Source organism: Bacillus sp. 3255 (assembly GCF_031456485.1).
GTDB lineage: Bacteria > Bacillota > Bacilli > Paenibacillales > NBRC-103111 > Paenibacillus_E.
Map to the genome: position 1 here is coordinate 57,672 of NZ_JAVDUS010000007.1, position 230,686 is coordinate 288,357.

Annotated in this window: 164 protein-coding genes and 2 pseudogenes (2 of these 166 only partly in view); 137 read left to right on the top strand and 29 right to left on the bottom strand. The window is 47.7% G+C overall.

Annotated features, from left to right (window positions below; translation table 11 throughout):
* On the top strand, positions 1–535 hold the 3' portion of the coding sequence (locus tag J2X61_RS12525) for an oxidoreductase (RefSeq protein ID WP_310188332.1). 470 nt of this gene lie to the left of the window's left edge; 535 of the gene's 1,005 nt are visible here — the last part of the coding sequence; its start codon lies off the left edge, out of view; its stop codon occupies positions 533–535.
* A gap of 326 nt (positions 536–861) precedes the next feature.
* Here the strand turns inward: J2X61_RS12525 and J2X61_RS12530 are convergent, their stop codons facing one another.
* The gene (locus tag J2X61_RS12530) at positions 862–1,701 is read right to left on the bottom strand and encodes an SDR family NAD(P)-dependent oxidoreductase (RefSeq protein ID WP_310188121.1); all 840 of its coding nucleotides are present in this window, start codon (positions 1,699–1,701) and stop codon (positions 862–864) included.
* Positions 1,702–1,838: 137 nt separating this feature from the next.
* Here J2X61_RS12530 and J2X61_RS12535 point away from each other — a divergent pair, with 137 nt between their 5' ends.
* A complete protein-coding gene (locus J2X61_RS12535; RefSeq protein WP_310188123.1) occupies positions 1,839–2,747 on the top strand; it encodes a LysR family transcriptional regulator in 909 nt (302 codons plus the stop codon).
* Positions 2,748–2,838: 91 nt separating this feature from the next.
* Entirely contained in the window at positions 2,839–3,315 is a 477-nt protein-coding gene (locus tag J2X61_RS12540) for a DinB family protein (RefSeq protein WP_310188125.1), read from the top strand.
* Positions 3,316–3,363: 48 nt separating this feature from the next.
* Here J2X61_RS12540 and J2X61_RS12545 read toward each other — a convergent pair whose 3' ends face one another.
* Together J2X61_RS12545 and J2X61_RS12550 are read right to left on the bottom strand one after the other, a co-directional pair.
* Complete coding sequence (locus tag J2X61_RS12545) at positions 3,364–4,284, bottom strand: AraC family transcriptional regulator (protein WP_310188129.1); 921 nt, start codon at positions 4,282–4,284, stop codon at positions 3,364–3,366.
* Between the two features lie 79 nt (positions 4,285–4,363).
* Positions 4,364–6,853, bottom strand: a complete 2,490-nt coding sequence (locus J2X61_RS12550) for an alpha-mannosidase (RefSeq protein ID WP_310188131.1) — start codon at positions 6,851–6,853, stop codon at positions 4,364–4,366.
* A gap of 373 nt (positions 6,854–7,226) precedes the next feature.
* Between J2X61_RS12550 and J2X61_RS12555 the strand changes: the two genes are divergently transcribed.
* From J2X61_RS12555 to J2X61_RS12585, 7 genes are all read left to right on the top strand, one after another.
* The gene (locus tag J2X61_RS12555) at positions 7,227–7,382 is read left to right on the top strand and encodes a hypothetical protein (protein ID WP_274470385.1); all 156 of its coding nucleotides are present in this window, start codon (positions 7,227–7,229) and stop codon (positions 7,380–7,382) included.
* Between the two features lie 206 nt (positions 7,383–7,588).
* Complete coding sequence (locus tag J2X61_RS12560; RefSeq protein ID WP_310188133.1) at positions 7,589–8,509, top strand: dihydrodipicolinate synthase family protein; 921 nt, start codon at positions 7,589–7,591, stop codon at positions 8,507–8,509.
* Positions 8,510–8,578: 69 nt separating this feature from the next.
* Positions 8,579–10,963 carry an alpha-glucuronidase family glycosyl hydrolase gene (locus J2X61_RS12565; RefSeq protein WP_310188135.1) on the top strand — a complete coding sequence of 795 codons (2,385 nt, stop codon included), beginning with the start codon at positions 8,579–8,581 and terminating at the stop codon, positions 10,961–10,963.
* A 225-nt stretch (positions 10,964–11,188) separates the two neighbouring features.
* Positions 11,189–12,115, top strand: a complete 927-nt coding sequence (locus J2X61_RS12570; RefSeq protein ID WP_274470380.1) for an ABC transporter permease — start codon at positions 11,189–11,191, stop codon at positions 12,113–12,115.
* Positions 12,109–12,984 (top strand): carbohydrate ABC transporter permease, encoded by an 876-nt coding sequence (locus tag J2X61_RS12575; protein WP_274470378.1) that lies wholly within the window; start codon positions 12,109–12,111, stop codon positions 12,982–12,984. The genes J2X61_RS12570 and J2X61_RS12575 overlap by 7 nt, the downstream gene beginning before the upstream one ends.
* Before the next feature lie 98 nt (positions 12,985–13,082).
* On the top strand, positions 13,083–14,660 hold the full coding sequence (locus J2X61_RS12580) for an extracellular solute-binding protein (protein ID WP_274470376.1): 1,578 nt from the start codon (positions 13,083–13,085) through the stop codon (positions 14,658–14,660).
* Between the two features lie 23 nt (positions 14,661–14,683).
* Entirely contained in the window at positions 14,684–17,020 is a 2,337-nt protein-coding gene (locus J2X61_RS12585) for a helix-turn-helix domain-containing protein (protein ID WP_310188138.1), read from the top strand.
* Between the two features lie 52 nt (positions 17,021–17,072).
* On the opposite strand, the gene J2X61_RS12590 is transcribed toward J2X61_RS12585, so the two are convergent.
* From J2X61_RS12590 to J2X61_RS12605, 4 genes are all read right to left on the bottom strand, one after another.
* Positions 17,073–17,885: an HpcH/HpaI aldolase family protein gene (locus tag J2X61_RS12590; protein WP_310188139.1), complete on the bottom strand. Its 813-nt coding sequence runs from the start codon at positions 17,883–17,885 to the stop codon at positions 17,073–17,075.
* A gap of 18 nt (positions 17,886–17,903) precedes the next feature.
* Positions 17,904–18,353 carry a NanQ anomerase/TabA/YiaL family protein gene (locus J2X61_RS12595; protein WP_310188140.1) on the bottom strand — a complete coding sequence of 150 codons (450 nt, stop codon included), beginning with the start codon at positions 18,351–18,353 and terminating at the stop codon, positions 17,904–17,906.
* A gap of 114 nt (positions 18,354–18,467) precedes the next feature.
* Positions 18,468–19,454, bottom strand: coding sequence for an ROK family protein (locus J2X61_RS12600; protein ID WP_274470372.1), 987 nt, complete (start codon positions 19,452–19,454; stop codon positions 18,468–18,470).
* Positions 19,451–20,086 (bottom strand): D-sedoheptulose-7-phosphate isomerase, encoded by a 636-nt coding sequence (locus J2X61_RS12605; RefSeq protein WP_274470371.1) that lies wholly within the window; start codon positions 20,084–20,086, stop codon positions 19,451–19,453. Before J2X61_RS12605 ends, J2X61_RS12600 begins: the two co-directional genes overlap by 4 nt.
* 295 nt (positions 20,087–20,381) lie before the next feature.
* Here J2X61_RS12605 and J2X61_RS12610 point away from each other — a divergent pair, with 295 nt between their 5' ends.
* Both J2X61_RS12610 and J2X61_RS12615 read left to right on the top strand, forming a co-directional pair.
* Entirely contained in the window at positions 20,382–20,783 is a 402-nt protein-coding gene (locus J2X61_RS12610) for a hypothetical protein (RefSeq protein ID WP_274470370.1), read from the top strand.
* A gap of 73 nt (positions 20,784–20,856) precedes the next feature.
* A complete protein-coding gene (locus tag J2X61_RS12615) occupies positions 20,857–21,231 on the top strand; it encodes a hypothetical protein (protein WP_310188143.1) in 375 nt (124 codons plus the stop codon).
* Positions 21,232–21,485: 254 nt separating this feature from the next.
* On the opposite strand, the gene J2X61_RS12620 is transcribed toward J2X61_RS12615, so the two are convergent.
* On the bottom strand, positions 21,486–22,079 hold the full coding sequence (locus J2X61_RS12620) for a TetR/AcrR family transcriptional regulator (protein ID WP_310188144.1): 594 nt from the start codon (positions 22,077–22,079) through the stop codon (positions 21,486–21,488).
* A gap of 188 nt (positions 22,080–22,267) precedes the next feature.
* Between J2X61_RS12620 and J2X61_RS12625 the strand changes: the two genes are divergently transcribed.
* Both J2X61_RS12625 and J2X61_RS12630 read left to right on the top strand, forming a co-directional pair.
* Positions 22,268–23,125 (top strand): SDR family oxidoreductase, encoded by an 858-nt coding sequence (locus J2X61_RS12625; RefSeq protein WP_274470365.1) that lies wholly within the window; start codon positions 22,268–22,270, stop codon positions 23,123–23,125.
* A gap of 258 nt (positions 23,126–23,383) precedes the next feature.
* On the top strand, positions 23,384–23,806 hold the full coding sequence (locus J2X61_RS12630) for a hypothetical protein (RefSeq protein WP_274470364.1): 423 nt from the start codon (positions 23,384–23,386) through the stop codon (positions 23,804–23,806).
* A gap of 279 nt (positions 23,807–24,085) precedes the next feature.
* On the opposite strand, the gene J2X61_RS12635 is transcribed toward J2X61_RS12630, so the two are convergent.
* A complete protein-coding gene (locus J2X61_RS12635) occupies positions 24,086–24,232 on the bottom strand; it encodes a hypothetical protein (RefSeq protein ID WP_274470363.1) in 147 nt (48 codons plus the stop codon).
* 299 nt (positions 24,233–24,531) lie between these two features.
* On the opposite strand from J2X61_RS12635, the gene J2X61_RS12640 reads away from it, so the two are divergent.
* Genes J2X61_RS12640 through J2X61_RS12650 form a run of 3 tightly spaced genes read left to right on the top strand, consistent with a single transcriptional unit; the run spans position 24,532 to position 26,534 of the window.
* Positions 24,532–24,891, top strand: a complete 360-nt coding sequence (locus tag J2X61_RS12640) for a YhjD family protein (protein WP_310188148.1) — start codon at positions 24,532–24,534, stop codon at positions 24,889–24,891.
* 6 nt (positions 24,892–24,897) lie between these two features.
* On the top strand, positions 24,898–26,169 hold the full coding sequence (locus J2X61_RS12645; protein WP_310188333.1) for a DNA polymerase IV: 1,272 nt from the start codon (positions 24,898–24,900) through the stop codon (positions 26,167–26,169).
* Positions 26,166–26,534: a YolD-like family protein gene (locus J2X61_RS12650; protein WP_310188150.1), complete on the top strand. Its 369-nt coding sequence runs from the start codon at positions 26,166–26,168 to the stop codon at positions 26,532–26,534. Before J2X61_RS12645 ends, J2X61_RS12650 begins: the two co-directional genes overlap by 4 nt.
* A 266-nt stretch (positions 26,535–26,800) precedes the next feature.
* On the opposite strand, the gene J2X61_RS12655 is transcribed toward J2X61_RS12650, so the two are convergent.
* Positions 26,801–28,276, bottom strand: coding sequence for a sulfatase family protein (locus J2X61_RS12655; protein WP_310188151.1), 1,476 nt, complete (start codon positions 28,274–28,276; stop codon positions 26,801–26,803).
* 254 nt (positions 28,277–28,530) lie between these two features.
* Here J2X61_RS12655 and J2X61_RS12660 point away from each other — a divergent pair, with 254 nt between their 5' ends.
* Genes J2X61_RS12660 through J2X61_RS12675 form a run of 4 tightly spaced genes read left to right on the top strand, consistent with a single transcriptional unit; the run spans position 28,531 to position 34,394 of the window.
* Positions 28,531–30,156 (top strand): extracellular solute-binding protein, encoded by a 1,626-nt coding sequence (locus J2X61_RS12660; protein ID WP_310188152.1) that lies wholly within the window; start codon positions 28,531–28,533, stop codon positions 30,154–30,156.
* Between the two features lie 28 nt (positions 30,157–30,184).
* Positions 30,185–31,156 carry an ABC transporter permease gene (locus J2X61_RS12665; protein ID WP_396135442.1) on the top strand — a complete coding sequence of 324 codons (972 nt, stop codon included), beginning with the start codon at positions 30,185–30,187 and terminating at the stop codon, positions 31,154–31,156.
* Between the two features lie 27 nt (positions 31,157–31,183).
* On the top strand, positions 31,184–32,068 hold the full coding sequence (locus J2X61_RS12670; RefSeq protein WP_310188153.1) for a carbohydrate ABC transporter permease: 885 nt from the start codon (positions 31,184–31,186) through the stop codon (positions 32,066–32,068).
* 31 nt (positions 32,069–32,099) lie between these two features.
* Entirely contained in the window at positions 32,100–34,394 is a 2,295-nt protein-coding gene (locus J2X61_RS12675; RefSeq protein WP_310188154.1) for an AraC family transcriptional regulator, read from the top strand.
* A gap of 116 nt (positions 34,395–34,510) precedes the next feature.
* On the opposite strand, the gene J2X61_RS12680 is transcribed toward J2X61_RS12675, so the two are convergent.
* A complete protein-coding gene (locus J2X61_RS12680) occupies positions 34,511–34,699 on the bottom strand; it encodes an S-layer homology domain-containing protein (protein ID WP_310188155.1) in 189 nt (62 codons plus the stop codon).
* Positions 34,699–39,315 carry a CBM96 family carbohydrate-binding protein gene (locus tag J2X61_RS12685; protein ID WP_310188336.1) on the bottom strand — a complete coding sequence of 1,539 codons (4,617 nt, stop codon included), beginning with the start codon at positions 39,313–39,315 and terminating at the stop codon, positions 34,699–34,701. The genes J2X61_RS12680 and J2X61_RS12685 overlap by 1 nt, the downstream gene beginning before the upstream one ends.
* Positions 39,316–39,737: 422 nt before the next feature.
* On the opposite strand from J2X61_RS12685, the gene J2X61_RS12690 reads away from it, so the two are divergent.
* The 19 genes from J2X61_RS12690 to J2X61_RS12780 all read left to right on the top strand — a co-directional run bounded on the left by J2X61_RS12690 (position 39,738) and on the right by J2X61_RS12780 (position 65,055).
* Positions 39,738–40,898 (top strand): glycoside hydrolase family 88 protein, encoded by a 1,161-nt coding sequence (locus J2X61_RS12690; protein ID WP_310188157.1) that lies wholly within the window; start codon positions 39,738–39,740, stop codon positions 40,896–40,898.
* A 197-nt stretch (positions 40,899–41,095) separates the two neighbouring features.
* The gene (locus J2X61_RS12695; RefSeq protein WP_310188159.1) at positions 41,096–41,872 is read left to right on the top strand and encodes a DeoR/GlpR family DNA-binding transcription regulator; all 777 of its coding nucleotides are present in this window, start codon (positions 41,096–41,098) and stop codon (positions 41,870–41,872) included.
* Between the two features lie 154 nt (positions 41,873–42,026).
* On the top strand, positions 42,027–42,839 hold the full coding sequence (gene phnX / locus J2X61_RS12700; RefSeq protein ID WP_310188161.1) for a phosphonoacetaldehyde hydrolase: 813 nt from the start codon (positions 42,027–42,029) through the stop codon (positions 42,837–42,839).
* The gene (locus J2X61_RS12705) at positions 42,836–43,975 is read left to right on the top strand and encodes a phosphonoacetaldehyde reductase (protein ID WP_310188163.1); all 1,140 of its coding nucleotides are present in this window, start codon (positions 42,836–42,838) and stop codon (positions 43,973–43,975) included. Before phnX ends, J2X61_RS12705 begins: the two co-directional genes overlap by 4 nt.
* A gap of 49 nt (positions 43,976–44,024) precedes the next feature.
* The gene (locus J2X61_RS12710) at positions 44,025–45,086 is read left to right on the top strand and encodes a phosphate/phosphite/phosphonate ABC transporter substrate-binding protein (protein ID WP_310188165.1); all 1,062 of its coding nucleotides are present in this window, start codon (positions 44,025–44,027) and stop codon (positions 45,084–45,086) included.
* Positions 45,087–45,126: 40 nt separating this feature from the next.
* Positions 45,127–45,915 (top strand): phosphonate ABC transporter ATP-binding protein, encoded by a 789-nt coding sequence (gene phnC / locus J2X61_RS12715; RefSeq protein WP_310188167.1) that lies wholly within the window; start codon positions 45,127–45,129, stop codon positions 45,913–45,915.
* A complete protein-coding gene (locus J2X61_RS12720; RefSeq protein WP_310188338.1) occupies positions 45,905–46,690 on the top strand; it encodes a PhnE/PtxC family ABC transporter permease in 786 nt (261 codons plus the stop codon). Before phnC ends, J2X61_RS12720 begins: the two co-directional genes overlap by 11 nt.
* Positions 46,691–46,692: 2 nt before the next feature.
* Positions 46,693–47,502, top strand: a complete 810-nt coding sequence (locus J2X61_RS12725; RefSeq protein ID WP_310188169.1) for a PhnE/PtxC family ABC transporter permease — start codon at positions 46,693–46,695, stop codon at positions 47,500–47,502.
* A 206-nt stretch (positions 47,503–47,708) separates the two neighbouring features.
* Complete coding sequence (locus J2X61_RS12730; protein ID WP_310188170.1) at positions 47,709–50,795, top strand: laminin G domain-containing metallophosphoesterase family protein; 3,087 nt, start codon at positions 47,709–47,711, stop codon at positions 50,793–50,795.
* A gap of 623 nt (positions 50,796–51,418) precedes the next feature.
* Positions 51,419–53,017 (top strand): glycoside hydrolase family 43 protein, encoded by a 1,599-nt coding sequence (locus tag J2X61_RS12735; protein WP_310188172.1) that lies wholly within the window; start codon positions 51,419–51,421, stop codon positions 53,015–53,017.
* 148 nt (positions 53,018–53,165) lie between these two features.
* Positions 53,166–55,454, top strand: coding sequence for a helix-turn-helix domain-containing protein (locus J2X61_RS12740; protein ID WP_310188174.1), 2,289 nt, complete (start codon positions 53,166–53,168; stop codon positions 55,452–55,454).
* Positions 55,455–56,091: 637 nt separating this feature from the next.
* Positions 56,092–57,057: an ABC transporter permease gene (locus J2X61_RS12745; protein ID WP_310188176.1), complete on the top strand. Its 966-nt coding sequence runs from the start codon at positions 56,092–56,094 to the stop codon at positions 57,055–57,057.
* A gap of 12 nt (positions 57,058–57,069) precedes the next feature.
* A complete protein-coding gene (locus J2X61_RS12750) occupies positions 57,070–57,948 on the top strand; it encodes a carbohydrate ABC transporter permease (protein WP_274470352.1) in 879 nt (292 codons plus the stop codon).
* 81 nt (positions 57,949–58,029) lie between these two features.
* Positions 58,030–59,628 (top strand): type 2 periplasmic-binding domain-containing protein, encoded by a 1,599-nt coding sequence (locus tag J2X61_RS12755; protein ID WP_274470351.1) that lies wholly within the window; start codon positions 58,030–58,032, stop codon positions 59,626–59,628.
* A gap of 332 nt (positions 59,629–59,960) precedes the next feature.
* Entirely contained in the window at positions 59,961–60,968 is a 1,008-nt protein-coding gene (locus J2X61_RS12760; RefSeq protein ID WP_274470350.1) for a LacI family DNA-binding transcriptional regulator, read from the top strand.
* Between the two features lie 157 nt (positions 60,969–61,125).
* On the top strand, positions 61,126–62,442 hold the full coding sequence (locus J2X61_RS12765; RefSeq protein ID WP_310188178.1) for an extracellular solute-binding protein: 1,317 nt from the start codon (positions 61,126–61,128) through the stop codon (positions 62,440–62,442).
* Between the two features lie 49 nt (positions 62,443–62,491).
* Positions 62,492–63,442 (top strand): carbohydrate ABC transporter permease, encoded by a 951-nt coding sequence (locus J2X61_RS12770; RefSeq protein ID WP_310188180.1) that lies wholly within the window; start codon positions 62,492–62,494, stop codon positions 63,440–63,442.
* A gap of 120 nt (positions 63,443–63,562) precedes the next feature.
* Positions 63,563–64,261: a carbohydrate ABC transporter permease gene (locus tag J2X61_RS12775; RefSeq protein ID WP_310188182.1), complete on the top strand. Its 699-nt coding sequence runs from the start codon at positions 63,563–63,565 to the stop codon at positions 64,259–64,261.
* Positions 64,262–64,290: 29 nt separating this feature from the next.
* Positions 64,291–65,055, top strand: a complete 765-nt coding sequence (locus J2X61_RS12780) for a sugar phosphate isomerase/epimerase family protein (RefSeq protein ID WP_274470345.1) — start codon at positions 64,291–64,293, stop codon at positions 65,053–65,055.
* 127 nt (positions 65,056–65,182) lie between these two features.
* Here the strand turns inward: J2X61_RS12780 and J2X61_RS12785 are convergent, their stop codons facing one another.
* A complete protein-coding gene (locus J2X61_RS12785) occupies positions 65,183–66,067 on the bottom strand; it encodes an SDR family oxidoreductase (protein WP_310188183.1) in 885 nt (294 codons plus the stop codon).
* A 104-nt stretch (positions 66,068–66,171) separates the two neighbouring features.
* On the opposite strand from J2X61_RS12785, the gene J2X61_RS12790 reads away from it, so the two are divergent.
* From J2X61_RS12790 to J2X61_RS12855, 14 genes are all read left to right on the top strand, one after another.
* Complete coding sequence (locus J2X61_RS12790; protein WP_310188185.1) at positions 66,172–66,561, top strand: MerR family transcriptional regulator; 390 nt, start codon at positions 66,172–66,174, stop codon at positions 66,559–66,561.
* Between the two features lie 522 nt (positions 66,562–67,083).
* A complete protein-coding gene (locus J2X61_RS12795; RefSeq protein ID WP_274470340.1) occupies positions 67,084–68,091 on the top strand; it encodes a DUF3231 family protein in 1,008 nt (335 codons plus the stop codon).
* Between the two features lie 218 nt (positions 68,092–68,309).
* Entirely contained in the window at positions 68,310–71,462 is a 3,153-nt protein-coding gene (locus J2X61_RS12800; protein ID WP_310188339.1) for an ATP-binding protein, read from the top strand.
* Positions 71,463–71,465: 3 nt separating this feature from the next.
* On the top strand, positions 71,466–72,569 hold the full coding sequence (locus J2X61_RS12805) for a response regulator (protein WP_310188187.1): 1,104 nt from the start codon (positions 71,466–71,468) through the stop codon (positions 72,567–72,569).
* Positions 72,570–72,692: 123 nt separating this feature from the next.
* On the top strand, positions 72,693–78,902 hold the full coding sequence (locus J2X61_RS12810; protein ID WP_310188188.1) for an immunoglobulin domain-containing protein: 6,210 nt from the start codon (positions 72,693–72,695) through the stop codon (positions 78,900–78,902).
* A gap of 542 nt (positions 78,903–79,444) precedes the next feature.
* Positions 79,445–81,934, top strand: coding sequence for an RNA-binding domain-containing protein (locus tag J2X61_RS12815; protein WP_310188190.1), 2,490 nt, complete (start codon positions 79,445–79,447; stop codon positions 81,932–81,934).
* Positions 81,935–82,845: 911 nt separating this feature from the next.
* On the top strand, positions 82,846–88,191 hold the full coding sequence (locus J2X61_RS12820; protein WP_310188193.1) for an S-layer homology domain-containing protein: 5,346 nt from the start codon (positions 82,846–82,848) through the stop codon (positions 88,189–88,191).
* An 18-nt stretch (positions 88,192–88,209) separates the two neighbouring features.
* Complete coding sequence (locus tag J2X61_RS12825; RefSeq protein WP_310188195.1) at positions 88,210–92,832, top strand: family 43 glycosylhydrolase; 4,623 nt, start codon at positions 88,210–88,212, stop codon at positions 92,830–92,832.
* A gap of 271 nt (positions 92,833–93,103) precedes the next feature.
* A complete protein-coding gene (locus J2X61_RS12830) occupies positions 93,104–94,060 on the top strand; it encodes an ABC transporter permease (RefSeq protein ID WP_310188196.1) in 957 nt (318 codons plus the stop codon).
* Positions 94,061–94,079: 19 nt separating this feature from the next.
* Entirely contained in the window at positions 94,080–94,952 is an 873-nt protein-coding gene (locus J2X61_RS12835; protein WP_274470331.1) for a carbohydrate ABC transporter permease, read from the top strand.
* A 41-nt stretch (positions 94,953–94,993) separates the two neighbouring features.
* On the top strand, positions 94,994–96,634 hold the full coding sequence (locus J2X61_RS12840; RefSeq protein WP_274470329.1) for an extracellular solute-binding protein: 1,641 nt from the start codon (positions 94,994–94,996) through the stop codon (positions 96,632–96,634).
* A gap of 104 nt (positions 96,635–96,738) precedes the next feature.
* Positions 96,739–97,854, top strand: a complete 1,116-nt coding sequence (locus tag J2X61_RS12845) for a glycoside hydrolase family 88/105 protein (protein ID WP_310188198.1) — start codon at positions 96,739–96,741, stop codon at positions 97,852–97,854.
* A gap of 99 nt (positions 97,855–97,953) precedes the next feature.
* Positions 97,954–99,801, top strand: a complete 1,848-nt coding sequence (locus tag J2X61_RS12850; protein ID WP_274470327.1) for a cache domain-containing sensor histidine kinase — start codon at positions 97,954–97,956, stop codon at positions 99,799–99,801.
* Positions 99,791–101,326, top strand: a complete 1,536-nt coding sequence (locus tag J2X61_RS12855) for a response regulator transcription factor (protein WP_274470326.1) — start codon at positions 99,791–99,793, stop codon at positions 101,324–101,326. The genes J2X61_RS12850 and J2X61_RS12855 overlap by 11 nt, the downstream gene beginning before the upstream one ends.
* Before the next feature lie 522 nt (positions 101,327–101,848).
* On the opposite strand, the gene J2X61_RS12860 is transcribed toward J2X61_RS12855, so the two are convergent.
* The gene (locus J2X61_RS12860; RefSeq protein WP_274470325.1) at positions 101,849–102,328 is read right to left on the bottom strand and encodes an Lrp/AsnC family transcriptional regulator; all 480 of its coding nucleotides are present in this window, start codon (positions 102,326–102,328) and stop codon (positions 101,849–101,851) included.
* A gap of 147 nt (positions 102,329–102,475) precedes the next feature.
* Here J2X61_RS12860 and J2X61_RS12865 point away from each other — a divergent pair, with 147 nt between their 5' ends.
* From J2X61_RS12865 to J2X61_RS12920, 12 genes are all read left to right on the top strand, one after another.
* Positions 102,476–103,297, top strand: a complete 822-nt coding sequence (locus J2X61_RS12865) for an alpha/beta fold hydrolase (protein ID WP_274470324.1) — start codon at positions 102,476–102,478, stop codon at positions 103,295–103,297.
* A 310-nt stretch (positions 103,298–103,607) separates the two neighbouring features.
* Positions 103,608–105,908: a helix-turn-helix domain-containing protein gene (locus J2X61_RS12870; protein WP_310188202.1), complete on the top strand. Its 2,301-nt coding sequence runs from the start codon at positions 103,608–103,610 to the stop codon at positions 105,906–105,908.
* A 69-nt stretch (positions 105,909–105,977) separates the two neighbouring features.
* Entirely contained in the window at positions 105,978–107,498 is a 1,521-nt protein-coding gene (locus tag J2X61_RS12875; protein ID WP_310188203.1) for an extracellular solute-binding protein, read from the top strand.
* Positions 107,499–108,048: 550 nt separating this feature from the next.
* Positions 108,049–109,365 carry an ABC transporter substrate-binding protein gene (locus J2X61_RS12880; protein WP_274470320.1) on the top strand — a complete coding sequence of 439 codons (1,317 nt, stop codon included), beginning with the start codon at positions 108,049–108,051 and terminating at the stop codon, positions 109,363–109,365.
* A 109-nt stretch (positions 109,366–109,474) separates the two neighbouring features.
* The gene (locus tag J2X61_RS12885) at positions 109,475–110,401 is read left to right on the top strand and encodes a carbohydrate ABC transporter permease (protein WP_396135443.1); all 927 of its coding nucleotides are present in this window, start codon (positions 109,475–109,477) and stop codon (positions 110,399–110,401) included.
* Between the two features lies 1 nt (position 110,402).
* Positions 110,403–111,245, top strand: a complete 843-nt coding sequence (locus tag J2X61_RS12890) for a carbohydrate ABC transporter permease (RefSeq protein ID WP_274470318.1) — start codon at positions 110,403–110,405, stop codon at positions 111,243–111,245.
* A 27-nt stretch (positions 111,246–111,272) separates the two neighbouring features.
* Positions 111,273–112,742: a DUF5605 domain-containing protein gene (locus J2X61_RS12895; RefSeq protein ID WP_310188204.1), complete on the top strand. Its 1,470-nt coding sequence runs from the start codon at positions 111,273–111,275 to the stop codon at positions 112,740–112,742.
* 408 nt (positions 112,743–113,150) lie between these two features.
* Positions 113,151–114,098, top strand: a complete 948-nt coding sequence (locus J2X61_RS12900; RefSeq protein WP_274470912.1) for an ABC transporter permease — start codon at positions 113,151–113,153, stop codon at positions 114,096–114,098.
* Positions 114,099–114,137: 39 nt separating this feature from the next.
* Complete coding sequence (locus J2X61_RS12905) at positions 114,138–115,019, top strand: carbohydrate ABC transporter permease (protein ID WP_274470315.1); 882 nt, start codon at positions 114,138–114,140, stop codon at positions 115,017–115,019.
* A gap of 60 nt (positions 115,020–115,079) precedes the next feature.
* Positions 115,080–116,600, top strand: a complete 1,521-nt coding sequence (locus J2X61_RS12910) for an extracellular solute-binding protein (protein ID WP_274470313.1) — start codon at positions 115,080–115,082, stop codon at positions 116,598–116,600.
* A 187-nt stretch (positions 116,601–116,787) separates the two neighbouring features.
* Positions 116,788–118,929: a helix-turn-helix domain-containing protein gene (locus J2X61_RS12915; protein ID WP_310188206.1), complete on the top strand. Its 2,142-nt coding sequence runs from the start codon at positions 116,788–116,790 to the stop codon at positions 118,927–118,929.
* Between the two features lie 46 nt (positions 118,930–118,975).
* A complete protein-coding gene (locus J2X61_RS12920; protein WP_310188341.1) occupies positions 118,976–120,070 on the top strand; it encodes a glycoside hydrolase family 88/105 protein in 1,095 nt (364 codons plus the stop codon).
* A 60-nt stretch (positions 120,071–120,130) separates the two neighbouring features.
* Here the strand turns inward: J2X61_RS12920 and J2X61_RS12925 are convergent, their stop codons facing one another.
* Positions 120,131–121,051, bottom strand: coding sequence for a LysR family transcriptional regulator (locus J2X61_RS12925; protein WP_274470308.1), 921 nt, complete (start codon positions 121,049–121,051; stop codon positions 120,131–120,133).
* A gap of 128 nt (positions 121,052–121,179) precedes the next feature.
* Between J2X61_RS12925 and garD the strand changes: the two genes are divergently transcribed.
* From garD to J2X61_RS12950, 5 genes are all read left to right on the top strand, one after another.
* Positions 121,180–122,715 (top strand): galactarate dehydratase, encoded by a 1,536-nt coding sequence (gene garD, locus J2X61_RS12930; RefSeq protein ID WP_274470307.1) that lies wholly within the window; start codon positions 121,180–121,182, stop codon positions 122,713–122,715.
* A 28-nt stretch (positions 122,716–122,743) separates the two neighbouring features.
* Complete coding sequence (gene dapA, locus J2X61_RS12935; protein ID WP_274470306.1) at positions 122,744–123,634, top strand: 4-hydroxy-tetrahydrodipicolinate synthase; 891 nt, start codon at positions 122,744–122,746, stop codon at positions 123,632–123,634.
* Between the two features lie 23 nt (positions 123,635–123,657).
* On the top strand, positions 123,658–124,539 hold the full coding sequence (gene garR / locus J2X61_RS12940; RefSeq protein ID WP_274470305.1) for a 2-hydroxy-3-oxopropionate reductase: 882 nt from the start codon (positions 123,658–123,660) through the stop codon (positions 124,537–124,539).
* Positions 124,540–124,970: 431 nt separating this feature from the next.
* A complete protein-coding gene (locus tag J2X61_RS12945; protein ID WP_274470304.1) occupies positions 124,971–126,287 on the top strand; it encodes a MerR family transcriptional regulator in 1,317 nt (438 codons plus the stop codon).
* Between the two features lie 242 nt (positions 126,288–126,529).
* Positions 126,530–127,570 carry a glycosyltransferase gene (locus J2X61_RS12950; protein WP_274470302.1) on the top strand — a complete coding sequence of 347 codons (1,041 nt, stop codon included), beginning with the start codon at positions 126,530–126,532 and terminating at the stop codon, positions 127,568–127,570.
* A 99-nt stretch (positions 127,571–127,669) separates the two neighbouring features.
* Here J2X61_RS12950 and J2X61_RS12955 read toward each other — a convergent pair whose 3' ends face one another.
* Entirely contained in the window at positions 127,670–129,820 is a 2,151-nt protein-coding gene (locus J2X61_RS12955) for a glycosyltransferase (protein ID WP_310188209.1), read from the bottom strand.
* Positions 129,821–130,027: 207 nt separating this feature from the next.
* On the opposite strand from J2X61_RS12955, the gene J2X61_RS12960 reads away from it, so the two are divergent.
* The 11 genes from J2X61_RS12960 to J2X61_RS13010 all read left to right on the top strand — a co-directional run bounded on the left by J2X61_RS12960 (position 130,028) and on the right by J2X61_RS13010 (position 143,048).
* Complete coding sequence (locus J2X61_RS12960) at positions 130,028–131,053, top strand: GHMP family kinase ATP-binding protein (RefSeq protein WP_274470300.1); 1,026 nt, start codon at positions 130,028–130,030, stop codon at positions 131,051–131,053.
* A gap of 2 nt (positions 131,054–131,055) precedes the next feature.
* A complete protein-coding gene (locus J2X61_RS12965; RefSeq protein ID WP_310188210.1) occupies positions 131,056–131,640 on the top strand; it encodes a D-sedoheptulose-7-phosphate isomerase in 585 nt (194 codons plus the stop codon).
* Between the two features lie 4 nt (positions 131,641–131,644).
* Positions 131,645–132,349 (top strand): nucleotidyltransferase family protein, encoded by a 705-nt coding sequence (locus J2X61_RS12970; protein WP_310188211.1) that lies wholly within the window; start codon positions 131,645–131,647, stop codon positions 132,347–132,349.
* Positions 132,346–132,897 carry a D-glycero-alpha-D-manno-heptose-1,7-bisphosphate 7-phosphatase gene (locus J2X61_RS12975; RefSeq protein WP_274470296.1) on the top strand — a complete coding sequence of 184 codons (552 nt, stop codon included), beginning with the start codon at positions 132,346–132,348 and terminating at the stop codon, positions 132,895–132,897. The genes J2X61_RS12970 and J2X61_RS12975 overlap by 4 nt, the downstream gene beginning before the upstream one ends.
* A 613-nt stretch (positions 132,898–133,510) precedes the next feature.
* Complete coding sequence (locus tag J2X61_RS12980; RefSeq protein WP_274470295.1) at positions 133,511–135,334, top strand: cache domain-containing sensor histidine kinase; 1,824 nt, start codon at positions 133,511–133,513, stop codon at positions 135,332–135,334.
* Positions 135,335–135,510: 176 nt separating this feature from the next.
* Entirely contained in the window at positions 135,511–136,827 is a 1,317-nt protein-coding gene (locus J2X61_RS12985) for an ABC transporter substrate-binding protein (RefSeq protein WP_310188213.1), read from the top strand.
* A gap of 142 nt (positions 136,828–136,969) precedes the next feature.
* Positions 136,970–137,896 carry a carbohydrate ABC transporter permease gene (locus tag J2X61_RS12990; RefSeq protein ID WP_310188215.1) on the top strand — a complete coding sequence of 309 codons (927 nt, stop codon included), beginning with the start codon at positions 136,970–136,972 and terminating at the stop codon, positions 137,894–137,896.
* 21 nt (positions 137,897–137,917) lie between these two features.
* Positions 137,918–138,748, top strand: coding sequence for a carbohydrate ABC transporter permease (locus J2X61_RS12995; protein WP_274470292.1), 831 nt, complete (start codon positions 137,918–137,920; stop codon positions 138,746–138,748).
* A 165-nt stretch (positions 138,749–138,913) separates the two neighbouring features.
* A complete protein-coding gene (locus J2X61_RS13000; protein WP_274470291.1) occupies positions 138,914–140,374 on the top strand; it encodes a glycoside hydrolase family 32 protein in 1,461 nt (486 codons plus the stop codon).
* Between the two features lie 22 nt (positions 140,375–140,396).
* Positions 140,397–142,019 carry a response regulator gene (locus J2X61_RS13005; RefSeq protein WP_274470290.1) on the top strand — a complete coding sequence of 541 codons (1,623 nt, stop codon included), beginning with the start codon at positions 140,397–140,399 and terminating at the stop codon, positions 142,017–142,019.
* 66 nt (positions 142,020–142,085) lie between these two features.
* On the top strand, positions 142,086–143,048 hold the full coding sequence (locus J2X61_RS13010; protein ID WP_310188218.1) for a carbohydrate kinase family protein: 963 nt from the start codon (positions 142,086–142,088) through the stop codon (positions 143,046–143,048).
* Between the two features lie 440 nt (positions 143,049–143,488).
* Here the strand turns inward: J2X61_RS13010 and J2X61_RS13015 are convergent, their stop codons facing one another.
* Positions 143,489–144,430 carry an alpha/beta hydrolase gene (locus J2X61_RS13015; protein ID WP_310188220.1) on the bottom strand — a complete coding sequence of 314 codons (942 nt, stop codon included), beginning with the start codon at positions 144,428–144,430 and terminating at the stop codon, positions 143,489–143,491.
* A 261-nt stretch (positions 144,431–144,691) separates the two neighbouring features.
* Here J2X61_RS13015 and J2X61_RS13020 point away from each other — a divergent pair, with 261 nt between their 5' ends.
* The 10 genes from J2X61_RS13020 to J2X61_RS13065 all read left to right on the top strand — a co-directional run bounded on the left by J2X61_RS13020 (position 144,692) and on the right by J2X61_RS13065 (position 155,240).
* Entirely contained in the window at positions 144,692–145,237 is a 546-nt protein-coding gene (locus J2X61_RS13020; protein ID WP_274470910.1) for a TetR/AcrR family transcriptional regulator, read from the top strand.
* Positions 145,238–145,349: 112 nt separating this feature from the next.
* Complete coding sequence (locus J2X61_RS13025) at positions 145,350–145,601, top strand: hypothetical protein (protein WP_310188343.1); 252 nt, start codon at positions 145,350–145,352, stop codon at positions 145,599–145,601.
* A 27-nt stretch (positions 145,602–145,628) separates the two neighbouring features.
* A complete protein-coding gene (locus J2X61_RS13030; protein ID WP_310188222.1) occupies positions 145,629–146,036 on the top strand; it encodes a sugar phosphate isomerase/epimerase family protein in 408 nt (135 codons plus the stop codon).
* 45 nt (positions 146,037–146,081) lie between these two features.
* Complete coding sequence (locus tag J2X61_RS13035; RefSeq protein ID WP_274470285.1) at positions 146,082–146,297, top strand: hypothetical protein; 216 nt, start codon at positions 146,082–146,084, stop codon at positions 146,295–146,297.
* A gap of 281 nt (positions 146,298–146,578) precedes the next feature.
* On the top strand, positions 146,579–148,309 hold the full coding sequence (locus J2X61_RS13040; RefSeq protein ID WP_274470284.1) for an extracellular solute-binding protein: 1,731 nt from the start codon (positions 146,579–146,581) through the stop codon (positions 148,307–148,309).
* A 66-nt stretch (positions 148,310–148,375) separates the two neighbouring features.
* The gene (locus tag J2X61_RS13045; RefSeq protein ID WP_274470283.1) at positions 148,376–149,278 is read left to right on the top strand and encodes an ABC transporter permease; all 903 of its coding nucleotides are present in this window, start codon (positions 148,376–148,378) and stop codon (positions 149,276–149,278) included.
* Positions 149,279–149,331: 53 nt separating this feature from the next.
* A complete protein-coding gene (locus tag J2X61_RS13050) occupies positions 149,332–150,219 on the top strand; it encodes a carbohydrate ABC transporter permease (RefSeq protein WP_310188345.1) in 888 nt (295 codons plus the stop codon).
* A gap of 86 nt (positions 150,220–150,305) precedes the next feature.
* The gene (locus tag J2X61_RS13055) at positions 150,306–152,063 is read left to right on the top strand and encodes a sensor histidine kinase (protein ID WP_274470282.1); all 1,758 of its coding nucleotides are present in this window, start codon (positions 150,306–150,308) and stop codon (positions 152,061–152,063) included.
* Positions 152,056–153,669: a response regulator transcription factor gene (locus tag J2X61_RS13060; RefSeq protein WP_310188224.1), complete on the top strand. Its 1,614-nt coding sequence runs from the start codon at positions 152,056–152,058 to the stop codon at positions 153,667–153,669. The genes J2X61_RS13055 and J2X61_RS13060 overlap by 8 nt, the downstream gene beginning before the upstream one ends.
* A 47-nt stretch (positions 153,670–153,716) precedes the next feature.
* Positions 153,717–155,240, top strand: coding sequence for a glycoside hydrolase family 43 protein (locus tag J2X61_RS13065; RefSeq protein ID WP_310188225.1), 1,524 nt, complete (start codon positions 153,717–153,719; stop codon positions 155,238–155,240).
* Positions 155,241–155,260: 20 nt separating this feature from the next.
* On the opposite strand, the gene J2X61_RS13070 is transcribed toward J2X61_RS13065, so the two are convergent.
* The 5 genes from J2X61_RS13070 to J2X61_RS13090 are packed head-to-tail and all read right to left on the bottom strand — an operon-like array spanning position 155,261 to position 160,466.
* Positions 155,261–156,355, bottom strand: coding sequence for a GerAB/ArcD/ProY family transporter (locus J2X61_RS13070; RefSeq protein ID WP_310188346.1), 1,095 nt, complete (start codon positions 156,353–156,355; stop codon positions 155,261–155,263).
* A complete protein-coding gene (locus J2X61_RS13075) occupies positions 156,355–157,449 on the bottom strand; it encodes a GerAB/ArcD/ProY family transporter (protein ID WP_274470904.1) in 1,095 nt (364 codons plus the stop codon). Before J2X61_RS13075 ends, J2X61_RS13070 begins: the two co-directional genes overlap by 1 nt.
* A 32-nt stretch (positions 157,450–157,481) precedes the next feature.
* A complete protein-coding gene (locus J2X61_RS13080) occupies positions 157,482–157,724 on the bottom strand; it encodes a hypothetical protein (RefSeq protein ID WP_274470279.1) in 243 nt (80 codons plus the stop codon).
* Positions 157,725–157,730: 6 nt separating this feature from the next.
* A complete protein-coding gene (locus tag J2X61_RS13085; RefSeq protein WP_310188227.1) occupies positions 157,731–158,927 on the bottom strand; it encodes a Ger(x)C family spore germination protein in 1,197 nt (398 codons plus the stop codon).
* 18 nt (positions 158,928–158,945) lie between these two features.
* On the bottom strand, positions 158,946–160,466 hold the full coding sequence (locus tag J2X61_RS13090; protein ID WP_274470277.1) for a spore germination protein: 1,521 nt from the start codon (positions 160,464–160,466) through the stop codon (positions 158,946–158,948).
* Between the two features lie 164 nt (positions 160,467–160,630).
* Between J2X61_RS13090 and J2X61_RS13095 the strand changes: the two genes are divergently transcribed.
* From J2X61_RS13095 to J2X61_RS13105, 3 genes are read left to right on the top strand one after another with little or no spacing between them, the layout of a single operon-like run.
* Positions 160,631–160,813 (top strand): Ada metal-binding domain-containing protein, encoded by a 183-nt coding sequence (locus J2X61_RS13095; protein ID WP_310188229.1) that lies wholly within the window; start codon positions 160,631–160,633, stop codon positions 160,811–160,813.
* Positions 160,741–161,946, top strand: a complete 1,206-nt coding sequence (locus J2X61_RS13100; RefSeq protein WP_310188232.1) for an AlkA N-terminal domain-containing protein — start codon at positions 160,741–160,743, stop codon at positions 161,944–161,946. Before J2X61_RS13095 ends, J2X61_RS13100 begins: the two co-directional genes overlap by 73 nt.
* 12 nt (positions 161,947–161,958) lie before the next feature.
* Positions 161,959–162,498, top strand: a complete 540-nt coding sequence (locus tag J2X61_RS13105; RefSeq protein WP_310188233.1) for a methylated-DNA--[protein]-cysteine S-methyltransferase — start codon at positions 161,959–161,961, stop codon at positions 162,496–162,498.
* 21 nt (positions 162,499–162,519) lie between these two features.
* Here J2X61_RS13105 and J2X61_RS13110 read toward each other — a convergent pair whose 3' ends face one another.
* The gene (locus tag J2X61_RS13110; protein ID WP_310188235.1) at positions 162,520–163,392 is read right to left on the bottom strand and encodes an AraC family transcriptional regulator; all 873 of its coding nucleotides are present in this window, start codon (positions 163,390–163,392) and stop codon (positions 162,520–162,522) included.
* A gap of 106 nt (positions 163,393–163,498) precedes the next feature.
* Between J2X61_RS13110 and J2X61_RS13115 the strand changes: the two genes are divergently transcribed.
* From J2X61_RS13115 to J2X61_RS13230, 24 genes and pseudogenes are all read left to right on the top strand, one after another.
* A complete protein-coding gene (locus tag J2X61_RS13115) occupies positions 163,499–165,649 on the top strand; it encodes an alpha-galactosidase (RefSeq protein ID WP_310188237.1) in 2,151 nt (716 codons plus the stop codon).
* A 111-nt stretch (positions 165,650–165,760) separates the two neighbouring features.
* A complete protein-coding gene (nagA, locus tag J2X61_RS13120; RefSeq protein WP_274470271.1) occupies positions 165,761–166,915 on the top strand; it encodes an N-acetylglucosamine-6-phosphate deacetylase in 1,155 nt (384 codons plus the stop codon).
* Between the two features lie 247 nt (positions 166,916–167,162).
* Positions 167,163–167,344, top strand: a pseudogene (locus J2X61_RS36575) (IS91 family transposase); the annotation flags it as partial.
* A 546-nt stretch (positions 167,345–167,890) separates the two neighbouring features.
* The gene (locus J2X61_RS13130; RefSeq protein ID WP_310188241.1) at positions 167,891–174,283 is read left to right on the top strand and encodes an S-layer homology domain-containing protein; all 6,393 of its coding nucleotides are present in this window, start codon (positions 167,891–167,893) and stop codon (positions 174,281–174,283) included.
* A gap of 152 nt (positions 174,284–174,435) precedes the next feature.
* Positions 174,436–175,821: a family 4 glycosyl hydrolase gene (locus tag J2X61_RS13135; RefSeq protein ID WP_310188242.1), complete on the top strand. Its 1,386-nt coding sequence runs from the start codon at positions 174,436–174,438 to the stop codon at positions 175,819–175,821.
* A gap of 41 nt (positions 175,822–175,862) precedes the next feature.
* The gene (locus J2X61_RS13140; protein WP_310188243.1) at positions 175,863–178,073 is read left to right on the top strand and encodes an alpha-galactosidase; all 2,211 of its coding nucleotides are present in this window, start codon (positions 175,863–175,865) and stop codon (positions 178,071–178,073) included.
* A gap of 2 nt (positions 178,074–178,075) precedes the next feature.
* Positions 178,076–178,453 carry a cupin domain-containing protein gene (locus J2X61_RS13145; RefSeq protein WP_274470266.1) on the top strand — a complete coding sequence of 126 codons (378 nt, stop codon included), beginning with the start codon at positions 178,076–178,078 and terminating at the stop codon, positions 178,451–178,453.
* Positions 178,450–180,231: a glycoside hydrolase family 36 protein gene (locus J2X61_RS13150; protein ID WP_310188244.1), complete on the top strand. Its 1,782-nt coding sequence runs from the start codon at positions 178,450–178,452 to the stop codon at positions 180,229–180,231. The genes J2X61_RS13145 and J2X61_RS13150 overlap by 4 nt, the downstream gene beginning before the upstream one ends.
* Before the next feature lie 34 nt (positions 180,232–180,265).
* Positions 180,266–181,266 (top strand): annotated as a pseudogene (locus J2X61_RS13155) (aldo/keto reductase).
* A gap of 4 nt (positions 181,267–181,270) precedes the next feature.
* Positions 181,271–182,464: a glucuronate isomerase gene (locus J2X61_RS13160; RefSeq protein WP_310188245.1), complete on the top strand. Its 1,194-nt coding sequence runs from the start codon at positions 181,271–181,273 to the stop codon at positions 182,462–182,464.
* A 132-nt stretch (positions 182,465–182,596) separates the two neighbouring features.
* Complete coding sequence (locus tag J2X61_RS13165) at positions 182,597–183,553, top strand: ABC transporter permease (RefSeq protein ID WP_274470261.1); 957 nt, start codon at positions 182,597–182,599, stop codon at positions 183,551–183,553.
* Between the two features lie 29 nt (positions 183,554–183,582).
* Positions 183,583–184,452, top strand: coding sequence for a carbohydrate ABC transporter permease (locus J2X61_RS13170; protein ID WP_310188246.1), 870 nt, complete (start codon positions 183,583–183,585; stop codon positions 184,450–184,452).
* 123 nt (positions 184,453–184,575) lie between these two features.
* Positions 184,576–186,150 (top strand): extracellular solute-binding protein, encoded by a 1,575-nt coding sequence (locus J2X61_RS13175; RefSeq protein ID WP_310188247.1) that lies wholly within the window; start codon positions 184,576–184,578, stop codon positions 186,148–186,150.
* Positions 186,151–186,254: 104 nt separating this feature from the next.
* Complete coding sequence (locus tag J2X61_RS13180; protein ID WP_274470258.1) at positions 186,255–187,217, top strand: Gfo/Idh/MocA family protein; 963 nt, start codon at positions 186,255–186,257, stop codon at positions 187,215–187,217.
* Positions 187,218–187,235: 18 nt separating this feature from the next.
* Positions 187,236–189,362: a TIM-barrel domain-containing protein gene (locus J2X61_RS13185; protein WP_310188249.1), complete on the top strand. Its 2,127-nt coding sequence runs from the start codon at positions 187,236–187,238 to the stop codon at positions 189,360–189,362.
* A gap of 91 nt (positions 189,363–189,453) precedes the next feature.
* Positions 189,454–190,473, top strand: a complete 1,020-nt coding sequence (locus J2X61_RS13190; RefSeq protein WP_274470255.1) for a response regulator — start codon at positions 189,454–189,456, stop codon at positions 190,471–190,473.
* A gap of 44 nt (positions 190,474–190,517) precedes the next feature.
* Entirely contained in the window at positions 190,518–192,290 is a 1,773-nt protein-coding gene (locus J2X61_RS13195) for a cache domain-containing sensor histidine kinase (protein WP_310188252.1), read from the top strand.
* A 331-nt stretch (positions 192,291–192,621) separates the two neighbouring features.
* Positions 192,622–192,801, top strand: a complete 180-nt coding sequence (locus J2X61_RS13200; RefSeq protein ID WP_310188253.1) for a Spo0E family sporulation regulatory protein-aspartic acid phosphatase — start codon at positions 192,622–192,624, stop codon at positions 192,799–192,801.
* 165 nt (positions 192,802–192,966) lie between these two features.
* Positions 192,967–193,164, top strand: coding sequence for a hypothetical protein (locus tag J2X61_RS13205; RefSeq protein ID WP_310188254.1), 198 nt, complete (start codon positions 192,967–192,969; stop codon positions 193,162–193,164).
* Positions 193,165–193,340: 176 nt separating this feature from the next.
* A complete protein-coding gene (locus J2X61_RS13210) occupies positions 193,341–195,680 on the top strand; it encodes a helix-turn-helix domain-containing protein (RefSeq protein ID WP_274470251.1) in 2,340 nt (779 codons plus the stop codon).
* A gap of 162 nt (positions 195,681–195,842) precedes the next feature.
* Positions 195,843–197,477 carry a type 2 periplasmic-binding domain-containing protein gene (locus J2X61_RS13215; protein WP_310188256.1) on the top strand — a complete coding sequence of 545 codons (1,635 nt, stop codon included), beginning with the start codon at positions 195,843–195,845 and terminating at the stop codon, positions 197,475–197,477.
* Between the two features lie 145 nt (positions 197,478–197,622).
* On the top strand, positions 197,623–198,477 hold the full coding sequence (locus J2X61_RS13220) for an ABC transporter permease (RefSeq protein WP_379240379.1): 855 nt from the start codon (positions 197,623–197,625) through the stop codon (positions 198,475–198,477).
* A 12-nt stretch (positions 198,478–198,489) separates the two neighbouring features.
* Positions 198,490–199,371 carry a carbohydrate ABC transporter permease gene (locus J2X61_RS13225; RefSeq protein ID WP_274470247.1) on the top strand — a complete coding sequence of 294 codons (882 nt, stop codon included), beginning with the start codon at positions 198,490–198,492 and terminating at the stop codon, positions 199,369–199,371.
* 24 nt (positions 199,372–199,395) lie between these two features.
* Positions 199,396–201,096 (top strand): glycoside hydrolase family 2 protein, encoded by a 1,701-nt coding sequence (locus tag J2X61_RS13230; RefSeq protein ID WP_274470246.1) that lies wholly within the window; start codon positions 199,396–199,398, stop codon positions 201,094–201,096.
* A 97-nt stretch (positions 201,097–201,193) separates the two neighbouring features.
* Here the strand turns inward: J2X61_RS13230 and J2X61_RS13235 are convergent, their stop codons facing one another.
* On the bottom strand, positions 201,194–201,496 hold the full coding sequence (locus J2X61_RS13235; protein ID WP_310188259.1) for a sulfatase/phosphatase domain-containing protein: 303 nt from the start codon (positions 201,494–201,496) through the stop codon (positions 201,194–201,196).
* Positions 201,387–202,493, bottom strand: a complete 1,107-nt coding sequence (locus J2X61_RS13240) for a sulfatase-like hydrolase/transferase (RefSeq protein WP_310188347.1) — start codon at positions 202,491–202,493, stop codon at positions 201,387–201,389. The genes J2X61_RS13235 and J2X61_RS13240 overlap by 110 nt, the downstream gene beginning before the upstream one ends.
* On the opposite strand from J2X61_RS13240, the gene J2X61_RS13245 reads away from it, so the two are divergent.
* The 3 genes from J2X61_RS13245 to katG all read left to right on the top strand — a co-directional run bounded on the left by J2X61_RS13245 (position 202,455) and on the right by katG (position 206,477).
* Complete coding sequence (locus J2X61_RS13245; protein WP_310188261.1) at positions 202,455–203,093, top strand: fibronectin type III-like domain-contianing protein; 639 nt, start codon at positions 202,455–202,457, stop codon at positions 203,091–203,093. The two genes, J2X61_RS13240 and J2X61_RS13245, sit on opposite strands and share 39 nt — an antisense overlap.
* A gap of 36 nt (positions 203,094–203,129) precedes the next feature.
* The gene (locus J2X61_RS13250; protein WP_310188263.1) at positions 203,130–204,101 is read left to right on the top strand and encodes a formylglycine-generating enzyme family protein; all 972 of its coding nucleotides are present in this window, start codon (positions 203,130–203,132) and stop codon (positions 204,099–204,101) included.
* A gap of 192 nt (positions 204,102–204,293) precedes the next feature.
* Positions 204,294–206,477, top strand: coding sequence for a catalase/peroxidase HPI (katG, locus tag J2X61_RS13255; protein ID WP_274470241.1), 2,184 nt, complete (start codon positions 204,294–204,296; stop codon positions 206,475–206,477).
* Positions 206,478–206,783: 306 nt separating this feature from the next.
* Here the strand turns inward: katG and J2X61_RS13260 are convergent, their stop codons facing one another.
* Positions 206,784–207,410, bottom strand: coding sequence for a CBO0543 family protein (locus tag J2X61_RS13260; protein WP_274470240.1), 627 nt, complete (start codon positions 207,408–207,410; stop codon positions 206,784–206,786).
* A 177-nt stretch (positions 207,411–207,587) separates the two neighbouring features.
* Here J2X61_RS13260 and J2X61_RS13265 point away from each other — a divergent pair, with 177 nt between their 5' ends.
* The 3 genes from J2X61_RS13265 (at position 207,588) to J2X61_RS13275 (ending at position 209,219) form a co-directional block, all read left to right on the top strand.
* The gene (locus tag J2X61_RS13265) at positions 207,588–208,094 is read left to right on the top strand and encodes a DUF421 domain-containing protein (protein WP_274470239.1); all 507 of its coding nucleotides are present in this window, start codon (positions 207,588–207,590) and stop codon (positions 208,092–208,094) included.
* Positions 208,095–208,194: 100 nt separating this feature from the next.
* Positions 208,195–208,506 (top strand): DUF1806 family protein, encoded by a 312-nt coding sequence (locus J2X61_RS13270; protein WP_310188265.1) that lies wholly within the window; start codon positions 208,195–208,197, stop codon positions 208,504–208,506.
* Positions 208,503–209,219, top strand: a complete 717-nt coding sequence (locus J2X61_RS13275; RefSeq protein WP_274470237.1) for a PIG-L family deacetylase — start codon at positions 208,503–208,505, stop codon at positions 209,217–209,219. Before J2X61_RS13270 ends, J2X61_RS13275 begins: the two co-directional genes overlap by 4 nt.
* A 286-nt stretch (positions 209,220–209,505) precedes the next feature.
* On the opposite strand, the gene J2X61_RS13280 is transcribed toward J2X61_RS13275, so the two are convergent.
* A complete protein-coding gene (locus tag J2X61_RS13280) occupies positions 209,506–209,973 on the bottom strand; it encodes a CBO0543 family protein (RefSeq protein WP_274470236.1) in 468 nt (155 codons plus the stop codon).
* A 234-nt stretch (positions 209,974–210,207) separates the two neighbouring features.
* On the opposite strand from J2X61_RS13280, the gene J2X61_RS13285 reads away from it, so the two are divergent.
* Positions 210,208–211,302, top strand: a complete 1,095-nt coding sequence (locus tag J2X61_RS13285) for a GGDEF domain-containing protein (protein WP_274470235.1) — start codon at positions 210,208–210,210, stop codon at positions 211,300–211,302.
* Between the two features lie 84 nt (positions 211,303–211,386).
* On the opposite strand, the gene J2X61_RS13290 is transcribed toward J2X61_RS13285, so the two are convergent.
* On the bottom strand, positions 211,387–212,550 hold the full coding sequence (locus tag J2X61_RS13290) for a murein hydrolase activator EnvC family protein (protein WP_310188267.1): 1,164 nt from the start codon (positions 212,548–212,550) through the stop codon (positions 211,387–211,389).
* A 444-nt stretch (positions 212,551–212,994) separates the two neighbouring features.
* Between J2X61_RS13290 and J2X61_RS13295 the strand changes: the two genes are divergently transcribed.
* The 7 genes from J2X61_RS13295 (at position 212,995) to J2X61_RS13325 (ending at position 221,769) form a co-directional block, all read left to right on the top strand.
* Positions 212,995–213,837: a helix-turn-helix transcriptional regulator gene (locus tag J2X61_RS13295; RefSeq protein ID WP_310188269.1), complete on the top strand. Its 843-nt coding sequence runs from the start codon at positions 212,995–212,997 to the stop codon at positions 213,835–213,837.
* Positions 213,838–213,841: 4 nt separating this feature from the next.
* The gene (locus J2X61_RS13300; protein ID WP_310188270.1) at positions 213,842–216,079 is read left to right on the top strand and encodes a rhamnogalacturonan lyase; all 2,238 of its coding nucleotides are present in this window, start codon (positions 213,842–213,844) and stop codon (positions 216,077–216,079) included.
* A 42-nt stretch (positions 216,080–216,121) separates the two neighbouring features.
* A complete protein-coding gene (locus J2X61_RS13305; RefSeq protein WP_274470230.1) occupies positions 216,122–216,469 on the top strand; it encodes a VOC family protein in 348 nt (115 codons plus the stop codon).
* A gap of 272 nt (positions 216,470–216,741) precedes the next feature.
* Positions 216,742–217,977 (top strand): serine hydrolase domain-containing protein, encoded by a 1,236-nt coding sequence (locus tag J2X61_RS13310; RefSeq protein WP_396135444.1) that lies wholly within the window; start codon positions 216,742–216,744, stop codon positions 217,975–217,977.
* 154 nt (positions 217,978–218,131) lie between these two features.
* Complete coding sequence (locus J2X61_RS13315; protein WP_310188273.1) at positions 218,132–218,917, top strand: copper amine oxidase N-terminal domain-containing protein; 786 nt, start codon at positions 218,132–218,134, stop codon at positions 218,915–218,917.
* Positions 218,918–220,488: 1,571 nt separating this feature from the next.
* Entirely contained in the window at positions 220,489–221,289 is an 801-nt protein-coding gene (locus J2X61_RS13320) for a polysaccharide deacetylase family protein (protein WP_310188274.1), read from the top strand.
* Positions 221,290–221,433: 144 nt separating this feature from the next.
* Positions 221,434–221,769, top strand: coding sequence for a response regulator (locus J2X61_RS13325; RefSeq protein WP_310188276.1), 336 nt, complete (start codon positions 221,434–221,436; stop codon positions 221,767–221,769).
* 72 nt (positions 221,770–221,841) lie between these two features.
* Here the strand turns inward: J2X61_RS13325 and J2X61_RS13330 are convergent, their stop codons facing one another.
* Positions 221,842–223,194 (bottom strand): S-layer homology domain-containing protein, encoded by a 1,353-nt coding sequence (locus J2X61_RS13330; protein WP_274470218.1) that lies wholly within the window; start codon positions 223,192–223,194, stop codon positions 221,842–221,844.
* Between the two features lie 424 nt (positions 223,195–223,618).
* Between J2X61_RS13330 and J2X61_RS13335 the strand changes: the two genes are divergently transcribed.
* From J2X61_RS13335 to J2X61_RS13350, 4 genes are all read left to right on the top strand, one after another.
* Positions 223,619–225,445, top strand: a complete 1,827-nt coding sequence (locus J2X61_RS13335; protein WP_310188349.1) for an exo-alpha-sialidase — start codon at positions 223,619–223,621, stop codon at positions 225,443–225,445.
* 14 nt (positions 225,446–225,459) lie between these two features.
* Complete coding sequence (locus J2X61_RS13340) at positions 225,460–228,564, top strand: exo-alpha-sialidase (RefSeq protein ID WP_310188277.1); 3,105 nt, start codon at positions 225,460–225,462, stop codon at positions 228,562–228,564.
* 348 nt (positions 228,565–228,912) lie between these two features.
* Positions 228,913–230,535: an extracellular solute-binding protein gene (locus tag J2X61_RS13345; RefSeq protein WP_274470216.1), complete on the top strand. Its 1,623-nt coding sequence runs from the start codon at positions 228,913–228,915 to the stop codon at positions 230,533–230,535.
* A 92-nt stretch (positions 230,536–230,627) separates the two neighbouring features.
* Positions 230,628–230,686: the beginning of an ABC transporter permease gene (locus J2X61_RS13350; RefSeq protein ID WP_274470215.1), read on the top strand. 853 nt of this gene lie beyond the right edge of the window; the window shows 59 of its 912 coding nt (coding positions 1–59); the start codon lies at positions 230,628–230,630; its stop codon lies off the right edge, out of view.

Below are 230,686 nucleotides of genomic sequence, written 5' to 3' on the forward strand. Positions count from 1 at the left end.
CGCGCGTGTCGTCTCTGTTTCTTCAGGCGGACACCGATTGGGTGGCATCAACTTCGAAGATCCGAATTTTTGGAGCCAGCCCTACGATAAATGGAAGGCATACGGGCAATCGAAAACAGCGAATGCACTCTTTGCTCAAGAGTTGGATAAGAAGGGGGCCGCTCACCATGTACGGGCTTTCTCGGTTCACCCCGGCACCATTGTAACCGATCTGTCTCGCCATTTGTCCGATGACGAGATGAAGGCCATGGGGGCGCTTGACGAACTGGGACAGCGTACTTTTACTAAAATGACGTCAGAACATAAGACGATTCCTGAAGGAGCGGCCACGATCGTTTGGTGTGCCGTAAGTAAGCAGTTGGACGGCAAGGGTGGCGTTTATTGTCAGAATGTTGACATTGCTCCACCGGTGCCCAAGGACCGAATCCATGAGCCCGGCATACCCGGTGTATGCCCGTGGGCAATGGACATTCAAGCAGCCGAGCGGCTCTGGCAACTGAGTGAGAAACTGACGGGAGCCTCATTTCAAATCTGAATTGTCAGAGCATCACGCGTCGGAGGATTGTAGATTTGTCAAGGCATGCTTCGTCGCTTTAAACCCCTATTCCCGCTGTGAAGGACGCCTAATCAAGGTGTCCTTCATTTCGCTCTATAGATGGTACGCTGAACCGTATCACATTTATGTGGTAAATCGTGGATGGTTGATTAAGCTAACTGGGAACGATAGTGCAAAAATAAGGGACAGATCGCCGCGATAGGCAGCTATCCCTTGTTTCATTGAAGTAACGGGCAGAAGAGTTGAATTGAAGTCTACGTATCGGCTTAATTCCCCTGTTTCTTCACCTTCTGCTAATTCCAATTCTAACGATGGCTTATCGGTTTTCCTTGCGCTCCGTTCGATATAGCTTCCCATGTCTCCCAAGTGGCTAAACGATCGGCATAGGTTCCGCGCACCAAAGGCAAGACCCCAGCGCCTACCGCAAACCGTAGAGGTGGGTCCTCGGCATCTACGATTTGAAGAATCGCTTCAGCCGTCGCCTTCGGATCGCCTCGTTCTTCGGTCGATAAACGAATGGACACCCGATTTCGAAGTTCAGCGTAGGCTTCCAATACCTGTGATGTCTTCATGGACAAGGGGCTTCCAAAGTCGGTAGCAAAGGCGCCCGGCTCGAGCAACGTGACCTTAATGCCGAAGCCCTTAACCTCTTGAGCGAGGCTATCGTGCAGTGCTTCGACGGCCCATTTGGAAGCGCAATAGAAGCCAATGAGCGGCGCCGCAACAATACCCATAGCGCTTGAGACGCCTAGAATGTGCCCGCTGCCCTGTAGTCGAAGCAGAGGTAGGGCAGCTTGGATGACACGAAGCGTGCCAAAGTAATTGGCGTCAAATAGTTCGCGGACGTCGGATTCGTCAGCCTCCTCAGTCGTGCCAACCAACGTGTAACCGGCATTGTTTAGGACGACGTCCAGCCTGCCGAAATGCGCGTGAGCCTGCTGAACGACAAGCTCGACCTGACGGGAATCCGTTACATCGAGCGCTAGGGGGAGAACAGCGTCTCCAAAACGTTCCTTAAGATCGACGATGCTTTCCGGTGTACGAGCGGTCGCGGCAACCTTATCCCCGCGAGAGAGTGCGGCCTCGGCCCAAATGCGCCCTAATCCGCGAGAGGCTCCTGTAATGAACCAGATTTTTTTTTCCATTGTATTCTCCTCCAATACAGATCCTGTGTGTAGTTTCGTTCCTCTCTAATGTTACGGCTTATTAGCTTGATACGGAATTTCAAATATGTTAGCATGGCATTAACTTATGGTTTATACAAAAGGAGAGTCTTTCCTGAATGATTGAGCAACTGAAGACTTTTGTTCAAGTGGCGGAGTCCGGAAGCTTCTCTAAGGCAGCTGAAAAGCTTTTTATTTCTTCAACAGCTGTGATGAAGCAAATGAATTTGTTGGAAAAGCAAGCCGGAGTCCCACTTTTTATCCGTACCAACCACGGTGTCAGGCTCACAAAAGCAGGAATATCTTTTATTAAAGATGCAGAATTTATGCTGCAGTATTTTCAAGAATCTCTTATCCGTATGCATCAGTCCGCACAGAACAATCGGCATATAGTTCGGGTGGGCACTTCTATGCTTAACCCCTGTAATGTTTTGATTGATTTGTGGAATGGAATTAGCGACCTATACCCGCAATTCGGAATAAACATCGTACATTTCGAAGATGACGCACATACACTCCCAACCACTTACCGCATGATTGGCCAATCACTCGATATCATTGCGGGGCCATTTCTTACAGATAACTTGAAGGATTACTACCGTGTGCTTGAACTGGGAAGTTATCGCGTTTGCTTTGCCGTATCTCGGCAACATAGGCTAGCTTCAAGAAAAACACTCTCTGTCAAAGATTTGCATGGGGAAAGATTGGCTGTAGTGAACGGTGGGGAAAGTGCCGTCATTCATGATATACGTGATTTCCTGAAAATGAATCATCCTCAAATACGAATTAAGGATGTTCCGCGTCTCTATGATCTTGATGTGTTTAATCGCTGCGAGGAAAGTAATACGGTTATGCTAACATTGGAGGCCTGGGCAGATATTCATCCATCCTTGGTGACGATCCCTAGTGATTTAGATTTCGAGGTTCCATATGGTTTGATATATCCATTACATCCATCCAAGGAAGTTGATCAATTCTTAGAAATTATAAAAGAAATGCCAGGTAATGTTATACCTAAGGTTGAGTGATGTCGAGGCGCACAGTGTACTAACGGGACACGATAGCTGAGCATGAACATTAACAGGCAACCGCATACCAATAAGAAGGAGTGACGAAAGTATGGTTCATGTAAAAGATATTTTATCCGATCAGTTATTAGCAAATGCTAATGACCCTAGTTGGTATCTACCATTTTCAGACGCAGTTAAAAATTTGTCAGAGGAAGTAGCGTTTTGGAAACCTAATGAAGATAGTAATAGTATCGCTGAGATTGTGCAGCATTTAATTTATTGGAATGAGACTTGGCAAACTAGGTACGAGAAATCTCATGTCAGTGCTGTACCTTCCATAGGAAATAATAATAAAAGTTTTATAGTTCCCAAAGTTCAAAATTTCACTGACTTAAAAGAACGATTATTAGAGGTTCTATTAAAATGGCAAGGTCTACTTACTGAAGAAAAAGTTGAAAGTGATGTGAATGGTTTCCCAATGGCTGCCAAGTGGTGGGAGATACTCGGAAATGTGTCAACTCATAATGCATATCACATTGGTCAAATCTGTTATATTCGAAAGCTACATAAGAGCTGGAAAGTCTAAACGACCCAGTTGAATTTACGTGGTCACGCATTTTTGATTATAAGTTCTTTATTTATGCCGTTCAAAATCAAACGGTGGGGTGATAGACGGGTCTATCTGTAGCTTAAATTGAGTTGGGGACATTAATGCATAGCGCCGGAACATATTGGAAAGGTAGAATTCATTTTTAAAGCCAACAGCCATGGCGATTTCTCTTAGGGATAGATTAGTTTCCTTAATTAATCTTTTTGTTTGTCGTATTCGGATAACGTTTAACTTTTCAATTAAAGTAAGTCCTGTTTCCCGTTTATACATCCTCGACAGGTTGCGATAGCTCACATGTAACGCATTGGCAACATCATGGACTTTAAATTCTGTGGCATAATATTTTTCTAGGTAGAGGTCTGTTTGTTGAACGAGAAGGAAATTCACATTATGTTTCAATTCAACTTTATTTGTTTGTTCGGGACGCCAGGCTTCATATATATTGCTGAGCCAATGGATTAAGGTAGCTTGTATGGTTGACATACTCATATCACGATTTAGTTTCAGCAGCGGTATGTTGTGCTCTGCGCCAAAAGCAATTGCTTTAGGTTGTGAAAAGCATCGAATCCACTCATTTCCGCAGCTGGTGGCTGCATGATTGGAATTAGCTTCAAGCAGTTGAAGATGCCAGCGTAAGCAAAAGCCATCCTCCACTTCCTTAATTTCATGGTAGTGACCATGCATTTGGCCAGGTGGAATTAAGTAGGATTGACCTGCTTCAATACGGAAGGGAACACCGTTTAATGTCGTTATCGTGCTACCCTTCATGACATAATTAAACTCAAACCATGGATGGCGATGTTCTTCACAGGTCCAATCCGGTTCATGATAAGCGGGTAATGCATCTAGAAGCACAAATGACATATCGTTAAAGGTAATAGGCTGCATGATGCATTTTTGCAGAGCACGCAGCTGTTCTGCATAGCTTTCAATCAGAATAGACATAGGGACCGGATACTCCTTGAGGGAATTGGTTTATCTTTCTATTGTACCGCATCCCGGCAAGGTAATAGTACCCTATTGACTACATCTCTAATAAATTTAATTCCCTAACCGGCTGAGTCGCATCATCTGGGATCATAAAGGTTAAGATCTCGCATTTACCAAAGGTAGCTGTCCATCTGCGGTTTAAGAAAGGGATTTCAATTGTTGTATCTGTCTTGAAGCCAGAGGACTCATAGCAGCGCAGCACATAGCCATTGCCGTCCTCCGCTTTCTTGAATACTGTAGCTATGATTCCATCGTTGGAAATATGAATCCCGTCCATCTTTTGCGGCAGTGAACCGTGATGGTACGTTTCGATGATCGTGATTGGCGGTACATTGAGCTCATAGGCTTTCTTCACGATACTTGCCTCTTGCCATGTACCTTCATGGGGCACCATGGTGTATTTGAATTGTTGAATCCCTTGATCCATATATTCACATAAATCGTCCCGCGAACCATGATGGTAGCCAAAGTGGTCGGCAAAGATGGCTCCGCGTGCGACGGTCATACGAAGGATATGTCCATTGACATCATAGGCGTATTTACTGTCATTGAGCAATGCAAATCCGTATTGCGGTTTGCTCCCATCGGCATTAGCTTCGCTTATATCTACCCACTGCTGACCAGGCTTTTCCTCTCCATCTCCCGGTCTGACCATGTAACCATATGGAATTTCATAAGTTGCCTCAGGCTGTTGAGCGTTGATTGGAAATGCAAACTTAAGCATTTTATGCTTTTCCCGCCAGTCAAGCTGCACCTTTACTTCAATATCAGCACGGTCGTGATAAAGGAAGAAGTCTTGCTGCAGCACGGACTGATTATATCGACTGGTTATACGTATTCCTGCCCGCAGCGGGCCCTGCTCTAGAATTCGAAACCTCGCGTCGGTGAACTGACCTATGAGGTTTGGAAACGCTCGAAGTTCGTGGCTCCAGGTATCTGAATCGTATTCATCGATGATTTGGGCAACAACCCCTTTGCCGTTGAAGATATCGAGTTCAAGGCGTTTGTCCCAAAGCTTGACGATGCTGCCGTTATGGGGATCAAATTCAACACGGATAAAGTCGTTTTCCAAAAGTGTGGAGCTTACTGTAAGTGCAGCAGTCGGCAGCGCCTTTTCCTGGGTTTTCTTTTTAGAAATCCAGTAAACGCGGTAACCCATAGCCGGGATACGGCCAATGAACATACTACCCCACTTGTCATTCTTTCCGTTTGTACGTGAAGCACGGATCGTTTGGCTCGCGATAGGTTTCTGAGTTTCATCCGTTATGCTTGTGAGCTCAGTTGTAAGATAAATCGGAGCATTTACTTCCCATGACAAGGGATTAAAGACAACTAGTGGGATGCCTAAATCCGCTTGCTCCCAGAGCATCCAATCGTTTTCTTTGCTTAATGACTTTACTTCGGGCAGCATCGTATCAATCGACCACGAAATTTTCTGCAGCGCTGCATTAAGCGCAACAGCTGATATATTCAGTGCTTCCCCATAGGATTCGCGTGAGTCCTCGTAAGCTTCTTTAATGCTGCAGCCGCCCATTATATCATGAAACTGGTTGAACATTACAAGCTGCCAGGCGTGTTGAAGTTTTTCTTGCGGGTAAGGGAGAGCAAGGATATGATGGGTCAACGCTGAGAATTTTTCTGCTGTCAATAAGCGGTGCTCTGCCTTGCGGTTGTAAGCTTTCGTTTCTGAATGGGCTGAATAACAGCCTATGGCGTGCAACTGCAGATCCTCTTTCAGAGTAGGGATATCCAAATTCTGCTGCTCTACGTCAGCAAAGAATGCGTTCGGGGAACTGAACACGAGTTTGTCCTCTCCGTACTTCTTCTGCAGTTCTTCCAATTTAAGAAGTGCGGCAATTGTCGGACCGCCTCCATGGTTTCCTACACCATAGAAAGACATAACAGGATTCCCTTCATTCTCAGACAAATCCATATGCTTAAGGATTCGTTCTTCCATTCGCAATGGCCCTTGGTCTGTATAGCCGGTCGGCAAGCGGAACGTCATAACGCGAGTGCCATCCTCGCTTTCCCACCAGAAAAGACTATTCACGAGATCTTTCTCTTTTATATTCGGGCGCTGAAACACATAGTAGTCAAGCCCGCTTTTTTTCAAAATTTGCGGCAGCATGCCATGATGGCCGAAAGAGTCGACATTATAGCCAACATTGGCCATGACGCCGAATTTTTCAAGGAAGTATCTTTGACTGTACAGGCCTTGTCTGGCAAACGATTCTCCAGAAGGAAGATTGCAATCGGGTTGAATCCACCAGCCTCCGACGATGACCCATCTGCCTTCAGCAACACGCTGCTGGATTTCCGTAAACATTTCAGGCGCATTTTCCTCAATCCACTGATAATAGGCTGCGCAAGCACAGGTAAAGATGAAATCAGGGAATTCCTTGATTCTATCAAGTGCAGACCGGAAGGTTGCCTTAATCTCTGCATAACCTTCCTGCCATTGCCATAGCCACACAGGATCCAAATGAGCGTTTCCGATAAGATGTAATTGTGTCTTCTTTTCCAATAATTACCCCTACTCTCCTCAGTTTGTTTTATCGCGTCTTTTCATTTTCAATGTAACGGATTTGGAGATTGATAAGAATGTGAAATAATGACTTTCGTTTATAAAATTATGCCAACTGTATTTTGTTTAGATCCTCCATTAACACACATTTGGTTGATAATTGATCATATTTCTACATGAATCCTATCTAACCTCTGTTTTTATATGAAATGTAAGCGCACTCAATGCCATTAACAAAGCTTCGGACAAGAAATAGACTTTGTCATGAAGTTTCTAAAAAAGACAACTTGAAAGGGTGAAAAAGGTGGAAATTGTAATATTAGATGGACATACCCTGGATCCAGGAGACTTAAGCCGGGAGGAACTGCAGGTAATGGGGGAGGTTACGGTATATGAACGAACTCCCGCAGAGTTAATCGTGGAACGATCAAAAGGTGCGGATGTCCTGTTCACGAATAAAACGCCACTTTCATCAGATACGATTGACCAGCTTCCTGATCTTCGTTATATCGGTGTACTATTCCAATAAAAAGCTATTACACGCCAGTAACAGGCGAGGTGTAATAGCTTTTTTTTCAAGATGTGGACGTATTCATAAATGATACAAGGTGGAGAAATGAAACAAAGCCAAGAGAGGAGCTAAAATGAAACGAACAATACGAAAGTGGGTGTTAATTTAGCGGGAAAGAAGTGTTATATTTTGAAAAATGTTAATGAAATTAGGAGGTGAAAGCGATGGGGAAAGAGATTATTAATGGTGTCTGGAGCACGATGATTACGCCTTTCAATGAAAAGAATGAAATTGACTATCCTGCCTTAGGGGATTTGGTGGAATGGTATATCGCTCATGGAATAGACGGATTGTTTGCCGTTTGTTTATCAAGTGAAATGTTCTATTTATCGCGGCAGGAAAGAAGTGAATTGACCCAATTTATTGTAGACAAAGCGTCGGGCCGGCTACCGGTTATAGCATCGGGGCACGTTTCTGATTCTCATGAAGAGCAGGTAGAGGAAATTCTTGCGATCGCCGCTGCCGGAGCGGATGCCGTCGTCCTGGTTACTAACCGGTTAGCTCGGGAAGATGAATCTGATCATGTTTGGAAAGCTAATCTGGAACGATTGCTCGAGAAGCTGCCTCGAGACATTTCACTCGGTTTCTATGAATGCCCTTATCCATATAAAAGGGAGCTCTCACCAGCTTTGCTGGAATGGTGCGCAGGGACAGAACGGTTTCTGTTTCTGAAAGACACCAGCTGTTCACTTCCTCTAATCAAGGCCAAATTGAAAGCGGTAGAAGGAAGTCAACTTAAAATTTTTAATGCGAATGCAACAACGCTGCTTGATTCGTTAAAGGCAGGAGCTGCAGGCTTTAGCGGGATCATGGCTAACTTTCATCCAGAACTTTACGTCTGGCTGTGCCGTAATTGGTTTACCCAGCCTGTAGAAGCGCAAAGGTTGATGAACTTTATCGGAATGGCCTCTTCGCATGAAGGACAGCCTTATCCGATTAATGCCAAATATTTCATGAGCTTGGATGGTGTTGGTATTGGACTTTATTCACGCTCAAGGAAGTTTGAGGACCTCAACGAGACCGGAAAGCAAATGGTCGAGCAGTTTTATGCAGTGTCCAAAGAATACTCCGAACAGTACAAATAGTTTTGTGAAGGAAGATCACGGATTTAACTAAATTAGATAATAAAATGAATATGAACGGAGTTGTCTCCAATGACATATTTGAATTTGATACAAGCCACTGTCGTATATGCCAAGGATGCTGAGGGTGCGGAAGCTAAGGCGGTCGATGTCCTGATTGAAGAATTAGCCAAACGAACGGGAATTATGCTGAAGCGCTCTCACAGTTACCCGGATGGAAACGTTCCATATATTGCAATCGGGACGCTTGAATCGTTTGATCGAATAGGTCCGATCCAGCTTCATGAGGGCATTCCTGCTCTATCACCGGAAGGGTATGCTCTGAGAACAGTGTCTGAAGCTACACTCCAAGCTGTTTTCGTTATCGGTGCAGATGCCCGTGGTGTTCTCTACGGTACGGGAAAACTTTTGCGTTCATTGCACTGGGGAGACAATGTCATACAGCTGGATAGTGAGCTCAACCTAAGCCAAGCTCCCAGCTTTCCAATCCGAGGACATCAGCTTGGGTACAGACCTAAGAACAATGCCTATGATGCCTGGAATGTGGAGCAGTTTGACCAATATATCCGAGATTTAGCCATTTTCGGCGCCAACAGCATTGAAATAATGCCGCCTAGAACCGATGATGACGCCAGAGGGCCAGTGATGAAGGTCGAACCGATGGAAATGATGATTCGGCTATCGGAAGTCATTCATTCTTATGGTCTCGACACATGGATCTGGTACCCAAACCTCGGAAAGGATTTCTCGGATCCGAAAATAGTTGAAGCGGAATTGGCCGAACGCGAACAAATATTCAGCAAGGTTCCCCATATTCAACACGTCTTCATTCCGGGTAGTGATCCTGGCGATTTGGATCCTGAACCGCTGTTCGTCTGGTGCGAAAAAGTTGCGGAACTTCTGCACACCTATCACCCGGATGCTCAGATTTGGTTATCATCGCAGGTCATGAATGCGGATCCTTCCGCATGGAAGAAGGAGTTCTATGAGCAACTGAGCAAGGAGCCGGATTGGCTTGGCGGCATCGTGTTTGGCCCTCATGTGGATGAAACTCTGCCCGAGTTAAGGAAGATCGTTCCGCAGAAATATCCGATTCGCCGTTATGAAGACATCACGCATAATTTCCATTGTCAATATCCAGTAACTGATTGGGATTTGCCATTTGCACTAACCCTAGGCAGGGAAAGCACGAATCCGCGTCCTTTGGCACAAAAACAAATCCATAATGTATTCGCCTCTTACGCTGTAGGCAATATTTCATATTCGGAAGGCATTAATGACGATGTGAACAAATTCGTATGGAGCGATCAGGATTGGAATCCACAGATACCGGTGGTAGAAACGTTACGAGATTACGGCAGGTGGTTTATCGGCTATGAGCAAGCGGATGGAGTAGCACAAGGACTGCTGGCACTGGAGGACAACTGGGTTGGTCCACTCCTGGCGAACGGAGGAGTGGAAGTGACCTTGCTGCAGTGGCAGCAAATGGAAAGGGAAGCACCCCAGAACGTACTGAACAATTACCGTTTTCAGATGGGATTGCTTCGGGCTTACTACGATGCGTACACAAAGCGTAGACTTGTCTATGAAACTGAGCTGGAATATAGAGCCATGGATGCGTTGCGGGAAGTGGAGCTAACGGGAGCATTGGATGCTGCGAACCAGGTTGAACAAATCCTTGCCCGGGCTGTATCCGAACCCGTTGCACAGGATTATCGCAGAAGATGCGATGAATTGGCAGACCGCTTATTTGAGAATATTGGGTATCAGCTTACTGTGACACGGCATTTCGCGATTGCTCAGGATCGCGGTGCATTCATAGATGCAATCAACTATCCCTTGAACGATTCCCGTTGGCTGCGCATCCGATGCGCCATGATCCATGAGGCGAAGGATGAAGCAGCGCGATTGGCGATTATTGATGAAATTCTGAATCGGACGAATCCCGGACCTGGTGGCTTTTATGATAATTTGGGATCGTACCGCAGCAACCGCCGTATCGATCCGGGGCAGGGTTGGTCCAACGATCCCGGTTATTTGGCCTCGCCAAGAACCGCTCATGCCGTTTATTTACTAGCACCCGGTCGTGCAGAGGAAATAGAAAAGGAGCTTGGCGGCATACCATTAGCTTGGATCAATCATGTGAATGTGATGCTCGACACCCCGATCATCATCCGTTATGAGAACCTTGACCCATCGGCAGATTATCAATTGAAAGTGGCCTATGTGGGGGAAATTGGGGTGGAAGCGCACAAAGCTGTTCAAGTGAAATTGACAGCGAATGATTCCTTCATCGTTTATGAGAATCTGCCAGTAAATGGATCAACAGTTACTATTCATGAATCATATATCCCAAAAGAGATAATAAGCAAGGGGAAACTGAAGCTAAACTTCCTCCGTGTTAAAGGCACCAAACGGATGAATATTGGAGAGATTTGGCTAACCCCTATAAAGTAAACGACAACTTAAAAAAAGCTATTTACACTTCATATATAGGCGAGTGAAATAGCTTTTTTTTGCAAAATGGGAGGTAGCCATAAATGATACAAGGTGGAAAAATGAAACATAAACAATACAGGAGGTAAAATGAAACGAAAAGTGCGAAAGTGGGTGTTAATTTAATGCTAAGGAAGTGATATATTTTGAAAGCGCTAACTTTTTTGAAAAAGGAGGAGATCTGATTTGAATTTTCATAACACAGCCGTTGGCAAAACAATGAGAAAAAGGATCGCGGAAAACAAGTATTTATATATTATGATGTTTTTACCCGTTGTTTACTTTATCCTGTTCAAGTACGTTCCGATGCTTGGCATTGTGATAGCATTCCAAGATTATAATTTTGTGAAAGGCATCTTTCATAGCGAGTGGGTTGGTTTCGCAAATTTTCGCGAATTTTTAACTGACTCTTATTTTTGGAAACTTGTACGGAATACAGTTGTGATCAATCTATATATGCTCATTTTTGCTTTCCCTGCTCCAATTATACTAGCTCTAGTCATAAACGAAATCAAATTTCTACGGTTTAAAAAACTCGTACAAACAATCAGTTATCTCCCGCATTTTTTATCAACTGTCATTGTATGCGGTATGGTCGTTAATTTAATGTCCAATGGAGGATTAATCAATCAGCTGTTAGGGAGCTTTGGAAAAGAACCTATCCCATTTTTAATGGATGCGAGTTGGTTTCGCAGTATTTATGTAAGCTCGGAAATCTGGCAGGGCATAGGTTGGGGCTCGATCATTTATTTAGCTGCCCTTACTTCTGTCGACCCCCAGCAGTACGAGGCTGCTAAGATGGATGGAGCCAATCGTTGGCAGCAAATTTGGAACATTACAATTCCTGGGATCATTCCTGTTGTGACAATTATGTTTCTACTTAGCTTGGGGAACATTATGACAATCGGCTTTGAAAAAATACTGCTCTTATATACCGGACCTACCTATGAAACAGCAGATGTGATTTCTACCTATGTATATAGACGCGGATTGCTTTCCAGCGACTTCAGTTATGGTACAGCGGTTGAACTTTTCCAATCGGTAATCGCCTTAGTATTTATTACTTCAGCGAACAAAATTTCCCGAAAAGTCGGTGAAACCAGTTTATGGTAATTCGGAAAATAGAATTCGGTTCTTTTTGTTTTAATGCCATCATTTATTTGATGATAATCATCATGCTTTTCACCTTTTTATATCCCCTATATTATGTCGTTATCGTATCTCTCAGTGATGGGCTTAGCGTCATGAGGGGAGATATCAGGTGGTTACCCATCGGAATCAACTTTGAAGCCTACCGCGCCGTACTGGACAATCCTTTGGTCCTTCGTGCCTATGGTAATACGATCTTATACACTGTAGTCGGAACTTTCATCAATGTAATGATGACCGCACTATGCGCCTACCCCTTATCCCGAAACCGGTTTTATGGAAGAAATGTTTTTACCGTATTCATTATTATTACCATGTTATTTCACGGAGGTTTGATCCCCAATTATCTCGTTGTTTATCGTTTGCATATGTTGAATTCCATCTGGGCGATCGTAATTCCTGCGGCAATCAATGTTTGGAACATGATCATCATGAGAACGTTCTTTCAGAACATCCCGAACGAGATTTACGAGTCGGCTCATATGGATGGTGCGCACGATATGAAGATCTTCTTGCGAATCGTACTTCCGCTTTCCATGCCGGTCATCGCAACCATGTGCATGTTTTATGCAGTTGCCCATTGGAACAGCTTCTTTCCGGCAACGCTTTACCTGAGTGACTCTAAACTGTATCCTATCCAGGTTATTGTGCGCAATTATGTGATTGACGGGCTGGTCAGTAGCGGCAGCAATGCTGAGAGTGATTCGAAAACGATCGTGACCAGCATGAAATATGCATTTATTTTTATTACTCTTCTACCGATTCTTGCTGTATATCCGTTTATTCAAAAATATTTTGTCAAAGGCGTTATGGTTGGATCGCTAAAAGGATAGTTTTTTAGCCTTGAAAGGAGTGATGGCGCTTCATTAATAAAGGGGATTTTAGGAAATTGAAAGTTTGGGAAGAAAATAGTATTCTAGGAGGGTATCAATTGGCTAATCCAAAAAGCAAAACAGCGATCATCTTATCCATGGTTTTGGTTCTTGTTTTGGTTATTTCGGCATGTTCGAGCAATACGGTAAATAAGAACGCGGATGAACCGAAGAAAACAGAACCCGGCATTGCTCAAACTAGCGGTAAACTGCTGGACGCTCCCTTAACCATTAAAGTACTATATGGTGAAATTAACACCAAATCGCCAGTATTTGATGCTGTATTTGAGAAGACAAATGTCAGATTGGACTTTGAGCTTGCACCAGCTAACTTGGATCAAAGGTTGCAAACCATCTTCGCTACGAATACTTTACCGGATATAATGAAGGTGGCTAATGGCAATCAACTTTTTGCCAGTGCAGCAAAAGACGGGCTGCTGCTTAATATTAGCGATTATATGCAATATGCGCCGAACCTCGCTAAATTAATAAAGGATAACCCGGCTATCAACAATAACAAAGTGGACGGTAAATTTTACTCCTTCCCGCAATTGGGAAATTGGAGACTCCAGCTTGCTGGTGCGCCTATGATCCGAGTAGATTTAATTGAAAAGCTGGGAATGCCAATGCCTAAGACTTTCGATGACTTATATAAGGTTTTGAAGAAGTTCAAAGAAGCATATCCGGATTCGATTCCCTATACAGGCAGAGAGAACGCTAAGAAGCTGCTAAATGAAATATCCTTTGCAATGGGCTCAGGAAACCGGATGTACTACGACCCGGCGATTAAAGGCGGTAGTTGGTCTTATGGGCAGGCTCACCCTGAATTTAAACCGGTGCTGGAGTTCCTCAACAAACTTTATAATGAAAAGCTGCTAGATCCCGATTATGCGGTGAATACCGGTGACCAAATGAAAGAAAAGCTGGCTTCGGGTAAAGCGTTATTCTATTGGGACAATAACTCCTTTGGTGTCAATTTTAATCAGGCTTTGAAAGCGGTTAACCCAAATGCGAAATTCGATCTGCTGCCTCCACTGCAGTACGGGCAGGCAAAGCCAAGGGCGTCTATGTATGTTAAGGATTGGCTGCATCACTATGTAATCAGTGCAAAAGTAAAGGATCCTGAGAAAGTTGTTAAATTCATGGATTGGATGTATAGCCCTGAAGGCACACGCTTACTGAACTATGGTATTGAGGGTGTACACTATACGGTGGTAAATGGCCAGCCAATGATGAAGGAAGATATTGTAAAGAAGTATGCAGATACAAAAGATCCTTATCGTTTCATGCAGAAGGATATCGCTGTTGGATTTGAGGCTTTCGATCCGAATGTAGATGAACACCCGATGGCTCAAGTATCCCATCCGGATTTAATCCGTTGGGCTTCTCAAATGACAGAAGCGAATGGATATGTCCAAGTACGCAGTGTTCCTCCATTTACAAAGGAAGAAAGTGAAAAATTAAAAAAATTAACTGTCAAGGTGGATACTTTGGTAGATCAGGAAATGGATAAATTTATTATCGGCGTTCGTCCATTGTCTGACTACGATAAGTTTATGAAGAGTATGGCAGACAATGGCGTAGCGGAAATTGAAAAAATTTACAATGATGCTTACATTCGCGCTAATACACCATAACACCTGAAGGAGGGGGAGGTTCAATGATGATCAAAAATAGAATTAAATTGTTCATTCCGTTGAACCGCCTTTTTTTTCGCATACTAGGTTATTTCTTATCCCTTCTAGTCCCTATATTAATTATAGGGACAGTTTTTTATTTCAACTCAACAAACCGAATACAAGAAAACTATACGCAAAAAGTAGAAATGAATTTACGTTCATCTATTGACACAATAGAGATTTATTTGCGTACGATTCAAGATTCAAGCGCAAACTTTTTCTCAGAGAATAAAGATCTGCTGCGTCCGTATGACGAATACAGTCTATCTGACAGAGTACGTATTCCAGAAATCCCTGCAACGTTAGGGCGCATTTCTAGTAACCTCGGTGTGCTTGTTGATTTTATATTTGCTTACGCAGATACGGATAAAGTCTATCTTCCGGAAGGACTTAACGATTTCAACTTTTTCTTCGATCAATATTATCATATGAATGCTTACGATAAAAAGTATTGGGATAATAAGCTTATGAGCGGGGCTTTCCTTGAAATTCTGGATGTTACATCCCGAGTTAGTCAAAGTACTTCGCATGCGAGAAAGGTGATCCCATTCGTTTTCACAAACACGAGCAGCGGAAATAAGGTTGTTCTGGTGACGACTGTGCCAACGGATATGATTCTGAAGACGATTCAGAACCATGCAGTGATGGATGCGACTCAAGTGCTAGTCACGGATAACCGCAATCGTGTAATTGTGAGCAGTGATCAGAATTTGAGTGATCCTTCTGTTATTGAGCAATTGCACAAAATTTTCAATTCAACGGCAATGTCTCACAGTGAAGCCATGATTGGCAATAAAAAAGTTGTCGTAAGCCGCATCATTTCAGAGAGTTATGGGTGGAATTATTATTCCGTCACACCTGCCAATGAATTCAACAAGGATACCAGTTATTTCGTTGCATCCATCATGGTAATCTGTTTTACCCTTATTCTAATCGGTATTATTTTTTCTTTTATCTTTGCCTATAACCTGTACAGCCCTATAAAAAGGTTTCGTGATATCCTCAGCGATACAAATGAAATCACGGATGAAGTCAATAATGAAACGGGCAAATACAATGAGTTCGATTATATCGGCAAGAGGATTAATAGCTTGATCGAGCGTAATCATAAAATCCAAAGCAAGCTGGAAACGCAATCTGCTGAATATCTCAAGGAGTGCTTGATCAATTTATTCCGTGGTATGAAGTCGAAGAATGGGCAAGAGGAAATTTGGAAGATGCTAAGAAATGACATGATGTTTCTGAAACCAATGTATCAGTGCTTCGCCATCCGTTTCTACTTCAAAGAGTCATTTTATAACGAGGTTCAAGATGTGGATAGAATGAATATTTTGAGCAAGATGGGAAACTTGATAGGGGGATTGCTGCGTTCTTATGTGGATGTCTATTTGCTTGAGGAAAAAGAGAACCTCTACATCGGCATATTTAATTTAAATGACCGCGAGGAAACCAATCAATTGAAGAAAGCCTTGCAGAAAATAATCGATACCTTCCAATATGATTCACGGTATTGCCTTATACGCATCGGGATCGGTAAGGAGTATCAGGATGTGTTGGGAATCTCCCAATCCTATTCGGACGCAATGAACGCTTTGGAATCCAGCGATGTGAAAGCTGATTTTCAGATCATCGATGCAGGAACGCTTTCAGATGAGCTTATGCATGTTTCCTATTCCTTTTCGGATGAAAACAGCATAATTAACTGTTTAAAGGCAGGAGATAAGGAAAATCTGCAAATAAAAGTCGAAGAGATTATAAAGAAAAACAAAGAGAAGCATTTGCCGCGTCATCTTATAACAAATTTGCTTAAAGAAATGTATAATACGGGCTGCAGGTTTTTAATTGAGCGTGGTTTAATCCCACATAATATAGCCGGAAACGAAACTCTATTCAAAGGCGATGACAACGAAGAGAAAAAGGTTAATCTACTCCTGTTTTTCGATACAATTATTGAACAGACTACGTCACGAAATCGTGACACATCTAATGAGATCAGCTCGGTAATTATCAAGTATATCGAGGAGAATTATCACAGTGATCTGGGCTTAGAGAAAATTGCGGAGGGCATGGGCGTTTCCGCCAAGTATATCTCACGGATTTTCAAAGAAAAGACAGGCATTAATCTTGTCGGCTATATAAGCTGGTACCGAATTTCAAAAGCGAAGGAGCTGCTCGTAGAAACAGATCTGACGATTAATGAAATTGTGGATCGGGTAGGTATTTACAGCAGAACGACTTTTATTCGGTTGTTCAAAAAATACGAAGGCACAACGCCTAATCTGTTTCGTAATTCCAACAGGAATAATAAGGCTTTGTGATGACAACAAACATAAGGAGCACAGGCATAGCCTGCGCTCCTTTCTCTTGAAATCAAATATGGATACGGTTATCTGCGTTCTCTAACCGATCGCCTAGCCTTTGTTTAATTTCGTTGATGTCGCGAGACATTTGGGCTGTGAAAGCAGTCATGTCAGAAGCGTGGACGAAGAGGTTCATTCCTTCTTGTCCCCAAGCGATTTCTTGCTCTACACCCCAAAAGTAATGGATACCGGCAGCTACATTAGCAGCTCTTGCCTTACGGATGATCGTGCTGACAGCTTCCTTAAACACGGGGTGGTCGTATTGTTCGGGTACATTCAGGCTGCAGGATAAATCATGCGGACCGATTAATACTCCGTCCAGCTGAGGAACCTGCAGGATTTCATCTAGTGCCTCGAGAGCGGGTCCGCTCTCGATATTAACAATCAGAATGTTGCCTGAATTAAACTCTTCCAGATAGGATTTCAGTGGTTCCACCGGATTGTCTGTTTCACTTAAAATATTGCCTAATTTCTTCCCTTTGATAGGCCGAAGTTTAACGGCTCCGCGGAGCGCCTGCACTTGCTCCGGTGTTTCAATATAGGGGGCTACAATTCCTGCGGCTCCTGCATCCATAGCTTTACTTGCTTCGTAGGGATCCGGCGATGGTATGCGTACGATTGGCGCGAGCCCAGACGCTGTATAGGCCCTGCACATCCAGGAGAGCATATCCCGGTCGATAGACATGTGCTCCGTATCGATAAATACGAAGTCGAGATTCAATTTTTTTACTTCGGTAGGCCAGCGGGGCGATGTCGAAACGATCAGTGTCCCATATACTCTTTGTCCATTGTGGAGATGATTCTGCAATTCTTTATTATTCATAGGGATTCTCCTCTCTTCTTACCTTTTCACTTTAATTACTGCCTTTTTTATGAATGTTGGCTGCTTGTCGTATAAGCAGGGCATGTGCGCATCTTGGGGGAAAAATATGGCGAAGGCACCCTCATGAACTACCAAATCCTGTCCTTTTCCTTCCAAAACCATGTAGTCTTTTTCCGCCAGAAAATCTTCCGTTTGATGCAAATCCTCTACAAATGCATACCCCATCCGTTCTGAGCCTTGCACCATATACTGGATATCGATGTAGCGATTATGGGCTTCCCAGAATTGAGTTTCCTCGCTTTTTGTTTGATACTCCTGAAGCAGCAGCAAAATATCATCACCCTCAATGTCATACTTGCCAGGCTGCATGGTAATGAGTGGGGCTTCCTTTAAATATTTAAAGGCTCTATTGAATTTAGGGTGCAGGTCTTTGTACAAATGACTATGATCCAGTCGGTCGATGATCAAACGAATTCCCCATTTCCCTTTTTTCTTAACAATTTCAGGTTAACTTAACCAAATAGGAAATGAAACGTCCACTTTCGGAAAGGCTGTTTCAATTTGGGCAGTATATTGTTCTAATTAATAAAATTTTGTTCCATTTTGATAGGCTAGTTCCATCGCGACGGACAACCCAGCATAATCGCCAACTTGTTCACCTAATCCGGACGGAATGACTTCGCAAATATTCAAGGAAATGGATAATGCTTCTTGCCGCAGCACGTTCATTATAATAGGCTCAAGAAGTCCTTGCTGGCGGCCGTAGATGCTGCCAATCACGATCCGCTCTGGGTTGAGCAGGTCAATTAGCATGGCCAAGCCTTGACCTAATTGTTGACCTACCAGATCGAAAACATGCAAAGCGGTTTGATCTCCTGCTTGCGCAGCTTCACCTGCTTTTTGTGCGGTGACTTCCGCCAAATCATTCCATGTTCTGCAGTAAGAGGGGCCTTGTCCTTGTCGTAACGCGGTTGCTGCCATGTTTTTCGCAATTTGTGCGATTCCACCGCCACTGCAAAAGCCTTCGAAAGAGCCCGCTTTACCATATCCGATCGGACCATCCGCTTTTAAACGGATATGCCCGACTTCTCCAGCCATATCATTCGTTCCGCTATATAGCTGTCCGTTCAGAATCAATCCTGCTCCCATACCTGTGCCAAAAGTAAGAAAGATCATGTTCTTACAGCCCTTCCCAGCCCCCCAATGCCACTCTGCCAATGCACAAGCGTTTGCATCGTTTTGCAAGCTGACTGGAATGCCGAACCGTTCTTGAAAAGGAGTAATGATATCAATTTGATCCCAACCTGGCAGATTCGGCGGCGAGAGAATAAGCCCCTTCCGACTGTCTAACGGACCACCGCAGCTAACGCCTATTGCTGCAATTTTTTCTTTCGGATACTTGGGAAGCAAAATTTCCAAAGAGGAAATGATTTGTTGGATAGCAGCTTCTGGATTCAATGGTGTGGGAAAACGTAATTTTTCCATAATGTTCATTTTGCCTTGCTTCACAGCACCTAAACTGACTGCGCATTTTGTTCCGCCAATATCGATTGCAGCTAATACTGTCATGAGGGGAAGAACACCTCCTCCAGCATAATGCACAGCGCATGATATATGGGCAGATGCCTCTCTTGGATGTGAGGGGTTCGTTCCGATGGCACGCAGATCGAAACATCGCACAACGCTCTCATTTTGCCACCGTTAAATCCTGTGAAACCGATCGTTTTCATCCCCTGCAGCTTAGCGACTTGTAAAGCTCGAAGCACATTTACTGAGTTGCCGGAAGTACTAAACCCGATCAAAACATCTCCCGGGCGACCATATCCATAGACCTGCTGAGCAAAAATCATTTCCGAAGCTACATCATTTGCATAAGCGGTTAAAAAAGAGGAATGGCTGACTAGGGAAATCGCCGGTAAAGCACCTTGGAGTTTCGTTGCAATCGAAGTGCCTTCTCCAGGAAATTCAGATTCAAATCGTTCAATTGTGGATGCTTGAAGCGGACGTTTGGACATAAACCCCTTCATTAATTCTCCAACAACATGCTCACAATCTGCCGCACTACCGCCATTACCGCATAATAGTAGCTTCCCGCCTTGGCTGAAGGAGACTCGCATCAGCTCAAATGCCGCTTCTATCACCGGTATACATGCTTCTAAGTCCGGGTAGCGAGTCGTTGTCATTTTCAGTACTTCGTTCATTTAAATACCTCCATGTGATGACTTGCATCCATCTCCGTCAAAATATTAAAGATCTCTTTACTTTCTATTATAAAGCCGACCTGTTTGCATACGAATAAACAAAAGTGTCAATCACATATAGGATAATGCCAAGGTCATCCGCGATGAATGATAGCCAATTTTGAGGAATGGTGACAACGCGAACTGGAAACAGAATAGGATGTGGAGACTGGAACAACTACAACGGGCCGGATAGTTACAAATAAAGGAAAAATTTCTATTGCAGAGAATAACTTTATAATATGGGGGTACTCGCATGTGGATATCAAATGAAGTAAAGCGTGGGTTTCCACCTGATTTTAAAGTAAGGTATAGATTTTTTACGAAAGAAGAAGGAGGTAGGAAAATACTTCCTAGACAAGGATATAGAAGTGATTTTGCTTTAGAAGGGGATTTTTTAGAGACAGGGATTGAGTTGAGAGTCATCCACCCTGAGTTCGAAGATGAGAACGGAGAAATAATTATTAATGAGACATGTTCAGTTTTAGAATCGGGGACCGCTAGAATGTGGATAATGTTTCCTAAAGCACGAGAGGAAAGACATATTCATGATATTAAAGTAGGACTTAAAGGATATTTCATGGAGGGACCAAACCGTGTTGCTGAAGCCGAGATTATAGAAATTATCGGTCTATTTACAAACCCTAGAACTGAATAGAGATAGCTTTAAAGTTCTGATAACGGAAACGATAGTTTGACTTCAAAATACGCAAAAAGGAGAGTGAAATTTTATGTGCAGATATGCGATATATGGGCCATACAAAGGCATTTTTGCATGTTTTAATTGTAGAAAGGTATTTAAACAAGTATCTGATCTTGAACTTAGTGGCACGGAGATTGGAAATAGACAATATAAATGTCCCCAATGCAGCGATATCATGAACGATATGGGGCATGATTTCAAGGCACCAAAACAAGATGATAAAAAGCAATGGGCAAAGGTAGAACTGTTATATAAAAGTGGCTTTGCTTACCATTCTTGCGGATGCAATGGGCCAGGTTATCGGCCAGCAAAATTATCTGAAGTGGAAGAGTTCGTAAACAGAAATAAAATATTTAAGTCAGCTGGTGAGGCTTTACTACAAAAATTATCGGTTAAAAATTAATGCCATGGCCAGCCTTTGTTATTTTTGAGTAACTATGTAACATCCAGAAGTAGTTTAATCAAAACTGGACTCATTTGCTGAACTAACGGGGTACGTTAGTTAACCCAGACAGGGAGCAGATCGCCGCGCCGGCAGTTGTTCCCTGTTTTCGTTACTACAACTTTTCGGTATTTTTCAGAGATGGTTGAGAAGGAAGCAATTGAACAGGTTTGACTCCGTAGATAGCAGGAGATTGCGGCCATTCACGTTCAAGCTCATCCGGTTCCTTGCTCCCAAAAAGCGCCTAAATTAACCGTTATAACTTCAATAACCTCTTCCACCATTGACTCCAGCGTACGAGTTTGAATCTCCCTGCTCCACTGCAGGGCCGACCCGAATATGCCCCAACTGACCACAAGAGCCGTAGCTTCCCGCTTTTCTTGCAGGCCGTTCTGTTTAGGCCCCGATTTTAGCCATTGGAGCAGGAGACGATACAATTCCTTTTGCATGGCGTTCTCCAGCAGCGGCTCAAATTGCTTGTCTCCCGGCGTGAGGTACTGTCGAAATCGGACTAGAAATTGAAAGACGCTCTGAACAAGGATATACAAATTATCCGGACTGAAGGCTGCATCGTCCGGCAGTCTTTTTTGGAGAATAAGTTGAAACTTCTCTGTCATCCAATAAGCGAGAAAAGCGAATTTGTCTTCATAATGGGCATAGAAGGTTGCGCGGTTGACGGCCGCTCGATTCGCAATGTCGTGAACAGAAATGGAATAGATGTTTCTCTTTTCGTCAAGCAGATCGTTAAAGGCTTGAATAAACAACTGGCGGGTTCTCTTTACACGGGGGTCGCTAGGATTTACCGGCATGCTATACCACTCTTTCTTCGGATCTCAAAAACAAACAAAACGGCGATAGTGTTGGGAACGCAACGAAACCGGCCTTTTGCTGATTGTTGACTGGGCTCCAACCCTTTATCTTTTACTTATGCGATATATGGTTACACAAATCCGTATAGTTAGCAAATTTTTTTGTAGAGAAGAAGGGTGAGAGTAACATGCTGATCGTTACTGGAGCGAATGGGAGGTTAGGCAGGGGCGTGGTCGAGCAGCTGCTGAAACGCCTCCCGGCTGAGCAGATTGGTGTCAGTATTCGGGATGTGAGCCAGGCGCAAGATTTAAAAGAGCGCGGCGTACGTGTTCGTCATGGCGATTTCATTGAGGCGGAGAGCTTGCTGAATGCTTTTGAAGGCGCGTCACAAGTTCTCCTTGTTTCAACCGGTATTTTGGGAGATGCGGGGATCCGTCAGCACCAAACCGCAATTGAAACAGCAATGAAATCCGGCGCCGGACGGGTTCTGTACACGAGTCATATGGGCTCTTCTTCGACGTCGTATTTTCCGCCTATGGTTCACCATGGAGCGACAGAAGATTTGCTTAAAGAGTCGGGTATGCGCCACACGTCTCTTCGCAACGGTTTTTACGCCTCTTCATTAGTTGGATTACTAGGCGATGCCGTCAAAACGGGCGAGTTGATTGTTCCCGAGGACGGTCCGATTGCCTGGACAACGCATTCGGATTTGGCTGAAGCTACTGCAGTGATCTTAACCGAGAAGAACTGGGATGGTCCATCTCCGAATCTAACGGCCTCTGAAGCGATTGATATGGAGGGGGTTGCGGCAATGGTATCGGATATCATCGGCCGGCCTATTTATCGTAAGGTCGTAACGGACGAAGCGTATCGGGCGCATCTGACTGCACAAGGTTTTCCGGAAGCGCGCATTGCAATCACCTTGGGTTTATTCCGTGCCAGCCGTAACGGGGACTTTGCGCAAACGAGTAACGCCTTAGCTGACCTGATCAGGCGACCTCCGTTGACGTTAAAAGACTTTTTAAAAGTGTCTTTACCTCTATAGACGTGCTGTGAAACTGTTTCCGGTTTATCCGTGCAACGAAAGGGCCATCCCTCTAGGGTGGCCCTAAAATGCCGTTACAGAAGTACTATAGATGAAAAGTGAGATCATTACGCAAACGGGGAACTATAGTTCAACCAAAACAGGGAGCAGACCACCGCGGTACTGCTAGCTGCCTTATTGATAAGTTTGGTGCAGGATAGTTACCGTTAAAGGGTGAATAATTCTAACTGTAAGTTCACGATTCCAGGGGGGAGCATTATGCAAAGTAGATTAGAACAAGACATTATTACAACGGCAGAAAGTTTCGCAACTAATTTTTCTGATAAAGGAAATTTTGATTATAGTGTGCAAAGTTTACGAAAACTTGACGACATTTTAGAAGAGTTAGGCGAGTATCAAATAGATGATGATACTCTAGATTCTGTTTCTTCAATGGCTGGAAGTTACATATTTGAAGTGGCAAGAAGGAATTATGGCGGACAGTACATTTGGGTACAAGAGAGAGAGCAGCCTGTGTTGGTTACTGGAGAGCCTGAATATTCAATTTCTATATTTGCATTCGATAAAGTTAGAGGCAGAATTCGGAATGGTAAAGAAGATGATATACCATATTATTTCGATGGCTATATCGAGGCAGTTGAAAAAGGTAAGAATACAGGGTACAGAGCTACAATAGTTTAAAGTAACTCTTCATCGGATCTTACGTCTAAAGGTTAAAATGATTAAGTGAAGGTTGATGCCTATAAAGTCAGTAGTAACTAACGAGAGAATAAGTGTTTAATAAGTAATAGGCAGCCAGGAACATTGGTTTTGTTCCTGGATACCTTGTTACTATTTTACAATTGGAATGTTAGCATAAATGTGATTTACCAATTTAAGATGTTATTTTGACCGCAATATACAGGAAAGCGACAAGGTGTTTATCTTTAGACACAATAGAATAACCGTCGCCTTATTAGGTTACGGTTCATCGATATATTCTTCTTCATTCGGCATGCTGCTCAAAAGGTTATCGTCTGTTCTTTTCTGATCTTTCTCGGTGTCGCAGTTAACAATACACTTCATAATTTCTTCGGAATTGTCTTGAATGTTCGTGTACTCAACCATGGATGTCCCCCCTTTCATCGAAATATATTTTCCAATAACAAGGAAATTATTCGAGTCGTGATTTGGATGCTTTCATTGACCGAGGAAAGATAGCGCAACAAACAGGGAGCAGACTGCCGCTGGTATGTTCCCTGTTTTCATACAATAGGTTTATTATGTTTTGGCGTATTCCCCACTGGCTCCATTTCACGGTGGGGATTTTTCTATTTATAAAAATCACTTGCATAGCGAATACGTGTTCGGTATATAATATAAAACACAAACACACGTTCCTATTTCGAGGTGATTAAATGAGTGTCATGACAAATGTTGAGACTGACGAGGATGTTCAATTAATCAAAGAATTTACATTGTTCCCCATTTTGCTTGATATGATAGCAAGGGATTCTGAAGAGCTCAAGATTCACAAAGGTAAAATTATTTACGGTCATATTCTGTTTTATTTGAAAGAGGTTGAGAACGTAATTTATCCTGAGATTCAAAATATTAAAAGTTCGATGAAGAAACGTGACATTAAAGTGTTGAACACATCAACGACGGCATTAGGAATTCATGTTGAATATAAAGTTCGCGGATACGTTCACCATTTTACAATGTTAAGAAGCTTGATCAAGGCTGAACTGATGACCACCTTAATGAGAATGCGGAGGTCGTTGTAAATGGTAATGAGAGAAAAAAGTGATCGTACGATCTACCTCTCGGATTGCCAATCTTTTTACGCAAGCGTCGAAAAGGCTTCTCATCCAGGCTTAGATCATCTCCCGGTTGTCGTGGCTGGGGATCCGGCTAGAAGATCAGGTATTATTTTGGCTGCCTGCCCAATTGCCAAGAGCTTTGGAATTAGCACAGCGCAGCGGCTTGGAGAAGCGCTTCAGTTATGTCCCAACGTGATTGTCATGCGGCCGCACATGCAACGCTATATTGATGTATCTCTTGCAATTACGGATATTTACAAAGAGTACACGGATCTTGTGGAAGTATTTTCGATTGATGAACAGTTTTTGGACGTGACAGGCTCGCTGAATCATTTTCGGTGTACGCCAGAAGAACTGGCAGTCATGATTCAAAAGAAGGTCGCAGCGTCAATGAATGTACGCATTCGTGTTGGCATCGGCCCTACGAAAATCCTTGCTAAACAAGCAACGGATAATTTCGCGAAGAAAAACCCGAGGGGTATTTTTACGCTTGGTAAAGAAGATGTAGAACGTGTCTTATGGCCTTTAAGTGTAGATAAAATGTATGGAGTTGGGTCGCGGATGACCAGACATTTTGTGGCTCTTGGCATGACAACGATCGGCCATGTCGCTCAAACACCGCTGCACTTGCTTAAACAGAAGTTTCGTTCGCGCTTTGGTAAACAATCGGACATTCAAGCAGAGGTTATGTGGCGTACAGCAAATGGTCTGGATGACAGTCCAGTCACTCCTGGAACGTTTAACGTAGCCCCTAAATCAATCGGTCACGGAATGACCTTGCCGCGGGATTACACAACGGCAGAAGAAGTTGATATTGTGCTTTTAGAATTAACGGAAGAAGTTTGCCGCGATGCGCGAGCGAAGGGATATACGAGTGGAACCGTTCATGTATTCTGCATGTGCTCACCCTACGATGCGCCTACAGGCTTTAGTCAACAACGAAAAATGCCCTTTACAACGAACAATACGTTAAAAGTTTTCAAGTCCGTTCGGGAGATTTTTCATCGTAACTGGAATGGGCATCCGGTTCGAAAGGTTGGTGTAACGCTAGGAACACTTGAGGACGAGGAAGTTACACAGCTGGATCTTTTTGAGGATTTAACTAAGCTAAGGAAACTGGATGGCGTTCTGGATGGGATTAAAGACCGTTTTGGCAATACGGCAATTATACGCGCTTCGAGTTTGATGAAAGCCGGTCTAGCCGCAGATCGAGCCGGCAAAATAGGAGGTCACTACAAATGAGTAAGAAGTTAGAGCTTAACGGACTTTGGGAGTCCAGTCGGATGATGCTTCCTCAACATAAAGAGGCGGCGATCAGGAAGCGAAAAGAGGCTCAGCGCTTATCACAACCAATACGTGACGAGCAGGAGATACAGAACATATCAGCGGTTCTAAGTCTTTCTCAGATGTATAAGAAACCAGTTACGTTAACTTTATATGGGGAGTTTAAGAACCGCTCTATCGTCGGAATTGTCGGTCGCAGTAAGCATGGCGAATTTCGGTTGGATTTACTCGAACCGCAGGATGGGCCTGAGGGTTGGGAATGGGTGGCATACAGAGATGTTTTGAGGGCTGAATTAAATCAAGCTTGGATAGAAGATGAATGAAATGTAAGGCCGACCTTCATGAATCAGTCACGGTAGATTACGCACGACCTGGCGATTGCGCAGCAGGCGAAGCGGGTTGCATATTTTCGGGATGGGAGGCTGAGCGAGGTAGGGTAGTGTGGGCCGGGACTCCGTTGGGGTTCCGGTTTTGTTGTTTAGCGAAAATCAATAAATTGATTTTATGTTAACCTACGAACGGCAGCATTCCTATTATGAGGGTGGATGCCCCAAAGTCTTTTTTGAGTTCAGGACACCCCCATAATCATTCATCCTATACCAATTCCCGAAAACTTCGAATATCGCGCAATAAATTCTTCATACACACCTTCCGGCAGTTTCAACAGATCTCCTGTTACCTTCATGTGTTCCTGTAGATGGCCTAGCAGCATTAGTACCCGTTCTTGTTGCGAGGGTAGAAATGCAAGATTGTTTCGTTCCTGTGGATCTCCGGCCACATCATATAACTCAAGGTAGATTTCATCCTTAAACATGTCTACGATCAGCTTGTGGTCGCCTTCAATCACACAGCGTTGAAAATTCCCTCGCGCGCCGTTGCCGTCGAATTGGATAAAGATGCGTTCGCGGTAGGCAGCCTGCCCCTGAAGAAGCGGCAGTAAGGAAACGCCAGCGACGCCATTGGGTACCGTTATCCCTGCATACTCGCAGATCGTCGGTATAAGATCTACCGCGCTCACGAGTTCATCCACATCGTGCGGTTCCGTCTGCGACACTGCCGGGAATTTCAACATCAACGGCGTACGCACGGACTCTTCGTACATGCACATTTTTTGCCATAAGGAGTGGGAACCAAGCATTTCCCCATGATCGCTGGTAAAAATAAGCAAGGTATCGTCATAAATGCCCTGCGTCTTCAGCTCCTCAACGATACGGCCGACGCAATCGTCCAGCAGCCGGACAAGCCCGGCGTACACGGTCCAGACCCGGTGCCAATCCTCACGTGTATACCGGGTGCCGACAGCACCGGTTAAATTGTAAAGCTGCAACGGCGATTGACCCGGTGCCCATTCCCCAACATTCTCGGGCAGCGGGAGATCATCCTGCTTGAACATGGAATACCAAGGCTCCGGGATCTCGAGCGGAGGATGGGGAGCGAGGAACATGGCGCTCAAGAAGAGCGGCTTCGTTCGATCCCTCCGTTTCAAGGCCTCCAGCGTATCTTTCAAAATAAATCCGTCAAAGAAGGGCTCGAAACCTTCTTCGTAACAGCCGGTGGCCGGAATGGAATACTTGACCGCACGGGTCGTTGTGCCGCCAGCCATTTCCGGCACAATACCTTGGAACGCCGATCCGCCAGGTGTACGGATACCTCGTTCCTTTAAATATCGGGCATACCGCCCCTCGAGCGGCAGCCAGTGAATAAGTGACCCTTCCGCCCGATCAAACCGGTCTTCGGTCAGCAAATGCTGCTTGCCCGTGTGCCAGGCATCCCATTCTTTTTCAAGAAGCTGATAGAGATTCGGAGTACCGCGTTGCACATAACCGTGAACCGCATCTTCCTCCTCCCACGGATTAATCAAGCAACCGGTTTGATTCGGATACCTTCCTGTAAAGAATGAACCGCGGGCAGGTACACAGAGGGGAGACGCACAATAAGCCCGGTTGAATCGGACACTATCCTGTGATAGGTTGTGAATATTCGGCGTGACATGCGCCGAGATGAAATCTGCGCGCAATTGATCCGCCATGATGACGACGATATGCGGCTTTGGCCGTTGAGTCATAGTAGATCATCTCCTGTTCGTAGAATCGCCATACATGGCGTTCTATCTCCACTCTACGAGTGAGCCGGAAACGCTGTCAATGCGCGCAAAGCGGATATGGCAAATGGGCGATATATACAGAATCAGGCCATGCAAAAAGTCGGATTTGGATGATGCATCGATGATTTCGAGGATTTCTTAAGCCATGGTGGCTAGCTAAGATAAATTGTGTAATCGCTCTTACACGGAGCCACAAAAGGGAGGGTCAACTTCACATGCCACATCGAAAACAATCCGGATTAAGCGGCAAGCAAAAGGCAAGTTTGCTTCTAACCTGTACATTGGTAGGAAGCTTGTTAACGGGATGTGCGAATCAAGGGTCTACAACTGAAAGCGTTTCAACACCACAAGGTACGAGCGAAGGGAAGATCAGCTTCAAATACTGGTCACCGCTGAATCCTAATGCGGCTGCTGTTGTCAAAAATTTAGGCGAGGTTGAGATGTATAAAGAATTGGAGAAACGCACGGGTGTTCACGCGGACTTCTCCCACCCGCCGCAAGGGAATGAGAAAGAACAGTTTAACCTGCTGATCGCTTCCAAAGATTTGCCGGATCTTATGGAATACAACTGGCTGGCATATCCCGGCGGCCCGGAGAAGGCCATTAATGATAAGGTTATTATCAAATTAAACGATCTGGTCGATAAGTTCGCGCCGAACCTCAAGAAATATTTGAACGACAATCCGCAGGTAGCGAAGCAAGTGAAGACAGACAGCGGGACCATGTATGTCATACCATCGCTTGGCATCGGTAAGGTGAATACGTTCTCTGGACCACTGGTCCGGAAGGATTGGCTCGATGAGCTGGGACTGGCTGTTCCGGAAACATTGGACGAGTGGACGAAGGTGCTGCGCGAATTTAAAAGCAAAAAAGGCGTAGCAGCTCCTTATACGACTTATATCGATAAAGCGGATGCCAATAAAACGAATGATTTTATCGCGGGAGCTTTCGGCATCGGACGTGACTTTTACCTAGATAACGGTAAAGTGAAATACGGGCCGTTGGAGCCGGCTTATAAGGAGTACCTGCAATTCCTCCGCAGCTGGTATAAAGAAGGGTTAATCGATCCGGACTTCGGCGCCAACGATAAGAAAACGATCGACGCGAAGATGACATCCGGTAAGTCAGGCGCGGTATTTGGCTTTGCGGGCAGCTCTATCGGCGTATATTTGAAAGGCGGATCTGAGAAGGATCCGAAATATGATCTGGCAGCCGCCCAGTATCCTGTTCTGAAAAAAGGAGATCAACCGAGTTTTGTCAATAAGCAGGTGGCCTACCGACCGGATGGCAGCGTAGCGGTCTCCGCATCGAACAAGCATCCGGAGGAAGCGGTCAAGTGGCTCGATTACATGTTCAGCGAAGAAGGCCACATGCTGGAGAGCTTCGGTGTAGAGGGGCAAACCTACAAATTGGAGAACGGCTATCCGAAATATACCGATCTCATTCTGAAAAATCCGGATAAGCTTGCGATCTCCCTGGCACTGACGAAATTCACGCGCGCCAACTATCCGTCACCGGGGTTTGTCAACGATGACCGCTATTTGGAACAGTTCTACGAGTTGAAGCAGCAAAAAGAATCCATTCAAGTATGGGGCAAATTCGAGAATAACGCAGATAAAGTGAAGATGCCGCTCGTCAGCGCGACGCAGGAAGAATCCGAGCAGCTTGCTAAAATTATGGCGGAAGTCAGAACGTACAGCGACGAAATGTACACGAAATTTATTATGGGTGCGGAACCGGTTGAAAACTTCGATCAATATGTAAATCAAATGAAGAAAATGAATATCGAAAAAGCAATTCAGCTGCAGCAAGCTGCAGTGGATCGCTTCAACAAGAGATAACGGATAAGAGGTGAGTATTGTGCAGCATATGCCTTCTTCAAGTGCTGCCGCGGGTCAAGTTCGGAAGCCGGGGGATGCCCCCATTCCGGGCTTCTTCCGACTCGCGGCTAGAGATCTTTTCCGGAACCGAGCCATTTATTTGATGCTGATTCCGGTTATTTTGTATTACGCTATTTTTCAATACGGCCCCATGTACGGTGCGGTCATTGCCTTCAAAAAGTTTGATCTCGTGAAAGGCGTATGGGGCAGCCCGTGGGTTGGCTTCGAGCATTTTAAGGAATTTTTCCAGGGGTATTATTTCTGGCGATTAATGCGCAATACGCTGCTAATCTCCTTGTATCAGCTTGTTTTCGCGTTTCCTGCGCCAATTATTTTAGCCTTGCTGCTGAATGAAATTACTCGAAAATGGTTTAAACAGCTCGTACAAACCGTCACCTATATGCCGCACTTTATCTCGCTTGTCGTCGTGTGCGGGATGATCGCACAGTTTACTTCACGGGACGGATTCCTTACGTCCATCGTGACCTTGTTTGGCGGCGAGCAAACCGCCCTGCTTTCGCAGGCGGATAACTTCCGGACGATCTTCGTGTCCTCGGGCATTTGGCAGCAAGTCGGTTGGGGCTCCATCATCTACTTGGCAGCTTTATCAGGCATCAATCCCGAGCTTTATGAAGCGGCTACTGTCGACGGTGCGGGGAGATTCCGCAAGCTGACAAGCATTACGATACCTGGCATTATGCCGACGATCGTCATTCTGTTTATTTTGCAAATCGGGCATATGATGGATGTCGGGTTTGAGAAGATTGTCCTGCTCTATAATCCAAATACGTACGAAACGGCGGATGTCATCAATTCCTTCGTTTACCGTAAAGGGCTTGGCGGCAGCTTTGAATTCAGCTTTACGACGGCTGTGGGACTTTTCCAATCTGTCATTAACTTTACCTTGCTGATCAGCGCCAACTACATCTCCCGCAAATTAAACGAAACTAGCTTATGGTAAATAACCGGAAAGGAGAGTGAACCTGCTGTGGTTAAAAAGTCAACCGGCTCCGTTGTATTTGATGCCTGTAATGTCATCGCGTTAAGTCTGCTCGTCGTCATTACGGCGTATCCGCTTCTTTATGTTGTCATTGCATCCTTTAGCAATTCCGAGCTGCTGGTCAGTCATACGGGGCTCCTGTTCAAACCGCTCGGCTTCCAAATGGAGGCGTATAAGCTGGTGCTGAGCAACCCGAATATTTTGTCAGGCTACCGCAACACGCTTGTCGTCGTGATCGGCGGCACGCTGCTCAGTTTGTTTCTGACGGCGTTAGGCGCTTATGGGCTGTCGCGTAAAGGGCTCATGTTCGGCCGTCCGCTCATGATCGCCGTCGTTTTCACAATGTTCTTCTCCGGCGGATTGATTCCCACTTATCTGCTCGTGTATAATACACTGCATCTGGGGAACAACCTCCTGGCACTGGTCTTGCCGACGGCGATTTCGACCTGGAATTTGATCGTGCTTCGCACTGCTTTTGCGGCAATTCCGGAGAGCTTGATTGAGTCTGCCAAGATGGACGGTGCCGGCGAGTACACCGTGCTGTTCCGTATCGTCATTCCGCTTGCCATGCCGGCGATGGCCGTGATGATTTTATTTTATGGCGTCGGACATTGGAATGCATGGTTCTCGGCCATGATCTATCTGCGGGACAGAGAGCTGTATCCGCTGCAGCTGATTATGCGGGAAATTCTCCTGCAAAATAGTGTAGATTCGATGACAAGCGCCGCTTCTGGCGCTGACGATAAATATTCGATCGGTGAGAGTATTAAATATGCGACGATTGTCGTGGCGACGGCTCCGATCTTGTTCGTGTATCCGTTCCTGCAGAAATATTTTGCAAAAGGCGTCATGATTGGAGCCATCAAAGAGTAACGTACAGGATGATGTGAAGGGGACGGCAGAAATGGCATTGAAGGGACGTTTTACATTCAGGCGCTTTAGCATCTTATGGTCTTGGTTTCTATCCTATTCGGTCATTCTGCTGATTCCGATTCTAATTGGGTTGTTCGTCTATTTGCAGGTCCGTCAGCTGGTGGAAACGGAAATAAACCGTGCGAATGCAGCGCTGCTAGAACAGGTTAAGCAAGTGCTGGACGGACAGATTGACAATGTGAACCGGATGAGCGTCCAGGAAGCGTTTCTTCCGCAAGTCAGGGGACTTCTCTATGCAGAGCAGCCGCTCACCGAGCAGACACGGTATTCCATTACGCTGGCGCTCAAGGAATTCAAGAGCTTGATGGTAGCACATGAAATGGTCACGGATTCATATGTGTATTACCGCAAAGGTAACTTCCTGCTTTCACAGAGTGCGGTCTATGATCCGGATGACTATTTTCAAACTCACCATGCGACAGGCAGCAATACGAAGAAGGAATGGGACGCTTTATTGAACCGAAAGTACGTGGGGGATTTGGTGGTATATCCGTATACCAACGATGTGGGCGTTACCAAGCAAGCTATCCTGTATATGCGTTCCCTTCCGGCTGAAGACCGGGGAGAGCCGCTGGGCACGAGTGTTGTCGTGCTCGAAATGGAGCGGTTCCAAGCGCCGATTCAGAAAATGAATTGGATTAATCAAGGCTCCGTGTTCATACTGACGGAAGACAACGTCGTGCTGGCCTCGACCAAGGCGATGCGCTTGCCCGCGTCCATCTCGTATGACCGGCTGACCGAACAGAGCGGGATGGTCAACGAAACGTGGGACGGAGAAAAAATGGCCGTCTCCTATATCACCTCGGACAGCGCGAAATTAAAATATATTTCGGTGCTGCCAGTGCAGGTGTTTCAGGAAAAATCGTCCTACATCCGCAATCTGACGATTCTGGGGCTCCTGGCCACTCTGTTGCTCGGAGCGGCAGCGGCCTATCTATTGGCAAGACGCAGCTATCATCCGGTGAATAAGCTGGTGCGCTCCTTGTCCAATCAAGCGCAGTTCTCGCTTGCCGAAGCGGGGAACGAGTACTCGCTCATCTTTCACGCGCTCGATCAGCAGAATAAAATGCTTCGCAACTATTTGTTTGAACGGCTGATGAAAGGGAGGCTAGAGCCGAATTTCCCATTGCGCGAGGCGCTGGAGACACATGAGATTACGTTCGCCGGCGAGCGGTTTGCAGTAATGCTCATTCTGATCGAGGATTATTCGGAGATGTTCCGTCAGCCTCATGAGGATGCCGAGCATCAACACAGGTTCGTGCAAATGATTGTCGGCAATATCGTCGAAGAAATGTGCAGACAACGGCATGTCGCTTATATGACGGATTTGGACGATATGCTGGCCTGCCTGATCAATGTGCAGAGCGGCTCGGATGAGGAGGTGCAGGAGGAGCTGTACCGAATTGTCGGAGAAGCGAGACAACTCATTGAGCGCAAATTCAACATATTGTTCACGACATCAATCAGCCGCATTCATCTAACGACCGGCGGCATCCCTGCAGCCTATCAAGAAGCGCTTAAAGCGATGGAGTACAAAATGCTGATGGGCAGCACCGAAATAATTCAGTATGAGCAGCTGCAGAGCCAAGAGCCGGAGTACTGGTTTACCTGGGAGAAGGAACAGCGTCTTATCACGGCTATCAAAGTGGGGGAGACGTCTTTGGCGCTCGCACTGCTGGACGAAGTATTCGAAGCGATGCATGTGCATAAAAGGTTGCCGATCGAAATGGTGCGCTGCTTCCTCTTTGATATGGCCGGTACGGTGATGAAGGCTTTATATGAAGCGGACTACAACCGGTCTTCCATGTCCGATCAGCAGCAGGCTCTGTGGCGTCTGTTGGAATCCGAGAACGTCAACGATATCCAAAGAGGGTTGTCCGAAATTCTAAAGCAAATTACCGGCGATCTCAGCCAGAAAAAAAATCGGCCTTCGGGCCTCGTCGATGACCTGACGGCATATATGCAGGCTCATTACCAGGAAGCGAATCTCGGCGTGGCGGCGATCGCGGAGCATTTTGGCATGAACCCGGTTTATTTGACCCGCGTTTATAAAGAGCACACCCGGGACACCCTGCTGGACGCCTTGAATAAAACCCGAATTCAAGCGGCCAAAGAGTTACTTGTCGATGACAAGCTAACCATTAAGGAAATTGCCGAACAGGTCGGCTTTTACAGCTCCAACACATTTATCCGCACGTTTAAAAAAGTGGAAAGCATTACGCCCGGGATGTACCGGGATATGCTCAAAGGTATTGCGAAGCATTGAATAAGGCTGCCCCGCAGGTCGACGATCTATGGGGCAGCCTTTTTGGTGTTCGCGTAGTTAGTAAGAGCTCTTCGTATTCCCAAGGTTCGGGAGATAAGAAGAGCTCTGTTTCATTGCTATGGCTTCGCTTGCTTATGGTCCAGGATGTTAAGCATTAGAATAATGGCTTCAGCTCTTGTAGCCTGAGCCTGCGGCTCGAAGCGGTTCAGGTTCCGGCCTTGCAGGATGCCGAGCTTGCTTATTGAGGCCACAGCGCTCCCGGCCCAAACTGGAATCTCAGGATCTGCCTCCGTACGGTTGACCATCACCTGATAAGTCGTAGTTGTGGCCACTTGGCAAATAGTGTGGTGCTGGAGGCGATGGCGGTCGTACCGAAGGAAAATGGCGTTGTCAGGGCCTCATCGTTAAACCACCCGCCAAACGTGTAGCCGCTTCTCACCGGTGCAGCAGGTTCGGCGGCGAAGCCGTTCTCATCAACCGTTTGGCTGCCGACGCTAGACCCTCCATTGCTTTCAAAGTTGACGCTGAACGTTGCAGGATACGGGAGAGCAGCCAGCGGCTGCTTCTCCGTATAGATAATTAACTGCGGTCCTAATCCTGCACTTTCCTTGGCATAGTAGGAATGAATCACATTGCTGGTCATGTAGGTGATCCCCAGACTTATTTTCTTATCGCCGGCCAGCTCGCTGATCACCTGTTCCGTAACATCGACATCGACATATTGGTTAGCTGCCGGAACGGTCCAAGATCCTAGCAGATCACTCATGACAGGCTTGTTGTTGTCGGTGATCGTCATTTCTCCCCAAGCATCATCGCTGACCAACTGTAGTTTATCGGTAAAGGTTCCTGTTGCAGCTGAGGTTAGACGCAGCTTGGCGGATGTAACCGTTCCCGTCACCTTCGACAAATCAAAGCGAAGATAGGATTCTCTCGGTGTTGAAGGGCTCTTAACCAGCAGTGACGCATTGCTTCCGTAATTGGTTGTCGGCGTGGCGCCGGCAACGAAGCTGTCTGCTTCTGCGCCGAGTACGTATCCCGTACGGCTCTTGGTATAGACCCGTATTTTGGCCGCTTGGCTGCCATTGCCGTTCTCTTTTGTGTAGTAAGTATGCGATATTCCGATATTCGTCGGGGAAGAAAGAAGCAGGCTCAACTGTTTGTCTCCAGCCAGCTCGGAGAGTACCTGCCCGCTGACATCCACGACGGCTTGCTGGCCTGCATCAGGTGTGCTCCAGGAGGTGAACGCAGCTCCTCCGGAAGGCGCACCCGCAGGCAGGAGCGTCGATTCCTCCCAAGTATCGTCACTGACCACTTGAAGCTGATCGGTTGACGTTCCGGATGTGGCAGAGGTCAAGATCATCTTACTGTACTCCGGCGATACATCCGTCGGCAGATCGGAGAGCTGAAAGCGCAAATAGGCTTTCCTGACGGAAACCGGATTTGCAGAACCCCGGATTTCCATCGTTTTGGCGGCCCCGTAGTTGCTGGTCGTCTTGCCCATGTTCACATGCGCGTCCGCCGCAACCGCGATGGTATAATAATCCGCATCCCGAACGGTATGACGATAGATATGGAACGGATCGCCTGCCGTGCTCTTCATAACAAGCTTGCCGATGTCTTGAATGGCCGGGGCGCCGGTACGGTAAGCATAATGGTCCGCAATCTGCACCTCGGGTCCGTCTTTTGGCGCAATGAACACGCTGTACGTCTTAGAAGCAAGATCGGTCAAAATGCTGATGTGATAGGATTCCCCGGCTGTGTACGTGAGAGGATACGTTCGGGCGTAGCCCGTACCGTTCCAAGCTTTAAACGTACCGTTCGCATCCAGTGAAATCGAGATCGGAAGATCGGCGTCACTGCCTGCTGCTGACGATTGGCCTGTATAGCCAATCACGGCGCCGTTCGTCCTTCCTGTCGGGATGAAATCAAATTCTATGGTTTGGACACCGGTATGGCCGGCACCCAGGTCCTTTTCGCTGATCGAGGAGGACGACAACCAGGCAGGCACGGCAACCGCATACAGTTCGTCGCCCGACATCGTAAAGTTCGTCAGCGGGGTGCCGTTTAATTTCACTGCAGTGGCTCCCGGTGCTTTAATTGCGATCGCACCGGCTGCATGAGGATCGCTTGCAGCGACGAGATTGGAGCCGTTGATCTCTACGGTTGAGCCATTCCAATCTACGGCGATATTGTCGATCATCATGTTTGAGGTGATGAGATTCGTGCCGCTGGCGGCAAATGTAGAGCCGGATTTCAGCAAGGCTGATTGAACGGTGCCGTTCGATGATTTTTCCGCATAAGCCAGTCTCCCGTCAAACGTGAACGTATCGAAGCTGCGCACAAAGCGTGGAATTTCTTCATGAGATACATAGTAGTAGCCGGACGTTCCCGCAGCTCCGATATGATCGATTTTCAGCGCGCTTGCCACAGTGGTTGCTACGGATGGCGCAACCGTCAGCCGGTTCACCTGCACATCCCGGTTATCTCCGCTTGCGGTCGGATACAAGATCGTGTCAAAGGTGACATCTCCTGTTACCTGTTTGGAGTAGGAGGTATAAGTGGCATCCGCTACGGAATAAAATGCTTGGGAATAATAGCCATGATCAAGGGAAGCTGTCAGCTGGCCGGGGTCAGCCGGCACAACTTGCATATTACCGTAGGCGTCGTTGAATCTGGTGTTTGTCTTTTTGCTGCTTTCAGCGAGAGCCGGATTCGCAGACGGTAGAAAGTGCCAAGTTTGCTGATACTTATTACTGCCGCCAGAGGCCCGCACGTAATCCGAAACGATGGAGTAGGACGATTTCAGAAAGAGAACGTCCCGCACATAGGTAAACCCGGGCACATTTCGGGTGACGCCCTGGACATAATTGAATTTGCCGTTATCGGCCCAATCCTGCAGCGAGCCTTCGGCTGTGGTTTGTGCCGTATCGTTAATTTCAATCGTATTGTGCGACTCCGTCGAGAATCTCAACCAGTTGGAAACGGGCTCATCGCTGTACGATAAGGCACCGGGGTCAACCAAGAGCGGCCTGCCGTTCGCATAATAGACGATGCCGTTGTCATCCGGGTGCCGATGCGAGGTTTGCTGCTTGGTATTGATAAACAAATACCGGTCGTTCGGCGACCAACCGCTCCTCATAATACCGGTATTACTTACCGGATAGTAAGCGGACGTATAAGCGGGAGGTGCTCCTTGCGCACCTGCGGTACCGACGTACTGAAGGCCGCTGTCCCCGTAAAGATCGCCTATCTGTTTGACGATCGCTTTGATGTCCAAGGAGCTGCCGTCCCCGAAGAGGGGCAGGATGCCGTTCGGATAGGCCATATCCGCCAAGTACTTGCCCATCCCCAGCAGATAGGAATCAAAGGTCGAATTGAACGACATGCCATTCAGGTTGCCCAGCTCCTTGGATACGAGAAAAGCATTGGCAGAAGCGACAGTGTAGCTCGCACTTGATTCGGAATAAGAGCCGTCACTGAAGTTCAAGGAAGAAATCAGCGAATCGAAGCGGCTGTTGGCAATTGACAGCCAAGATGCGGATTCAGTGAATTCTGGAAAATAGACGGCAATGCTGTAGAATGCCTGCAATTCAAACGCCCCGTGATTGTTGCGGGGATCGTAGCCCTCCGGCGTTGCGAAATGCGCGCCTTTTTTCCAAAAGGTTTTGAGCAGATCGGTATTGGCGGAGGCTGTTAAAGAGCTGCTGCTCCGAAGGACGTGATAAGCCTTCACCCAGTTGGCGGCGCGGATCGAAGCCTGGAAGGTCAAAGGGAATCGGCCTGCGCCTTCCGTCAGGGAGGAAGCGTCGCCATCTCGAATGATATCGAGCATATAAGCCAGATAGCTTGCCGCATAGCTCTCCGTCCGTGTTAAGGCATAAGCGGTGATAAGCGGATTCAGCCAGTTGAAATTGGTAATCTGCATCGCATATTGCTGATCTGCAATACCGGTTGCAGGGCCGACCCAGTCGGTGCCGTCCGGATTACCCTGCCAGGAGAACGTTTTGCCGCTGTGATTGGCGTAAGTGAGATACGCTTCATCCCATGCGTTGTCTCCCGTTTGGTACAGCATCACATCCGTGCCGCCCTCCTCTTCCGAGTAACCGGATAGCTGCAAGGTGGCGCCGGTGACCGTACCGGCAATGGCGCTCAAATCGAATTTGAGATACGCCTTGCGCGTATTCGAATCATAAGGTGCGCCTGATTCAAGCACCTGGAGCAGCGGCTCGCCGGCGTGAATGCTTGAGTCGTTGCCGCGAATGAACGTATCCATCGTCGGGAGCAAGGTCGCGGTCTGGGCACCGGAGTTGTTCGTATACTGCACGGTGAGCAGGGGCTGGCACGAGTCAATCGGTGTCAGGGTGCAGTTCTGTTCACGGCTGTACAGCATAGCCGGCTCAGCGCTTTTGTAGCGCCCCATGAGCATGAAGCTTAGCATTTTGTCGGCGCTGAGAGCGCTATTGACCTTGGAAAGCATATCGAAGCTGGACGTGCCGGGTGTATTCGAGACCGTAAATGTCGTCAGATACAACTCTTTCAGAGGCGTAATAATATGATCCATGAGAATCGGCAGCATATTCGGATTGAAGGAGCTGTCTTCATAGCCTTGAATCGTACGCGTGCTGCGATTGGCGAAATAGGTCAGCAGCTCTTCCTCCGCTTGCGCGTAATTACCGGCTTGAACGCGGGATTGTACAGCGCTTAATGCCGGAAAAGCGGCATAATTGAGTTTGCCGGGCGTCAACCACTGACTGGCTGCCGGATCCCAGAGGCCGAAAAAATCGGCATCGGACATACTGCTTACCCCCGTGGAGGCAGCATAGGCTCTCTGAGGTGCGGCGAGTGCGGGCAGCACAAGCTGCAGACACAGCAGGATCGATAGAAAGGCGAAGTGGATTGCTTTCGGGTAACGCAGATTCATTTTTTTCAATAGACGGCGGACCTCCTTATACGTTGCTTGCCTAAAAAATAGTGTCATATGGAAACCTCCATGAATGTCACTGAGTTGAGGGTGTATATCGCCATGTTGTGCAAGCGCTTGCATATATGGCTGATTCGCAGAGAACCTCTGTACACTGTAACGGCCGTTACTCGTCTATCATAGCCAGCATACGAGCGATTGGGAATCGTCGGTTTCATGGGCAGATCGCCGAAACCCGACTTTTGCCTTGTTTTCAGGCGTATAGTTATCGTCTAAATACGACTTTAGGGTTTCCGGACCAAGGAAACATGCGGCAGGGGGTTGGTTTTGGATGATGCGTACATGAAATGGAGGATTTCATGGCGAATGCTCGCCGGGTAAGATGGATATGAATAAGAATCTGTGCTCAGGGGTGTACAACGATGTTTGAATTGCAAACGCAAGATCAAGCTTGGTTAGCGCATGTGGTTAGCAAGATCAATGACAAAATGGCGTGGGTCAGCGAGAAATCCGCCGACAAAATTCCGTATACGACAGTACACGGCGTACACGACAATCGGATCATTGACAATCCGACAGGCGAAACGACCGACGGAATCAATTGGTGGACCAACGGCTTCTGGGGCGGCATGATGTGGCTGATGTACCACGAAACCGGCCACGAGAAGTACAAACAAATCGCGGGCTTTGCTGAAGATGCGCTCGACGAGTGCTTCCGGCAATTTTACGGACTGCATCATGACGTAGGTTTTATGTGGCTGCCGACGAGTGTGGCGAATTATAAAGTGACGTTGAACCCGGAATCGCGCAAAAGAGCGCTGCACGCCGCTAACTTGCTTGCGGGACGGTTTAATTTGGCCGGTGGTTTTATTCGTGCCTGGAACGACTCTGAGAAGCAGGATACCAGGGGCTGGGCGATCGTGGATTGCTTAATGAATTTGCCGCTGCTCTACTGGGCAAGCGAAGAAACCGGCGATCCGCGTTTCAGACAGATTGCCATACGGCATGCGGATACCGCGATGACAGCTTTCGTCCGTCCGGACGGGTCGGTAAACCATATCGTGGAGTTTGATCCGTTCGAAGGCGGTGTAGTGAAAACCTACGGAGGACAGGGTTATGAGGAGGGGTCTTCATGGACGCGCGGACAAGCATGGGCCCTCTATGGCTTCATAATGAGCTACCAGCATACGCATAAAGAGGACTATCTGCACACTGCAAAGCGCGTGGCTCATTATTTTATGGCGAATATGCCGGAGAATGGCATCATTCCGATCGACTTCCGGCAGCCGATGGAGCCGACATACGAGGATTCCACGGCGGCGGCTGTGGCAGCCTGCGGGTTGTTGGAAATCGCCAAAGCCGTGGGCGAGCGCGAGCGGGGGATGTATGTTCGCGCAGCACTGAAGCTGCTGCAAACTCTGGATGCATCCCGAACCGACTGGACCACAGAGTATGATTGCATCCTGACACATGCTTCGGCGGCGTATCATCATCCAGAACGACATACAGCTATTATTTATGGGGATTATTATTTCATTGAAGCTGTGTTCAAATTGAAGGGCAACGATTTGTATTTGTGGTAGGAGAAGCGGAATCCAATGAACGGTTTATTTCTATTATTTATATAGAAATGAACCGTCTTTTTTTTCTATTTAAAAGTTTACTGCACTTGTTCAACAGGAAAACCCTAAAGATGATTGCATTTACTTGATCCTGCTTTTTTGATACGATAAAAAAGTAAAAAGTTGCAAATTAACGCATGATCACGGGGGAGATAGGAATGCTTGCGCCGGAGAGGCATCGATTAATCTTATTGGAACTGGAATCCAAAGGGCAAGTTACTGTAGTGGAATTAAAGTCGCTGCTTCAAGTATCTCTTGATACGGTTCGCAGGGATCTTGAACGGTTGGAGCAAGAGGACAAGCTTCAGCGTGTACATGGCGGAGCCGTTTCCAAACGGGAAGAGGTTGCAACGAATCAGGCTTTCTTTAAGCGCAAAATCACGCAGAATGAAAGAAAGCAGGAGCTGGCTATGTATGCGGTTGAACTGGTGAAAGAGTATCAAGCTATTTCCCTCAACGCAGGCACAACGAACATTGAGGTTGCCAAGCGCCTTGCCGCTCGATTCGACAAGCTGACAGTCATAACGAATTCTCTTCGCGTCGCGGATATTTTAGCCCAAAAGAAGGGCTTCACGGTTATTATCCCCGGAGGTTACTTGAATCATGAGGAGTTTTCATTGTACGGGCGATCGATTGAGGAAGAAATTTTGAAGTTCAATATTGATATTGCCTTCATTAGTATCAATGCCATCTCCCTTGATAAGGGACTCACTGATTTCCGCCAAGGAGAGTCGGAGGTCATCAATGCGATGCTAAAGAGCGCCAAGCGAAGGTATGTCGTTGCCGACTCGAGTAAATTCGAAACGGTCTCTTACTTGAATATTTGCGGATTGGATCAAATTGATTCGATTGTAACTGATTCTTTTATGGATGAAACGCTTTTGGAAACTTATAAAAAACATCATATTTCCATCATTAACGCAAGTTCATTGTAGCTTGCGTTTTTATTATGTTTTCCGAGTGTTAAAAACAGCATAAAACAGCATTAAATTATTAAATTAACGTAAAATATCGCAAAATGTATTGCTTGTTTGCGTTATTTGAATCTATAATTGGAACTATCAAACGAACAAGAATTGAGGAGACAAGATGACGCAAAAAGAATGCATCAAAGCAGTAATTTTCGATTGGGCGGGTACAATAATTGACTACGGTTGCTTCGCACCTATGCATGCATTTATTCAAACCTTTGAAGAGACAGGAGTACCTATCACGATTCGGGAAGCAAGAATGCCAATGGGCCTTCTGAAATGGGATCATATTCAAGCTATTTTGCAGATGGAGAGGGTGAAAGACCGTTGGATTGCCAAGTTTGGCAAGGAGCCCGTCAAGGAGGATGTTGATCGTCTTTATGTACGCTTCGAAGTGATTTTGATGGAATCATTGAACATGTATACGGATCCCATACCGAGAGCATTAGAAACGGTGAAACAACTTCGCGATGCGGGCATAGCCATCGGTTCAACGACTGGATATACATCAGATATGATGAAGGTCATCGTTCCGGAAGCGAAGCGGAAGGGATATACACCGGACTTCATGATTGCCTCTGATGAGGCAAAGGCCGGACGGCCTTATCCATATATGATCTTCCAGAACCTAATCGAGCTAGGTATCTACCCGCCAAGAGCAGTGATCAAGGTCGGAGATACAGTCTCCGATATCCATGAGGGCAGGAATGCCGGGGTATGGACGGTCGCGGTCATACTTGGAAGCAGTGAGCTTGGCTTAACGCAGCGGGAAGTAGAGAGCATGCATGCGGATGAGCTCGCAGTACGAATGAACGAAACAAGACGCACCTTTGAACAAGCAGGGGCAGACTATATTATCGGCTCCATCGATCAACTTCCGATTGTCATTGAGGAGCTTGAACGCAGCGGGCTGGAGAGAGGCTTAAGATGAACCACTTTTACAACCCGGTAGCTGTTACCTTCGGGGCGGCATCTGCGGAAGCATTCGCTGATATCCTGCAGAACCGCTATGCAGACGTGAAGCGAGTATTGTTACTAACGAGGGGCGGGGACGTTGAGAAGAGTGCTTGTTTACACCCTGTCATGCACATGCTTTCCAAGAAAGAAACATTTCTAAAGGAAGTCACCCTATATAATCCCAATTGCGCAGATATTTTGAACCTTAAACAAGAGACTGAGCATTTCGACTATGAGCTTATTGTAGCCATTGGCGGTGGCAGCGTAATGGATGCGGCTAAGGTCTTATCGGCCTTGCAGCGGAAGAAGGTTCAATCGGTAGCTGGGGTTCGGGAGGCGATCACAAGTGAACAGTACCGCAGTGAACCGCGGTTTACGCCTTGGATCGGGATACCGACAACATCGGGAACGGGCTCTGAGGTCACATGCTGGGCTACCGTATGGGACGAGGAATGCGGAAGCAAATATTCGGTTTCCGACGTGAGGCTGTACGCGAGTGATGCGTGGATCCTTCCGGAGTTGACTGTAACCATGCCGTTGCGGCTTACCGCAGCAACTGCACTGGATGCCATGTGCCATGCAACAGAAGCGTATTGGTCCGTGCATACCAACGCAATCACCCGTGTGTATGCGCTGCAAGCAATCGAACGCATTCGGCATACGCTTCCTTTACTCATTGAGCAGCCGGATAATCTCGTATGGAGAGAACAGCTGTCTTTGGCTAGTGTGCTGGCCGGTCTGGCATTTAGCAATACGAGAACCACAGCTTGCCACTCGATCTCCTATCCGCTAACGATGGTTTATGGCATAGATCACGGCATTGCCGCGAGTCTTACGCTTGCAGCGGTGATGAGACATAACCTTGCTGCATTGATCGAACCGGAGAAGTTACTCGGTGCTTTCGGTGCTGCGAATGCAGATGAGGTTGACCATTTCATACAAAACATATATAAGGCATACGGGATTCCTGGCCGTCTAGGTCAATATGGCGCTACCGTGGAAGGCATCCGCCATATTGTGTCACTCTCATACACGAAGGGGAGAATGGATAATAATCCCATTGCAATATCGCCTGAAGGACTTGAGCGAATGCTGATTTCGTTAATTTAGGGTTGTACGATGGATGTGGAATTCTAAACGACTAGGGAGGACTAATTAAATGAAAAAGAAGATTGTAACACTCATGGTTTCTTTAACTCTGGTGGCCGTAGCGGCAGGCTGCGGTACCAAAGCCGGTGAGGCAGAGAAAGGCTCGGCGGCTGTAAAGACCAAGGATACCATTACGATCGCTTGGTACCCTAATGAATCCGGCGCAGAAATGAAAGGCGCCCGCGAAGAAATTGGCAACGTGGTTGCTGCTGCAACGGGGAAAAAGGTAGAGCACAAGACGACGACGGATTATACCATCGCGATCGAGGCGATTGCCAGCGGCAGCGCTGACATTGCATATATGGGCGCACAAGGCTATGTCGAGGCGAATGCAAAGAATAAGAAAGTTCAGCCATTGGTCATTCAAAGCGGAGAGTCCGGTACGCTGGAGGATGCCGTTTACTATAGCTGGTTAAGCGTACGTAAAGGCGAGGAAGATGCTTACAAAAGCGGCAGCGGTTACTCCATTGACCATATTGCCGGTAAGAAGTTTTCATTTGTGTCCAATTCCTCCACATCCGGGTTTAAGGTTCCTTCTGCCGGCATCGTCAATTACTTTAGCAAACAAGAGCAATATAAGAAATTGACTGTCGATGATTTAATTTTGGGCGGAAAAGGCAAGTTTTTTAGCGAAGTGCTCTTCGGAGGAACGCACCAGGGTTCAGCAGTGAATTTGTTGAATAGCAAAGCTGACGTTGCCGCTTTCTGCGATACTTGTGTTGCCAACTACATCGAGTTAGAAGCGGGTAAGGCGAATATGGCTGGAGCGGTATATAAAGTTAAACAAGGTGCAGCGGAACCATTCAACACGATGATCGGCAAAGAGTTCACACTTATTTACTCTACACCCGTATTGAATCAGCCGTTTGTTATCAACACAGGTACGATCAGCGAGGAAGACAAAAAGAAATTAGAGGATTCTTTTACATCCGATTCCGTCACGAAAAATACTCAGATCTTCCTGCCCAAAGATTCGAAGGATGCCGGCATGTTCAAGCAAAAGAGCGGCAAAGAAAAATTCCTGACTGTAAATGACGAGTTTTTTGGTCCGGTCAGAATGCTGTCTAATTAAAAGTTTTGCAAGGAAAGCAAAACCTATCGGGGGAGCAACGATGACAACATTATTGGAATTCAAGCGGGTGTCCAAACAATATGGCACAGACACAAGAGCGTTAACGGACATTAGTTTCGATGTGAGGGAAGGAGAATTTGTGTCGATTATCGGCCCGTCCGGGGCCGGTAAGTCGACCCTGCTGCGCTGTATTAACCGTATGATTGATGCAAGCAGCGGTGAAATCATATTCGATGGGGCAAATATTCTTGAATTTAAGAAGCGTGAGTTAAAACAGTTGCGAACTCAAATGGGGATGGTATTCCAGCATTATAATTTAGTAAACAGATTATCTGTTATCGAAAATGTTTTGCACGGGCGTCTGGGTTATAAGTCCACGTTGGAAGGAGTTTTGGGACTTTATTCCAAAGAGGAGAAGAGCCAGGGTTACACGATTCTGAAGACTCTCGGACTCGAGGAACAGGTTTATAAGCGCTGCGATCAGCTGAGCGGAGGGCAAAAGCAGAGGGTCGGTATTGCCCGGGCTCTTGTGCAAAATCCGAAAATGCTGCTTTGCGATGAGCCGATTGCTTCCTTGGATCCGAAAGCTTCCAAGATCATCATGGACCTTCTGCGCCATATTTCGTCCACGATGGGCATTACAGTTATTGTTAATCTGCATCAAGTGGACGTAGCGCTGAAATATTCAGACCGGATCCTGGGTGTGAACAAAGGGACAATTGTTTATAACGGTATTCCAGCAGGAATTGACAACGAGCAGTTATCTAGAATATACGGCTCGGCGTGGAGTGAGCTTCAGGAAGAGCTGGAGGTCCATGATGCTAGATAATTTTTTCGCAAGGAAACGGTTGAATACACTGCTGTATTGTTCTTTACTGCTTGCATTGACGGTAATCGCTATTGTCATTACGAGCTATGATGTCATCGCAGGATTCACCTCAATTCCTAAAGCAGCTGAATGGGTATTCAATAATTTTTACCCGAATGAAAAGGCACTGGAGCGGCTTCCGGTTATCATGAGCGGTCTCGCGGAAACGGTGCTTGTATCAATCGCCGCCACTACCATTGCAGCCTTATTCGCATTGATGTTCGCTATCGCAGGATCGCATTCGACCGGAACAGGCGGAGTATTCAGTATGTTAAGCCGGTCCATCGCGACAATCTTTCGGAATATTGATGTCTCTGCCTGGTCGATGATCTTGCTGATTTCTTTCGGCCAACATGTGTTGACGGGGTACTTCGCGCTTTTCTTCGGTTCCTTTGGATTTATGACACGCGCCTTCATTGAATCGATCGACGAAGCAAGCAGCAGCTCTATAGAAGCATTAAGATCCACGGGAGCAAGTTATTTCTCAATCATTTTTCAATCTGTGATTCCTTCCTGCATGCCCCAACTGCTCAGTTGGATTCTATTCATGGTAGAAACCAATATTCGTCAGGCTACATTAATTGGTATTTTAACCGGCACCGGTATCGGTTTTCTCTTCAGCTTGTATTACAAAAGCCTTAATTTCAGTACCGCATCGTTGATCGTTCTTGTTCTTGTGATGACCATCTTTGTGATAGAGTCGATTTCTAACTACGTCAGGAGGGTGATTTTGTAGCGATGAATGCAGTGAAAATGAAAAAGCCGTTCAACAAACAAGCGATGGTGATCCGCCTTACTTTGACTGCATTGGCAGCATTGACGCTGTATGCATTCGCAACGTTCGATTATAAGGAGATCCAATTCATAGAAGCCGTCCTGCAGACAGTTCAAACAGTGAAAACCATGTTTTTTCATCCGTTCTTCAAGCACATTTCCTTGATCGAAGCGATTCAACACTTGACGATTACGATTGGGCTGGCTTTTCTAACGACGCTATTCGGTGCTGTGATCGCCTTGTTCCTAGGGCTATTAGCCGCTAATAATCTATCCAATCGTAAACTTTCGATGTTAGTTAAAGCTATTGTTGCGTTTATTCGAGCGGTGCCGACAGTGTTATGGGTATTGATTTTTGCCGTTGCAGCAGGGCTGGGGAGTGTTGCCGCCGTCATCGGTATGACGTTTCATTCAGTCAGCTATCTTGTGAAAGCGTACTCGGAATCCTTCGAGGAGTTGGATAACGGTGTGATTGAATCATTAAAGGCAAGCGGTGCCAATTGGGTTCAGATTGTGTTTCAAGCTGTGCTGCCTTCGTCTGTCTCTTATTTGATCTCTTGGACTTTTATGCGTTTTGAGATTAACTTTGCCGTTGCCTTGGCAATGGGAGCAGCAGCTGGAGCGGGAGGTATTGGCTACGATATGTTTATGGCCAGTTCCTATTATTATGATGTGAGGGAAATTGGCGCGATCACTTATCTTATCCTTGCTTTTGCCATCGGGCTGGAGTTCATTGCCGGCAGAATGAAGAAGAAACTAAGAAATCATCAGTAAATTAGAACATGGTGGCGTCGGTAAAGTTGATTATTGCAAATTCGCTTAAGAGGTCTCATTCATTGAAAGCACTGCGCGCGAGTCAGTCTGCTTTGGTTTGTGTGTCGAGCGTTCGCAGTTTCCGGAGCTGCGACCACGCGAGAACTTTGGTGATGCCAATGAGCTTAAAGATACATTCAATTTTGAACGTAGCCGAGGAGGTATTCATGTTGCAGTTTAAACGTTTCATTGAGCGCAGCATCACTGCAGTTCTGGTCTTAGCTCTCATGCTATCCGCTATAGGGATCGCGTCTGCCGCAGAGCGCGAAAGTCTGGAATTTCAGCCAAGTAACTATGGGATCATGGATAAGCCGGTAGAAAGCATTCCAACCACAGTGGAAGTATGGGTGAAGTTGCAGCCAGACGTTGATACGCGTCAGATTATTATCGGCAATTATAAGGACGGTAAACAAAACAGTTGGTCGTTAGAGCTGACCGCTGACAATCGACTTCGTTATTGGGAAGAGTATTATGATGCGCAAGGTGTAAAAAAAGGGATTAGTAATCTGTACGTGACGGGTGTTGATGTAGCAACGAATGAGTGGATGCTGCTCTCCGTTGTACGCGATGTAGCGAATCAGAAGATTATATTTTATAAGAATGGCACGAAAGTGTTTGAGAAAATCGGTTATGCCGCTATTGCGCCTTACAACACGCCTTCGCCTTTGCCTATGTATGTAGGCACGGATTATAGAAAAAGCATGTGGCTGAACGGGGGAGTTTCTGAAATTCGATTGTGGAACGATATGCGTACACCAGAAGAAATTAGCCAATATGTCACGACTGAGTTGACAGGCAGCGAGTCAGGTTTGGCTCACGCTTGGCATCTAAGCGATGCTGCCGGCATATCACCCACCACGACCTTTGACGATTTGGTACGGACGAATCCGATCAAAATCACAACGGAGGGCTTCCAACCGGGGACCGTCGGAAGCGGCGTTGATTATTCGCATCCATTTAATGCCGCTGGCATTAGCTTTACTAGCAGCGATGTGCAATATGCCATGAAGAATAAACTGCCCAATATCCCGCGATCTTTCGAGGCGCTTATTAAACTGCCCAAAGATTTACAAGGTAATCGTGGCGGCATTATTGCAGGGAATTACATGGAAGCGGGTTACTATGACTACGATCTGCCGTATGTCAATTTTGAAGTGACCGCCAAAGGAGAGCCAAGGCTCTATTGGAAAAAGCAGGGGAAGGTTCAGGACACGGTGATTACCGGCGTGGATTTGCGTCAGGACAGATGGGTTCATGTCGCCATGACGTTCGATGAAACAACTGATCAGATTAAATGCTATATTAATGGCAGGTTGGTAGCGACTCAATCGAATGCCGAGTTTCAACCGGACATTCCGGCGCAGCCGCTTAAGATTGGCGGCGACTACCGGAAAGGGAACAGCCAATATTTCAAAGGTGAGATCGCTGATGTTCGCATTTGGTCAACGATCCGCACCGAACAAGAAATTGGCGCTAATATGGAGACCGAACCAGTGAATCAAGCAGGTCTTCTAGGTAACTGGCAGTTTGAAGCGCCATTGAACGGCGTCTATCCGGATAACTCACCGAATCGAAACGATGTTTCGAGCTTCGCTGATTGGATTGCCCCTACGCTCGCTAAAGGCGATTACAGTATGGTCGTTCTGCCGGATACGCAATTTCTTACCGAATCGTATCCAGATAAATACTATAATATGATGAATTGGATTAAGGATAACAAGTCGGCCTACAATATTCAGGCTGTTATGAGTATGGGGGATATCGTAAATGTAGCTGGCAATGAAGCCCAGTGGCAGGTGGCACAGAAAGGTTTCAACATGCTGGATGGTGTCGTTCCCTATACGACTATGCTGGGGAATCATGATATGTCCATGTCCCTGGATCGCGCAGCTGTTAATTACAACAAATATTTCCCTTACCCCAAATTTTCCCAAATGCCTTATTTTGGCGGTGCCTTTAAGGATGGGTATATGGACAATGCCTACTATTTCGTCACGGTAGGTGACAAGCCATATATGATCTTCAGCGTTGCATTTGCGCCAAACGAATCCATTTTGAATTGGGTTAACGAGCAAATTGCTGCACATCCGGAGAAAAACGTTATTCTTACGACACATGCTTACATGTATTGGAACGGAGAGCAGCTCTCAAACAAATACTCAGACTATCCATCTAAGTATATCCGCGATGCCAAAAATGGCGACGATGTTTGGAAAGAAGTTGCCAGCCAACATAAGAATGTCATTCTTGTAATGTCTGGCCATATTGGCTACCCGGACCTCGTTAATCGAGTAGATACGGGAATTCAAGGCAAACGGGTGAATCAAATGCTGGCTGATGCCCAAGGCATGGATTTGCAAAACGGCGGATATGCCATGTTGATGCTGCTTACCTTCCACAATGACAGCAATAAGGTGGATGTTAACTGGTATTCTACCGACAAGAACCAGTTGTTCCGCGAGCGAAATCAATTCACTTTGGAGATGGACTATGTAAAAAATGATGTAGAGGCACCCGAAACGACTGCAGTGATTACGCCTTCTCAGCCGGATGGCACTAACGGATGGTATGTACATCCAGTGACGGTTTCATTAGACGCCTACGATAATTTGTCCGGTGTATCCGGCATAGAGTATAGCTATGACGGCGGCAATACGTGGTTGGCTTACTCGGCACCCGTTACGGTCAGCTTGGATGGAAACTATGTACTTGCATACCGTTCGAAGGATCAGGCAGGTAACTTGGAAGCAACGAAGACAACCAGCTTTAAGCTGGACGCCACTGCACCTGAAGTCGCCGTAACAGGTGTTGTTTACGGAAGCCACAGTGATGCAGGCGATATCGCACCTGTCGTTATTCTCAAGGACAATCTGTCAGGAGTGGCCGACAGCAAGACGCAAGCAACATTGGATGGAATGCCATATCAACCCGGGGAGAGCATGGAACTGTATGAGCTGCCGCTTGGCACGCATACGCTAGTTGTGAATGGTAGCGACTTGGCGGGGAATACGGGTAGCCAAGCGGTGGTTTTCCAGACCTATGCAAGCATAGAGGGATTGAAGAAACTGGTAACGCGCTTTGCAGCAAGCGAGTGGATTGATAACGGAGGAATAGCTAACAGCCTGCAGAAGAAGCTGGAACATGGAGAGTTGCAATCCTTTATTCATGAGGTAAACGCACAAAGCGGAAAGCATATTGATGTTGAGGCAGCGGGTTACTTGCTGCGCGACGCACAGGCGTTATTTCTTAAATAACAAGAAGTAGGCTTTTACGCTAAGCCTGTTACGCCGGGTAAATCAGCCATGGATATACGGCGATTACCGCCAATCTCGAAAAAAACGCCTCGTCCGATAACCGGACGAGGCGTTTTTTTCATCAATGAACCAATCTCATTAAATTAAATTCGGAATCCCCCTTTTTTAGAGAAACGGAGTACGGTAAACTCAACTTCTCTGATAGCCTATGAAGTGGTGAAGCTCATAAAGGATGCGCATGCAACACAAGTCTGATGTCATACTTAGTATTTGCTGCTAAGACGCTGGAGTAATAGCACCCCGGGCTTCATAGATAATCTATAACCTCCGAACAATACGTAAACACCTTCGACATGACTTCTCTTTCGAAATCATTTTTCACATAAAAAACAGTGACGTTTCCAATCTAGAATTCGAAGCGTTCCGTCAATATCTCCAGAAAGCGCATCATGAATTGCTGTCTCTTTCAAATGTCAAGACGAGTTGCCCTTAAAAAAATAAAGATGAGTCGTAAAAAATGAAGATTTACAGTCAGCTCAGTTTAGAAATATATTGAGGATAGGAAGAAGGGCTGCTGAATCCAATTGATGTTTAATTAAGCTGAAAGAGGTGCCTCCAACCATATGGCTGAGCGTAGAATAAAATCTGTACCTAACCCTGTGCTGCCGGGGGATCATCCCGATCCCTCGGTTGTGCGGGTTGGGGAGGATTATTATGTCGTTTCCTCAACATTCCAATATTTCCCTGGGGTCATGGTACACCATTCCCGTGATCTCATAAACTGGCGGCCGATCGGGCACGTTATCACCCGAAGGAGCCAGATCGATCTGACCGGAGTCCCCGATTCTCACGGTGTATTCGCTCCCGATATTTCTTATGCGGACGGGAAGTTTTGGGTGGTCGTTCCTTTTTTCCATGGTCAGCCGCGATGCACGAATTTGCTGTTTACGGCTGACCGGCCGGAGGGACCTTATTCGGATGGCATTGTATTAAACCATCATTTCATAGACCCGTCGATCTTTCATGACGACGACGGAAGACGATATCTCGCCTTCGGCGGAGGCTGGCTACAGGAGCTTAAAGCCGACGGAACCCGCCTGATCGGGGAAGCCCGCCAGGTGTGGCCGGGTACCGGAGGCAGCACGCCGGAGGCGCCGCACATCGTCAAACGCAACGGCTATTACTATTTGATGCTGGCGGAAGGAGGAACCTCTTTCGGACATAAGGTAACGTTGGCACGCAGCCATTCCATTTGGGGACCGTATGAGTCTTGTCCGCACAATCCGGTTCTATCCCAGCCAGATCCGGCGAAGCCTCTGCAGAAGGCAGGGCATGGCAAGCTGGTAGCGGATTTCCTTGGGAACTGGTGGATGCTCCATCTCGCCGGCCGTCCGCTGACGCCGGGCGGAGCAACCCCCTTAGGCCGCGAGACATTTCTCGAGCATGTACGCTGGACGGACAACGGTTGGTTTGAAGTTGGAGACGGCGGCCGTCCGCAGGAGCGTGTGGAGGTTCTGATTGAGGGGGGGCAAGCCCCTGATTTGACCGGGGAGAAGACGGACTGCTTTAACGAAAAGGAGCTGTCTCCGGTCTGGGAGTGGGTGCGCTATCCGCTGGAAGGGGGCTATACGCTTAAGGGGAACGGACTAGAGCTGGAATGCCAAGCGTATCCCTTATATGTTCCAGGCTCCACCTTGATCTTAACCCGCCGTTGGGAGCATTTCGGGTTTGAGGCGCTAACCCGGCTATCCTTGGCGCCGCGATCTTTAGGTGAAGAAGCGGGGCTGATTCTCTATCGCGATATGGATGCCATGCTGCTGATGAGTGTCCGCAATGGGATCGGCCAAACCTCGGGACAGAAATTCGACACGAATAGGATGCATGAGAGGCAGGAGGCAGACGGTCTTTATTTACAGCTGGACCGTTCGGAGAAGTGCTTCCGCAATGTGCTTTATCAGCGCAAGCTTGATTTGGAGCCAGGAGCGGATTTGTGGCTGAAAGCAAGGCTGGACGCTCAGCATTTCACCTTCGCGTACTCTACGGACGGTGTATCGTTTACAGAGCTGGACGTTACCGTGCCGGCCGAATTTTTATATCCGGAGAATTATGCCCGATATAAGTGCTATACGGCTCCTCGTGTGGGGATCTTTGCAATGGGCGTACTGTTTCAACCCAGCGGCAAAGCGACGTTTAAACAGTTTGAATATCGCGGAAATTCGTGAGCTCCCATTCTGAAAGCGCTTTACACCCTTTGGCCATTCCACTAGTATTGTTAGTGAGGGTAATAAATAGAAGGCATGGGGGGTCAAACTGTCAATGCTTCCTCAAAGCTTAAAGCTGTTTAAACAGAGAAGCGTTTTTATCCGACTGTTGATTTTATTTAATGTCTTTGTGCTCTTTACGATTTTGGCATTCGGTTACGCTTCCTATAGCAAGTCGTCCGCGCTGCTGACCGACGAGGTCGTGGAATCCAACAACAGGTATATTGAGCAGGCACGGGATAACGTCGATCATGCCTTAAGTACGATGGACAACCTAACCTATCAGGTTTCGCTGCAGCCATCGATTCGACGGGCACTTTATTTATCGGAAAAGACGTGGGATCTGGACCAACTTCTATTTATGGATAATATTGATTATTTAAAAAGCATTAAGCTAGCTAATCCGCTGCTTGCCGATATTTGGATCCAGTTCTACCGGTACCCGGTAGTGCTGAATAATATCTCCAAGTATAACACGGAGTACTTTTACCAGGAGATATTTCAAACGGATGCTTCTTCCGAATGGAGGGAACCGCGGAAGGAGCATATCGGCTTTACGTACGTTGGACGCCAGCAAGCATCGAGCTATGGAGTAACCTCCAATCTGCTTACGTTTGCTCGGACTGCGCCCCTAAACGACCTGTCTCCGATGGGCATCTTATACATCAATGTAAAGGCGGAAGACTTCTCCAAGATGATCCAACGGGTCAGCGACCCTTATCCAGCGTTTATTTACACAATGGACAAGGCGGGAAATGTGGTATTCGGCAGCCCCATGCGGCACGGGCAGGAAGACCTGTTCAACACGATTAGGAACGAACTTTCGGATAAATTCAAAAATATGGAAGCAGAAGAAGGACATGTTCAGGCAGAAGTCTCCGGCCAGAAATATGAAATCGTATTCACCTCATCGCAAGTCAGCGATTGGAAATACATCAGTGTCGTCCCTACTGCGTTTATTACGGAGAAGGTTAGCCGCTTCAGACAGTTTACAATTATGGCTGCTCTGCTGTGCCTTGTGATCGGGGGGATCCTGTCTTACGGGCTGACCAACCGGATTTACCGGCCCATACATAAAATCGTCGACTACATCCAGCAGTTCGATCGAAAGCAACCGGAGGGAGGCCGAAAACCGGAAAATGAGCTGGAGTTCATCAATCGCATCATTAATTTCGTGTATTATGAGAATTCTAGCCTACGGAATGCATTTCACCGCAACCTTCCGGCTCTGCAGCATAAAGTGCTCAACGATCTGCTCGAGAACGGGATCTCCTCCGGAGAGCTCGAGAGGCTGTCCGAGGAATTCGAGCTGCCTTTTGCCTTCGATTCCTACCAGGTGATCGTTTTTGAGCTCGGAGATTTCACGCTCACGGACACGGGCAGCTCCGCTATAGAAGAAATGATCCGCGCGATTGATAACCCCGATGGTTACGGACCATTCTGCTCGTATGCAGTCAAAACGATCCGGAAACGAAGCGATATGCTCGTATCCATTCTGAATATAGACCGGAACAGCCCTGAGCTGGGGACCGTATATGAATTTATCCATAGGGTGACCGAAGGGCTGCAGATGTCTTATTCTCGGTCCATCACGGTGGGGGTGGGGAAGCTCTACGCCCGGGCAGACGATATTCCGTCCTCTTATGCCGAGGCACTGCGCGCTTTGCAATATAAAATCGTGCAAGGAGAAGGCACTGTTATTTTTGTAGAAGAAGTGGGCGGCCGGCTGGCCGGTAAGCCGATTTATTCGTTGGAAACGGAGAAGCATCTCGTCAATCTTGTCAAAACGGGAAATCGATCGGGCTGGAGCGAGCTTCTGGAGACATTGTGGGAAGAACACTTGGATAGCAGGAGTCTGACCCCGGAGATGATCCGCAACCTGTTTCATGCTCTTGCAGGAACGGCGGTGCGAACCGTGTATGAAGTACACTCGTCGATGGAAGAGATCTTCGGGGCCGGATTCGACTTGTACCAGCAGCTCGACCAGCAGCCCGGGCTGCACAAGAAGAAGGAATGCATGGAAGAGGCGTTCGGCCAAATCAGCGGCTGGATCCTTCAACGGAAACAGGGCCAATCTTCGCATATGTTTACCCGGATCAAGGCGTATGTGGAACAGAATTACGCTCAAAATTTATCACTGACTGTGCTTGGGGATGCACTCGGGCTGTCGCCGTCGTACTTAAGCAGCATTTTCAAAGAAATTACAGGCATGAACTGTGTAGACTACATCAATTCCAAAAGAGTGGAGGAGGCCAAAGCTCTCCTTAGCCGCAGCGGTGATACGATTACCGATATTTCGGACCAGGTTGGCTTCACCAACTCCAATACGTTTATACGGGTTTTTAAGAAATACGAGGGGGTAACTCCCGGCCAGTTTAGACAAATGCAGCAGAGTTAATATCGTGATAATGGCTGTCCGGGCGCCGGGCGGCTTTTTAGAGATATAAGAATTTATATGTTTTGGGGTGACTGAGAGGTTACCCTTTATTTATTGGCGGGCTGCTTGGGCGAGAGCGGGGAATTGGGCCGAGGGAAATACAATGCGCTAAATCAGCGAATACGGCGTGTTTGGCGAGTGAAGCGGAACTACGATGCGCTAATGCTCCTGATACGGCCCGGAAACCGGACTACACCGCGAAATAAAGGCCTGTAGTTCCGCACCGCGGCCTAAATGCCCGTTTTTGAGTAGAATAACGCATCGTATTTCCGCTAGGTGGGCCCAAGAGCCAAGGGGAAATACAATGCGCTATATGAACGAAACCTGCAACAACTAGTACGCAGTGCCTTATTTCAGCATCACCAAAGTGAGCCTGTCAAGTACTCTTCTTTACAGACGGTCTGTCTTGTCATACTTGATCCTGGGTCCGGTTGATCATGCCGGACCCTTGCCTTACGGTCTGACTATGAATCCAATAAAAAAGAGATCGTCATCATGGAAATATGTAGACGAATCGAAAGAAATATCGATGTACGAAAGGAATGAAAACGTATACATTTATAGCGTAAAACGAATTCACGAAAGGAGGACCGTGCCTATGGATAAACAGAGCAGTGCTATCGCCACTCCTTCTCCAGGGCTAAGCGTTCCTAAAGCGGCCAACTGGAAGAAGACATTCAAGAAAGCACTACCATACTATCTGATGTTTCTGGCACCGCTGATTTATTATGTGGTATTTCGGTACGTCCCCGTGTTTATGGCGCTGACCATTTCGTTTATGGACTACAACGTATATAAGGGGATACTGGCGAGTCACTTCGCCGGCTTCAAGCATTTCATCGATTTTTTCCATTCGGTCTATTTCTGGAGGCTACTTAGAAATACCTTGATGATCAACCTGCTTAACCTGGTGTTTGTGTTTCCCGCCCCAATTATTTTTGCTCTGCTGCTGAATGAGGTTCGCAATTCGATGATCAAACGGACGGTGCAGACGATCAGTTATTTACCCCATTTTGTGTCCACTGTCATCGTGGCCAGTATGGCGGTTACCTTCCTGTCGCCTACGGTCGGCTTGGTGAACAATATGCTTGTCCAAATGGGCTACGAACGGATCAGCTTTTTGTTGAAGCCCGGGTATTTCTGGGGCATTTACACCGGGATCGACCTATGGAAAACGATGGGCTGGTCGGCGATACTGTATTTTGCGGCACTCACCGGCATTAATACGGAGCTATATGAGGCGGCGAGAGTAGACGGTGCAAGCCGATGGAGACAGACATGGCATATTACACTGCCCGGCATTTTGCCGACAATTATTATCTTGTTCCTCTTGAAAATAGGGCACATGCTGGAGGTCGGGTACGATCTGATCGTTTTGCTCTATAATCCGAACACCTACGTAACAGCTGACGTCATCGGCTCTTATGTGTACCGCCGGGGGATATTGGAAACCAACTACAGCTTTGCAGCCGCAGTGGGCTTGTTCCAATCCGTGATGGGCCTGATTCTGATTGTAGCGGCCAACCGATTTGCACGAAAGGTTTCGGAAACGAGTCTTTGGTAGGAGGAAAATGAGATGTCTTCAATGCGAGTAATGCCGGGAAGGCTGCTGTTCAACATCATCAATATGGTCGTATTGTCGGTTGTGGCTGTAATTACGTTATATCCTTTCCTTTACGTTCTGGCAGCTTCGCTAAGTGACCAGCTGTTTATCCAACAGGGGCGAATCGGCATTATCCCGATGGGGCTTCAATTCGAGGCTTACAGGCGGGTGCTTGAATTTCCGATGCTAGCGCGTTCTTACTTGAATACGGTGACCTATACGGTAGTCGGAACGGCCATCAGTCTCGTTCTGACAATCTGCGCTTCCTATCCGCTGTCCAGGCGAGATTTACCCGGTCGGAACGTGCTGACGGCATTGGTGCTTCTGCCGATGTTGTTCAGCGGTGGGCTCATCCCGACCTTTCTAGTCGTCAATGCCTTAGGCATGAGAGACACCATTTGGGCTATCGTTATTCCATCGGCGATTGCATCGTTCTATGTGTTTGTCCAGCGGACATTCTTCGAACAGATTCCGGCCGAGCTGGAGGATGCCGCCAAGATCGACGGCTGCTCCTACCTCCAAACCTTAATCCGCATCGTCCTGCCGCTGTCTGTGCCGAGTCTGGTGACCATCGGACTATTCTACGCGGTGAACGAGTGGAACAGCTTCTTCCCGGCCATGATCTATCTCAATGACGAAGCTAAGTTTCCGGTGCAAATTTTGCTGCGGGATATCGTCATCCAGAATCAGACGGATCAAGTGATGGTCGATGTATACGACGATAAGAATTTGATAAGTGAGTCAATCAAATACGCTACCCTGGTGGTTGCGACGCTGCCGATCCTAGTTGTTTACCCGTTCATCCAGAAGTATTTCGTACAGGGATCGATGATCGGTTCCGTGAAGGGCTGAACTTGTACCGTTTTCTCATTACATCACGGGATCCCCGTCCCATGATCATACTTTTGAGAATTGTAAAGGAGGTTCACAGAGATGAAACGAAAAAAAATGATCAAAGGCGTCTCTACTACAGTAGCGCTATCTGTACTGCTCACAGCTTGCCAAACCGGGGGCACACCCGAGCCGACGAAAGACGCAGTTGCTAAGGTTTCCGAGCCGGCGGCCGCCCAGAAAGACCCGAATGCGAAAATTGTAGACAAAAAGACAGAAATCAGCGTCTATATGAGACCTAGACCGGAATCAGTCGAGTCCAACGACCTCCCTTGGATGAAACCGATCGTGGAGAAGACCAACGTTTATTTCAAGTGGGTCAAGGCCCCGAACGAAACGAAGGATTACATCGAGAAGTTCAATTTGACACTCGCGGGCGGCAATCTTCCGGATTTGATGGAAGCTACCCCGGATTTGCTCAATAAGGGCGGTGAAAATGGCATCTTCGAGCCGCTCAATAAGCTGATTGATCAGTATATGCCGAATTTTAAAAAGGTTATGGATGCAGATCCGAAAATTATGAAAGAGATCAAATCAGATGATGGAAATATTTATTTCTTTCCCCAAATCTCAGCGGTCAAGACGATTAATCTGAACATCTTCCGGCAGGACTGGCTAGATAAGCTGGGGCTTAAGGCGCCGACCACAACCGAAGAGATGTATCAGGTCCTGAAGGCTTTTAAAGAGAAGGATCCGAACGGTAATGGGAAGAACGATGAGATTCCGTTTACGACCCGCAACAAAACAAAAGGATTACTTCCGTTCTTTGAGCCGTTCGGGGTGTCGTTGGAGGAGGACTTCTACGCAGATAACGGCAAAGTGAAGTATACGTTCACGAATCCTCAGTTGAAGGAGGCTCTAACCTACGTCTCAAAGCTGTATAAGGAAGGGCTGATCGACAAGGAGTACGTCACCAATGACCAGAAGGTGTGGGAATCCCGCTTTACCAACCAGGTGTCGGGACTGACTTTCGATTCCTTCCCCCGAATTGAATATTTAGAGAAGCTAGTCGGAAAAGCGAATCCCAATACGGTGATGACCGGTACCATTCCGCTGAAGGGACCGTCCGGAGCGGAACCCTATACCAAGAGCCAGCAAACCTTGATTAAGAACGGCTTCGCGCTTAGCTCCAAATCAAAATATAAAGTAGAAATCGCTAAGATGCAGGACTGGTTCTATAGTCCGGAAGGCCAATTGGCAATGAACTTCGGCAAGCTCGGAGAAACATACACGATGGAGAACAACCAGCCCAAATATACGGATGCGATCATGAAGGACGCGAATAACTCCCCGTTAATCAAAATGTACGAGCTGGGCCACAGAGAGTTTGCTTATCAGTGGGATATCCGTTACGAGAACGCCATGGTGACTCCAAAGATCGAGAAAATCCGCGATTCGATTACACCGTTTATTAAGGACAAATTTCCAGTTTCCCTGTCGTTCAATCAGGAGGAACGTGATGTGCTGAACTCGAAGTACACGGAGATTACAACGTATAAGGATGAAATGATCAACAAATTTATTATGGGGACAGAGCCACTGGATAAGTTCGACGACTTCGTCGCACACATCAACTCAATGGGATTGGACAATGTGCTGAAAATACAGCAGGCAGCCTATGACCGTTACGCGAAAAGATAAGCGTTAAAAAACTGACTGTCCTACTGAAGAAAATCTTAGAGGAATCTTCCTCTAAGATTTTTTTTAGATCGTACATTCTCAGACATATATATGCTAACCTTAATCTACTGCCGCATGAGCTTGTTTCTGTGCCGGACGAGACGTTGCTGCAGCATTGAAGAGAAGCTGCAGAGTTACGGCATTTTTCTTCTTCGACCGCTTCCAATCGGCCGCTTTTTAGGAGGAAATTCGTGTTGACATGTTCCTATTTATGCTCTATTATCAATTTAAGAAAGCGCATACAATTAAATGTAATCCATTACATTTCCATCAAAGAAGAGGTGAATCCTTAAATGGAGAAGACTACGATGGATGATGTGGCTAAGAGAGCTAACGTATCCGTAGCAACCGTTTCAAGGGTTTACTCTAACCCCGATAAGGTATCCCCCAAGAACCGCCAGAAGGTATACGAGGCTATTAAGGAGCTGGACTACCAGCCGAATGTTTTGGCACGGAATCTAAGAAGACTGCAGACCAATACCTTTCTGGTGGTTGTTCCTAATATCGTGAATACTTTTTTTACATCCATACTTAAGACTATTCAAGCAACTGCGATTGAAAGCGGTTACCAAGTGCTGTTGGGAGACACGAACAGATCTCCGGATCTCGAAGAGAGTTACATCCGCCTGCTTAAGCAAAGGATGGTCGACGGAGTGATCCTGCTGTTTCCCCGAATGGAAACAGCAGCCTTAGAAGCTATAGCGGAAGAGTATCCGGTTGTTATAGTAGGACGCAAGGTGTCTAATCCTGATATTCCTTTTGTGACCAACGACAACGCTGTGAGCACCCGGGCGGCAACCGAGCATATCATTAAGCTGGGCCACCGCAGAATCGGCTATTTAGCCGGAACGCTTAATCTTGAAATAAGCTCCGAGCGGTTAAAGGGCTTCCGACAGGCTATGGAGCAGAACGGTTTGGAGACGGATGAAGCTTTAATCCGTGAAGGAGATTTTTATCTGGATGCAGGGTACTCATTAGCTCTAGAGATGCTGTCTTCGCCCAACCGTCCTACAGCGGTTATCGCAGCCAGCGACGAGATGGCTATTGGCGCCATGAGGGCTGCTAAAGAATTAGGCATTTCAGTACCTTCACAGCTGGCAGTTATGGGGTTTGATGATATTAGGATGGCTTCTATATGCGAGCCGCCTTTATCAACGATTGCCCAACCAAAAGAAGAGTTCGGAAAAATATCTACGCAGCTGTTAATAGCATTACTGCAAGGGAGGCTGCAGTCGAAAAGTCATATTTTTATCAGTGATGAGTTAATTATTCGACAATCCTGCGGCGCTGAGCTAAGGTAATCAAACTTTTAGCTAAATGTAATCGATTACATTCCTTTTTGTAATCGATTACAAAATTTTTGTATTGAGAGGGGGGATGGCTCGCCAGCTACTTTTGTTAAAACGTTGTTTTATAATATCAAACTAATTTAAAACATTATCAGGAGGGTTGTCACACATGAAAAAGACAGTAGCATTGTTGAGCGTCCTATCCCTTTTAACTTTAGCGGCATGCAGTAACGCACCGGCTCCGGTGGCTTCCGGTACAAAACCGGCCGATCCGAAGCCAGCGGACACAAAGACGGCGAGCGGAGAAAAGAAAACTCTTGAGTTCTGGTATATCGATCCGGGTGACAAAGAAAAAGTATATCTGGAAGCGGTAGAGCGTTTCAAAAAGAAGCATCCGGATGTTGAAGTGAAGACGCTGCAAACGCCAAATGATACCTATAAACAAAAATTCGCTGTAGCCATGTCCGGTGGCACGCCTCCTGATGTGTTCCATTCTTGGGGCGGTGGCTGGCTGAAGGAATTTGTGAACCAAGGGAATGTTCTTGATATTTCCGGCAAATTTGACGCTAACACCTTCAGCAAGCAAGCTCTCGATAATGCAACGTTTGACAGCAAGGTTTACGGGCTGCCCTTGGGACTTTCCATTGCGCAAATCTTCTACAATAAAGACATCTTTGCCAAGTATAATTTGAAGCCTCCAGTTACATGGGAAGAGTTCATGACCGTTATTGATACGCTGAAGGCAAATAAAGTGATCCCGTTAGCATTAGCTAACCAACCGAAGTGGCCTGGAGCTTATTATTTGATGTATCTTGCCGATCGCGAAGCAGGCTCTGATTTGTTTAACGGTGCTTTGGCCCGGACCGGAAAAGGCTTTGATGACCCCGGCTATGTTAAAGCAGGCCAATATATTCAAGAACTGGTGAAGAAGGAAGCCTTCAACAAAGGCTTTAACGGGCTTCCATATGACGCCGGCCAATCCCGTCAAATTCTTTATACCGAGCAGGCTGCTATGATGCTAATGTCCAACTCCCTGGTGAACAATGTACGTACAGAAGCACCTGCTTTCGAGAAAAAGCTGGACTTCTTTAACTTCCCGGCTCTGCCGGGCGGAAAAGGCGACCAATCCAGTCTACAAGGCTCCACAGCGCCTGTATGGTCAGTTGCTAAGAAATCGAAAAATCCTGAATTGGCCATCGAATTGATCAAGGAATTGGCCAGCGTAGAAACAGCACAAGCTTATTCCGACCGTACGGGCTCTGTTGTTGCTGTGAAAGGCGTTGAATACAAGGATCCGTACGCAAAGAGATTAGCTGATATGGTCAATGTAGCCAAAACGATCTTCTGGCCGTATGACCAAACGCTTCCGGCTGACCTTGCCGAATTGCATAAAGACACAACACAAGCCTTGTTCGGGTTGTCGACGACTCCAGAGGCAGCCGCTAAACAAATGGAAGAAAAGGCGAAGCAAGTATTGAAAAAATAGTAGCAGGGAGGGGAGGTGACGAATCTCCCTCCCCTTATTCTCATCAACTATGAAAGGCGTGGGATCCTTGCAGAAAATTAGTGAAGCTAATCCAGTAACTGCTCCGGTAATAAAAGGAAAAACCAAGCATTTTGAAAAACTGATTACGATCTGGTTGTTTCTGACGCCTGCGCTGCTTATTTATGCCGTCTACATTTTATATCCCATCGTGGGAACGCTCAACTACAGTCTTTACGACTGGAAGGGCGGAGCGGAAAAAACATTTATCGGACTTGATAATTACTTCAGACTTTTAGCGGATTCTGTATTTTGGCATTCTCTGTGGAACAACATTAAAGTCATATTGGCTTCCGTATTCTTGCAAATTCCATTGGGCTTGATCATGGCGTTAATGCTGTTTGCCCCTATAAAAGGAAGACGGTTTTTTCAAACGATCTATTTTATGCCCTTTTTGATGTCGACTGTTGCGATTGGCTTGCTGTGGGTGTTCATGTTTGATCCCCTAAACGGTGCAGTCAACCGATTAATTAGCTTGTTCGGGTTTGAGTATGTAGCTTGGTTAAGCGAGGAAAAAACCGCAATGACCGCAATCCTTATCGTTACCGTATGGCAATACGCGCCTTTTTACATGATTTTGTTCAAAGCAGCTATTGTCGGGATTCCGGAGGATTTGTACGAGGCGGCAAGCATTGACGGCGCTAACGCCGTTAAACGGTTTATGCATATCACCTTTCCGCTGCTTGTCCCGACGATCGTCACTTCATCTACCTTGGCGATTGTAGGCTCCCTGAAATCATTTGATATCTTCTACATCATGACGGGTGGCGGCCCTAATAACAGTACAGAGCTGCTCGGTACCTACATGTATAAGCAAGCGTTCATTCACTTTAATATGGGCTACGGCAGCTCGATTGCCTTTATGATGTTTTTGCTGGCCTTTATAGCCGCCGGAATTATTCAAGCCTTGGAAGCAAGCCGGAAGAAGAGGGGGATGTTCTAGATGGTATCAACAATAAAGGCAATCCCTTTGTATGTCATAGCACTTCTTCTGCTGGTATTTACTGGGTACCCGTTTTTATACATGGTGCTGACCTCATTTAAGACGCAAGAAGAGTTTTTTATGAATCCTTTTTCCTTATTCACATCGGTGCAGTTTGGAAACTACATACTGGCTTTTCAAAAAGGACTCGGCAGCTACCTGTTCAACAGTATCGTGGTAACTGTGGTATCGGTTGTGCTGATTGTGCTCATTTCTGCGTTGGCCAGCTATCCGCTCAGCCGCTTGAAATTTCGGGGTAATAAACTATTGTTCCTGTTATTTATATCCGGAATGATGCTGCCGATCCACTCTACCTTGATTCCGATTTTTATATTGACCAAAAACATGGGCTTGGGCGACTCCATTCCTGCCCTGTTTGGCCCATACGTTGCCTTTAGCCTGCCGATTTCGATCTTTATTCTGTCACAGTTTATGGCCGAATTGCCGCGCGAGGTGGAAGAAGCGGCGGAGATCGACGGCTGCAGTCACCAGCGTATTTTTTGGAATGTGGTACTACCGATGCTGACACCTGCATTAGCTACCATCGTCATCTATAATTTTATTCATATTTGGACGGAATTTATCTTTGCGCTGGTCTTGATTACGAGTCCGGAAAATATGACGCTGCCGCTCGGTATGCAAAAGTTCTACGGTGAATTCACCGTAAACGTTCCGGCGTTGATGGCCGGCTTGACATTAGCAAGCTTACCGCTGCTTCTGATTTATTTTATGGCCCAGGAGAAAATCGTTACAGGCTTGGCCGGCGGAGCAGTGAAATAAGGCTCTGGATACAGAGAGGAGAGATTGCTTTGAAGAGAATGGGCTTAGGCTTACAAATGTATACGCTTCGCGACGAAACGGCCAAGGATTTTAAGGGCGTGCTCCGCAAAGTAGCTGCTATGGGATATGAGGGAGTAGAATTTGCAGGTTATTTCAATGTGCCGGCAGAAGAGATGAAGGGTCTTCTGGATGAACTGAATTTGAAGCCGATTGGAAGCCATGTACGCTATCATCTGCTTCAAGACAACCTCGAAAATGAGCTGGCTTACTTAAAAACGATCGGCGGACAATATATCATCTGCCCAAGTATTGCGCCGGAGGATAGAAAAGATTGGCAGCGGCATTTTGAATTCTTCAAAAGCGTTGCCGAGCAAGCGCGAAAACAAGGTCTGCAATTTGCCTATCATAATCATGCATTTGAATTCGAGAACAAAATTGGGGAGCAATTTGTATTTGATGCTTTGTACGATACACTTCCCCCATCCGAAGCAAAAGTGGAAATGGACCTCGGTTGGGTGCAGTTCATCGGCCAAGACCCTCTGGCATACATCGCCAAATATTCGGGCCGTCTTCCTTTGTTACATTTAAAGGATTTCCGACATGCCCCGGACGGCACAATTGATACGTTGGAATTAGGAAGAGGCATTATCCGCTTGCCGGATGTTATAGAAGCCGCTTCCGAGGCGGATGTCGATTGGCTGATCGTCGAGCAGGATAAATGTGAAAATCCTTCGCTGGAAGCAGTTGCAGAAAGCATGAATTGGTTGAAGGAAAATTATCTATCGCGAGTGTAGCCTTGCATGGAAATAGTGGGTATCGTCAGGGGACTAAATATCAATTTGAAAATTATACTTGAATACGGTTAAGACGATTCCCCGGCAATTACCAGGGAATCGTCCTGTGTCACATTTTTATGGCGGTTCAGCTGTTGAAGTAGTGCCCCTGTTCGAGATCCTGGATCAGTGCGGGATGCACTGGCCGCCATCCCAAACGTTCCTGAGTCAGTGCGCTCGAAGTCGGGTTGTCGGCTGGCGCGGCGAAGGAAAGCCAGCCGAAGTGGGCGTCCGCTTCTTCGCGGGGAATGCTGACCACCGGCAGGTTCAGGTGGCGACCAATGACGCCGGCGATATCACGGAAGGGCACACCCTCATCGCCGACGCCGTGCAGCCGCGAGCCTGCCGGTGCGGCTTCCACCGCCAACCGGAACAGGCGCGCCGCATCAAGGCGATGCACGGCTGGCCAGCGGTTGGACCCGTCGCCGATGTAGGCAGAGACGCCTTTGGCGCGGGCAATGTCAATAAGGGCCGGGACGAAGCCATGATCGCCCGGGCCGTGCACGGACGGCGCAAGACGGACGATCGATGATCGCACCCCACGACTTGCCAGCGCCATCGTCGCCTTCTCGGAGTGCCGTGGTGTAGTCGGGATCGGCGCGTCTTCTTCTGTCCCAAGACGTCCCGGCGTGAGCATGAGCGTCCCCGAGGTGACTACGAATGGTTTGTCAGAGCCCTCAAGCGCTGCTCCTATCGCCTCGATCGCCAGCCTATCGGTCTCTGCAGCGGCTGCATAGTCCGCGAAGTCGTGAATGAAGGCCAGGTGAATAACGCCGTCCGCCGCAGCGGCGCCGTCGCGCAGGCTGTCGAGGTCGTCGAGAGCACCACGGTATACCTCCGCTCCGGCGGCCGTCAGCGACACAGCTGCCTTGTCTGAGCGGGCAAGGCCGGCAACTTGATGTCCAGCATCGATCAGTTCGCGGACGACCGCAGATCCGATGAATCCGGTTGCTCCGGTGACAAAAATACGCATAATGAATTCCTCCTAAAATGAAAAATTATTGCTTACATGTGCAATGATAAAGTATAGAGTGCACTCGATAGCAATACAGTCAAATCACTGCTATAATAAAAAATATGGAAAACAAATTTTCGAGCAAACAAGTTTCTGAAGAGACGGGATTAAGCATCCACACATTGCGATACTATGAGCAAATGGGGCTAATTGACGGTATAGAACGGGACGAAAATGGATATCGTCAATATTCAGAATCCGATATCGCATGGTTTCAAGTTTTAAGTTACTTTCGAGCGATGGGGATGCCCATTCGGGAGATGCAGCAGTTTATCGACTTGCAAAATAGTGAGGTCTCTCAAATAACAGCACGACGAGAATTTATGGAAGCTTATCGCCGGAAAGTTATCGATCAAATGAAGGAACTGGAAGAGTCGCTGAAGAAAATCGATCTTAAAATCAGTTTTTTCAAAAACCTAGAGGACTTAGATAAACTGCAAGAGGACGGATAATAAAACAGCCATCCTAACGTGTTAAGATCTCCGTTGAGCATTAACAAAGATCTCAAACCATATAGCTACTATGGGGGAACTTTCTAATGTCTGTAAGTTCCTGTTACAAGGCAATTTTGTTTACTTCTTATCGATTTAAACTGTTCGTTTCACTCTCGAGAAAGTAATTGTATAGTGCTGGTATGTCGACTTCTTGCTGAAATAGGAATTTATGCGGAGGATGCGGCTAATATTTAAATTAAGCATGGATGGCTGGAACGGCCACCTCATGTTGTTAATCGTATTGAGCAAATTGACAGAATTGAATATGACGACGAGAAACTAATGAAGAAAGATAAGTAGGCGATGGATAATAACCATCGCTTGTTGTCGTTGTACGGTTAAATGACCTTGTTGAGTTCTAACCTAACTTAAAAAACAAACGGATGAATTTTCTTCTTGTTAATGTGAAACCATAATTATACAGTTCTTATGCGCTGGAGGATCTGCGGAAAATTTCAGAAAAGGGCGAGGAGAGGGAAAATGAACGTGACACATGAAGTCGGATTATCATCCACTGAAATCGCTTGGTTATGGTCGGTTTATATCAATGAGAGCATGTCTATTTGTTTAATCAAACATCTGCAAAAGTACAATGGACATAAAGACGTTGAAGTCCTGCTGCAAAGAACAATGGATTTATCCGAAAAGCACATGGAGGAAATCAAGAATATTTTTTCAAAAGAAAACTTCCCTATTCCGAGGGGGTTTTCGGAAAATGATGTGGACCTTACGGCTCCAGCGTTGTTTTTTGATTTATTTTCCGTAAGCTATGTGTATGGCATGAGTCGAGTAGGTTTGGTGACCTATGGAAAGATCGTTTCTAACGTGGCTCGTGAAGATGTTCGATTATTTTTTACGAAGTGTCTTCAATCGACGCTTGAATTATACAATATTTCAATCGAACTAATGCTCCATAAAGGAATATACGATCGACCGCCGATGATTCCTTATCCGGATCATATCGAGTTTATTAGGAACAAGGAAACCTTTATTTCGAAGTGGTTGGAGAAACAACGTCCCCTTAATGTAATTGAAATTTCGGAGATGTTTTTTAATATTGAGCGAAACTACTTCGGATTGCTTCTATTGACCGGATTAATTCAGGTTGCCAAAGATGAAAAGGTTAAGCAACATCTGGTTAAGGGGAAGCAGTTGGCTCAAAAACAGATTGAGTTTTTGAATAAGACCTTTATTAATGATGATCTTCTTGGGACTATAATGGTTAATTCCGAAGTAACTACATCTACAGTTTCGCCGTTTTCCGATAGGTTGATTATGTTTTTGATTACAACGCTTAACACACAAGGGGCAGCTTATATTGGACATGCATTATCGACGTCTTCCAGAGTTGATCTAGTCTCAGAGTATTCCAAATTAATCCCGGAAATTATGAAGTATGGAAAAGAAGGAATGGATATCATGATTGAGTACGAATGGCTGGAAGAGCCTCCGCACGCGCCTGATCGAAGAGGACTCGCGCGGATTTAATGTAGCATCCTTAAAAATCTTTAGCATCACACGGCGTCGAATTATGGATTTACCAAGCTACGGTTCGCTTACATAGTGTTAATCCACAAAATGAAAAAGAGCTCTGCTACACAAGTAGCAGGCTCTTTTTTGTATGCGCGCCCGGCATGGGCGTTTAAGACTTAATTGCAAGTTTTTCCCAATTTCCTCGCAGAGCATTTAGAGGGATTTTGAAAAAAATGTCGAATACCTGTTTCATCATTTTTAAAGGGGGGATGCCTGTGCTTAAAAGGACCTTGATCGTCTGTCTTATTGGCTTGATTTCTTTTTCGCTAATTCCGCTATCCATCGTCATGGATAAAGAAAAACAGCAGAAAGGTTTAATGGTTCGGGATGGAGTAATGGACCTCTCTGCGTGGAATTATGAACAGAATAAGCGAATCAAGCTGGATGGTGAATGGGAATTTTATTGGAATCGATTGTTAACCTCTGACGATTTCAACCAAGCAGGAACACACAAGCCCTCTACGACGGATTTTATCAAGGTGCCCTCTCAGTGGAATGGCAAAATAGTCAATGGCCAGCCCTTGCCCGCTTTTGGTTTTGCCACTTACCGAATGGTGCTGAAAAACGTGCCTTTCAACGGAACATTTGCTTTGAAAAAGTCGAACATACGTTTTTCAAGCGCGGTTTATGCAAACGGGCACATGCTCTTCGCGGATGGAAAACCGTCGCAGGAAGCAGCGGGTTACCGACCGGGGAATATTCCGCAAATCGGCTTTTTTTCTTCCGATAAGGGAGACGTTGAAATTATCGTCCAGGTTGCCAATTATGATTATGTAAATGGAGGCATTCCGGTATCCATCTATTTTGGTGAACAAGCAGCGATGAATGAGCTTCAGCAGAAGAGCGCGGCGCATCAATTCAGTACCTTCGCTATTCTCCTCACGCTTGCGTTTATTTTCTTCATCTGCTTTGTAACGGCAGCGTTATATCGCAAAAAAGACTATACATTGCTGGTTTTTGCTGTAATTTGTTCGCTTTACGCAATTTATAACGGCTTGCTCGGAGAACGACCTCTCATAGTATATTTGCCTGGAATTTCATTCGAAGTTTTATTTAAGATGAAGGACATCTGTTCATTTGCTTGCATGATTATGTTAGCTATCTTTTTCTATCAACTGCAAAAAAGCATTATTTCGCTAAAGTTTACTCAAGCCGTAACCATCGTGTTAAGCTGCTATCTGGTTATGATAGCGTTCCTTCCTATTCGCGCTTATATGGTCATCCAACCGTATATGATCGCTTTGTATGAGTTGATGATTATTTGGCTGCTTTTGAGAATTGCCTTACTACATATCAAGAGTGCCGAAACCGATCGCTTTAAATCTTTTCTGCTGTTCATGGCGATTCTCGCGATTAATTTGTATTCCATAGACATTATCCTGTTTGCCTTTTCTTTTAAAGAAAATCTATGGCTAGGGCAATTTTATATCGTTGTGTTCAACATCATTCTGATCTTTATGATTGCTCTCCGTTTTTTTGAGGCCTATCATACGATAGATGAAATGAAAAATCAGCTTCTCCAATTAGACAAAATTAAGGATGATTTTCTGTCCAATACTTCCCATGAGCTGAAGACGCCTTTAAATGCCATAGTGAGCATTACTGATACCCTTATTAAGGGAGTTGAGGGGCCGGTTAACGAAAAACAAGCGCATAATCTCACCATTGTGATGGAAAGCGGAAGAAGATTATCCTATCTTGTAAACGAGCTCCTCGATTATTCAAAAATGAAACATGGAGATATTTCGTTATATAAAAGCGGCATAGATCTGAAAGCTGTCGTCGATTCGGTCATCGGGATTCACTTGTTTCTGCTGGGAGGAAAGCAGATAACGCTTGCCAACCGGATCTCAGAGAATATTCCTGAGGTATATGCGGATGGCAACCGTCTGATCCAAATTATGCATAATCTGATTGGCAATGCGATCAAATTCACCGAGCAAGGCGTGGTAGACGTAAGTGCCAAAGTTATCCGTGATAGGGTTGAGGTTCGTGTAAAAGATACAGGTATCGGGATTACAGAGCCTATGCAGGATCGTATTTTTAAGGCTTTTGAACAGGCGGATGCTTCCGAAACGAAAAATTATGGCGGAACCGGTCTTGGATTAAGCATAACGAAGAAGCTGGTGGAGCTTCACGACGGAGAAATTCATGTGGAATCCAATCCCGGGCAAGGATCGGTTTTTATTTTTACGCTTCCGATATCGGGCACGGTTTCGAGAAAAATGAAGGGACAAGCGGATGAGAAGGAACCGCTGCAAAAGGATGTGAGCATCGCTTATTCGGAGTATCCCCTATATGTCGAAGGGGAAAAAGACGAACCTATTCTGGTGGTGGATGATGAATTCGGCAATCTTCAATCCATGATCAATTTGCTGAAGCTGGAGGGGTATTCCACCCTTGCTGTGAATCGAGGGCAAATGGCGCTGGATGAACTTTCAAAAAAACGGGAATTTTTTCTGGTTATACTGGATATCATGATGCCTGACATGTCCGGCTACGAGGTGCTGAAAGCGATTCGAGAGAGGTTCTCTTCCTCTGAACTGCCGGTACTGATGCTGACGGCTAAAGATAGGGTTGACGATATGATCTTGTCGATGGAAAATGGTGCAAACGATTTTGTTGGGAAACCGTTTGAAGCGGAGGAGTTAATGGCGCGACTCCGAAGTCTCATCCGACTGAAAGCTTCCGTGAAAAACGCAAAGGACGCTGAAATTGCATTTTTGCGTTCCCAGATCAAACCTCATTTCCTGTACAACGCCCTAAATTCAATTGCCGCACTTTGCCCGGATGAGCCTCTGAAGGCGGAGGAGCTGACGCTGCAGCTTTCGCAGTATTTGAGAGGCAGCTTTGATTTCAAGCAACTGGATTCGCTTACGACCATAGAAAATGAATTGAATCTGGTACAAGCATATATCAACATTGAGAAGGCGCGGTTTGGCGACAGGTTGAATGTGGAATATGATGTGGATGTGAATCGGAATATTCTGATTCCCCCGCTGATTTTGCAGCCGTTGGTGGAAAATGCCATTAGACATGGCCTGATGTCCATTCTAAGGGGAGGAAACGTACAAATATCCGTGAAAAAGGAAGCGGACACCGTGATCAGCTTTGCCGTAGAGGACAATGGATGCGGTATGACAGAAAAAAAACGGCAGGAAATACTGGAATCGGATGATCAAAAGGAAGGCGTAGGGCTGTGGAACATTAGTCGGCGCCTGAAGCTTCTTTACGGAAAGAGCCTCCGTATAGAAAGCACGGAAGGAATGGGCACGAAGGTATCCTTTGAGATTCCTGCTAAGCCGATTAAGCAGATTGGAGGCTAAAGCATGCTGCGAGCCATTATCGTGGATGATGAAGAATTATCGGTGAAACGAATGAAGAAGATACTATCCGAGAACGGAGACATCGAAATATGCCAGACGTTTCTAAACCCGTTGGAAGCTTATGAATTTGTGAAGGCGAATACGATACATATCGCATTTCTAGATATTTCCATGCCGGAAATTAACGGTATGAAGCTTTCTAGTCTGCTGCTTCAGCTCGATGAATCTATAGACGTGGTTTTCGTAACCGGTTATGACAATTATGCAGTTCAAGCGTTCGATATGAGCGCGCTGGATTATCTGCTGAAGCCTGTAACCACCGAGCGTTTGTCAAAAACGTTGGACAAAATCAGAAAAAAACATCGGGGTGCGGCTTCCGGACCTTCCATAGAGGTTCTTCTGTTCAATGGATTGAAGATATACCGGCGGGATCAGAATAAAGAGCCATTAAAGCTGAGGAGTCCTAAAACGGAAGAACTGTTTACTTTTCTTGTTTGCAAGGGAACAGTCAGTCGGGAAGAAATTATCGATACGTTATGGAGTGACTTGGAACCTGAAAAAGCATGGAAAAATTTGAATTCGACCCTGTACTATATTCGAAAAGCGATCAGCGAGAACAAGATGGGGAATTTTATTATAGCAGGCAAAAACGAAATCCGGATTGAAGAGAGCGGCATTTATTGCGATTTGTATGAATTCGAACGGTTGCTGCGGCAAATCAGAGTGTCCTCTGAAAACAGCGCAGATCTGCTTGAACAAGCGGAAACGCTATATACGGGGCAGTTTTTGAAAGGAAAGGCATACGAATGGGCGAGCGAAAAGACCCGCCGGCTTGAACAAAATTATATCGAATTGCTGGAGGCCGCCGCAAGATTCCATATGAAGCGAAACGAGCCGCAAAGATCGTTGCATTACTTTTGCGAAATTTTGAAATTAGATTTGATTAGAGAGGATATCAATCATGAGGTAATCCGTTTGTACGCAGCGATGGGGAGGAAGAATGAGGCGTTTCGACAATATCGCATGCTGGAGGAGATGCTGCTGCAAGAGCTTGGAACGAAGCCTGATCCCCGAATCCGGGATTTTATCGTTAGTTTGACGCAATAGAAACAAGCAGAATGAAGAGCCTTCGGAATTGATCGGGATTCCAAGGCTCTTTGTTGTTTATTCTTTGTTTATTGTGATTTTGTATAATAAACCTGATTTTTGTCGAAAAGGGGGACGTTAGCTGTGAATCATCAAAGAAAAGCCAAACAATGGTTGTGGAAGCTGTACATATTGAGCGTGGCGCTGTTTATTGCATGTACATGTATGTTAGAAATCCCGGTATATGCAGCGGAGACATGGAGTCAATTTGTCCGGATTGGGCCGGTCATCAGTTCAAACCCGGGAGGTTTTACCATTCCAAAAGGAGTGACGGTAGACAGCAGCGGAAATGTGTATGTGGCCGATTCTGGCAACCATCGCATACAGAAGCTGACCCTATCGACGAATACATGGAGCGAGTGGAAAAAGGTCGGCGGCGGCGCTGGGACCGGTTTGGGTGAGTTTAGTGGTCCAAGTGCAGTGGCGGTAGATAGCAGCGGGAATGTGTACGTGGCCGATTCTGGCAACCATCGCATACAGAAGCTGACCCTATCGACGAATACATGGAGCGAATGGAAAAAGGTCGGCGGCGGCAGCGGACTCGGTTTGGGCGAGTTTAACAATCCAAGAGGAGTGGCGGTAGACAGCAGCGGGAATGTGTACGTGGCCGATAGTAGCAACCATCGCATACAGAAGCTGACCCTATCGACGAATACATGGAGCGTGTGGAAAAAGCCCAGCGCCGGCGCAGTCGCAGGAAGCGGCTTGGGCGAGTTTAATTTTCCTAATGGAGTGGCGGTAGACAGCAGCGGGAACGTGTATGTGGGTGATACTTTCAACAATCGCATACAGAAGCTGACCAAATCCACGAATACATGGAGCGAGTGGAAAAGTAGCGGCGGCGGCGCAGGAACCGGCTTGGGCGAATTTAATACTCCAAGAGGAGTGGCGGTAGACAACAGCGGGAATATCTTTGTGGCCGATTCTGGCAACCATCGCATACAGAAGCTGACCGCAGCCAACGATACATGGAGCGAGTGGGTGAAGAGCGGCGGCGGAACAGGAAGCGACTTGGGCGAGTTTACTAATCCAAATGGAGTGGCGGTAGACAGTAGTGGGAACGTATATGTAGCCGATGACATTAATCGCATACAGAAGCTGAACGCAGCCAACCATACATGGATTCAGTGGTCTGTATTAGGGCCTGTTAACGGGATTAGTCCGGGCGAGTTTGCTCTTCCAAGAGGAGTGGCGGTAGACAGCAGCGGGAATGTGTACGTGGCCGATACCTCCAACCATCGCATCCAGAAGCTGACCTTATCGACGAATACATGGAGCGAGTGGAAAAAGGTCGGCGGCGGCGCAGGAAGCGGATTGGGCGAGTTTAGTAATCCTTATGGAGTGGCGGTAGACAGCAGCGGGAACGTGTATGTGGCCGATTCCGGCAACCATCGCATCCAGAAGCTGACCCAATCCACGAATACATGGAGCGAGTGGGGGAAGAGCGGCGGCGGCTTAGGAACCAGCTTGGGCGAGTTTAACACTCCAATGGGAGTGGCGGTAGACAGCAGCGGGAACGTGTATGTGGGTGATCGTAACAACCATCGCATCCAGAAGCTGACCCTATCGACGAATACATGGAGCGAGTGGAAGAAGGTCGGCGGCGGCGCAGGAAGCGGATTGGGTGAGTTTACTGGTCCAAGTGCAGTGGCGGTAGACAGCAGCGGGAATGTGTACGTGGCCGATACTTCCAACCATCGCATCCAGAAGCTGACCCTATCGACGAATACATGGAGCGAGTGGAAAAAGATCGGCGGCGGCACTGGAACCAGCTTGGGCGAGTTTAATAGTCCTTATGGAGTGGCGGTAGACAGCAGCGGGAATGTGTATGTGGCCGATAGTTCCAACCATCGCATCCAGAAGCTGACCCTATCGACGAATACATGGGGAGAGTGGAAAAAGGTCGGCGGCGGCACTGGAACCAACTTGGGCGAGTTTAGTGGTCCCTATGGAGTGGCGGTAGACAGCAGTGGGAATGTATATGTGGCCGATACTTCCAACCATCGCATCCAGAAGCTGGATATACCTGCATCCGCGATCACTGACTTTGCAAGCACAGCGAAGACGAGCACAACGGCATCGTTCAGTTGGACAGCAGCCAGCGGAGCGACGGGGATCATCATCGAGCAGTCGCCAGCCGGAGCGAATACATGGACAACGGCCACGATCGGCGCGATTGCAACCAGTTCGACGACCGCGACGGTAACGGGGCTCAGCGCGGCCACCGCATATGATTTCCGGTTAGTGGTCACCGGCGGGGCGAACGCAGGCAACTCGAACACGGTGAGCGTCACGACCGATTATGCACCAACGTACACGATAGCAGAGATAGCCGATCAAACGGCAACGGCACTGACGGCAGGTTACAGTTCGGGCGCTCAGGACACGAAAACGATCACGATTACGACAACCGGCACCGGGGATTTGACGAACGTAGCCACAGCGTTAAGCGGAACCAATGCGACCGACTTTGTAATTACGCAGCCGGGAGCGACGACTCTGAACAGCGGAACGACGTCGACGACGTTTACGGTGAAAGCAAAGGACGGCCTGGCAGCAGGCACGTACACCGCAACGGTGACGATATATGCGGACAACATGACGAACGTAACATTTACGGTTACACAGACGGTGAATCCGGCGCCCGTGGCACCGTCGATCACAAGTCAGCCGGGCAACAAGACAGTGACAGAGGGACAGACTGCAACGTTCAGTGTAACCGCCAGCGGCGACGCGCCGCTTAGCTACCAGTGGAAGAAAGACGGCAATGCGCTGACAGACGGCGGAAACATCAGCGGAGCCACGGCGGCGAGCCTAAGCATCACAAACGCGCAATCGGGGGATGTGGGCAGCTATACCGTCGCGGTCACCAATGCAGCGGGGAATGCGACAAGCAACGCGGCAACTCTGACGGTGAATCCGGCGCCGGTGGCACCGTCGATAACAAGTCAGCCGGGCAACAAGACAGTGACAGAGGGACAGACTGCAACGTTCAGTGTAACCGCCAGCGGCGACGCGCCGCTTAGCTACCAGTGGAAGAAAGACGGCAATGCGCTGACAGACGGCGGAAACATCAGCGGAGCCACGACGGCGACCCTAAGCATCACTAACGCGCAATCGGGCGATGCGGGCAGCTATACCGTCGTGGTCACCAATGCAGCGGGGAATGCGACAAGCAATGCGGCAACTCTGACGGTGAATCCGGCGCCCGTGGCACCGTCGATCACAAGTCAGCCGGGCAACAAGACAGTGACAGAGGGACAGACTGCAACGTTCAGTATAACCGCCAGCGGCGACGCGCCGCTTAGCTACCAGTGGAAGAAAGACGGCAATGCACTGACAGACGGCGGAAATATCAGCGGAGCCACGACGGCGACCCTAAGCATCACAAACGCGCAATCGGGCGATGCGGGCAGCTATACCGTCGCGGTCACCAATGCAGCGGGGAATGCGACAAGCAACGCGGCAACTCTGACGGTGAATCCGGCGCCCGTGGCACCGTCGATCACAAGTCAGTCAGGGAACAAGACAGTGACAGAGGGGCAGACTGCAACGTTCAGCGTAACCGCCAGCGGCGACGCGCCGCTTAGCTACCAGTGGAAGAAAGACGGCAATGCGCTGACAGACGGCGGAAACATCAGCGGAGCCACGGCGGCGACCCTGAGCATCGCAAACGCGCAATCGGGCGATGCGGGCAGCTATACCGTCGTGGTCACCAATGCAGCGGGGAATGCGTCAAGCAATGCGGCAACTCTGACGGTGAATCCGCTGACCAATGCGGCAACGCCGGGCATTGATACGCAGCCGACGGGTGCAACGGTAAACGAAGGCGACAGCAGCCCGACCTTGAGCGTAGCAGCTAGCGTAAGCGACGGCGGAATGCTGACCTACCAGTGGTATAGCAATACGACGAACAGCACGAGCGGCGGCACAGCTGTCAGCGGTGCAACAAGCTCAACCTATGCCGCACCGACGACAACGGCAGGCACGACCTACTATTATGTTATCGTGACCAACACGAACAACAGCGTGAACGGCACGAAGACGGCAACGACAACGAGCAACATCGCTGCGGTCGCGGTGAATATCGCGCCTACCTATACGATTGCTGCTATTACTAATCAAACGTTACCTGCACTTACTCAAGGTTACGCTTCGGGTACCCAAGAGACAAAAACCATCGATGTAACAAATACCGGCACGAGCGATTTGTCGAATCTGTCGGCAAACATTAGCGGCATTCATGCTAGCGATTTTGTGATTACGCAACCAAGTTCGACGTTAATGAGCGGAGCGACCGCGACAAGCTTTACGGTTAAAGCGAAAGACGGCTTGCCAGCCGGCACATATACAGCAACGTTAACGTTATCGGCAACCCATATGACGGATGTGACGTTTACAGTGACACAAACTGTGAACTTGCCGAACGCTCTCCCGAATCCGCAAAACCTTGTGGCTACCGGAGGAGACCGTAAGGTTACACTAAATTGGAATACGGTAACGGGAGCGACGTATTACAACATTTATATGGCGACTGCTTCAAGTCAGTTTAGTAACGCTACAGTTGTTACCGTCACTTCCTCTACCTACGATGTACAAAACTTGCTAAACGGCACGGCCTATTTCTTTATGGTGAAAGCAGGTAACTCGGGAGGCTTGAGCGGGGAATCGAATCAGGCAAACGCTACTCCTGCAACTGTTCCGGCAGCACCAACGAATGTTTCGGCAATATATGGAAACGGGGAAGCCACCGTTACCTTTATGGCTCCAACCGACAACGGAGGAAGTGCGATTACAGGGTATGAAGTAACAGCTTCATCAGGGAATGTAGCCGTAACAGGAGCAGCAAGCCCGATTGTTATTACAGGTTTGACGAATGGAACGAGCTATACGTTTACGGTGAAAGCGATCAATGGTATAGGAAAAAGTGCACCCTCCGCTGAATCGAATGCGGTCATTCCGCAAACGCCATTCAGTGACAGCACGAGCGATAGCGATACGCCATCCGCGCCTAGTACTCCAACGACACCGGAGAAAACGAATACTGATGTAGATATACTTGTCAACGGTAAAGCGGAGAATGCGGGAACTGCAACGACAACCCAACGAAACGGTCAAACCATAACAACAGTGTTTGTTGATCAGAAAAAACTGGAGGACAAGCTTGCGACGGAAGGTCAAAATGCTGTGGTTGTGATTCCAGTAAACAATAAATCCGATATGGTCATTGGCTCACTGAACGGTCAGATGGTGAAAAACATGGAGGACGAGCAAGCTGTTCTTGAGATTAAAACTGATCGTGCGACCTATACAATTCCAGCGCAACAAATCAATATTAACACCATATCCGAACAAGTCGGCAAGTCGGTAGCCTTGCAAGACATCGAGGTACAAATCGAAATCGCCGTACCCACAACAGATATGGTGAACGTTGTTGAGAACGCGGCAGCCAAGGGAACGTTCACATTGGTCGCACCGCCGCTAAACTTTACGGTGAGAGGCACCTACGGAGATAAGACTATCGAAGTATCGAAGTTTAATGCCTATGTGAAACGAACTATTGCGCTTCCAGATGTTGTTGACCCCAGCAAGATTACCACAGGGATTGTTGTTGAGCCGGACGGAACCGTTCGTCATGTACCGACCAAGATTGTCGTGATTGATGGCAAATATTACGCACAAATCAACAGCTTGACGAATAGCACGTATTCTGTCGTCTGGCATCCGCTCGAATTTAGTGATGTGGCGAACCATTGGGCAAAACAAGCAGTGGGCGACATGGGATCGCGGATGGTCATTGATGGTACTGGCAATGGTATGTTCAGTCCGGACCGCGATATTACCCGCGCTGAGTTTGCAGCCATCATTGTTCGCGGATTGGGACTCAAGCTGGAGAATGGAGCAACACCATTCTCGGATGTGAAATCGACAGATTGGTATAGCAGTGTTGTCAATACTGCTTATGCGTACCACTTGATCAGCGGTTTTGAAGACGGCACTTTCCGCCCCATGGACAGGATTACGCGGGAACAGGCAATGGTTGTCCTCTCCAAAGCGATGGCGATCACTAGCCTGAAAGCCAAGCTTTCTGTTCAATCGACAGACGCAATACTTCGTCCTTATGGAGATATGGCAGCAGTATCTGCATGGGCGCTGAGCAGCGTCGCGGACAATGTACAGGCTGGCATTGTATCAGGTAGAAGTGGCAATGAGCTTGCACCAAAGGATTACATTACTAGAGCTGAGGTTGCCACAATTATTCAGGGAATTTTGCAAAAATCCGGCCTGATTTAAGCCGGGGGACGATAGCAGACGCTAATGGAACGACTCCGTTTGCTACGGTTAGCAGCCTCCCCAAACAATCTAAGCATCACTCGGCGGCGGGTTTTTGCTAGCCACGGTTCACCTCCATAAAGTAAATCCACAAAAACGAAAAGGAGCCTTGCCACTGAAGTACGGTGGCAGGCTCCTCTTAGTGTGTCTCAGCATGGGCGCTATCAATAGAGGCGCTATCAATAGGATTCAAGTCCCGAATGGCTATGACACAATTCATAGAGAAGAAGTTGGAATTGAAGTTGAACCAAACATAAGTGCGGTATGGAGACGGAAATTTTTAGACTTCGCGTTCAGTTGGTAAAAAGGTAGAACCAAAGGTGAAGCTCTCGCATCCATCATATTAAAGAGTTAAAGCACGGAGATCACATCGCGGAAAAGACGGGGTTAGTCGCCCCCTCTTACTCAATTTATATATTTGGAAATTTATTGAAACTACGCATATTTAGATGTAAAATGTATTATACAGTTCTCTCAGACTATTATTAAGGTGGGTAACTCAAATGATAGATTTATTCCAAGTTTCGATCGAAAAACTTGTAGAAATTAAAAACATTGAGGTAAATACGGAGACAGCTATTCTAGATTATAAAGAAGTTTTTAGTCTATCTGGACCGACTGGGGTAGAAATAGTAAAGGATATAGTCGCATTTGCCAATTCAAAAGGAGGACATATAATATTTGGTGTAACAAAAGAGTACAAATGGATCGGATTAGATGAAAGAAGCGATGAGAAAATTGATGATGCCAATTTATACAATCTTTTAGACAAATATATTGATGGTCATGTGGAAGTTGTATTTGCCCTACATACAATTGGGAAAAGGGAATTTATTATTAGCTACATCCATCCAACTAAAAGCGTAGTTCCATTTAAAATAGACGGGAAATATATGAAAACTGATAGGCAAAAGAAACAACACGAAGAAGTTGTATTTCGAAAAGGGGATGTATATTGTCGAAGAGGTAGCAGAAGTATCAAAGCGGACCACATTTTTTTTAAACAAAAATCACATAACTTTGATACAGTACATAACTTACCTTCCTATTCTCCTTTTCATAGGTTCATAGGTAGGGATTCCCAAGTAGAGCAATTGCATAAGTTACTTATTCATGAAAATACCAGATTACTCCAAGTTGATGGGATTGGTGGAATTGGTAAAACTTCGCTTGTATACCATTATTGTACGCTTCTGACTAAGCGTACAATAGATCATAATTTTGATTTTGTAATTTGGATGAGTGGTAAACGTACATACCTTACTCCAGCTGGGGAAAGAAGAATTAGAAATTACATTGCTTCATATGAAGATGTTGTAAATGAAATCTTTAATTTTTTTGACAGTCAAATTGATAAAGATAAGGAAATTACTGAGCAAATCCTTTCCTTACTTTCACAATATAATGCGTTGTTAGTTATTGATAATTTGGAAACCTTAATTGAAGAGGAACTGAATGATTTATTATTTAATCTACCCAAATCGAGTAAAGCCATATTAACTACAAGAGAATCGATTAGTGATTTCCAGATGAGCAAAATAACATTACATGGTCTAAAGAAAGAGGATTTTTACGAGTTTATTGAATATGAGTATCGTCGTTTAAAAGGTTTATCATTTAATGATAGATTCAGAGATAATACCGATGAACTATTTAATCTAACAAAAGGCATGCCTTTAGCTGCGCAACTTGTTGTAAACCAGTTGGCATATGACGCTCCGATTAATTTTGTTCTTGAAGGGTTAAGGTCTGGAAAAACATATGAGTCCTTATTATCTTTTTGCTTTAAAGGCTCAATAGAGAGAATTAGTGATATCGCTAAACGAGTACTATACATATTGTCGATTGCTGATAGTGAAAAGTTATTTTCGATAAACGATCTTAAGTATATAAGTGGGTTTTCTGATGATGAACTTCACATAGCGATTCAAGAACTGTCTAAATTAACATTATGTTTTACCGACAAAACTAGTGAAGGGTACGCAGGATATGGAACGCATCATCTAATGAAGCTTTATATACGAGAACAGGAAATTCCAGATAGGGTTGAAATTTTAAGGAAATATGAGCAATTTGTAGATGAACTCCGATTAATTGCCGATGCAACAGTATCCGAAGAACAGTATCTAGCTAATACTAGAGCTCGTACTCATGAAGAGCGCATATCTGCATTAAATATAAAGAATATTATTTCTGTTTTTTATTTCAATGGTTATGATACAGCAATTGAGATATTGGACAATGAAATAAATAAATGTCCTGATTTTGCGTACCCTCATTATATGAAAGCAATTATAGAGAAGATGTCAAGTCTATTTAACTCGTATAAGTTGGCATCGAATGAATTTGATAGAGCTACTAAATTAGATCCTGAGTTAACTGAAGCGTGGATAGACTGGGGATATCTGGAGCTTGAACAAAAAAACTATAATAGAAGTAGTGAGTATTTTAAACAAGCACTCTTTTTAGATTCAAAGAACCCAAATGCGAATCATGGTTATGCAAGGTCATTATTTTATTTATGTAGAAAATCTAATGATATTTCATTGGCTGAACTTGCGGAGATTCATTATGAACGTGGTTATCACAAGACAGATGGTGATACGCATTTAAGTAAACAACAAATACATTCAAACGCGATTAACGCTCACTCTCAAGCATTAAATTTGATGATTAACTTAGAAGATCTTGAAAAAGCAATGGAAGTTATTAAATTGGGCCTTACGTACGAAATATCCAATAATAAGTTATCAACTTTAAAAGGTGAAATAAATAAAAAACTTAAAGAGCGTAAGCCAATGGAGTTGAAGAAAAGGATTCAGAATATAGCTCCCCAAAGTGAAATAAATTTACCTGAGAATAAAGTAGACATCCCAGTAAAAAGGCTGGGTAAAAGATCTGAGCTCTCAACACATACAAAAAGAAATCAGCAAAAGATTAGTGAAGCTTTACCAACAGATATAATTGAAAAATTACGCAAAATGACTTTTTAATTAGTATTGAGTTGGAAATAGTAGTTATTAGTTAAGTACAAGCAGAGGATTGTGGATTTACCAAGCCGCCGCTTACTTACATAAACCCCTGTCCGGTTAGGTGGATAGGGGTTTAGTTTGCTCAACGATTGAGTCTTTGGTTGTGATCGAAAAACTTGCAGACTGTAGTTATTCTTGCTCGTCCACGTCTCGAACGGGCGCTTTTGAAAATAGCATTTTACCATGTGCTGGGTATTCAATTGAGTGTGGTAGTTGGAGCACCAGATATGCCAAAGTTAAGTATCATAAAACCGTTGCAACCGTCGGGAATTTTGAAGATAAGAATTACACATACGCTCTTGTATCGGTGTTGAGGCGGCAACGAGAGTTGCGTTAATCCATTAATGTGAAAAATGAGGTCTTTGAACTAACGGGACACGATAGCTCAATGGAGACACCGCGGCAGCCGGCCATGTCATGGTCGGCTGCCGTTTCCATGCTACGGGCAAGATGCACATGGGCGGCTGTTTGGTGAGGTCATGTAACTAACCAGGGGGTAATGGCGAATGATATAACGATTTGTTGCTGACTCTTGTTGCCAACGAAAAACATATTTTGCTTCGCTTCAAAAGGTACTGGATGCAGGGAGTAGCATCCCCTATATCCCTCCGGATCCCACAGGTTCTTGTGAAATTTCATGTGAACAAATGTGTCGCTGTCTCATAATCCGTTTGAATGCGGATTTAATTAAATAACAAAAATCGTACAGAAAGACCTAAAGATTCTTAAGGCTTGGAGTGGAGGAATCAAAGTACAGTGAAAGCATCCATGGAGCAAAGATTTTAGTGGAAATGAAAGCGGTTTATTTTTGGGCGATCATTCCCTGTCAGTAAAAGCTCCACATAAAATTCCAAAAGGAGGAATTTATTGAAATGAGGAGGATTGGGTTGTTTGCTGTGCCCCTGGCGGCGGTACTGATCGTAATGATGTTGACAAATATCGCCTATGCGGATGTGTCATCCCATTATCTAAACCCGTTGATGAAAGGTGCCGACCCCACCATTGAGCGGCAGGAGGATGGATACTATTATTCCGCTGCAGGCGATGGCAATGTTGTATTGAAACGGCATGAAACCATTCTTGGCGTTTCCACCGCCAAGAGTAAAGAAGTATGGAAGTTACCTGAGAACCTGGAATTTATATGGGGGCCTGATGCACACAGAATCGATGGCAAATGGTACATCTATTTTGCTTCCGGTCCGAAGAATAGTGATAAAGCGGGGCGCTTTGCTTATGGTCATCCCAGCTCCTATGTTCTGGAGAATAGCTCGCCCGACCCATTTGAAGGGACCTGGGAACTGAAGGGAACATATGATAATGGAGACGGACTTACACCCCAACAGGGGTTGCTGAATACGCAAAGCTATGGACTGCCTACCGGCTTTGTAACCATCAATGGACAGAGGTATCTTACTTATACCAAATATTTCTATTATATAGATCCAAAAACGGGAAACGAGAGATTTGATGAATGTCCCACAATAGTCAAGATGAAAAACCCGTGGACATTGGAAGGCGAAGAGTTTACATTAGCCAGGCCGACCTACGACTGGGAGAAGTATGTTGATAATGTTAATGAAGGCGCAGCCGTGGTGGAGCGGAATGGTAAAGTTTATTTTGCCTATTCCGCGAGCAGCTACACGCATGATAACTATGCGGTGGGCCTGTCCTGGGCCGATTTGGCCCAAAGTGTGGAGAATGAAGCGGCATGGAATAAATATCCCGAGCCGATCATGAAACGATCGGATGAAAACGGTTCTTATTCGACTGGCTCGCCGTTATTTCTGAAATCAGAAGACGGCACAGAGGACTGGATTACATACCATGGCATACCGACCCATAGTCAAGGCGGCAAGAACAGAGAGGTTCGCGCCCAGCGGATCAATTGGGACGACAATGACTTCATCAATCTGGGCATCCCTTCTAACCCCGGCACCGTGCTTAGCCGCCCCTCCGGGGAGGAGAAGAGCGAAGTCTATGAAGCGGAAGATGCGCAATTATCAGGGGCTGCAAGAGCAACAATGAACAGCATCTATGCCTCGTCTGGCCGCTATGCCCGGTACAGCAATGGCAATGAAAGCGACTATGTAGAGTTTACAGTCAACACGAATACAGGGGGGATTTATTCACTGGACTTCCGCTACAACAACAATACGACAGAACCGATCACCATGACACTGGACGTGAACCAGGAGGCTCCTACCGCGCTTGTATTCCCGTCTAATGCCGGACCGGAGAACAAGCTGAACTTCGACTTACAAACCGTTCACAACATCCGGCTGAATGAAGGTAGCAACATCGTACGTCTTTCCGGCAAAAGCGCATTGGGGCTTGACGCTATCATTGCCAAGAAAAGCGTGTTGTATGAAGCGGAGGACGCAGAGTTGTCCGGCGGCACGGGAATTGCTCAAGATCATACGGGATATAGCGGTTCAGGCTTTGTCACAGGGTTTACGGAGCCGAATGCGTCGATCAGTTTTACTGTAAACACGCCTCACGCGGGTAGCTATTCGGTTAAGCTGGCTTATGGCACTGGAACTGATGACGATCGAACCTTGACCATGTATGTGAATGGCGTCAAGATCAAACAAGCGAATTTCTTCGGTTTGAAGGAATGGAACAAATGGGCCGACAGATATGACAATGTATTCCTGAAAGAGGGAAGCAATGTCATTACCTATAAGTATGACAACAGTGATACGGCGAATGTCAATCTGGATTATATCACCGTTACCGAAGCGGCGACCTGGACGTATGAGGCGGAATCCGCTAAAACGACAGGCGGGACGGATTCCGGGATCGTTCAGGCCCAAGATGGGAATACGGGAATCGGCTATGTGAGCGGTCTGGCCCAATTGAACTCGTCCGTGGAATTCTCAGTTGATGCCGAGTATGCGGCCTCCTATGATCTCAAGCTGCGTTACGCCACAGAACAAGGCGGCAAAACATTGTCACTGGAGGTGAACGGCACGCCTGTGCAGGACTTGGTCCTTCCCTACTCCGGAGGCGCCAAGGTATGGAAGGAACAGATTGTAACTGTTCCCCTGAACAAAGGGAAAAACAGCATCACCTATAAGAGTACAACCGGAGATTCAGGTGTCATCCATATCGATCATATTCATTTGAATAAGCGCACGCCATGGAAATATCAGGCAGAGGAAGCAGCCCTCCCAGGCACGGTGGGTATCGGAAGAGACCGTCTATGGTTTGAAGGCAACGGGTATGTCGGCTTATTCCAGAAAAAAGGGGATTCTATCAGGTTTGAAGTGAATGTCCCCAATACAGCGGCCTATACGTCAACCTTGCGCTATTCGGGGGTAGAGTCGTCGAATCGTACTATGACCATGTATGTGAACGGCAAACGTGTCAAGCAAGTTTCCTTTCCGCCAACAGCGAATTGGGATACCTGGATGGATGCGACCGAGACGGTCAATCTGGAAGCCGGGAAGAATAGCATTGAATTCCGCCGTGAGGATGGGGATACCGGACAGCTCAATATTGACAGTTTGATCCTGGATAAATTCAGCGGGGGATTCATGAGTACTACGGCCAGGGAACTTACCCCCGAGAAGATGGTGAAGATCCAGCCGAAGCATAGCGGCAAGGCGCTGAGTGTGGCAGGTGAGAAGTACAATCAGGGAGCGGCTGTTATCCAATATTCCAATGGCGATACCAATAGTCAATTGGCACGATTCCTGGATCTGGGAACAGGATATTACCGGATCCTAGTTATGCGTGGCGCACGCTTCCTCGATATCAAGCCTGATTCGGATATGCAAGAACTTATTCTAAATCAGACTATTGAAGCTGCCCCCACTCCCTCCGATACTGAACAATGGCGTTTGGAAAAGGATGGCGATTATTACAAAGTGATCAACAAAAGCAATGGAAAGGTGATTACGGTAAATGAAGCGTCCAAAGGAAATAACGCTGTTATGCGGTTAGCCGATGATGAGGGGAAAGACAACCAGCGGTTTAAGATAGAGCTTCGCAACCTTTATGATACTACATTCCACGCGGTATCAGACATTACTACTGTCCCGGCGGCAGCGAAGGCAGGGCAGGAACTGACTCTCTTCGGAACAGTCTCACCGGATTGGGCCACACGTAAAGTTATCTCCTGGAGCATCAAGGATGCCGGGCAAACAAGAGCTACCCTGGATGGGAATGTGCTGTCCGCCACAAGAGCGGGAACGGTCATTGTCACCGCTACGATTGAAGAAGGAAGCGACATCGGTGTGAACTACTCCAAGGACTTCACCATTACCGTCTTCAAGAAGGATGCGGATGTTAGTCCTGAAAAGGCTACCTATGATCTTTATGTTCCCGGGGATGTAAGCACCGGCATCTTATGGAATGAAGCCAAGTCTGTGACCGGGGTGGTATACGCAGCAACAGTAACAGGTGCCGTATACAGTGGCACACTGGGAACAGACGGTTATACAGTTAGCGGGGATATATTGACCATCAAGCGCGAGGCTATGGCAGGATTGGGGTTGAAGAGCGGCGATAAGGCGGACTTCTCTGTCTTGTTTGATCGGGGGAATCCGGCTGTGCTCAGTGTCAATGTGGTGGATAGCTATGCTTCGGCTAACCATAGTATTACAGTGGCAACCAAGGGACACGGCACTGCTAGCGCCAGTGTATCGTCAGCGGTCAAGGATACGGCCATTAGCTTAACCGCTACACCAGATCCCGGTTATCTCTTCAAGGGCTGGCAGGTGAATAGTCCCAGTAGACTGAATGTGACTGGCAATACCTTCATCATGCCAGACGAGGCGGTGATGATCACGGCGATATTCGGAACGCCATCCTACAGCGTGACCTATAACGGTAACGGCGCGGCAAGCGGCCTTGTGCCGATAGATGACAGCAGCTATGAGCAGGGCGTCACAGTATCAGTCTATGGCAACACCGGTAATCTGAAGAAGCCGGGCTATGTCTTTGCCGGCTGGAATGTACGGGCGGATGGCAGCGGAGCCAGCTACACGGAAGGCCAGGTATTCACAATAAGCGGGGCGGATCTGACCCTGTATGCACAATGGTCGGTTAAAAATTCGGATGGTTCTTCTGGAGGAGGTTCGTTTGATGGGGATTCTTCCAATGGCAGTTCACCATCAAAACCAACGAGCGAAGGGGTTATTTCTGCGAATAGCAGCAAATTTGCGATTCCAGCAGATAAGAATGGCGAATTCGGCATAGGTAATGAGATTAAAATCGAGATCCCTGCCGGAGCTTCCCGAAAGGAATTCCAGCTTATCATCAGCAGGATAACAGACACACAAAAGCTGCTTGCAGACAAAGATGTGCTGGTCAGTCCGGTGTTCGAGATTTGGAAGGATTTTTCAGGGGATTTCGATAAGGAGATCACTTTGTCCATTACTTTCGATCCAACCCGAATAAAGAAGGGTCAAAAGCCGACTGTATTCTCCTATGACGAAGCGCGAAGAAACTGGAGGGATATAGGGGGACAAGTCAGTGAGACCACTTCTATTACCGTGAAGGTGAACTACGTTGCCAAGTTTGCAGTATTCGGCGCTGATCAGGCACCAAGCCTGATCGCTCCGAAACCGACGGCCAGCTTGAGTGACTTGGCGGCACACTGGGCGGAGGCCGATGTCAAACAAGCGATTGATCTAGGGATCGTCAGCGGTTATCCGGACGGTACGTTCAAGCCGGATCGAACCGTAACGCGCGCCGAGTTTGCCGCCATGCTCATCAATGCGCTCAAGCTGCAAGGGAACACCCTCTACAGCGCACCGCTAACGTTCACCGATAAGGAGAAAATCGGCGCATGGGCGCTGAATGCCGTGGCGCAAGCGGTGCAAGGAGGGATCATTTCCGGTTACGAGGATGGTTCCTTCCGCCCGGATGCTGAGATTACCCGCAGTGAGATGGCTAAGATGATTGCCAACGCCCTGGACCAGTCAGGCGAAATGGTTACAACAACAGGGTTTACGGATGACACGGCTATTCCTGACTGGGCGAGGGGTGCCGTTGCGACCTTGAGCAACCGGGGCATTATTGAAGGCGAGGGAGGAAACCGATTCGCTCCCGGCAATCAAGCAACAAGAGCAGAGGCGATTAGAGTGTTGCTGAACATGCTGCGCAGCTCATCAGGGCTGAAGGGTGGTGCCTCTACAGTTCGTACTGCGGGTAATCTATTGGCTTTACCAGGTGAGCATGAACGGAAGGCCATTGGCAACAGGATGATATGATTCCAAGGAGGATTGTACATGGTCAAAAAAAAATTCAGACATCTGCTGCTTTGTCTTGCAGTACTGCTGATGCTGCCGCAATGGAGCGGAATGGCTGCGGCGGCAGAACCGAAGACAGCTAAGACGGATTCGACGTTTGTGCAGGAGGGAAAGAATGTGTCGGATTTCTACAATGTAATCATGCAGACAGGAGCCGATCCCTGGGTTTACAAGCACACAGACGGCTATTATTACAACGTATTTGCCAATTCCAGTGGCATCATGATCCGCAGAGCGAAAACTATCACCGGCATTGAGGCAGGCGAGAGGAGCCTGGCCTGGACGCCGGTTAAGGGCACCATGTACAGCTCCAATGTTTGGGCGCCTGAAATGCACTATCTCAAGGATACAGACGGCAAATCCAAATGGTATATTTACTTTGCGGCTGACAACGGAACTAATGCAAACCACCGCATGTACGTGCTGGAGAACGATAGTGAAAATCCGTTGACAGGCACCTGGGAGTTCAAAGGGAAGATCACTGATTCTACCGACCGGTGGGCGATTGACGGCACTGTGCTGACTGTAAATGAGAAACACTATTTCATCTGGTCCGGTTGGGAAGAAACGGACGGAAGCTTCCAGAATTTATATATTGCGCAGATGAGTGACCCACGGACTATCCGTTCAGAACGGGTATTGCTCTCGACGTCTGAATATGATTGGGAATCATCCCCGGCCAGAATCAATGAAGGTCCGGAAGTCACGATTAAGGGCGACACGATCAATCTGGTCTATTCTGCAAACGGAAGCTGGACAGACAGTTATTGCCTCGGGCTGATCACGGCCAAGATCGGCGACGATTTGATGAATCCCGACTCCTGGGAGAAAAAAGACACGCCGATCTTCACCAGCGCCAATGGCGTTTACGGCCCTGGCCACCACAGCATCGTCACGTCTCCTGATGGCACAGAGGACTGGATCGTCTACCATGCCGCCCGCTGGTCGGGATCGGGATGGACCCGCAAAGTCCACACACAGAAATTTACTTGGAAAGCAGACAATACGCCGAACCTGGGAGAGCCCGCCGATCCGAACACACCGATTGCCAAGCCTTCGGGTGAGCCGGTGCGGAAGCGCTATGAAGCGGAAAACGCGCTGTTGGTGAAAGCTCCGGGCGGTGAAACTTCTCCCGCTGTCCGGTTAGAAAGCACTGCTTCCGGCGGGATGAAGGTCGCCAATATCAAGAACGCCAACGATTATGCCCAGTTTACCGTAAACGTGCCTGAGGCGGGATTTTATATGCTGTCCGTGCGCAATGCCAACGGCTCACCTAATGCGGCCGATGCCTCCCATATCTTGTCGGTCAATGGGAGCTCCGGCGTCAATTTGAACATCGTCTATTCCGGCCTGAATCGTTGGGGGCTCTCCACGGCGAAAGTCTATCTTAGAGAAGGCAACAATATCCTCCGCTTCTCGAAGGGGAACAACCTTGCCGAAATCGACAGCATGGATATCTTTAAACTGGATGCATCGGAAATGTTATTCGATGCCCCGGGGTACACCTTGGGGTTAGGTGAAACCCGCAGCTTGCCCCTGTATACCGTAACAGGCACTACCTATACCCCTGTTGACACAGGAGCAATCTTCAGTTCTTCCGATACGAAGGTCACCGTTATTGACGGAGGCGTTAGGGTTAAGGCTGTAAGTGCGGGCAGTGCAACAATCACCGCCACATATAACGGAAAAACGGCCACAGCCACGGTTACCGTTGCTGCGCAGCCTAAAGCTGTGCAGTCCGTTGCCATCAGCGGATTGGACAGCGTCCTGACCAGCGGGCAGACAAGCGGGTCATTGCAGGTAACGGCACGCTATAACAACTATGAGGTTCAGAATGTGACAGCGGCTGCCCAATTTACCAGCAGCGATCCTGGGGTGGCCAGGATGGAGTCGGATTCTGTGATCCAATCGGTATATGCGATTAAACCTGGCACAGCGCTTCTTACAGCCGAATATAACGGCAAGAAAGCAGCGCTCAACTTGACTGTTATTGCCGCTTCCGATGCGGTTCAGATTGCCACCGTAGTCAAGACTCCTTCCGGAGTGGCTCCTAAACTGCCTAGCGTTGTTGATGTTGTCTACAACAGCCAGTCGAAGAAGGCCGAGGTTGCTAGTTGGGAACTGGAGGGGCTTGATTTCAGCTCGCTTGGCACTGTTCAGGTGCCTGTCACCCTGAAGTTGGATGGCCGTGATGTTCCTTCCACCATTGCCGTAAACGTTATTCCGGGATGGGGCCTTGACGAGATTGTGAATCAACTCCGCAACAAGCTGGCCAACTTCTCTTATCCTTTGGGCGATGGGCTGGGCAACTATAGCCAATCCAAGTATGATTCCTTCGTGGCCGAAGTCAATAAGGCGGAAGAGATGGCCATAAACGCCGATCTGAGCAAAGAACAGTTTGACGAGGAACTGGATAAGCTTGCTCAAGCGGAAGCAGCTTTGTTAAGTTCGCTGAACAGCATTCAGGACGGCGTTATCTATAACGCTTACCGGGATTTCTCCGGCGATACGGTTGGCAAGTACCCTTATGGCATTACCACCGAAGATCTGACCAATGGGGCTAGCGCCACTGTACAGGAAGAGGCCGGTAATAAATTCCTCCGGCTGACCACAACCGCTGCTTCGGGCAAGGCAAACTTGTTTTTGCCGTATGCAGGCGAGGTAAAGGCTGAGGCGGATCAGCGCATCGTCATTGAATATCGCGCCAGACTAAACACCAGCTTCCAGTACGCCAATGGCGCCATGATGCGAAATGACAGCGGTACGGGCAATTATTCCATGGTCACGGCTTTTGATACGGGTAAAATTATAGTCCAGAACGGACCGTCTACGAAGGTCAAAGTCAAAGACTTTCAGTACAATACATGGTACAAAATCAAAATGGTGGCAAACGGGGACGCCAAGACTTATACCGTCTATATAGACGATGTTGAGGTGGCTGCTGACTACAACTTCCGCCATACAGGCGGCGAGAAGCTGACCGGCCAGCGTTTCGGCGTCGATGGCTATGCCAACGCCTCCATCGATTTTGATGATTTTAAAGCGATGGTTACCGGCGGACCGAAGGCTGCGCCAGAGGGGCTCAAGCACACCGATGAATCAGCGGTTGGCGCCAATGATGGACGCATCACCGGGGTCACCTCCTCCATGGAATGGTCCTCCGACAATGGGAGCACCTGGTTAAGTGCCGAAGGGGATTCCATCGCAAATCTCTCACCCGGGACGTATTGGGTTCGTTACTCTGAGACTGCTACCCATAAAGCCAGTCCTCATGTGGTCTTGACCATTACGGTCTTTACTCAGCCGGTGCATGTCACCGGGGTGAGCCTGAATCAGACCACCGCTCATCTGTATACCAACCATGGGGATTCGACTGTCCAGCTTACCGCAAATGTGGAGCCCGCTGATGCAGCGGACAAAACCTTGATCTGGACCACTTCCAATCCGATTGTAGCTACCGTGAATGAACACGGTCTTGTGACGGTTCGTGCCTCTGGTAAAGCCATTATTACGGTAACTACTGAAGACGGCGGCTTCACAGCTTCTTGTGTGGTAACTGTGGGTGTATATGATAACGACAGCGGTGAAAGCGGCGGAGATCTCCAAATTGGCGGCAGCAATCCGGTCGTCCCAACTACGCCGTCTACTGGGGTCACAAACGGGGATGGCAGCACGACGACCAGCATCACCGATCAGACAACCGGTACGGTGACGGAGACTACGGTCTGGCCGAACGGCGACCGTGAAGTTGTAACGAAAGAACGTAATGGTACAATTACCGAAGTCGTCACCAAGCAGAGTGGAAGCAAGCGTGAGACCGTGAGCAAGCCCGATGGAAGCAGCCGCTCTGTCACCACGGATCCGCAGGGAGTCAAGGTTGAAACTGACAAGACTTCTCTTGGGGGAGTAACTGCGACTGTCCATCTGCCAGAAGGCGTAGCACAAGCGCGGGTCACAATTCCGTTCAAGAATGCTTCTGTTTCCACGGTGGCTTATAAGGTTCGGGATAACGGAACAAAGGAAGTGATCGGAACGGTTGTCACCAAAGCCGGATTGAGCTTTACAGCCAAGGGCAATATGACGGTGAAACTGATCGATAATAGGATTGTTTTCCAGGATGTGCCCAATAGCCACTTGGCTGCGGAGGCGATTGCCTTCGTAGCAAGCCGTGGATGGCTGCTCGGAACGGAGCAAGGTGTCTTTGCTCCCGATGTATCCTTGAGTCGCGCCATGTTATATACCGTGCTGGCCCGTTTGCATGGCGTTGAGACCGAAGGCGGTGAAAATTGGTACAGCAAGGCGAAAGACTGGGCTACAACATCCAGGATCAGCGATGGCAGTAGCCCTGAAGCTTCCATTACACGCGAACAACTGGTTACTGTCCTGTACCGTTACGCCAGAAAGCCGGTTGCAAGCGGCAATAGCCAGAGCTTTGCGGACAGCGGCGAAGTGTCCGCCTGGGCAAATGATGCCATCGATTGGGCTGTATCGGCAGGTATTCTTAACGGCAAACCAGGAAACCTTCTGGAGCCTACAAGTGTCGTCTCCCGGGCGGAAGTATCCGCCATGCTCACGCGCTTTATAGCTTGGCGCAGCAACTAAAAGTTGAGTGGACAACAGGTAAAAACCAAGGAGCCAAGCAGGAAGATCCGCTCGGCTTCTTGTTTTTTTTGCCGCAGATTTAGTGCTGTTCTGCAAAGAGGGATTACGAATGAGGATGCTGCCCATTTGGGGGAGACTTCTGCTCGTTGGAAGGAGAAACAAAAATCGCACAGAAAGACCTAAAGATTCTTAAGGCTCGGAATAGACGAACCGCGGTACATTATAAGCATATCATCCAACAAACACTTTCAGCAGGAAAGAAGGGGGAGCCATGAAAACAACACCTGCTGCCGTAGGAACGGATAGAGCACCGGCAGCCAAAGAGGTTTTTTACCAGACAAAGCGGTTTCGGCAAAATATTCCGCTACTTGTCATGCTTATACCTGGAGTGCTTTATTATCTGATATTCCGTTACTTCCCTATGGGCGGTCTTGTGATCGCTTTTAAGAACTACAATTTTCACGATGGCATATGGTCAAGTCCATGGGTGGGGTTGAAATATTTCGAGATTTTATTTCAGTCCCGCGTTACGCTGCAAATTATCTGGAATACCCTTACCCTGAGCGTTCTGAACCTGATCTTCGGGTTCCCTGCGCCGATTATTATCGCCATTGCCTTGAATGAGGTCCGGAAGAGTTGGCTGAAGCGCTGGATTCAAACCATTATTTATTTGCCTCATTTTTTGTCCTGGGTTATCGTTGCAGGCATTATCCTGACCTTGTTCTCCATCGACGGCGGCACCATCAACAAGCTGCTGGGTCAATGGGGGATGGAACCGGTGCCTTTCCTATACCGCTCAAACTCATGGATCGCCATCTTTATCGGCTCCGGCATGTGGAAGGAGATGGGCTTCGGAGCTATTATCTATCTCGCGGCTCTCTCCGGCATTGACCCCAGCTTGTATGAATCCGCAGGGCTTGACGGTGCAGGAAAGCTTAGGCAAATTTGGCATATCACCCTGCCGGGCATCCGCTCTACGATTATCCTACTGCTGATTCTTGGGATGGGCCGTCTGATGGAAGTAGGGTTTGACCAGGTTTACAATTTGCAGAATCCCACTGTCTTGCAGAATGCGGAAGTCATCAGCACCTATGTGTACAAAGTGGGACTGCAGCAGGCGCAGTTTGGCCTGACTACAGCCATGGGCTTGTTTGAATCCTTTGTCGGCCTGGTGCTTGTGCTGGCTGCCAATGCATTGGCCCGTAAATTTGATCAGGGATTATTCTGAAGAAAGGAGGGAATTCCTCTTGAGGGAATCTACAGGCGGAAAAATTTTTGTAAGCTTTATTCACGTAGTATTAATCATTATTTCGCTCACCTGCATCCTACCTTTCCTGCATCTGATTGCGCTCTCCGTAAGCTCGGGGCATGCGGTTGACTTGGGTCGGGTTTGGTTCTGGCCGGTGGGGCTTGATTTCACCGTTTACAGATATTTTTTTGAGAATACACCGGCCTTGCGCGCCTTTACCAACAGCGTGATCATTACGTTATGCGGAACGGCCTTGAGCATGCTGGCCACAGTGCTGACGGCTTATCCCTTATCCCGTCGTTACCTCTATGCTCGCAAGCCAATCACAACCGCCGCATTGTTCACTATGCTCTTTAGCGGAGGCATGATCCCGACTTATCTGGTCATGAATAGCCTACATTTAACCAATACGTACTGGTCTCTCTGGCTTGGCGGGCTGATTAGCACCTATAATATGCTGATTATGAAAAGCTATTTTGAGAGCACCCCGGGAGAAGTGGTGGATTCCGCCCAGATTGACGGCTGCGGCGAGGTCCAGCTGCTGCTGCGCATCATATTGCCCTTGTCTCTTCCCATGCTGGCTACGCTGACGTTATTCTACGGGGTGGGCTACTGGAACATGTTCATGAGCGTTATTCTTTATATCAGTAAGACGAATTTGCAAAATCTTACTGTTATCGTTCAGGGGATGCTGCAAATTCAGGGGAACTTTAATATGTCGGCCATGGATATGATGCAGCAGCAGGAAATGGTATCCGAAAAGCTGAAAGCAGTTGGGGTTATGGTTATGGTTGTGCCCATGCTGGTGGTATACCCGTTCCTGCAGAAGTATTTTGTCAAAGGTATTATGCTTGGCTCTATCAAAGGTTAGCGGCAATAACGAAATCAATCATAGATTGAGGGGGATTCCACATGGTTAGACAAACATCCGCACCAAGAATGAAGATCACGTTGGCACTGGGACTGTCGGCGGTTATGGCAGCAGGGGCAGTTGGTTGCAGTCAAAAGGAAGAGGGGACAAAGGGACAAGCAGAAGGGAAAGCGACAATTACCGTTTCCAACTATGACAGGGGCAATATTCCCGCAGCGGAGGGGACGGTTGAGGAGAATCGCTGGACCAAGTGGATCAATGAACATTCTCCCGTTACGGCTAAGTATGTGCCAGTGGCCCGGGCGGAGTCAGTCAAGAAGCTGAATGTGCTGTTCGCATCGGGCAGTGCGCCGGATATTGTCAATGATTTTGATACGGGGTTCCGGAATTCCCTGTACCAGCAGAAGCAATTGATGCCTCTGGACGATTACTTGCAATATGCGCCTGAATACCAGAAGCTGCTGGAAAAGTACCCGCAGCTTCGCAAAATAGGCACCAAGCCGGACGGCAAGCTTTACGAGATCGGTAAAATTAATGAGCCCCATCTGCAGAGTGTAGCCTTTATCCGGATGGATTGGCTGAAAAAGCTGAAGCTGGAGGTTCCGAAGACCACCGACGAATTGCTTGTCGTTCTGAAAGCATTCGTTGAGCAGGACCCTGACGGCAACGGCAAGAAGGATACTTATGGAACCAACATGAGCTACACCTCGGACGGCATGGTGGATTCCATGTTCGGCTCGTACGGCTGGAAAATCTCCAATGATGACAAAATTATCAGGACTTGGGAAAATACGCTGGAGTCTCTTAAATTCAAGAAAAGGTTATTTGAGGAAGGGCTTATCGATAAGGATTACCTGGCGGACAAGAATGGGGCCAAAGCCAAGCAGGATTATCTGAACGGAAAAATAGGCGTTTATCTCCCTCCTGTTGTAAGCAACTGGTTTGAAAGTACGGTAACGGACCTCCAAACGCTCCGCAAGGTTGTTCCGGAGGCGGAGATTGCGCCGATGGCGCAGCCTAAGTCTCCCATGGGGCAATTCGTTCATCATGTGGTCAATCCGGTTCAGATGACCACGGTGATCAATGCTGATGCCAAAAATCCCAAGGCGGCAATGGAATATATTAATTTCATGATCAAGCCGGAGAACGGTCTGATTCTGAAAAAAGGAGTGGAGGGAGAACATTGGAAAAAAGGTGCGGACGGCTTTCCTAAGGTCATTGATCCTGCGAAGAATGCCAAGGAACTGGACTGGGCCATGGACTACACCATGTTCTACTCGATCCCCGAGAATCCGCTTCTGATTTCCACCACTGCGTTCGACGTGAGTGATCCTATTCAGAAGGCAGGTCTAGAAATGTTGAAGAAAGCTGACGAGTTTCTGCTTAATCCCGAGGCCCAGTATCCCGCGCTAAGTCACTACGAACATATGCCTAACCTGCCGAGCGATTTGGTTGTGATCAATACCAATGTCGACAAGGAAATGAAGGACATCTATACCAAAGGCATTATCGGCGGGGTCAAATATACCCCTGAGCAGGCCGTTGCAGATGCCAAAGCTGCCTGGGAGAGAGGCGGCGGCAAACAGATTGAGGAATTCATGAATACCTGGTACAAAGAAAATAAGGACAGAGCCTTCCTGGGTAAGGATATCCTGGAGATGGTCCGCTCCCAACACAAGTAAGGGTTGAAGGGCCAAGAATAGTAGGGTGAATGCGGACTTGGTTCGGCAAAGGCTGGGCCAAGTTTGCTTTCGGAACATTTTAAATGAGAAGGAGTATATGAATCATGACAAATGAGATGCTGCTTCAAAAAATCGAACTGGTAGTGGACAAGCTTATGAATCTGGGCGGTAGCGACTATGAAAAGGATAAAACCGTGGTCCAGGCCGATACAAGGAAAGGAATTGTCCAACGGGATTTCGGAATTGAAGAATGGGACTGGCCACAAGGTGTTGGTCTTTATGGTCTGTACAAGCTGCAGAAGTATTACAATGATCACCGGTATATGGCGTTTTTTCAGAACTGGTATTCCCGCAATTTGGAGGTGGGACTGCCGTCAAAAAACATTAATACGACCGCCCCTTATTTGGCTCTGGTTCTGCTCCTGGATCAGTATGAGCCTTCCAACCAGCTGGAACAACTATGCCGGGATCACGCGGATTGGCTCGTTCATGAGCTGCCCAAAACCAAAGAGGGCGGCTTCCAGCATACAGTCACTGCCATTGGTAACCGGGATGGAATCCACTTGCATAATGGGCAGTTATGGATTGATACGCTCTTTATGGCGGTTCTGTTTCTAAACCAGGCTGGGCGAAAGTTCAATCGGCCGGAGTGGGAGCAAGAAGCCGTACACCAGATTCTGCTCCATATTAAGTACTTGTTCGACAAACATACCGGACTGTTCTTCCACGGCTGGAGTTTCGAGCGCAATGATAATTTCGGCAGCATCTTCTGGTGCCGTGGCAATTCCTGGTTCACCTACGGCCTTGTGGATTACCTGGACACTTGTCAGGATACGATTAACCCGGGCGTCCGTCAATTTCTGGTTGATACGTATAAAGCTCAGATCAATGCTCTCGTTCCGCTCCAGGCCGCTTCCGGTCTCTGGCACACAGTCCTGCAAGACACAACCAGCTATGAAGAGGTATCCGGATCGGCCGCAATTGCTGCGGGTATCTTAAAAGGCATAAAAGCCGGTATTCTGGATTCCTCCTATCAGGCTGTTGCAGACAAGGCCATCCAGGCAGTTTGTCAAAATATCAGCGGGGATGGAACCGTGCTGAATGTGTCGGCTGGAACCGGTATGGGAATGGATAAAGATCATTATAAAAATATTACCATCATGCCGATGGCATACGGGCAGTCCCTTGCTCTTATTGCCTTATATGAAGCTTTAACATAATACGGGTAAACCGGACCGGAGCGTGACGCGCTTTCTTCCTACGTAGACAGGTAAAATGAAAACCTTGTTTGCTTGGAAGGAAGCGTTTTATAATACAATATGAAATTCAAGGGGGAGGGGAGCCGACTGCATCCCACAAGCTGGCCGGGGAATATAGCCGGAAAAATTAAGGGCAGCTTTAAGATCAAACTGATCGTGCTGCTCTCGTGTATGGTAACTCTTGCCTTTGCCTTGGCAGGCTGGATGGTTTACCGGTCAAATATCCAGTTAATGGAGGGGGAAATCAGCAGGCAGTTCTCCATCGCCAACGAACAGGCTTTGGCCCGACTGGAGGTGTCCTTCCAGGAAATCAACCGGGTATCCCAATCCATTATCCTGAATCCGAACATCGAACTGTTCCTTAAGGAGAACACCGTTCCGGTAAGCGATTCTTACACCCAATTCAAGAACCGTAAGTATGTGGAAGAGCAGTTGAATATGCTGCTGGTGGATGCTCCGTCTATCCGTTCCGTGTTCTTATACAATGAAAATGGGGAAATGACGGTTCTCTCTAAAGTCGGTGCGTCGGGAGAGCCGGGAACGGATGACTTGAACAGGATGATGGAAAAGCTGAAGCCCCATCGGGGGAATATGGTCTGGGGCCGGGCCGAGGCGGCCAGCACCATTGATCCCGACGGACGCAGAACGGTTCTGGTTGCTGCTAGACGGATGCTTAATGAGAAGCTGATCCCGTATGGCACCATGGTATTGGTGATGGAGGAAAGCCTGGTATCCAAGGTGCTGCGGGATCTTACGGAGAACGGTACAGGCAAGGTGTTGCTGCTGGAGCCTATGGGCGGTATACTCTACTCCAATACCGACCAGAGCGAGATGGAGCAACTCCTGCAACTGACTGAAGCAAGTTATCCCCGTTATGTCAAAATGAATGGCATCTCCTATCTGTTTGTCCGCCACGAGCTGATTCCGGCAGGATTTACCCTATATGGAGGGGCTTCCTTGCAAGAGATACAGAGGAAAAATAAAGACATCATTCAGGTATTGGCATTTGCCGGAATCGGCGTGATCCTGCTGAGTGCACTGCTTATTACGATTTCCACCCGGACGCTCCTGACTCCGCTGGCCCATCTGATGCAGGGACTGCGATTGCTGCGTTCCGGCGATTTCACGGTCCGGGTCAGAGTGGATTCCGGCGATGAGTTGGGCTACATCGGGGACAGCTTCAACAGCATGGCGGAGCAAGTGAGCGAGCTGATCAATAAGGTATATTTGGCGCAAATCAGCCAGAGGGAATCGGAGCTGAAGGCCATCCAGGCACAGCTGAACCCTCATTATCTGCACAACCTGTTCAACGAGCTGTATTGGAAGCTGTACAGCGACGACCAAGAGGAGGCGGCGCTTCTGATCAACGCCATCTCGGAGATGTTGAAGTATTCCCTTAAATCTGTTCAGACGGATACGACTCTTGGCGAAGAGCTGCATCAGATCCGCAATTACATCAAGATCCAGACAGAGCTGTTCACCGGCGAGATTGAAACCATTATTCAAGCTGAGGAGTCTCTGCTGAATCTGCGGATGATGCGATCCCTCTTGCTGCCGGTGGTGGAAAATGTTTTTGTGCACGCTTTCCGTGATATGGAGAGTGACCGAGTGCTGCGGATTAAAGCGTTCCTATTTCATGAGGCGTTGCATATCGAGGTAGCCGATAATGGATGTGGCATGGATAAAGAAACCCAGAGAATTCTGACAGAAGCGGAGGCTGATCTGCCGGACGGCAATAAGACGGGAATCGGCTACAAAAGTGTGTTGCGGCGCATTCAACTGGTATACGGACCCGCTTATGGAGTGGAAATTACCAGCAGTAAAGGAAAAGGAACGGTTGTTCACATGACGCTTCCTATTAAGTCCGGGACACTGGGGAGTCATGAGGAGGGAACGGATGAAGGGTAAGATGTTTATTGCAGAGGACCAGCCTAACTTCCGTAAGGGGCTGCGGAGGCTGGTGGGCAAGCGGTCTGCCGAGTGGGTGGTGACGGGGGAAGCGGGAAATGGCCGGGACGCCTTGTTAATGATGGAGAAATGTGTCCCGGATCTCTTGTTGACCGATATCCGGATGCCCCATATCGATGGTCTGCGGCTGGCAGAGGAAATCAGAAGCCGCGGTTGGCTAACGAAAATTGTGATTGTAACCGGATTCAAGGATTTCTCATATGCCCAGTCCGCCGTCAAGTTCGGGGTGCTGGACTTTATCACGAAGCCTTGTGTGGAAACGGATATCTTAAGCGTACTCGACCGGATTTATGTGCAGTTGATTGAAGAAAGCCAGTCCCAGCTCTTGGTGGAGGGCTGGAAGCGCCAGCATGAAGACAGCGAGCTACGCTCGGCGATCATGGGTATGCCCTGCAACGGTGAAGAGGTGGAGGCTCTGCTGAAACGGATGAAGCAATGCGAGCTGCATTTTCTCCGTATTCCTACCTATTTCCCACCGGATAAGCATTATTCAGACCAGGATGTGCCACTTTTGCAGTTTGCTTTCGCCAATATAGCCGGGGAGCACTTGAATAAATGGTTTCCTGGCGGCTTTCGGTTGTTTCCCTTGAACGCTTCGGAGTGGGCTTTATTGGTGGACCTGAGTGCATCCCGGCCGGATACATCCTCCTCATGGCTGCAGTTACTCGCCGATTCGGTCCATCATTATCTGAGGTTGGCTCTTGAATGCATCGGACAAGGGCTGTGCGCTAGTACGGAGGAATTACATCAGGGCTACAGGCGGTATTGCCGGGAAGGGGATAGGGATCACGGTTCTGCCAATGATTCACTGCTCAACCAGACAGCGCTATACGAGAAGGAGAAGGAAATTGTAACCTGGCTAATGTCGGAGGATAACAGTCTGCTAAGCCGGGAGATGCAGGGGCAAGCCGTCCGGATTAGCTGTTTACCCCCGCAAACCGCAAAGATCGAAGCGCTGCTGCTGGCTGCTGCCATTCTCCGGCTGGTGCAGGTTCAGTTTCCCGAATGGCAAATGGCCGTTCGCCCTATAGAGTGGGATTCTGTCTACAAATGTGCGACGCCGGAGGAAATTGCAGAATGGCTGAAGGGATACATCCATGAATTCCTGCAGTCCCACAATAACTGGCTTGCTAGCAAGAATAATAATCCGGTCAAGCAGGCCATTCGGTTTATTGAAGAATCATATATGGGAGTATGCGGCTTGGCTGAGGTTGCAGCCCATGTCCATCTGAACCCCAGCTATTTCAGCAATCTGTTTAAAAAGGAAACCGGTGAAAGTGTAACCGTCTATGTCCAGAACTTGCGCGTACAGAAAGCGAAGCTTCTGCTGAAAAGCACAGAAATGAGAATATTCGAAATTTCTGAGGCCACCGGATTCAACGATTCTAATTATTTCACACATATGTTCAACAAAATAGCGGGAGTCTCCCCCAAGGAATACCGCAAGCAGATGGCCGGCCAGTGACTAAAATGAAGTCATTCACACCACCAATCAAAAAACACACTCGTTCCCAATAGGCGGTGTGTTTTTGATTTTGAAATTGATAACAATGTCGTCAAGAGTAATTGAGATTGAACTATCGGGGAACGAGAGTTCAATGAACAAGGAGCAGTTCAACTGAACTGCTCCTTGTTTTTTTATTAAACTTAAGATTCCTATAGAAACGCTATATCTAATTCGAAGCTGGTTGAATCATGAATCGGTGTCCACCTTATTTGGTAAGACTCAAGATAAATTGAGCAAAAGGACAGATTGCCGTTGAAAAAGTAACGAATTGTCAGAAAAGAGCAATCTCAGTTCTAAAACCCATATTAAAAGAGCACAAAGGAAAGAAAATAGCAATTCGAGGACTTAGAATTTGAAGAAGTAAAAAGAATGAGGAATGATGACGTAAGATGAAAATACAGCCAGAAGAAATAAAAGATGCGAGTTTGTACAATTAAACGAATCTAACATGTCAAACAAGTTCAGTCTCCAAATCATCGTTTAATCTCGTTTTTCTCCTGACTGAATCAATGGAATGACGTTTGATGCTTCAGGGCTTGCCACAAGGCTTTTATCCTCGAATCGAGTTGAAAGAACGACAAGGGTCGTTGAAAACCCAAATGTGTTGCAAGCTTCAAGGAAGGTTTCCAACGTTTCGCCTGTTTCTGTTACAACCTTCAACAAGTAATTATACTCTCCACTGGTTCTATAGAAATCGACGATTTCAGGGGCCGCTTCGCTGAAGGTTTCGAATTCCTTGCAGTTATTTGACTTGAACAGTACAAATGCTGTTGTATACTTACCTAGCTTGGAAGGGGAAATCTCCGCACGATAACCCGTTATGACCTCCCGTTCCTCCAATTTCCGAAGCCTTTCGGTTACAGCCGGTTGCGACATGGCAATCATTCGACTCATCTCTGAAACCGTAATTCTGGCATTATCATGAAGAATGGACAGTATCTTTAAATCGATGTGGTCCATAAACAGATCACCTCAGTTTTATAAAGTTTGAATTCGAAACACCTATAGAAATGAGGTTTTAAGCCCCAAACTCCTTAATCTTCTTATTTAAATTGTAGAGCAGATCCCATAAAATGTCACTATAAACCAAAAGGGAGACTGAGAACAATGACAATAACTAAAACGAGCAGCACGGAGGGGTTAAACTATTTTACGACCGGAGATGGAGTTCGGGTTGCTTATCGGATTGATGGATTGGTCGACAAGCCAGTACTCGTGCTTGCGAACTCCATCGCGACCTCAATGAACATGTGGGATGGACAAATCCGTGAGCTTTCAAAGAATTTCCGCGTTCTTCGTTATGACTATCGGGGACATGGAGACTCGGATACGCCTGACGGTCCGTATTCGTTGGACAGATTGGGACAAGATGTAATCGAGCTGCTCGACGCGCTGCAAATCGAACGAGTGCATTTCCTCGGGCTTTCGCTTGGCGGCGCCGTTGCTCAATGGCTAGGTATATACGCTCCGGAGCGGATTGACCGGCTCATTCTAAGCAATACTTCCTCTTACCTAGGGCCAGCCGAGCAATGGGAGGACTTGATCACCTCAGTCCTGAAGCCTGGGAAACTTCCTGAATTCGCCGATATGTTCATGAAGAACTGGTTCCCTTCGCATATGCTGGTGTCGGAGACCTCGCTCGTAACTTCGTTTCGCGAGATGGTGCTTGCTACTCGTCCACAAGGAATCGCAGGAAGCTGGGCTGCTATCCGCGACATGGATATGCGCCAGACTGCCGCGCTAATCAGCAGTCCGACCTTGGTTATCGCAGGGCAGAATGATACGGTGACGCTTCCCGAACATAGTGAATTAATCGCCAAGACCGTACCTGATGCGAGATTGCTCATATTGCCCACAGTTCATCTATCAAATGTTGAGCATCAAACCGCATTCCTCAGTGCCGTGCTCGAGTTCCTGCAAGTAAAATAAAACAGGGAGCCGATTGCCGATGCAGTCCTGTTTCATTGAAATAATCGGGAGGATCGTTTAATCGCTTCATTAACGGAGATAAAGCAGTTCGTGTGCCGTTTCATATCGATTTTAGAGGTTTACAAGGTCCCATAACAGTGTATTATATAGACGGCTTATTTCCATTTTTTAATTGGAAGTGAGCCGTTTTTCTTTAATCTCATACATAGTGCTAACGATTTATAGAACTCAAAAGAGCAATCGCGGGTGGACTTAGTTTGTATATTTATGCTATGAATAAACGTATACATTCTTCCCGTAGGAGATACATATGCCAATTCGATTTTCCAGTTATTTAACCAAAATCTTATTGCTCAATTTGTTAATCATGACGATTCCTATCGTATTTCTAGGTGTGGTTTCTTATTATAAGAGCTCTGGGCTTGTCAAAGAAAAAATGAACCTGGGCAGCAAGACGATTCTCGAGCAAACGCAAATGCAGACGGAGCAGTTGATCAAATCGGTCGATAGCGCTCTTACTCAGTTTGCTGTCTCGGAATTGGTTATTCAGTCAATGGATATATCCTTTACCATCAATAAATATAATGAGGTCAAGTCAATAACGAATGAGATGAATAATCTGCAATCGTACGAAACGAGAATTCGAAGAATTGAAATGGTGAATATTCGAGAAAACTGGTATATCGCTCAAGGGGGAATCGTTTCTTTAGATGAAACCTCGAAGAGGGATCAATTAAAACAGGAATTCAGCTCCTTTCAGAATAGCGGCTGGTCTATTTTGAAAGCGGAACCAGGGGCGGTCGGAAGCTTGCGTATTGTCAAAAAACTGCCGTTACTTTCCAGTAACCCCAAGGGCTTTCTTGCAGCCGATATATCATTAAATGAACTTACAAGACTCATCACACGTAAAAATGAACTGGGCAGCATCGCCATATTGAATGAGAAGTTTCAACTTCTGACGCCTGCTGATGATTCCATTGCTCAAGTTATCGCGGCATCGAAAGCACCGATCTCCTCGGCGGAATCTTCGGGGCAGTTGAACGGTTTTTTTTACAGCAGTGATGAGAAGTACGGAGTGACCTATTCCAAGTCGACTTATAATGGGTGGATCTATGTTTCAGTCGTACCGACGAGCGATATTACGGCAGGAACAGGTGTCATTGCGAAAATAACGATAGCAACTTGCACCGCTGTGTTTATTCTTACGCTGCTCATTTCGATCATAGGCTCTAGACGCATGTACTCACCTATCGGCAAAATGTATAAGCTGCTAAGTAAGCAGGATGAGCATGGGGGGCCAAGCGGCAGTCTCAACGAGGTGGAGCATATGAGCAAACAGATTCTGAATATGGTGCAGACACAATCGCAAATTACAAATCAATTACGCGTGCAGTCCACGCAGTTGAACGAATATTTTATTATTCAGTTGTTGGAGGGCACATTAAGCCGGCAGGAGATTGAAGAAAAGCTCCAATCATTTGGTTTGGCGGAATATGATCAATTCCTTGCACTCACCGTCCAAATTGATACTCTGACAGGCACTAGATTCGAGTCCAAAGATTACGATCTGATCTTATTCGCAATTCAAAATATGATCGCCGAGGTTGTGCCGGTAGAACGCCGCCTGAATCCGGTGCTGCTCAATCGCTCCGTGGTGCTTGTTCTAGCCAATTCCTCCATGAGGGATTCTCTCGACCTGGCGAACGAAGGCCGAGAATATGCCAAATCCATTCAGGAAGCGGTAAAGCTCTATCTGGAGCTGGATTCCAGCGTCGGGGTTAGCCGAGTGTTCAGTGATTTAAAGGATGCGCCTACCGCTTATCATGAAGGTCTGGAAGCGCTCGATTACCGGATCCGCGCAGGAAGCGGGGTCGTCCTGCATATTGAAGATTTGAGGACAACGGCGTCACCGACATATATCTTTCCCAAAGATATGGAGAATCAACTCTTAGAGGCCATCCGCTTGGCAGACCAACAGAAGGCGCAAGAGCTCGTGCATGCACTGGTGACGGAAGTGATGCTGGTGCAAGATTACAGCTACAGGGAGTGTCAATTGACGTTGGTCGGTGTACTGCTGGAGCTGTTAAAGTTCGCACAGCAGCATGAACTTGATATTAGCGGAAGAGCTTCTTCACAGGAGAAGCCGGCAGTCGATCAATTTTTTGAGCTGAAATCGCCTCAAGAAATTGAAGCGTTTTTCTGTCAAGAGTTGGTGGAGCCATTGATTCAGGAATTGGAAACTAAGCGCAAGCGCCAGTTTAATAGCATTTCCGAGACCCTTAAGCAAATCATCCATGAACAATACCATACGGATTTAACACTTGAGTCATGCGCTTCAATCATGAACTTCAGCCCGGATTATTTAAGGCAAGTATTTCGCAAACACATCGGTATCACCTTCAGTGATTATTTGAACGCGTATCGCCTTGAAATGGCCAAGCAAATGCTGACCGAAACGGATATGACGATTACCGAAGTTGCCGAGAGGCTGGGCTACAAGAACCCGCAAAATTTTATCCGCTCATTCCGCAAGACGGAAGGGACGACTCCTGGGAAATATCGGGAGGAAGATCGTCTTCATCAAAGAGAAAACAAACCTTTTCAAAAGTGATTCGGTGAACGACGAAATTTTAGGTACGGAGGCGTTCGATCAAGAACGGGTTACCGAGGAGGAGGAAGGATGAAGCTTTATCCAAAAGCAGGGAAACCCGCAATTGCGCTGGTTCTTATTTGTATCATAATCACGTGTGTAGCGACCGGCTGCGGGAATGTTGCCACTACATCTGACTCAGCGCAAGATGCAAGCAAGCCGTTTCATCTTTCAATGATGACATGGTTCGAGTCCGCTGAGCCGCCGAAGGAAGATAACGTGCTTGTGCATGAATTAGAGAAAAGAACGAATACCAAGCTCGATATTACATGGGTCGGCCTAAATTATAGCGAAAAGCTTAACGTGACCATTGCATCGGATCAATTACCGATGGTCACTCTGGTCATAGATACGAAAAGCCCTGTGATTATTAATGCTGTCCGCTCTAATTTGTTCTGGGACCTGACTCCTTATCTGCAGGATTACTCCAATCTGAGTCATCTAGATGGAAAATTGCTGTACAATTCTTCGATCGATGGCAAAACGTATGGGATTTACCGCCCGCGTTATACGGCACGGTACGGATTGTTCTACCGTCAAGATTGGTTAGAGAAGCTCGGTCTTAAGGAGCCGACGACCATGGACGAGCTGTATGAGATGCTGAAAGCTTTCACGACAGGGGACCCGGACGGGAACGGCAAGCAGGACACCTATGGTTTCGCCACTTCAACAACAGGGGCCGGTTCCGGGCTGTTTAACGGTGTATACCCGTTTGAAATTATGAGAGGCGCGCCGAACGGTTGGGGGTTGATCGATGGTAAGATGGTTCCCTCCTTTATGACTCAGGAATACCTGGACAATCTTAAGTTCTTGAGAAGATTATACGATGAGAAAATCATCAACCAGGACTTCGCCTCGTCGCCCAATACAAAACCCGAAGATGAATTCGTTAAAGGCAGAGTGGGCATCCGTTCTTCGGCACTTGAAAACTTTACGCTGCCCTATCTGAACACAGATTTGTTGCAAGCTAATCCAAACGCCAAGGTCGGTGTCATTACACGCATCCAAGGACAGAAGGGAATCCGTGTTCAAGCCGGCAGCGGCATTAACGGCATGTATATGATTTCCAAAAATGCGGTTAAAACAGAAGCTGATTTGAAGAGAGTACTGGCGTTTCTAAATGAATTGAACAGTGACGAGATGATCACGATGTTTAATTATGGCATAGAAGGGAGTCATTACACCGTACGGGATGGCATGAAGACAATCGACCCGACCAGGGCGAATAAAGAGGTCTACCCGGTACGTCATCTCGGTATGTCGCTGCCTGTTACGAATAATGGAACGCCATTAGCGAAAACAGTGGAGCAAATGCTTAAGGACAATGTGCCCTATGGTGTGGCGGATCCTACGACACCGCTGATCTCGAATACCTTCACGGAGCGCGGCAAAACAGTAACTAAAATTATAGACGATGCCAGGGTCAAGTTCATCATGGGTGATATCGATGAGAAAGGATGGCAGGCAGCGAAAGAAGAATGGAAGCAGCAAGGCGGTGACCGGATCATGGAAGAATTCACAGTAGAGTATTACAAATATCATCACAAGTAAATTTAGTTACATAATAATAGCCAAGCATGAGCTGCTCATGCCTGGCTATTTTTATTGCAATATCTTCCAACAGAAGGCACCTTCGCTCATGATTATCCGCTATGTTCGCTAATGATTATCGTAAACTGCTTCGGGTAGGAGCATGTACGTAATCGTGCATTGGCGGTATTGTGAGATTTGTAATTGAAAACGGCATTGAGGCGGTGACCATCACATCATGGAACTAAAAGGTAACTAAACAATTCTAAACTATTTATGAGTTATTCGCAGGAATCAAAGGCTAAATAAACAAATTATAGGTGTATAACTTTACGGTATTGTGTGTTTATTATTTTGTTTAGTAAATTGATCTAAACATTTTCTATTGACTACACTTTCTTATTGATGATAATATCGACCTGTAAACAGTAGGGAGGTGGCATGTTTTACGTGGTTGAGCCAATTTGGACAAGGACCAAAAACAAGAGGTATCTTGAAATCTAAAGTCATAAATGACAACGCTTTCATTAACTAAAGTTTACTAAACGAGTTTATGAGGAGGCAGATGATTGTGATTTTGACAAAGAAGAGTGTATGGGTTAGTACCATGGCAGCTTTCATGATGTTTACAGCCGCTTGCAGCGGTGGAAGCAAACAAACGGAAACGACATCGACTACGCCGGGTGGAGAAGTGCCTGCGGTATCCGGGGAAAAAGTGGAGCTTCGGATGATGTGGTGGGGTTCGCAGGTGCGCCATGATGCGACGCTGAAAGTCATTGATTTGTTCCAAAAGAAGTATCCCAACATATCGATCAAGCCGGAATACATGAGCGACGGTTATTGGGATAAGCTGAACACGGTACTCGCCGGCGGCAACGCGGCCGATTTGATTCAGGTAGGGAATAACTACCCCGACTATGTCAAGCGCGGGGCATTTCTTGATATAAGTTCCTACTACGGCAAAGAGTTGAAGCTGGACAGCTTCGACCAGAGCATTATTGATTCCGGCAAAATGGATAGTAAGCTATACGCGGTAAGTCTGGGCTCTAACGCGCTTGGTGTTATATACAATAAAACGCTTCTGAATGGAGCGGGAATCGAAGCTCCGAAGGACAGCTGGACTTGGGACGAGTTCGCTGCATACGGCAAGCAAGTGAAGGATAAGCTGGGCATTTTCGGTTTTGTTGACGGCTCCGATTCCACGCACATGGTGAATTACTATGCACGCCAGAGAGGCGGCGCCGTGTACAAGGATGACGGGAAAATCCATTTCACAAAAGAGCAAGTGGTTGAATACTTCACGATGTGGGATCAATTCCGCAAGGGCGGCATCATGCCGAACGGCGAGCAGACTGCCGGCTACAAGGAATCCCCTGACAACTCCCGATTCGTCGAGGGTAAAGCGGCAATGAAAGTTATTTGGTCCAACCAGTTAACCGCCTACCAGAAAGCAATGAAGGACGAAATCGGCATCGCGTTGCTGCCGTCTGGCGGAACGGCCAAAGGCTTATGGCTGCAGCCAAGCCAGTTTATGTCCATTAACGCCAAATCGAAGCATCCGAAGGAAGCGGCTATGTTTATCGACTTCATGGTAACGGATCCGGATGCTACCCTCATTTTGGGGAGTGAGCGCGGGGTTCCGGGATCTTCTAAGGTGCGTACTGCGTTAAAGGAAAAAAGTAATGAAACGGATAAGAGAATGTACGATTATATCGACCTTGCTGTCAAAAACAGCCGCGAAATGGATAGAGAACTGCCCAATATTGCGGAATGGCAAAGCGAGTTAACGATTCAATCTCAGAAGCTGGCATTCGGGCAAACAACGGTTGAAAAAGCAGCTCAGGCAGTTGTGGACTCCGCTTCCAAATCGGCTGCTAAAATGAAGTAAGCTGAGTATCCGACTAGCCGGCGTATTGCTTGCCGCTGGCTAGCTTATTCACAAATTTGGATGGAATGGAGGCGGCACTTTGAAACAAACTGCATTAGAACAAACCCCAATGGTTGCCGGCCAGGTTAAAAAGTCTTATCTAAGAAAAATGTGGGAGAAGAACGCCGTCCCGTACTTGTTTTTGCTTCCGTGGCTCGTCGGTTTTTTTGCGCTTACCGTAGGCCCGATGATCAGCTCGGTATATCTTTCTTTTACTTCCTATGACGTATTGTCTCCTGCGAAGTGGATTGGCTTGGATAACTATGAGAAAATGTTCACCGACGATCCTCGGCTGGTCAAATCACTAGGGGTAACCTTCACCTACGTATTTACCTCGGTACCTGTCCGATTGGCATTCGCCCTGTTAGTCGCGCTGCTGCTGAATAAGGGCTTGCGAGGCGTTGGATTTTACAGAACCGTCTACTATATCCCTTCACTTCTCGGAGGAAGTGTAGCAATTGCGGTTCTTTGGCGCAAAATTTTCGGAGGCAACGGTATAGTGAATGCCTTCCTGCTCGACGTATTCGGCTGGCAGGCGCCGGACTGGATCGCCAACCCGAAATTTGCGCTGTACTCGATCGTCGCATTGGCTGCTTGGCAGTTCGGTTCATCGATGATTATTTTTCTGGCGGGCCTTAAGCAAATCCCAACAGAACTATACGAAGCAGCGCAGGTAGATGGAGCGCCGATCGTGCAGCAGTTTTTGAAAATCACGATCCCCTTGCTTACACCGGTTATTTTCTTCAATCTGGTTATGGGGATTATCGGCGCGTTCCAGGCGTTTACATCTTCTTTCATCATAAGCGCCGGCACAGGCGGTCCAATCGATTCAACACTTTTTTATACACTGTATTTGTACCTGAAGGGCTTTTCTTTCTATGAAATGGGATACGCATCAGCAATGGCGTGGCTGCTCCTTGTGATTATCGCTATTTTTACCGCATTGACTTTCGGTTCGTCCAAGTACTGGGTTAACTATCAGGATGGGGGGAAATGAGATGGCACAGCGCCTTAATTTGCAAAAGCTGATCATTCATATTTTTATTGTGGCGTTTGCAGTACTCATGCTCTACCCCATCGGCTGGTTGATAAGCAGCTCGTTCAAGCCGGAAAACGTCATTTTTACGGATTTGCGCATTTGGCCGTCCGAAGTAACTTTTGACAACTACATCAAAGGCTGGAATGGCATAGGCGGCAATAAATTCAGCGTATTTTTCTTCAACTCTTTCCTCGTGGCTATTCTGTCAGTCATAGGTAATCTCCTATCTTGCGCATTTGCCGCTTATGCTTTCGGAAGGCTCAATTTCACGTTGAAAAAACTTTGGTTCGCGCTCATGCTGGTCACAATTATGCTTCCGCATCATGTCACGATTATTCCCCAATACATTTTGTTCAAAAAGCTGGATTGGGTCGATACGTATCTTCCTCTGATCGTGCCCAAATTTCTCGCCACCGAGGCCTTCTTCATTTTTTTGATGGTACAGTTTGTGCGTGGCTTACCACGGGAGCTTGATGAGTCTGCGACCATAGATGGCTGCGGTCAAATTCAGATCTTCTGGCGCATCATTATGCCTCTAGCCAAACCGGCGCTTATCACCACTGCGCTCTTCACATTCATTGGGTCGTGGGACGACTTCTTTAGTCATATGCTCTATCTCAGTTCCTCCGAACTGTTCACGGTCCCGCTCGGCCTCAGATTGTTCATGGATTCGACAGGCGAATCTTCTTTCGGTTCGCTGTTTGCCATGTCAGCCCTGTCGCTGCTGCCTTGTTTGATTATTTTCTTCTCGATGCAGCGATATTTCGTCGATGGCATCGCGACTTCAGGCGTAAAAGGTTAGAACATCATTATCTAGGAGGGGTTACATTTGTTAGTAGGACAACTGCAAGAGAGTGTGGAACGTTGGGGGATATACGAGCTATCGCTCCGTGGGCCTGAGAACGGCAATCCGTTCAAGGATAACCAGCTGCAGGCGATCTTCCGCCACAAAAACAGATCGGTACGAATTCAGGGATTTTACGACGGTGAAGGTGTTTATCGCATCCGCTTTATGCCGGATACGATCGGAGAGTGGGCATTTGAAACGGAAAGCGATGCTGCAGAGTTGAACGGAAAGGTTGGAAGTTTTGTCTGCACACCGCCGGCAAAGGGGAATCATGGTCCAGTGCGGGTGCACGATGAATTTCATTTCGTTTACGAAGACGGCGAGCGTTATCTGCCTTTCGGTACGACCAGTTATGCTTGGATCCATCAGACGAATGAATTGCAGCAGGAAACTCTCGAGACGCTTGCGCAATCGCCGTTCAATAAAATCCGCATGTGTGTGTTTCCGAAGAATTACAGCTACAATGCAACGGAGCCGGACGTGTTTCCTTTTGTCGGCGACAGCAAGGAAAACTTCGACCACACGCGCTTCGAGCCCGCTTTTTTTCACAAGCTTGAGCGTCATTTGACCTCCTTGCAAAAGCTCGGCATCGAAGCGGATCTCATTCTGTTTCACCCTTACGACAAGGGACGATGGGGCTTTGATTCGCTTGATGCGGAGACCGATGCTTATTATCTGCGTTATGTCGTAGCGAGGTTGGCTTCATTCCGTAACGTCTGGTGGTCCCTCGCCAACGAGTACGATTTCATGCGCGAGAAACAGATGGACGATTGGGACCGGCTGTTCCGTATTTTGCAGGAGGAAGACCCTTACCAGCATTTGCGGTCGATACATAACGGAACGCGGATGTATGATCCATCCAGCATCATCATGTACGATCACGGCAAACCGTGGGTGACGCACTGCAGCATTCAGCACTGGGATTTGTCGTTCACCCAAGAGTGGAGTAAGCTCTACCGCAAGCCCGTCATTGTTGACGAATGCTGTTATGAAGGCAACGTGCAGCATCGTTGGGGCAACTTGACCGCCGAAGAGATGGTGCGAAGGTGCTGGGACGGGGTAGCCCGCGGGGGCTATGTTACCCACGGGGAAACGTATGTGCACCCTGAGATGATCATCTGGTGGGCTAAAGGCGGAAAGCTGTATGGGGACAGCCCGTCACGAATTGCCTTTTTGCGCAGCGTCCTCGAACAAGCGCCGATTGACCTTAGACCGTTACCGGTGCGTGATGTACCCACAATCGGTATAGACGGACACTATTATTTGTACTATTTTGGGATTCATCGGCCGGCCCATCGAGTCATCGATTTGCCTGAAGATGGCCAGTTTATGATTGAATGGATGGATACGTGGGAGATGAGCGTAACGAGGCTGGAAGGAGTCTTTTCCGGAAAGACCGAGATCGCGCTTCCTGGTAAGACCTATATAGCAGTAAGGATAACTCGAGTGTAACTTATTTAACGGCCATCAACGGCGATGAAGGGCTGCAAGGACGAGGCCGTACGGATGATTAAAGAACATTTTGAGAAGAAGCATAAGATCGGACCGTCAGGGCGATATTCCCTGACGGTTTTTTCTTGATCTGCGGCGTGGGGCGGCGTGGCTCTCTCGTTGAGGGAGCCGAGCTTGCTTGGTCAGCCGCAAAGTGTAACTGGAATTTCTCCCGTTATTCGCGAGAAAATTAGCGCAGTTGTACGGATAAAGGGAATTCCTCCCGCTGAAATCCGCGTCATGTAAGGGTTTTCATGTTTCGGATAAAGAAGTTAAATGAGTACGATAGCCTGTAACGAGATTGATAACGTATCATCGAGATAGAAACCAATCACTTTTCAGTCAGGAGGAAGTCGAGTGACGCAACCTTTGGAAGCACAGATACAAAGAGCTCAAGTTAGCTCGTTGAAACGATCACAGCTTGTACGGGATCTCTTAAGAGATCGATGGATGTATGTACTTTTGTTTCCTGGGATCTTGTATTTTGTCGTATTTAAATATGTACCCATGCTTGGTCTCGTCATGGCGTTTCAGGACTACAAGCCTTTTACCGGATTTATAAACAGTCCCTGGGTCGGCTTTAAACATTTTGAGCGGTTTTTTCTGGAGCCCCAATTCTGGTCGCTTTTTCGAAATACTTTACTGCTAGCCATTTATAATTTAGTCTTCTTTTTTCCGCTTCCGATCCTACTAGCCCTCATGATTAATGAAGCGAGAAGAGAAGTGTTCAAACGAGTTGTCCAAACATTGCTCTATTTGCCGCATTTCATATCGTGGGTCGTCGCGGTCGGTATATTTTATGTGCTATTTACGACAGAGGGCGGCGTCGCGAATGAATTGCTTGTGCACTTTGGGTTTGAGAAAATTCCGTTTATGCTAAGCGAGGAATGGTTCAGACCGATGATCATCGGTCAGTCGATCTGGAAAGAGGCAGGCTGGGGGACGATTATCTTTTTGGCCGCTTTATCCGGGGTAGATTTGCAATTATATGAAGCCGCTCGGATGGATGGGGCCGGCCGGTGGCGTCAGCTCTGGCACATCACGATTCCTGCTATCCGCAGCACGATTGTGATCCTGTTTATTCTAAGATTGGGAAGCTTCCTGGATACAGGTTTTGAGCATATCTTTCTAATGTTGAACTCTATGAACCGGGAAGTCGGCGAAGTGTTCGATACCTATGTGTATATGAAGGGTTTAACACAGGCTCAGTATAGTTACAGTGCTGCAGTTGGTTTGTTCAAATCGTTGGTTGGGCTCGTACTTGTGCTAGGTGCGAATCGATTGGCGAAGAAATTCGGCGAAGAAGGCGTGTACTAACTATAGTTATGGGTAGCTCTTAGGAGGTTGAGATCAACAATGCCAACGAATGACAAGACATTCAGCAATAAAATGTTCGATTGGGTTAACTATGCGCTATTGACTCTCGTTTCTTTAATCACTATTATTCCATTTGTCTATATTGTTTCGGTTTCGTTCGCAGCACCATCCGAGGTTGTCAAAGGCGGGCTGCTGCTGATCCCTACTGAATTTACGCTTAGCGCGTATAAATACATCTTTTCAACGGACACGATGATTAGAAGTATTGGAGTATCGATTTATGTAACCGTTTTAGGAACATTGATCAATTTGATACTGACTTCATTCACAGCGTATCCATTGGCTCGGGCCACCTTGCGCGGCCGTAGAGCGTTCATGCTATTGATTCTCATTACGATGCTTTTCAGCGGCGGTATGATCCCGACTTACTTCGTCGTTAAATCAGTTGGACTGATCAATTCCTATTGGTCTCTTATGATTCCAACAGCCATCAGTGCGTTTAACTTAGTTGTTCTGAAAAACTTCTTTCAGCAGATTCCGGATGGGTTGGAAGATGCTGCGAGAATTGACGGCTGCAATGATATCGGTACGTTGTTCAGAATTGTTCTGCCCTTATCGATGCCGGCGATGGCGACATTCGGACTGTTTTACGCGGTAGGACATTGGAATACGTTCTTCCACGCGGTCATTTATATCAACGATTCTGAGAAATGGCCCGTACAGGTGGTGCTAAGGCAAATTGTGCTCATGTCTCAGGATAAAATCGGAGATTCGGCCTCGCAGTCCGATCCAACGGATTATTTGCCTCAAACGATTCGTATGGCGTCGATTGTGGTTGCGACAATCCCGATCGTTCTCGTCTATCCATTCTTGCAGAAGCATTTCGCGAAAGGCGTTTTCTTAGGCTCGGTAAAGGGATAACCTATAAAAGGTTTGTCTTTGCGAATATACCATATGATTCATAATTAGGGAGGGTTAAGGATGATTGGAAAAGGGTATATGGCTTTACTTTGCTCCATCGCGTTGACAACAGGAACTCTTGCAGGATGCGGTAACAGCACAGATCCGAAGCAAGAGGACAAAGCGGCGGCGGATAAAACGCCTCTAACAGTGACCATCGCTACGCCGCAAGTCGGAGAGGCGCCTAAAAAAGGCAGCGATATTGAGCAGGCGATAGAGAAATATACGAATGCCAAAATCGATATTCAATGGATTCCGGATGCTGCTTTTGAAGACAAGAAGAACATCATGATTGCTTCTAACGAAATGCCCAAAGCTTTTAAAGTGAAAGCTAACGCTTCCACGCTGAATGCCATCCAGTCCGGCTTGTTCTGGGAAATTGGTCCGTTATTGAAGGATTACAAAAATTTATCGGAACTTAGCCCGATGTATTACGACAACATCAAAGTGGACGGCAAACTGTATGGGCTTCCGTTATACCGTGATATTGGGCGTGCCGGAATCATTTATCGCAAAGACTGGTTTAGTGCGCTTGGCCTAAAGCCTCCCGTTACCCTGGATGATTGGTACAATATGGCTAAAGCAGTTGCAGAAAAAGATCCGGATAAGAACGGCCAAGCGGATACTTACGGCTTATTTCTAGATAAAAACTATAACGATCCAGCCACGAGCGCCAGCTTTATGACTCGGCTTTCCGTTCCGAATGGAGCACCTAATAAGTGGGGGGTTGAGAATGGTAAAATCGTAGCTGAATTTATGACAAAGCCATATATGGATTCGTTGAAGTTATTAAAACGTATGTATGCTGAGAAATTAATTAATCAGGATTTCTCCATCGTGCAATCGGCTGATTCCGATAATAAATGGAATGCGGGTAAAGTGGGCATCCGTGTTAACACGGTAGCAACGGCTGCACAGCTTTCTTCGGACAACGTACTGAAGTCTACCCCAACGGCAGTTGTCGATGTCGTGCCATTTGAAGGCCCATCCGGACTTAAGGTGCCCGCTGAGTCTGGAAACAACGGCTTCTTCCTGTTCCCCAAATCAAGTGTGAAAACAGAAGCGGAGTTGAAGCTGTTGTTAGGCTTCTTCGATAAGCTGCTTGATGCTGAAATGTCAACGTTGTTGACGAGGGGAATTGAAGGTAAACACTTCACTAAGACAGAGGACGGCAAAGGTCAATTTAAAGATTTGACGTTGTTCAACCTTGAAGTTAAACCATACCGTGACAGCTTGCCTTCGTTTGAAACAGCAGGTAAAGGTATACCTTTGAAGCAATCCGAGCTACAGGCAAAAGGTTCGAAAATAGCGCAAGACAATCTGAAAAATGCCGTGCCGAACGTAGCTTTGACGTATTATTCCAAGACATACACGGAGAAAGGCGTGGAGCTGGATAACATGATTCGCGATGCCCAAACCAAATACATTATGGGGAAAATCGATGACGCCGGCTGGCAGACAGAGGTTGATAAATGGTTGAAAGCAGGCGGCGAGAAGGTAATCGCTGAGTACACGGCCGAATACGCCAAACAGAAGAAATAAGGTTCCATACACCAAGAAGTAATGATTCAGTCGCCGTCCGATTATTAACAGTCGGGCGGCTGGTTTGGTATACTAGGGTCGTTGAAACGAAAGTAAACAGAAGTGAGGAATTCATTTGCCCACCTATTTATATCGCATGATCCTATTCGCCATGGTGCTGGTAGCTATTCCAGTCACAACAATCGGAATGATTTCTTATCATATTTCTTCGAAGGACATTGAGCAGAAGGTTAGAGAAAGTAACGCCCAGATTTTGCTGCAGAACCAGATGAGAATTGAGCAAGTTTTGAAGAATGTGGAAATGGGTGCCGTGCAATATATAAATTCACCGCTGATATCGGACAATCTGTACAAGGATTTGAATCAGGATGATTTCCAGACAATTACAGACCTTGCCAAAGGTTTATATAACTTGCACTCTTTATCCGCAGTAGCGGACACCCATCTCCTTAATCTGGATAATGACTGGATGATTGGTAATCTAGGTTTTACTGGCACGGAGGAATATTCAGATAAAGAGCTATTGAAAGATTATGCAAGGAATCCCAAAAATTTATTCTGGCTTGCTGATGAACATGGCATTCGGTTGGTTGTAAAACTTCCGATGATCGCACCCTCCACATCCCCGAAGGCTCTGTTGATTATTGAGATGTCGAAGACGGAACTGGAAAAAGGGTTAGCCCAAACGAAGCAGCTGGGAGATATCTATGTCCTGAACGAAGAGCACACTCCTTTCTTGAGTCATGAAGGAGCGAGCTTCCATACAGATGCGGTAATGGCGCCATTGAAAACAGTGAAGGATGCAAACGGGTACTTCGAAGGGAAAGCTACGGCTGTGAATTATCGGGTATCTTCGAATAATTGGACCTATGTTTCCGTTGTTTCCATTGACCAAGTAACAATGGAATCCAAGAAAATTGCATTCGTTACAATAAATGTCTGCCTTATTGTCTTTATCGTGATTTCAGCTGCTGCCTTCTACGGGAGCAGACGGATGTATTCTCCGATCCGCCGGTTGTTTCAAACGATGGAACAATTCGGCGGTGAAACCGCAGAATCCCGCAGGAAAGATGAATTTGCTTATATCGAAGAAAGATTTAATACGCTTTTCCGAACAAGGAAGCAATTTCAACAGCAGCTTCAAGGTCAAATGGGACAGATGAAAGAGTTCATCCTATTGAAGCTGTTCATGGGTCAGGTTACGGAGAGCGAATTTGCTTTCAAGTGTGATACCTATGGCTTCGCGGAAAAAGGGAGACCTCTGGGTGTGATTGCGCTGCAGATCGATTCTCTTCAGGATACGAGATATATGGAAAGCGATAAGGAACTGCTGCTATTTGCTATCCAAAACATCGTCAGCGAGCTTTTACCGGCCAATCGGTTGCTGGGATCCTTATTGCTGGATCAGTCGCAGGTATCTCTGCTTACGGGTGATTCGGAAGACCCGCAAGAACTTCAACGGAGTTTTCATCAGGCTGCAGAGGAAATTAAGTCCAAGGTTCACGAGCTGCTTCAGCTGAAGGTGAGTATCGGGATTAGCCGGGTCTTTACGAGATATTCGGATGCCACGAATGCGCATACAGAGGCTTTAGAAGCGCTGAAGAGAAGGATCCGTCTCGGGAGTGATATCATCATTCATTATGATGATATCGAGTCGGTTCAAGAGAACAGCAAACATCTGGCAGCATCCCTGAATTACTTGAAGGATTATTTGGTCAACGCATTAAAAACAGGTGATGCAACCGCCGCCTTCGAACACTTTGATCAATATATTGCGTCGATCATGGAAAGAGAGATCCGATTTAACGATTTCCAATTCGTGATGGTTGAGCTGATCTCGGAGATTCATAGTCATGTCCAGCAGCAGGGCGGAATGTTAGAAAGCTTAATCAACACCAAGTCGGTGCTCCAGACTTTCATGAAACTAAACACGGTAGAAGAGATTACGTTATGGTTTAAGACGGAAATGCTGCCACCCGCTCTTGCTTTCTTCAAAGGGCGCGCGGATTCGCAATATATCAATCTCGCGCATCAAATGGTCGAAATGATCCATAACGGATATGAACAGGACATTTCCCTTGAATCGTGTGCCGCGCAGCTCAAATATCATCCTGTTTATGTAAGCCGTGTTTTCAAGAAGGAAACAGGTGTTACTTTTATTGACTACTTAACGAATTATCGGGTTAACATGGCAAAAAAGTGGCTGAAAGAGACGGATATGAAGATCTCGGAAATTGCAGAGCGTCTTACTTATACCAATTCGACTGGCTTCATCCGGACATTTCGAAAGCTGACCGGAATGACACCTGGGCAATATCGAGACAGCTAAATGAATCATTATCATGTTGGGAGAGGTGTCGTATATGAACTATCAAATGCTGGATCAAATAAGAGACCAATATTTAGAGGGTGAAGGGAAATGGTTTTCCTTGCGGTGGCATTATATAGAGAATTGCATTCTCAAATCGTATATGGACAGCTATAAGCAAACCGGGAAAGAAGAATATTATCTGTTTGTCAAAAATTTCATCGATCGCCTATATGATGAGAAGGGCAGCATCCCTGCCATTGATGTGCGTTATTATAGTATTGATCAGGTTAGACCGGCGACCATTCTCTTTGACTTATACAAGAAAGAGAAAGATCCCAAATATAAGCAAGTGCTTGACTTGATTTATGATCAACTGAAGACATATCCAAGAACAAAGTCAGGCAGCTTCTGGCATAAAGAAAATTATCCTCACCAAATTTGGCTGGATGGACTTTACATGGGGCAACCGTTTTATGTACAGTACATCAAGGAGTTTGAGGAAAATAAGAATTATTCGGATACTATGCATCAGTTTATGAACGTTAGGAAGTTTATTTTTAACGAAGAGAACCGCTTGTACTATCATGCTTACGACGAGAGCAGAGAGATGTTTTGGTGCGACAAAACGACAGGGATGTCTCCGAACGTGTGGGGTCGCGCCGTAGGCTGGTTTGTGATGGCATTGGTTGATGTGCTTGAACTTCTGGAAGATGTACAGGTTGATAGTGAGCCATTGAAATTGATTTTGCATGAAACATTAGACGGTATGCTGCCTTACCAGCATAGCGGGGGGATGTGGTATCAGGTTGTCGATATGGGGGATCGCCCGGGGAATTATTTGGAATCCAGCGGAACTTTGATGCTTGCATATGCCATGCTGAAAGGTTCACGCCTTGGCTATCTTGCTGAAGAGTACGCCGATTGCGGCAAATCTGCATTTCATGGCACAACCCAGCGATATCTCCGCGAGGAGAATGGTGAAGTGCTGCTTGGCGGGATCTGCAGAAGTGCGGGGCTTGGCACAAACCCTGATACCGGTAAGGTGCGCGATGGAAGCTTCAAGTATTACACAGAGAATGAAATCATTGTGAGTAATAATGGACATGGCGTTGCGCCACTGCTTATGGCCTATACCGAGGTTCTGCTCTCGGAGCTGTAATACATGAAACCGCCTTACACAATTCGTGGTAGGGCGGTTATTTATTGCAGTCCGCTCTTTTCATTTCAACCCGCTCATCTTTCGCTCCCAATAATCTTTACAAAGCGCGATTAATTCTTTCGCCGCTTGATTCAGATAGCTGTCTCTTTTATAGCTTGCGGCAATTTCCCACACCGGATGCTGACGTAGGGAGAAGTAGGAGACATTCGGCCGGGAGCCGGCATAACTGATTGGAAGGACTGAACAACAGATGCCCTCGGCGACCATTTCTAATAAAGTTTGACAGCTTCGGGTTTCCAATAATATGGGAGGAGAAATATCCTCTTCGGCCAAGAGATCGTCATAAATTTCCCTTAATGTGGAACCTCTCCGCATGACGGCGAATGAATCCTCGATAAAGAGCTTAAGGCTGATTTCAGGAAGCGGCTCCCCGAGGCGGCCTCCCAAATGCGCGAGTGGGTGGGTACCGGGAATACATAAGATGATCTCCTCAGAACAGATCGGGATATACGCATCTTTCGTTTTTTGAGCCTGCTGAAGCGTGACAAAGCCGATGTCCAAATGACTTAGGGATATGGCCTGTTGCTGCTCTTTGACGGTCATTTCAAGGGGCTCGATCCGTACTTTGGGATATTTATTATAAAAACCCGGATAAATGGCTGCAAACATGTCGGTACCTCTTTCCGGAGTTAAACCGATCTTCAGGGTTCCTTCCTTGATCGCAAGCAGGTCATTGATTTTGTTGTAGGTCTCTTTCTTGATCAGTAGGATACGCTTGGCGTTCTCAACATAGATGGCACCGGCCTGAGTCAGATGCCAATTATTTCTGGAACGTACGAAGAGCTGCGTACCCAGCTCATTCTCAAGCTTCAGGAGCTGCTGATTTAGAGCGGATTGCGTAATGAACAGTTTCTCCGCAGCCCTGGTAATGTTGTTGTCTTCGGCAATTTGGATCATGTACTCCAGCTGCTTCAACTCCATGTACGATCCCTCCCTAACTCTTAAATTTATTTAGAGAAAACGAATTTTAATCAATTTTACTTTTCGATAGTTCTAGATTACTATAAGTTCAATTCAGGAACAAGTGCTTATGCGAGGGGGTTATCCATGTGACTGTTCAACGTGTTGAAAGCGAAAAGCCGCTGTACATCCAGGTGAATCCGAAAGATAATATGGCGATTGTTGCCAATGCAGGAGGACTGCGGGAAGGAACGGTATTTCCCTGCGGCCTCGAGCTCCTGCAAGATGTTCCGCAGGGGCATAAGGTGGCTCTTGCTGATCTAAATCCGGATGAGGCTATCATCCGTTATGGAGAGGTCATCGGGTATGCGATGAAAGGGATAACGAGGGGGAGCCGGATCGACGAGTCATTGGTGAGAATGCCGACTCCTCCTCAATTGGCGGAGCTCCCTTTAGCAGGCAACTTACCGGAAACTATTCCTCCGTTGGATGGTTATACGTTTGAGGGGTACTTGAACGAGGATGGAAGTGTTGGGACCAAAAATATTCTAGGCATCACGACGAGTGTGCAGTGCGTAGCCGGTGTGTTGAACTTCGCAGTAAGGCAAATTAAAGAAGAGCTGCTTCCCCGCTTTCCGAACGTCGAAGATGTGATCGCACTGACCCATACCTACGGCTGCGGAGTGGCGATTAACGCGCCTGACGCCATCATTCCGATACGCACAATTCAAAATCTCGCGCAAAATCCGAACTTCGGCGGTGAACTCATGGTCGTCGGGCTGGGATGTGAAAAGCTGCTTCCCGAACGGATAGCGCCAGGAGGCGCCTCCGATCAGATCGTAACCCTGCAGGAGAGCCACGGGTTTATGCCAATGGTCAGATCGATCATGGCGATGGCGGAGGAGCGCCTTGACCGATTGAACCGCCGGGAGCGCATGACTTGTCCGGCATCCTCGCTGGTGGTTGGCTTGCAATGCGGGGGAAGCGATGCATTCTCGGGAGTTACAGCGAATCCGGCTGTCGGATACGCCGCTGATTTACTTGTACGTGCCGGAGCTACGGTGTTGTTCTCGGAAGTGACGGAGGTCAGGGACGCCATTCACTTGTTAACACCTCGCGCAGTTAATGAGGATGTCGGGCGGGCTTTAATCCGTGAGATGGATTGGTATGATGATTACTTGCAGCGCGGCAGCGCGGATCGCAGCGCGAATACGACACCCGGGAATAAAAGAGGCGGCTTAGTCAACATCGTCGAGAAGTCGCTCGGATCTATCGTCAAATCGGGTACGAGTCCGATTGCCGGTGTCCTGTCTCCTGGCGAAAGAGCAACCCAGAAGGGGCTGCTGTTCGCAGCGACGCCTGCCAGCGATTTCGTATGCGGCACATTGCAGCTTGCTTCCGGCATCAATGTACAGGTGTTTACTACGGGAAGAGGCACTCCTTATGGATTGGCCGCCGCTCCGGTCATCAAAGTGTCGACGAGAACCGCGTTAGCCGAGCAATGGCATGATCTGATCGATCTGAATGCGGGAACCATTGCGACCGGTGAGGCGACCATCGAAGAAGTGGGCTGGGAGCTGTTCCATCTCATTCTGGATGTCGCGAGCGGGAAGAAGCGAACCTGGGCAGACCATTGGGGACTGCACAATGACCTCGCTTTATTTAACCCGGGACCCGTCACCTGATCATAATCATTAGAGGAGGAGTGTTGTCATGGATACAGGTTGGATTCGCGGGGTCATACCGCCCATCGTTACTCCGGTGGATGCGGAAGAATGCGTGGAGGTGCAAGGCTTGCGCCGGGTTGTAGAGCATGTAATCAAGGGCGGAGTTCATGGCATTTTATCGCTGGGCAGCAATGGGGAGTTCTATGGTCTTGATCATGAACAGCAGGAGCTGGCGGTTCGTGTAACCCTTGATCAAGCGGGAGGCCGAGTGCCTGTGTACATGGGGATCGGTGCCATCACGACCAAGGAATGCGTCAAACTGGCGCGAATGGGAGAGGATTCGGGGGTACAAGCGATCACCATTCTGCCTCCGATGTTTCTGACGCCGAACGAGGATGAGCTCTATCGGCATTTCCGAACCATTGCAGACGCAACCTCGCTCCCTGTGCTTCTCTACAATAACCCGGATCGGGTAGGTAACAATATTACCGTTCGATTGATGGAACGGCTGGCCGATATTCCGAATATCGTCGGGGTGAAGGATAGCAGCGGCGATATGACGTTAACTGCCGAGTACATTCGCAGGACCAGAGAGAAAGGCTTCAAGGTTATGGCTGGCCGTGACGTGATGATCCTTGGCTCTCTGGCGTACGGTGCCGTCGGCTGCGTTGCTTCCACGGCCAATATCGTACCGGACCTTGTGGTGGATATTTATAATAAGTTTATGTCCGGCGATTTGCCGGCGGCGCGCGAAGCTCAGTTCAAGCTGGCTCCGCTGCGGATGGCGTTCAATCTGGCCAGCTTCCCGGTCGTCACGAAGGAAGCAATGAATTTGCTTGGCCTGGAGGTAGGCAGCTCGATTCTGCCGAATACGGCTGCTACCGAAGAGAACCGCAAGAAACTCAGAGCTATTTTGACGGAAATGGGAGCCATCTAGACGGGAGATAGGAGGAACTTTCGATGAAGGTCGGATTTATTGGACTCGGTATTATGGGGAAGCCGATGAGCCTAAATTTAGTAAAAGCCGGTTATGAGCTGGTCGTTCTGGCAACGAACAAGGGTGCGGCGGAGCTCGTCGCATTGGGTGCAATGTCGGCTGATTCGCCTAAGGCCGTAGCGGAGCAATCGGATGTGGTGATCACGATGCTGCCGAATTCTCCACAGGTGAAGGAAGTGGCATTAGGCCCGAACGGTATTATCGAAGGGGCCAAGCCCGGCACCGTCCTGATTGATATGAGCTCGATTGCTCCTCTGACGAGTCAAGAGATTGCACAGCGACTAGGCGAGAAGGGAATAGAAATGCTGGATGCACCCGTCAGCGGCGGAGAGCCCAAGGCGATTGAAGGGACACTGTCGGTCATGGCGGGGGGCAAGCAGGAGATTTTCGACCAATGTTATGAGATTATGAAAGCGATGGCTGCCTCTGTGGTGCGCACCGGCGATATTGGGGCGGGCAACGTAACGAAGCTGGCGAATCAAATTATCGTGGCTCTGGGCATCGCAGCGATGTCCGAGGCATTCGTCCTAGCGAGCAAAGTCGGTGTTCAGCCGGAGTTGGTTTATCAGGCGATCCGAGGGGGACTTGCCGGCAGTACGGTGCTGGATGCCAAAGCTCCGCTGGTGATGGACCGCCAATTCGACCCAGGATTCCGGATCAATCTTCATATAAAGGACCTGCTCAACGTTCTCGAGACCTCTCATGAGGTCGGCGTTCCACTGCCGCTCACTGCTTCCGTTATGGAGATGATGCAGGCACTCAAGGTAGACGGATTGGGCGATTGTGATCACGGAAGCCTCATTCGATATTACGAGAAGCTTGCGAAGGTAGAAGTGAGCAGATGATGGATGGAGACAAGCCTTGCTGATTATTGAATCACCCGGTGAAGGAACGGTCGAAGCGCTTGTGAGCGATGCCGGAGGAGAATTGCTATCGGCGTCGGGATGGGAAGTTGAGCGAGGTAGGGTAGTGAGGGCCGGGACTCCGTAGGGGTTCCGGTTTTTGGTTTGCAGAATAATGGTGGAGGGCTGAATCCAATGATTCAGGGGTGGTCATGCACATGAATGGCGAACATCGGAAAGCCGGGTGAGGGAAAACTTCACGTACGGTTTGATGAGGAGGGGCATCACTAATCATTATATTACTATTGATGGTGGGATCGCATGAGGGGAGGAACTGCCCTTTTTTCATTGTCATAAATCCAATGTCCTGAATACAATGTTACAGCTATTGCCTAGCCTTATGAACATAAAAGAAAGGATGACAATAGATAACCATGAAAAGAACATACAAAGTCAACGAGATCGCCAGTAAAATTGGAAAAACACGGGCAACTGTAGTGGAATGGTCCAATCAATTTCGCGAATTTCTTCCGATCATAACGGCGGGCGGAGCCCTAAAGTACTCGGAAGAAGCTATTGAAATGTTTCAATTCATTTCTAAAATGAAGGAAGCTAATAAGTCAGTAAAGCTAATTAAAGAGGACTTACAAGAAATGCGCGAGAAGGCTGTTACCACACTGAATAAGGAAAGGAAATCTTCGCCACCGGAAACAAAATCCTTGCTGCCGACAAACCCATCTGTTCCAGACTCCCCAATACCTCTTCCTGCCAACAATTCTATCTCGGAGTTAAGTAAAGAAACAATGAACCTGCGACAATTGGTACAGCACCTTAGACAAAAAACGGAAACGAATAAAACGCCCGAGAAAGTAAAGGATGCTATCGACGATCGGAATCAAAAGGTGAGTATATCATCTGTTTCAGGCGTTAGTGCTTTATCACCTGGGGAGGTTACAGAGGTATCAGAGGAAGATCTGAAAGGTGTTATACTTACGTCAGTAAAGGAGCTGCTTAGTCAACAATACGAAGCTGTTTCCAAGGATGTATGGGAGCTGCGCAAACGTTATAATGCCCATTTTGAGGAAGTGGCGGGATTGAGCAGCGTATTCCAGGTTCTCGATAGAAAGGTAGCTGAGCTGTTCCAACAGGACATAACAAGCGAGGTTATTGCAACAATTGATTTACTGAACACTCAATTGGAGGATGCCTCATTAGAAGTAAAGGGATTGCACAACACGATCCAAACCATTCAACAGAAGATAAAAGTTTCGGAGCAAGAGCTTAAGGCTGAAATACTTATCGCCACAAAGGAATTACTTGACCAACAATCTGAAAACGTTATGCAGGGTGTAAAGGAACTGCGTAATGTGATTCAGTCTCACAGTAATAAGGTGAATGAAGCGTTGGAACAGAAGCTCCGTAGTGAGATGAAAGCTGTTTCAGAATCACTGATCCAACGAAATGACGCCTTATCTGACAAAGTAACCGAGCTGCGCAGCTTAATTCAAACAGCAGACTTACAAACCAAATGCACGGACGGAATTGCTGAAGAAGTTTCTGAAATGCGTGATGCGCTCCATTTGCTCACCCAAATCGTAAATGAGGAGTTAGAACAGAAGCTCAAAAGTAATATGACTAAAAAAGAAGAAGCACTAAACAAAAAATATGACGATATCCTTTTAAAACTGACAACACAGCAACAAGTACTCGACAGAATTGCTAAATTTTTAGGCTTTCAGGTCACGAATTAATCCTCCATCAGGCATAATTAATAGTGCTTTCCAGCAACTGGAAGGCACTATTATTTGTGCTTTTGCTGTCTCAGGCTGACTCGGTCTCAAGTGCTGGTTTGGGCCGGCAATAACTTAAGTGTAGTTATTCGTCCATTCATAGGCAGGGAGGGTTGAATATACTAACTTGGATTACAGGAATGGCAAAGTAAAAAGCATGTGATTCCCGAATCGTTTCAACCATACCACGAAGGAGGTCCTCAATGAAAAAAATTCTCCAGCAGGTAGCTAAAAAGGCCGTTAAAACGAATCGGAAACAAAAGCTGCGTAAGAGAATCCGCAGGAAAAATGGGATCAAAATGAAACGAACGCGGAGAACAATAAAATTCCGCAAGCGTCTGCTGCGAAAAGTAAGGAAACGTAGGGGAAGAAGAACAACTATACGACACACACCTCCAGCGAAGCAGCCTCTACCTGCCCCTATAGACGTGCCGTTAGTTTATGAACCTGTGGATGTTCCGCAAGCTACTTTATTAGAGACGAAGCCAAGACTTACGGTCATCACGCCGATATTGAATGAGGAAAAGTTCCTTCCGCTGTTTCTAGAAAGTGTTGCTTCCTACGCGGATGAAATTCTTATCTTAGATGTAGGAAGCACTGACGCCAGTATAAGAATAATCAATGATTGGGAAAAGCGCGCGAATATTCGGCTGTTCCATATGAAGCAGACGGGGTTGCCCTACTCCGATGATTGGAACGAGTCAGTTGTAAGGAATTTCCTTGTCGACCAAGCTGTTGGAGATTGGATTATGGCGATCGATGCCGATGAGATGATGGATGACGGCTTCCGTGATGCCTTGCCTCGTCTGATGGCCCAGAAAGAATCGGATGCGATCTCATTTCCGTGGGTACAATTCTGGATGAATCCTAAAACAATAAGAATAAATGCAGCGAATGACAATCACTGGTCTGTCAATAAATACCTCATGTGGCGCAATCATATTGGTATTCGATACGACGATGCGAAAAATCACTGCAAATTGCAGCTGTTCGGACGTTACATGTGGGAAATTCCCAATAAGGCCGAGCAAATTCCAGTCTACCATTACCATTATGCTTTCGCTTCCTGGGTTAAAGCAAACGATAACCGTCGTCGGGATGTCGATCAATTCTTAGGGAAACCGACGAATCGGATCGAATATGACATTTTGACGAAGCCTTTTACCGGGAAACATCCAGCAATTATGAAAAGATATTTTGCTGAAAAGAAAGAGAAAGGAAATATGAACGGTTCGAAGCGATGAGAAAAGCTCTCTCCAGGCCATTCAAATTACATTCAATTGTAAAAAAAAAAGTGACTGAAAGTCGAAACCTTCAGTCACTTTTTTTGATTTTACCCGGAGCTATAAAGCTAACTTTATACATTCCAAGGCTCTTGATCTGGAGTAGTAAGTCTCCACGTACTGTTTACATTGTTCGGCTTTGTGCTCTAATAGACTGTTATTGTGGTATAACCGGATGATTTCTTCGGCGAATTCCTGAGGAGTGTTCTTGGGTTCAATCGATTGCCTGATATTCTGCAGTCCTTCGATCCCCGTACTAGTAGTAACTAACGGTGTCTGATGGCACATTGCTTCTATCGTTTTACCTTTCACGCCTGCTCCATAGCGAAGAGGAATAACGGCAATTTTAATGTTTCCATACAGCTCTTTAAGCTCATGGTCGGATACAAATCCTTTGACAATAATCCGATCCGATTGTAATCCTAGTACTTCCTGCGTAGGATGGGACCCGACGATGAACAATTGGATATCAGGAATGGATTGCTGCACGATAGGCAGGATATCACGGCAAAACCATAAAATACCGTCAGCGTTAGGAGTATGTTTGAAGCCGCCAACAAAGAGCAGACCGGAGCGTTCATCCCATGCCTTTATTTTCGGAACCGTTTGGTCAAAGTAATATGCCGGAAGCCATAGGGTACTTTTATTTGGAAAGTTCCCATCGATAATTCGTTTTTCCGAGTCACTGCAGGTCAGGATGGTATCTGCTTTGGTGAACAAGTCGAACTCCAGTCTTCTGATGTACTCTGACTCTTGAAGCAACCCGCGGTTTTTGTCCAGTCCGAACCGCTTCAGCTCACGGACGTAATGCAAGTCATGGCCATAGTACAGGATTTTAGCGCGGGTGTGGGCTTTGATTAGATCGATATATTTATGTGAAATATTAGGCCGGTTCAACAGGATATAATCAATGTAATCCTTGTGCTTAACGATCCAATACTCGTAATATCCGCGATCCTGTGTTCCGTAGATGATCTCGATACCGAGCTGTTCGAGTTCAGAGCCATAGGGTTCCAGTTTGGTGAAGTTGTCTGGAATAAACTTTACATTTAAGCCCATATCCACAAGCAGTTTCAGATACATAAACGTCGTTCGGCTGCCCGCATCTTGGTCGAAACTTGGAACACCGTAGTCAATGACCAAAATGGTTTTCTTATCCTTCGAGCGTTCCCTTGCCCAAAAGAGGTGTTCACCGTCGGCAAGATGATCCCGCTCGAGTACTTCCGCCCATTTTTCTCTAAATTTCTGTTGGTTAATCACCTGATATTTTTTAATTCCTGAGTTGAGGTCTGTGCCGTGGGATATTCCCTCGTAGTGCACGACAACAGATTTGGGTTGGAAAACGACCTTGTATCCGAGTTGTCTTGCTTGGAAGGCAATGTCCACATCCTCTGAGTAAGCAGGTGCGAAAAGCACGTCAAAACCGCCCATTTGATTCCATAAGTCCTTACGAATCATTAGCGATGCCCCGGAGATATAATCCACTTCCTTGACATAGTTGTACTCATGTTTGTTCGGGTTATCTAGACGACCGTAATTCCTTGCAAACCCGTTTTTAAAGACGATACCTCCGGCTTCCTGAAGTCTTCCGTCCGGATAGATCAACTTAGAGCCTACGATTCCGATAGTTGGGTCATTTTCAGGTAAAGACAGCAGATGCTCCAACCAACCGGGAGTCACTTGGGTATCGTTATTTAAAAATAATACATACTTTCCTCTGGAGATCTCTGCCCCATGATTGCAGTTATGAAGAAATCCCCTCTTCACCTTATTACGGATGACAGTGACATGTTTGACGAATTGTCTGATATGAACTGTTAAGTCGTCTGAAATATCATCCACCACGATGATCTCGTAAGGGATTCCGCGGGTGTTCTCAACGATGGACACCAAGCATGGATAGGTAAAATCCCATTTGTTATAAACAGGAATAATAATGCTGACCAATGGCTGGTCCCAGACCGGTACCAACAGCTTATTAATGTGTGGTAATCCTTTACGAATCCGACTACGTTTCAAGCGCCGGATCCGTTTGCGTTTATTAAGCTTCCCAACTTTCCCAGTTGACCGTTTTTTCCAACGGGCACGTGCGGATTTTCCACGTTTGAGCAACAGCCCCCGGCCAGCCGCTGTTTGTTTGCGTGTGCGAAGCTTACGTACGAGTGCAGACATAGCTGTCTTTCTCTTCTTTCTCCTAGCCGCTAGTTTCACCAAAACACCTCCTGGACGTAATTCATTATCACATACCTATACTATTCCCTCTGTAAAAGGTGTGAATGGGACAAACGTTTATTTCTCAAATAGCAAGGAGGGTGGAAAATTTCCCGCCCTCTACCATGCGTCCATACAAGTTGTCTTATCCGCACATATGCTGAATTGGTATAAGCAGATTGGACAATAAATGAACGGAGGAATCACATGATCATTAGATCTAAAGCTCCTTTAAGATTGGGGTTAGCCGGAGGAGGAACAGACGTCTCCCCTTATTGCGACTTATTCGGAGGATGCGTACTGAATGTGACGATTGATTTGTACGCCTATTGTACGATTGAGGCCAACGATGACGGTAAGCTTACTTTCGTCGCTTCGGATCTCAAAGAAGAGTTCCATTCGGACGCTCGTCGGGAGCTGGAGTTGGATGGTTGTCTAAGCTTGCATAAAGGCGTGTATAACCGGATTGTCAAACAGTTTATGCAAGACAAGCCGCTCTCTTTTCGGATGACCACCTATTCTGACGCTCCCGCAGGATCCGGTCTAGGTTCATCATCCACGATGGTGGTTGCCATGCTGAAAGCCTTCGTGGAATGGCTTAATCTGCCGCTCGGGGAATATGAAATTGCTCAGCTTGCCTATGAAATCGAACGTATTGATGTCGGTTGGGCCGGAGGAAGGCAGGATCAATATGCGGCCACCTTCGGCGGCTTCAACTTTATTGAGTTTCACGAGAATAATCGGGTTATTGTGAATCCGCTTCGGGTGAAAAACTGGATAATAAGTGAATTGGAAAGTTCGATGATTTTATATTACACAGGAGCATCAAGAGAATCTGCCGTGATCATTGACGAACAAGTGCGCAATACACTGGAGAAGAACCAATCGGCCCTGGAAGCGACCCATGAATTGAAAGCGGAGGCTTATGCCATAAAGGAATGTATATTAAAAGGTGAAATTAAAAAGTTTGCCGAGCACCTGGAGAAATCATGGAATGCCAAAAAAAAGATGGCCGCCTCTATAACGAACGATCGGATTGACTTCATATACAATTCGGCTATTACAGCCGGTGCCTATGCAGGCAAGGTATCCGGAGCCGGAGGAGGCGGATTTATGATGTTCATCGTGGATCCCGTCAAACGCATACAGGTCGTTCATCGACTGAATGAATTAGGGGGTAAAGTGTTTCAAGTCCATTTTACAAAGAACGGAACGCAAGGATGGAGGGCATAAATTTGAAGGCATATATGAGCAGCCATATATTACAGTCGATTGAGATTAAAAGAGCGATTGCTAAAGATAGTGCTTTATTGAGTTTAATAGAACAGGCAGCTAGAAAAATGATTGAGGTTTACCGAAAGGGAAATAAAATCATAATCGGCGGCAATGGAGGAAGTGCAGCAGATGCTCAGCATATTGCTGGCGAATTTGTCAGCCGTTTTTATTTCGATCGTCCTGGCCTGCCGTGCATCGCACTTACAACGGATACCTCCGTGCTTACTGCAATCGGAAACGATTACGGATATGAACAGTTGTTTGCACGACAAATTCAAGCTCTCGGCCAAACCGGAGACTTATTTATTGGCATTTCCACATCCGGCAACTCTCCCAATGTTTTGAGAGGTTTAGAAATGTCCCGAACTATGGGGATCACGACCATTGGTTTAACCGGTGAAACTGGAGGCAGCATGGCAGCTCTATGCGATATATGTATTCGTATCCCATCCCTAGAAACCCCCAGAATCCAAGAAGCGCATATTCTGATTGGCCATATTTTATGTGCAATAGTCGAAGAATCCATATTTGGCAAAGGATTTTAAGCATATGGAAGCAGTCATTTTAGCTGGCGGACTCGGGACTCGTTTGCGTGAGGTTATCTGGGATGTACCAAAACCGATGGCTCCCGTAGGGGGCAAACCGTTTCTTCGTTACATTATTGAACGATTGGAGATGCAAGGGGTTCGCAGTGTGGTACTCGCGGTAGGCTACAAACATGAAATCATAAGTTCCTATTTCGGCCACCGCTGCGGAGAAATAAGAATCGCATATTCGGTGGAAGAAGAACCGCTAGGAACCGGAGGGGCCCTTAAGAAGGCGATGGATCAGATCTCCGGCGAGCAGGTGCTGTTATTAAACGGAGACACGATGTTCCAAGTCGATATCCGGCAGCTGGTCCAGTATCATCAAGACCGCGCTGCCGACTTGACGCTTTCACTTAAACCAATGAAGCGGTTTGACCGGTACGGTACCGTTATCGTAAGTTCGGACTATCGGGTTTATAGCTTTCAAGAGAAACGGATGTGTGAATCCGGCTTGATTAATGGTGGTGTATACGTAGCTCGTACCGATTTATGGGATCCATTCAAGCTCTCTGGCAAATTCTCATTTGAACAATTTCTAGAAAATCCCGGAGTACAGAAGCTTAACATGTATGGCTTCCCGAGTGAAGGATATTTTATCGATATCGGTATTCCGGAAGACTATGAACGAGCAAAATCCGAGCTTGTCACCACAGGTGGAAACGCATGAGGCCGAAAGCGCTATTGCTCGATAGAGATGGTGTAATTAACATTGACAAATCGTATGTTTACAAAGTAGAGGATTTCGAGTTTAACGAGGGTATCTTCGAGAACCTTTTACGTTTTCAGCGAGCGGGGTTTTTGCTCATCATTGTGACCAATCAAGCAGGTATTGGGCGGGGATATTACACGGAGAAGGACTTTTGGGAGTTAACGGCATGGATGGTGAAGCAATTCGAGGCGCATGGTATCCGGATGGCCAAAGTATATTTTTGTCCCTATCATCCGGTACACGGCATCGGAGAATACAAACAAGACGCATTCTGTCGAAAGCCGAATCCGGGGATGATTTTACAAGCAATGCGGGAGTTCCAGCTGGATCTAGCCTCATCGGTGTTAATCGGTGATAAAGAGAGTGACATCGAAGCGGGTTTGCGGGCGGGAATCGGGACCACAATCTTGATTCGCGGCTGTGATGGAAGTTCGACTACTAAGGCTACGTTTACTGTAAGGCATATAGGAGAAGTCGCTGAGCATTTTTTTGAAAAATGCAAATAAAAACATTTTCATCATGAATACGCCATGAAAGGACCGTTACATCATCAGGCTGCCGAGTAATTCGGCAGCTTGTATTATTATTGTGCTGTCGGGTGACAAGAACATGGTTACATTAGAAATAGGTCTGATTATTACATCCAATTAACCGAATTTTTCTATAGGATTTGGTTTCATAATGGGATAATCTAAGAGGAGGCACTGACGATATTGTGGTCAGTGTCTCTTTGTACTCAACCTAAAGGAGTTGGCACCGTGCTTACTGACCGATTTCGCCCGATATCCTTCAAGGATATGAAGATTAAGCATAAGCTAATCGTCGTCATGATGCTCTTAATTATCTTATTTTGCAGCTTATTGGCAATGATCCAAATAAGGGGAACATCCAAGGGGAATGTTGGATTTTATGTACAAGACTGGAAGTGCTTGCCTGACGGCAGCTCTTTTTTGTTTATATATAGGGAATTTTACGTTGCTTCGTGTCCACAATGTCAAAAAGTATCGTCGCTACTTTTAAATTTTATATACCAATATTGATATAAGTGGTTGCGGGGCGGAGTTATTTTGACTATAGTCCAAGATAGGAAGATGGATAACGAAGCAAGGAGTGCGTGAAATGAAATCAGCCAGAATGTTGTACGCAAATTTAAGTTTGAGAGTACGATTAACTGCATCTTACATCGCACTGATCGTCGTTTCAATGACTGTTTTGGGCGTAGGTTATTATGTGAAGAGTTCGGAAGTTATTTTAAAGAATGCAAGCGGAACTTATTTGGGATTAGTGAAAAGCAGCAATCAATCCTTGGATGCGAAGTTTGCGAGCGTCGAGCAGAGCGCGATCAACATGCATCTGGATGAAGATCTATTCGAATTGTTTAACACGACCGATTTGCAAAAGAAATATCTCGATTATGAAAACGATAGAAAAGTAACCAGGGTCCTGCAGAAATATTTTCCAACATCGGAAGATGTATATTCGGTCAATTTGGCAACGAAAAATTACACATTTGGAGGGAATCCTAATTTCTGGATCCCGAAAAAAGATTTCTCCGCTTCTGATATTTACCAGATTGGGATGAGCTCCATAGATCGCACTTTATGGGTTCCAACGTATAATTTACTTGAAAAATTTTACGCCTCCTCTGCGGTATCCAGCACGAAGGACCAGTATGTATTTACAGCCACCAGGCTGATTAACTTATCGCATGTCTCTAATAACTTGCTGCGGTCTATGGATAAAGCTGCAGAAAGGCCGATTCTTCTCGTTAATTTTCAGGAATCCATGATTAGCAGAGCTTTTAAGGAAAGTCTCGTTGTGAAGGATTCTTATTACTACGTCATGACCAAAAACCAAGAGGTCGTTTCAACGTCTAATCGTGCCGATTCTGGGCTTGTTAGCCAGGCATGGATCAACAGTGCCATCGCGAGAAAGAGCGGTACCGAATTTATACAAGTCGATGGGAAAAAGATGGTCGTCTGTTTTGATGTGATTGCGACAACAGGCTGGTTGTCTGCTGTATTTATCCCGTATGACAATCTATTAAAAACGATGCCCAATATGTTCAGTTATACGCTTTACTCCACCCTATTGGTTATCGGCTTATCTATTTTCCTAGCCTCATTCTTTTCAAGCCGAATTACCATGCCGCTTAAGAAGCTGATGTGGGGAATTAAACAGATTGGGGAAGGGAATTTCAATACGAGGATTGAAACTTACGGCACTAGCGAAGTCAATCTCATCATCCATAAATTTAATCAAATGAATGATAAGATCCAGGTATTGATCGAGGAGAATTATGAGACTCATCTAAAGGAGATGGAGGCTGAGTTGAAGGCTCTTAATTTCCAATTCAATCCGCATTTTCTTTATAATACGCTCAACATTATCAATTATTTAGCGATCGAAAATAAGCAGACAGTGATCAGCAATATGCTGGTGGAGCTATCAGAGATGCTGGAATATACGGCTAAAAAGTCAGGTGAAGTGGCTTTCAGCGAAGATGTGAAATATTTGCAAAACTACGATTATATTATGAGGCAGCGGTTTGAAGATAAATTTCAAATCGATTATCAGATCGATCCGGACTTATACCGTTACACGGTGCCCAAATTTTTCTTGCAGCCCTTCATGGAGAATGCACTGATCCATGCTTTGGAGGATAAGGAAACAGGCGGGTGGATCCGGGTAAGCGGGCGGATTGAAGATACAACCAGAGTGTTTACCATTGAAGACAACGGGAAAGGCATGGATCCGGATACGCTTATGAACGTGCTGGCGACCCTGGACGATCCCGTCAGCATGAGCAAATCGATCGGTATTGCTAATGTGAACAAGCGGGTTAAGCTCATCTATGGCACTCAGTACGGTGTAAGAATCGAATCTCAAGGTAATAAAGGTACTAGAATAACCATTACTTTACCTCTACCAATTACCTCATAATGATAGGAAAATAGACCTTCCACCGTTACGACGGTGGATTTTTTCAAAATGAAAATTATTAATGTAAGGGTTTTCGGTACAAAAGTCCACCTTTTTACGTTTTTTAGAGTAGGATCGAATGAATGATCACGATATGATGAAAGCGTAAACAAGATTACGTTCATGGAGGGGTTTAAATGAAAGAAGGAAAAAAAGGGCTGCTAACCGTCACTGGTTTACTCACTGTCTCCCTGCTTGCGGGATGTTCCGCAGATGGACCGACGAACGCAAGCGAGACTGCCGGGAACAATGGCCAGGGTGCCCAAAAGGAAGTGGAAATTTCCTACTGGAGACCGCAGGCGAGCGGACCGGAAGACGATTTCTACGTGAGACGAGTGGATGAGTTCAATAAGGCATACCAAGGGAAAATCAAGCTGACAATGGAGCCGATTACAAGAGGCAACTCATTTGCCTATGAAGATAAAATTAATGCGGCTGTAGCTTCTCATACACTTCCGGACGTGCTTTCCATGGACGGTCCGAATGTCGCGAACTATGCAGCGTCTCAGATCGTCATCCCTCTGGATGACTATTATACCAAGGACGATCTGAACGACTTCGTTCCGTCCATCATTCAGCAGGGGACCTATAAAGATAAATTTTATGCCGCTGGCCTAGCCGAATCTTCTGTTGTTTTGTTCTACAACAAGAAGATTATGAAGCAGTACGGCATTGAACCTCCCACGAATATCAAGGATGCCTGGACTTGGGATCAGTGGTACGACGTGATGAAGAAGACAGCGCAGAACGATGTATTCGGCACGAACATGATTAATGACAAAGGCGAATGGATGACGTACGCTTTCGAGCAAATGTGGATTTCAGCAGGAACGGACATTGTGAATAAAGAAGGCACAACAGCGGTGGGATGGGTGAACAGCGATAAGGGACTCGCAGCTGCTAACTTCCTGCAAAAGCTGGCCAAAGAAAAATTGTTTAACATCGATCCGAAGCCTACCGAGTTCGAAGAAGGCAAGGCAGCGACCAAGTTGGGCGGACCGTGGAACATTCCAGGCTTCAAGAATTATCCGAATTTGGAATGGGGGATTACCTATTTCCCTCGGAAAGCTGACGGCATCGTAACTTCTCCATCAGGCAGTTGGGCTATCGGCGTATCTACCGACAGCAAGCATCCGAAGGAAGCGGCGGAAGTGGTGAAGTGGATGACGAATAAAGACAGCTCCGCGCAGCTGGCCAAGGCTATCAGCATGCCGGCCAGCAGGAAATCGGCTTATGACAGTCTGCCGGAATATAACGATCTTCCTCTGCGGATCATTAAGGAGCAGGTGACGACGGTATCCCATGCAAGACCTGTAACGCCGGCCTATCCAGTGCTGACGCAAAAGTTCGCTGAAGCGTTAACAGACATTATGATGGGAGCCGATGTGAAGAAATCGTTGGATAACGTAGCTTCTTCTTATGATGAAGAATATAAGCGGAACTTTAACAACTAATCCTAGGCAGGATAACGCGGAAAGCGGCATCAGGACATGGGCATCAGGATATGCTCGATTATTATCCTGTTGCCGTTCCACGCGGTCATTTGAAAGGTATTGGAAGTTCTTGGATTTACCGGAAAGGAGTGATGAGTGATCCATGCAGAACATTCGTACACAAATTCATACAAGCACAAAGTCTAAAGTGACATCCATCGGTCTTCAGAAGCGAAGAGAGTCTATCACGGGGGTAACCTTTATTCTGCCTGCCGTGGTTCTGCTGATTGCGTTCCTGCTGCTGCCTTTTTTGCTGGCGGTGGTGTTCGGATTCACCAAATTCAACTTATTGCGGCCAGATCAGATTAAATTTAGCGGTTTGGATAATTACATGATCCTTTTTAAGGATAAGCTCTTTTATAAATCGTTGTATAACACGATGTATTTCACGGTCGTCGTCGTTCCTATCCAATCAGCGGTAGCGCTGCTGCTGGCCTTGTTAGTCAACAATCAACTTAAGCTGCGAAATGTATTTCGAATTGCTTACTTCAGCCCGGTTATTACCTCCATGACGGTCATCGCTATTTTGTGGATTTCCCTGTATAACCCGAATGAGGGATTGATCAATTCCACCTTGCATCTGTTCGGCATACCGAAGCAGCCCTTCTTGCGAAGCGCGGATCAGGCGATGAATGCCATCATTTTCATGTCTGTATGGCAAGCTGCGGGATATCAGATGATGATTTTTCTTGCGGGCCTTCAGAGTATTCCGAAAGATTTGTATGAAGCCTCCGCCATGGATGGCGCGAATAAGTTCCAACAGCTCAAATTCATTACGATTCCAAGCTTGTACAATGTCATTGTATTCGTTCTGACGATTACGACGATTCAAGCGGTGAAGCTGTTCACGCAACCTTATGTGATGACGAACGGCGGACCGGAGAATTCGACCAGAACGCTTGCGCTGCTCATTTACCAGCAAGGGTTCCAATTCAGGAATGCAGGTTATGCATCAGCCGTATCCGTGATTTTCTTCCTGATTGTAGTCGTGATTTCTTTTTCTATGAAGAAATTTTTGAAAGACAGATGATATTCGGAAGGAGATGAGCTCATGGCTGATCGCAAAATTAAAATTTTCATCTACGCAGCTAATAGTATCGTGTCGCTGCTCTTTATTATTCCCCTGCTCTGGATGGTCGTTTCATCACTCAAACCGGAAAATCAAATTTTCGCGGATCTAGGCTCGATCAAGTCTTTACTTCCTACGAATATAACATTTGATAACTATATAAAAGCTTTCAACCGGATTCCTATGATGAAATATTTATTTAACAGTTTGTTCTATGTCACGGTTATCGGCATAAGCGGCTTAGGGGTAAATTCGCTCTGCGGATATGCGCTGGCCAAGCTCAATTTTAAAGGGAAAAGCGTTGTTCTTACTGCCATTATTGCGCTGATGATCGTCCCGTTTGAAAGTATTGTGATGCCGCTCTACTTCGTTGTCAACGGCTTGAGCTGGGTGAACACCTGGATGGCGCTCATCGTTCCGTTCATTGCGAACTGCTTTAGCATTTTCATGTTTCGCCAGTTTTTTATGGATATCCCGAACGAACTGCTGGAATCGGCGGCGATGGATGGCTCCTCGCCTTTGAAGACGTTTCTGAAAATTGTCGTTCCGCTCTCGGGACCCGTCTTTACTACGGTTTTCATTCTGGACTTTATTTCCCATTGGGGGGATTTTATGTGGCCTATTCTCGTGACCACAGGCGAATCCTTGAGGAACATACAGCTCGGCATCCAAACGTTCTTTACACTCCCGCCTATTTTCTACGGACAAATCATGGCGACGCTTACGTTCACCACCTTGCCCATTGTCCTCATTTTTTTGCTTCTCCAAAAGTACTATGTACAGGGGATCACCAGCACCGGAATTAAAGGATAACTTGCCGCGTTGATGTAAGAGTATCGTTTCGCAAGTTACGACCAGCCTTTTCCCACCCCCTAAATGAGAGAGCTCTATTGAGTTAACAAGAAACGCGCTTGGGCGTTGATGTGATGCCGCCGAAGCCGGGTAACGGCATAATTTAGAAAGAATTGAGGGAAGCATATGTCTACAGATTTATATAGACCGAGGTTTCATTTTACTCCGCAGCACAACTGGATGAACGATCCGAACGGTCTTGTTTATTTTGAGGGAGAGTACCACTTGTTCTACCAGTATCATCCCCACGGAATGACATGGGGACCCATGCATTGGGGGCATGCCGTTAGCAAGGACTTAGTTTCTTGGGAGCATCTGCCGATCGCTTTGGAACCGGATGAGCATGGTCAAATATTTTCCGGAAGCGCGGTGGTGGATTGGCACGATACGACAGGGTTCTTCGGGGGAACGCCGGGGCTAGTCGCGATTTTCACCCATCATGATAAAGAGCCGGGCAGCGAGCTGGCACGGGAACGTCAAAGCTTGGCATACAGCACGGATTCCGGGAGAACCTGGAGTAAGTACAGCGGTAATCCCGTGCTTGCCGATTCGCGATTTCCGGATTTTCGCGATCCGAAGGTGTTCTGGCACAGGCCGACAAGCCGCTGGATCATGGTTCTCGCCTCCGGGCAGACGGTAAGCATCTACCATTCTCCCAACCTGAAGGATTGGAGCTTTGCCAGTCAGTTCGGAGAGGGAGAGGGGGATCATAGCGGCGTATGGGAATGTCCCGACTTATTCGAGCTGCCGGTGGATGGCGACCCATCCATAACGAAGTGGATCATGTTCGTCAGCATCGGCAATTCCCCAGAATATGCCGAAGGTTCCAGAACGCAGTATTTTGTCGGAGAATTCGACGGTACTGCCTTCAAGAACGATGCTGAGCCGGGGGCGGTGCAATGGTTGGATGCCGGCCGGGACAACTACGCTGGAGTCAGCTGGTCGGACATTCCCGGACAGGACGGACGCCGCATTTATATCGGTTGGATGAGCAACTGGAAGTACGCCAATCTGACACCGACAGAAGGATGGCGCAGCACGATGACCTTGCCTCGAACGCTCGAACTGGCTAGCAGCGGGAATCAAGTAGTGTTGATTCAAAAGCCGGTCGCCGAGCTGCAGCGGTTGAAAGAAGAAGCTTATACGTGGCAGAACATAGAGATAGAGCCGGGAACCAATCTGCTATCTGCGGTTTCCATGTCTTTTTATGAATTGGAAGCGGAATTTGAACTGCAAACGGCCTCGGAATTCGGATTCAAGATCCGCGCGTCGGAATCGTACGAAACCGTTGTGGGATACGTTCCGGCAAAACGGGAGGTCTTCGTGGATCGGTCCCGGTCCGGAAATACTGGTTTTCATGCCGATTTCCCCGGCAGACATGTGGTGCAGGTATTGCCGAGGCATGGTAGAATCAAGCTGATTGTATGGGTGGATGCTTGCTCTGTTGAGGTGTTCGCCGGTGGAGGCGCAACTGTCATTACGGATCTGGTCTTTCCGGCAGAAGGTCAGAGCGGCGTTGAAGTGTACGCGGTTCAGGGAACGGTAAAGCTCGTCTCACTTTCACTGTCACCAGTGGCGAGCAAATAGGCACAAAGGGCAGGTGGCTTGTATGCAGAACATATTGGTTGTAGATGATGAGGCCATACAACGCAGAGTGCTGGCCAAGATGATCAGGGAAGCTAGACCTCATTGTCATGTGCTGGAAGCCAAGAACGGGAAAGACGCTTTGGAAGTCATTCGCACGAATCCAATCGATATCGTGTTTACGGATATTAAAATGCCGGTACTGGATGGGTTGGAGATGATTGAGCAGATGAATGCGTCCGCCCATCCGGTTAAGGTTATCATTCTTAGCGGCTACCGGCATTTCGAATACGCGCAGAAGGCCATTCGGTTGGGTGCTTTCGATTACTTGGTCAAGCCGATTAAAGAAAAGAGCATCACCCACATTCTGGACAAAGCTGAGGGCAGTATTACAAGAGAGAAAACGAATCAACTTGAAAAAGAACAAATTAAACAGCAACTGGATCAGACGTTGTCGGTTTATTGGGAACAGCTTCTGAACGATTGGATAACGGAAGGTGTGTCTGAAACGAAGGGGGCGGAAATTCGCAGACAATTTTCACTTGAAGCTCAGGGTATTGTTGTGACGGCCAAAATTGAAGGAGACGGGATTCCAGCAACGTCATGGGACAGTGGAAGTTGCATGAAAAGCGCACTGCTTGAGCAAATGGAGTCTGCAGTTGTAAACAGTGGGGCGTCCGTATCCTTCTACTCCCGAGAGGATAAGAGATTGCTGCTCACGGTGCTAACCTTTCCCAATCTATCGGCATGCAACATGGCAGAATTGGAAAGCGTGTTGAAGGAGTTCGCATTCCAAGGCTCGCAGCAATTCGGCATCTCCCTCACCATTGGTGTCGGTCAGATGTGCAGCCATGTATTCGAAGAAGCAAAGCAATCATGCGAAGAGGCGCTGACGGCTGCTTCTTTTCGTTATTTTCTGCATGATAGGACGGTTTTTCCGTATTCGGAGATCAGCCGGCTTATTCGCTCCGTACACTATAATTTTGGCAAAGAAGAAGAGTTGTTCAAGGAATCGATCCGAAAAGGGTTAATTGGACAGCTGATGAATCAGGTGGATGAATGGTTCACCGGGATACTCCAGGGCGGGCTTCCTCAACCGGAGCAGTGGATTAGGATCGTCCAGCGGATGATATCCAGTGTTGCCGTAGTCATGAGGGATTTTGTCTCTGAACAGGACTACAAGGACATTGTGATGGGAGCCGAAAGCCAACTTTTTGTAAGCGGCAATTACGAAATATGCAAAGAAGGCTTCATGAACCTGCTGCTAAATTGGATGGATATGATTCAGAAGAGCCGATCTAGGAAGCATGAGTCTGTCGTAGAGGCGTGTCTACAATATGTGGAGGCGCATTATATGGAAGATTTGTCTCTAGATACAGTAGCGGCAAGTTTGTTCTTTAGCCCGAACTATTTGACGCTCATGTTCAAACAGCATTTGGGGACAACTTTTAGCAAATATTTATCCGAGTTCCGGATGAAGAAGGCACTAGAACTGCTGCAAAATAGTGATTTGAGAGTGTACGAGATCGCCCCGCGCACCGGATTTAAGGATGATAAATATTTTTATAGGGTGTTTAAAAACAAGTTCGGGATAACGCCTGATGAATATCGCAGAAACAATCATTTGCAGCACATGTCAAACTTTTGATATGTTTTGCAGCTCTTTTTTATCATGGACGTAGCTTGTGATTGCAAGAGAACGAGGAGGAATATCATGAGAACGATGTATACGATAGGCGAAGCGCTGATCGATTTTATTCCTGCTGAAACAGGCGTAGCGCTCAAAGAGGTTAGCAGCTTCGGCAAAGCGGCGGGAGGCGCTCCGGCCAATGTAGCCTGCACCGTGGCCAAACTGGGGGGGCGAAGCTTTTTTATCGGGAAGCTGGGGGAGGATGCCTTCGGCGATTTTCTGGTTGATACTATGAACCAGGTGGGTGTAGACACGCGCTATTTGTCGCGAACGTCTCAAGCGAATACCGCTCTTGCCTTTGTCAGCCTGCAGGCTGACGGCAGCCGTGACTTCTCCTTCTACCGCAAGCCGAGCGCGGACATGCTATTGGATGAGATCGATATCGATGCCTGCAGTTTCGACAGCGGTAGCATGCTTCATTACTGTTCCGTGGATTTGATTGAAGCACCGGTCAAATATGCGCACATTCGCGCCATTCAAGCAGTAAAGAGCAAGGATGGGTTCATTAGCTTTGACCCTAATGTTAGGCTACCTTTATGGAACAGCCCGGAAGAGTGCCGCCGGACAATTCTGGAGTTCATCCCTCGCAGTCATTTGATTAAGATCAGCGATGAGGAATTAACATTTATTACGGGGATTGAGGATGAAGCACAAGCGATTGCCTCTTTATTTAGGGGTGATGTAACAAGCGTGCTGTTTACACGCGGTTCGAAGGGCGCATCGTGGTTCACAGCAGGCGGCAGTGTGTCCGTATCGGGACATGCTGTTAAAGCGGTGGATACAACCGGAGCAGGTGATTCGTTCATCGGGGCGCTGCTGTACCAGCTGAGCCTAGCTTCTGGCGATATTCGCAGTCTTGCGGAAGTGGATATGAAGAACATGCTTGCCTTCGCTAATGCGGCGGCAGCTTTGACCACGACAAGGCGTGGAGCGATTCCTTCTTTGCCCGCCTTGGATGAAGTTGTCCAGTTTAGGAACGGAGAATAGAAAAGCTGTCGAAGGAAACCTATGGAAGATTGAATTAGATCATTCGCAGGAATTCTAGCGGGTTAACACGTATTGAAATATGCTAAGCCGATCAACAGCCGTCGCTGTGAGCGGCTTTTCAATTCATGAGATGGTACAGATCACAAATCATTGAGCTAACGTTGAACGATAGTGCAAAAACAAGGGACAGATCGCCGACACAGGCAACTGTCCCTTGTTTCATTGAAACGATCGAGAGGCTCCCCTTCAGCTACGAATTGATAGGATTACTCGGTCTGTTTCCACCGGGAAGCCTCTCACGCTAGTTATGCTAGAGAGTAGGACATGCATTCCGGTATGTCCGTTAGCGTCACGATTCTCGTGTTCAATCCATTCCTAACCCCATGATCGTAATGCCTTCTGCATTAAACACTTCATCACTGTTCCGAGACAAATCTGTCTTAAACCAAGCTGGATTGGGAGAGATTTGTACGAAAAAACTCCGCGAGCTTCGAAACCGCAATCGTTACGTACTGGTCTTTGTCGTAAGTATCGACATGGGTGGCGCCATCTATCCAGAACAGTTCCTTTGGCTCTTTTGCGTTCGCGATGGCTTCGGTCGTCATCCACGACGTGACCGCTTGATTTCCGGCGATCATGAGGAGCGGACGAGGAGATATCTGGTCAATGAACCGGAACGCTTCAAAATAGGCGATTCGGTCTATACTGTTCCAGGTAAAGAACTTAGCCGAGCGTGGGTGCTGCGCACGGTCGGTGCAGTAGTATTCCCATCCCTCGAAGGCGTGCAAATCACCTATTGCGCGAGCTTGGTCTTCGGTCTCAGGGAAGATCGGAAACACGCCGATTCCTTCTCCGCGGGCTTCCGAAGTACGAGCCTGCGCCGCAGCATCGAGCATGCTCCTGAAAACGGCAGGGTCCTGCTTGCCGTCACTTCCTTTACGGAATTGAAGATGGATGTCTGCCGCGCTAACAGTGGCAACGGCCTTAATGCGGTGATCGGTAACCGTAGCCGGAATAACGTAACCGCCGGAGGCGCAGATGCCAAGCGCGCCGATGCGCTCCGGGTCGACCTCGTTGCGTGTACTAAGGAACGAGACGGCGGCTTTGAAGTCCTCCACTCTATGGGCGGGATCCTCCAACCCCCTTGGCACGCCTCCGCTTTCTCCCTGATAGGCTGCATCAAAGGTAAGTGTAATGAGGCCTTGTTCGGCAAGCCGTTTGGCGTAGAGTCCAGCGCTCTGCTCCTTTACGGCGGTCCCGGGATGGCCGACGACGATCGCAGGTCGTGGACCGCCAGCCTCTCCTTTTGGGGTGTATAGATGGCCGGCGATCTTTACTCCAGCACTCTCGAAGGTGACGTCCATTTTCATATAATTTTGCATTTTTAATTCCTCCAATTTATTTTGTTTGATCTTGCGAATTATCACTCAGCGTAAACTCCATAGTGGTGTGCGCCCAATGGCAGCGTCCCCCCTTTTCATAAATTGACACTTGTTCATTAATGTATATTGATACATTTTCGAACATGTATATAATTATATTCAGGTACGGAAGAACCACAATTGTTAGATCAACGCAATTTGTTAATTAGTGAACAAAGGTTAGAACATTGTTTATTATTTCTTGAAAGTCAGGTGAATTTGATGTCTAAAGTGGATCGAAGAATAGGTAAAACGCAGGAAGCAATCAAAAACGCGGTTATAGATTTGATGTCTGAAAAGAATTTCGACGAGATTACGATTCGAGACATATCCGACAGGGCCAATGTGAGTAGGGGGACCATTTACCTTCATTATTTAGACAAATATGATTTACTAGATAAGCTTGTTGAGTCGCATATCAATGAGCTCCGCGAAATTTGCATAATGGGAGCAGATCTAGACTATTTTAGCGGCTCACCGCTATGGACCGAATATTTCGAACGGAATTATTCTTTCTTTTCGTTCATGCTAGCGAGTAAAGGAGCTCCTTTCTTTCGCACAAGGTTCCTTGACTTTCTTATCGAACAATTTAAGCAAGAGGTAGACGTCGCCGAAGGGAAAAACCAGGGATTAAAAGATGAGTTAATTGTGAGGTTTGTAGCATCCGCATTCGTCGGGGTTGTGGAGTGGTGGTTTACTAATAATAAGCCGATCCCGCATCATGTCTTAGCTGAACATCTCGGGTTATTGTTTGAGAGGAATTTGTAAGCTAACAGAACGTTAGTTTAAAGATGTAATCAAATTGAAATATTATTTTCATTCTGTCTTAATGAATTAAGCCTATAGAGCAGGTTATCAGAAACTATTCACGGTTCGAGCCATAGACTCGGAGGGCACACCTGTATTTCGCGATAGCTCAAAGGTCATTTTCCATGTTGCCGGGCCGGCGGAAATTATCGCGGTAGATAATGGAGATCTTTGTTCAAGTGAGTCTTACGACACGAATTGGATGCATATGTACCGAGGCTGTGTCAGCACGGTCATCCGATTGACGGGGGAAACAGGACGTGTAGTGTTGTCGGCATCCTCTGAGGGAGTGTATTCGGCTCAGTCGGTCATTGAGGTTGTTTAGAGGCCATCTGTTCAGAAAGGAGAACGTATGAAGCTTTCGGTATGTATGGATTCGCTATTCAAAGGATGGGATCTAGGGGATGCATTGCAGGTAGTTCAAGCCAATGGGATCGGGGCCTTTGAGTTCTGGAATTGGAAAACGAAGGACATCGGCAGGCTTGAAGCTGAAATGAAAAGCCGCTCGCTCACACTCTCAGCATTCTGCACGAATGGCGGCACGTTTGTATCCAAGGAGGCTCACCGAGCCTATGTGGAAGGGATCAAGGATGCGGCCCAGATCTCAAAGCGCTTGGGATGTTCCACGCTAATCACGACAGCAGGTTCTGAGCAGCCGGGTGTGGAGCGTGAGCGCCAGCTTGAACATATTGTAGCTGGCTTGCGCTTGGCCGCACCTATCGTGGAAGATGCAGCATTACCCTGGTGCTGGAGCCGCTGAATACACGAATCGATCATCCCGGTCACTTTCTATCACATTCCGACGATGCTGGAGCGGCTCCCGGATATCGGACATATTCATGCTGCCGGATACCCTGGTCGCCATGAACTGCAAATCGGTGATATAGCGTATGAAGACGTGTTTGCAGAGCTGCGCTCTGCAGGATATACGGACTACGTCGGTCTGGAGTATGTGCCTTCGATCGAACATGATTTAGGCTTGGCATATGCGAAGGGACTATGTAACGGTTTCAACACTTAGTTTTGATTGTGTAACAAGACTGGAAGAGCATGCCTGACGGCGGCACTTTTTTTTGTTCTATGAAGGATTTCATTCCTTTTCAACGATTTTCGTAACAGGCGAAGCGGGTTGGTGTATTTTCGGAGAGAAATTACGCCATGTTTGCGCTTACAAAATGACAACAACAGGTAAGTAAAGTAAAGAGTTGCACATTGCTGGCTTCTTTTATGGATTTTATAATGAGTACATAACACAGCAGCATCGCTGTGAGGGATTATAAAACCAGGAACTGGGGGATGTTCATGAAACAAAGAAAGCATAAAGTGAAAGCGTTATCCATTTCGTTCTTAGTCATTTCTACTTTCTTAGCTGCATGCAGTAACCAGGATGAACCGGCGGCCGGACAGAAAGAGGCTGCAAAAGATGCGGTAAGCACGGCGGGGACAAGCGATGTGAAAGCTACAAATGCGGACCCACTTGGCAAGTATGATCCGCCAATCGATGTATCTTTCGTGCGTAATCTCAGTGATGTTGTAGAAAATAATGTACTAGGTGTGCTTAAAGGTGAAACGTTCGAGGATAACCGCTGGAGTCGTTTATATAAGGATCAGTTGGGCATCAATATTAAAAACAGTTGGGTCGTCAAGGGGAACGATACCTCGGAGCAATATGTACAAAAGTTAAATGTAACGTTAGCTTCCGGTGATTTGCCTGACGTTATTCCTGTCAATGCAACGCAATTGAAGCAATTAGCTGACTCTGAACAAATTGAAGATATGACGGCCTTGTACGAGAAGTACGCTTCTCCGTTAACCAAACAAATTTTATCACAGGAGGGCAGCAGTCCATTCGATGCAGTTACCATTGACGGCAAATTGATGGCGATCCCACAGGTCGATTCTTCACTCGAACGCGCGATGTTTATTTGGATTCGTACGGATTGGCTGCAGAAAGTAGGCTTACAGCCTCCGAAAACAATGGCTGATGTGCAGGCGATATCCAAAGCATTTGCAGAAAACGATCCGGATGGCAATGGAAAAAAAGATACATTTGGGCTCGGTTTAACCAAAACCTTATGGGGCGGAGCCATGGGATTGGAAGGATTCATGGCCGGCTACAAGGCGTATCCGAATATGTGGTTGACAGATGCATCCGGTAAGCTGGTTTATGGAGGCATTCAGCCAGAAGTCAAGAAAGCGCTTCAATCGCTTCAGATCATGTTCAAAAACGGTGAATTGGACCAAGAGTTCGGTACCAAGGATGGAGGCAAAGTATCCGAGCAAATCGCCTCCGGAAAGATTGGGATGGAATACGGCGAACAGTGGAATTCCATCTGGCCATTGCAATTAAACAAGAACAATGAGCCTAATTCACAATGGCGCGCATTTCCGATTGTTTCAGAATCCGGCGATACGCCGAAGGTTCCTCTGAAATTCAGTACGACCAAATTCTTCGCGGTTAAAAAGGGGTTCAAGCATCCTGAAGCAGTCATCAAATTGTTTAATCTTCATCTGGAGAAAAACTTCGGCGCAACGGCGGAGTTTGACAAATATTACGCACCTCCGGAAGCGGAAAGCGTGTGGCAGCTGTCTCCGGTCACACCAGCTCCGGTTAAAAAGAACGTAGAAGCATTTAGAGCGATCGATGCAGCCCGTAAAGCTGGAGATTTCTCCTCTTTGAAAGGGGAAGCCAAAACCATTCAAAGTAAACTGGATGCCTATAAGTCAGCAACGAAGGAAGGATTCGCATTATGGGGTTGGGAGCGGATTTACGGTCCGGAAGGCTCCGAGGGGATCGTGGATCAGTACGATAAAAACAATCAGTTCCTGATGGATAAATTTGTCGGAGCACCTACACCTACAATGGTTGAACGTAAGTCAACTTTGGAAAAGTTAATGAATGAAACGTACACCAAAATCATTATGGGCGGATCTGTCGATGAATTTGACAAATTTGTGAAAGATTGGGCCAAATTAGGCGGAGACCAGATTACGAAAGAAGTAAATGATTGGTATGTGAAAACGAAGAAGTAGCATTGGGCAGAGGAGGAGTGATCTTCCTTCCTCTGCTTATTTTGCTTCAACGGATGGAGGATGGTTATGGGAACCAGGAAAATATGGAGAGAGCTTCCGTTGCATCTAATGATATTACCGGGACTGGTACTGATTATTCTATTCTCCTATGTCCCCATGGCAGGAATTATTATTGCTTTTCAGAAGTTCATTCCTGCCAAAGGTCTTTTCGGTAATCAGCGGTGGATCGGTTTGGATAATTTCAACTATGTCATGAACCTGCCTAGCTTTAATCAGGTTTTGTGGAATACCCTTTTTATTTCGAGTCTTAAGCTTATTCTAGGCTTAATCGTACCGATTATCTTTGCCATTCTTCTCAACGAATTGAAGAATGAAGTCATCAAAAGAAGTGTACAAACGACAATTTATTTACCTTATTTCCTCTCGTGGGTCGTTCTTGGCGGTATACTCATCGATATTTTATCTCCCTCCAGCGGTATTGTTAACCAACTGCTGGATGCACTCGGACTTAAGAGAATATTTTTCCTTGGGGACAATCATTGGTTTCCATTTACGCTGGTGTCATCCGATATCTGGAAAAACTTTGGCTATGGAACCATCGTTTATTTAGCGGCTATAACCGGCATAGATCCCGGCTTATACGAATCTGCTACGATTGATGGTGCTAACCGTTGGCATAAGATTTGGCATATTACCCTTCCCGGCATGCGCATGGTCATCGTTCTGTTATCTGTTCTAAGCCTTGGGCAGCTGCTGAATGCGGGATTCGATCAAGTGTTTAACTTGTATAGTCCGCAAGTGTACCAAAGCGGCGATATTCTGGATACTTTTGTGTATCGGATCGGTCTATTAGATGCTCAATACGGTGTTGCAACTGCTGTTGGATTATTTAAATCATTGGTATCGCTTATCCTGATATCGGGCTCTTATTTTGTCGCTTATCGATTTGCGAAATATCGAATTTTCTAAGAGGAGGGAAAACGATGATACAGCCATCAACAAGATCTGCGTCCGACGCATATATGCGGGTATCTGCGAGTCGTAGGCGGCTCGAATGGTTTTCCGTTCTGAATACGACCTTTCTCATACTGGTATCGTTAATATGTGTACTGCCGTTAGTCCATATTGTCGCCGTTTCGTTTAGTTCAAGTACTGCTGCAGCAGCAGGTTATGTGAAATTGTGGCCGGTTGATTTTACATTGGCCTCCTATACGTATACAGCCAGCCGGGAAGCGTTCTGGCAATCCATGCTGGTGTCTTTGGAGCGTATTGCAATCGGTACACCACTGAATTTGATTTTAACCATTCTGGTTGCCTTTCCGTTATCCAAAGAAACGAAGGCGTTTCGCCTGCGTATGGTTTACGCTTGGGTTTTCTTTTTAACGATGCTTTTCCACGGGGGCTTGATTCCTTGGTACTCTACACTTAAAGAGTACCATCTTCTCGATACGATTTGGGCGCTAGTCCTGCCGGGGGCCGTTCCTGTTTTCAGTATTGTCTTATTGCTGAACTTTTTTCGCGAGGTGCCGAAGGAGCTCGAGGAGGCGGCTGTCATGGACGGTGCCAGCTACTGGACAACGCTGTGGAAAATCTACGTGCCGATATCCAAACCCGCTCTTGCGACGCTAGCTTTATTCTCAATGGTGGAGCATTGGAACAGTTGGTTTGACGGACTTCTCCTTATGGGGGACCCTAGTCATTACCCGCTGCAAAGCTATATTCAGACGATTGTGATTCAACAAAATTTAACGAACCTGTCTCGCGACGAGGCGATGAATTTGGCGCTCATTTCCGATCGGACGCTGAAAGCATCGCAGATATTCCTAGGATCCCTTCCTATCATTTTGGCGTACCCATTCCTGCAAAAGTATTTTGTTAAGGGGATTGTACTTGGCAGTGTCAAAGGGTGAAGGGGGGGGCTTGTTCCTAACGAAAATGTTTACGAAGCTTATAGGGTTCAGGCTATAATGGAAGAAAAAAGTTGGGGGCTCGTGCCTTGATCAACCGTCAACCGTTCTCTATACGAAATACGATTTTCCTTCGGCTTCTCAGTACTTTTTTGCTTATTATGCTGCCGATCCTGATCTTTGGTGTCTATCTTTATCACTGGATTGTGCAAACGGCAAGCGAAGACATCTCCAAAACGGCGGTATCCCAGCTAACCTTCTATATAACCGATCTTGAAAAAGAGGTTGAACGGATGAAGCTGCTGCAGTATAGCGTAATTGAGGATGAGGATCTCAACGAACTGACGTTGACTTGGGATACGATGGATGTTTTTAAACGTACGGAGAAAATAAACTCGCTTCGAAAACGGCTCTACGCGATTCAAAATAGCAGTCCATATATTAAAAATGTAAGTGCTCATATTTATCCGTTATCCAAAACGATTTCTTCCGCAAATGGCCCAAGTGAATTTAATACTGAACGGTATAATGGCTTACGTTCGGAATTAAGCAGCAGGAATAACCAGATTGTTGAGTGGAAGGGCGGATTATTTCTAAGTGCGGCAAAGCCAAGTGTGACCATGGGGAACCAACCGCTGTTTATTATTGAAATCGAACTGGATCAAGAGAGATTACAGGAGGCGCTAAGCCAATTCAATACATATCCCGGCAGCGGAACTCTGCTGACAACGAACAAATCGGGTGTCATACTCTCGAGCGGATCATTAAAGCACTTAGAGCCGGATGTCACGGCAACCATTGAGCAAATGAGAGAAGCCCCCCATCAAAGCACGGAAACGTTCACCATTTCGGGGAACCGCTATTATACCGCAATTGCAAGCTCTGGTTATTTGAATATGTCTATCTACCGGCTTATTCCCGAACAGATGATTAAGAAGCCGTTGGACAAATTTTATATATGGGCCTGGTTATTTATTCTCGTTGCTTTTGTCATCATTGCGATTTATGCGTTCTCCACGTATAAATTTATTCACAAACCATTGTTAACACTTGTAAAAAGCTTTCGGCGTATGGAGAATGGGGATCTTGATGTTAACATTCACCATGAGTCTAAGGATGAGCTTGGGTACTTGTATGGCAGGTTTAACCAGATGGTCACCAATCTTCGTTCTTTGATCGATCAAGTCTACAAGCAGAAAATTATGACGCAACGGGCGGAGCTGAAGCAGCTCCAGTCGCAAATTAATCCACATTTTCTATATAACAGCTTCTTTATTCTGAGGACGATGGCAAAGATTGGAGACGTTGAACGAATCGGACAGTTCGCAACGCAATTAGGCGAGTATTTCCAGTTCGTGACGCGGAATGCTTCTGACGAAGTATTGTTGAGACAAGAAATTCACCATGCGAGGATGTACACGGAGATTCAGGAATTACGCTTCTCGCGGCGTATCCGTGTGCAATTCGACGCTCTCCCGCCGGAAATCGAACAGAAGTCAGTGCCGCGTTTAATTGTGCAGCCCATCATTGAAAATGCGTTTGAACACAGCTTGGAAAGAATGAAACGCAGCGGATGTGTTGTCATACGATTCGAAGTGGCAGAGTCTGAAATCCGCATAGTGGTGGAAGATAACGGTGAGAGTTTGACGGACGAAGCTTTGCAGCATATATCGGATACCTTGGATAACGATAATGAACAAACGGAGACGACAGGTTTGGTGAATATTCATCGCCGGGTGAAGATCACATACGGTGAGAAATACGGTCTGCGAATAAGCCGAAGCGATCTCGGGGGATTGCAAGCAACCATCTGCATTCCCTTAAAGGGGGGTGACGTTCATGATTAGAATGTTGATCGTTGATGATGAGGAAGTTATTACAGACGGGCTGTTCGATGTCTTTAGCCAACTGAATCTGAATCTTGATCTGTATAAAGCCTATTCCGGTGAAGAAGCGCTGGATTGGATGAATACGACGAGAGTGGACATTGTGTTATCCGATATCCGCATGCCCGGCATGGACGGTCTAGAGCTAATGAGAAACATACGAAGCAGCTGGCAGCATTGCAAAATCATCTTTTTGACCGGCTATAATGACTTTGATTATGTCTACCAGGCGATTCAAACTCCCGGAGTCAGCTATCTCCTGAAAAGTGAAGAATACGATGTGATTATCCAAGCGGTAACCGATGCCATATATGAATTGGAGAATAGTTTAAAGTTTCATGATCTCATCAAGCGATCGAGTGAGAAACTTAGCACACTCGAGACGCTTGCTCAAGGGAACTATTTCCGTTATTTGCTTCAGGGGACGCGAGAAGCGGAGGCTTTGGAAACTGACTTCCGTAAATTAGGTATTGCTCTTGACCCCGCTATGCCCGTCCTCGTAGCGGTTGGTGACTTGCAGCGTACGAACATGCACAACTCCTTTGCCGAAAATCAGGAAGCGGCGCTGGCAGTCAAGTTCCTTGCAGAGAAATTTCTGGCTGAACGCACCGATAGTCTTGGCATCATCGATCATTACGGCAGCCTCGTCTGGCTCGTTCAACCGAAGCATGCCGGTGGAGCGATTGAGGCGTATACGCGGACGGTATCCTTTCTGGAAGGACAGTTCGAGCTTTTACAGCGTGCTTGTCATGAATCTCTGGGAATCACGTTTGCCATTACGCTCAGCTCAGATCCATGTGATTGGAAGCGGCTTTCCGAGATATACGATCGAATGAGAGGTGAGCAGCATTGGCGAGCGGGGGACGGCTCCCAGATGATACAAACGGTCAACTTGGACACGATTGAAACATCGGCCAATTCTAGGACGCTGAGAGATAAGGCGGATTCATTGGCGATTTATCTTGAAAATGGAAATAGAGAGGGATTTCTCCAATTGTTCAAGGAACTTACGGAAACGGCCTTTGATGAACGCGGAAACGGGGGACCGTTTGCCTTGGAGTTGTATTATACGATTGCTCTCTTCTTCTTGTCCTACGTTAATCGTTGGGAGCTGCATGATCGAGTTGGCACAACCGGGCTCATGCAAAGAGATAGACATTCGTCCTGGCAAGATAGTTTCGACTTTTTAAAACAGACCGCGGTGTCCTTGTTCGATCTCCGACTGAGTGTAGAACGTAACAGAGCAGCTGAGGTGATAGAGAAGGTACGCTCGTATATTGAGGAGCACCTTGGCGAGGACTTGTCTCTCGTCCGTTTGGCCAGCGTGATTCACTTCAATCCATCCTATTTATCGCGGCTTTTTAAACAGGAAAGTGGAGTCAATTTATCCGAGTATATTGATGAAATTAGAATAGAGAAAGCCAAAATGCTGCTCAAGAGGGACGAGCTGAAGATTGCGGAGGTAGGTGCGCAGGTCGGATATGAAACCCCGCACTCGTTTACTCGTTTTTTCAAGAAATCTACCGGCGTGACACCTGTGGAATATCGGGAGACTGTCAGGAAATAAGAGCAATCACTTGGGCTGCTTTGGGCTCATAAGGAGAGAATGCGGCGATGGGGAATGTGACGATAACGAATCCGGTCATCTGGGCGGATGTTCCGGACCCATGTGTGATTAGAGTGGGAACCGCTTACTATATGGTGAGCACAAGCATGCATGCGATGCCCGGATGCCCGATTATGAAGTCCGAGAATTTGATGGATTGGAGAATCGTCAATTACGTTTATGATACTTTAGAGGATAACGATGCGCACAATTTGCTGGACGGGAAAGGCATTTATGGCAAAGGAGCGTGGGCTGTAAGTTTACGTCATCATAGTGGCATGTTCTATGTGTGCTTCTCGAGTAATGATATGAACCGGTTTTACATTTACAGGACGGCAGATATCGAGAACGGGGAGTGGGAACGCTCTGTAATCGCAGGGGTCCATCATGATCCGAGTCTGCTATTTGATGAAGGCCGCGTTTATGTCATTCACGGCAACGGGAGTATTCGTATTACAGAGTTAATGTCGGATGTGAGGACGGTAAAAGCTGACGGCATCCATCAACGGCTCTTCGAGACGGAGCGAGAGGGGATCGGGCTGCGGTGCGAGGGATGCCATGCGTATAAGCTGAACGGTTATTATTACTTGTTCTTCATTGAGTGGCCTAATACCGGCAAACGGCGACGCAGACAGCTTTGTTATCGGTCACGAGAGCTTCTGGGTCCTTATGAACATAAAGTCATTCTCGATGACGACATGGGCTATCGCAATCATGGTATTGCACAAGGAGGGATTGTCGACACGCCGGCTCATGAGTGGTATGCCGTATTATTCCAAGATCATGATGCGGTAGGAAGAGTTCCTGTTGTAATGCCGGTTTCTTGGGTGGACGATTGGCCTGTCATTGGGATGAATGGAAAGGCGCCAATGACATTTGAAGCGCAATTGCCAAGTTCAGTCCCATCTACTATGGTCATAAGCGATGAGTTCGACTATGCGTCCAATCAATTGGCGCTAAATTGGCAGTGGAATCATAATCCGGATAACCTGCTATGGTCGGTGACCGCGCGGCGAGGCTGGTTGCGTTTAGTGGCGGGGAATATAACCCGCAGTGTCTTATTAGCCCGCAATACATTGACGCAGCGGACGGAAGGACCCGGGTGTATCGGAATGACGGTGATGGATGTAACCCACATGAGGCCGGGAGACCACGCGGGGATGGTTGCGCTCCAAAACCACTTTGGAACCGTCGGCATTCAAGTGGATGCGAACGGCAGCCGCTATGTTGCGATGTGTATCAACCAAGGCGACGGCCTAGAAGAAACGGTCGAGCGGCTTCCCTATGATGATAACCTTATTTATTTGAAAATTCACTTCGCTTTTGAAAATAGCATGGATACGGCCAGCTTTTACTATTCAGCAAACGGTGAAGCATGGAAACAAATCGGAAGCCCGCTTAAAATGAAGTATACGCTGGACCATTTTATGGGATACCGGATGGGGTTGTTTAATTACGCTTCCAGACATGTTGGCGGGCATGCTGACTTTGATTTTTTTCGATATACAAGGGTGGATGGAGTCCCTCTATAGGCCTGTTGAGAACGATCTAATCAGGACTTTTTTACTTTGTAATGGAAACCGATCAATAACAATGGAAGCGCCAAACAAATGGTGAAATCGAGGTATGGCCAGTAATTGGTCACCAAGTCGCTGAAGTAGGTAATATCTGGGAAAGAGACAAGGGATGAGACGACTAGGATCATGCCGATCGGCAGGCTTGCCACTTTCGGGTCGCTCAGTTTTGTCAAATTGGCAATCCCATACATCAGGGCATAATAATTAAGAACCGTCTTGAAATAGGTTGTAACAATCCACATAATCGCAAGCATGGCCTCGATCCGTTCCAAAAAATTGCCGATGCTGATTTTTTTCGCCAGCGAATATGCAGGGTAAATCTGGTTAGCCGTAACGGGGGCTCCGAGCACGGCAATCGTCAGTACGATCATAATTTCTAGCGTAATCCCTCCGATAAGCGTCCCCACCAACATACTTTTCTGAATCCGCTTGACATTATTTACAGAAGGCAGGATAACTAGGAAACTGACGAGTTCAACGAATGGAAACGTAGTGGTCGTAATCGAGCCGTAGACGATTGTTTTCCATTTCGTATGCAAGACAGGGTAGAGATTTTCCCAGTCGATGGCCGGCATTAAACAGAGAGCCAGAACACAATACATAAGAAGGAAATAGGGAAAAAGAAGTTCCCCCAAACGAGCGATAGTCTCGATCCCAAGACGAGCTCCTAAGATAACGACTCCAAGAAATAAAAGGATTATCGAGTGAATGGGGGTTTCGGGCATGATTTGTACCGTCATAAAATCGCCCATCTCCCTTATCTGAGCAGAAACCATTATAAAGAAATAGTAGGTAAGCAGCAGAGCGATGCACATCCCACCCCATTTGCCAAGCAGCTTAGAACTGTATTGATACACGTTTAATCCAGGATTCTGCTTGCCTAACCAGGCAAACATCATTGCGAAGAGCAGGCCAATCAGTAAGCCCGCCAAACCGGAAATCCACGCATCTTCTTTCGCGATCATAGCTGGGATCGACGGCAGAACCAGAATGGAATCGCCAATCGTATAGAGAGTTACGAGAACGGCCAGCTGCCGATTATTGATTTTTTCTTGGCCCTGCATCATCATCACCTGCCAATCGTTCTATATTTATTGCGAATCCACGTGAGTGCGAGGAGGAATAAGGGGAGACCGACCTGGAAAGGGAGATGGAGATAGGTCGGAACGGTTTTTAATCCTATTTCGATATGCTCGACGAAGTTGTCCGCCATTGTGATGGAGCAAATAAACATTTGCAGCCCCAGGGACCATGCGAGCTCTTTTCTTCTTTCGAGTTGGAATAGCTCAATCAACCCTGCGAAACAGGCATACAGGAAGGTTGTAATTTTAAAAAATACCCCTATGATCAACGTGATGATTGCTATCACTTCCAGTCTTTCGATAAATCCTCCTAATCTAATCTTGCCTAATGTTTTCAGCAAGGGAAACGTAGAGTTCTCCGCACCGAATACCGATAAAACACTGATATTGACTGCAATGATGAAGCTCAGAATCAGACCGCTTATCACAATGGAAACAAGTCCGATCTTTCGAGCCAATAAAGTATTGTTCAAGTGAGGAAGGAGCATCGAAAAGACGATGGTTTCCCCGAAAGGAAAAGTCAAGGTAAGTGGGAACGCCGTTGCGAGCACTGGTTTCCAGCCGTTCTCCAAAGAGGGCTTCAGATTCTCCCAATGAATGACGTCCGATGCGGCAAGAAGAACAGCCGCCAGCAAGCCCAACATGGAAATAAATGTAAGGAGCAGTTCTCCAACCCTCCCGATTGTTTCGATCCCGAGTAAGCAAGCGTACACGACAGGGATGACCATCGTCAAAAGGGCGATAGGCATTGGCGTCAGAGGTAGAATGGAGCTTAGCAGCAAATCACCGAAATCCCTCAATACTCGTGAAGCAATGTAGAGAAAATAACCCAAATACAAGCAAGCGACCGCTGTTCCTATTTTTTTGCCTAAAAGGATCTGTAAATAACCGACCAGAGAGTGATGAGCATGAACCCGGAATAAGTGCTCGTATATGAGAAACAGGATTAGGCCTGCCAACATCCCGATGAGAATAGCCAGCCATGCGTCTTGTTTGGCTTGCATGCCCAATCCCACGACAACGGCACTGCCCATTTCGAATAACAGCATCAGCGCAACGAGTTCCGCACCATTGATTTTCACCTTATCCAAACGTTCCGCTCCTTTCTCCTTTGTTATTGTTCGAGCAAGGTTTTAACCACTTCATAAACAGGTTTGTAAACGATGATAATCAATCGAGAAGGGTTCGGCAGCTTGAAATTCGTTGCAAACTCAATGATGCTTAAAGCGGTGCCGGCAAGCAGCATCAGATAGAAGACAATAAGGTCTTTCTTCTGCTGCGTTCTTCTCAATGCCGGTGCTTCAACAACCAGGCAGGCTAACGATGCGGTGCATATCCCAGCTACTATGATCCACAAATTGGCTCACTCCTTCATTTGCTGAAAGATGGAGTTCGTCACGGTTCCCACTCTGCGAATTTGGAAGTCCGATTTCACCTGTACAGCCGTTTTCGGGAATTCATCTTCCCAATTTTTCTTGACCAGATCCCAATCTTTAGGGTTTGATCGTCTTATTGTATCCCCGAACCCGAAAATATCGGATTTGTAGGTTGTCTGAGCCACGGCAAGGGTATGTTTCACGATTTTCTGTATTCGTTCATTGGCTATTTTCTCTAATTGATCAATTGTTTCTGGCTTCTTAAGATCAGCTGCACATTGTACCTCACCGATATTTCCTTCACTGTGGATCTCGATTGTAATTTCCGGATGACCTTCCACAACCCTGCCTGTCATTTTGGTTTTGGATCGAATGGTCTCCAAATTCATTACACCTCCTTCGGGACAGGTAATCGGACCAACGGTCGAGTCCACCTTATCGGTTATGTAGGAATATCCCTTGCTGTCTGTTTCATCTAACCATCCGATCAATTTATCCTTCTTGAAAACAGCCAAACCGGCATACCTGATTCTTGCATTAGGTTCTGTAATAGCGATGTTTTTAACGGTTTTCGTCATGGTTCCGACCATTCTGACTGTGGTAAGCACGGGATTTCTCCCCTCTCGGACCAGATCGTTAAGGACTTTATCAAGTGTAATAGTCGTTGTAGGGGCCCATACTTTTCCGGATTCAGTTAACGAAGTGAACAACTTATTGGACGGGACTTCTTCGATAGGTGTCAGCACCTTCAAGATGTCTTCAGCCGGCGAACCCATGGCGACAACGATGAAAAAATCCGTCCTCATCTCATGATTCCTAGATAGAAAGTCCAGAACCGGAGCAAACCCTTCTTTCGCCAAGTTTTCTCCCAGAATGAGAACACGGAGATGGGATAAGTAGAGCCTCCGGGGACTTTCTTCGGTAATTCTTCTTAAAGCTTCATAAATGGTTTTGCCTGAGGACTGATATACGGTCACGGGAGCCTGGCCGCCGCTTCCCTGTTTGGAGGCAACTTCTCGGGGCACGACAACTTGAGCGGTAATACGGTAACCGTCACCGAGTTTATCGATCCCCAGCCCCATATTGATAGCAAGTTCATTCATTTCTCTGCGATTCCAGCAGCCTGAGAGCATCACCGCGAAGCATGCAGTCAGCGAAATAAATAACAGCTTACGTTTGAGCATACGATTTCCTCCTTAACGTCAGACGGAACCTCTGGATTTCGGATGAGGAGCCGGTTCTTCCCGGATCGTATTTGTTTGGTTGATTAAACGCGGTCGCTTGCGCTGCATCCAACGAGGCAGCCTGAAGAGAGCGTCATCCTGATCACTTGGAATGAACGGAGCAAATGGACTCATATAGGGAACACCAAAGGAACGCAAGCTGCACATATGCAAAAGCAAGGTTAAGGTACCGATCGTAACGCCGTACAGGCCGAAGGATGCGGCTAAACCCATCAGGATAAACCGCAGCATACGTATCGTAATGGATATGTTATAAGAAGGAAGGACGAAGCTGGAAATTGCCGTAATTGCAACAACGATGACCATAGCTGCTGAAACAATTCCTGCTTCCACTGCCGCTTGCCCGATAACCAGGGAACCTACGATGGAGATCGCTTGTCCAACGGTTTTGGGCATGCGGATACCGGCTTCCCGCAATATCTCAAATGTTATTTCCATCATTAAGGCTTCAATAAAAGCGGGGAATGGGACCCCCTCCCGCTGTGCTGCCAAGCTCATAAGCAGCCTGGTTGGCAGCATTTCCTGATGAAATGTTGTGATGGCGATATAGAGTGAAGGAGCACTAAGAGCAATAAAAAGAGCGAAGATTCGAATGAAACGGATTAAGGTGCTGATATCTGCCCGCTGATAATGATCCTCCGCTGCTTGATAGAATTGGACGAATAATGCGGGGACCAGAAGAACGAAAGGAGTGCCGTCCACCAAGATCGCGACGCGTCCTTCCAGAAGTCCTGCAGCGATCACATCCGGCCGCTCCGAATTGAATACAGTCGGAAATGGCGTCCACTTCTTATCTTCGATCATTTCCTCGATATAACTGCTCTCAAGAATGCCGTCTATCTGAATCCTTCCGAGACGGGAGCGAACCTCTTCCACAATTTTGTCATTAGCTAAACCATGAATATACATGATCGCAACGTTTGTTTTGGTATATTGACCGAGCGATATGCTTTCCAGCCAGAGGTTCCGGTCTTTGATCTTTCGGCGAAGTAAAGAGGTATTGGTCCGCAGATTCTCCGTGAAGGCTTCTTTCGGCCCGCGTACGACGGATTGTGCGCTTGACTCACTGACGCCTCGATCCTCCCACTGGCTCATGTTGATCGATAAGGCCTGGGATATGCCTTCAATAAGCAAGATGACCTGGCCGGACAGGAGAAAATGGATTAACGCTTCATGATCCTGAACATCCTTAATCGCTCCCACCGTGAGGACCTGTTCCTTGAGTCCAGAGAATAAAGTGTCATCCGAATAGCAAAGCAGGTCCACTTCCCGTGGGCCAATATGATTCATTAGAGGCGTAATGACGAATTCTTGAACCGAATTCTTATCCGTTAAGCCATCCGTATAAAGAAGGCATACCTGGATTTGTCCGTCAGGGCCTGCACGAAATGTTCTGGAGACAATATCATCGCTATTTCCTGTTGACTCGAGAATATAGCTCAAGTTTTCTGTAATTGAATCGGACAAGGGCTGTGTCATCGGGGAATCGTCCTCAATTGGATATTATTCGTGTTATAATCCCCTATATTATCCATTTTATTCCTAGGACTCTAAGTGTCGCTTTCAAAAACCATGTCCGAAAATGGCCAGACCTTTTCGCGCAGCATGGTATAATAAAACCAGGTCAGGAAAGGGGTGATTAGATGACGGATAACAAAGATGCTCTGTATGCAGCGTTCAAGGCAAAAGACGCACGTTTCGACGGACGTTTTTTTGTAGGCGTATTGTCAACGGGAATTTATTGCCGCCCTGTATGCAAGGCCAAGCAACCGAAGCCGGAAAACTGCACGTTTTATGGAACTGCAGCGGCAGCGGGCAAAGTTTAGCGGAATTAGCCGGGCGACTTGGTTGTACGGACCGACATTTGCGGCGCGTTTTTGCAGCAGAGTATCACGTGTCGCCGATTCAGTATTTGCAAACCTGCAGATTGCTCCTTGCCAAAAACCTGCTCACAGACACAGATTTGTCGGTACTGGAAGTTGCGATGGCGGCGGGCTTTGGCAGCTTGCGCCGTTTCAACGGCCTTTTTAAAAAACAGTATAAGCTTTCGCCCACGGCCTTACGAAAACGGAATGCAGAAGAAAAAAAGCATAAAGACAACATAACTTTATCATTAAGCTACCGTCCGCCTTATCTTTGGGACGAAATGCTGCATCTTCTGGCCGGACGCACAATAGCTGGAATTGAAGCAGTAAAAAACGGCGAATACATGCGTACCGTTCATATGGTAAACGCTGATGGAAAGCCTATCTATGGTTGGGTGCGGGTGGGGCATGATCCTAAAAGGCATGCATTGAGCGTAACCGTAAGCGATACTTTACTGCCGGTACTGCCGCAAGTACTTGCACGGATCCGACATCTGTTTGACTTGTATTGCGACCCGGGTGCGGTGCACGAAACACTTCGGGTAATGAACGATATACAACCCGGTCTTTGTGTTCTGGGAGCCCGCGTGCCGGGGTGCTTCAATGCGTTTGAAATGGCAGTGCAGGCGGTGCTGGGACAGCAAATTACAGTGAAAGCGGCAAGCACATTGGCATCCAGAATTGTCCAAACTTACGGCATGCCGATCCAAACCTCGATTGAGGAATTGACCCACATTTTTCCTTTACCCGAAGATCTATTGTCTTTAGAAGGAGCGATTGAAGATCGCTTCGGCGTATTAGGTGTTACCGCTGTACGGTCAAACACGATTTATGAACTGGCACGAGCATTCGTACAGGGGGAAATTGATTTTGACCTCCCGGCCCAGCCGGAGGAAGAGATGACGAAGCTGATGGCGATTCGCGGTATCGGAAGCTGGACAGCGCAGTACATCGCTATGCGTGCAATGGAATGGCCGGACGCATTCCTTGAGACAGATGCGGGTCCCTACACCTCAGAGGAATTACTGAAAATGGCGGAAGCATGGCGGCCGTGGCGCAGTTATGCCACTATCAACCTTTGGAACGCGCTATAAGGAGGCAGGAACATGTATTATCAGACAACCTACCCGTCACCACTAGGAATCATTACACTCGCAGCGGATGGATGCGGCCTTGTTGGCACATGGATTGAGGGGCAAAAGTATCACGGGGCAACTATACCTGAAGGGGCGATCGTGTGTGGTGACCTGCCGATATTCGATACCGTAAAAAAATGGCTGAACCAATACTTTGCGGGCGAGAAGCCCGACATTTCAGCATTGCCGCTCCGTCCCATTGGCAGCGGGTTCCGTCAAGAGGTATGGAGCATTCTATGTGAAATCCCATACGGCGAGGTGATCACCTACGGCGACATTGCAAAAAAAATGGCGGCAAGGATGAACAAGGAAAGCATGTCAAGCCAAGCGGTTGGAGGAGCTGTTGGGCATAATCCGATTTCAATCCTCATTCCCTGCCATCGGGTTGTAGGTTCAAACGGCAGCTTGACGGGGTACGCCGGGGGTGTTCATAAAAAGGTGAAATTGCTTGAGTTGGAGGGTGCCGATATGTCGGGGCTGTATGTGCCTACAAGAGGTACAGCCCTTTGATGTTGATAAGACGGCTTAAAGCTATTCAAGCAGCCTTATATAATCTTCATGCTTACTCGCTGTTTCCCTGTACGTGCCGGGAGACATGCCCATCATTTTGTGAAACACCTTGCCGAAATAGCCGGCATCGTGAAAGCCGCAACGAAACGCGATTTCCTTAATCGTAAGATGGGGTTTTTGCAGCAGCTCGGCGGCTTTTTCTATTCGTCGATTACGCAGATAATCCATGGTACTGACATGATAATACAGGGGAAACATTTTGCATAAATAGTATTTGTTAAGTCCGGCAACCTCAGCCAATTGATCTAAGGAAAGGTCCGAACCGTAATGATGATCGATATGTCCTGCAACCGTACGGTAAGCAGCCGGTATGTCCTGAAAGGCAACGGCCTCTCTGCTGTGAAGAAATCGCTGAAGAGACAGCAGCCATTCATAGATGCGCAGTGAAAGATCGAACCGGTCACCTATTTGTTTACGGTTTACATCCTCGTATAATTGCCAGAGCAATGTAATCGGCGCAGCTTCCGGATGGATAGCGAGGATGCTGCTGTCCAGCCCCATCACCTCTTGGCGCAGGTTCTCCCCCTTGATGCCCTCGAAACGAATCCATATAAATTCCCATTGCTCCGCTGCCGCCGGGTTAAACCAGTAGGCGTGGTCACTGGGGATTTGGACCCATAGAGCCTGATGCCTGCCTACCTCCATTTGTTCCTCGCCGATTCGCAGCATACCAGCACCTTTAAGCGTATATTGAAAAATGAAGCCGGCTCCTTCGCGTTTCATTCCATCCCACTGATAATTCTCATCGTGTGTGATTTCATGACCGATGGACACGAGTTTAAATAGGTTGTTATCTTCGGTGGACGTATATCGAAACCCAAATGATCTATCCACAATTTTTTACCACTCCTTTTCAAAATGTTCCTATTTTTCGTTCCTTGTAAAGGAGATATACTCGATTTATTGGAAAATATTTTACCACATTGGGGTGTGTTTCTCTATGTTGAAATCGAAGTGGTTGAAGGATGGCTACGTCGTAATCGAGGGGTCGCAAGTAAAAGCCGGTAACGCAGCTATTGAACGCGTATGGGCTTTTGAAGATGGAGGACTGCTAAGCAGGTCTATCTATGATAAAAAGAATCAAATCGAATGGTTGTCTCCTGCCGGCAGAAAACCGATGTTTCAATTCCCATGGCTGTCATCTGCCGCAAAAGTAACGGATGCTCGGGTTAATGCTTATGAAGACGATGATCATGGCATCTCCAAGCCGTATTTGCGGGCGGATGTGGACATGAACTTGGATCATGGCGACGGAGGGTTGGTTGTCCGTCTAACGATTAAAATATACCCGGGGGCCTCTTTTATTCGTCACGAATTTACGGTACGATCCGGTTATCGGGCATCCATTCGCGAGATTGAAGCCGCTCCTTCATTCATAGCCTGGATACAGCCGGATCGCAAGCCGAATGAGGATGCTGCAGGAGATGAGCTTCAATTAGATGACAATAATCAAGACCGTGGGAGAGCCGGGGGAGACTATTGCGACTTGCTGCCCCTTCAGCATTTGCATTGTCGGTGGGAAACGGTAAGCTTCCGTGATCAAACCGATACCCATAATAATCTGATTAGCAAAGATAATGGCTTGATGTATGTGAATGAACAGCTCGGTATACGCGGCAACCTGCTTAGGCTCCAATCGACGCTTCACGACGGCGGATTACTGATGATGAAGGAAGGTCCTACTCCGTTAGGGGATTTACAGCCGGCGTGTATGGATTTTTATTTTCACGGTAAAAGCCTTTCCGTCCAAGGCTCAGGCATCACGCAGGAGGATGTGGCGTCAGGGGAACCTGTAACGAGTTACGGAACCATGGTCGGGGTTTATGATGGCAATGGTTATAACAGCCTACGGCTCTTGAATGATTACCACAGAAATCTTCGACAGTATAGGCCGGAGAGAGACAGCTTTCTGATGAGCAATACATGGGGCGACCGTTCCAAAGACAGCGCATTGCATGAAGGCTTCCTATTGAAAGAACTGCAGGCAGCTTCTAATCTCGGTCTTACCATGATGCAAATCGATGACGGCTGGCAAAAAGGGATCACCTGCAATTCCGTGAATGCCGTGTCTGGAGGCGGGCTTTGGAGCGATTATTACAGTGGCGATGGGGAATTCTGGCAAGTCCATCCTGAACGTTTTCCTAATGGATTGTCACCGATTGTGGCAGCGGCTGATGAACGGGGGGTTAAGCTCGGATTATGGTTTTCACCGGACTCTTCCGATCATTACGTCAATTGGGAGAAGGACGTTGCCACTTTGCTCCAGCTGCATGACAAGTATGGGATCGCGGCCTTTAAATTAGATGGCATAGACATTCGATCCAAGCTTGGAGAAACGAAACTGCTGAATATGATGCGTCAGGTCGTAAAAGCCACGGGAGGCGAGGTGGTACTTAATATTGATGCGACGGCGCAACAACGGTTGGGGTATTTCGGACAAACCCATTATGGAACGATATTCCTTGAAAATCGCTATACGGATTGGGGCAATTATTATCCGCATTGGACGCTGCGCAATTTGTGGTTGCTAATGCCGTACATCCCTGCAGACAGATTGCAAATGGAGTACTTGAATGTCTCGCGGAATAGAGATAAGTATATGGAGGATCCCTTAGCTCCTTATCATAGCGGACAGGCATATGCTTTTATGGTTGCCGCCTTTACCAATGCTTTGGCCTGGATGGAGACATCAGGGTTGGATGCCTTGCAGTCGGCTTCGTTAGCCAAAGTGATTGAAGCCGTCAAGCCTCATCATCCCGCCATATTGGGAGGGCATGTTCTACCCCTAGGCGAGGAGCCGTCGGGGACTTCCTGGACGGGGCTTCAAAGTATAACAGATCCGTATAGCGGATATTTGCTTATCATTCGGGAGAAACATCAGGCCTCGCAGGATGCGATGGAGCTTTGGGGCGTAGAGCGTAGTGCCACGCTTAGCCTTAAGGAGATCATTCGCATGGAGGAGAAGGATGTCGTCATGGCGAACCAAAGTGAAGAAATTGTGCAGGTACAGGCGGACGCGAGCGGTAAATATCCTTTCGTTCTTTCGGCGCCCTTCTCGTTTGTGCTCTATCGCTATCAGCTCACAGAGTAAGTAGTCTTCAATCTGAGCACCGATAGACCCAACTAATTCCCGGCTGCCATAGTCTAACCTCTTAGAGTGTGCAAGAAAATAATCTAGTTGGAATTCCAAGGGAGGACCAGAATGAAAAACGTAATCATTAGCAATGTTCAGCTAGTTGCGGAGAATCGGATTGTACGCGAGGCTGAAGTTTGGATCCAAGATGGGTACATCCAAATGATAAAGGAAGCAAGTGATTATCCGGAAGACCCCTTTAAGTCGGATTATGAGCAGTTGGATGGAAAAGGACACCTGTTAATCCCCGGAATGATAGACGTGCATATTCATGGAGCTAACGGATTTGACATGATGGATGGAACGGAGGAGAGTATTCAAGCGGTTTCACGCGCTTGCGCTTCAACGGGATGCACGTCATTCTTAGTAACGTCTGTAACATCAACATTAGAGGATTTGTATGCGATGATTCGCAGCGTGAAGAAGGTAATAGGGCATGAAGCCGGAGCCAAAATCGCTGGTATTCATTTGGAGGGACCCTACCTGAATCCGAAACGGAAAGGCATGCAGAATGAGAAGTATCTCCGACATCCGGATCTAGAGGAAATGCGCAAAATCTTGGATGAAGCGGACGGTCTTATTAAAATGGTTACACTCGCACCCGAGCTGCCGGGCGGCATGGAGCTTATCTCCTTTCTGAAGGATCAAGGAATCGTTATTGCCTTGGCTCATTCCGACGCTACCTATGAAGAGGCCAAGTCGGCCTTTGCTGCGGGAGCCAGTCATGTGACGCATTGTTTCAACGGAATGCGCCCGATTCATCACCGCGATCCGGGATTGATCGTGGCTGCCTTCGAAGAGCAGCATGTCAGTCTTCAAGCCATCGTAGATAGGGTGCACCTGCATCCCGCGATTATCCGGCTTATGCATCGTATCAAGGGACCGTCGGGGATGGTATTGATCACCGATGCACTTCAAGCGATGGGACTCGGGGATGGGACATACCGTTTTGGCGGTCATGAGGTCATGGTATCGGAAGGCGTCGCTCGCCTGAAAGACGGAACGTTGGCCTCAAGCACGGTGACGATGAATGAAGCATTACACCATACCGTTCAGACAGGTATTCCGCTTGTTGATGCTGTGCAAATGGCTGCTGCCTCACCAGCTGAAATTCTAGGCTTATGCCAAATTGGATCAATCAAGCCGGGATATTTCGCTAATTTGGTTCTATTGAACGAGAAGTATGAGGTTCAATGGACGATGATTGAAGGGCGGATCATTTAAATTGATTTTTTCTGAACGACATTGAAGGCAGTATTTTTTCCATCATTGACATGAATGATTCCGGGAATGATCCGATCAGAAGAAGCACCTCGCGGAAGAATCCACGAACACCGAGCACTATTTGTGCACCATCGGGATGACCGAGGCGCAGCTTCAAGCGCTGAAGGCGCGCAGGGTCGGCTAAGGAAGACGGGAATTGAATGAATAAGGAGCTAAGCGGCTTGTTTGCGCTTAGCTCCTTTTTTAAGAAGAATGGAGCCGATTACTAACAGAGGATGTATTCCAGGTGAATTATCGACATGTGGTATTTACGATCGATGAAGGGCTGTGGAATGTTCTTTTATTTCATAGAAAAATGTTGAAAGAGTTCATGGACGAGGCCGTACGGATGATTAAAGAACAATTGAGAAGAAGCATAAGATCGGACCGTCAGGGCGATATTCCCTGGCGGTTTTTTCTTGATCTGCGGCGTGGCGTGGCTCTCTCGTTGAGGGAGCCGAGCTTGCTTGGTCAGCCGCAAAGCGTAACTGGAATTTCTCCCGTTATTCGCGAGAAAATTAGCCCAGTCGTACGAATAAAGGGAACTCCTCCCGTTAATTCATCCCTATTTCGCGTAAAGGCTGCGAGTACGGGTTGAATAACGGGAGGAATTCCTGTTATTCAGCATTCGAGGATCCGCCAGGCTGCATGTAACAGGAGAAATTCCCGCTATGGGCGGGACTCTCGGTAGAGGCTTGGCTCTCTAGGAGGAGCCGAGCTTGCTTATGCAGCAGGCTGTGGGCAAGGGACTGCAGCTTGAACAAACCGAAAAAAACACATACCACCGTAATAAACTCCATGGTGCGTTTCCAATATCAGGAATAGAGTGGAGGTATCCCGAGGGATAGATAACGCTCATGAAGGGGAGATGCCGCTTATTCGTACAATCCGCTGGAATTAGGTTTTAGAAGCTATTACAAGGAGGCTCTCTCTAGGATGCTCACACAGCAGGTTCTGAAGAAAGTTGTTAGCTCTATACTTGCAATTGCTATTATGCTTACGCTATTGAATCCTCTCGGTCTCACTGTAACCAAAGCTTACGCCATGCCGGGAGACGAGTTAGGTTTATTCGAAGTGAACGTAAATAAGCCGGTAAATGCGATAGTTGACGTACCGAATGCAGCCATTGGGATCTCATTGCCCTATGGTGCTTCTTATCAAATGCTAAACGTAACAACAAATCCGGGCGTTACGGCCGCTGTTTACAGAAGTGATGAAACGACAGTCATTCCTTTTGCGGTAAGCAATATCAATCCAGGTGATGCCAAACTGGATCAATTCTCGCCGAATGGAACATCGTTGTACTATTTGGTGCTAACCGATATAAATGACAGCAGCAGCAGCCGGAAGTATACCATTACGGTTACTGTAGATATGGAGCTGCCGGCGTCAATTGCAAACGCTATGGGACCTAATGACAAATATTCTCCGCTGAATATCAAAGCAGGCGAGCATGCATGGGACGTGCTGGGTGCTTCCAAAATCGGATTCGGCAGTACGACAGGTTCTATTGAGGGCCCTGGAAAAGCCTCATCTTACAGCGGGAAAGATTGGTTCGAATCGGTTTACGACCGCTCAGGCGACTATCCGGCGGCACAGACGGTTCCTGACTCCTGGCTGGGGGATAATATGTACCTGCAGCCAATCGGCAAAACGGATATGAATGCGCTAACGAAGTACGGAATTGAAAATAGCGCCGGTCTGGATAAGCTTGGCTCGGATATATTACGCTTCCATGAATTTGCGCCTTTCAAAACTCCGGAAGGGGTGAGCCGGGACGACGGTGACCGCGGTGCGGTAAACAGCGACCGACAGCGGCTCGAAATTAAGAGCAACACCAGCTCATCGAATATCGACGCCAACAGTGTGGGGGGGGACATCATGACCCATCATTGGAAGCTGATGCTCCCTTCGGAAACGATCAAGTATCAGATGGATGCCGCGCAGAAGGAAGCTGGTGACTTTATCGCGCCGCGTCGGTTCTTCCACATCTTCCAATTGAAGGCTATTGAAGGGAATGAGGCCGGGCAGCCGGTGACGACCCTTACTGTGGTTTCGGTTGATGGCAAAGGATACTTGGAATTTAGAAACAATCCCGACGGGGAAGCGGCAGACCGGATCAAGCCGCTGTTCACAATCCCGCTGGAACAGGTCGTGGACCGCTGGCTGGATATGGAGGTTACGATTCTAAGCGCCGATAAAGGCTATGTATATGGCAAGCTTGTCGATGTGGCGACGAATGCCGTGCTTTCGAGCGGGGGCATGACGGCTGAAACGTTGAGACGCCCTGAGGTTCTGAACCCGGTTACGGGTAAAAAGGAACGCGCCGATTTGCCTGCCGTAGCAGGCCAGCAGAACCGTTCCAAATGGGGGCTATACCGCGGTATGTACAACACGGTGAACGAATCGGTTTATGCCGATGAATTTCAGGCCGCCACGATGTATTTGTCCGATATTTACTTAATTAAAAGGGATGCATCGACGTATGTGTTCCCTGACGGCTGGAACCCGAACAGCCAGCCTAAGGATATCGTAGCATGGGCAAGGCCTAACGTTGTTTCCGGGGTGCCGGGCACCGTGTTCGATAACTTGGATTTGCCTGCACAGCTGGATGTGACGCTGAGCACGGGCAAAATCGAAAAGGTGAATGTTATATGGAGTCCTGAGGGCTATAGTTCAGAGGGAACGGGGAACTACAGAATCTATGGAGAATTTAACGGTACAGGCATCATGAATACCGCAAACATTCGGCCATATGTCGATGTCAATATTTCCGGAATCAAAAACTGGGCGGTAGCTCCCGGCGCGGAAATCAAGGTAGTTTCCCAAAGCGGAGGCTCAAAGAATAATTTTATCGATGGTCAGCCGGATACGTCTTGGCAGGCGCATAGCTCATTGGCAAAGACGGAAGGGTACCAGTACTGGGCTGCCGTCAAACTGGAAAAGAAAATCAAGATTAGCCAAATTCAGCTCGAATGGACCAGCAACAGCAAGTTCCTAAAGAATTACCAGCTATATTATACCAATGATGCTGCGGCATATGACGAGCTGATGGAAGGCACCACGTTGTCGGCCACCTCGTCAGCTACCAGGAAGCCGCTGTTAACCGAGCACGGGTCCGCTTGGACGATGATTCCCGGTGCCGGGAAAGCGACGGATTTGAGCAATAACGAAAAGGCCGATCTTACGCTGAACGAATCGGTGGATGCCCAATACGTGCTGCTTGTTGCCGATCTTACGCTAGATAATAATGCCGGCGGCATTAAAAGCAATGTGTTTAACATTATCGGGACGCCGGTTACTATTCCTACGGCGCCTGGTCCGATAAATCTATTGGATCCATCACGCTTTACACCGCAAGCAGGCGTGAACCTTAAGGTAAGCTCGGAGCATCCGGAGCATCCGGGTACAGACGCTTTGAAATCGGGTGGAGCCGGTTATTGGCGGAATTCCAGTTCCAACGTGTACAAGGAGAACTATGCGCCTTCTTCCTTGGCGTTAAGCCTCGACTTGGGGACTCCCAAGACGGTGGATAAGCTGTATCTGGAGATTCCTAATGCCATAGCCAATATTCAAAAGAATGCGACCAGATTCGAAGTCTATTACTCCAATGATCCTCAGTCTTGGGCTAGCGCGCCAACAGCTTCGGATACGGCCAACCATTACGACTGGGAAGGCAACGGCTGGAGGTTGGCAGGAGGAACAGAAACCGAAGGCATGTGGTCCAATGTAACTTACAACGGTCGGCAGTGGGGGTTCGATACCAAATCATTCTTATACCCGTTCACAGCCCGGTATGTGATGATCAACACGGTATTGGTCGGTCCCCGTGACCGCCGAGCCGACGAGAATCTTTCGGCCATGGGGCTGTCCGGATTGGCTATTTATGGAAAAGATCCAATTTCGAACGCAACGACGCTTACACCGTCCAAAGCTGTCTATAGCACATGGGATCAAACCGAGCCAATTAGCACTACGGTAAGCCTAGCCGGCGGGCAGACGGTTAAGGAAATAACCGATAGCCAAGGCAAAAAGCTTATTTTAAATACGGATTACAGGCTAACAGGCAATACAGTTAGTCTCGAGCCTTCATTCCTTGCCAAGCTGCCGCTGGGTACGAATGAGCTGATATTTCATTTCAATAACGGCTCCCCGTCTGTCTTTGCACTGGATGTGACGGCACGCGGGCACGGAGAGAACAGCAAGACCATCAAGATGAACGCCATTGGCGGAGTTTCGCCTTATAATGTTCTAGGCGGAGCCATGGGCACCGACGAACCGGTGGAAGGCGTGACCAAGAGGATTCGAGATGCTTATCACGCATATTATGGCGATCGTCCTGAGGCGACACTGGCGGATGATCATATTCAGAACGTTTGGGACAGCACCCTGCAGAGAAATGTGTTCAAGGTCATGGCCCAAGGCAGAGGCTTGAATAATGAATTCGAGGATAAAGTGCGTGACGGCGAATACGCTCACAAAGGTGTCTTTGACTGGGAAAAGGGCTATGTGGTCGGAGGCGCGGCCATCAACGACAGACAAAGAATCGAAATTCGTCCAAGCGAAGATTCGACCAAGGATTTTACGGCCTATGAGGGCGACATCGTTGCTTATCAATGGCTGTGGAATATTCCTGATGGAAACCAGTGGAACCAGCCTAACTTCAGACATATTTTCCAACTCAAAGCTACGAATGCCCAAGCTGCCGATACATTGGCGGGCGGTAACAGTGCCGGTGAGAACGGGGCTTATATTCTGGCCATGTCGATTACAGGCAAAGACACTAGAGAGCTTATCATAAATCATAACCGGTATGATGGCGATAAGACGCTGTTGAGAATTCCGTTAAAAGAAATCGGCAGCCACTGGATTAAGGTCGAGCTTAACGCATTGATTTCCGATTCCGGATGGTTGACGATTAAAATTACGGATACGGTTACCGGGAAGGTCTATACCTTCGACAGTCCGGACGTGTATCAAGTGTTTCCGAAACAAGGGGAAGGCGATGGTGTCAAAGACCTATGGAGAAGACCGGAAAGAACTGTCAAGGTCGGCAGTTCGAATGTCAATTTCGAGACTGAATATCCAGCCGCCTTCGATCAATATTTGCGTCCGAAGTGGGGGATTTACCGCAGTTCTAACGGAACGACCAACTCTGCCTATGACGCCGAGCTTCAGCTTGCCGATATCACGATATCCAAGCTGGCATCGGGTGTATCGTCCGCCAACCTCGCGCGGAATAAAAAAGCGTACAACGTAGGTTCGACGGAAGGTGCCAACGCGCTTCAGCTTGCATCCGTTCATGCCAATGTCTACGGCAATGCAAATAAACTGACCAACGGTGTCCTGGAAGACCCGATTGTAAGGGATGTTACGAACATTACCAGCCTGGATCAACTTGGAAATTACGTTTGGCTCGGTACGGACGGAGCTAGAAAGGGCAGCTTTGTGCTTGATCTCGGCCAAGCCATGGATTTCAGCCAAATCAGACTGTTCGCCAAATCCACCAGGCTGAAAGGCGCCATCGTCTCTGTATCCGATGATTTCAGCGACCATAACTCGGCTGCCGAATTGGATGCCATGACGTTCAAACAAACAGATCTCCGGACTACAGAAGGCTATACCTATGCAACAGGCAATCTGGATGGCGGAAATGAGACGACGGATGCATCCTATCCGATTAATCTTGGAAGAACCTATCATTCCCGATATATCAAGATTACGGTAGAGAACGCATCGGGCGGCCATACAGGCACGGATCTAACAGGACCTCCACGGCTAACCCAGGTTCAAGTGTTCAACGCGCCGATGCCTCCGCAGAATCTGAAAATAGCAGGCGACGGTTCGTCCGCCGTTCTAAAGTGGGATGCCAACGACCAGAGCGAAGGCTACACGGTGTATAACGGCCAAGCAATCGTGGCTGAATTGCCGGCAGGCTCGACTGGCTTTGTCTTACCGGCTGAATTATCCGGCGCAACCTCTATCTCGGTGAGATCCAAGGGGACGGACCCGTATTCCCGCAAATTTATGATATCGGCTCCAGCTTTCCCGGTGCTTTCGGCAGTCAATCCTGGATCGGGCGATTCCAAGGATACCCCGGCTTCACCGGGATCGGCAACGGCACCTGCACCGTCGAATAGCACCAATACGAATCCGGGCCGTATCGATCTTGCTAAGGACGCCATAGTAACGAAAGAGACAGCAGCCGATGGAAGTACGGTCATCAAAGTCGTCGTGGATCCGCAAAAACTGGAGAAAGCATTAGCTAATCCCGCTGTTCTTATCGAGGTGAAGGGTACCGACCCGGCCGTTCATGTGGAATTGTCAGGCAATGCCCTTCTCCAAGCGATCGATAAACAAAGCCATTTGATTATTCAAATGAACGGGATCCGCTACGAGCTTCCTGTTACTCTGTTCGCGGATATTCAGAAGGACTCCGTCGTAAACGTCTCGATAACGAAAGTAACCGGCAAGGCTGCAGCCGATGTGAACGGAGCGGTGAAGAGCCAGAATGCGAAGCAGGTGATTGCGGATCCGATCGAATTTACAATCACCGTTAACGGTTCAGAAATGCTGGATTTCGGCGGCGTTTATGTTGACCGCACCATGATGTTGGACCAAGCAGCTATTAATCCTGCCTATCTAACCGCCGTATGGGTAGATTCGCACAACCAGCTGCATTTTGTACCGGCTGTCATAATGACAAAGGACGGTTCCACCGAAATAACGATTCGTTCGCCGCACAACAGCGTATATACCGTCATCCAATCGGAGAAGTCGTTCAGCGATCTGCAAGGGCATTGGGCCCAAGCGGATATCGAGCTGCTTGCGAATAAATGGATACTTAACGGTATGACCGATCGTCAATTTGTTCCGGAAGCTAACGTAACGCGTGCCGAGTTTGCGGCTATGCTGGTTCGTTCGCTTGGCTTGGCGGAAACAAAGGATAACACGTTCCAGGATGTCCCAGCCGCCGATTGGTTCGCTGGAGCCGTAGGCGCAGCGTATAAAGCTGGATTGATTAATGGCTATGAAGACGGTACCTTCCAACCCAACGCACTTATTACGCGCGAACAAATGATTACGATGATGATGCGTGCGATGAAAGCCGGAGGTAAGGACATTCAGGCAGACCGCTCGGCATTGAGTAGATTTGCTGATCATACGGTAATAGGAGAATGGTCGAAGGATGCCGTTTCTCAAGCCCTGAAAGCCGGCCTTATCCAAGGCATGTCAGACACGGAATTCGCGGCGCTTGAGCCTGCTACTCGCGCACAAGCTGCTGTGATGTTGAGACGTGCGCTGCAGTCGCTGCAATTTATCAACTGATTGACCAACGACCGCCCCCGGGTTTCCGGAGGGCGGTTTTTGGATTCCATAAAAGTGTAAAAAATCACAACCCCTCTAAAGTTTTGCCATCCCACAAATGGCGTTAGTTTTCTATACTTGTAGCGTGTGCATGACGGGGAGGAGGAGCAGGAATGAAATTTAGTAACGGGAAAGTTAGCGGGATCCAAATCGCTTATATCGGCGGAGGCTCCATGTACTGGGCGAAAAATCTGATTGCCGATCTGGCTCTGGACGATCAGCTGTCTGGTACGGTCAGGTTGTATGACCTCGATTATGACAAAGCTCGAAATAATGAAAAGCTGGGTAACTCGGTTTCGGACTATGCGGAAGCGAAATCCAAATGGACATATCAAGCGTACCCGACGCTCAGAGAGTCGCTTACCGGTTGCGATTTTGTATTTATTTCGATTCTTCCTGGAACGTTCCGGGAAATGGCATCGGATGTTCATGAGCCAGAGAGATACGGCATCTATCAAGCTGTTGGCGATACAACCGGACCCGGAGGTCTAGTTAGAGCGCTGCGTACGATCCCGATGTATGTGGAAATTGCCCAGGCCATTGAACGTTATTCTCCGGATGCCTGGGTGTTCAATTACACGAATCCGATGACGCTCTGTACCAGGACCCTCTATGAAGTGTTCCCGAAGATCAAAGCGTTGGGCTGCTGCCATGAAATCTTCGGCACGCAGGGCTTGCTGATTCGCATGCTGCGCGATATGGAAGGGATCGAAGGCGTGCACCGGGATGATGTGAAGGTTAATGTGCTTGGCATTAATCATTTTACATGGATCAATCAAGCGACATATCAAAATTTGGACTTGATGCCGATGTACCGGCAATTCGCAGACAAGTATTACGAATCGGGCTTTGAGCATAACAAAGACGCTTGGATGTCGAATCCGTATACAGGTGCCAACCGGGTGAAATTCGACTTGTTCCGGCGCTTTGGCGTTATTGCGGCAGCGGGTGACCGGCATCTGGCCGAATTCATGCCGCCCTGGTATTTGAAGGATCCGGAGACAGTCCGAACCTGGAAGTTCGGACTTACGATGGTTCACAGCCGCGTAGAGAAGCATAAGGCAACAGAGCTTTACTACGGTAAGCTTCTAAGCGGGGCAGAGAAGCTGCAATTGAAGCCGTCGGGAGAGGAAGAGGTCCGGCAGCTCAAAGGGCTGATCGGGTTGCAGACATTCATTACGAACGTCAATGTTCCGAATCAGGGGCAAATGCAAAATATTCCGATAGGAGCGGTCGTGGAGACGAACGCCGTGTTCTCTGCGAACAGCTTGCGCCCGGTTCATGCGGGTGCGCTTCCGGCGGCAGTGAACAATCTGGTGCTGGGGCATACGGTGAATCAGGAGCTCATTCTGCAAGCGGCACTTCAAAAAGACAAAGCGTTAGCGTTCCATGCGTTTGTGAACGATCCGCTTATGACTATCGATGTGCGGCAGGCTGAGGAACTGTTCGACCTCATGCTGCATAACACGAAAGACTATTTGCCGGGATGGAACATCTGACGGAGGCAAAGTATAGACCCTAACGACAAAGAGGTGCGGCAATGGGAATTGTTTATGATCCGGATTCACAAATCTTCCATTTACAGGGGAAGTCAAGCAGCTATATCATGCAGCTCGTTAAATCCAAATACCTCGCTCATGTCCATTGGGGAAGTCGGGTACGGGGAAGCCGCCTTGGTGCTCAGCTTGCGATGAGACGCCGGTGCTCGTTCTCGCCGTCCACTGATCCTGACGATCTGACGCTGTCGCTCGATACGCTGCCGCAAGAATTTCCTGCGTACGGCGGAAGCGATTTCCGCGTTCCCGCCTATCAGGTTCAGCTGGAAGACGGTTCAACGGTCAGCGAACTGGTCTATGAGTCCCACCGGATTTACGACGGCAAACCGCAGCTGGAAGGCTTGCCTGCGACATACACGGAGCATGCCGACGAAGCGGAAAGCCTTGATATCTTGCTGACCGATGCGGCAATCGGGCTAACGGCCGTACTTACTTATACGGTTTTCCGTGATTTCGATGCGATTTCCCGGTCCGTTCGTTTCATCAACACAAGTGAGCGGCCCTTGAAGCTGCTCCGTGCGTTCAGCTTCGGGATTGATTTCCCGCATGCGGACTTCGATATGCTTCACTTATCCGGTACTTGGGCCCGCGAGCGCCATATCGTTAGACGCCCGATTACAGCCGGCGGTTCGGTCATTGAGAGCCGCAGGGGGAGCAGCAGTCATTCGCTCAACCCGTTCATGGCGCTGCTATCGAAGCAGGCGGACGAAGACACGGGTGAGGCTTATAGCTTCAGCCTTGTATACAGCGGCAGCTTCGCCGCCCATGCGGAGGTCGATCCTTACGGAACGACCCGTGTCGTGATGGGGATCAACCCGTTTGATTTCACCTGGCTGCTGGAGGCGGGGCAGCCATTCCAAACGCCGGAGGCTGTTCTCGTCTATTCGTCAGAAGGTCTCGGCGGCATGTCGCGCACCTATCACAAGCTGTATCGCACGAGGCTTTGCCGTGGCATATACCGCGATCGTGACCGCCCGATTCTCATTAACAACTGGGAAGCCACTTATTTCAACTTCGACGCGGATACAATAGAGGCGCTGGCCAAAGTAGGGAAGGAGCTGGGGATAGAGCTCCTTGTGCTCGACGACGGCTGGTTCGGCAAGCGAGACAATGACCGCAGCTCGCTGGGCGACTGGTTCGTCGACCGCGGCAAACTGCCTGCAGGCATGCCTGATTTGGCCGCCCGGGTGAATCGGCAAGCGCTGGCCTTCGGGCTGTGGTTCGAGCCGGAGATGATATCCCCGGACAGCGAATTGTACCGCGCCCATCCCGACTGGTGTCTCCATGTGGCGGGACGCCGCAGAACGGAAGCGAGACATCAGTTGGTGCTCGATTATTCCCGGCAAGATGTGAGGGCGTACATCGTCAAGGTCATGACAGATCTATTGGCAGGCTGTCCGATCGCTTATGTCAAATGGGACATGAACCGCAATCTGACGGAAATCGGCTCGGCGCTTCTTCCTCCGGAGCGGCAGCGTGAGACGGCACACCGCTATATGCTGGGTGTGTATGAAGTCATGGAGCGGATCACCTCCGCATTCCCGGGCGTGCTGTTCGAGAGCTGCTCCGGCGGCGGCGGAAGGTTCGATCCGGGCATGCTGTACTACATGCCCCAAACGTGGACCAGCGACAATACAGATGCTGTGGAACGATTAAAGATTCAATACGGAACAAGCATGGTCTATCCGATCAGCACCATGGGTGCCCATGTCTCCGCTGTCCCTAATCATCAAGTGCACCGTACGACCCCTATAGATATACGGGGACATGTGGCCATGTCGGGCAATTTGGGCTATGAGCTGGATTTGACCGTTTTGACAGAGGCAGAGAAAGAGGCTGTCAAACGCCAGGTTGCTCTGTACAAACAGCTGCGCCCGCTCATTCAGTTCGGAGACTTTTACCGCCTGATGAGTCCGTTCCAAGATACAAAGGCAGCCTGGATGTTCGTTTCGGAGGATAAGAAGCAGGCGCTGGTTGCCTATTTCCAAGTGCTGGGGGAACCTAATGCACCTCTGAAGAAGCTGAGATTGAAGGGGCTGGAGGCAGCCGCCGATTATCGTGTATACGATGCGGATGCGCCGGATGAAGCAGCGTTCTGCTTCGGCGGCGACGAGCTTATGCATATCGGACTGCAGTTACCGGTTTGGAAAGGTGATTTCCGGAGCCGACTATATCGAATACAAATGGAGGAATGAGCATGAGGAAGCTGCGTTTGAGCGAGTTGAGCAATGTCACTAGCGGTCATATTTTAAAGGATGTATTGCCTGGGCAATATTTGTCTTCCGGCGGTCTTGCCTTCGCCAAGCAAGGAGAACGGAGCCATACGAATGACGGGCCGGACGGCAGAGACTACCATATTCACGGGGATTGCGAAGCCTTCATCATTATGCAGGGAACCGGGACGATGGAGATTAACGGGGAGCATATCCCAATCGCTACAGGGGACATTGTGATCGTTGAGCCGGGAGAGGACCATCATATGAACTCAAGTGAAGAAGATCCCATTGTAACGGTATGGTGCCATGCAGGTCCTCTGCGTCATAAAAACCAACAGCAGCAGGGGGATACTGTATGAACAAGGTCATAGCTACGGAGACGCACACGTTTCACTTGACCGGAGAGGAGCAGGGCTTCCGAGTTTCACTTTCCGCAGATAAGCTCGGGGACGGCCGCGATCTGATCCTGCTTCGCTTGGAAGCGGATGAAGCGCTAACGCCTTCTTCGCTGACACTGCGCTGGTCGCATCCCGCCTGTGACATCCAAGGCAGCTGGCATCCGGCACATGACCGGAACAAAAGCTTCAAAGCCGACTGGATGCGCGGTTTCCGTTCGAATGCGGCGGCATCCGCGCCGGTTCACGCGTTATTCAACAGCCAGGGCAGCAACCGGCTCACTTTTGCCTATTCCGATGCGCTCAATACCGTTCACTATGCGGGAGCGATCAGCGAAGAGACGGCTGAATTCCACTGCAAGGTTCAATTGTTTGTTGAAGAGACGGCGCCTTTTCAGACCTATGAAGCCAAGCTTCTTGTGGATACCAGAGATGTTCCCTATTATGAAAGCTTGCGCGGTGTAGGGGAATGGTGGAGCCGGATGCCGGAATATACACCGGCGTTCGTCCCTCACTCTGCCAAAGAACCGATGTATTCCACGTGGTACAGCATGCACCAGCGCGTGACGGATGAGCACATTGAGCAGCAGTGCCTCCTCGCGAAAAAGCTTGGGATGGAGGCCGTTATCGTCGACGACGGGTGGCAGACGGAAGATCATCGCAGGGGATATGCTTACTGCGGCGATTGGGAAGCTTATGACGGGAAATTCCCCGATATGAAACGGCATGTGGATGTTGTTCACACCTTGGGTATGAAATTTATTTTGTGGTATTCCATGCCCTTCATCGGTAAATACAGTAAGGCGTGGGACCGTTTCAAAGATAAGATCCTGCGGTATAACGACAATCACGGCGCTGCCGTGCTCGATCCGAGATTCCCGGATGTCAGAGAATACATCATTCAGAAATATGAAGAGGCCGTGACCGCATGGGGCTTGGACGGCTTTAAGCTTGATTTCATCGATACATTCTATTCGCCGGAGCAGCAGCTCCCCTCACAAGCAGAAGGCAAAGATTATGAATCGATCCCGGCGGCGGTCGACCGTCTCCTGACGGACTCCATCGGCAGGCTGCGGGAACTCAACCCGGACATCATGATTGAATTCCGCCAAATGTATGTCGGCCCGGCCATGCGGAAGTACGGAAATATGTTCCGGGCGTCGGATTGCCCGAACGATAGCACCCAGAACCGGGTGCGGACGATCGATATCCGGCTCATTTGCGGGGATACGGCCGCTCATGCCGATATGATCATGTGGCATCCGGAAGAACCGGTGGAAAGTGCGGCGCTGCAGCTCATCAACTGTTTGTTCTCCGTTCCGCAAGTGTCGGTCCTGCTGGATAAGCTGCCGGACGATCATTTGGCGATGCTTGCCCACTACCTTGTTTTCTGGAAGGAGCATCGCGCATTGCTGCTGGACGGCTCAATGGAACCGATGAACCCTGAGCTTTTGTACCCGCTTGTCCGGTCTGTGAAAGGAGATCAGGGGATTGTCGTCACGTATTATGACAGCGTGGTTCCTCTTCCAACGACCGGCTCCGTGCGGAAGTGGATCGTGGTCAACGGAAGAAGGCAAAATGGAATGATTTTAGACGTATCCGGCAAGCCGACCGCGGCATGCAGAGTGATCGTCCAAACATGCACGGGAGATATTGTGGAAGATTCGTCCGTTCAACTGGCAGCAGGACTGCATAAGCTTGACGTTCCCGCCTCAGGCATGGCCACCCTTTACCTTTTATAGCTCATATTTCTTACTTCATTAGGAGGCTGTAAGCATGAATTATATGGCAAATGAACATCGGTATTCGAAGATGTCTTACTCCCGAACGGGGCAAAGCGGGCTTAAGCTTCCCCCGATCTCGCTAGGATTATGGCACAATTTCGGAGGCAGAGATACCTTCGAGAACAGCAGAGCTCTGGCGCGCCATGCGTTTGATTTGGGGATTACGCATTACGATTTGGCGAACAACTACGGACCTCCTGCAGGCTCTGCGGAAGAAACGTTCGGGCAAATTATGGCAAGGATTTGCATCCGTACCGCGACGAGTTGATCATCGCCTCCAAAGCGGGGTACCGGATGTGGGAAGGACCCTACGGTGAACGGGGTTCCCGGAAAAGCATGCTAGCCAGTCTCGACCAAAGCTTGAGACGGATGGGGTTGGATTACGTGGATATTTTCTACTCCCATCGCTTCGATGCCGAAACGCCGCTTGAAGAAACGATGGGTGCTTTGGATCAAGCTGTCCGGCAGGGGAAAGCGCTATATGTCGGCGTTTCGAATTATAACGTGGAGCAAACGGAGCAAGCCACTCGCATATTGAAAAGCTTGGGGACCCCCTTTGTCATCCACCAAGTGCATTATTCCATGTTCGAGAGACGCTTGGAGCAGGGACTGCAAGAGCTCCTGGCCCGTGAAGGCATCGGGTCGATCGCGTATAGCCCGTTAGCCAGGGGGCTGCTTACAGACCGTTATTTGGAACATATTCCGGCTGATTCGCGCGCTGCCGGAGGCAGCGTTTTTCTTAAACCGGAAGATATTACTGAGGAGAAGATCGCCAAGTCAAGAAGATTACATGTTCTGGCGCAGGAACGCGGTCAAAGTCTGGCTCAGATGGCTCTGGCATGGGTGCTGCGCAACGGGCAAGTTACCTCAGCATTGATCGGGGCAAGTAAAGTGAAGCAATTGGATGACAATGTGGCCGCATTGCAGCAAACCTATTTCTCGGAAGAAGAGCTGGCGCTCATCGATCAAATTCTCGCCGGAAAGGAGGTTTGAAGGTATGGAGCTGCAAGCTAGCAAGGAAACGTTTGCCAAGCGGATTATGCAAATGTCCGTACTGGATACGCACACCCACCTTGTAGGTGACCGTCTGGCTGCCAGGGATTTCTGGGAGGTCGCCCATTATTTCTGGCTGCACCGTGAGATGCAGGCGGCAGGCTATTCGGCAGCCCCCATGGAACTCCCGGAGGATGAACGCATTGCGGCGTTCCTCGAGGCTTACCATGGAACGCGGAATACGCTCATGAACATGGCGTTTACCCATATTTTCAGTGATCTTTATGGCATCACGATCAGCGACGAGGACTCGGTGCGGGAGGCGGATGCTGCCGTAAGGCAGTCCAACCTTAATGCGGGCTGGGCACAGGAAGTAGCCGACCGGATGCAAGCGCAGCAGTTTGTCGTGAACATTGCTGAGCATGCGGAGTTTCAAGGCATGAAACGGAATGCCATTCTCATCCCGCGTATCGACGGCAAGCTGGGTGCATGGGTCAAGGAGATCGAATCCTCGCCTGACCCGGCCTCTGCTTTTGCACAAACATGCCGGAACCTGGTGCACCTGTTCGACAGCTATCAAGCGGATGGCATTCAAGGCATCATGACGACTCTGCCGAGATACGAGGCCAGCGCCCACCGCAAGGTCGTCATCGGCCAGGGCAGCACCAAAGATGACATCCTGATGATGATGCTTCACGAAGTAGGAGCGGCAGCCGAGAAGAGGGGGCTGCTTGTGCAGCTGTTTCTCGGCGTGGAACGCTCCTGGTGCGGAACCGCTGTTCCTGCTAACGATCCCGCACGCATCCTAAAGTTGTCCGCCTTGTTCGAAGCCTATGGCTGTCCGTTCGAACTCGTTGTAGCTTCCGAAATGAACAATCTGGATATCGTGCAGGCGGCATGGAATTTCCCGAATGTGCACGTCGGAGGGCATTGGTGGTTCAACTTCCGCGCGAGCACCTACCGTGACAGCATGCAGTATCGTTTGGAGGCGCTTCCTGCGATGAAAAGCTCGCTTATCGTTTCCGATGCCCGCTGCATCGAGTGGAGCTATGGCAAAATTACCGTCATAAAACGGCTCGTTAGCGAATTTCTGTGGAATCAAATTGAAGCAGGCTGGATTGATCATGCCCTGGCACTGCGTATTGCTGAAGATTGGTTGTATCGAAGTGCAGCGAAGCGCTATGGTGTAGAGTCCTGACAGAGGCTCTCTCCATGGCTGTCGATCGTAAAAAAACACATATCTCGATAAGTTACACCATCCCTGAGTGCTTATAACTCTTGTAAGATAGAGAAGTACACAAACTGCTGCAGGCATGAAGGGGAGGAGAACATGGCAAGTAAAATTCAGCCATCCGATCGAACGGTTTACGAATTCTCATCGCAGAGTCAGAAATGGGCTTTTATGCGAAAGCATTGGCCGATTTACGTGATTTCGTTGCCGGGAATTATATATTTCTTGCTTTTTAAATATATCCCGTTATTCGGATCCGTTATTGCTTTTCAAAACTACAACATTTTCAGAGGGATCAAAGGAAGCCCTTGGGTCGGTCTCGAAAATTTCCATCGCATGTTCCAGTACACGGAGTTTTTGCAGATTTTAAAAAATACGATTTTGATCGGCATCTATGATTTGGTCTTTGCCTTTCCGGTGCCCATTATTTTGGCCCTGCTCATTAACGAGCTGCGGATGCTGACCTACAAAAGAATTGTGCAAACCGTCGTCTATATGCCGCACTTTCTATCATGGGTTATCGTTGGCGGGGTTGTCGTCGGCGTGTTGTCGCCGTCTACCGGGATCGTCAATCATCTCCTCGGATTATTCGGAATTGACCCGATTTACTTCCTGGGAGAGAACGAGTACATTCGTACGATTCTGATCTCCTCCGGCATTTGGAAGGACAGCGGTTGGGGCACGATCATTTACTTGGCTGCTATTGCAGGCATTAACCCCGATCTGTACGAAGCCGCCCAAATCGATGGGGCCAGCCGAATTCGGCAGGTGTTTGCCATCACCATACCAACGATTCTGCCTACGATTGTGATTCTGTTCTTGCTTCACATCGGAAACTTTCTCGACTTTGGCTTCGAACGCGTCTTCGTCTTCCTGAACCCGCTTAACAACGAGAATGGGGAAATTATCGATACGTTCGTCTACCGCGCGGGACTCGTCGATCGACAGTACAGCTATACGACCGCTATCGGGTTGTTCAAATCGGTGGTAGGTTTAGCTTTAATCATGATTAGCAACACGTTCAGTAAAAAGATGACCGGTGAAGGCTTGTATTAATAGCCTGTAAAGAAAGGAGGCAGCTCGCGATGATCATGACTAGAGGCCATAAAATATTTAATATTTTCAATATTATACTGCTCGCAGCACTCGGTTTAAGTATGGTGCTACCGCTCATCCATATCATCGCTCAATCCTTGAGCAACAACGTCGCCATTAACGCAGGGCAAGTATCGTTGTGGCCGGTTGGCTTCACACTTGGCAGCTATAAGCTGATCCTGCAGGATCCGACGATTTGGCTGGGGTTCCGGAACAGCATCATCCTTACCGTTTTCGGTACGCTCATCAATTTATTTATGACGACGACGCTGGCTTATCCGTTATCCAGACCTGAATATTTGTTCCGTAAAACGATTCTGATCATGGTGCTATTCACGCTCATTTTCAGTGCACCGTTGATTCCGAACTATTTGCTAGTAAAACAGCTTGGACTTCTTAATACGCTGTGGGCCTTAATGCTCCCAATGGCCATCAGCGCGTTTAATTTATTCGTCATGCGGTCGTTTTTCCTGAACCTGCCTATTGAGCTGCTGGATTCAGCCAGAATGGATGGCTGCGGTGAGTTTCGCATCTTGTGGAATATTGTCCTTCCGCTTTCCAAACCGGCACTTGCCACCATGGGCATTATGTACGCAGTCGGACATTGGAATCGATATGCGGAAGCCGTCTTCTATATTGACAACCGGAATTGGATTCCGCTCCAGGTTCGTCTGCGGGAAATTGTATTTACCGATCAGTTCGGCCAATCGGACGTATCGTCGGAGCTGATGCTCTTCCTGTCACCGGAAGGAATTAAAATGGCGGTCATTGTTGTTGCTACGGTACCGATCCTGCTCGTATATCCGTTCTTGCAGAAGCATTTTATTCAAGGTATGATGGTCGGATCTGTCAAGTCTTAACCTATCGGTGTACCAATCGTATAAAATGACATACCTCCTTAAATTTATACATTCAGAAAAAATATGACAGTCGCTATGATAAGGATGAAATCGCTTGCAATCAATGTGGAAAGAAGGGGTTATATGAAAAAAACGATCTCTCTCACTCTGGCTGTCATCATGGCGGCCTCCGCACTCACCGCCTGCTCGTCCGATGGAAAGGTAGCGGAACAAGCTTCCTCGCAGCCGTCCGCCGGCGCCAAGAAAGAACCGGTCAAGTTCTCAATCCTGTTCCCGACGACGGTAAGTACAGGCTATCATACCCGTGTGCCGGATTTGAACAAGGACAAATGGGTGCTGAAGCTTGAGGAATTGACCAACACGGATTTGGATGTCAAGGTGATGGAGGATGCCAAGTTCGGCGTCATGTTCGCAAGCAACGATATTCCGGATGTGGTCGGCAGCATTGGCGGTCCTGGCAGCAAATCGATGTCCGGTTCCGTCGAGAACGGTGTTTTCATGCCGCTCGATGATCTGCTGAAGCAGTATGCCCCAAATTTGCTTAAGAGCGTTCCGAAAGCAGCTTGGGACAGCGTTTCATATAACGGAAAAATATATGGTATTCCGGAATATTTGAGCAATCCATCGCGCCGCTCTACGTACATACGCACCGACCTTCTGGAGAAAGCCGGCCTTCAGCCTCCGAAAACGGTGGATGAATTCCTGAATGTGCTGCGGGCGTTCAAGAAGCTGGGCGTCGAGAGTCCGTATCAAATGCGTGAAAACTTCAAGTACGCTGACGTCGTTCTCGGGGCATACGATGTGTTGCCGTATAAGGACCAGTTTGAGCTGGTGAACGGCCAGGTTGTTCCGAAATTTTTCGATGTGGAAAATGTACAGAAAGCACTCACAACGTTCAAAACGATGTACGACGAGGGTCTGATTCCGAAAGAGTTCGCGACGGTCTCTTCCACCGATTTCACCAAAAGTATTGAATCAGGCAAGGCGGGCATTTGGTCGCAGAACGCTTCGGGGCTGCCGGGCTACCGCACGAAGATTCAGCAAGCCGTTCCCGGCTCGAAGGTCGATATTATCGACTCGCCGAAGGGACCTGAGGGCAAAGGCGGATACTTCTATTACGCACCGGTGATCCGGACGTTCTTCATTAACAAGAATGTGAAGCAGGAAACGGCAGCCGGCATCGTGAAAATGTTCGAGTGGATGATTTCGCCGGAGGCCGAAAACTTCTTCACCTTCGGTATCGAAGGAGACACGTACACGAAAGACAGCTCCGGTAATATTAACTATAAGTTCCCGACGACGAAGGAAGAGACGGATGAGGAAGGCTTCCGCAGCGGAACCTTATGGGCTGTGCATGATTCCACTTACAACAAACCGAGATTAATGCTCAATGAAGACGGCAAAGCTACGTTGAAAGCATTTGATACGGTGCTGACGAAGGAAGGGCTGCCAGGAATCGGGTTCTATCCGGATCTGAGCACGTTCTCTAAATTCCCGGATCTGGCGGCACCGCAGCCCGACGTAGGTCCGAAAATCATCATCGATCACATGATCAAAATGATCTATGGCAAAGAGCCGATTTCCGATTGGCCGAAAGTCATCGAAGAATATAAAGCCAAAGGCGGCAACGAAATTATTAAAGAAGCAACCGATCGTTGGAACAAAAAGCAGGGCGCCATCATGATCGATATCAAATAAGAAGGTCATTTTATTGGGAGAGTACCCTTTTTGCAGATCAATCTGCTGCTGGATACTCTCTTCTTTTGATAAATATACAAGATTTGCAAGGAGGTAGTTTGCACGTGAAAGCCATATTGGTTGGGTTGGGTTCCGCAGGGTATAGCTGGTATAAAAGGCTTCGTGCTCAAGGGTTGTTAGCGGCCGTTGTGGAGGTGGACCCGGCCATGAAGGAGAAAATGCAGGATGATCCGTATCCCTTCTATACATCGCTGAAGGAGGCCTTGGAGCAGGTACCTGCGGATTTCCTGGTCAATGTGACCTCTCCGATGATGCACACGGCGGTGAATCAAGCGGCATTTGACCATCAACTGGCGGTCTTGTGCGAGAAGCCGATTTCCTTCGACTATCGGGAATCGGTAGAGGTCGTAGCGAGGGCACAGCGGGAGAAGATCCCTTTCATGATTGCCGAGAACTACCGGAGAATGCCGTATATCCGTAAAGTGAAGCAGCTTCTGGACGAAGGGGTTATCGGCACCTTGTCTTCCATGGACGTGCAGTTTTACAGATACCATCACGTAAGCCGGAAGTATACGGTTAGCATTTTAGACGACATCGGTGTTCATCATTTTGATTTATTGCGTTATTTCAGCGGATATGAAGGCGTATCCGTTCAGGCCAAGTTATACAATCCGAACAACGCTTGGCTCGAAGAAGGGGCAGTAATTAATGCTTATGCGTTCCTTGAAATGGAGAACGGCATCACAGCGTCCTATCAGGCATCGATTTCATCAAGAGGAACGGAAACGCCATGGAGCGGCAACTGGAGAATTGAGGGTACTGAAGGGGCCATTGAGGTTGTGGATAAGGAAATCCGTGTCATTCGGAACGGAGAGACGAAGCTAGTCAACGATTATAGCGGTGTGGATGAAACGGATACTTTGGCGGAGTTTCTGCGTTCTCTTCAGGAGGGACGCGAAGCCGAAACAAGCGGCAGAGATTATTTGAAGACGCAGGCCCTTGTGCATTATGCCAAGCTGGCAAGCGAATCCGGTCAAGCTCAAATGATTCAGGTTCCGACACTATAGCGAAATGGAGATTGAAGCATGACAAGTGCAAATTGGGAACAGAATGCGCCGGGTGTTTGGCGCTTGACGATACAACAGCCTCAGGGGATCACTCCCCTATCTTGGATGGGCGTCTCGCCTAACAACGAAGCTTTGCAGCTAATGCCTCAGGTTCAACCGCCTTTCGGCTGGGACTGTGTCCATCTGGAGGAAGCAAACGGAAGTATCATCCTTTCCTTCCCGCTGAACCCTACGGAGAAGCTCTATGGCACGGGCCTTCAGCTTCTGCGGATGAACCAGCGGGGCAGAACGCGGTATTTGCGTGTCAACAGCGATCCGAAACAGGATACCGGCGAAACGCATGCGCCCGTTCCCTTCTATGTAAGCGATCAGGGGTATGGTGTCTGGGTGGATACGTCCCGCATCGTGACGATGTATTGCGGCTCCACCTTGAAGCAGAAGGATACGCATCACGAACACATTCGCGACCGGAATACGGATCGCGGCTGGAAGGCGACGCCGGTCGCCTCCCGGGTGGAAATCCGCCTGCCGGCTGAAGGCGCAGCTGTCTATGTGATCGGAGGTCCGACGCTGGCCGATGTGGTGGCCAGATATAATTTGTTATGCGGTGGCGGTGTCCTGCCGCCTAAGTGGGGGCTTGGCTTCTGGCATCGCGTCCCGACGCTGTACACCGATAAGTTAGTGCTGGAAGAGGCCGCTCAGTTCCGGCTTCACGATATCCCCTGCGATGTGATCGGACTGGAACCGGGGTGGCACAGCCGCAGCTATCCGGTCAGCTACGAATGGGAGAAGGAGCGGTTTCCCGACCCTGCGGGCTTTGTGAAACAGCTGGGGGATCAAGGCTTCCGCGTCAATCTCTGGGAGCATCCGTACGTCTCGCCGGAGAGCGAGTTGTATGCGGCGCTGCAGCCGCTCTCCGGCAGCCATACGGTATGGGGAGGGCTTGCCCCGGATTATTCGCTGCCGGAGGCAGCGGACTTATACAAGAACCAGCACGGCGATCAGCATGTGGATATCGGTGTGTCCGGATATAAGCTGGATGAATGCGACGGCAGTGAATTAACCAATAATTCCTGGATGTTCCCGGCACACGCCCAATTCCCCTCCGGCATGGACGGGGAGCAGATGAGGCAGATGTATGGCTTGATGTTTCAGAAAATGACGGCGGATCTCTTCCGCAGCCGAAACCGCCGGACGTACGGGCTGGTTCGGGCATCGAATGCAGCGGCATCTACAATGCCGTATGTGCTGTACTCCGATTTGTATGATCACAAGCAATTCATCCGCGCTCTGTGCAGCTCTTCTTTCAGCGGCTTGCTGTGGACGCCGGAGGTTCGCCGGGCGAGGAATGCTGAAGATTGGGTAAGGCGCATGCAGACGGTATGCTTCTCCCCGCTGGCCATGCTGAATGCCTGGGGAGACGGCACTAAGCCGTGGTCGTTCCCCGAAGTGGAAGCGATTGTCCGGCATTACATCAAGCTGCGGATGAGGCTGCTGCCTTATTTGTACACGGCGTTCGCCGTCTACCGCGAGAAGGGGATTCCGCCGTTCCGGGCGATGCCTTTCGTCATGTCGCCGGCGGAAATTGCTGCGGCTGAGGCAAGCGGCGCCAACGACGAGACTCAGCAGCTGAACACTACGGATGCAGCCTACGGGAAGAAGGTCGTGAAGGAATGGGACGATCAGTACATGATCGGCGACCTGCTGCTGGCGGCTCCGCTGGTGGAAGGCGAGACGGAGCGCGAAGTGCTGCTGCCAGCCGGCATCTGGTACGGACTGGAGACCGGGGAGCGGTACACCGGCGGCAGCGTCATCCGCGTTCGGGCCGGCTTGGAAACCATGCCTATTTTTGTGAGAAGCGGCTCCGTTATTCCTACGATGGCTCCTCTGCCGCACGTTCCGGCTTCAGGGGCTTTCGGCGAGATCGAATTCGTGCATTTCGGAGACGAGCCGGGTACGGGACTGCTCTACGAGGATGATGGCGACACCTTTGATTATGAGAAGGGGATCTGCACCTGGTGGCAAGCGTCGGTTACGCATGATGAAGAAGGCCATTATGCCGGTACAATCGAGGGGAACGGGGCGTCGCCGGCTTCGTTGCCGGCTATCGGATGGAGATTCGCGCAAACTCGTTTGGAAGACTAAGGAAACCATGCGGATTTATTGGTTGATGAACCTGATGCACTGAGTTATCATAATTGGACTAGAGCACTTAGCAGCATAAGGGGGTCTGGACATGCATGTACTGATCGTAGACGATGAACCGGTTATTCGCAGAGGCATGGTGAAGATGGCGGAGCTGTACACCCCCGCCTTCACCAAAGTTCAGACGGCTGAGAACGGCGAAGCGGCTTTGGAGCTTATTCGGGTATCGGAGCCGGACCTCGTGCTGACCGATGTTCGGATGCCCAAAATGGATGGACTCGAGTTATGCCGAATTATTCATGAGGACTTTCCTCATATCAAGACGGTGGTTATATCCGGCTACAATGATTTTGAATATGCGCAGAAGAGTATGAATTACGGTGTCAGACATTATCTGCTGAAACCGGCTACGAAATCCGATCTGCACGACATGCTGGACCAGTTGATCAAGAAGCCTGCCAGCAGCTATATGCCGCCCTCGCGGTACATCGAGTGGATCGATCAGATGGAGGAGCAGATCTGGGCTCTGCAAACGGAGGAGATCGCCGGCCTGATCGTGCGTTGGCGCGAATACTGCTTGTCTGCGAAATTGTCGTTAGCTCAGCTCAAAGAGCTGTTCAACGATTGTCATGCGATGCTTGTGAAACGCTTCCATTCCCGTAATTACTCACCAGCCGGCTTCTCCGCTCATCAGCAGGCAGGTACGGTGAAAGAAGCGCTGGATGCGTTCGAGAAAAGTCTTCTGCACATGATTAACGAGCTTCATGCCGTCCGGAGCGGCAATTTCAAGGATCCGATGGAGGAGGCTAAAGCGTATATCGACAGCAGGCTGTCCGAGGATATCTCGCTGGACGAAGTGGCGGCTATGGTGGGACTGACGCCGACGTATTTCAGCTCGCTTTTCAAAAAAATTACCCAAGAGACCTTTGTTCAATACCGGATTAACAAGCGGATGGGAAAAGCGAAAGAAATGCTGGAGATTCCGCATGTGCGAATTGTTGACGTTGCCGCCGAGGTCGGGTATGACGACTATCCGCATTTCACGAAAACGTTCAAGAAAATAGTCGGCGTCTCCCCGTCCGAGTACCGCGCCAGATTGGGTATTAAATGAAAATCAGAGGCTTTACGAAGAAAATATTCGTATATTTCCTAATCGTGATTATCGTTTCACTGAGCTGCGTCGGTTTTTTTTCGTACATCATTACGTCGGGTGAGCTGGAAGACATGGTCGAGAACCAGATGAATCAGATTGTCGGAAACGCGGTTCATCATACGGATCTATATTTGAATGACTATGAACGTTCCATCGTTTCGCTGCTGACGAACAGGCAGATCATGGAGTTCATTGACCTGCCCGCCACAAGAGAAGAGTACGATTATTACACCTATCGGAAAACGATCCGGGAATTTAGTGTCGACCCGTTATTCATACGGAATCCCAAATTGGCAGCCGTCTACTTAATTAGCGATAAGAAGAATGCCGTTTACTATTATAACAATGTCACTGAGATGTCCTTCGGTGCCGAGGATGTTCAAAGACAACGGGAATATTTCCTTGCGAACACGACTGCGGATGGGAAGTTAAGCATTCTCAACCACACGATTATTGAAGGTCAGGATAATCAAATGCTGACGCTGGTCCGACGTATTCGCGGCTATACTTCCCCGGAGCTATCCGGCTTGCTCGCGATTGAGATGCGTTCAGCGGATCTGTCCGCGCTGTGGAAAGGCATTGATCTAGGAAAGTACGGGTATCTGTTTATCATTGATGATAAAGGACGCTTCATTTATCACCCTGACGGGCGTAAAGTCGGCTCGGATGTGCCGCAGGCGTTCTTCCAGAAGCTCAACCAAGCCGGCTCAAGTTCCTTTACGGATAACAGCGAGGGAGATGAACGAAGATATGTGGCCCGCCAATCGGATTATTCCGATTGGCAGCTTGTCGTTTCCATGCCGGTACGCGAGCTGCGCAAGCCGCTTTCGAACATTCGTTCGACCACGCTGGTCGTTGGTCTTTTTACATTGGTCTTGGCGATCCTGCTGGCTTACAGGTTCGGTAAATCTATTGCCAAGCCGATTCAAACCCTGAAAACAGGCATGCGTGAGACGGAGAAAGGGAATTGGGCTACCATACCTCTCCCGCCTCATCGGGATGAGATTGTTGAGCTCATGGTCCGATACAACCAGATGGTGAAGAGGCTCTCTGATGCTGTGGACCGCGTCGTCCAAGTGGAGCTGAGCAATACTGAAATCAAGATGGAGCGCCAAAAAGCCGAGTTTCAATCGCTGCAGCTGCAAATCAATCCGCATTTTATGTACAACACGTTGGAGACAATCGTATGTTACGCCACCATTCAAGACTCCGAGGAAATCTCTGAAATTGTAAAGGCGCTTGCTTATATGCTGCGATATTCCGTCCAGACAAATCTCGAAGAAATTACTGTGGCCAACGAGTTAAAGCATGTCCTGTATTATTTGGTCGTGTTGAAGCATCGCATCGGCCGGGATTTCGAAATCGATGTCGCTATCCGCCCGGAATATCTGCTGCATGTTATGGTTCGCCTGACGCTGCAGCCGCTCGTTGAGAACGTTTTCCAGCATGCATTCCCGGACGGCTTGGAGGATTACCATTTTGTGCGGATTGACGGAGGTGTCAGCGAAGGGATTTTCTGGATTTCCGTTGAGGATAACGGAGCGGGCATGTCAGAGGTGCAGCTAGCGCAGCTGCAAGAGAAACTGAACGCCAACAGGCTGGCGGACGGCGAAGCGGATGAGGCGGGGAAAAAAGGCGGAATCGGTGTTTTGAACGTCCACCGCAGAATTCAAATGGTTTATGGCGAGCAGTACGGTCTTAGAATTGAAAGCAAGTTTGAACGAGGAACGAAGATGACGATGGTGATGCCGGCATTGCCGGATCAAGCTATTTAGTCACCTAGTCGACAGCATCGAAATCGAGGGTGGATGGCGGTAGCGTGATTCGAATTGTGAAATCTATCGATTAAGAAACGGGCTATCACGCATTGTGTTAGCCCGTTTCTTTTTATTTGTGAGAACAATATTTTTCAGAATACTGCAAGTTACAAAAGAAAATGGATCCCCAGGATCCGATCTCGATCGGCACGATCGGTCAGAATCGTCCGGAGATAAATACTTCTTCAATAGATTCCTAATATTTTCCTAATGGACTTAGGCTAATATCTTATTACAAGTAGTTACTTAATTAACTTTCGAAATAAGATATAGAACGGAGAATTATATTATGGAATCTATTCTTCAAGAAAAAATTGAAACCTTAAGAACTGAAATGATAAATCAAGTTTTAATAAACGGGAGTCTTACACATGAGAGAGTAGTTTCGGTAAGTCAGCTTTTGGATAGATACATTTTGCTATATCAAAAATTTATATTAAAGCAAGCAAAATTGAAGTGTATTTGTTGACCGGATATGAAAAAGACCCTCATTGCAGTTTCATTGCATCGACGGTGGATGCCTGCGTAAAACGGGCCTCTCTCTTATCTGCGAACCTGCTGAAAAAATGGAAGGCGGTCAAGTTTAAGGTAGGTGGCCGGATGAGTAAAAATGGCTACGGGTATGTGCTGCATTATGCGTCATACACCCCGAACATCGGCAAGTTCCAGGAAGACAAGCCAGGAAGACAAGTCAGGCGTCAAGACGACCGGGTTTCTGTTCTCTCCGCCGAAGGAGTCCAAGAAAGGCGTCATCTATGCACCGACAGGTCCGGGGCTCTGCATGGATGTGGCGACATTGAACGGGTTACTGCGCAAAGCTTTGCAGGTTTGATACAGCGCTAGATGAGGGCCGGGACTCCGATGGGGTTCCGGTTTTTTGATGTAGGGTTAAAGTGAATCTTGAATCCGGTTAATCGATCTTGAAAACGGTTAATGGGAAGCAATTAGGGCTGTGGTATAATGACATTCAAGCTTTCTAAGCAACGACCTTTGAGAGGGAGATCTTGAATGAGTAAAGATCAAGGTTTATTCGGCAAATGGATGAAGAGAAAGAGCGTGTTTGTTACCCTCCTCCTTTCATTTATCTTCGTTTTTATGATTCCGGTTATGATCGGCAGTGTGGTTTATTTGAAAATAGAAGATATCATGGTGCGCAATGCCTACAGAGCCAACTCTGTCATGCTGGAACAATTGAAGTATGTAGTGAACAGCAAAACACAGGAAGTGGACTTTCTAATGAGGCAGATCGCTTTTCACCCGAAGCAGCAGCTGTTGATGCAGCAGGGAGAGGAATCTTCATCCAGCGATGTTTATGCCTTCATTGAATTTATGAAAGAACTGACTCGTTATAAAGCCTATAACACATTTATCGAAGACATGTACGTGTATTTCGGCAATACGGATACGGTTCTAACGGCTTCAATGAAGACGGATGCCTTCACATTGTTCGATAACATATACAAATACAATGATATGACCTTTGACGACTACCGCAGTAAGATTCTTTTGGGCAACCACAACAAAACGTACATGCATACTGTCCTATCTACGAGCAATCTGAAGTCGGAAAACATGATTACGTTTGTCCAATCGCTTCCATTCGGAGAATATAACCGGCGCGCAGGCAGCCTGGTTATTCTAATTAACGAAGATGAGATAAGGAATCTCCTGAAGGAGGTGGAGGGACTGCATCAAGGCGCGGTCTATGTACTGAATAAGGAGAAAGAGCTGCTGATTGGGCCCTCTGACGGCAAGGTGCCCTACGATCAATTCAAGGAGATGATTACTGGCGAGAAGGGAGAGCTTCTTACTACCGTAAACAAGGAAGAGATGTATATATCGTATACAACATCCTCTGAGAATGATTGGATCTACCTGTCAGCCTTTCCCAAAAGCCTCGTGTTGAAGCAAGTCGATCAAGTCAAAGCCTGGAGTCTTGTTGCGGTAGCGATCTGTCTCCTGCTGGGCATATTTCTTTGTGTTTATTTAACACGAAGACATTACTCCCCCATCCGAGAGTTGGTCACCATGATATCTCGAGGCCGTACAGAGCCATCGGTTGAACCGGATAATGAGCTCAAGCTCATACGTGAAACTGTAGAGTCTTTATTCGGCAAAGAGAATGAGCTGGAGGATAAGCTGGCCCATCAGCTGCCGATGATCCGCTCACATTTCTTATCCAGACTGATTCGTGGACAGGTCGATACCTCAACGATTACGGTTCATGATTTGGATTTGCTGAATCTGCAATTTCAATATGAATGGTTTGCTACGATGATTATCGATATTGAGGACAGCGCCCGATTCATGAAGGAAGATACGGAGCGGGAGTGGATTTTGCTTCGTTTTATTGTGATTAATTTAAGTAACGAACTCTTAGACGGTAACGGCTATGAATTCGAGGAGGAGAAGAATCGAATCGTCGTGTTGTTCAATTTCAATCATGAATCAGCTGAAACCCGGCAGCGTATCGATGAGTTCGGGTCACGACTGTTGAATGTGATGCGGGAACGTTTTAAAGTCCGGATCTCTTTGGGCATTAGCGGGAGACACGAGGGGATCGGCTCGGTGACGAAGTGCTACGACGAGGCCATGTTAGCCCTGAGTTATAAGATAATTAGGGGGTCACAAGATATCCTCTATTATGATGAAGTCAAAACTAAGGATTCGATATTCTATCGTTTCCCCAAGGATCTGGAGGTTCAATTAACCAATTACACCAAACATGGTGACCATCAGAATACAGAGAGGCTGCTGAACAGTCTGTATGAATTGAATGTTAACCATAACCAATTGTCACCGGAGATGGGGCGGTGGTTTTTCCTTGATTTGCAAAGCATTCTGTTCAAGCTTATGGAAGCCCTGCGTATTGACTACAGTCAAATCTCCCATTGGCACATGGATCCGAATCAAGTGTGGGCAGAGTCCGGCACGATGGATCAAGCATTTGAGAAGATAAAGTCCACTTACTTGGAAGTATGCGGGCTGGTTAAAGAGGATAGAAGCGATCATGGTGAGCTTTTATACCGTAAAATCATTGCTTTTATTGAAGAAGAGTATGGCAACAACAATCTGGGCTTGGCTATGATCGCGGATTATCTGCACCTTAGCCCTATCTACATTTCCTCCTTCTATAAGAAACATTGCGGTGAGAACATCACCGATACCATCACTCAAATGCGTGTTGAACATGCCAAGCGGCTGTTGGCTGAGGGCTTAACGGTACAAGAGGTTGCCTTACAAGTCGGGTATGCCAGCAACATTGTTTTGACCAAGGTATTTAAGAAAGTCGAGGGCATTACGCCAGGGAAATACCGTGAGCAATTGGAAAATGCGAAGATGAGTTAAGCCATATTGAGAATGGATAAGTCGAGATGTTAAGGAGAGATAACTTATATAAAATCCATATTCTTTAACCGTCAAGCCGGTTCGGTTATTGTAGCAGCAAGGGCCAGAACATCCTTCAGATCGGCAGGCTCCTAACGTAGACAATCAAGGAGGGCTTATCAGGTGAACAAAGCAGATGGCAAGAAAGCGACAAGGATTGCACTAACAACGATCTTGACGGCAGCAATCGTGGCAGGTTGTACGTCGAACCCGTCGACAGAAGGAGGGGCTTCTCCGAAACCCAATACATCCTCCGCCTCATCCGAGTACCCGAAAGCATTCAGCTACTGGGTGGAGCTGGATGGAGATTCCGCGATCTCATTGAAGAATTTCAACGAGAATGCGGCATATAAGGAGATGGAGAAAATCACCGGCACTAAGGTCGATTTCAAACATCCGACTGGAGGCGGTACGCAAATTCAGGAGCAATTTAATCTCATGGTGGCATCCAGGAATTTGACGGACGTCATTCAAACGAACTGGTTCAATGTGGCTCGCGGTCCGCAAAGTGCAATTGATGATGGAACGATTATTCGATTGAACGATTTGATTGACCGACATGCACCGAACTTCAAGAAATACTTGTCGGAGCATCCGGATGTCGCCAGCATGATTAAAACCGATAAAGGCGATATTTATGCCTTCCCGTTCATTCGCGGAGATGACAAGATTAAGGTTTATTACGGTCCTGTCATCCGCAAGGATTGGCTGGATAAAGTAGGGCTAGGAATGCCAACAACGATTGACGAGTGGGAAAAGGTGATGATCGCCTTCCGCGACAAAGACCCGAACGGGAACGGCAAGAAGGACGAAATCCCTTTCCTGCTGGAGGTATCGACGGTACGGAATGAGCTGCTGAACGCTGTGATCGGGGCTTGGGGGATTCTAGATAAGTTTTATCAGAAGGATGGAAAGATTTATTATGGCGAAATGCAGCCTGAATTCAAGGATTTCCTGACAACCATGCGCAGGTGGTATAAGGACGGACTCATTGATAAAGATTTCGCCGCTGTCGACGGCAAGCTCAAGGATGCCAAAACATCCAACAACCAATTGGGTATCCTATACGGCTATTCCAGCGGTACAATCGGTAAATTTACAGACTTGATGAAAGATACCGTTCCCGGGTTCAAAATGGCGGCGCTGCCGCATCCTACCCTCAAACAGGGAGATACGCCGGCTGCGGGCATGATTAGTCCGACGTACCCTGGCGAACACTCGGTTGCTATAACAACAGCAGCGAAGGAACCGGAGAAGATCGTCAAGTGGCTGGATTATGCCTATGGACAAGACGGGAATATGCTCTTCAACTTCGGGATTAAAGGGCAAAGCTATGAGGTGGTCAACGGGAAGCCGGTGTTCACGGATACGATTAAGGCGAACCCGAATAAGCTCACCTTCAAGCAAGCGCAGGCGCAATTCATGCGTTCTCAGTATGGCGGACCCTTCATTCAGGATGTAGAGTCCTTCCTCCAGCAAATGAAGTACCCGGAGCAGCTGGACTCTCTGGAGATATGGTCCAAAGCGAAGAATCAGCTGCAGCTGCCGCTAATGACGTTGACGGCAGATGAAAGCAAGAAGCTCGCCTCCATTATGAATGACATCAATACCTTCTCCGATGAAATGATTGTGAAGTTTATTATGGGGGAAGAGCCCATTGATAATTTCCCTCAATATGTAGAGAAGCTGAAGAAGTTCGGCATTGAAGAGGCAATTCGAATCCAGCAGAGCGCATTCGAACGCTATTCCAAGCGATAAGAAACAACGAGCCGGAACGGATCGATTCCGGCTTTCTTTGTCATCCCATTTTTTCAAATAACGATTGCCAGAAGGAGGATGTCACTTGCAAATATTCGTTATCAGGCTGCTCAAGGATCTCCGAACGAATAGAACGATTTACTTCATGCTGCTGCCTGTATTGGCGTATTATCTTATTTTCCAATATGGCCCTATGTATGGCCTGCAGATCGCATTCAAGGATTTTATTCCGGCCAAGGGATTCATCGGGAGTCCTTGGGTAGGCTTCAAACATTTCGAAGAATTCTTCGGAAGCGTATATTTTGGACGGATACTCAAAAATACACTGCTGCTTAGCTTATACAGCCTGGTCTTCTTCTTCCCGGCAGGTATCATCTTCGCCTTGCTGCTAAATGAAATTAAGGGCCATGTGTTTCGAAGAGCAGTTCAAACCATTTCGTACATGCCGCATTTTATCTCCATGGTGGTCATTGTAGGCATGATGTTCGACTTTCTGGCACGGGACGGCATGATCAACCACCTCTTGGAGCTGATTGGATTGGAGCCCATCTCCTTTATGCGTACCCCTGGCTGGTTCAGAACGACATACATCTCCTCGGATATTTGGCAAAATATCGGGTGGAGCTCCATCGTATATCTGGCAGCCATCAGCAGCATCAACCCCTCACTGTATGAGGCTGCGCGAATGGATGGTGCCAGCAGGTGGAGGCAAATATGGCATGTTACTCTTCCTGGCATCATGCCAACGGTTACCATTATGTTCATCTTATTCATCGGTAAGTTCATGACGGTCGGTTTCGAGAAGATCATCCTCATGTATAATCCGGTCATCTATGAAACGGCCGATGTGATTCAAACCTTTGTGTACCGGAAAGGGATCCTGGAAGCGAACTACAGCTATAGCGCTGCTGTAGGTTTATTCAATGCAGCGATCAGCTTTACTTTGCTAATTGTAGCGAACATGACGGCCAAAAGGCTTGGGGATACCAAATTGTGGTAAGGGGGAATCGAAATGCTTATGAAGCGTTCCTTAGGGGAACATGTCTTTGATCTGAGCAATACTGTTGTAATGGTCCTCATTTCTTTAATGACCTTGTATCCCTTGATCTACGTGCTTTTTTCATCCTTAAGCGACCCGCAGTATGTCGTACAGAACCGCGGCTTGCTGCTGTACCCGCATGGTTGGAATCTTGATGCTTACCGGATGGTTTTTCGAAATCCGAATATATTGACCGGGTTTGGCAATACATTTTTTTACGTAATCGTAGGTACAGGCCTGAATATTTTGTTGACGTCATTGGGGGCTTACGCGTTATCCCGCAAACAGGTCATGCTGAAGAATCCGGTTATGTTTCTCATCGTGTTCACCATGTTTTTCGAAGGAGGATTAATTCCGCTTTATCTATTGATGAGAAATCTCGACCTGCTGGACACTCGCTTGGCCATCATACTGCCGTCAGCGGTTAGTGCCTTTAATTTGATTATTATGCGCACCGCCTTTCAATCTGTCCCGGAAAGTCTTGAGGAATCGGCGAGAATGGACGGAGCCGGCGACTGGACCATTCTGTTCCGTATCGTGCTCCCGCTGTCCATGCCGGTCGTTGCCGTTATGATTTTGTTCTACGGCGTGTCCCATTGGAATTCATGGTTTTATGCGACGATATTTCTGCAGACAAGAGACTATTTTCCGCTGCAGGTGATCCTAAGGGAAATTTTAATTAGTAACGATACGAACGCCATGTCTGTCGGCGTCGGAACCTCCGATCAGATGGCAATTGGAGAGACCATCAAATACGCGACTATTATCATAGCAACCGTACCGATTTTATTTCTATATCCGTTCCTGCAAAAATATTTCGTAAAAGGCGTCATGATCGGAGCGATTAAGGAGTAAGGCAAATTTGGAGGAGGAACAGATATGCTGCGTTTATTCAAGACCAATAAGATTCGCAAGGTGATTGAAATGGAAGGGGATTGGGATTTCCAGCCATGGCTGGCGGAGGAAGCTGTTCCGCAAACCTATAGCTATCGGCTCCCCGTTCCGGGATGTTGGGAGATGCATCCGGCATTTCAAACTTATCGGGGAAAAGGCATCTACCGGAGATATGTGGACATTGCAGAGAAGTCATCGATCCGGTTCAATTTTAAAGGAGTCAGTCATACGGCAACGATTCTGTTTAACGGTATGGAGGTAGGCTCGCATTACAATGCGTATACACCATTTTACACCGATGTGATTCATGATGTGGAACCAGGCCGCCATGAGCTTATCGTCATCGTTGACAATTCATTTCACGAGCAGTCTAAGCTTCATTTTGCGAATGATTACTACACGTATGGGGGGATTATTCGTCCGGTTGGACTGGAAGTTGTATCTCCTGTGTTCATAGAGCGCATCCAATTCACACCACGGTTTCAAGATGGCGTATGGGGAGGGGCAATCACCGTCACCGTCAAGAATAGCGGGACACGCGATGCCGAGGCCGTAATTCGCGGGGGACTAGCAGGAATCCAATTCGTCCTGGGCAAGACCTGCATCGAAGCCGGTGCAACAGCCGCTATTCATGGTACCGTCGTTTGTCCGAATGCGGAACCATGGTCTAACACGAACCCCGTCTTGTATCTCCTGGATGCGGAATTATATATCGATGGAGAGATCGTTCCTTCCGATGATTTAATCGAAAGGGTAGGCTTCCGCAAAGTAACCGCGTTGAACGGAAAAATTCAACTCAATGACAAAGATATCGTACTCAAGGGCTTTAATCGTCATGAGGATCATCCGATGGTCGGAGCGGCTTTTCCTTACCCATTAATTGTTCAGGATATGGAACTCATGATGGCAGCAGGGTCGAACGCGGTGCGTACAAGTCATTATCCGAATGACGAGCGTTTCCTGGATTTATGCGACGAAAGGGGAATGATGGTCTGGGAGGAAAATCATGCCCGCGGCTTCCAATTGGAGCATATGCTGAGCCCGGGTTGTCAGGAACAGTGCCTTGCCTGCAACGAGGAGATGGTGCTCAGCCATTACAATCATCCGAGCATTATCATCTGGGGGATTCTGAACGAATGCGCGAGTCACACGCCTGAAGGACGGGAGCTTTATAAAGAACAGCTTACACAAATACGGGAGATGGACGGCTCGCGCCCTCTCACCTATGCGACACACCATCGGGAGAAGGACCTGTGCCTGGATCTGGTTGATATTGTTTCGTACAACTTGTACCCTCAGTGGTATACGAACGAGGATCCCTCTGTGCTCTGCGACCAGGCAAGAAGTTGGGCAGATGCTGGGGGAGGGCTTGGCAAGCCGATGATCATGAGTGAATTCGGAGGCGACGGTTACTATGGGCTTCGCGATTCCACCAGGGTCAGAGGGACGGAAGAGCGGCATGCCGATATCATAGAAAGTAACCTGGCGGCGTATATGCAGAAGCCTTATGTTTCAGGCATGTTCATCTGGCAGTTCTGCGATTGCCGTGTTGTGGAGGACACGGGCTGGCTGCTGTCCCGTGCAGGGACACAGAATAGTAAAGGCATCGTGGACAGGTACCGCAGACCGAAGCTGGCCTTCGAGGTGGTCAAAAAATATTTTCGTAGTACAAGTCGTATAGAATAAGATGCAGCGAAGCGGCACATCTAAAGACGGGGAGCGCTTCGGCACTCCCCGTCTTCAACAATAATCCGCTTAAAGCTCATGAAGCTTTAACACCCGGCTATTTCCTTACATTCGCCATCTGCTTCAAGAGCTGCTGCGATAGAGCGGCGTTCTCCCTGATGATGTTCATCAGCTCATGCGGATCCTCCTGAAGATCGTACAATTCGTCGATATCGTTATGATTTTGAATCAACTTATATCTTCCGTCGAAAATCATGCGGGTATTCGTTAACTCGCTAAATTGGAAAGGTTTATGCTGAACGGCCTCTCCTTTTAATAACGGAACTAACGATACGCCATCCAAGCTGCTCTTCTTGTACTCGACACCGGCGAAGTCCAGAATGGTTGGATGCAAATCCATCAATTCGGCCAGCGCGCTGCTTGTCTCCACTTGCGTCGCCCTCGGGTCCGCAATGATGCATTCGCAAGGCACCCTCGTACATCGTGCTTTTCTGGAATAACCCGTGATCTCCCATCATCTCTCCGTGGTCCGCGCAAAAAATGATAACCGTTTGATCGGACAATCCCTTTTGCTCCAAGGTGTCTAAGATGTTCCCCACCCAATCGTCGATCAACTTGATGGCAGCGCCATAGTGCCGCTTAACTTGATGCAGCTCGCTTTCCGTCATTCCGGCTGTGTGCTTCTTGGCTTTCTTCTTGATCCATTCCGGCTTATTGGCATGATCGTCCTCAATGGAAGGGGGAAACGTCTGGTCGGGAAATGCATCCACATACGAGGCCGGAGCATCCCACGGATCGTGCGGTCCAACGAAGCTTACGAATAAATGCCAAGGAGCTTCTCCGGAAACCTGCTCCAGAAACTCGCAAGATTTACGTCCTATGTAACTATCATGAAAATGCTCCGCTGGAAGTGGGGATGGCCAAGCATGATAATATTTCCACTCAGCGAAGCGTTTGCGGTAATCTTCAACGAAATCGGATAAACGTCCCTGATCCCGTAAGTAGCTTTGGAATGGGCCGGCGATATGGTCGTCCTGATCAGGTTTAATGTCAAATGACATTAAACCGTTTCTGCGAAAAGCTGCATTCATCTTCCCTTCGGTTTCATGCGGATCTGTAAACCCAAGCTGATACATGATGGGAAGGTCACCGTTCATGCCATAGAAATGATCTCCCTTGTGAAGATCGCTTTTGCCTATAATCGCAACACGATACCCTGCTTGTCGAAGGGCTTGGTAATAGGTTGGCTGTTCTATCGGATAGTTGACGAAATTCTCAAGGTTCCCTAAGCGATGAGGATATAAGCCTGCGGCTAAGGAACAGCGGCTTGGCCCGCATACAGGACTATTGCAGCTGGCTTGCTCGAAACGGACTCCTCTTGCGGCGATACGGTCGATATTCTACGGCTGTCCAGCCAGAATATAAAAGAGGGCGATCTGCTGACAGTATCGGTGGACATACGAAATGTAGGCAAGCGTACCGGGAAAGAAGTCGTGCAAGTGTATGTGAGCGACATCTTGGCTTCCATCCCCAAAGCGGTCAAAGAACTGAAAGGATTCTCGAAGATCGAGCTTGCCCCCGGCGAAACGAAGTCCGTTGAGATTGAATTGAAGGATAGCGACTTCTCCCATTACGTGGAGCATCTGGGTAAGTTCGCCGTAGAGTCGGGCGAGTTTCAGATTCTTGTCGGATCCTCCTCCCGTGATATTCGACTTCGTGAAAGTGTCGTATTCACAGCTGCAGAAGACGTCAAGGAATCCTTGACAATGCTCCACTCGCTGCAGACCTGGTTGAAAGACGACCGTCATGCAGATAAAGTGAAGCACATCTTGCTGCAGATGAAGGTGGATGAGCATAATCCGCTTTATCCGATCTTTCTTGGCATGCCGATCAAGACGATTCTGGGCTTCCTGTCATCCTTAGGTTACTCTCAGGAAGATACAGACCAAATCGTTAAACTGTTTGGCACGACTCCTGAGTTGGAGAAACAACTGTAAACATGGCATGACTTTCTTTCAGGAGGTTTTTTCTATATGGCAAATAAACCATCATGCTGCTCGGCTTCACGCCAAGCCTCCTTGGAGGTTTCTGCTGCGCTTGCGTCGCCAACCTCTCCCATAGCAAGGCAGCCCTCCGACCCGAAGGAAGGAATGATTCTGCTGGAAGGCGGTACCTTCCTCATGGGGACGGATGACCAGGAAGGCTTTCCCTCTGATGGGGAGGGGCCGATCCGCCATGTAACCGTCAGTCCCTTTTATGTATCACCCTATACGGTCACCAACGCAGAATATGAACGATTCGTTGATGCAACGGGATATCGAACGGATGCGGAGAAGTTTGGCTGGTCCTATGTTTTCCATCTGTTGGTTTCTGCGGAAACGGCAGCTAAAGTCACCCAGGCGGCGCAAGCAACACCATGGTGGTGGAATGTGGAAGGAGCCTTTTGGAGGCAGCCGGAAGGTCCGGATTCCTCGATTGACGAGCGGATGGATCATCCGGTTGTACACATCTCTTGGACCGATGCGGAAGCATACTGCAGATGGGCCGGCAAGCGGCTTCTGACGGAGGCGGAATGGGAGTTTGCAGCGCGCGGCGGTCTCGTACAGAAGAAATATCCCTGGGGAGATCTTCTGAAGCCGGAAGGTCAGCACATGTGCAATATTTGGCAGGGGAAGTTCCCTGTGAAAAATAATGCGGGCGACGGCTACATCGGAACGGCGCCGGTGCATGCTTATCATCCCAACGGTTATGGCCTATATCAAGTTTCCGGGAATGTCTGGGAGTGGTGCTCGGATTGGTTCAGCCGAGATGATCATCTGCGAGCGAATCCGGTGGACCCGAAGGGTCCGCCAGCCGGGAAAGCCAAGGTTATGCGTGGCGGCTCCTACCTATGTCATAAATCGTATTGCAACCGCTACCGTGTAGCGGCAAGATCGGCCAATACACCGGATAGTTCAACCGGGAATATGGGATTCCGGTGTGCCGCCGATTGGGAGATTTCATAGACCTGAGATATCAGGTCTTTTTGTTTTACCCAAATGAGAAATGTCCTTACTACAGCCATATTTTAGTAGAGAAAATCCACTCATTCATGTCATGTAAACCTTGTAAAGCGGGTGCTCTTCTAGCTTTGACGATTCGTACATAAAATGATGTAAACACCCAATTTAATTCAAATCGATGGGAGAGATAATGAAATGGACTCTATGCTTACTCCTAACTCTGGAAAATGCCCGTTCTCACACGGCAGTGCTACTAGTCACAAAGCTAGCGGCACGTCGAATAGGGACTGGTGGCCAAATCAGTTGAACGTGAACATCCTTCATCAGCATGACCGCAAATCGAATCCTATGGGTGAAAGCTTTGATTACGCAGAGGAATTTAAAAAGTTAGATTACCAGGCTCTTAAACAGGATCTGCGCGAATTAATGACAAACAGTCAAGATTGGTGGCCGGCTGACTATGGACATTATGGTCCATTCTTTATACGTATGGCTTGGCACTCCGCGGGCACTTACCGTACGGGGGATGGACGCGGCGGAGCTGGAACCGGGACACAGCGGTTTGCTCCACTTAACAGTTGGCCTGACAACGGTAACCTGGATAAAGCCCGACGCTTGCTGTGGCCGATTAAGCAAAAATACGGCAACAAGATTTCTTGGGCGGACTTGTTCATTCTAACAGGTAATGTCGCGATCGAATCGATGGGCGGCAAAACATTCGGTTTTGGCGGAGGACGCGCGGATGTTTGGCATCCGGAAGAAGATATCTACTGGGGCGCTGAAACGGAATGGCTGGGGGATAAGCGTTACTCTGGCGACCGCGATCTTGATAATCCGCTTGCCGCCGTTCAGATGGGTCTTATCTATGTGAACCCGGAAGGTCCGAACGGCAAACCGGATCCGGTTGCGAGCGGGCGAGACATCCGCGAAACGTTCAAACGGATGGGAATGGACGATGAGGAAACCGTCGCACTCGTGGCCGGTGGACATACGTTTGGCAAGGCACATGGTGCAGGGGATGCTGCGCTCGTTGGGGCAGAGCCGGAGGGCGCGGCAATTGAAGCGCAAGGCTTGGGTTGGTTAAGCACGCATGGCTCCGGCAAAGGTCGTGATACCATCACCAGCGGTATAGAGGGTGCTTGGACTCCGAATCCGACCCAGTGGGATAATGGTTTCTTTGAGATGCTGTTCGGATACCAATGGGAGCTTACGAAGAGCCCGGCAGGCGCCTATCAGTGGGCTCCGACAGCTCCGGCCAAGGAGCACCTGGCACCGGACGCGGAAGATTCATCCGTCCGTGTTTCGACCATCATGACCACTGCGGATATGGCATTGAGAATGGATCCTACATACGAAAAGATTTCTCGCCGTTTCTATGAGAACCCGGAAGAGTTTGCAGATGCATTTGCCCGTGCCTGGTTCAAGCTCACGCACCGTGACATGGGGCCTCGTGCAAGATATCTGGGCCCGGAAGTGCCTGAAGAAGTCTTGATCTGGCAAGATCCCGTACCTGCCGTTCATTATGCTTTAACGGATGCGGAAATTGAAGATTTGAAATCGAAAATTCTGGCTTCCGGACTTACAGTCAGTGAGCTGGTAACGACAGCTTGGGCTTCCGCCAGCACTTTCCGCGGCTCTGATATGCGTGGCGGCGCGAACGGTGCCCGCATCCGGCTTGCACCGCAGAAGGACTGGGAAGTGAATCAGCCGGAACAACTTACCAAAGTGCTTACCATTTTAGAGGGGATTCAAGAAGACCTGGATAAAAAAATAAGCATGGCTGATTTGATTGTATTAGGCGGCAGCGCGGCAGTGGAAAAAGCGGCACGAGATGCAGGGTTCCCGGTAACGGTTTCTTTTGCTGCCGGACGCGGCGATGCAACTCAAGAGCAAACCGATGTTGAGAGCTTCGCAGTGCTGGAGCCGGTCGCTGATGGTTTCCGCAACTATCAAAAGAAACAATATGCTGTAAGCGCTGCAGAGCTGCTAGTAGACAAGGCGCATCTGCTTAACCTTACAGCACCGGAAATGACCGTGCTCATTGGCGGCCTGCGTGTATTGGGAACAAATGTCGGCGGTACCAAGCACGGCGTATTCACGGATCGCGTAGGCATCCTCACGAACGACTTTTTTGTTAACTTGCTGGATATGGGCGTTCAATGGAAGCCTGCGGACGGAGGCGTATATGAAGGACGCGATCGCAAGACAGGCCAAGTCGTGCGTACGGCAACTACAGTTGACCTCGTATTTGGTTCAAATTCTGTTCTGCGCGCCATTGCAGAGGTTTATGCTCAAGACGATAACAAAGAGAAGTTCGTGCGGGACTTCGTTGCCGCATGGGTCAAGGTTATGAACGCGGATCGTTTCGATCTTAAATAACGACATCAATGGAAAGCAAAAAGCAGTATTTGTGGCTAAATACTGCTTTTTGCTTTCGTTTTGTAAAGTGAACCTCTATGGTTTAAGATTCTAATTTCATTAACTCTGCTTGTAACGATTGTATGCAGCAGTACATTTCTTTCTGATCATGCTTATTACCAAAGCGTCGCAAAATTAGCTGCGGCCATTTTTTTCTTCACATATGGCATCAAATTCCGAAGAAGCAAGCAAACATCTAGTATCTTCTTCGCAGCAGCCGTTTTCTGTATGTATCTGTCTTGGCACAATTCGAACGTATAGATGACGTTATCTCGCTTTTTTCCTAATACTAAAGATTCTATTTATTTTTAAATTTTCAAGCGGGTAATCTTCTTTTCTTTGAAGATACATGAATAAGTTTGTGATCCACTTTGAAATAGCGAATACCAACAAATAATTAAGGAAGATATAGAAAAAATTCATCCCATTATAAAGTTTCATAAGGTTAAAAGTCACCAAAGCTGGTTTGAATAGGAAGGAGGCGAGAAAAGAATAAGCTGTAGCGTACAAGTAATAATTCTTGTTTCTGTTTAAAGTCCATTGGTAAAGCAGCATTGCTGAAACGGGAATTAAGGCGGCATCTAAGGCTACGCTTGAAGATAAAAAGGGAACTGCTTTGTACGGATAATCGATAAATCCATTCGTTGCCGTAACGGCATCCGAATAATGAACCCATACATGAATGTTGAGTCCAAAGAATCCGATAAGAAATACCTTTTTTCTATCAATGAAGAAATATAGGACAACTAACGGAAAGATGATAAAGAACAAAAGAAGCCAAAATTGCCACGTATTTAAATTCGAGTATGTGCCCCAATATGCTGTTGTAGCCTGTGCAAGCTTCTCGTGAAGTTTGTGGATTTGCTCAAATTTATTGGCTTGATCAGTAGGCAATTTCATTTCCTCCTTTCGTTTTACTTAATTTAACCAAAAGGTTTTGGATGTATGCTATGGAGCTTCCACGCGACGAGCAGAATAAGTGAAGGTTGCGGCCTTAACGTTATTTGGGTACATCGTAGTTGTTAAGGGAAAGATAGGCCAAATGAAATCCTTAAAGGAGGCAGGCTGGGCATGGACTTATCCTGGCATTTGGTCTGGAAGTGTATACTTCTTGTCTTAACAGGCATTCTGCTGCTGCGTTTATCAGGTCGCAAATCAATCGCGCAAATGAACGTTGCGACGACCGTCATTATGATTTCCATTGGGGAGTTGATTGCTCAAGGGATTATCGAGAATACCGTTTGGCGGGCTATCGCCGCGGTCGCTTTGTTTCTAGCCACCCTGGTCATACTGGAATTTTTGGAGATTCGATTCGGCAAATTTCAAAATCTAATCACGGGAGAGGCGGTTGTCATCATTCGTGAAGGCCAATTGGATATGCAAGCGCTGAAGAAGCTCCGCATTACAGTCAACCAACTGGAGATGCGGCTTCGCCAACTGGGGATCTCCAGCATAGCAGATATCAAGCATGGAGCTATTGAGACGAACGGCGAGCTAGGCTATGAGCTTCAAGAGGCGGCAAAGCCTGTCACTAAGCGTGATCTGGAGGTATTGCTGAAACAGCTCGGAAACAAGTAACAGGCGGAAGAGCAAGCCGGCTATTTCTTTGGATTAAGGAGCTGTGATACCATTATGTTATGATATCATTTAAATTCTTTCAGAAAAGAGAACCTAAGCGATGGACAAAATTAACAGGTCGAAAGTTGAAGCCGAACTTCAGGCCTTCATTGGGACTGATGTTTATATTCACAGCGAAGCCACTTCATTCGTATTCGTGCGCAATTTTAAGGTTCAGGTGACCCATGCCTTTATAGCGGGCGAAGGGCCATTTCGTACCGCACTCCGATTTGATGGGCATGGCTGGCTTCGAATGGAGGCGCTCACGCATTATGAGATTGATGCGAACGGTCGTCTTTTGTTAGCCGGTTACGATGACAGAGGCCGGATGAATGTTGCCCTGCACCTAGGAAAGGAGCCGTTCCCAGAATGAACCCTACCCATCAAGCGCCATCGAAAAAGCTGCTCGCGGTGTTTGCTCATCCCGACGATGAGTCGTTTATTTGTGGAGGTACCCTCGCTAAATATGCGGGCAGAGAGGTCGACATAACGCTCGTAAGTGCAACACGAGGAGAAATGGGCCGGCGCATGGGCAACCCGCCTTATCTCAACCGTGAATCCATGGCGGCTGCCCGTGAAACGGAACTGCGGAATGCCTGCGACTGCTTAGGAATCAGGCAGCTCCTTTTTTTGGATATCCGCGACAAGACGGTTGAGTTCGCCGATGAAAATAGTTTGACAGCACGCATTGCGGCTCTCATTGACGAAATTGATCCCGATGTCGTGCTTACGTTTCACGAAAAGCTTGGCGGACATCCGGATCATTGTGCCATTGGGAAGGCGACGACGGCGGCTTTTCAAAGAACAGGACAGCGGGGAGCCTTATATTACATTACGTTCGGTGACGCGATGGAGCGTCCGGAACGGTTCGGGTATTCCCGTCAGGATGTTGTCAAAATCGATGTGCATGCTCACCTGGATGCCAAGCTTGCCGCGTTTCGTGCCCACCGGTGCCAAACCGAAATCGACGAATGGGTATGGCTGCCCGACCAAGAGGCAAAAGCAAGATTCGGTAAATACGAATATTTCCTGAAAGCGGATGTGGCGTCTTCGTCCCTACTTCGCGATGATTTGTTTATGCGTTAAATCATGTCTCATCGAACAGACGTCACCGCGGCGCATTCGTGTTCATTGGAGGAATAAACCTATTCTTCATTATCCACAATAAGGGTACACCTTAGAGCTATCTAATGGGATTTGAAAGAAGTAAGGAGCCTAGCCAATGATGAAGAAATTAATGACCCCGAGTTCCTTTGTTTGTTTGAGTATAGCGACAGCTTTTTCTTTTCCAATGTACTTCGCGCTTAAGAGAAGATGAATGATGAGCGTACCCCACTGGCTCTTACGGCCGGCGGGGATTTTTTTATTTTCATTAGTAATGGCTGGAGTCAGCTTTACGGACCAAGCCTATGGCACCACGAACAATTAAAAAAGTGGTAATTAAGGTGATAAGCGTTATAAAGGCGTTCCAGTGTTTGTACTCAATCAATTCCGTATGTTTCTCCGCCCAAATTTCCAGCAATGTTACAGGAATACTGTACAAAAGGGATTGGACAAAGATGCTTTTTAAATTCGAGTATTGTGTAGTTATATTATAAAAGACACAGAGGGTAGGAAAAACGAGAAAGTCAAATACGATGTTCGTATGGAAAGCCTTAGGAAAGAAGCGAACGGGATAATCTAATAAACCTGCTGCAATGATAAAACAATCGGCAATAGCTGTAATCACCGACTTCAATAAAAAAATAATAAGCCAGTCTTTAAGAGGGCTTCTTAACATCCAGAAGAACATGGAGCCAAAGCATAGGATGGTAACCGTCCACAGTATGAAATATTCCATTGCAGCCTCCCCAAATAAAGGAAAAATTGTTTTTGTTAATATGTTAGGTTCTTCATAAAACCAGGAATTATGCTTAGAGATTCATTTTCTTCCGTGCCCTTTCCCGCATCACTCTTAGTCGGATAAGGGGAAATCATCAGGAAGCTCTACAGGGGGATCAATAAATCGTTCGACAAATTGCGACAATTTTTGTAAAATTGTATAAGGAAGGATTTGCGTTGAGGAGGTTTCAAATTGACGGCCCTAAGTACAATACAAGACTTGATCAGCAATTTTGCCATCGTGACGGCCTATTTGTTTCTTGCGAATCAAGTGATTTTCAAGTATACAAATTTGGATTCACGCGCTGCTCCTTATATAAAGCTTAAAATGGGAGTCGTGGCAGGAATATTGGGTATCATACTCATGATTTTCACTGTACATATGAATGGCACGATCTTAGACTTTCGACACTTAGCGATTATCATTTCGGCCATCCATGGCGGTATCTATTCTTCCGTGATCACAGGAATGATTATTTTTCTAATGCGTATGTTCGCCTATGGAGATGTAAGCACTTCTACGGTCATTGCTTCGCTTAATTCGATTGTTATTGCTGTGGGTGTAGGGCTTATATGTATGAAACAGCGTTCCTTCTGGAGAAAGTGGATCTATTCGTTATTTATAAGTATTTTGTTCACGGGAATCGTGTTCATCCTGAACTTAGGAGCCAATGGCATTGTTCCAATGCTAACTTTTACCTTTATGATGACTGTCGGCGGCCTACTTGCAGGCTATTTGACGAATTTCTTAGTAAAAGCCAAAGCACAGTTTCAAAGATTTGAACAGGAAGCCACCACCGATTTCCTCACAGGACTAAACAATCATAGAAGTTTTGATGAAAAATTTAATGACCTCTTGCAATCTGCAGAAGATAAAAGTGAATGCCTGTCCATCTTATTGGTCGATATTGACTATTTCAAGAAGATTAACGATACCTACGGGCATGCGAACGGCGATGCCGTATTACAGCAATTAGGGGACGTCTTAACACGGTCATCACGTACTTTTGACACGATCTCCCGGATTGGCGGTGAAGAATTCTCCTTGTTACTATATGATACCCCCCACAAACATGCCCTTATCATTGCCGAAAGAATCCGGATGTCTGTTAATAAACATAAGTTCATGCTGAATGATGGGAGTGAAATATCAATCACTGTATCCATTGGCGCTGCGACCTTCCCGGATACGAAACGGGAGGAGTTGATCGAACAAGCGGATAGGGCCCTTTATCATGCCAAAAGGAACGGCAGGAACCTCGTTTGCTCCAATCAGGCTGAATCATGATAACCATGATGATGATGAAGATTGAGGTGGGGAATCCTCCTACAAAAACGAGAAGTCCCTGCTTGGAGAAGCAGGGACTTCGGTTTACTTAGGCTGGTTATTCAAATAGGGGCGAGGATCAATGTAGTTCATTTGATTGCCGGTAATGCCTGCTGCGACGGCAAAATGCAGATGAGGCCCCGTGGACTGGCCGTCATTCCCTACAACGGCAATAACTTGCCCCCGGCGTACTTCTTGACCTACGGACACGTAGATCCCATCTCCATACATATGGCCGTAAACACTCATCAAACCATTGGGATGCTGAATGACAACCCAGTTACCGAATCCGTTGGCTTTGCCGGCGTAGAGTACAATTCCATGATCAACTGCGGCAATGGAAGTCCCGATAGGGGCTCCGATATCAATTCCGGCATGGAACTCCCCGCCGCGGGAGCCAAAATCCGAGGTTATGGTATGAGAATCAGGGACCGGCCACTCCCAATTACCGTCGCTCTGAATTTCTTTCTCCAGAGCAGCCTTCAGTTGCTCTTGAACATCGGGAGCAATCTGGGAGTCGACGCTCGACAAATCTTCTACATCCTTTTTGGCACTGTCCACCTCACTCAGGCTTTGCTGCTGCAGTTGCTTTAATAAAGCAAGACGTTCAGCGAGCTTTTTTTCTTGTTCGGCTTTCGCGGCGTTTAGCGTATGTTGCTGGGCGGCTAGTAAGGATTGCTTCTGCTCCAGTTCTTCCTTCATCTTCGTCAAATTTGTTTTATCATCCATTTTTGTTTCGATAATTTGCTTATCTTGACTAAGCAGCAACATTAACATCTGCATCCGATTCATAAAATCGCTAAAACTTGAAGAACCTAAAAGTACATCCATATAAGAAATCGAAAGGTTTCCACTCGTATACAAATAAGTCAGCCGATTTTTCAACAACTTGTCGCGGGCATCAATATCCTTTTGAACGTCAGCCATTTCCTTCTGCAGCGCAATGTTTTGGCTGTTCAATTTGTCGATCTCAGGCTGCAGTTCATTTGACAATTTATCATATTCAAAGACTTGCCGGTTAATCGTTGTAAGCTGACCTTCAATCTCAGACTGTTGATCATTAAGGTCGTGGATAACTTGTAAACGTTGATTATAAGCTGCGATTATATCTTGGGCACTCTGTTCCGTCCTATCTGCTGCATGAACCCAATTGACATTTGAGAATAAGATCAGCATGGCTGCTATAAGAACAAGTTGCTTGGATCTCATCCTATCATCCCTTCCAGCATAAATCTATGAAGTCCGTTTAGATGAAATAGTTGAAATGACAACACATATAAAATTTTAAGACTTATAGATTAAGATGTCATTGGTATGTTGTTCCTTACAAGTACATGGAACGGATACGAAAGTAAAGACTCCCAATTCGGGAGTCTTTTTTATTGGGGACCAAGCGACAGTGTAATGAGCATGTGGAAAACGATCCAACCATTTCTCCTGAATACCCCATGGAAGGGATATGGCTGTGATGCTCTTGAACCGTCCTCAACAAGCGCTCTATTCCTAGATATGAAGATCAATCTAGCCATCTCGCCGACGCTCTGCTAATATGGATAGTATCATGCGGCAGGAAAGTTCTGGATGTAAAAAAACGAAGAACACTTGTAAAAAACGATCTTTTAACGGGTTGGTGGACCAAGGGGTGAAACGAGTATGGAGCCACTCACATATAACTTGAATCGCCTGGCGCTGCATATTCATGTTGTTCTTGATAAAGTAACCTATCCCGGGTGGGAAGATATGCGCAATCTGGTGAACGTGCACAGCTTGTATTGGATTCATGAGGGAGAAGGGACTTTCCTCACGAATACGGAACACAGTGTGCAAGCCGGAATGCTGGCTTACTTAAAGCCCGGTCTCGAAATGTCCATGCGATCGGAGCCCCATGCTCCGCTTCGGATGACGATGGTGCTTTTCGACTGCGCGGAAATCGGGTACGATGCGGTCTGGAAGAATGTGACGCCGGTTGAGAGACTTGGGCTTCCCTTCCTAAGTCAATTCAGTCCATCGCAAAGTGAGGAATTAGGACCGTTGTTTCGCGAGATTCACCAGGAATGGTCTCCTGGTGTTGCGGCCGGAGCGCTCGTTTCTCAGGCCAAACTGCAGATCCTGCTTCATAAGCTTCATCAGATCGAGCAGCCGGACTGGAGCTTGGCTGAAACGGGAGCCATCGCCGCTTTTGAGCAAATCAAAAAGCGTCTGGAGAATGGCTATACGGAAAATCAGCGCATTGAGCGTCTAGCCGATGCCTACAAGATTTCGGCATCCTATCTGCGCAAACTGTTTATCAAGTATACGGGCATGGGCCCCAAGGAGTATCATAACCATTTGCGCAACCAACAGGCGTGCCGCTATCTCATATTTACGGATTACCCGATTAAGGAAATTGCCAAGCTGTGCGGGTATTATGAGGAGTACCATTTCAGCAAAATGTTCAAACTGCTGAACGGTGTCTCGCCAAGTAGTTACAGAACCAGTCAAAGGAGTGGAGAATAGCTGTATGATCGAAGCTAACGATAATAAGAATGCCGCAGTTCAACTGGAATACCTCGGTAGAGGGTTGGTTGCAGCAGCGACATCGGAAGGTGTATTTCTCAGCTGGAGATTGCTTGGGAATGAAGTGACAGGTCATAGCGATAAGGGACTGACCGGTACTGACTTTAACCTGTACCGGGATGGTATCCTCCTCACGGCTGTTCGTGACAGCACGAATTATTTGGATCGAAGCGGGACGCTTGCTTCCGTATATGTTGTTTGTGCCGTCGTAAACGGACAGGAAGTCGACCGGAGTGAAGATGTCGTTCCATGGGAGAGCCCCTACTGTGAATTGCCACTACGTAAACCTGCTGACGGCATGACGCCAACCGGCCAGACCTATACCTACGCGGCTAATGATATGAGTGTTGGCGATGTAGACGGTGACGGCGAGTATGAGTATTTCGTTAAATGGGACCCATCCAATTCTAAGGATGTATCGCACTCCGGCTACACGGGTCCCGTATATATCGACTGCTATAAGTTAGACGGAACGCTGCTCTACCGGATCGACCTCGGTGTGAACATCCGTGCAGGCGCGCATTATACGCAGTTTCTGGTCTATGATTTTGACGGGGACGGGAAAGCGGAGCTGATGTTCAAGACCGCACCGGGTACGAAGATCATCCGGTACGATCGGGAGGGAAGGCCGTCCTCCGAAGCGTATATCACTATGCCCTCGGAGGATATAGCTGCAGGGTACAACCATCAGGACGACTACCGAATGAGCAGCAGGGACTACTACGAGCATATCGTCCGGATGTTTATGCGCTGGGACAAACATGAAGAGGTCGTTGCCGGGCACTGGCCGTCCACACTGGAAGCCTGCTTCGGAATCGATAACCGCTACCGTTACCCGCTGTCCAGGGAGGACGCGGAGCGGCTTGCCGATCACTTCATCGACGTGTACGCCCCCAGCCGGAGCGGACGCAATAGCTTGCGGTCTTTTGAGGGCTTTATTCTTGAGGGGCCTGAATATATAACCGTGTTTCACGGAGAGACAGGTGAGGAACTCGAGACGATTCCCTATAAGCCTGGGCGGCATGATGACGGTCTGATGTGGGGAGATTATGCGTGGAACCGCATTGAGCCTGGCAACCGTGTCGACCGTTTCCTCGCCGGTGTGGCCTATCTGGACGGTAGGAAGCCGTATGCAATCTTCGCCCGCGGATACTATACACGTGCTGCCGTCGTATCTTACTCGTGGGATGGAGCGCATCTGAAGGAGCACTGGGTCGTCGACAGCGGCTGGATGACGATGAATAATCCATTCCATAACACACTTCGTCTGGAAGATGGAAGAGACGAGCACTTCGGCAGTCTGGCCAAGCAGGGGGCGCATTCGCTTAGCATTGCCGATGTTGACGGGGATGGCTGTCACGAAATTATTTATGGCGCCGCTACTATCGACCATGATGGCACGATCCTGTACAGCTCCCGCGCCGTGATGCCTCCTGAGAGCAAAGCGCCCGGCCGCATCGTCAAGCTCGGCCATGGCGATGCCCTGCACGTAGCGAATATTGATCCGGACCGGGAGGGGCTGGAGATCTTCATGGTCCACGAAAGCGGTGAATGGGGGCCCTACGGGTACACGCTGCGCGATGCCGCGACAGGCGAGATCTTGTTCGGCGGCTTCGCTGCCGATGATGTGGGGCGCGGGATGGTCGGCCAGGTGGATCCGGCGCAGCGCGGCCTTCAAGTATGGTGCAGCGAGGGCTATGAAGGGGATGAAGCTTTCGGCTTGATGACGTGCCGGGGGGAGCAGATATCCAAGCAGGTGCCGGGCACGAACATGAACATCAGGTGGTCGGCCGATATGACAACCCAGGTCGTCAGCGGCAGATTCGCTGAGCCTGTTGCTATTGAAGACTGGAGACGGGGCAAGCTCCTGACAGCAGAAGGAACGTCTTCCAACAATGGAACCAAGGGAAATCCGTGCCTCGTCGCGGATGTCTTCGGAGATTGGAGAGAAGAGCTGCTGGTACGCACCTCGGATAGCTCGGCTATTCGGATCTACCTGAGCACGGAGGTAACAGACCGCAAAATGTATACATTGATGCACGACGCGCAATACAGAACCGGTATCGCATGGCAGAATGTTGTGTACAATCAGCCTTGCTACACCAGCTTCTATTTTGCCTCAGACATGGATTGGGCGAAGATGCCGATTCCGAATCTGCACTTGCCGAAAGCTAGTCAGTAATCGAATAATAATAAATTTGATGACAGACAGGAGTTAGATGCAATGATAAAAGGTTTTGGCGGCGTATTTTGGAGAACGAAGAATCTTGAAGTTGTGAAAAAATGGTACAGCGAAGTGCTAAAGATTGAAATAGATAATTGGAATGGGACTGTAATAAAACCCCAAGCAGGCAATGAGACGATCTTTTCTTTCTTCACCGAGGATGACAATTATTTTCCAACGGAACAACAAGTGATGCTAAATTTCCAAGTACATAGTCTGGACGAGACGATGAAGCATCTTGCCCATATGGGGGTACCGCTAGCAAAGGACAAAGAAAGCAGTGATTTTGGTTCGTTTATTTGGATTAAAGACCCTGAAGGTCGACTGGTTGAGCTTTGGGAGAAATAAGAAATAAGGAATAAGGAAACTGCGCTCAGCCCGGTTTCCTTTTTTTTGCGCCCAAATGTTATAGGTGTTGTAATATGACAAAAATAATACCTTGACAGTCACGGTAATTTATCTTATCATGCAGATATGGAAGTGACTGGAAGAGCGAGAACAAGATCACATCCGACCTGCAGCGTGGACATACGGATACGCGATACGATGATTTAGGGCTTTCGTCCGAAGCGGACTGTTACGGTTACGAGATTGTTAAGGAGGGAAATGAAATGAGAAAGATGACAACGGGACACAGAAGCAGCGGCTTCTCCGCAGCAGGGCTGCGCAAAATGCGCGACGTGCTGGCACGGCATGTCGAGTCCGGGAAAATTCCTGGGCTCGTCGCCTTGGTCAGCCGGTACGGCGAGACGCACGTCGAAGCGATCGGTACGATGCGCCATGAAGGGGGTGCGCCGATGCGCCGGGACACGATCTTCCGAATGGCGTCCACCTCCAAGCCGGTCTCGGTCGCGCCGGTCATGATCCTGCTCGACGAGTGCAGGCTGCGGCTGGATGATCTGGTACAGACTTGGCTGCCCGAACTCGCCGACAGGCGGGTGCTGAAACGGGCCGACGGTCCGCTGGACGACACCGAGCCGGCGCGGCGGCCGATCACCGTACGGGACCTGTTGACCTCCACGTTCGGGCTCGGTATGGATATGACGTCGCTCGGCACTCCGATCATGGGGGCGATCTTCGAGCAGGGGCTCACGCCCGATCTGCCGGAACCGATGCCCGAGCCGGATGAGTGGATGCGCCGCCTAGGCACCCTTCCGCTGATGCACCAGCCCGGGGAGCGCTGGCAGTACCATATCAGCAGTGATCTGCTGGGCGTGCTTGTCGCCAGGGTCACGGGCCAGTCATTTGAGTCGTTCCTGCACGAACGCATCTTGGAGCCGCTGGGCATGAAGGACACCGGGTTCCACGTGCCCGCCGACAAGATCGACCGGCTGCCGCCGCTCTACGCCCCTAGCCCCCAGACCGGAGAATTCATCGTATGGGACGAAGCCGAGGGGGGACGCCACAGCCAGAGTCCGGCGTTCCAGGGCGGCGGCGGCGGACTTTCCTCCACCGTCGACGACTACAATGCCTACTTCCGGATGCTGCTGAATTACGGGATGCACGGGAATGAACGGATTCTGTCCCGGCCCGCCGTCCAGCTGATGACCACCAACCGCCTTACGCCCGAGCAGCAAGCCGCCCGAACCGCCATGGCCAGCAACAACGTCCATGTGTCATTCGGCCAAGGGCAGCACGGCGGCTGGGGATTCGGGATGGCCGTCCGCACCTACCGTGGCGACTACGCGCCCGTCGGCCAGTTCGGCTGGGACGGCGGAAGCGGCACCACGACCTATGCCGACCCGGTCAACCAGCTCACCGGCATGCTGCTAACCCAGGTCGGAATGTCAACCCCGGATTCCGCGCGGTTGATCCACGACTTCTGGACCACGGTCTATCAGGCCATCGAAGATTGATCCCGAGCTCCGTTTCGCTTCGCCGTTCGTTTCAAGGCCGATGACTGTCATCGGCCTTTTTGGCAGCTTTGCATACACCCTGAATTTATTAAGTTCGCTCGAAATACTGGGAGTGATTACAATTACGGATTTCAGCTAAATTGGAGGATGACAGATGTCACGGAGATCGCGTCTTCGGAGAAGCATTTTATTTTTATTTACAGCTTTATGCTTGAGCGCCCCTCGGGTTTACGCGGAGAGCGACGTTCCTATCATTTCTGTTTATTTAGGGGATGAGAGGCTAACTTTTGAGCAAGAACCTGTCTTAGAAGAGGGAGTAACCTTAGTTCCATTTCGAACGATCTTTGAAAAGCTCGGGTATACGGTGAACTGGAACGCAGCCACTCAAACTATATCGGCAGAGCGCGGCTGCAGCCAAATCAGCTTAGTGATTGGCAGCTCTCTCGCTGCGGCCAACCATATGGCTTTTTATCTGGAACAAGCGCCAATGATTGTGAACGGCAATTCACTCGTACCTCTCAGGTTTGTTGCTGAGGCATCAGGCGCCGCCGTGACTTGGGATCAAGCAACCTATCAAGTGAAGCTATTCATTGACCAAACCGAAACTGCCGAGTTGAAAATCAAACGAGCCGTAGAAAGTTATGCATATTCAAAAAGCGCCCACGATTTCATTGAGGCGATCACAAGAAGTGACGGTACAAAGAACAATGGATATCAAGTGGACACGATGACTTGGGATGAGAAGAGAAAGGAAGCCGTCGTTCAGTACACGCTGGACTTTTGGGTTAGTCATCCCAAACTGTTAAATGACAAAGACGTCAATAGTGAATCTATGGATATCATCGTTAAAATCAAACAAAAATTAATTTCGGACGAGTATGGCCATTGGTACCTCTCACCGAATCTCCGCGATAGGGAATACCTGGTAATCCCAAAGTGAAATAGGATCGAACATATGACTAGTGGAACTCGCCGTTCCGAACCCGTTGTGGAAGTTTTAACTTGGGCGAGATGAGTCACGCAAGGGAAATTGAATCCTCTATTTCCGGCGGAAACGTTATTTTAGCGGGCTAAGCGGAAATACGGTTCGCTATTATACAATTCTACTGCATTTTCAGCCTATCCGGAGGCGAATAAGACACCGTATTTCCGCTTGATCGTCGGAATATGCCCTTTTTGTCCGAATAGGGGATTAGATTTCCCTTTCAACTGAGATCTCCCGCTGCAGCCGGTTACGAGCCCGTTTACTGTGTGTAGATACCTCAGAATAGGCTTGAAACGATGTAAGGGACCTTCGACTTCCCTCTACACCTCCAACAAAAACTAATCTCGGACGAGTATGGCAATTGGTACCTCTCACCGAATCTCCGCCATAGGGGATACCTGGTAATTCCAAAGTGAAATAAGATCGAACATATGACAAGTGGAGCTCGCCATTTCGAACCCGTTGTGGAAGTTTTAGCTAGGGCGAGATGAGTCACGCAAGGGAAATTGAATCCTCTATTTCCGGCGGAAACGGTATTTTAGCGGGCTAAGCGGAAATACGGTTCGCTATTTTACAGTTCTACTGCATTTTCAGCATATCCGGAGGCGAATAAGACACCGTATTTCCGCTTGATCGTCGGAATATGCCCATTTTGTCCGAATAGGGGATTAGATTTCCCTTTCAACTGAGATCTCCCGCTGCAGCGGCTTACGAGCCCGTTTACTGTGTGTAGATACATCAGAATAGGCTTGAAACGATGTATGGGACCTTCGATTTCGGACGAGTATGGCAATTGGTACCTCTCACCGAATCTCCGCGATAGGGGATACCTGGTAATCCCAAAGTGAAATAGGATCGAACATATTACTAGTGGAGCTCGCCATTCCGAACCCGTTGTGGAAGTTTTGGCTAGGGCGAGATGAGTCACGCTAGGGAAATTGAATCCTCTATTTCCGGCGGAAACGGTATTTTAGCGGGCTAAGAGGAAATACGGTTCGTTATTATACAGTTCTACTCCATTTTCAGCCTATCCAGAGGCGAATAAGACACCGTATTTCCGCTTGATCGTCGGAATATGCCCATTCTGTCCGAATAGGGGATTAGATTTCCCTTTCAAACTGAAACCTCCCCGCTGCAGCGGCTTACGAGCCCGTTTACTGTATCTAGATACCTCATGGAACCTTCGACTGCCCTCAGCACGTCCTCCCCTCCTTTAGTTGAATGTGCGGAGGCAGCTAGTTTGAAATGTGTAGATACCTCAGAATAGGCTTGAAACGGTGCATGAGACCTTTCGACTTCCCTCAGCACGTCCTCCCCTCCTTTAGTTGAATGTGCGGGGGCAGCTAGTTTGACATTTGTAGATACATCAGGATAGGCGTGAAACGATGTATGAGACCTTCGATTTCGGACGAGTATGGCACTTGGTACCTCTCGAACATATGACAAGTGGAACTCGCCATTCCGAACCCGTTTGTGAGATGATAGTATACATAAAGGATTGGTAACCATCATTAGGAGGAAATCGTATGCCGAAAATTTTGATGTGTTTTCCCGGAGGAAGGCACAAAGCGCTGACGTTGAGCTACGATGACGGCCGAATCGCGGATCGGCGGTTAGTAGACCTTTTTAACCGTTATGGACTCAAGGGGACTTTCCATATCAATTCCGGGCTATTCGGAACGCCGGACCGATTAGGTGCCGATGAGATCCAATCGCTCTATGCAGGTCATGAAGTGTCGGCGCATACGCTGTCGCATCCGACGATCGCTCGCTGTCCGAATGAGCAGATCATACAGGAGATCGTAGAAGACAGACGGATTCTGGAGCGAATTGTCGGCTATACGGTAAGAGGGATGTCGTATCCGAACGGCTCTTATAACCGTAGGATCAAAGAGATGCTGCCTGGACTAGGCATTGAGTATGCAAGAGTCGTTGCCACTACAAAGCAGTTCGGCATGCCGGACGACTTCCTGGAATGGCAGCCGACATGCCATCATAACCATGATCTGATGAAGGTCGCAGAATCATTCGCCGGCTTGCAGAAAAAGCAATATTTGTACCTGATGTATGTATGGGGACACAGCTATGAATTCGATAACGATAATAACTGGGAGCTTATGGAGGAGTTTGGCGCTTACATAGGAGGCAACCCGGATATCTGGTACTGTACGAATATGGAGCTTGTTGATTATGTCAAAGCTTTCGAAGGGCTGAAGTTTGCAGCGGGCTTGGACTTCGTCTACAATCCTACAGCGCTAAGCGTATGGCTTAGTGTGGATGGAGAGATCGTCCAAGTGAAAAGCGGGGAGCAGATTCAGCTCGGATGAATCTGGTTTAAGCAGGAGGAAGAGACGGGTTGGTGAACCCGTCTTTTTCACTGCCCTTGGCAATCTTGACAGATTCATTGAGGGTATCGGACAATAAACGCAGGTCAATGCTATGATGACTTATCGTAAGAGGGAGAAATCGATATGTACAAAGTGATGATCGTGGATGACGAGACATGGATTCGCAAAGATCTGAAAGCGCAAATCGAATGGGAGAGGCTCCGGCTCGTCCCGGATTCGGAGGCGTCTGACGGCTTAGAAGCGCTTCAGATCGCGAAGGACCGGATGCCGGACATTCTCATCACGGACGTCAGGATGCCCGAGATGAGCGGATTGATGCTGGCCGAGAGCATGCATCCGGCGCTCGCTCCGGCGATGTCGGGCAGCAGCCTGCGGAGCTACCCGTTCGCCAAGAGGCCGCTTACCCGGATCAGGCAGTTCAACCTGGCGCGGGGCGTGTCTGACTTTGATGTGAACTGAAGCATAGACATAAAACAGAGGCAGTCTAGGACTATATTTTCCGGTCCAAGGCTGCCTCTATTTACATTATTTTTATTTAAAATCGCCCAGCAAATAATTGTAGAAGGGTTCGTCCACCCAGAACTTATAGGAGTCGACGTTCAAGCCGGCGTTGATTTTCTTGAGGCCCGTAACAACTTCCTCAGATTTATCGCTAAGGGAGAAGGACTGTGCATAATAATGGCCTTTCGTGACTTTATTGTTAGCAATCACTTTATAGTCTTTCACATCGGTCAAGGAATAGTAGAGCGGCTGCCACCAAGATGAATATAGGAGTCCTGTCTGATCATCGCTGTTCTTTTTGGCATATTGGAAAATGATCTGTTGGAACTTGTTCTTTTGCTCCGCATTATCAAATTCGAATTCAATGTCGTATTCCTTGGCATAGGCTATGAAATTGCCGTTCTCGATTTGGACGACTTGATAATCATCGGATTGTGTCGGCTCGCCCCATTCTTTCAAATAGATGAATGCTGACGTTTTGGGCTCCAGCTGTACTTTGGCCTGGATGTTCTCGCTGCGCAGCAATCCGATTAACTGAATCGCGTGCGTAATGTCAGAATGTCCGTAGGTGAGTGAAAGCTTCGGCTCAAAGTTTGCATCGAAACGAGAATCCTTCAAGTTATAGCCGGTAACAAGATTCTTCTTCAAAGCTTCATCGAAGACAGACCGCAGCTCGGTTGATGAAATTAGATCCTCCGTATGCCAGGCATCGTTTATTTTACGGAAAATATCATCATCGGAAGTCGTTCCAAGATAATGCTTGTATTGTCCCTTGAACGTAAGAATCTTACCAAGCAGTTCGTTTGCGAAGCTTTCGCTAGCCGCCGCATCAGCTTCAAAGCCGGAAGAGACAAGACCGGTATCAATTGCGGCAGCCAGCTCTTGTGCGGCTTGCAGCGTTAGCTGATTGTTTTGTTCGTAGTCGATATGTACTTTAGCCAGAGCCTCTTTGATTTTATCCTTGGGATAAGTATAAGCAAGTTCCTTCAAGCCGGAGGCTTTTAAGGCGATGAAGGTCGCCTGCAGTTGGGTAAGCGGCAGATCCCCCTGGAGCTTGCCTGCGGATAAAATCCCTTTCTCGTGCAAAGCAAGCGCTGCTTCGTAATAAGGACTTTCCTTTGGCACGTCTGTGAATACAGGGGTTTGATCCTTCGCTTTCGCTTCCGCTTTTAAGATGCGATTCACTGCGATAATGAAATCACCTTTGGACAAGGCGTTGGACAAGGTGATGGCATACTGGTCATTCAAAAACTGCTTGTAAGAGACGGCCGAATCGCTCGCTGCCACCGCACTGCTTATTGGGTTTACTGCGGATAAGAGGACAGCTGTTAGAATGGCGATCTGCAAGGGCTTGCGGGATTTCAATGATTTCAATGATTTCATAAGAACGAAACACCTCCGTGTGCCAATTCATATAGGAATAGTATGTTTTATTGAAATATATCAGTTAAGCGTATAGTCGTCAATAAATTAATGTTGGATCGAGTCAAGGTGTGATTTTTTTATCGTGCAATATGACTTTTTGCATCATAGCGGACAAATGAATCAAGCCCAAATAGCGGATAAACGGTGCTTTCAACGCCAATTTGGATATTCAAATGCGCAAAAATGGTATGCTATGCTCCTCGTGTAAGACAAACCAATGGCATGGGAGGCTTTTTTCGATGAAATAAAAACTGGGGACGATATATCGGCGAAACGTATTCACACGCAATGAGACAGGCATTAAAGGGTAGTTTTTGAACAATATGAAAGGACGTGACCCCGTTTGAAGAAGATGAAAGAATTAACCCTCTTATTGTCTATTATGTTAATCGTCAGCATGTTTAGTTCTGTAGCTGCAGATGCGGCGGCACCGCAGGGCATTAGCCATTCTAACATGATGCCTGTCGACAAAATTGCTAATCATGGTTCCACGATGGTAGAACTGCCGGATGGCACGCTTTTCTCTGTCTGGTTTAACGGAAACGGAGAAAGAGATGGGAATTTGACCAAACTGATCGGTTCCCGTTCGAAAGATGGCGGGACAACTTGGACAGAACCATTTGTAGTTTATGATACATGGGATTTCCCGGATAACAATCCGGTTCTTTTCGTCGATAGCCAACAGCGGCTATGGTTGTTCTACGGCGTCATCTACAATGGCCAGTGGGTATCTACGCAAACAAAATTTATGTATGCCGACATGGGCAACTATGAGTACGCCGCCCGCAATGGCGGTAATGCGAAGTGGCACTATCCGCAGCCCTTATACACCAATGTAGGTGAGGGCATGTTTGGCGAAGGCAAATACGTGAATGGCCAGTGGACCTATGGCATCAAGGGCGCTGAAATTAAGTTTGTTAATCCCAATTCCGTGACTGCCGCAACGTATCTGGACCCGTCACAATATGTCCCGGTAACGACGCGGTTTGGCGGCGCTACTCGTTATATTACAGACTCTTTTGTTGTTCAGATGAGAAATAAATATGAGGCGTACGTTGCGTATTTGAAATCCGCCAAGCCTTACGACGATGTCTATGCGGGGAGAACAGATGAAATCATCACCATGCTGACCACGGGAGTCTCCGTTAAAGAGCCTTCAATTATGAAAAATTCGATTGAGCGTTCTTCCGGTGCAGACAACGATGTGAATACATGGGGACCTATTTACCGCAGATTGGGCTGGCAAACGAAAAATAAACCGATTGAAGTCACACTTGCAGATGGCGTAACCAAACGATTGATTTTGCCGTTATATTCAGACTCATTGGCAAACTCCGTTTGCGCCTATACCGACGATCACGGCATCACCTGGAAATTCAGCGATCCTATTGTCGGATCCGGTACGATTCAAGGGTCGCTGCTTCAAAAGCAGGACGGCACGATTCGCGGTTATTTCCGAAGCGGTAAGCTAGACGGCCGCAATGGGCGCATGGCTTGGCACACGACATACTCGGAATCTGCCGATTACGGAGCTACGTGGAGTGTTCCGAAAGTCGATCCTTATTTGAAAAACGATGGCGGATTTGAACTTTCCAAGCTTCCGAATGGCGACTGGTTGTTAGCCTCCAATCAAGAAACCTCACGCAGCGCAGTTAAGCCTAAACAAGACGGAAATAGAAATTCTTTCAGTTTATTGCTTTCTTCCGATGAAGGATTGACTTGGAAGCCAATCATGGTGAAGGATGGCATGAATAATGGCGAGAGCTATGAATATCCGTCGGTTGTCGTTGACCGGGCCGGGAACGCTTTGATGAACTATACATACAAAATGCCTGCATCCGGCGGTGAGGACAGAACGATTGGCTTCTCCAAAATCGCCAGCAGCGAGATTGGGATGCTGTTCGATTCTGTGCTGACTGCAACTTACGGCGCTGGAAGTTCACTGTCTATGGATAGTGTTACCATGTTGCCGTCAATGGAACTGAAAGTAGGAGACACTTCTCAGCTGACCTACAATCTAACGGTAGGCGGACAATCGTCTTATGCGGCGGTCGATACGCTAACCTTGACTTCAGACATGCCTGCTGTAGCTGTGACGAACCCCGCGACCGGGATTGTCCAAGCCATGGCGCCGGGAACTGCAATGATTACCGCAGTAAGCAACCGGTATGGAACTATTTGCAAATTCATCGTTAAGGTCACCCAATGAAAGGAGTCATGCAGATGAACAGGAAATTCAAGTTACTAACTTCACTGTCTGTTTGTATAGCGATCTCTGCAACCAGTATAGTTCCAGCCTTTGCTGCTGCGGGAACATTCAACTTATCCGATCGAGCTGTAAGTATTTTCAATCCCATCAAGGATAACGGCGCTACAGGCGACCACGTACACGGCAGCAGCATTGCTGAATTGCCAAGCGGAGAATTGCTGTGCGTCTGGTTTCAGGGGAATGGCGAACGGGATGCGACGACAACACGGATTATGGGAGCACGTTCCACGGATGGCGGAAAAACGTGGATGAAGCCGTTCACCGTAACCGACGCGCAAGATATTGCGGATATTAATCCTGTCGTTTATGTGGATTCCGGGGACCGGCTCTGGTTTTTCTGGTACCCCGTATTGGCGGGCAGATGGCAAACTTCGCAGCCTCGATATGCTTATGCCGAGAAGGGCAGCTATGAGCTTGAAGAGGTTGGCAACAAAGCGCCGAATTGGACATTTTCTGAGAATGTTGGCATTAAGCTTGGTAAAAATATAGGCGGCGTCGTCAATCCGAACAGTGCGGATGATCATATAAGTCTGTCGCTCGATGACAGAGCCGGAGCAGCATCCAGACCGTCTTGGGCCACAGCACCGGTTGTAGCGCGCCAAGAGTTGGCCAAAGGCTTCGTGAATACGGTGAAAGCCAAGCTTGATGAGCAAAAGGAGTATTTGTTCAAACCGGTTGCAGATGGCGGAGCAGGTATGAGCCGTCGAGTAAATGGAGCCGAATTTGACGGTTTAGTCACACAGACGATGCAATTGATCGGCGGCGACCCAACGAAATATCTGTATGCGCCGACAGTAGCGGACACCATGACGGAGCCTCGTTCAGGTTATCCGTACGCCCGCCGACTCGGTTGGCAAACCAAGGATAAGCCGTTCGCGGTAGATTTAGGCAACGGCAAAGTTCGTTTGCTGCTGCCCCTGTATTCAGACATGCTGGAAATGAGCATAATGGCTTTCACGGAGTACGATCCATCCCAACCTCTTGCGGATAACTCGATTCGCTGGGAGATGAGCGAGCCGATCGTAGGTATCGCCAATATCCAGGCCACGATGGCTCAAAGAACAGACGGCACGATTGTGGCTTATATGCGTGACAACGGTCCAAGACCTTATCGTGTCGTGGCTTCCGAGTCCAAAGACAAAGGCTTGACATGGTCAACGGTCAAGGATGTTCCTGAACTGCAGGATCCGGGTGTAGGGCACGACCTGCTGCAGCTGAAGAGCGGCAATTGGGCCTTCGTTCACGTAGATACGGAATCGAACCGGAACACGTTGGCCGTCGCCCTCTCGGACGATGAAGGGAAAACGTGGACATACCGAAGGCATCTTGCCCTGGATACTAGAAGCAGTACGGGAAGCTACCATTATCCGGCGATCACGCAAGGAGATAACGGGGATATCCTGATCAGCTTCAGCCGGTTCTTCTCTCCGCTTGATAAGGACTCTGCCAATCAATCCTTAGGCAGCTTTAAAAATATTACCTTCGCCCGAATTACCGAGGATTGGATTAAGCAGGGCGATGATGTAAACGTTATCAGGGAATATGAAAGCATCGATCGCGAAATTGCGGTTCCTGCATCTTTCAACATCCAGACGGCATCCGATCACGCGATTAAAGCCCTGTTCCCATCTACAATTAAAGCTTATACCTCCTATAAGCCGGGGGCAGCGAATGCTGATCTTCCTTCCGTGGATTTGCCGGTGAATTGGGATGTTGCCGCTATTAAAGCGAATTATAAACTTAATTCTCTCATTAGCAACTTTACCGGCGTCGTGGATGAAACCAAGCTTCCGCAGGGTGTAACAAGCGATATGCTGCCGTTCTTCAAAGCACCGTTGAGCGTATATCTCTATCAGGATCCCAACGCGGTTGCGGCTCAAAGCATAGCGTTAAATCTGACCCAGCTTGCTCTGTTCAAGGGACAATCTGAAGCGCTGATTGCGACGGTATCCCCAAGCGATACAACGAATAAGACGGTCCTATGGAGTTCAAGCGACCCCAATATTGCTACTGTAGACCCGGATGGTATTGTTACGGCCGTTCATAAAGGCACTGCTGTCATCACAGCGCAAACACTTGACGGCAGCTTTACCAAGACAGCGAATGTAGAGGTCAGAATTCCTGCTGCAAGCGTTATTGTCACACCGGCTGAGATGACGCTGCAAAGAGGTCAGTCCAGCACGTTGGCTGCAGCAATTGCGCCGGAAGATTCCAATATTCAATCCATCCATTGGAGCTCAAGCGATGAGAATGTGGCTTCGGTGAGCGAGAAGGGCGAGGTTACAGCCAAAAGTGTCGGTACCGCCATCATGACGGCAAAAGTGATTGACGGAAGCAACATAGCCTCCGGAACGGCAATCGTCAAAGTGCTGGGAAGCAGCGGCGGCAGCAACGGTGGAGGTGGAGGCAGCAGCAGCGGCAGTTCAACAACGCCACCCGTAGTGCCGCCTGTAACTCAGCAACCTCCTGTCGATCCACCGACGAAGCAGCCTGACACAACTCCAAAGCCTGTATTTACAGATGTAAAGGATAACTATTTATGGGCTCAAGAAGCCATCGAAGCGTTGGCAAGCAAAGGCATCGTCAACGGAACCTCGGAGCAGTCCTTCTCACCTGAGAAAAATATAGCAAGGGCTGATATTTTATTGATGGTTGTAAGAGCTTTAGGACTGAAAGCGGAATTCGGCAGCAACTTCGATGATGTGAATCAAGACGATTATTATTATGAAGCTCTGGGAATAGCGAAAGCTCTAGGAATTACAGAAGGGGTTGGCGGTAACAAGTTTAACCCGCTTGAGGAAATTAGCAGACAGGATTTGATGGTGCTTATTTCCAGAGCTCTTGAAAAGGCAGGAAAGTTATCGCTGCAAGGTAACCGTGACGATTTAAAGGCCTTTAAGGATGCATCTGGCATCGCAGAGTATGCCCAAGAAAGCGTCGCTGCCCTTGTGAAAGCGGGAATCGTCGAGGGGAGTGACAACAGGATTCATCCGGAAGGCAAAGCAACAAGAGCAGAAGTGGCGACCATCGTTTACAGGGTTTTGAAATGGCTGAAATAATATGACTTACATGTCAGGGGCTATTCAGGGAACTATGGTTTGCTATTTCCTTGAATAGCCGCAATTTACGTTTTTCTTCAAATAGTGAACTTCAGTTCCGCTATCGGCACGATTGCTAGTAGACCGTCGGGAGGAACCGTTTCCTGGCGGTTTTTTCTAAGAACCGACGAAGCAGCCTGCCTTCGATACCGTGCATGATGGCTATTTGCATCATGGCGGAGAAATGAATCATTGCTCCATAAGTGGAAAAACGGCACGTTAAACGCCTATTTGGACGTTCATATGTGCGAAAATGGTGTGCTATGATCCTCGTGTAAGGCAATCCAATTATATGGGAGGATTCATTCGATGAAATCAAAAAAGGGGATTATGGCAGTAACGGGTACAATGCTGCTGCTATCAAGTGTGCTTAGCGGCTGCGGAAGCAGTTCAACGACTTCAACGGACAATTCTTCGACTCCGGCAGCTGCGGCCGGTGCGGCAAGCCCAGCAGGATCCGCCCAACAACCGCTATCGTTGACTTGGATGAGGTACGAACATCCTTCGCAAGCTATTGTGGCGAATTCCAAAGCCGTTCAAGAAATTGCCAAGCGTAAAAATGTAAAACTGAATCTCCAAAGTGTCCCTCAAAGCAACTACGATGATAAAAAGAAAACGTTGATCGCAACGAACACCTTGCCGGATGTGATGCTGGTCAAACAGGACGATATTCAGAACTTCGCCGATACGGGAACCTTCCTTGATTTGACGCCTTATTTGGACAAAATGCCCAATCTGAAGAAAGTCATCTCCCAGCAGCCGGAGATCAATAAAAACAAAATTGACGGGAAGCTCTATGGATTCCCTCTTGTAGCCAATTGGCAGGGCGTAGGCGGCCAGCTATCGATGATCCGTACGGATGTGCTTGACAAGTTAGGTTTGAAGAAGCCGACAACGTATGATGAATTATACCAAGTGATGAAGAAAATGAAAGAAGCGAATCCGGATTCCTATCCGTTCACTGCCCGTGCGGCCAATGGACTGACAGGCACAGAGAATTTGATCAATCCCATTTCATTCGCATTTGGAAGCGGATACACAACGTTCAATGGTACGAAGGTTTACTATGAGCCGAAAGAAAAAAAATACAAATTCGGGCCGCTGATGCCAGAATTTAAAGAAGCAATTACATGGTTGAATAAATTGTACAAGGAAAAGCTGCTGGATCCGGATTATGCGACGGCGACTTCGCAAATTTGGCAAGAAAAGCTCAACTCGGGCAAGTCGTTCTATTTCCAAGATAATAATGGTTTCGCCAGCACGTTTAACATTAATCTGCAGAAGAAGGATCCGAACGCTAAGTTCGATATGTTGGATACCATGACAACGCCGAGCGGCACAAAGCGTAACCTGATCTACGCACTTGGCCATTTGTCGGAATCGTATGTGATTAATGCCAAAGTCAAGAATCCGGAGCAAGTCGTACAATTCATGGATTGGTTCTATTCCCAAGAGGGAATCGAGGTGACCAACTTCGGGATCAAAGGGGAGGACTTCACAGGCGAAAACGGCGATTACAAATTGACTGACGCTGTCGTGAATAAGTATAAGGACAGACAGCCGAGCGCGTTCTATGCGCTGCAATCAGAGTATGGCACAGGCTACCTCGGACTTGCTCTGAATAACGACGATCATGCGGGATTACCGTTCAACACCAAGGAATGGGTGGAATGGAATACGAAAGCCTCCAAAGGTTTGGCTGCCGGCGAAAATGTTCAATTCGTTAACGACCCGCCATTTACAAAGGAAGAGCGTGAGAAGCTGAAACAAATCCGTACCCAGCTTGACGCTTACCTGGCTCAAAACATGGATAAATTCATCGTGACAGACGGTGCGCTCAATGATTGGGATAACTTCGTCAAACAACTCAAAGCTAAAGGTGCCGAGGATATCGTCAAAATCTATAACGATGCTTTGGCCCGTGTGAAATAAGGCTCAATGTTCAGTCTAAGCTAGAAGAGGGCAGGCTGCTAAGGCATACCCGGCAGCCTGCCCCTTGATGATCCGGAAAGGAGTGGAGATATTTGACACCAGCTGTTGAGATTAAAAAAAATATTCGCAAGAGCATGCCGCTGTATCTCAT

Bases quoted from the DNA above. Each gene is read 5' to 3' on its own strand.
- J2X61_RS12530 (WP_310188121.1), bottom strand. From the start codon at position 1,701: ATGGAAAAAAAAATCTGGTTCATTACAGGAGCCTCTCGCGGATTAGGG.
- J2X61_RS12535 (WP_310188123.1), top strand. From the start codon at position 1,839: ATGATTGAGCAACTGAAGACTTTTGTTCAAGTGGCGGAGTCCGGAAGC.
- J2X61_RS12540 (WP_310188125.1), top strand. From the start codon at position 2,839: ATGGTTCATGTAAAAGATATTTTATCCGATCAGTTATTAGCAAATGCT.
- J2X61_RS12545 (WP_310188129.1), bottom strand. From the start codon at position 4,284: ATGTCTATTCTGATTGAAAGCTATGCAGAACAGCTGCGTGCTCTGCAA.
- J2X61_RS12555 (WP_274470385.1), top strand. From the start codon at position 7,227: ATGGGGGAGGTTACGGTATATGAACGAACTCCCGCAGAGTTAATCGTG.
- J2X61_RS12560 (WP_310188133.1), top strand. From the start codon at position 7,589: ATGGGGAAAGAGATTATTAATGGTGTCTGGAGCACGATGATTACGCCT.
- J2X61_RS12565 (WP_310188135.1), top strand. From the start codon at position 8,579: ATGACATATTTGAATTTGATACAAGCCACTGTCGTATATGCCAAGGAT.
- J2X61_RS12575 (WP_274470378.1), top strand. From the start codon at position 12,109: ATGGTAATTCGGAAAATAGAATTCGGTTCTTTTTGTTTTAATGCCATC.
- J2X61_RS12585 (WP_310188138.1), top strand. From the start codon at position 14,684: ATGATGATCAAAAATAGAATTAAATTGTTCATTCCGTTGAACCGCCTT.
- J2X61_RS12590 (WP_310188139.1), bottom strand. From the start codon at position 17,885: ATGAATAATAAAGAATTGCAGAATCATCTCCACAATGGACAAAGAGTA.
- J2X61_RS12600 (WP_274470372.1), bottom strand. From the start codon at position 19,454: ATGACAGTATTAGCTGCAATCGATATTGGCGGAACAAAATGCGCAGTC.
- J2X61_RS12605 (WP_274470371.1), bottom strand. From the start codon at position 20,086: ATGAACGAAGTACTGAAAATGACAACGACTCGCTACCCGGACTTAGAA.
- J2X61_RS12610 (WP_274470370.1), top strand. From the start codon at position 20,382: ATGTGGATATCAAATGAAGTAAAGCGTGGGTTTCCACCTGATTTTAAA.
- J2X61_RS12615 (WP_310188143.1), top strand. From the start codon at position 20,857: ATGTGCAGATATGCGATATATGGGCCATACAAAGGCATTTTTGCATGT.
- J2X61_RS12620 (WP_310188144.1), bottom strand. From the start codon at position 22,079: ATGCCGGTAAATCCTAGCGACCCCCGTGTAAAGAGAACCCGCCAGTTG.
- J2X61_RS12625 (WP_274470365.1), top strand. From the start codon at position 22,268: ATGCTGATCGTTACTGGAGCGAATGGGAGGTTAGGCAGGGGCGTGGTC.
- J2X61_RS12630 (WP_274470364.1), top strand. From the start codon at position 23,384: ATGCAAAGTAGATTAGAACAAGACATTATTACAACGGCAGAAAGTTTC.
- J2X61_RS12635 (WP_274470363.1), bottom strand. From the start codon at position 24,232: ATGGTTGAGTACACGAACATTCAAGACAATTCCGAAGAAATTATGAAG.
- J2X61_RS12640 (WP_310188148.1), top strand. From the start codon at position 24,532: ATGACAAATGTTGAGACTGACGAGGATGTTCAATTAATCAAAGAATTT.
- J2X61_RS12645 (WP_310188333.1), top strand. From the start codon at position 24,898: ATGAGAGAAAAAAGTGATCGTACGATCTACCTCTCGGATTGCCAATCT.
- J2X61_RS12650 (WP_310188150.1), top strand. From the start codon at position 26,166: ATGAGTAAGAAGTTAGAGCTTAACGGACTTTGGGAGTCCAGTCGGATG.
- J2X61_RS12655 (WP_310188151.1), bottom strand. From the start codon at position 28,276: ATGACTCAACGGCCAAAGCCGCATATCGTCGTCATCATGGCGGATCAA.
- J2X61_RS12660 (WP_310188152.1), top strand. From the start codon at position 28,531: ATGCCACATCGAAAACAATCCGGATTAAGCGGCAAGCAAAAGGCAAGT.
- J2X61_RS12665 (WP_396135442.1), top strand. From the start codon at position 30,185: ATGCCTTCTTCAAGTGCTGCCGCGGGTCAAGTTCGGAAGCCGGGGGAT.
- J2X61_RS12675 (WP_310188154.1), top strand. From the start codon at position 32,100: ATGGCATTGAAGGGACGTTTTACATTCAGGCGCTTTAGCATCTTATGG.
- J2X61_RS12680 (WP_310188155.1), bottom strand. From the start codon at position 34,699: ATGGTCAACCGTACGGAGGCAGATCCTGAGATTCCAGTTTGGGCCGGG.
- J2X61_RS12685 (WP_310188336.1), bottom strand. From the start codon at position 39,315: ATGAATCTGCGTTACCCGAAAGCAATCCACTTCGCCTTTCTATCGATC.
- J2X61_RS12690 (WP_310188157.1), top strand. From the start codon at position 39,738: ATGTTTGAATTGCAAACGCAAGATCAAGCTTGGTTAGCGCATGTGGTT.
- J2X61_RS12695 (WP_310188159.1), top strand. From the start codon at position 41,096: ATGCTTGCGCCGGAGAGGCATCGATTAATCTTATTGGAACTGGAATCC.
- phnX (WP_310188161.1), top strand. From the start codon at position 42,027: ATGACGCAAAAAGAATGCATCAAAGCAGTAATTTTCGATTGGGCGGGT.
- J2X61_RS12705 (WP_310188163.1), top strand. From the start codon at position 42,836: ATGAACCACTTTTACAACCCGGTAGCTGTTACCTTCGGGGCGGCATCT.
- J2X61_RS12710 (WP_310188165.1), top strand. From the start codon at position 44,025: ATGAAAAAGAAGATTGTAACACTCATGGTTTCTTTAACTCTGGTGGCC.
- phnC (WP_310188167.1), top strand. From the start codon at position 45,127: ATGACAACATTATTGGAATTCAAGCGGGTGTCCAAACAATATGGCACA.
- J2X61_RS12720 (WP_310188338.1), top strand. From the start codon at position 45,905: ATGCTAGATAATTTTTTCGCAAGGAAACGGTTGAATACACTGCTGTAT.
- J2X61_RS12725 (WP_310188169.1), top strand. From the start codon at position 46,693: ATGAATGCAGTGAAAATGAAAAAGCCGTTCAACAAACAAGCGATGGTG.
- J2X61_RS12730 (WP_310188170.1), top strand. From the start codon at position 47,709: ATGTTGCAGTTTAAACGTTTCATTGAGCGCAGCATCACTGCAGTTCTG.
- J2X61_RS12735 (WP_310188172.1), top strand. From the start codon at position 51,419: ATGGCTGAGCGTAGAATAAAATCTGTACCTAACCCTGTGCTGCCGGGG.
- J2X61_RS12745 (WP_310188176.1), top strand. From the start codon at position 56,092: ATGGATAAACAGAGCAGTGCTATCGCCACTCCTTCTCCAGGGCTAAGC.
- J2X61_RS12750 (WP_274470352.1), top strand. From the start codon at position 57,070: ATGTCTTCAATGCGAGTAATGCCGGGAAGGCTGCTGTTCAACATCATC.
- J2X61_RS12755 (WP_274470351.1), top strand. From the start codon at position 58,030: ATGAAACGAAAAAAAATGATCAAAGGCGTCTCTACTACAGTAGCGCTA.
- J2X61_RS12760 (WP_274470350.1), top strand. From the start codon at position 59,961: ATGGAGAAGACTACGATGGATGATGTGGCTAAGAGAGCTAACGTATCC.
- J2X61_RS12765 (WP_310188178.1), top strand. From the start codon at position 61,126: ATGAAAAAGACAGTAGCATTGTTGAGCGTCCTATCCCTTTTAACTTTA.
- J2X61_RS12770 (WP_310188180.1), top strand. From the start codon at position 62,492: ATGAAAGGCGTGGGATCCTTGCAGAAAATTAGTGAAGCTAATCCAGTA.
- J2X61_RS12775 (WP_310188182.1), top strand. From the start codon at position 63,563: ATGAATCCTTTTTCCTTATTCACATCGGTGCAGTTTGGAAACTACATA.
- J2X61_RS12785 (WP_310188183.1), bottom strand. From the start codon at position 66,067: ATGCGTATTTTTGTCACCGGAGCAACCGGATTCATCGGATCTGCGGTC.
- J2X61_RS12790 (WP_310188185.1), top strand. From the start codon at position 66,172: ATGGAAAACAAATTTTCGAGCAAACAAGTTTCTGAAGAGACGGGATTA.
- J2X61_RS12795 (WP_274470340.1), top strand. From the start codon at position 67,084: ATGAACGTGACACATGAAGTCGGATTATCATCCACTGAAATCGCTTGG.
- J2X61_RS12800 (WP_310188339.1), top strand. From the start codon at position 68,310: ATGTCGAATACCTGTTTCATCATTTTTAAAGGGGGGATGCCTGTGCTT.
- J2X61_RS12805 (WP_310188187.1), top strand. From the start codon at position 71,466: ATGCTGCGAGCCATTATCGTGGATGATGAAGAATTATCGGTGAAACGA.
- J2X61_RS12815 (WP_310188190.1), top strand. From the start codon at position 79,445: ATGATAGATTTATTCCAAGTTTCGATCGAAAAACTTGTAGAAATTAAA.
- J2X61_RS12820 (WP_310188193.1), top strand. From the start codon at position 82,846: ATGAGGAGGATTGGGTTGTTTGCTGTGCCCCTGGCGGCGGTACTGATC.
- J2X61_RS12825 (WP_310188195.1), top strand. From the start codon at position 88,210: ATGGTCAAAAAAAAATTCAGACATCTGCTGCTTTGTCTTGCAGTACTG.
- J2X61_RS12830 (WP_310188196.1), top strand. From the start codon at position 93,104: ATGAAAACAACACCTGCTGCCGTAGGAACGGATAGAGCACCGGCAGCC.
- J2X61_RS12840 (WP_274470329.1), top strand. From the start codon at position 94,994: ATGGTTAGACAAACATCCGCACCAAGAATGAAGATCACGTTGGCACTG.
- J2X61_RS12845 (WP_310188198.1), top strand. From the start codon at position 96,739: ATGACAAATGAGATGCTGCTTCAAAAAATCGAACTGGTAGTGGACAAG.
- J2X61_RS12850 (WP_274470327.1), top strand. From the start codon at position 97,954: ATGAAATTCAAGGGGGAGGGGAGCCGACTGCATCCCACAAGCTGGCCG.
- J2X61_RS12855 (WP_274470326.1), top strand. From the start codon at position 99,791: ATGAAGGGTAAGATGTTTATTGCAGAGGACCAGCCTAACTTCCGTAAG.
- J2X61_RS12860 (WP_274470325.1), bottom strand. From the start codon at position 102,328: ATGGACCACATCGATTTAAAGATACTGTCCATTCTTCATGATAATGCC.
- J2X61_RS12865 (WP_274470324.1), top strand. From the start codon at position 102,476: ATGACAATAACTAAAACGAGCAGCACGGAGGGGTTAAACTATTTTACG.
- J2X61_RS12870 (WP_310188202.1), top strand. From the start codon at position 103,608: ATGCCAATTCGATTTTCCAGTTATTTAACCAAAATCTTATTGCTCAAT.
- J2X61_RS12875 (WP_310188203.1), top strand. From the start codon at position 105,978: ATGAAGCTTTATCCAAAAGCAGGGAAACCCGCAATTGCGCTGGTTCTT.
- J2X61_RS12885 (WP_396135443.1), top strand. From the start codon at position 109,475: ATGGTTGCCGGCCAGGTTAAAAAGTCTTATCTAAGAAAAATGTGGGAG.
- J2X61_RS12890 (WP_274470318.1), top strand. From the start codon at position 110,403: ATGGCACAGCGCCTTAATTTGCAAAAGCTGATCATTCATATTTTTATT.
- J2X61_RS12905 (WP_274470315.1), top strand. From the start codon at position 114,138: ATGCCAACGAATGACAAGACATTCAGCAATAAAATGTTCGATTGGGTT.
- J2X61_RS12910 (WP_274470313.1), top strand. From the start codon at position 115,080: ATGATTGGAAAAGGGTATATGGCTTTACTTTGCTCCATCGCGTTGACA.
- J2X61_RS12915 (WP_310188206.1), top strand. From the start codon at position 116,788: ATGATTTCTTATCATATTTCTTCGAAGGACATTGAGCAGAAGGTTAGA.
- J2X61_RS12920 (WP_310188341.1), top strand. From the start codon at position 118,976: ATGCTGGATCAAATAAGAGACCAATATTTAGAGGGTGAAGGGAAATGG.
- J2X61_RS12925 (WP_274470308.1), bottom strand. From the start codon at position 121,051: ATGGAGTTGAAGCAGCTGGAGTACATGATCCAAATTGCCGAAGACAAC.
- dapA (WP_274470306.1), top strand. From the start codon at position 122,744: ATGGATACAGGTTGGATTCGCGGGGTCATACCGCCCATCGTTACTCCG.
- garR (WP_274470305.1), top strand. From the start codon at position 123,658: ATGAAGGTCGGATTTATTGGACTCGGTATTATGGGGAAGCCGATGAGC.
- J2X61_RS12945 (WP_274470304.1), top strand. From the start codon at position 124,971: ATGAAAAGAACATACAAAGTCAACGAGATCGCCAGTAAAATTGGAAAA.
- J2X61_RS12950 (WP_274470302.1), top strand. From the start codon at position 126,530: ATGAAAAAAATTCTCCAGCAGGTAGCTAAAAAGGCCGTTAAAACGAAT.
- J2X61_RS12960 (WP_274470300.1), top strand. From the start codon at position 130,028: ATGATCATTAGATCTAAAGCTCCTTTAAGATTGGGGTTAGCCGGAGGA.
- J2X61_RS12970 (WP_310188211.1), top strand. From the start codon at position 131,645: ATGGAAGCAGTCATTTTAGCTGGCGGACTCGGGACTCGTTTGCGTGAG.
- J2X61_RS12975 (WP_274470296.1), top strand. From the start codon at position 132,346: ATGAGGCCGAAAGCGCTATTGCTCGATAGAGATGGTGTAATTAACATT.
- J2X61_RS12980 (WP_274470295.1), top strand. From the start codon at position 133,511: ATGAAATCAGCCAGAATGTTGTACGCAAATTTAAGTTTGAGAGTACGA.
- J2X61_RS12985 (WP_310188213.1), top strand. From the start codon at position 135,511: ATGAAAGAAGGAAAAAAAGGGCTGCTAACCGTCACTGGTTTACTCACT.
- J2X61_RS12990 (WP_310188215.1), top strand. From the start codon at position 136,970: ATGCAGAACATTCGTACACAAATTCATACAAGCACAAAGTCTAAAGTG.
- J2X61_RS12995 (WP_274470292.1), top strand. From the start codon at position 137,918: ATGGCTGATCGCAAAATTAAAATTTTCATCTACGCAGCTAATAGTATC.
- J2X61_RS13000 (WP_274470291.1), top strand. From the start codon at position 138,914: ATGTCTACAGATTTATATAGACCGAGGTTTCATTTTACTCCGCAGCAC.
- J2X61_RS13005 (WP_274470290.1), top strand. From the start codon at position 140,397: ATGCAGAACATATTGGTTGTAGATGATGAGGCCATACAACGCAGAGTG.
- J2X61_RS13010 (WP_310188218.1), top strand. From the start codon at position 142,086: ATGAGAACGATGTATACGATAGGCGAAGCGCTGATCGATTTTATTCCT.
- J2X61_RS13015 (WP_310188220.1), bottom strand. From the start codon at position 144,430: ATGCAAAATTATATGAAAATGGACGTCACCTTCGAGAGTGCTGGAGTA.
- J2X61_RS13020 (WP_274470910.1), top strand. From the start codon at position 144,692: ATGTCTAAAGTGGATCGAAGAATAGGTAAAACGCAGGAAGCAATCAAA.
- J2X61_RS13030 (WP_310188222.1), top strand. From the start codon at position 145,629: ATGAAGCTTTCGGTATGTATGGATTCGCTATTCAAAGGATGGGATCTA.
- J2X61_RS13035 (WP_274470285.1), top strand. From the start codon at position 146,082: ATGCTGGAGCGGCTCCCGGATATCGGACATATTCATGCTGCCGGATAC.
- J2X61_RS13040 (WP_274470284.1), top strand. From the start codon at position 146,579: ATGAAACAAAGAAAGCATAAAGTGAAAGCGTTATCCATTTCGTTCTTA.
- J2X61_RS13045 (WP_274470283.1), top strand. From the start codon at position 148,376: ATGGGAACCAGGAAAATATGGAGAGAGCTTCCGTTGCATCTAATGATA.
- J2X61_RS13050 (WP_310188345.1), top strand. From the start codon at position 149,332: ATGCGGGTATCTGCGAGTCGTAGGCGGCTCGAATGGTTTTCCGTTCTG.
- J2X61_RS13060 (WP_310188224.1), top strand. From the start codon at position 152,056: ATGATTAGAATGTTGATCGTTGATGATGAGGAAGTTATTACAGACGGG.
- J2X61_RS13065 (WP_310188225.1), top strand. From the start codon at position 153,717: ATGGGGAATGTGACGATAACGAATCCGGTCATCTGGGCGGATGTTCCG.
- J2X61_RS13070 (WP_310188346.1), bottom strand. From the start codon at position 156,355: ATGATGATGCAGGGCCAAGAAAAAATCAATAATCGGCAGCTGGCCGTT.
- J2X61_RS13085 (WP_310188227.1), bottom strand. From the start codon at position 158,927: ATGCTCAAACGTAAGCTGTTATTTATTTCGCTGACTGCATGCTTCGCG.
- J2X61_RS13090 (WP_274470277.1), bottom strand. From the start codon at position 160,466: ATGACACAGCCCTTGTCCGATTCAATTACAGAAAACTTGAGCTATATT.
- J2X61_RS13095 (WP_310188229.1), top strand. From the start codon at position 160,631: ATGACGGATAACAAAGATGCTCTGTATGCAGCGTTCAAGGCAAAAGAC.
- J2X61_RS13100 (WP_310188232.1), top strand. From the start codon at position 160,741: ATGCAAGGCCAAGCAACCGAAGCCGGAAAACTGCACGTTTTATGGAAC.
- J2X61_RS13105 (WP_310188233.1), top strand. From the start codon at position 161,959: ATGTATTATCAGACAACCTACCCGTCACCACTAGGAATCATTACACTC.
- J2X61_RS13115 (WP_310188237.1), top strand. From the start codon at position 163,499: ATGTTGAAATCGAAGTGGTTGAAGGATGGCTACGTCGTAATCGAGGGG.
- nagA (WP_274470271.1), top strand. From the start codon at position 165,761: ATGAAAAACGTAATCATTAGCAATGTTCAGCTAGTTGCGGAGAATCGG.
- J2X61_RS13130 (WP_310188241.1), top strand. From the start codon at position 167,891: ATGCTCACACAGCAGGTTCTGAAGAAAGTTGTTAGCTCTATACTTGCA.
- J2X61_RS13135 (WP_310188242.1), top strand. From the start codon at position 174,436: ATGAAATTTAGTAACGGGAAAGTTAGCGGGATCCAAATCGCTTATATC.
- J2X61_RS13140 (WP_310188243.1), top strand. From the start codon at position 175,863: ATGGGAATTGTTTATGATCCGGATTCACAAATCTTCCATTTACAGGGG.
- J2X61_RS13145 (WP_274470266.1), top strand. From the start codon at position 178,076: ATGAGGAAGCTGCGTTTGAGCGAGTTGAGCAATGTCACTAGCGGTCAT.
- J2X61_RS13150 (WP_310188244.1), top strand. From the start codon at position 178,450: ATGAACAAGGTCATAGCTACGGAGACGCACACGTTTCACTTGACCGGA.
- J2X61_RS13160 (WP_310188245.1), top strand. From the start codon at position 181,271: ATGGAGCTGCAAGCTAGCAAGGAAACGTTTGCCAAGCGGATTATGCAA.
- J2X61_RS13165 (WP_274470261.1), top strand. From the start codon at position 182,597: ATGGCAAGTAAAATTCAGCCATCCGATCGAACGGTTTACGAATTCTCA.
- J2X61_RS13170 (WP_310188246.1), top strand. From the start codon at position 183,583: ATGATCATGACTAGAGGCCATAAAATATTTAATATTTTCAATATTATA.
- J2X61_RS13175 (WP_310188247.1), top strand. From the start codon at position 184,576: ATGAAAAAAACGATCTCTCTCACTCTGGCTGTCATCATGGCGGCCTCC.
- J2X61_RS13185 (WP_310188249.1), top strand. From the start codon at position 187,236: ATGACAAGTGCAAATTGGGAACAGAATGCGCCGGGTGTTTGGCGCTTG.
- J2X61_RS13190 (WP_274470255.1), top strand. From the start codon at position 189,454: ATGCATGTACTGATCGTAGACGATGAACCGGTTATTCGCAGAGGCATG.
- J2X61_RS13200 (WP_310188253.1), top strand. From the start codon at position 192,622: ATGGAATCTATTCTTCAAGAAAAAATTGAAACCTTAAGAACTGAAATG.
- J2X61_RS13205 (WP_310188254.1), top strand. From the start codon at position 192,967: ATGCGTCATACACCCCGAACATCGGCAAGTTCCAGGAAGACAAGCCAG.
- J2X61_RS13210 (WP_274470251.1), top strand. From the start codon at position 193,341: ATGAGTAAAGATCAAGGTTTATTCGGCAAATGGATGAAGAGAAAGAGC.
- J2X61_RS13220 (WP_379240379.1), top strand. From the start codon at position 197,623: ATGCTGCTGCCTGTATTGGCGTATTATCTTATTTTCCAATATGGCCCT.
- J2X61_RS13225 (WP_274470247.1), top strand. From the start codon at position 198,490: ATGCTTATGAAGCGTTCCTTAGGGGAACATGTCTTTGATCTGAGCAAT.
- J2X61_RS13230 (WP_274470246.1), top strand. From the start codon at position 199,396: ATGCTGCGTTTATTCAAGACCAATAAGATTCGCAAGGTGATTGAAATG.
- J2X61_RS13235 (WP_310188259.1), bottom strand. From the start codon at position 201,496: ATGGATTTGCATCCAACCATTCTGGACTTCGCCGGTGTCGAGTACAAG.
- J2X61_RS13250 (WP_310188263.1), top strand. From the start codon at position 203,130: ATGGCAAATAAACCATCATGCTGCTCGGCTTCACGCCAAGCCTCCTTG.
- katG (WP_274470241.1), top strand. From the start codon at position 204,294: ATGGACTCTATGCTTACTCCTAACTCTGGAAAATGCCCGTTCTCACAC.
- J2X61_RS13265 (WP_274470239.1), top strand. From the start codon at position 207,588: ATGGACTTATCCTGGCATTTGGTCTGGAAGTGTATACTTCTTGTCTTA.
- J2X61_RS13270 (WP_310188265.1), top strand. From the start codon at position 208,195: ATGGACAAAATTAACAGGTCGAAAGTTGAAGCCGAACTTCAGGCCTTC.
- J2X61_RS13275 (WP_274470237.1), top strand. From the start codon at position 208,503: ATGAACCCTACCCATCAAGCGCCATCGAAAAAGCTGCTCGCGGTGTTT.
- J2X61_RS13280 (WP_274470236.1), bottom strand. From the start codon at position 209,973: ATGGAATATTTCATACTGTGGACGGTTACCATCCTATGCTTTGGCTCC.
- J2X61_RS13290 (WP_310188267.1), bottom strand. From the start codon at position 212,550: ATGAGATCCAAGCAACTTGTTCTTATAGCAGCCATGCTGATCTTATTC.
- J2X61_RS13295 (WP_310188269.1), top strand. From the start codon at position 212,995: ATGGAGCCACTCACATATAACTTGAATCGCCTGGCGCTGCATATTCAT.
- J2X61_RS13300 (WP_310188270.1), top strand. From the start codon at position 213,842: ATGATCGAAGCTAACGATAATAAGAATGCCGCAGTTCAACTGGAATAC.
- J2X61_RS13305 (WP_274470230.1), top strand. From the start codon at position 216,122: ATGATAAAAGGTTTTGGCGGCGTATTTTGGAGAACGAAGAATCTTGAA.
- J2X61_RS13310 (WP_396135444.1), top strand. From the start codon at position 216,742: ATGACAACGGGACACAGAAGCAGCGGCTTCTCCGCAGCAGGGCTGCGC.
- J2X61_RS13315 (WP_310188273.1), top strand. From the start codon at position 218,132: ATGTCACGGAGATCGCGTCTTCGGAGAAGCATTTTATTTTTATTTACA.
- J2X61_RS13320 (WP_310188274.1), top strand. From the start codon at position 220,489: ATGCCGAAAATTTTGATGTGTTTTCCCGGAGGAAGGCACAAAGCGCTG.
- J2X61_RS13325 (WP_310188276.1), top strand. From the start codon at position 221,434: ATGTACAAAGTGATGATCGTGGATGACGAGACATGGATTCGCAAAGAT.
- J2X61_RS13330 (WP_274470218.1), bottom strand. From the start codon at position 223,194: ATGAAATCATTGAAATCATTGAAATCCCGCAAGCCCTTGCAGATCGCC.
- J2X61_RS13335 (WP_310188349.1), top strand. From the start codon at position 223,619: ATGTTAATCGTCAGCATGTTTAGTTCTGTAGCTGCAGATGCGGCGGCA.
- J2X61_RS13340 (WP_310188277.1), top strand. From the start codon at position 225,460: ATGAACAGGAAATTCAAGTTACTAACTTCACTGTCTGTTTGTATAGCG.
- J2X61_RS13345 (WP_274470216.1), top strand. From the start codon at position 228,913: ATGAAATCAAAAAAGGGGATTATGGCAGTAACGGGTACAATGCTGCTG.